Annotated in this window: 206 protein-coding genes, 3 tRNA genes, 1 pseudogene and 2 riboswitches (1 of these 212 cut by a window edge); of the genes and pseudogenes, 115 read left to right on the top strand and 95 right to left on the bottom strand. The window is 66.0% G+C overall.

Going from position 1 to position 224686, the window contains the following annotated elements; genetic code table 11:
- From ACOJB8_RS12870 to ACOJB8_RS12860, 3 genes are all read right to left on the bottom strand, one after another.
- A protein-coding gene (locus ACOJB8_RS12870; RefSeq protein ID WP_475012786.1) for an undecaprenyl-diphosphate phosphatase crosses the window boundary here: on the bottom strand, nt 1–332 show its 5' end (the start). 523 nt of this gene lie to the left of the window's left edge; only the first 332 of its 855 coding nucleotides appear in the window; its start codon is at nt 330–332; its stop codon lies beyond the left edge, outside the window.
- A gap of 93 nt (nt 333–425) precedes the next feature.
- Nucleotides 426–1013 carry a DUF1439 domain-containing protein gene (locus ACOJB8_RS12865; protein ID WP_368682186.1) on the bottom strand — a complete coding sequence of 196 codons (588 nt, stop codon included), beginning with the start codon at nt 1011–1013 and terminating at the stop codon, nt 426–428.
- Nucleotides 1014–1093: 80 nt separating this feature from the next.
- Nucleotides 1094–1399: a YkgJ family cysteine cluster protein gene (locus ACOJB8_RS12860; protein ID WP_368604012.1), complete on the bottom strand. Its 306-nt coding sequence runs from the start codon at nt 1397–1399 to the stop codon at nt 1094–1096.
- A 222-nt stretch (nt 1400–1621) separates the two neighbouring features.
- Here ACOJB8_RS12860 and hemN point away from each other — a divergent pair, with 222 nt between their 5' ends.
- The 3 genes from hemN to ACOJB8_RS12845 all read left to right on the top strand — a co-directional run bounded on the left by hemN (nt 1622) and on the right by ACOJB8_RS12845 (nt 3620).
- On the top strand, nt 1622–3007 hold the full coding sequence (gene hemN, locus ACOJB8_RS12855) for an oxygen-independent coproporphyrinogen III oxidase (protein ID WP_475012784.1): 1386 nt from the start codon (nt 1622–1624) through the stop codon (nt 3005–3007).
- A gap of 110 nt (nt 3008–3117) precedes the next feature.
- A tRNA-Leu gene (locus tag ACOJB8_RS12850) sits at nt 3118–3202 on the top strand.
- A gap of 196 nt (nt 3203–3398) precedes the next feature.
- Nucleotides 3399–3620 carry a hypothetical protein gene (locus ACOJB8_RS12845; protein WP_133185797.1) on the top strand — a complete coding sequence of 74 codons (222 nt, stop codon included), beginning with the start codon at nt 3399–3401 and terminating at the stop codon, nt 3618–3620.
- Nucleotides 3621–3641: 21 nt separating this feature from the next.
- Here the strand turns inward: ACOJB8_RS12845 and poxB are convergent, their stop codons facing one another.
- Complete coding sequence (gene poxB, locus ACOJB8_RS12840) at nt 3642–5360, bottom strand: ubiquinone-dependent pyruvate dehydrogenase (RefSeq protein WP_368729830.1); 1719 nt, start codon at nt 5358–5360, stop codon at nt 3642–3644.
- 255 nt (nt 5361–5615) lie between these two features.
- On the opposite strand from poxB, the gene ACOJB8_RS12835 reads away from it, so the two are divergent.
- Together ACOJB8_RS12835 and ACOJB8_RS12830 are read left to right on the top strand one after the other, a co-directional pair.
- Nucleotides 5616–6323: a pseudouridine synthase gene (locus ACOJB8_RS12835; protein WP_475012782.1), complete on the top strand. Its 708-nt coding sequence runs from the start codon at nt 5616–5618 to the stop codon at nt 6321–6323.
- A gap of 155 nt (nt 6324–6478) precedes the next feature.
- Complete coding sequence (locus tag ACOJB8_RS12830; protein ID WP_322032275.1) at nt 6479–6667, top strand: hypothetical protein; 189 nt, start codon at nt 6479–6481, stop codon at nt 6665–6667.
- Nucleotides 6668–6701: 34 nt separating this feature from the next.
- On the opposite strand, the gene ACOJB8_RS12825 is transcribed toward ACOJB8_RS12830, so the two are convergent.
- Nucleotides 6702–7784: an NAD-dependent epimerase/dehydratase family protein gene (locus ACOJB8_RS12825; protein WP_475012780.1), complete on the bottom strand. Its 1083-nt coding sequence runs from the start codon at nt 7782–7784 to the stop codon at nt 6702–6704.
- 121 nt (nt 7785–7905) lie between these two features.
- Here ACOJB8_RS12825 and ACOJB8_RS12820 point away from each other — a divergent pair, with 121 nt between their 5' ends.
- The 3 genes from ACOJB8_RS12820 (at nt 7906) to ACOJB8_RS12810 (ending at nt 10944) form a co-directional block, all read left to right on the top strand.
- A complete protein-coding gene (locus tag ACOJB8_RS12820) occupies nt 7906–8937 on the top strand; it encodes a CDP-6-deoxy-delta-3,4-glucoseen reductase (protein ID WP_368604036.1) in 1032 nt (343 codons plus the stop codon).
- Between the two features lie 332 nt (nt 8938–9269).
- Nucleotides 9270–10454: an acetylornithine transaminase gene (locus ACOJB8_RS12815; protein ID WP_069262744.1), complete on the top strand. Its 1185-nt coding sequence runs from the start codon at nt 9270–9272 to the stop codon at nt 10452–10454.
- A gap of 19 nt (nt 10455–10473) precedes the next feature.
- The gene (locus tag ACOJB8_RS12810) at nt 10474–10944 is read left to right on the top strand and encodes a GNAT family acetyltransferase (RefSeq protein WP_475012778.1); all 471 of its coding nucleotides are present in this window, start codon (nt 10474–10476) and stop codon (nt 10942–10944) included.
- A 95-nt stretch (nt 10945–11039) separates the two neighbouring features.
- Here the strand turns inward: ACOJB8_RS12810 and ACOJB8_RS12805 are convergent, their stop codons facing one another.
- The 4 genes from ACOJB8_RS12805 to ACOJB8_RS12790 are packed head-to-tail and all read right to left on the bottom strand — an operon-like array spanning nt 11040 to nt 14684.
- Nucleotides 11040–11756 (bottom strand): ABC transporter ATP-binding protein, encoded by a 717-nt coding sequence (locus ACOJB8_RS12805; RefSeq protein ID WP_112173207.1) that lies wholly within the window; start codon nt 11754–11756, stop codon nt 11040–11042.
- Nucleotides 11756–12532 (bottom strand): ABC transporter ATP-binding protein, encoded by a 777-nt coding sequence (locus ACOJB8_RS12800; RefSeq protein WP_069262747.1) that lies wholly within the window; start codon nt 12530–12532, stop codon nt 11756–11758. Before ACOJB8_RS12800 ends, ACOJB8_RS12805 begins: the two co-directional genes overlap by 1 nt.
- 15 nt (nt 12533–12547) lie before the next feature.
- Nucleotides 12548–13717 (bottom strand): ABC transporter permease subunit, encoded by a 1170-nt coding sequence (locus tag ACOJB8_RS12795; RefSeq protein ID WP_069262748.1) that lies wholly within the window; start codon nt 13715–13717, stop codon nt 12548–12550.
- A gap of 16 nt (nt 13718–13733) precedes the next feature.
- Nucleotides 13734–14684 carry a branched-chain amino acid ABC transporter permease gene (locus tag ACOJB8_RS12790; protein ID WP_069262749.1) on the bottom strand — a complete coding sequence of 317 codons (951 nt, stop codon included), beginning with the start codon at nt 14682–14684 and terminating at the stop codon, nt 13734–13736.
- A gap of 367 nt (nt 14685–15051) precedes the next feature.
- Between ACOJB8_RS12790 and ACOJB8_RS12785 the strand changes: the two genes are divergently transcribed.
- On the top strand, nt 15052–15450 hold the full coding sequence (locus ACOJB8_RS12785) for a hypothetical protein (protein WP_342948510.1): 399 nt from the start codon (nt 15052–15054) through the stop codon (nt 15448–15450).
- A gap of 302 nt (nt 15451–15752) precedes the next feature.
- Here the strand turns inward: ACOJB8_RS12785 and ispH are convergent, their stop codons facing one another.
- Both ispH and ACOJB8_RS12775 read right to left on the bottom strand, forming a co-directional pair.
- Entirely contained in the window at nt 15753–16724 is a 972-nt protein-coding gene (gene ispH / locus ACOJB8_RS12780) for a 4-hydroxy-3-methylbut-2-enyl diphosphate reductase (protein WP_042271909.1), read from the bottom strand.
- Between the two features lie 5 nt (nt 16725–16729).
- Nucleotides 16730–17185: an FKBP-type peptidyl-prolyl cis-trans isomerase gene (locus ACOJB8_RS12775; protein WP_028205261.1), complete on the bottom strand. Its 456-nt coding sequence runs from the start codon at nt 17183–17185 to the stop codon at nt 16730–16732.
- Between the two features lie 189 nt (nt 17186–17374).
- Here ACOJB8_RS12775 and radC point away from each other — a divergent pair, with 189 nt between their 5' ends.
- The 4 genes from radC (at nt 17375) to nadB (ending at nt 20728) form a co-directional block, all read left to right on the top strand.
- The gene (gene radC / locus ACOJB8_RS12770; RefSeq protein WP_069262751.1) at nt 17375–18142 is read left to right on the top strand and encodes a RadC family protein; all 768 of its coding nucleotides are present in this window, start codon (nt 17375–17377) and stop codon (nt 18140–18142) included.
- Between the two features lie 254 nt (nt 18143–18396).
- The gene (rpmB, locus tag ACOJB8_RS12765) at nt 18397–18630 is read left to right on the top strand and encodes a 50S ribosomal protein L28 (protein ID WP_027794135.1); all 234 of its coding nucleotides are present in this window, start codon (nt 18397–18399) and stop codon (nt 18628–18630) included.
- Between the two features lie 10 nt (nt 18631–18640).
- Nucleotides 18641–18808 carry a 50S ribosomal protein L33 gene (gene rpmG, locus ACOJB8_RS12760; protein ID WP_027794136.1) on the top strand — a complete coding sequence of 56 codons (168 nt, stop codon included), beginning with the start codon at nt 18641–18643 and terminating at the stop codon, nt 18806–18808.
- Nucleotides 18809–19126: 318 nt separating this feature from the next.
- On the top strand, nt 19127–20728 hold the full coding sequence (gene nadB, locus ACOJB8_RS12755; protein ID WP_069262752.1) for an L-aspartate oxidase: 1602 nt from the start codon (nt 19127–19129) through the stop codon (nt 20726–20728).
- 92 nt (nt 20729–20820) lie between these two features.
- Here nadB and nadC read toward each other — a convergent pair whose 3' ends face one another.
- From nadC to purN, 5 genes are all read right to left on the bottom strand, one after another.
- Nucleotides 20821–21720 (bottom strand): carboxylating nicotinate-nucleotide diphosphorylase, encoded by a 900-nt coding sequence (nadC, locus tag ACOJB8_RS12750; RefSeq protein WP_069262753.1) that lies wholly within the window; start codon nt 21718–21720, stop codon nt 20821–20823.
- A complete protein-coding gene (gene nadA / locus ACOJB8_RS12745; RefSeq protein WP_342948594.1) occupies nt 21721–22851 on the bottom strand; it encodes a quinolinate synthase NadA in 1131 nt (376 codons plus the stop codon).
- A 178-nt stretch (nt 22852–23029) separates the two neighbouring features.
- On the bottom strand, nt 23030–24226 hold the full coding sequence (locus ACOJB8_RS12740) for a DesA family fatty acid desaturase (RefSeq protein ID WP_069262754.1): 1197 nt from the start codon (nt 24224–24226) through the stop codon (nt 23030–23032).
- A 387-nt stretch (nt 24227–24613) separates the two neighbouring features.
- Nucleotides 24614–26005: an RsmB/NOP family class I SAM-dependent RNA methyltransferase gene (locus ACOJB8_RS12735; RefSeq protein WP_406953313.1), complete on the bottom strand. Its 1392-nt coding sequence runs from the start codon at nt 26003–26005 to the stop codon at nt 24614–24616.
- Entirely contained in the window at nt 26002–26661 is a 660-nt protein-coding gene (gene purN / locus ACOJB8_RS12730; protein WP_368604040.1) for a phosphoribosylglycinamide formyltransferase, read from the bottom strand. The genes ACOJB8_RS12735 and purN overlap by 4 nt, the downstream gene beginning before the upstream one ends.
- 188 nt (nt 26662–26849) lie before the next feature.
- Between purN and ACOJB8_RS12725 the strand changes: the two genes are divergently transcribed.
- From ACOJB8_RS12725 to dut, 6 genes are all read left to right on the top strand, one after another.
- Nucleotides 26850–27845, top strand: coding sequence for a bifunctional riboflavin kinase/FAD synthetase (locus ACOJB8_RS12725; protein ID WP_069262757.1), 996 nt, complete (start codon nt 26850–26852; stop codon nt 27843–27845).
- A 141-nt stretch (nt 27846–27986) separates the two neighbouring features.
- Complete coding sequence (gene ileS, locus ACOJB8_RS12720) at nt 27987–30836, top strand: isoleucine--tRNA ligase (RefSeq protein WP_475012774.1); 2850 nt, start codon at nt 27987–27989, stop codon at nt 30834–30836.
- Complete coding sequence (lspA, locus tag ACOJB8_RS12715; RefSeq protein WP_069262759.1) at nt 30836–31351, top strand: signal peptidase II; 516 nt, start codon at nt 30836–30838, stop codon at nt 31349–31351. The genes ileS and lspA overlap by 1 nt, the downstream gene beginning before the upstream one ends.
- Nucleotides 31352–31410: 59 nt before the next feature.
- A complete protein-coding gene (coaBC, locus tag ACOJB8_RS12710) occupies nt 31411–32640 on the top strand; it encodes a bifunctional phosphopantothenoylcysteine decarboxylase/phosphopantothenate--cysteine ligase CoaBC (RefSeq protein ID WP_342948505.1) in 1230 nt (409 codons plus the stop codon).
- Nucleotides 32641–32707: 67 nt separating this feature from the next.
- Nucleotides 32708–33712 (top strand): LLM class flavin-dependent oxidoreductase, encoded by a 1005-nt coding sequence (locus tag ACOJB8_RS12705; protein WP_342948504.1) that lies wholly within the window; start codon nt 32708–32710, stop codon nt 33710–33712.
- A 32-nt stretch (nt 33713–33744) separates the two neighbouring features.
- Entirely contained in the window at nt 33745–34191 is a 447-nt protein-coding gene (dut, locus tag ACOJB8_RS12700) for a dUTP diphosphatase (protein WP_342948503.1), read from the top strand.
- Nucleotides 34192–34245: 54 nt separating this feature from the next.
- Here the strand turns inward: dut and ACOJB8_RS12695 are convergent, their stop codons facing one another.
- The 3 genes from ACOJB8_RS12695 to clpS form a co-directional block, all read right to left on the bottom strand.
- Nucleotides 34246–35661, bottom strand: coding sequence for an amino acid permease (locus ACOJB8_RS12695; RefSeq protein WP_342948502.1), 1416 nt, complete (start codon nt 35659–35661; stop codon nt 34246–34248).
- 221 nt (nt 35662–35882) lie between these two features.
- Nucleotides 35883–38174: an ATP-dependent Clp protease ATP-binding subunit ClpA gene (gene clpA / locus ACOJB8_RS12690; RefSeq protein ID WP_069262762.1), complete on the bottom strand. Its 2292-nt coding sequence runs from the start codon at nt 38172–38174 to the stop codon at nt 35883–35885.
- A complete protein-coding gene (clpS, locus tag ACOJB8_RS12685) occupies nt 38171–38485 on the bottom strand; it encodes an ATP-dependent Clp protease adapter ClpS (RefSeq protein ID WP_028213389.1) in 315 nt (104 codons plus the stop codon). The genes clpA and clpS overlap by 4 nt, the downstream gene beginning before the upstream one ends.
- Nucleotides 38486–39070: 585 nt before the next feature.
- Between clpS and cspD the strand changes: the two genes are divergently transcribed.
- Complete coding sequence (gene cspD / locus ACOJB8_RS12680; protein ID WP_017776809.1) at nt 39071–39277, top strand: cold shock domain-containing protein CspD; 207 nt, start codon at nt 39071–39073, stop codon at nt 39275–39277.
- Between the two features lie 79 nt (nt 39278–39356).
- Here the strand turns inward: cspD and ACOJB8_RS12675 are convergent, their stop codons facing one another.
- Nucleotides 39357–40961 carry a multicopper oxidase family protein gene (locus tag ACOJB8_RS12675; RefSeq protein ID WP_069262763.1) on the bottom strand — a complete coding sequence of 535 codons (1605 nt, stop codon included), beginning with the start codon at nt 40959–40961 and terminating at the stop codon, nt 39357–39359.
- A gap of 2 nt (nt 40962–40963) precedes the next feature.
- On the opposite strand from ACOJB8_RS12675, the gene ACOJB8_RS12670 reads away from it, so the two are divergent.
- Complete coding sequence (locus tag ACOJB8_RS12670; protein WP_475012771.1) at nt 40964–41278, top strand: hypothetical protein; 315 nt, start codon at nt 40964–40966, stop codon at nt 41276–41278.
- On the top strand, nt 41275–41511 hold the full coding sequence (locus ACOJB8_RS12665) for a hypothetical protein (protein WP_069262765.1): 237 nt from the start codon (nt 41275–41277) through the stop codon (nt 41509–41511). Before ACOJB8_RS12670 ends, ACOJB8_RS12665 begins: the two co-directional genes overlap by 4 nt.
- Before the next feature lie 102 nt (nt 41512–41613).
- Here ACOJB8_RS12665 and icd read toward each other — a convergent pair whose 3' ends face one another.
- The gene (gene icd / locus ACOJB8_RS12660) at nt 41614–42870 is read right to left on the bottom strand and encodes an NADP-dependent isocitrate dehydrogenase (RefSeq protein WP_069262766.1); all 1257 of its coding nucleotides are present in this window, start codon (nt 42868–42870) and stop codon (nt 41614–41616) included.
- Nucleotides 42871–43213: 343 nt separating this feature from the next.
- Here icd and ACOJB8_RS12655 point away from each other — a divergent pair, with 343 nt between their 5' ends.
- The 11 genes from ACOJB8_RS12655 (at nt 43214) to ACOJB8_RS12605 (ending at nt 56565) form a co-directional block, all read left to right on the top strand.
- Nucleotides 43214–43795 (top strand): pseudouridine synthase, encoded by a 582-nt coding sequence (locus tag ACOJB8_RS12655; protein WP_368615952.1) that lies wholly within the window; start codon nt 43214–43216, stop codon nt 43793–43795.
- A 344-nt stretch (nt 43796–44139) separates the two neighbouring features.
- Nucleotides 44140–44340, top strand: a complete 201-nt coding sequence (locus tag ACOJB8_RS12650) for a hypothetical protein (RefSeq protein ID WP_028213393.1) — start codon at nt 44140–44142, stop codon at nt 44338–44340.
- 233 nt (nt 44341–44573) lie between these two features.
- A complete protein-coding gene (locus tag ACOJB8_RS12645) occupies nt 44574–45092 on the top strand; it encodes a DUF192 domain-containing protein (protein WP_368604047.1) in 519 nt (172 codons plus the stop codon).
- Nucleotides 45093–45404: 312 nt separating this feature from the next.
- Nucleotides 45405–47513: an elongation factor G gene (fusA, locus tag ACOJB8_RS12640; RefSeq protein ID WP_342948498.1), complete on the top strand. Its 2109-nt coding sequence runs from the start codon at nt 45405–45407 to the stop codon at nt 47511–47513.
- Between the two features lie 140 nt (nt 47514–47653).
- Nucleotides 47654–48160, top strand: coding sequence for a cupin domain-containing protein (locus ACOJB8_RS12635; protein ID WP_069262769.1), 507 nt, complete (start codon nt 47654–47656; stop codon nt 48158–48160).
- A gap of 48 nt (nt 48161–48208) precedes the next feature.
- Complete coding sequence (locus ACOJB8_RS12630) at nt 48209–49225, top strand: HoxN/HupN/NixA family nickel/cobalt transporter (protein ID WP_475012768.1); 1017 nt, start codon at nt 48209–48211, stop codon at nt 49223–49225.
- A 241-nt stretch (nt 49226–49466) separates the two neighbouring features.
- Nucleotides 49467–51143: an ABC transporter substrate-binding protein gene (locus ACOJB8_RS12625; RefSeq protein ID WP_475012766.1), complete on the top strand. Its 1677-nt coding sequence runs from the start codon at nt 49467–49469 to the stop codon at nt 51141–51143.
- A gap of 32 nt (nt 51144–51175) precedes the next feature.
- Nucleotides 51176–52198: an ABC transporter permease gene (locus ACOJB8_RS12620; protein WP_475012764.1), complete on the top strand. Its 1023-nt coding sequence runs from the start codon at nt 51176–51178 to the stop codon at nt 52196–52198.
- Nucleotides 52195–53088: an ABC transporter permease gene (locus tag ACOJB8_RS12615; RefSeq protein WP_069262773.1), complete on the top strand. Its 894-nt coding sequence runs from the start codon at nt 52195–52197 to the stop codon at nt 53086–53088. Before ACOJB8_RS12620 ends, ACOJB8_RS12615 begins: the two co-directional genes overlap by 4 nt.
- The gene (locus ACOJB8_RS12610) at nt 53085–55181 is read left to right on the top strand and encodes a dipeptide ABC transporter ATP-binding protein (protein WP_475012762.1); all 2097 of its coding nucleotides are present in this window, start codon (nt 53085–53087) and stop codon (nt 55179–55181) included. The genes ACOJB8_RS12615 and ACOJB8_RS12610 overlap by 4 nt, the downstream gene beginning before the upstream one ends.
- A gap of 544 nt (nt 55182–55725) precedes the next feature.
- Entirely contained in the window at nt 55726–56565 is an 840-nt protein-coding gene (locus ACOJB8_RS12605) for a hypothetical protein (protein WP_475012760.1), read from the top strand.
- 237 nt (nt 56566–56802) lie between these two features.
- On the opposite strand, the gene ACOJB8_RS12600 is transcribed toward ACOJB8_RS12605, so the two are convergent.
- Nucleotides 56803–57648 (bottom strand): aldo/keto reductase, encoded by an 846-nt coding sequence (locus tag ACOJB8_RS12600; RefSeq protein ID WP_342948491.1) that lies wholly within the window; start codon nt 57646–57648, stop codon nt 56803–56805.
- A 158-nt stretch (nt 57649–57806) separates the two neighbouring features.
- Here ACOJB8_RS12600 and ACOJB8_RS12595 point away from each other — a divergent pair, with 158 nt between their 5' ends.
- Nucleotides 57807–58553, top strand: a complete 747-nt coding sequence (locus tag ACOJB8_RS12595; RefSeq protein ID WP_342948490.1) for a GntR family transcriptional regulator — start codon at nt 57807–57809, stop codon at nt 58551–58553.
- A 21-nt stretch (nt 58554–58574) separates the two neighbouring features.
- Here ACOJB8_RS12595 and ACOJB8_RS12590 read toward each other — a convergent pair whose 3' ends face one another.
- Nucleotides 58575–60002 carry a CoA transferase gene (locus tag ACOJB8_RS12590; RefSeq protein ID WP_475012758.1) on the bottom strand — a complete coding sequence of 476 codons (1428 nt, stop codon included), beginning with the start codon at nt 60000–60002 and terminating at the stop codon, nt 58575–58577.
- Nucleotides 60003–60146: 144 nt separating this feature from the next.
- Between ACOJB8_RS12590 and ACOJB8_RS12585 the strand changes: the two genes are divergently transcribed.
- On the top strand, nt 60147–61397 hold the full coding sequence (locus ACOJB8_RS12585; protein ID WP_475012756.1) for a citrate synthase family protein: 1251 nt from the start codon (nt 60147–60149) through the stop codon (nt 61395–61397).
- A gap of 24 nt (nt 61398–61421) precedes the next feature.
- Here ACOJB8_RS12585 and ACOJB8_RS12580 read toward each other — a convergent pair whose 3' ends face one another.
- Nucleotides 61422–61802, bottom strand: coding sequence for a DUF2917 domain-containing protein (locus ACOJB8_RS12580; protein ID WP_342948487.1), 381 nt, complete (start codon nt 61800–61802; stop codon nt 61422–61424).
- Nucleotides 61803–62028: 226 nt separating this feature from the next.
- Here ACOJB8_RS12580 and ACOJB8_RS12575 point away from each other — a divergent pair, with 226 nt between their 5' ends.
- The 3 genes from ACOJB8_RS12575 to ACOJB8_RS12565 all read left to right on the top strand — a co-directional run bounded on the left by ACOJB8_RS12575 (nt 62029) and on the right by ACOJB8_RS12565 (nt 66604).
- The gene (locus ACOJB8_RS12575) at nt 62029–63480 is read left to right on the top strand and encodes an aminotransferase-like domain-containing protein (RefSeq protein ID WP_475012754.1); all 1452 of its coding nucleotides are present in this window, start codon (nt 62029–62031) and stop codon (nt 63478–63480) included.
- A gap of 130 nt (nt 63481–63610) precedes the next feature.
- A complete protein-coding gene (mdtD, locus tag ACOJB8_RS12570; protein ID WP_069262782.1) occupies nt 63611–65053 on the top strand; it encodes a multidrug transporter subunit MdtD in 1443 nt (480 codons plus the stop codon).
- Nucleotides 65054–65332: 279 nt separating this feature from the next.
- A complete protein-coding gene (locus tag ACOJB8_RS12565; RefSeq protein WP_475012752.1) occupies nt 65333–66604 on the top strand; it encodes an EAL domain-containing protein in 1272 nt (423 codons plus the stop codon).
- Between the two features lie 25 nt (nt 66605–66629).
- On the opposite strand, the gene ACOJB8_RS12560 is transcribed toward ACOJB8_RS12565, so the two are convergent.
- Complete coding sequence (locus ACOJB8_RS12560; protein WP_475012750.1) at nt 66630–67742, bottom strand: sigma-70 family RNA polymerase sigma factor; 1113 nt, start codon at nt 67740–67742, stop codon at nt 66630–66632.
- Nucleotides 67743–67916: 174 nt separating this feature from the next.
- On the opposite strand from ACOJB8_RS12560, the gene clpP reads away from it, so the two are divergent.
- Nucleotides 67917–68561 (top strand): ATP-dependent Clp endopeptidase proteolytic subunit ClpP, encoded by a 645-nt coding sequence (gene clpP / locus ACOJB8_RS12555; protein ID WP_321930894.1) that lies wholly within the window; start codon nt 67917–67919, stop codon nt 68559–68561.
- Between the two features lie 25 nt (nt 68562–68586).
- On the opposite strand, the gene ACOJB8_RS12550 is transcribed toward clpP, so the two are convergent.
- Complete coding sequence (locus ACOJB8_RS12550; RefSeq protein WP_069262786.1) at nt 68587–69237, bottom strand: TetR/AcrR family transcriptional regulator; 651 nt, start codon at nt 69235–69237, stop codon at nt 68587–68589.
- Between the two features lie 63 nt (nt 69238–69300).
- Between ACOJB8_RS12550 and ACOJB8_RS12545 the strand changes: the two genes are divergently transcribed.
- Complete coding sequence (locus ACOJB8_RS12545) at nt 69301–69876, top strand: isochorismatase family protein (RefSeq protein WP_069262787.1); 576 nt, start codon at nt 69301–69303, stop codon at nt 69874–69876.
- A 106-nt stretch (nt 69877–69982) separates the two neighbouring features.
- Here the strand turns inward: ACOJB8_RS12545 and sodB are convergent, their stop codons facing one another.
- The 3 genes from sodB to xseA all read right to left on the bottom strand — a co-directional run bounded on the left by sodB (nt 69983) and on the right by xseA (nt 72324).
- Nucleotides 69983–70561 (bottom strand): superoxide dismutase [Fe], encoded by a 579-nt coding sequence (gene sodB / locus ACOJB8_RS12540; protein WP_042266176.1) that lies wholly within the window; start codon nt 70559–70561, stop codon nt 69983–69985.
- 100 nt (nt 70562–70661) lie between these two features.
- The gene (locus tag ACOJB8_RS12535; RefSeq protein WP_475012748.1) at nt 70662–70979 is read right to left on the bottom strand and encodes a hypothetical protein; all 318 of its coding nucleotides are present in this window, start codon (nt 70977–70979) and stop codon (nt 70662–70664) included.
- A complete protein-coding gene (xseA, locus tag ACOJB8_RS12530; RefSeq protein ID WP_368604059.1) occupies nt 70948–72324 on the bottom strand; it encodes an exodeoxyribonuclease VII large subunit in 1377 nt (458 codons plus the stop codon). Before xseA ends, ACOJB8_RS12535 begins: the two co-directional genes overlap by 32 nt.
- A gap of 117 nt (nt 72325–72441) precedes the next feature.
- Between xseA and ACOJB8_RS12525 the strand changes: the two genes are divergently transcribed.
- The 6 genes from ACOJB8_RS12525 (at nt 72442) to ACOJB8_RS12500 (ending at nt 77031) form a co-directional block, all read left to right on the top strand.
- The gene (locus tag ACOJB8_RS12525) at nt 72442–72684 is read left to right on the top strand and encodes a hypothetical protein (RefSeq protein ID WP_368604060.1); all 243 of its coding nucleotides are present in this window, start codon (nt 72442–72444) and stop codon (nt 72682–72684) included.
- 195 nt (nt 72685–72879) lie between these two features.
- Nucleotides 72880–73959, top strand: a complete 1080-nt coding sequence (gene lpxK / locus ACOJB8_RS12520; protein WP_069262789.1) for a tetraacyldisaccharide 4'-kinase — start codon at nt 72880–72882, stop codon at nt 73957–73959.
- Nucleotides 73940–74143: a Trm112 family protein gene (locus tag ACOJB8_RS12515; protein ID WP_042266182.1), complete on the top strand. Its 204-nt coding sequence runs from the start codon at nt 73940–73942 to the stop codon at nt 74141–74143. The genes lpxK and ACOJB8_RS12515 overlap by 20 nt, the downstream gene beginning before the upstream one ends.
- 162 nt (nt 74144–74305) lie before the next feature.
- Nucleotides 74306–75109 (top strand): 3-deoxy-manno-octulosonate cytidylyltransferase, encoded by an 804-nt coding sequence (gene kdsB / locus ACOJB8_RS12510; RefSeq protein WP_475012746.1) that lies wholly within the window; start codon nt 74306–74308, stop codon nt 75107–75109.
- Nucleotides 75110–75409: 300 nt separating this feature from the next.
- Nucleotides 75410–76072 carry an adenylate kinase gene (gene adk / locus ACOJB8_RS12505; RefSeq protein ID WP_069262791.1) on the top strand — a complete coding sequence of 221 codons (663 nt, stop codon included), beginning with the start codon at nt 75410–75412 and terminating at the stop codon, nt 76070–76072.
- A 200-nt stretch (nt 76073–76272) separates the two neighbouring features.
- Entirely contained in the window at nt 76273–77031 is a 759-nt protein-coding gene (locus tag ACOJB8_RS12500; protein ID WP_475012744.1) for a 3-hydroxyacyl-CoA dehydrogenase, read from the top strand.
- Nucleotides 77032–77108: 77 nt separating this feature from the next.
- On the opposite strand, the gene ACOJB8_RS12495 is transcribed toward ACOJB8_RS12500, so the two are convergent.
- Nucleotides 77109–77948, bottom strand: a complete 840-nt coding sequence (locus ACOJB8_RS12495) for a SirB1 family protein (protein WP_035513442.1) — start codon at nt 77946–77948, stop codon at nt 77109–77111.
- Nucleotides 77949–77953: 5 nt separating this feature from the next.
- On the bottom strand, nt 77954–79504 hold the full coding sequence (murJ, locus tag ACOJB8_RS12490) for a murein biosynthesis integral membrane protein MurJ (RefSeq protein WP_069262793.1): 1551 nt from the start codon (nt 79502–79504) through the stop codon (nt 77954–77956).
- A 436-nt stretch (nt 79505–79940) separates the two neighbouring features.
- On the opposite strand from murJ, the gene rpsT reads away from it, so the two are divergent.
- Complete coding sequence (gene rpsT, locus ACOJB8_RS12485; RefSeq protein WP_069262794.1) at nt 79941–80213, top strand: 30S ribosomal protein S20; 273 nt, start codon at nt 79941–79943, stop codon at nt 80211–80213.
- 140 nt (nt 80214–80353) lie between these two features.
- Here the strand turns inward: rpsT and ACOJB8_RS12480 are convergent, their stop codons facing one another.
- The gene (locus ACOJB8_RS12480; RefSeq protein WP_069262795.1) at nt 80354–80701 is read right to left on the bottom strand and encodes a DUF3579 domain-containing protein; all 348 of its coding nucleotides are present in this window, start codon (nt 80699–80701) and stop codon (nt 80354–80356) included.
- A gap of 625 nt (nt 80702–81326) precedes the next feature.
- Here ACOJB8_RS12480 and argF point away from each other — a divergent pair.
- Nucleotides 81327–82256 carry an ornithine carbamoyltransferase gene (argF, locus tag ACOJB8_RS12475; RefSeq protein ID WP_475012742.1) on the top strand — a complete coding sequence of 310 codons (930 nt, stop codon included), beginning with the start codon at nt 81327–81329 and terminating at the stop codon, nt 82254–82256.
- Between the two features lie 78 nt (nt 82257–82334).
- Here the strand turns inward: argF and ACOJB8_RS12470 are convergent, their stop codons facing one another.
- A complete protein-coding gene (locus tag ACOJB8_RS12470) occupies nt 82335–83135 on the bottom strand; it encodes an IclR family transcriptional regulator (protein ID WP_475012740.1) in 801 nt (266 codons plus the stop codon).
- 127 nt (nt 83136–83262) lie between these two features.
- Here ACOJB8_RS12470 and ACOJB8_RS12465 point away from each other — a divergent pair, with 127 nt between their 5' ends.
- Nucleotides 83263–84453: an acyl-CoA dehydrogenase gene (locus ACOJB8_RS12465; protein ID WP_368729136.1), complete on the top strand. Its 1191-nt coding sequence runs from the start codon at nt 83263–83265 to the stop codon at nt 84451–84453.
- Between the two features lie 105 nt (nt 84454–84558).
- Here the strand turns inward: ACOJB8_RS12465 and ACOJB8_RS12460 are convergent, their stop codons facing one another.
- Nucleotides 84559–85197 (bottom strand): peroxiredoxin, encoded by a 639-nt coding sequence (locus tag ACOJB8_RS12460; RefSeq protein ID WP_069262799.1) that lies wholly within the window; start codon nt 85195–85197, stop codon nt 84559–84561.
- A 358-nt stretch (nt 85198–85555) separates the two neighbouring features.
- On the opposite strand from ACOJB8_RS12460, the gene ACOJB8_RS12455 reads away from it, so the two are divergent.
- From ACOJB8_RS12455 to ACOJB8_RS12445, 3 genes are all read left to right on the top strand, one after another.
- The gene (locus tag ACOJB8_RS12455; RefSeq protein ID WP_007584918.1) at nt 85556–85858 is read left to right on the top strand and encodes an ElaB/YgaM/YqjD family protein; all 303 of its coding nucleotides are present in this window, start codon (nt 85556–85558) and stop codon (nt 85856–85858) included.
- A gap of 206 nt (nt 85859–86064) precedes the next feature.
- Nucleotides 86065–86451 carry a phage holin family protein gene (locus ACOJB8_RS12450; RefSeq protein ID WP_069262800.1) on the top strand — a complete coding sequence of 129 codons (387 nt, stop codon included), beginning with the start codon at nt 86065–86067 and terminating at the stop codon, nt 86449–86451.
- A 15-nt stretch (nt 86452–86466) separates the two neighbouring features.
- Nucleotides 86467–86934 carry a DUF3318 domain-containing protein gene (locus tag ACOJB8_RS12445; protein ID WP_069262801.1) on the top strand — a complete coding sequence of 156 codons (468 nt, stop codon included), beginning with the start codon at nt 86467–86469 and terminating at the stop codon, nt 86932–86934.
- Nucleotides 86935–86966: 32 nt separating this feature from the next.
- Here ACOJB8_RS12445 and ACOJB8_RS12440 read toward each other — a convergent pair whose 3' ends face one another.
- From ACOJB8_RS12440 to glyA, 7 genes are all read right to left on the bottom strand, one after another.
- Nucleotides 86967–87398 carry a type IV pilin protein gene (locus ACOJB8_RS12440; RefSeq protein ID WP_475012738.1) on the bottom strand — a complete coding sequence of 144 codons (432 nt, stop codon included), beginning with the start codon at nt 87396–87398 and terminating at the stop codon, nt 86967–86969.
- Nucleotides 87399–87418: 20 nt separating this feature from the next.
- Nucleotides 87419–87955: a pilus assembly PilX family protein gene (locus ACOJB8_RS12435; RefSeq protein ID WP_475012736.1), complete on the bottom strand. Its 537-nt coding sequence runs from the start codon at nt 87953–87955 to the stop codon at nt 87419–87421.
- On the bottom strand, nt 87952–88746 hold the full coding sequence (locus ACOJB8_RS12430; protein ID WP_475012822.1) for a PilW family protein: 795 nt from the start codon (nt 88744–88746) through the stop codon (nt 87952–87954). The genes ACOJB8_RS12435 and ACOJB8_RS12430 overlap by 4 nt, the downstream gene beginning before the upstream one ends.
- 2 nt (nt 88747–88748) lie before the next feature.
- A complete protein-coding gene (locus tag ACOJB8_RS12425; RefSeq protein WP_475012735.1) occupies nt 88749–89177 on the bottom strand; it encodes a hypothetical protein in 429 nt (142 codons plus the stop codon).
- Entirely contained in the window at nt 89174–89710 is a 537-nt protein-coding gene (locus ACOJB8_RS12420) for a GspH/FimT family pseudopilin (protein WP_069262805.1), read from the bottom strand. The genes ACOJB8_RS12425 and ACOJB8_RS12420 overlap by 4 nt, the downstream gene beginning before the upstream one ends.
- Nucleotides 89711–89867: 157 nt before the next feature.
- The gene (gene nrdR / locus ACOJB8_RS12415; RefSeq protein ID WP_342948473.1) at nt 89868–90347 is read right to left on the bottom strand and encodes a transcriptional regulator NrdR; all 480 of its coding nucleotides are present in this window, start codon (nt 90345–90347) and stop codon (nt 89868–89870) included.
- A 15-nt stretch (nt 90348–90362) separates the two neighbouring features.
- Nucleotides 90363–91610, bottom strand: a complete 1248-nt coding sequence (glyA, locus tag ACOJB8_RS12410) for a serine hydroxymethyltransferase (RefSeq protein WP_069262807.1) — start codon at nt 91608–91610, stop codon at nt 90363–90365.
- 160 nt (nt 91611–91770) lie between these two features.
- A riboswitch (ZMP/ZTP riboswitch) is annotated at nt 91771–91908 on the bottom strand.
- Between the two features lie 197 nt (nt 91909–92105).
- On the opposite strand from glyA, the gene ydfG reads away from it, so the two are divergent.
- The 10 genes from ydfG (at nt 92106) to ACOJB8_RS12360 (ending at nt 99291) form a co-directional block, all read left to right on the top strand.
- Nucleotides 92106–92852 (top strand): bifunctional NADP-dependent 3-hydroxy acid dehydrogenase/3-hydroxypropionate dehydrogenase YdfG, encoded by a 747-nt coding sequence (gene ydfG / locus ACOJB8_RS12405; protein WP_368604070.1) that lies wholly within the window; start codon nt 92106–92108, stop codon nt 92850–92852.
- Nucleotides 92853–92920: 68 nt separating this feature from the next.
- Nucleotides 92921–93415 carry a tol-pal system-associated acyl-CoA thioesterase gene (ybgC, locus tag ACOJB8_RS12400; protein ID WP_069262809.1) on the top strand — a complete coding sequence of 165 codons (495 nt, stop codon included), beginning with the start codon at nt 92921–92923 and terminating at the stop codon, nt 93413–93415.
- Nucleotides 93416–93569: 154 nt separating this feature from the next.
- Nucleotides 93570–94247 carry a protein TolQ gene (gene tolQ, locus ACOJB8_RS12395; RefSeq protein ID WP_028205324.1) on the top strand — a complete coding sequence of 226 codons (678 nt, stop codon included), beginning with the start codon at nt 93570–93572 and terminating at the stop codon, nt 94245–94247.
- Between the two features lie 24 nt (nt 94248–94271).
- Nucleotides 94272–94718, top strand: coding sequence for a protein TolR (gene tolR, locus ACOJB8_RS12390; protein WP_035513412.1), 447 nt, complete (start codon nt 94272–94274; stop codon nt 94716–94718).
- The gene (tolA, locus tag ACOJB8_RS12385; RefSeq protein ID WP_342948470.1) at nt 94715–95704 is read left to right on the top strand and encodes a cell envelope integrity protein TolA; all 990 of its coding nucleotides are present in this window, start codon (nt 94715–94717) and stop codon (nt 95702–95704) included. Before tolR ends, tolA begins: the two co-directional genes overlap by 4 nt.
- Nucleotides 95705–95840: 136 nt before the next feature.
- A complete protein-coding gene (gene tolB / locus ACOJB8_RS12380) occupies nt 95841–97133 on the top strand; it encodes a Tol-Pal system beta propeller repeat protein TolB (protein WP_069262811.1) in 1293 nt (430 codons plus the stop codon).
- Nucleotides 97134–97151: 18 nt separating this feature from the next.
- On the top strand, nt 97152–97658 hold the full coding sequence (gene pal / locus ACOJB8_RS12375) for a peptidoglycan-associated lipoprotein Pal (RefSeq protein ID WP_042266217.1): 507 nt from the start codon (nt 97152–97154) through the stop codon (nt 97656–97658).
- Nucleotides 97659–97681: 23 nt separating this feature from the next.
- On the top strand, nt 97682–98431 hold the full coding sequence (ybgF, locus tag ACOJB8_RS12370) for a tol-pal system protein YbgF (protein WP_069262812.1): 750 nt from the start codon (nt 97682–97684) through the stop codon (nt 98429–98431).
- Between the two features lie 175 nt (nt 98432–98606).
- A tRNA-Lys gene (locus tag ACOJB8_RS12365) sits at nt 98607–98682 on the top strand.
- 162 nt (nt 98683–98844) lie between these two features.
- On the top strand, nt 98845–99291 hold the full coding sequence (locus ACOJB8_RS12360; protein WP_342948469.1) for a BspC domain-containing protein: 447 nt from the start codon (nt 98845–98847) through the stop codon (nt 99289–99291).
- Nucleotides 99292–99398: 107 nt separating this feature from the next.
- Here ACOJB8_RS12360 and ACOJB8_RS12355 read toward each other — a convergent pair whose 3' ends face one another.
- From ACOJB8_RS12355 to ACOJB8_RS12345, 3 genes are all read right to left on the bottom strand, one after another.
- Entirely contained in the window at nt 99399–99989 is a 591-nt protein-coding gene (locus tag ACOJB8_RS12355) for a YceI family protein (protein ID WP_069262814.1), read from the bottom strand.
- 54 nt (nt 99990–100043) lie between these two features.
- A complete protein-coding gene (locus ACOJB8_RS12350; protein ID WP_342948592.1) occupies nt 100044–100631 on the bottom strand; it encodes a YceI family protein in 588 nt (195 codons plus the stop codon).
- Nucleotides 100632–100692: 61 nt separating this feature from the next.
- Nucleotides 100693–101256, bottom strand: coding sequence for a cytochrome b (locus ACOJB8_RS12345; protein WP_342948468.1), 564 nt, complete (start codon nt 101254–101256; stop codon nt 100693–100695).
- A 118-nt stretch (nt 101257–101374) separates the two neighbouring features.
- On the opposite strand from ACOJB8_RS12345, the gene ACOJB8_RS12340 reads away from it, so the two are divergent.
- Nucleotides 101375–102304 carry a LysR family transcriptional regulator gene (locus ACOJB8_RS12340; RefSeq protein WP_069262816.1) on the top strand — a complete coding sequence of 310 codons (930 nt, stop codon included), beginning with the start codon at nt 101375–101377 and terminating at the stop codon, nt 102302–102304.
- Nucleotides 102305–102482: 178 nt separating this feature from the next.
- Here ACOJB8_RS12340 and ACOJB8_RS12335 read toward each other — a convergent pair.
- Nucleotides 102483–103097 (bottom strand): annotated as a pseudogene (locus ACOJB8_RS12335) (ParB-like protein); the annotation flags it as partial.
- Nucleotides 103098–103371: 274 nt separating this feature from the next.
- Here ACOJB8_RS12335 and ACOJB8_RS12330 point away from each other — a divergent pair.
- Entirely contained in the window at nt 103372–104187 is an 816-nt protein-coding gene (locus ACOJB8_RS12330) for a mechanosensitive ion channel family protein (RefSeq protein ID WP_069262818.1), read from the top strand.
- 95 nt (nt 104188–104282) lie between these two features.
- On the opposite strand, the gene ACOJB8_RS12325 is transcribed toward ACOJB8_RS12330, so the two are convergent.
- Nucleotides 104283–104969, bottom strand: coding sequence for a DedA family protein (locus ACOJB8_RS12325; protein WP_069262819.1), 687 nt, complete (start codon nt 104967–104969; stop codon nt 104283–104285).
- Between the two features lie 222 nt (nt 104970–105191).
- Between ACOJB8_RS12325 and mutL the strand changes: the two genes are divergently transcribed.
- The 5 genes from mutL to ACOJB8_RS12300 all read left to right on the top strand — a co-directional run bounded on the left by mutL (nt 105192) and on the right by ACOJB8_RS12300 (nt 112561).
- Nucleotides 105192–107342, top strand: coding sequence for a DNA mismatch repair endonuclease MutL (mutL, locus tag ACOJB8_RS12320; RefSeq protein WP_342948467.1), 2151 nt, complete (start codon nt 105192–105194; stop codon nt 107340–107342).
- Entirely contained in the window at nt 107339–108319 is a 981-nt protein-coding gene (gene miaA / locus ACOJB8_RS12315) for a tRNA (adenosine(37)-N6)-dimethylallyltransferase MiaA (RefSeq protein WP_342948466.1), read from the top strand. Before mutL ends, miaA begins: the two co-directional genes overlap by 4 nt.
- Before the next feature lie 240 nt (nt 108320–108559).
- A complete protein-coding gene (dalD, locus tag ACOJB8_RS12310) occupies nt 108560–109966 on the top strand; it encodes a D-arabinitol 4-dehydrogenase (protein WP_475012730.1) in 1407 nt (468 codons plus the stop codon).
- 122 nt (nt 109967–110088) lie between these two features.
- Nucleotides 110089–111570 (top strand): xylulokinase, encoded by a 1482-nt coding sequence (gene xylB / locus ACOJB8_RS12305; RefSeq protein WP_475012728.1) that lies wholly within the window; start codon nt 110089–110091, stop codon nt 111568–111570.
- A 43-nt stretch (nt 111571–111613) separates the two neighbouring features.
- Nucleotides 111614–112561 carry a sugar-binding transcriptional regulator gene (locus tag ACOJB8_RS12300; RefSeq protein WP_342948464.1) on the top strand — a complete coding sequence of 316 codons (948 nt, stop codon included), beginning with the start codon at nt 111614–111616 and terminating at the stop codon, nt 112559–112561.
- 114 nt (nt 112562–112675) lie between these two features.
- On the opposite strand, the gene ACOJB8_RS12295 is transcribed toward ACOJB8_RS12300, so the two are convergent.
- The 6 genes from ACOJB8_RS12295 to ACOJB8_RS12270 all read right to left on the bottom strand — a co-directional run bounded on the left by ACOJB8_RS12295 (nt 112676) and on the right by ACOJB8_RS12270 (nt 118678).
- Entirely contained in the window at nt 112676–113785 is a 1110-nt protein-coding gene (locus tag ACOJB8_RS12295; protein ID WP_342948463.1) for an ABC transporter ATP-binding protein, read from the bottom strand.
- Between the two features lie 49 nt (nt 113786–113834).
- A complete protein-coding gene (locus ACOJB8_RS12290) occupies nt 113835–114521 on the bottom strand; it encodes an HAD family hydrolase (protein WP_475012726.1) in 687 nt (228 codons plus the stop codon).
- Between the two features lie 11 nt (nt 114522–114532).
- On the bottom strand, nt 114533–115342 hold the full coding sequence (locus ACOJB8_RS12285; protein ID WP_428995992.1) for a carbohydrate ABC transporter permease: 810 nt from the start codon (nt 115340–115342) through the stop codon (nt 114533–114535).
- Nucleotides 115343–115398: 56 nt separating this feature from the next.
- Nucleotides 115399–116343 carry a carbohydrate ABC transporter permease gene (locus tag ACOJB8_RS12280; RefSeq protein WP_069262827.1) on the bottom strand — a complete coding sequence of 315 codons (945 nt, stop codon included), beginning with the start codon at nt 116341–116343 and terminating at the stop codon, nt 115399–115401.
- A 146-nt stretch (nt 116344–116489) separates the two neighbouring features.
- A complete protein-coding gene (locus ACOJB8_RS12275; protein ID WP_342948460.1) occupies nt 116490–117824 on the bottom strand; it encodes an ABC transporter substrate-binding protein in 1335 nt (444 codons plus the stop codon).
- A gap of 83 nt (nt 117825–117907) precedes the next feature.
- Nucleotides 117908–118678: an L-iditol 2-dehydrogenase gene (locus ACOJB8_RS12270; protein ID WP_370684263.1), complete on the bottom strand. Its 771-nt coding sequence runs from the start codon at nt 118676–118678 to the stop codon at nt 117908–117910.
- 360 nt (nt 118679–119038) lie between these two features.
- Here ACOJB8_RS12270 and ACOJB8_RS12265 point away from each other — a divergent pair, with 360 nt between their 5' ends.
- The 3 genes from ACOJB8_RS12265 to ACOJB8_RS12255 are packed head-to-tail and all read left to right on the top strand — an operon-like array spanning nt 119039 to nt 121787.
- On the top strand, nt 119039–120022 hold the full coding sequence (locus ACOJB8_RS12265; RefSeq protein WP_475012724.1) for a metal ABC transporter solute-binding protein: 984 nt from the start codon (nt 119039–119041) through the stop codon (nt 120020–120022).
- Nucleotides 120023–120046: 24 nt separating this feature from the next.
- Nucleotides 120047–121012 carry an ABC transporter ATP-binding protein gene (locus tag ACOJB8_RS12260; RefSeq protein ID WP_069262830.1) on the top strand — a complete coding sequence of 322 codons (966 nt, stop codon included), beginning with the start codon at nt 120047–120049 and terminating at the stop codon, nt 121010–121012.
- Entirely contained in the window at nt 121005–121787 is a 783-nt protein-coding gene (locus ACOJB8_RS12255; protein ID WP_069262831.1) for a metal ABC transporter permease, read from the top strand. The genes ACOJB8_RS12260 and ACOJB8_RS12255 overlap by 8 nt, the downstream gene beginning before the upstream one ends.
- Nucleotides 121788–121856: 69 nt before the next feature.
- On the opposite strand, the gene ACOJB8_RS12250 is transcribed toward ACOJB8_RS12255, so the two are convergent.
- Entirely contained in the window at nt 121857–123365 is a 1509-nt protein-coding gene (locus tag ACOJB8_RS12250) for a xylulokinase (protein WP_475012722.1), read from the bottom strand.
- Between the two features lie 581 nt (nt 123366–123946).
- Here ACOJB8_RS12250 and ACOJB8_RS12245 point away from each other — a divergent pair.
- A complete protein-coding gene (locus tag ACOJB8_RS12245) occupies nt 123947–125401 on the top strand; it encodes a nucleobase:cation symporter-2 family protein (protein WP_069262833.1) in 1455 nt (484 codons plus the stop codon).
- Nucleotides 125402–125629: 228 nt separating this feature from the next.
- Here the strand turns inward: ACOJB8_RS12245 and ACOJB8_RS12240 are convergent, their stop codons facing one another.
- Genes ACOJB8_RS12240 through ACOJB8_RS12230 form a run of 3 tightly spaced genes read right to left on the bottom strand, consistent with a single transcriptional unit; the run spans nt 125630 to nt 131729 of the window.
- Nucleotides 125630–127177, bottom strand: a complete 1548-nt coding sequence (locus ACOJB8_RS12240; protein WP_475012720.1) for an efflux transporter outer membrane subunit — start codon at nt 127175–127177, stop codon at nt 125630–125632.
- 1 nt (nt 127178) lies between these two features.
- Nucleotides 127179–130451 carry an efflux RND transporter permease subunit gene (locus tag ACOJB8_RS12235; RefSeq protein ID WP_475012718.1) on the bottom strand — a complete coding sequence of 1091 codons (3273 nt, stop codon included), beginning with the start codon at nt 130449–130451 and terminating at the stop codon, nt 127179–127181.
- Nucleotides 130452–130466: 15 nt separating this feature from the next.
- On the bottom strand, nt 130467–131729 hold the full coding sequence (locus ACOJB8_RS12230; protein WP_069262836.1) for an efflux RND transporter periplasmic adaptor subunit: 1263 nt from the start codon (nt 131727–131729) through the stop codon (nt 130467–130469).
- 435 nt (nt 131730–132164) lie between these two features.
- Here ACOJB8_RS12230 and ACOJB8_RS12225 point away from each other — a divergent pair, with 435 nt between their 5' ends.
- A complete protein-coding gene (locus ACOJB8_RS12225; protein ID WP_069262837.1) occupies nt 132165–132818 on the top strand; it encodes a TetR family transcriptional regulator in 654 nt (217 codons plus the stop codon).
- A 68-nt stretch (nt 132819–132886) separates the two neighbouring features.
- On the opposite strand, the gene ACOJB8_RS12220 is transcribed toward ACOJB8_RS12225, so the two are convergent.
- On the bottom strand, nt 132887–133522 hold the full coding sequence (locus ACOJB8_RS12220) for a cysteine hydrolase family protein (RefSeq protein WP_069262838.1): 636 nt from the start codon (nt 133520–133522) through the stop codon (nt 132887–132889).
- Between the two features lie 145 nt (nt 133523–133667).
- On the opposite strand from ACOJB8_RS12220, the gene ACOJB8_RS12215 reads away from it, so the two are divergent.
- Nucleotides 133668–134654, top strand: a complete 987-nt coding sequence (locus tag ACOJB8_RS12215; protein WP_475012716.1) for a helix-turn-helix domain-containing protein — start codon at nt 133668–133670, stop codon at nt 134652–134654.
- Between the two features lie 59 nt (nt 134655–134713).
- Here the strand turns inward: ACOJB8_RS12215 and ACOJB8_RS12210 are convergent, their stop codons facing one another.
- From ACOJB8_RS12210 to ACOJB8_RS12185, 6 genes are all read right to left on the bottom strand, one after another.
- Entirely contained in the window at nt 134714–135463 is a 750-nt protein-coding gene (locus tag ACOJB8_RS12210; RefSeq protein WP_069262840.1) for a CoxG family protein, read from the bottom strand.
- A gap of 33 nt (nt 135464–135496) precedes the next feature.
- Nucleotides 135497–135862 carry a DUF427 domain-containing protein gene (locus ACOJB8_RS12205; protein ID WP_069262841.1) on the bottom strand — a complete coding sequence of 122 codons (366 nt, stop codon included), beginning with the start codon at nt 135860–135862 and terminating at the stop codon, nt 135497–135499.
- Between the two features lie 320 nt (nt 135863–136182).
- A complete protein-coding gene (locus ACOJB8_RS12200; RefSeq protein WP_256094552.1) occupies nt 136183–136689 on the bottom strand; it encodes a carboxypeptidase-like regulatory domain-containing protein in 507 nt (168 codons plus the stop codon).
- Nucleotides 136690–136889: 200 nt separating this feature from the next.
- Nucleotides 136890–138395 (bottom strand): DegQ family serine endoprotease, encoded by a 1506-nt coding sequence (locus tag ACOJB8_RS12195; protein ID WP_342948454.1) that lies wholly within the window; start codon nt 138393–138395, stop codon nt 136890–136892.
- Nucleotides 138396–138531: 136 nt separating this feature from the next.
- Nucleotides 138532–139833 carry an ATP-binding protein gene (locus ACOJB8_RS12190; protein WP_069262843.1) on the bottom strand — a complete coding sequence of 434 codons (1302 nt, stop codon included), beginning with the start codon at nt 139831–139833 and terminating at the stop codon, nt 138532–138534.
- Between the two features lie 67 nt (nt 139834–139900).
- Nucleotides 139901–140563 carry a response regulator gene (locus ACOJB8_RS12185; protein ID WP_321930291.1) on the bottom strand — a complete coding sequence of 221 codons (663 nt, stop codon included), beginning with the start codon at nt 140561–140563 and terminating at the stop codon, nt 139901–139903.
- 430 nt (nt 140564–140993) lie between these two features.
- Here ACOJB8_RS12185 and dacB point away from each other — a divergent pair, with 430 nt between their 5' ends.
- The 3 genes from dacB to ACOJB8_RS12170 all read left to right on the top strand — a co-directional run bounded on the left by dacB (nt 140994) and on the right by ACOJB8_RS12170 (nt 145571).
- Nucleotides 140994–142676 (top strand): D-alanyl-D-alanine carboxypeptidase/D-alanyl-D-alanine endopeptidase, encoded by a 1683-nt coding sequence (dacB, locus tag ACOJB8_RS12180; protein ID WP_475012713.1) that lies wholly within the window; start codon nt 140994–140996, stop codon nt 142674–142676.
- A gap of 344 nt (nt 142677–143020) precedes the next feature.
- Nucleotides 143021–143995 carry a sterol desaturase family protein gene (locus tag ACOJB8_RS12175; protein ID WP_475012711.1) on the top strand — a complete coding sequence of 325 codons (975 nt, stop codon included), beginning with the start codon at nt 143021–143023 and terminating at the stop codon, nt 143993–143995.
- Between the two features lie 181 nt (nt 143996–144176).
- On the top strand, nt 144177–145571 hold the full coding sequence (locus tag ACOJB8_RS12170; protein ID WP_069262845.1) for an SGNH/GDSL hydrolase family protein: 1395 nt from the start codon (nt 144177–144179) through the stop codon (nt 145569–145571).
- Nucleotides 145572–145668: 97 nt separating this feature from the next.
- Here ACOJB8_RS12170 and ACOJB8_RS12165 read toward each other — a convergent pair whose 3' ends face one another.
- From ACOJB8_RS12165 to ACOJB8_RS12135, 7 genes are all read right to left on the bottom strand, one after another.
- Entirely contained in the window at nt 145669–146721 is a 1053-nt protein-coding gene (locus ACOJB8_RS12165; RefSeq protein WP_475012709.1) for an L-threonylcarbamoyladenylate synthase, read from the bottom strand.
- 14 nt (nt 146722–146735) lie between these two features.
- Nucleotides 146736–147953, bottom strand: a complete 1218-nt coding sequence (locus tag ACOJB8_RS12160) for a 5-(carboxyamino)imidazole ribonucleotide synthase (protein ID WP_069262846.1) — start codon at nt 147951–147953, stop codon at nt 146736–146738.
- A gap of 56 nt (nt 147954–148009) precedes the next feature.
- Nucleotides 148010–148528, bottom strand: coding sequence for a 5-(carboxyamino)imidazole ribonucleotide mutase (purE, locus tag ACOJB8_RS12155; RefSeq protein ID WP_028205944.1), 519 nt, complete (start codon nt 148526–148528; stop codon nt 148010–148012).
- 26 nt (nt 148529–148554) lie between these two features.
- Nucleotides 148555–149445: a phosphoribosylaminoimidazolesuccinocarboxamide synthase gene (locus tag ACOJB8_RS12150; protein ID WP_342948449.1), complete on the bottom strand. Its 891-nt coding sequence runs from the start codon at nt 149443–149445 to the stop codon at nt 148555–148557.
- A 215-nt stretch (nt 149446–149660) separates the two neighbouring features.
- Nucleotides 149661–150725 carry a class II fructose-bisphosphate aldolase gene (gene fba, locus ACOJB8_RS12145; protein WP_475012707.1) on the bottom strand — a complete coding sequence of 355 codons (1065 nt, stop codon included), beginning with the start codon at nt 150723–150725 and terminating at the stop codon, nt 149661–149663.
- 397 nt (nt 150726–151122) lie between these two features.
- On the bottom strand, nt 151123–152559 hold the full coding sequence (pyk, locus tag ACOJB8_RS12140) for a pyruvate kinase (protein WP_069262849.1): 1437 nt from the start codon (nt 152557–152559) through the stop codon (nt 151123–151125).
- Between the two features lie 429 nt (nt 152560–152988).
- Entirely contained in the window at nt 152989–154188 is a 1200-nt protein-coding gene (locus ACOJB8_RS12135) for a phosphoglycerate kinase (RefSeq protein ID WP_475012705.1), read from the bottom strand.
- Between the two features lie 495 nt (nt 154189–154683).
- Here ACOJB8_RS12135 and ACOJB8_RS12130 point away from each other — a divergent pair, with 495 nt between their 5' ends.
- The 6 genes from ACOJB8_RS12130 (at nt 154684) to ACOJB8_RS12105 (ending at nt 159579) form a co-directional block, all read left to right on the top strand.
- Entirely contained in the window at nt 154684–155607 is a 924-nt protein-coding gene (locus tag ACOJB8_RS12130) for a branched-chain amino acid transaminase (protein ID WP_342948446.1), read from the top strand.
- Between the two features lie 59 nt (nt 155608–155666).
- Nucleotides 155667–155861: a zinc-finger domain-containing protein gene (locus ACOJB8_RS12125; protein ID WP_028205950.1), complete on the top strand. Its 195-nt coding sequence runs from the start codon at nt 155667–155669 to the stop codon at nt 155859–155861.
- Nucleotides 155862–156069: 208 nt separating this feature from the next.
- Nucleotides 156070–157095 carry a lipopolysaccharide heptosyltransferase II gene (gene waaF, locus ACOJB8_RS12120; protein ID WP_069262852.1) on the top strand — a complete coding sequence of 342 codons (1026 nt, stop codon included), beginning with the start codon at nt 156070–156072 and terminating at the stop codon, nt 157093–157095.
- Between the two features lie 311 nt (nt 157096–157406).
- Nucleotides 157407–157853: a nuclear transport factor 2 family protein gene (locus ACOJB8_RS12115; RefSeq protein WP_069262853.1), complete on the top strand. Its 447-nt coding sequence runs from the start codon at nt 157407–157409 to the stop codon at nt 157851–157853.
- 27 nt (nt 157854–157880) lie between these two features.
- Nucleotides 157881–158951: a YheT family hydrolase gene (locus tag ACOJB8_RS12110; RefSeq protein WP_368605576.1), complete on the top strand. Its 1071-nt coding sequence runs from the start codon at nt 157881–157883 to the stop codon at nt 158949–158951.
- Entirely contained in the window at nt 158944–159579 is a 636-nt protein-coding gene (locus ACOJB8_RS12105; RefSeq protein ID WP_069262855.1) for a DUF2946 family protein, read from the top strand. The genes ACOJB8_RS12110 and ACOJB8_RS12105 overlap by 8 nt, the downstream gene beginning before the upstream one ends.
- Nucleotides 159580–159587: 8 nt before the next feature.
- Here the strand turns inward: ACOJB8_RS12105 and ACOJB8_RS12100 are convergent, their stop codons facing one another.
- Complete coding sequence (locus ACOJB8_RS12100) at nt 159588–161399, bottom strand: M48 family metalloprotease (RefSeq protein ID WP_342948444.1); 1812 nt, start codon at nt 161397–161399, stop codon at nt 159588–159590.
- A gap of 181 nt (nt 161400–161580) precedes the next feature.
- Here ACOJB8_RS12100 and moaC point away from each other — a divergent pair, with 181 nt between their 5' ends.
- Together moaC and ACOJB8_RS12090 are read left to right on the top strand one after the other, a co-directional pair.
- Nucleotides 161581–162060: a cyclic pyranopterin monophosphate synthase MoaC gene (moaC, locus tag ACOJB8_RS12095; RefSeq protein WP_342948443.1), complete on the top strand. Its 480-nt coding sequence runs from the start codon at nt 161581–161583 to the stop codon at nt 162058–162060.
- Between the two features lie 4 nt (nt 162061–162064).
- On the top strand, nt 162065–162415 hold the full coding sequence (locus tag ACOJB8_RS12090) for a nucleotide pyrophosphohydrolase (RefSeq protein ID WP_342948442.1): 351 nt from the start codon (nt 162065–162067) through the stop codon (nt 162413–162415).
- A gap of 55 nt (nt 162416–162470) precedes the next feature.
- On the opposite strand, the gene ACOJB8_RS12085 is transcribed toward ACOJB8_RS12090, so the two are convergent.
- From ACOJB8_RS12085 to recA, 8 genes are all read right to left on the bottom strand, one after another.
- Nucleotides 162471–164285: a PglL family O-oligosaccharyltransferase gene (locus tag ACOJB8_RS12085; RefSeq protein ID WP_342948441.1), complete on the bottom strand. Its 1815-nt coding sequence runs from the start codon at nt 164283–164285 to the stop codon at nt 162471–162473.
- 144 nt (nt 164286–164429) lie between these two features.
- Nucleotides 164430–165041: a pilin gene (locus tag ACOJB8_RS12080; protein ID WP_342948440.1), complete on the bottom strand. Its 612-nt coding sequence runs from the start codon at nt 165039–165041 to the stop codon at nt 164430–164432.
- A 126-nt stretch (nt 165042–165167) separates the two neighbouring features.
- On the bottom strand, nt 165168–165890 hold the full coding sequence (locus ACOJB8_RS12075; protein ID WP_069262861.1) for a TerC family protein: 723 nt from the start codon (nt 165888–165890) through the stop codon (nt 165168–165170).
- A gap of 186 nt (nt 165891–166076) precedes the next feature.
- Nucleotides 166077–166958 (bottom strand): succinate--CoA ligase subunit alpha, encoded by an 882-nt coding sequence (sucD, locus tag ACOJB8_RS12070; RefSeq protein ID WP_069262862.1) that lies wholly within the window; start codon nt 166956–166958, stop codon nt 166077–166079.
- Between the two features lie 97 nt (nt 166959–167055).
- Nucleotides 167056–168222 carry an ADP-forming succinate--CoA ligase subunit beta gene (gene sucC / locus ACOJB8_RS12065; RefSeq protein ID WP_321930262.1) on the bottom strand — a complete coding sequence of 389 codons (1167 nt, stop codon included), beginning with the start codon at nt 168220–168222 and terminating at the stop codon, nt 167056–167058.
- A gap of 50 nt (nt 168223–168272) precedes the next feature.
- A complete protein-coding gene (locus ACOJB8_RS12060) occupies nt 168273–168968 on the bottom strand; it encodes a DUF2889 domain-containing protein (protein ID WP_324160523.1) in 696 nt (231 codons plus the stop codon).
- A 119-nt stretch (nt 168969–169087) separates the two neighbouring features.
- Nucleotides 169088–169996 (bottom strand): recombination regulator RecX, encoded by a 909-nt coding sequence (gene recX / locus ACOJB8_RS12055; protein WP_475012702.1) that lies wholly within the window; start codon nt 169994–169996, stop codon nt 169088–169090.
- Nucleotides 169997–170027: 31 nt separating this feature from the next.
- Complete coding sequence (gene recA, locus ACOJB8_RS12050; protein ID WP_069262865.1) at nt 170028–171104, bottom strand: recombinase RecA; 1077 nt, start codon at nt 171102–171104, stop codon at nt 170028–170030.
- 248 nt (nt 171105–171352) lie between these two features.
- Between recA and ACOJB8_RS12045 the strand changes: the two genes are divergently transcribed.
- From ACOJB8_RS12045 to ACOJB8_RS12030, 4 genes are all read left to right on the top strand, one after another.
- Nucleotides 171353–172117: a response regulator transcription factor gene (locus tag ACOJB8_RS12045; protein ID WP_069262866.1), complete on the top strand. Its 765-nt coding sequence runs from the start codon at nt 171353–171355 to the stop codon at nt 172115–172117.
- 12 nt (nt 172118–172129) lie between these two features.
- Nucleotides 172130–173779, top strand: coding sequence for a sensor histidine kinase N-terminal domain-containing protein (locus tag ACOJB8_RS12040; protein WP_475012700.1), 1650 nt, complete (start codon nt 172130–172132; stop codon nt 173777–173779).
- Nucleotides 173780–174101: 322 nt separating this feature from the next.
- On the top strand, nt 174102–175760 hold the full coding sequence (locus ACOJB8_RS12035) for an MFS transporter (protein WP_342948437.1): 1659 nt from the start codon (nt 174102–174104) through the stop codon (nt 175758–175760).
- 110 nt (nt 175761–175870) lie between these two features.
- Nucleotides 175871–175947 (top strand) — tRNA-Met (locus ACOJB8_RS12030).
- A 91-nt stretch (nt 175948–176038) separates the two neighbouring features.
- Here ACOJB8_RS12030 and ACOJB8_RS12025 read toward each other — a convergent pair.
- The gene (locus ACOJB8_RS12025; RefSeq protein ID WP_069262868.1) at nt 176039–177055 is read right to left on the bottom strand and encodes a sensor domain-containing diguanylate cyclase; all 1017 of its coding nucleotides are present in this window, start codon (nt 177053–177055) and stop codon (nt 176039–176041) included.
- A 174-nt stretch (nt 177056–177229) separates the two neighbouring features.
- A complete protein-coding gene (locus tag ACOJB8_RS12020; protein WP_342948436.1) occupies nt 177230–177985 on the bottom strand; it encodes a FadR/GntR family transcriptional regulator in 756 nt (251 codons plus the stop codon).
- 73 nt (nt 177986–178058) lie between these two features.
- Between ACOJB8_RS12020 and dgoD the strand changes: the two genes are divergently transcribed.
- Together dgoD and ACOJB8_RS12010 are read left to right on the top strand one after the other, a co-directional pair.
- Nucleotides 178059–179207, top strand: a complete 1149-nt coding sequence (gene dgoD, locus ACOJB8_RS12015; protein WP_368615905.1) for a galactonate dehydratase — start codon at nt 178059–178061, stop codon at nt 179205–179207.
- A 283-nt stretch (nt 179208–179490) separates the two neighbouring features.
- A complete protein-coding gene (locus ACOJB8_RS12010) occupies nt 179491–179790 on the top strand; it encodes a hypothetical protein (RefSeq protein ID WP_475012697.1) in 300 nt (99 codons plus the stop codon).
- Between the two features lie 17 nt (nt 179791–179807).
- Here ACOJB8_RS12010 and ACOJB8_RS12005 read toward each other — a convergent pair whose 3' ends face one another.
- Nucleotides 179808–180734: a CopD family protein gene (locus tag ACOJB8_RS12005; RefSeq protein ID WP_069262870.1), complete on the bottom strand. Its 927-nt coding sequence runs from the start codon at nt 180732–180734 to the stop codon at nt 179808–179810.
- A gap of 610 nt (nt 180735–181344) precedes the next feature.
- Here ACOJB8_RS12005 and ACOJB8_RS12000 point away from each other — a divergent pair.
- The 4 genes from ACOJB8_RS12000 to ACOJB8_RS11985 all read left to right on the top strand — a co-directional run bounded on the left by ACOJB8_RS12000 (nt 181345) and on the right by ACOJB8_RS11985 (nt 186252).
- Nucleotides 181345–182112 carry a c-type cytochrome gene (locus ACOJB8_RS12000; protein ID WP_069262871.1) on the top strand — a complete coding sequence of 256 codons (768 nt, stop codon included), beginning with the start codon at nt 181345–181347 and terminating at the stop codon, nt 182110–182112.
- Between the two features lie 22 nt (nt 182113–182134).
- Nucleotides 182135–183430: a cytochrome c gene (locus ACOJB8_RS11995; protein WP_342948434.1), complete on the top strand. Its 1296-nt coding sequence runs from the start codon at nt 182135–182137 to the stop codon at nt 183428–183430.
- A 270-nt stretch (nt 183431–183700) separates the two neighbouring features.
- Nucleotides 183701–184321: a PAQR family membrane homeostasis protein TrhA gene (trhA, locus tag ACOJB8_RS11990; RefSeq protein WP_069262873.1), complete on the top strand. Its 621-nt coding sequence runs from the start codon at nt 183701–183703 to the stop codon at nt 184319–184321.
- 257 nt (nt 184322–184578) lie between these two features.
- Nucleotides 184579–186252, top strand: coding sequence for a DEAD/DEAH box helicase (locus ACOJB8_RS11985; protein ID WP_342948433.1), 1674 nt, complete (start codon nt 184579–184581; stop codon nt 186250–186252).
- A gap of 66 nt (nt 186253–186318) precedes the next feature.
- Here ACOJB8_RS11985 and ACOJB8_RS11980 read toward each other — a convergent pair whose 3' ends face one another.
- The gene (locus tag ACOJB8_RS11980; protein ID WP_069262874.1) at nt 186319–187152 is read right to left on the bottom strand and encodes an acyl-ACP desaturase; all 834 of its coding nucleotides are present in this window, start codon (nt 187150–187152) and stop codon (nt 186319–186321) included.
- A 623-nt stretch (nt 187153–187775) separates the two neighbouring features.
- On the opposite strand from ACOJB8_RS11980, the gene ACOJB8_RS11975 reads away from it, so the two are divergent.
- Entirely contained in the window at nt 187776–187973 is a 198-nt protein-coding gene (locus ACOJB8_RS11975) for a hypothetical protein (RefSeq protein WP_028205977.1), read from the top strand.
- Nucleotides 187974–188239: 266 nt separating this feature from the next.
- Here the strand turns inward: ACOJB8_RS11975 and ACOJB8_RS11970 are convergent, their stop codons facing one another.
- On the bottom strand, nt 188240–188617 hold the full coding sequence (locus tag ACOJB8_RS11970) for a hypothetical protein (RefSeq protein ID WP_176732846.1): 378 nt from the start codon (nt 188615–188617) through the stop codon (nt 188240–188242).
- 209 nt (nt 188618–188826) lie between these two features.
- Between ACOJB8_RS11970 and glpK the strand changes: the two genes are divergently transcribed.
- Nucleotides 188827–190362, top strand: a complete 1536-nt coding sequence (glpK, locus tag ACOJB8_RS11965) for a glycerol kinase GlpK (RefSeq protein WP_475012692.1) — start codon at nt 188827–188829, stop codon at nt 190360–190362.
- Between the two features lie 140 nt (nt 190363–190502).
- Nucleotides 190503–191189 carry an HAD family hydrolase gene (locus tag ACOJB8_RS11960; RefSeq protein WP_069262876.1) on the top strand — a complete coding sequence of 229 codons (687 nt, stop codon included), beginning with the start codon at nt 190503–190505 and terminating at the stop codon, nt 191187–191189.
- A gap of 11 nt (nt 191190–191200) precedes the next feature.
- On the opposite strand, the gene ribB is transcribed toward ACOJB8_RS11960, so the two are convergent.
- From ribB to ACOJB8_RS11940, 4 genes are all read right to left on the bottom strand, one after another.
- Nucleotides 191201–191929 carry a 3,4-dihydroxy-2-butanone-4-phosphate synthase gene (gene ribB / locus ACOJB8_RS11955; RefSeq protein ID WP_069262877.1) on the bottom strand — a complete coding sequence of 243 codons (729 nt, stop codon included), beginning with the start codon at nt 191927–191929 and terminating at the stop codon, nt 191201–191203.
- Between the two features lie 164 nt (nt 191930–192093).
- Nucleotides 192094–192267: riboswitch (FMN riboswitch) on the bottom strand.
- A 113-nt stretch (nt 192268–192380) separates the two neighbouring features.
- The gene (locus ACOJB8_RS11950; RefSeq protein ID WP_069262878.1) at nt 192381–193046 is read right to left on the bottom strand and encodes a helix-turn-helix domain-containing protein; all 666 of its coding nucleotides are present in this window, start codon (nt 193044–193046) and stop codon (nt 192381–192383) included.
- 202 nt (nt 193047–193248) lie between these two features.
- On the bottom strand, nt 193249–194436 hold the full coding sequence (locus tag ACOJB8_RS11945) for an MFS transporter (protein ID WP_069262879.1): 1188 nt from the start codon (nt 194434–194436) through the stop codon (nt 193249–193251).
- A 57-nt stretch (nt 194437–194493) separates the two neighbouring features.
- Nucleotides 194494–194898, bottom strand: coding sequence for a VOC family protein (locus ACOJB8_RS11940; RefSeq protein WP_475012687.1), 405 nt, complete (start codon nt 194896–194898; stop codon nt 194494–194496).
- A gap of 113 nt (nt 194899–195011) precedes the next feature.
- On the opposite strand from ACOJB8_RS11940, the gene ACOJB8_RS11935 reads away from it, so the two are divergent.
- From ACOJB8_RS11935 to ACOJB8_RS11880, 12 genes are all read left to right on the top strand, one after another.
- On the top strand, nt 195012–195995 hold the full coding sequence (locus ACOJB8_RS11935; protein ID WP_475012686.1) for a LysR family transcriptional regulator: 984 nt from the start codon (nt 195012–195014) through the stop codon (nt 195993–195995).
- Nucleotides 195996–196286: 291 nt separating this feature from the next.
- A complete protein-coding gene (gene miaB, locus ACOJB8_RS11930; protein WP_342948429.1) occupies nt 196287–197660 on the top strand; it encodes a tRNA (N6-isopentenyl adenosine(37)-C2)-methylthiotransferase MiaB in 1374 nt (457 codons plus the stop codon).
- A gap of 45 nt (nt 197661–197705) precedes the next feature.
- Nucleotides 197706–198839, top strand: a complete 1134-nt coding sequence (locus tag ACOJB8_RS11925) for a PhoH family protein (protein ID WP_368615894.1) — start codon at nt 197706–197708, stop codon at nt 198837–198839.
- Nucleotides 198840–198874: 35 nt separating this feature from the next.
- Nucleotides 198875–199336 carry an rRNA maturation RNase YbeY gene (gene ybeY / locus ACOJB8_RS11920; RefSeq protein WP_475012685.1) on the top strand — a complete coding sequence of 154 codons (462 nt, stop codon included), beginning with the start codon at nt 198875–198877 and terminating at the stop codon, nt 199334–199336.
- A gap of 9 nt (nt 199337–199345) precedes the next feature.
- The gene (locus tag ACOJB8_RS11915) at nt 199346–200035 is read left to right on the top strand and encodes a gamma-glutamylcyclotransferase (protein WP_342948426.1); all 690 of its coding nucleotides are present in this window, start codon (nt 199346–199348) and stop codon (nt 200033–200035) included.
- Between the two features lie 191 nt (nt 200036–200226).
- Nucleotides 200227–201120 (top strand): HlyC/CorC family transporter, encoded by an 894-nt coding sequence (locus tag ACOJB8_RS11910; protein ID WP_475012682.1) that lies wholly within the window; start codon nt 200227–200229, stop codon nt 201118–201120.
- A gap of 196 nt (nt 201121–201316) precedes the next feature.
- Nucleotides 201317–203008 (top strand): apolipoprotein N-acyltransferase, encoded by a 1692-nt coding sequence (gene lnt / locus ACOJB8_RS11905; RefSeq protein ID WP_475012681.1) that lies wholly within the window; start codon nt 201317–201319, stop codon nt 203006–203008.
- 248 nt (nt 203009–203256) lie between these two features.
- Nucleotides 203257–204264 (top strand): glycine--tRNA ligase subunit alpha, encoded by a 1008-nt coding sequence (gene glyQ, locus ACOJB8_RS11900; protein ID WP_083245137.1) that lies wholly within the window; start codon nt 203257–203259, stop codon nt 204262–204264.
- Nucleotides 204265–204280: 16 nt separating this feature from the next.
- Nucleotides 204281–206380, top strand: coding sequence for a glycine--tRNA ligase subunit beta (gene glyS / locus ACOJB8_RS11895; protein ID WP_475012678.1), 2100 nt, complete (start codon nt 204281–204283; stop codon nt 206378–206380).
- Nucleotides 206381–206430: 50 nt separating this feature from the next.
- Nucleotides 206431–206994 (top strand): D-glycero-beta-D-manno-heptose 1,7-bisphosphate 7-phosphatase, encoded by a 564-nt coding sequence (gene gmhB / locus ACOJB8_RS11890; protein WP_069262888.1) that lies wholly within the window; start codon nt 206431–206433, stop codon nt 206992–206994.
- 41 nt (nt 206995–207035) lie between these two features.
- A complete protein-coding gene (locus ACOJB8_RS11885) occupies nt 207036–207797 on the top strand; it encodes a lysophospholipid acyltransferase family protein (protein WP_069262889.1) in 762 nt (253 codons plus the stop codon).
- Nucleotides 207798–207966: 169 nt separating this feature from the next.
- Nucleotides 207967–208866, top strand: coding sequence for a M48 family metallopeptidase (locus ACOJB8_RS11880; protein WP_069262971.1), 900 nt, complete (start codon nt 207967–207969; stop codon nt 208864–208866).
- A 108-nt stretch (nt 208867–208974) separates the two neighbouring features.
- Here the strand turns inward: ACOJB8_RS11880 and gloA are convergent, their stop codons facing one another.
- On the bottom strand, nt 208975–209361 hold the full coding sequence (gloA, locus tag ACOJB8_RS11875) for a lactoylglutathione lyase (protein WP_475012675.1): 387 nt from the start codon (nt 209359–209361) through the stop codon (nt 208975–208977).
- A 184-nt stretch (nt 209362–209545) separates the two neighbouring features.
- Between gloA and panE the strand changes: the two genes are divergently transcribed.
- Nucleotides 209546–210496, top strand: a complete 951-nt coding sequence (gene panE / locus ACOJB8_RS11870; RefSeq protein WP_475012673.1) for a 2-dehydropantoate 2-reductase — start codon at nt 209546–209548, stop codon at nt 210494–210496.
- A gap of 48 nt (nt 210497–210544) precedes the next feature.
- Here the strand turns inward: panE and rsmA are convergent, their stop codons facing one another.
- The 4 genes from rsmA to ACOJB8_RS11850 all read right to left on the bottom strand — a co-directional run bounded on the left by rsmA (nt 210545) and on the right by ACOJB8_RS11850 (nt 216278).
- Nucleotides 210545–211372: a 16S rRNA (adenine(1518)-N(6)/adenine(1519)-N(6))-dimethyltransferase RsmA gene (gene rsmA / locus ACOJB8_RS11865; protein ID WP_069262892.1), complete on the bottom strand. Its 828-nt coding sequence runs from the start codon at nt 211370–211372 to the stop codon at nt 210545–210547.
- A gap of 15 nt (nt 211373–211387) precedes the next feature.
- Nucleotides 211388–212410, bottom strand: a complete 1023-nt coding sequence (pdxA, locus tag ACOJB8_RS11860) for a 4-hydroxythreonine-4-phosphate dehydrogenase PdxA (protein ID WP_475012671.1) — start codon at nt 212408–212410, stop codon at nt 211388–211390.
- Nucleotides 212411–212431: 21 nt separating this feature from the next.
- Nucleotides 212432–213799, bottom strand: coding sequence for a peptidylprolyl isomerase (locus ACOJB8_RS11855; RefSeq protein WP_176732847.1), 1368 nt, complete (start codon nt 213797–213799; stop codon nt 212432–212434).
- A 94-nt stretch (nt 213800–213893) separates the two neighbouring features.
- Nucleotides 213894–216278 carry an LPS-assembly protein LptD gene (locus ACOJB8_RS11850; protein WP_368615885.1) on the bottom strand — a complete coding sequence of 795 codons (2385 nt, stop codon included), beginning with the start codon at nt 216276–216278 and terminating at the stop codon, nt 213894–213896.
- Nucleotides 216279–216526: 248 nt separating this feature from the next.
- Here ACOJB8_RS11850 and ACOJB8_RS11845 point away from each other — a divergent pair, with 248 nt between their 5' ends.
- Together ACOJB8_RS11845 and murU are read left to right on the top strand one after the other, a co-directional pair.
- A complete protein-coding gene (locus ACOJB8_RS11845; protein WP_342948417.1) occupies nt 216527–217600 on the top strand; it encodes an aminoglycoside phosphotransferase family protein in 1074 nt (357 codons plus the stop codon).
- Between the two features lie 62 nt (nt 217601–217662).
- Nucleotides 217663–218373: an N-acetylmuramate alpha-1-phosphate uridylyltransferase MurU gene (murU, locus tag ACOJB8_RS11840; protein ID WP_475012820.1), complete on the top strand. Its 711-nt coding sequence runs from the start codon at nt 217663–217665 to the stop codon at nt 218371–218373.
- A gap of 47 nt (nt 218374–218420) precedes the next feature.
- Here murU and ACOJB8_RS11835 read toward each other — a convergent pair whose 3' ends face one another.
- Nucleotides 218421–220349, bottom strand: a complete 1929-nt coding sequence (locus tag ACOJB8_RS11835; protein WP_342948416.1) for an ABCB family ABC transporter ATP-binding protein/permease — start codon at nt 220347–220349, stop codon at nt 218421–218423.
- 280 nt (nt 220350–220629) lie between these two features.
- Here ACOJB8_RS11835 and ACOJB8_RS11830 point away from each other — a divergent pair, with 280 nt between their 5' ends.
- Nucleotides 220630–221025 (top strand): acyl-CoA thioesterase, encoded by a 396-nt coding sequence (locus ACOJB8_RS11830; RefSeq protein ID WP_028206008.1) that lies wholly within the window; start codon nt 220630–220632, stop codon nt 221023–221025.
- A 45-nt stretch (nt 221026–221070) separates the two neighbouring features.
- Here ACOJB8_RS11830 and ACOJB8_RS11825 read toward each other — a convergent pair whose 3' ends face one another.
- Nucleotides 221071–224586 (bottom strand): EAL domain-containing protein, encoded by a 3516-nt coding sequence (locus ACOJB8_RS11825; protein WP_475012670.1) that lies wholly within the window; start codon nt 224584–224586, stop codon nt 221071–221073.
- Nucleotides 224587–224686 lie beyond the last annotated feature (100 nt).

The following is a 224686-nucleotide window of genomic DNA, read 5'->3' as shown; positions in this document are numbered from 1 at the left end:
GCGAAGAGCACCGACTTGATCGTCTTTTCGAACATCAGACCGAGCACGACTGCCGGAATCGTGGCGACGATCACGTTGAGCGTGAAGCGCCGCGCGTCGGGCCGCGAGGGCAACCCTGTGACCACTTCGCCGATCTTGCGGCGGAACTCCCAGCACACGGCGAGAATCGCGCCAAACTGGATCACCACGTAGAAGGTCTTGGCATAGGCGCCGTCGAAATTGAGCAAGCTGCCGGCGACGATCAGATGCCCCGTGCTCGACACGGGCAGAAACTCCGTCAGCCCTTCGACGATGCCGAGAATCAAGGCCTTGCAGGTCAACATCCAGTCCATCCCTTTTATCCCTCTTCCTTGAGCGTGGGGGACGGCGCACGCCGCGCCACGCGACCGACAACGGCCGCGTGCGCCGGACGGCGTCTCGTCGGCTTACTTCTCGACGATCTGCACGCGTATGCCGTTTGTAAGGATGGTGATTGTACCGGGTTCGTAGTTGACGCCGGCAAATCGGAGCTGGTCGGGCTTGAACGTATAGACGGGGTAATTGTTGAGCAGCTGGGTGGCGACGAGCGCGGCGACCGCGCTCACCTGCGGCGCGTAGGCGGCGGCGTTGCCCGCCATGTCGACGCCATCCACCGAAGGCGAGCGCAGCACCACGGCGCGGCTCGTGCTGTCGTACGCGAGTTCGCTCGACACCGTGAACGCACCGCTCACCGGCTGCTGCATCAACGGGCTTTCGAGGTGTGCGTCGAGGCGCACGGCCACGCGATTGCGATCGGGCTGCAGCGTGACGACCGGGTTCGTGAGCGAGACGTCGAAGATCTGCTGCATCGAGCGGTGATAGGGAAACTTGCGCTGCACCGCATCCTGCACTTGCTGCTGTGAAAACGTGTAGTGATCGGGAATGAACGGGAAGATCCCCGTCGCACACGCGCCGAGCGACATCGCCGTACCCGCCGCAGCGCAGGCTGAGAACAGGAAGGCGCGCCGGGAAACGCGCGTTGCGGTGTGGGCCATGCGAAATCTCCTTGTTGGGCCGGGACTGGCGCGCCGTCATTCTGGCGCATGGCTGCCGACCGACGCAGTTTGCGCCGGGTTCAGCGCGCGGCTGGCGCTTGTGGCTGGGTTTGCGCCTCGAGACGCGTGAGCCAGAACATGGCCTCCTCGCGCGACTCGCCGCACATCTCGAGCTGCGGCTGCAGCCCCGAGCAGCACGCCGGCCGCAACGGCGAGCCGAAGATCATGCAGCGCAGGTCCTCGCCGAGTTGAACACAGCGCACGCCGGCCGGCTTGCCTTCAGGCATGCCCGGAATCGGGCTCGTAATGGACGGCGCGATGCAGCACGCGCCGCAACCGGGACGGCAGGCGTGCACTGAGGCATCGGCGGGAAAATCGGTACTCACTTCGGTTTCCTGGAACGCTGACAAATCGTGTCCGCGCGGCAGCGGACCAGACGGCATTGTGCCATCGCTCGCGTGCGACCTTTTTACACAATCGCTTCTTCCTACGCGCTCGTACACTTTGTCCATCTGGCGCTGTAGGACAAGGGACAGGCCACCTGTGCGCGGCGTTCCGCGGCACCGAACGCTGCCCACCCGTGCGCCGCCCTTCCCAGTGAGCTTTGCATGAGCGACGCCGACCTGCTCTTTCGCCCCGACCTGCTTGCCAAATACGGCGCCAACGGCCCGCGCTACACGTCCTACCCCACCGCCCTGCAGTTCCGCGACGACTTCGATCCCGCCGACTACCGGCGCGCGGCAGCCGATCCGGGCGCGAGCGAAACCGATCTCTCGCTGTACTTCCACATCCCGTTCTGCGACACCGTCTGTTTCTATTGCGGCTGCAACAAGGTCATCACGAAGAACCGCGGCCGCGCGAAACCGTATCTCGCGCAGATGATCCGCGAAGTGCAGTTACAGGCCGCGCTCTTCGACACGAAGCGCCCCGTTTCGCAGCTGCATTGGGGCGGCGGCACGCCCACTTTTCTCTCGCTGGACGAAATGAGCACGCTCATGGCCGCCACGCGCGAACACTTCGCGCTGCAGCCCGACGACGCCGGCGAATACTCGATCGAGATCGACCCGCGCGAAGCCACGGCGCAGACCATTGCGCATCTGCGTTCGCTCGGCTTCAACCGGCTGAGCCTGGGCGTTCAGGACTTCGATCCGGTCGTGCAGAAGGCGGTCAACCGCATGCAGCCGCTCGAACTGACCGTCGACGTCATGAATGCCGCGCGCGCGAACGGCTTCGAGTCGATCAGCGTCGATCTGATCTACGGCTTGCCGTACCAGAACGTCAAAACCTTCGGCCGCACGCTCGAGACGATGCTGCTGCTCGCGCCCGATCGGATCTCGGTGTTCGGCTACGCGCACATGCCGCATCTCTTCAAGATGCAGCGCCAGATGGACGAAGCCACCTTGCCCACGCCTGCGGAGCGCATGGCGCTGCTCAGGCTCGTGATCGAGCAGCTCACCGAGGCGGGCTACGTCTACATCGGCATGGACCATTTCGCACTGCCCACCGACGAACTCGCGCGCGCGCAGGCGCAGCGCACGCTGCACCGCAATTTCCAGGGCTACAGCACGCGCGCCGACTGCGATCTGATCGGCTTTGGCGCCTCGGCGATCGGCAAGGTCGGCGACGTCTACGCGCAGAACGCGAAGGATCTGATCGGCTACGGTGCGGCCATCGGCGCGGGCAAGCTCGCGACTGCGAAAGGCGTGCGCCTCACCGCCGACGACCGTCTGCGCCGCGACATCATCACGGAACTCATGTGCAATCTCGAACTGCGCTACGACGAGTTCGAGGCCGCCTACGGCATTCGTTTTCCGGCGACTTTTGCGACCGAACTCGAACGCCTGCGCGAGTTCGAACGCGACGGGCTCGTTGCGCGCAGCGCCAACCGCCTCGAGGTGCTGTCCGCTGGACGCATGCTGGTGCGCAATATTGCGATGGTGTTTGACCGCTACCTTGGCGCACAGCAGCCCGAGCGGTTCTCGCGGACGATTTGACGGCTTTCCGGCGCCGCACAGTTGCCTAGGCGGGCGATTTGCGTCATAATCACCGGCTACTTCGAGCGCTTGCATGTTTGCTCGAGTGCGAGAAACTCGCAAAAACACACGCCTCGGTGGTGAAATTGGTAGACGCGCCGGACTCAAAATCCGGTTCCGAAAGGAGTGCCGGTTCGATTCCGGCCCGAGGCACCAGAATGCTTTCCGGCAATGGCCGCCGGAGTCCTGAAACCCGCGAAAGCTCGGCGCTTCGCGGGTTTTTTGTTGCCGGTCCGAATCCAGCACACCCTTCTTTGGACGAATATCAAGCGTCCTGCGGATGCCGCGCGGCGTGCCGCGCCCCGCTGCTATCGTTGTCGATGTTATTGAGATAGCAAACCGGGAGCGCACGATGGACCGCATTTTCATGACGCGAGAGGAAGCCATTCGCATCCTCATCGAGGCCCACGAGTCCGTCTCCGGACGCACCGCCGCCACGTTGATCCGCTCGAGCGCAGACAGATCCGCGAGGCTCGAAGCGCTGGACCGGCTGCTGCTCGACGTGCGCGCGGGCCGCGTCGATGAATTTCGCACCTGGCCAGAGGACAGCACCTGCGTCTCGATCACTGACTGACGCAGGTCTGCAGCACGAACCTCAGCGCAAATTCGTCTGCGCCAGCTCCACCACTTCGTCTCCGCGCCCGCTCAGCACCGCACGCAACATGTAGAGGCTGAACCCTTTCGCCTGCGCCCACTGCAGCTTCGGCGGCATGGCCAGTTCGTGCTTCGTCGTCACCACGTCGACGAGCGCCGGCCCTGCGTGAGAGAACGCCGCGCGCAACGCCTCATCGAGCGCTTCGGACGTCTCCACGCGCACGCTGAAAAGTCCCGCGCCTTGCGCGATATCCGCGAAGTTGGTGGCCGCCAGATCGGTGCCAGTCTCCACGTAGCCGCCGGCCTTCATCTCCATGGCGACGAAACCGAGCGAGCTGTTATTCAGGACAACGATCTTGATCGGCAGATCGAGCTGGCGCGCCGTGAGAATGTCGCCGAGCAGCATCGAAAGACCGCCGTCGCCGGAGAGCGAGACGACCTGGCGCCCGGCGTGGGCTGCCTGCGCGCCGAGCGCCTGCGGCATGGCGTTCGCCATCGAGCCATGGTTGAACGAGCCGTGCAGGCGGCGCCGGCCATTCATCGTCAGATAGCGCGCGGCCCAGAGCGTGGGCGTGCCAACGTCGACCGCGAAGATTGCATCGTCCTCGGCGAGCGCGTCGAGACGCGCCACCACATACTGCGGATGCAGCGGCTTGCCCGCGGCCGCCGGGCGCGCAAGTTCGTCGAGTCCCTTGCGCGCGTTCGCGTAGTGCTCGCGCGCATGCTCGATAAAGCGCCGGTCGGTCTTGCGCGTGAGCTTCGGCGTGAGCGCGCGCAATGTTTCGCGTACGTCGCCGATGAGTCCGAGCGTGAGCGGCGCGCGTTTGCCGAGCGCGGCCGCGTCGCGGTCGATCTGCACGATATTCGCATGCTGCGGATAGAAGTTGCGATACGGGAAGTCGGTGCCGAGCATGACGAGCGTGTCGCACGACATCATCGCGTGGTAGCCCGAGCTGAAGCCGATCAGCCCGGTCATGCCCACGTCGAATGGGTTATCCCATTCGACGTACTGCTTGCCGCGCAGCGCATGCACCGTCGGCGCGCCGAGCGCGTCCGCGAAAGCCACCATTTCGTCGTGCGAGCCCTTGCAGCCGCTGCCGCACAGCAGCGTCACCGCTTCGGAGCGATTGAGCAGTTCGGCGAGCCGGTCGATATCCGCCGACGAAGGCAAGGTCGCCGGACGCGCCGCCTGAGCCCATGCGGGCTCCTCGTCGGACGCGTCCAGAAGCGCCACGTCGCCGGGCAGCACGATCACGGCGACGCCCTTCTGGTCGATCGCGGTGCGCAGCGCGGTGTCGAGCACGCGCGGAAACTGCGAGGCGTTCGTCACCAGCTCCACGTAGTGGCTGCACTCGCGGAACAGTTCGGTCGGGTGCGTCTCCTGAAAATAGCCGAGGCCGATTTCCGTCGAGGGAATATGAGCCGCGATCGCGAGCACCGGCGAGCGGTTGCGATGGCAGTCGTAGAGACCGTTGATGAGATGCAGATTGCCAGGCCCGCAACTGCCCGCGCACACCGCGAGCCGGCCGGTTGCCGCCGCTTCGGCACCCGCCGCGAAGGCGGCGACTTCCTCGTGCCGCGTGTGCATCCAGCGGATCGTGCCGAGCTTGCGCAGGCTCGCCGACAGCCCGTTCAGGCTGTCGCCGGTCACGCCCCAGATACGCTCGATGCCGACTGCCTCGAGCGTTTTCGCCAAATGATCCGCTATTGTCTTCGCCATGGTGTTCTCCACGTGAGCCGAATGGCGCAGCGCGCGCTCCGAGACCGGGCGCTGCGCGAGAAGAAAATTGGGGGGCAATTTCGTACGTGTCCAGGCGGTGCGAGCCGGCCGGACCTGCCGATACCTTGCGCTACGTTACGCCATCCGCCCGAAAAACGCGGTCAAGCCGTGCGAAGCGCACAGGCGGCGGGCACGGCGGCGCGGACCACGTCGCCACGGATAAAATAGCCGGCTCTACGCTGTCAGCCGTCCGTCATGAATCTCGAAAGCATCCTCTTCACTCAGGGTTTCGGCTCACGCCGCCAATGCCGCGCGCTCATCGCCGACGCGCGGGTCGCCGTCGCGGGCGAGCCCTGCAACGACCCCCTCGCAACGTTCGACACGGCAGGCCTCGTCTTCAGCGTGGACGGCACGCCGTGGCCGTTTCACGCGCGCGCCTACCTTGCGCTCAACAAGCCCGCGGGCTACGAGTGCTCGCGCGATCCGCAGCATCACTTGAGCGTGTTTCATCTGCTGCCGCCGCAGTTCGGAGAGCGCAACGTGCAGTGCGTGGGCCGCCTCGATCAGGATACGACCGGCCTCCTGCTGCTTTCCGACGATGGCCAGTTCGTCCACGCCTTCACGTCGCCCAAGCGCAAGGTGCCGAAGGTCTACGTGGTGAGCACGCGCCATCCGCTCGACGAGGTCCAGCTCAATGCCCTGCGTGCAGGCGTGCTGCTGCACGGCGAGCGCGAGCCGATTGCCGCCGTCGCTGCCTGCGCACGTTCAGATCACGAGCTGGAGTTGACCGTGCTCGAAGGCAAATATCATCAGGTCAAACGGATGGTGGCCGCGGCCGGCAACCGCGTCGAGGCGCTCCACCGCGAGCGCATTGGCGGCTTTTCCCTGCCCGCCGGTCTGGCGCCGGGCGCCTGGCAATGGCTCGACGCCGCGGCGCTCGACGCGTTGCGCAACAACGGGTAAACCACCACCGGGCGGCGCGGGCGCCTGCCGCTCAGTGGGTTGACGCACCGATGCTTGCAAACAGGCATCGTTTTCGCCGCGCCGCAGCATGTCCTTGCCGGGCTTCCGCCCTATACTCGTCTCAAGAACGATTACAAGTTGCAAGGAGGGGCATCATGATCATCAACGGCTCATTCGAAATCTCATTCGTGTTGATGGCCTTCATGGCGCTAGGGGCGGTTCTGATTGGTGGCCTGCTCGCGTCGATGCATATGCGACATCGGTATCATCCGAACCTCATCGGGGCGCTCATCGGAGCGCTATTGTGCTTCCTCCTGCTCGAAGCGCTGCCGGCCATCACGTGAACGGCACGCTTTGCGCCGCGCCGCCCGCCCGGAGTCACGGGTGCGGCGGCAGCGTGCGCAAGAACGCATCTACGTCGGGATAACGCAAACGCACGCGCAGTTCGCGCTTGAGGCGCGTATTGGCGAGCCGTCTCGATTCCCGCATGAACGACAGCAAGACCGGCTCGAGTTCGCCCTCGGCCTCGGCGCGGCTCACGCGCGGGGCGCGCGCGAGGCCGAAGGCATCGGCCACGCGGTCGAAGTACTCGCCCATCTTCAGTTCGCTGTCGTCCGTCGCGTGGATCGTGCGCCCCGGGCGGCCGTGCGTCGCGAGGCGCAGGAGAATCGCCGCGAGGTCGTCTGCGTGGATGTGGCTCGTGTAGACGTCGTCGCTCGCTACGAGCGCTGGCGTGCGCTTTTCTAGCCGGGCGAGCGGGAGACGGTTCGCGGCATAAATGCCGGGAATGCGCGCGATCGTGGCGCTGAGCGCGCCGCGCGCCGTCGCGCGGCGCAGTTGCCGTTCGGCCGACACCCGGCGAATGGCGCGGGCGTTGGCGGGCTGCACCGTGCGTGTTTCGTCGATGCGCGCGCCGCCGCAATCCCCGTACACCCCCGTCGTGCTCGCGTAGACGAGCCTCGGGCGTTCGAGCCGCTTGCGCCGGGCGCCGGAAAACCGCCGGATGCGCTCGGGTACAATGACGGATGCTCCAAAGGCTGCGGCTTGGCCGACAGCGCTGCGGCGCATGCGGTCCACGAGGCAATGCAATGGGGGCCGCAAGGCGCGCGGCGCGGCGCCCGCCAGCGCAGGCCGCGACACCGCGCGACGCCGCGCCGCCAGCGCCGCGATCAGGCGGCGCGTGCGCAGGTCGTCGTCGCCGGATTGTTGCGGTGGCGCGAGGTGCAGGACGGTGCGAGCCAGGCCCGCGATCCGCGCGAGACTCCTGCGGGAATCGAGGTCGCCGCGCACCGGCGTGGCTCCCGCGGCCCGTACGACGTCTGCGCGCTCGGCACGGCGCGTGAGCGCGAATACGCGCGCGCGGTCTGGCCGCTCGCGCAACTGGGTGACGCCGCGCAGGCCGACGTCGCCGCAACCGACAATCAGGATGCGCGCACGGCGCAAGGTTCGTGTGGCGATCATGGTGGAACCATTTTAGCGGCCCGGGCCTCGCGGCGAAGGCCGGCAAGAAAGCGCGGCAACTTACCCAAAGCGACCCGCGCCCGGAATCAACCCTCGGATACAGACTTACGCTTCCCTGAATATGGCTTTCAACGTAACGCTCAAGCAAAGCGGCCGGCAATTCCAGGTCGAGCCCGACGAACCCATTCTCAACGCGGCCCTGCGTCAGGGCATCGGCCTGCCGTATGGCTGCAAGAACGGCGCGTGCGGCTCGTGCAAGGGCACGGTCTGCCACGGCGAAGTCGAGCAGCGCGCCCACGCGGCTTCGGCGCTTTCCAATGACGAAAGAACGCGCGGCATGGCCCTCTTCTGCTGTGCGACGGCGCAAACCGACCTCGAAATCGACATCCGCGAAGTGGCGGGCGTGGGCGACGTGCAGGTGCGCAAGCTGCCTACCCGCATCGCCGCCATCGAGCGCCGCGCCGACGACGTCGTCGTCCTCAAGCTGCAACTGCCCGCCAACGAGCGCCTGCAGTATCTCGCCGGCCAGTACCTCGAATTCATCCTCAAGGACGGCACGCGCCGCAGCTACTCCATGGCGAGCGCGCCGCACGAGCAAGGCCCGATCGAGCTGCACATCCGCCACATGCCGGGCGGCAAGTTCACCGACCACGTCTTCTCGCAGATGAAGGAGCGCGATATCCTGCGCTTCGAAGCGCCGCTCGGCACCTTCTTCCTGCGCGAGGAATCCGATAAGCCCATCGTGCTGCTGGCCTCCGGCACCGGCTTCGCGCCGCTCAAGGCGATCGTCGAGCACGCGGTCCACAAGAACCTGAACCGCCCGATGACGCTCTACTGGGGCGCGCGCCAGAAGAAGGACCTGTACCTGATGGAACTCGCCGAACAATGGGCGAAGGAGATTCCGAACTTCCGCTTCGTGCCGGTGCTCTCCGAGCCCGCCGCCGGCGACGACTGGACCGGCCGCACGGGCTTCGTGCACCGCGCCGTGATCGAGGATCTGCCCGATCTTTCGGGCCACCAGGTCTATGCGTGCGGCGCGCCGGTGATGGTGGAGTCCGCGCAGCGCGACTTCACGCAGCACCACGGTCTGCCCGAAGAGGAGTTCTACGCGGACTCGTTCACGAGCGCCGCCGACCTCGCGAACGCCGTCTGAAGCTCGCCCGAGCGGGTCGTTGCGTGTGCAATGCATCGACCCGCCGGGCAGTCGTCACGAAAAATTCTTCGGCCGCCTGGAAAAATTCGGCACATTGATGGTTTACATCGCCATTCAGCTTGTCGTATTCTTGCGCCCATGAACTGCATCCTGTCCGCCCTTCGACGTCGCCGCTCGCCCCATCTTTAGGGCCTGGCTACTCGCGGACGCGCGTTGTACATCTCAACGCACAGCAAGTTCGAATCACGAAAGCCACGGCCAGTCCGTGGCTTTTTGTTTTTCCGCCGTATCTTCTTCAACCCTTGTGCAGCCCCAACGCGGAGCCCGTTGCCATGAATTATTCCGAATACCCGATCGAGTCGCTGATGTACATCACCAACCGGCCCGAAATCGTTTTCACGCATGGCAAGGGGTCGTGGCTCTACGACAACGAGGGCAAGCGATACCTGGACTTCATCCAGGGTTGGGCCGTCAACAGCCTCGGGCATTGCAACGACGGCATGATCGAGGCGCTGGAGCAGCAGTCGCGCCTGCTCATCAACCCGTCGCCGGCCTTCTACAACGAGCCGATGGCGAAGCTCGCGGGCCTGCTCACCGAGCACAGCTGCTTCGACAAGGTGTTCTTCGCCAACAGCGGCGCCGAAGCCAACGAAGGCGCGATCAAGCTCGCGCGCAAGTGGGGCAAGAAGCATCGTGACGGCGCCTACGAGATCATCACGTTCGACCACAGCTTCCACGGCCGCACGATCGCGACGATGTCGGCAAGCGGCAAGCCGGGCTGGGACACGATCTACGCACCGCAAGTGCCGGGCTTCCCGAAGGCCGATCTGAACGACATCGCCTCGGTCGAGAAGCTCATCACCGCGAAGACCGTCGCCGTGATGCTCGAGCCGATCCAGGGCGAAGGCGGCGTGATTCCCGCCACGCGCGAATTCATGCAGCAACTGCGCGCGCTCACGAAGAAGCACGGCATCCTGCTGATCGTCGACGAAGTGCAGAGCGGCTGCGGCCGTGCGGGCACCCTCTTCGCCTACGAACTCTCGGGCATCGAGCCGGACATCATGACGCTCGGCAAGGGCATCGGCGGCGGCGTGCCGCTCGCTGCACTGCTCGCGAAGAAGGAAATCTCCGTGTTCGAAGCGGGCGACCAGGGCGGCACGTACAACGGCAACCCGCTGATGACCGCCGTGGGCTATTCGGTGATCTCGCAACTGGTTGCGCCCGGCTTCCTCGAAGGCGTGCGTGAGCGCAGCGAGTATCTGCGCGAAAAGCTGCTCGAGCTTTCGGCCGAACGCGGCTTCCAGGGCGAGCGTGGCGAAGGCTTGCTGCGCGCGCTGCTGCTCGGCAAGGACATCGGGCCGGAGATCGTCGAGAAGGCGCGTCTCATGCAGCCGGACGGCCTGCTGCTCAACGCCGCGCGCCCGAACCTGCTGCGCTTCATGCCGGCGCTGAACGTGACGACGCAGGAAATCGACCAGATGATGGCGATGCTGCGCACGATCCTCGACTCGCTGTAATTCGAGGGGAGCACGAGCGATGTCCGTCACGATCCGCGTGTTCAGCGAAGCCGACACCGAAGCGGTGATCGCGCTCTGGCTGCAGGCGTTTCCCGAGTACAACGATGCGAGCCGGCCGCATCGCAATCCGCGTCTGTCGATCGCGAACAAGCTCGGCACCCAGCCGGAGCTGTTCTTCGTTGCGGTTCGCGACGGTGGCGACGTCGACGGCGCGCTCGTCGGCACAGCCATGGCCGGTTACGACGGGCATCGCGGCTGGCTCTATTCGGTCGCCGTCGCGCCCGATGCGCGGCGCCACGGCCTCGGCACGCGGCTCGTGCGCCATGCGGAAAACGCGCTCGCCGCGCTGGGTTGCCTCAAGCTCAACCTTCAGGTGCTCACCGACAAAGCCGAGGTGCTCGCGTTCTACGAGCAGCTTGGCTATCGCACCGATGCCGTGGTGAGTCTCGGCAAGCGCCTCGCCGTGCAGGAGTCCGAAGCGCTCGTCTGAGCATCATTGGTCGACGCCATGAAAAAAGCCGCATGGGGTCGCACCCATGCGGCTTTTGTTTTGATGCGGCCGCGCGGACCGCAATGCCATGCAGCTTACTCGCCCAGGTACGCTGCGCGCACCTTCGGATCGTCGAGCATCTGCTTGGCCTCGCCTTCCATCGTCACGAGGCCCGAGTCCATCACGTAGCCGCGATTGGCCGCCTGCAGCGCGAGGCGCGCGTTCTGCTCCACGAGCAGCACCGTGATGCCTTCCGACGAGATCGTGCGCACTACTTCGAAGATCTTCTCCACCATGATTGGCGAGAGACCCATCGACGGTTCGTCGAGCAGGAGAAGCTTCGGCTTGCTGATGATCGCGCGCGCCATGGCGAGCATCTGCTGCTCGCCGCCCGAGAGCGTGCCTGCGAGCTGCGTGGCGCGTTCCTTCAGGCGCGGGAAGAAGCCGAACATACGCTCGACGTCCTTCTGGATGCCGTCGTTGTCGCTGCGCAGGTACGCGCCCATCTGCATGTTTTCGAGAATCGACATGCGCGCGAAGATGCCGCGGCCTTCCGGCACCATCGCGAGGCCGCGCTTGAGCAGTTCATACGCGGGCACGCCCTTGATCGACTGGCCCATGTACTCGATGTCGCCAGCCGAGTACGGCTTCAGACCCGTGATGGCCTTCATCGTCGTGGTCTTGCCCGCGCCGTTCGCGCCGATCAGCGTGACGAGTTCGCCCTGGCGAACTTCCATGTCCACGCCCTTGACTGCCTGGATCCCGCCGTAGTTGACCTGCAGACCCTTGATTTTCAGAACCGATGTCGACATCAGTGAACCCCCGCACCCAGATATGCCTCGATCACCTTCGGGTCCTTCTGCACGTCTTGCGGCAGCCCTTCGGAGATCACCTTGCCATAGTCGAGCACTGTCATCCGGTTGCACAGGCCCATCACCAGTTTCACGTCGTGCTCGATCAGCAGGATGGTCTTGCCATCGGCGCGGATCTTGTCGAGCAGGCGCGTGAGTTCGACCTTCTCGGTCGCATTCATGCCGGCTGCCGGCTCGTCGAGCGCGAGCAGCTTCGGATCGGTCGCGAGCGCGCGCGCAATTTCCAGACGGCGCTGGTGGCCGTACGAGAGGTTGCGCGAGGTGTAGTCCGCGTATTGCGCGATGCCCACGTATTCGAGCAGCTCGATCGCACGTTCCTTGATCTCGCGCTCTTCCTGACGCTCCGAGGGAGTCTGGAACACGGCGCCGAGCAGGCCGTGCTTCGTGCGCACGTGGCGGCCGACCATCACGTTCTCGAGCGCGGTCATACCGCCGAACAGACGGATGTTCTGGAAGGTACGCGCAATGCCGGCCTGCGCCACCTGATACACGGCGGTCGGCGTATAAGCCGTGCCGTCAAGTTTGAATTCGCCCGAATCAGGCGTGTAGAGGCCGGTAATCACGTTGAAGAACGTCGTCTTGCCGGCGCCGTTCGGGCCGATCAGGCCGTAGATCGTGCCTTCCTCGATCTGCAGGCCGACGTCGGACAGCGCCTGCAGGCCGCCGAAGCGTTTGTTCACGCCCTTCACGGACAGGCGGATAGCTTTGTTGCTCATATTCTGTTCTCCCCGTTATGCGCGAACCGGCTTCTTGCTGGCACGCTTGGCGATCTTCGCGATCTTGTCTTCGTGCTTCGCCGCCGGCCACAGGCCTTCCGAGCGATACAGCATGATGACGACCATGGCGAGGCCGTAGAGCAGCTGACGAATGACTTCCGTATCGACGACTTCGTGGCCGAACAGCATGTGCTGGAGCGGGCCCATCGTCGAGCGCAGGAACTCGGGGAAAATGGCGAGCAGCACGGCGCCGAGAATCACGCCGGGGATGTGGCCCATGCCGCCGAGCACCACGCAGGCGAGCACGACGACCGACTCCCAGAAGGTGAACGATTCCGGCGACACGAAGCCCTGGAACGCACCGAACATCGCGCCCGACAGGCCGCCGAACGACGCGCCCATCGCGAACGCGAGCAGCTTGACGTTACGGGTATTGATGCCCATGGCCTTGGCGGCGATTTCGTCTTCGCGGATCGCGGCCCATGCGCGGCCGATACGCGAGTGCTGCAGACGCGTACACACCCAGATCACGAGCAGCGCGCAGATCACGAACACGTAGTAGTACATGTAGACCGACGTGAACGTGAAGCCGAGGATCTCGTGCGGCTGCGCGAGATTGAAGCCGAACACCTGCAGCGGCGCGACGCCGGTAATGCCCTGCGGCCCGTTGGTGATGTTCACCGGACGGTCGAGGTTGTTCATGAAGATACGAACGATTTCCCCGAAGCCCAGCGTCACGATAGCGAGGTAGTCGCCGCGCAGGCGCAGCGTCGGCGCACCGAGCAGCACGCCGAACAGCGCGGCGAGCGCCATGGCGCACGGAATCACGATCCAGTACGGCGTATGCATGCCGCCCGGGAACATGTTGGCGATCCATGTGAACTGCGTGGTCAGGTGCGGCGAAGTCAGCAGCGCGGCGACGTAGGCGCCCACCGCGTAGAACGCGATGTAGCCCAGGTCCAGCAGGCCGGCGAAGCCCACCACCACGTTCAGGCCCAGCGCGAGCATCACGTACAGCATCGCGAAGTCGAGCACGCGCACCCAGTAGTTGCCGCCCGCGGCGCCCACCACGAAGGGAAGCGCTGCCACGACGATGGCCGTCACGATGCCGACCGTGAGGGTCTTCGTCATGTTCTTTTCGGGGATGAGCGTCGTCGACGGCTCGATCGGTTGAATTGAAGTCATGTTGTGTTACTCCCTCTTATGCGCGGTCCGCGACACGTTCGCCCAGCAGCCCCGACGGACGGAACACGAGCACGACGATCAGCACGATGAATGCGAAGACGTCCTGATAGTTACTGCCGAACACCCCGCCGGTCAGGTTGCCGATGTAGCCTGCGCCGAGCTGCTCGATCAGACCGAGCACCACGCCGCCGACCATCGCGCCGCCGAGGTTGCCGATACCGCCCAGCACCGCGGCCGTGAAGGCCTTCATGCCGGGGATGAAGCCCATGTAGAAGTGAGCGTTGCCGTATTCCGAGGCGATCATCACGCCGGCCAGCGCGGCGAGCGCCGAGCCGATCATGAACGTGGCCGAGATCACGAAGTTCGGGTTCACGCCCATCAGCGAAGCATTGTTCGGGTTCTCGGCGATGGCGCGCATGGCGCGGCCGAGCTTGGTCTTGTGCACGAGGAGCAGGAGGCCCGCCATCACGACGAACGCGACGACGATGATGACGATTTCCGTCATCGAGATCACGGCGCCGACGCCGGTTTCAGTCGGCTTGATGACGTTGATCGGGTCGGTCGAGATGAGCTGGGGAAACGCGAGCGGATTGCGGCCCCAGATGATCATGGCGAGCGTCTGCAGCAGGATCGACACACCGATCGCGGTGATCAGCGGCGCGAGGCGCGGCGCGCGGCGCAGCGGCCGGTACGCGACCTTTTCGATCGTGTACCCGACGACCGCACACACGAGCGCGGCAACCGCGAGCGCAATGCACAGCGTGGGGATGTTCCCGAGGCCCGGGAAATGGTTATGGAGCACGTTGATCGCGGAGAGCGCGACCATGGCGCCCACCATGAGCACGTCGCCGTGCGCGAAGTTGATGATGCCCAGAATCCCGTACACCATGGTGTAGCCCAGTGCGATGATGGCGTAGATGCTGCCAAGCACCAGCCCATTCAGGATCTGCTGGATGAAAATATCCATTTAATGCTCCTTAGCCCGTGCAACCGGATTCGCGCTCGTCATCGGCCGGTGGGCGATGTTTTACGGAACCGCAACGACACTTTCGGGTATTGAAGTAAAAACCGGTAACGGTTGGCCGCCCCGGTTCGCGTTGCCGCTGTGTTGCAGCGGCAGGCTCGCCAAAAGCGGATGCAAAAACGGCACCGTCGGATGGTTCGGTGCCGTCGGGTTCAATCAACTACGCGTCATATTCACGTTGGCGTATTCGCGGCGAGCCTTGCGGCCGGCAAACGCGAATGCGTCAAACGCCATGACTCCCACTCCCCGGCCGCCCGCGCACTGCGGGATCTCGGCTGCGAGACCCGTCGCACCCAGGCGGCGAACCGGCATGACAACGCCGCTGCATGCAAAAGCAATCTGCATGCCAGAAATGATCGATGTTGTGCTCGTGCCCGTCTCGACATTGCGGCTAAGCCACGCATTGCGCGGCGCAACCGCATTTGCCGATGACGCGGCAAAAGCCGACTTGAATTGCATTAATCAGGTCTCCTGCGCCTTCCGAAATGCTTGTCTGATGGCCTTCGCATGGAATGTCCAGCCTTCAGAACGCGCGCATTGTAACGCCAATTATGCGACGGGCAATATTGTTGAACCGGCAGGGTTTTCCTGCATTGCAACCATATTTTTAGATAACCGCATGGGGTGGGTTGCACCACAGGTTGCGCCGCATTTTCGTGCACCAGTTGCACCAAAAATCGACGCGCTTCGCATCATGTGTTGCAGATAATGGCCGCAATGCCTTGTCGCGCGGGCATTGGATCAAATGAAGGGTATTTAAGGGAGAGCATAATAATGCCGCCCCGGCGCGGTGCATTCGTATCGAAAGCATGTCAATTGCCCCCTATATTATGGGGTCACACCACGTAATTCGGTCCCGTACTCTAGAGAAAACACTGATAAGAACACCCGCCGAATGTGAGGTTAACCTGCCTTTCCCCATCATACGACCCTTATTGTTCGCGCGCAGTATGTGTCGCGGGCATAAAAAAACGCGCCACATGGGCGCGTTCGTGCGGAGTGCGGCAGGCGTCAGACGGGTTGACCGAGTCCGCGCGGCAACGGGAATGCAATGTTCTCCTCGATGCCTTCGAGCGCACGCACGTTGCGCGCACCAAGTTCGTGCAGGCGGCGAATGATTTCCTGCGCGAGCGCCTCGGGAGCCGACGCTCCGGCCGTCAGGCCGATCCGGCGCTTGCCGGCGAGCCACTGGGGGTCGATCTGCTCGGGCGCATCCACCATATAGGCAGGAATGCCGCGTTTCTCGGCCACTTCGCGCAACCGGTTCGAATTGGAGCTGTTCGGGCTGCCCACCACGATCACGACGTCGCACTGCGGCGCCATGAACTTGACGGCGTCCTGGCGATTCTGCGTGGCGTAGCAGATGTCCTGCTTCTTCGGCTCGCGAATGGCGGGAAAGCGCGCCTTGAGCGCCGCGATGATTTCCGCGGCGTCGTCCACCGAGAGCGTGGTTTGCGTGACGAATGCCACACGCTGCGGGTCGCGCAGCTTGAGCGCCTCGACATCGGCAATGTCTTCGACGAGATACATGCCCTCGGCCACCTGCCCCATGGTGCCTTCCACTTCCGGATGGCCCTTGTGCCCGATCATGACGATGTCGAGCCCTTCGTCGCGCATCTTCGCGACTTCCACGTGCACCTTCGTGACGAGCGGGCAGGTCGCGTCGTAGACGCGCAGGCCGCGCGCCTCGGCGTCGGCGCGCACCGACTTGGAGACGCCGTGCGCGCTAAAGATCACCGTGTTGCCGGACGGGACCTCTTCGAGCTGCTCGATGAAGATCGCCCCCTTCTTGCGCAGGTCTTCGACGACATAGGCGTTGTGAACGATCTCGTGACGCACGTAGATCGGTGCGCCGTGGAGCTGGATGGCGCGCTCGACGATCTCGATGGCCCGATCGACGCCGGCGCAGAAGCCGCGCGGCTGGGCGAGCAGGATTTCCGCGTCGGCCAGTTCTGCGATGAGGGACGTGTCCGTGTTGGTCATGGGCTTTAAAGGATTCCGATGATTTGCACTTCGAACGCAACCGCCTGGCCTGCGAGCGGGTGGTTGAAATCGAACAGGGCGGAGGTCTCGTTCACTTCCTTGAGCACACCCGCGTAGCGCCCGCCGTTCGGGGCATTGAATTCGATCAGGTCGCCCGGGCTGAATTCCTCGCCGATCATGCCGTTCTCGCGCAGGGTCTTGAGCGAAACGCGCTGGATCAGGTCGGGGTTGCGCTGGCCGAATGCGACGCCGGGTTCTAGCTGAAAGGTCGAGTGGTGACCCACCTTCAGGCCCTGCAAAATCTCTTCCAGCGGCGGCGCAAGCTGGCCGGCGCCCATCAGCAAGGTGGCGGGACGGTCGACAAAGGTATTGACGATTTCGGTGCCATCGGCGAGTGAAAGCCGGTAATTCAGCGTCACGTGGGAACCGGATTTCACTTCGGAGATGTCGATGATGCTCATGCGTAACTCATTTCGTCGTAACGCGCGCTTCGCGCGTGCGCGCCGCAGGGCGCCGGTCCGGCCTGCCTCGGGCGGCAGGAAAGCATCTATTGTAAGCCACTTGGCCGAGGCGGTCGCGGCACGATTGTGCACTGCCAACGCTCGCGCTCGCGCGCGCCGGGCATGCCTTATTTGTCTGTGGAGAATGCCATGACGGAACGCGCCTGCATCCTGGACACGGCGCCCGATGCCGTCGGCGGCGCCCTCCCCGCGCCGGCAGCGCCTGCGGTTTCGAGCCCCGAGAGCGCGGCGCCTGCGGCGCCACGCCGCGACATGCCTCGCGAGCGACTGCGCACGGCCGGCGCCAGCGCGCTTTCGGACGTAGAGCTGCTCGCGATTCTGCTCGGCTTCGGCTTGCCGGGCCACGATGTCTTCGAAGTCGCCCGCACGCTGCTGGCCCAATTCGGCTCGCTGCGCGCCATGCTCGATGCGCCGCCAGAAGAATTCGAGGCCCTGCGCGGCATCGGGCCCGCAAAAGCCGCGATGCTGCAAGCGGTGACGGAACTCGCTCGCCGGGCGCTTGCGCAAGCGCTCGACGACAAACCGCTCGTCGACTCACCCGGTGCGGTCGAAGACTACTTGCGCCTGCTGATCGGCGGGCGGCCGCACGAGGTGTTCGTTTGCCTCTTCCTGGATGCGCGCCATCGGCTGATCCGCCTGGAGGAAAGTTCGCGCGGATCACTCACTCGCATGGCGGTGTACCCGCGTGAAATCGTGCGGCGCGCGCTGACGCTCAATGCCGCGAGCCTGATCGTCGCCCATAATCACCCTTCGGGCGCGGTACAGCCGAGCGCGAGCGACCGGCGCCTCACACGGGTATTGCGCGAGACGCTGGCACTCGTGGAGGTTCAACTCATCGATCACCTGGTCATCGGCACCCGGGACACGTTTTCCTTCGCGCGCCATGGCTGGAGCTGAGGCGACACAGCGCCAGACGCGGCGGCACACAACAATTGTGCAAATCGGGTTTGATTTCCCAGGCTTTTTTCTGCTAGAATTGTGGTTTGCCTATTTCCAACCCTGTTCCGAAGCCCATCGAGGCGTTCCAGGGGAAATATGGCCTGGGTTCGAGGTTGTCTCTCATCCATACGTGAGCGCGCTCTTATTCCGGCCATTTCTCGCCTGGGAAACCTAAGCGGCTCTCGAACTCAGAATTTCCGTAGGAGTGTCTCATGGCACGTGTATGCCAAGTCACTGGGAAAGCGCCGATGAGCGGCAACAACGTTTCCCACGCTAACAACAAAACCAAGCGCCGTTTCCTCCCGAATCTGCAAAACCGCCGTTTCTGGGTTGAAAGCGAAAACCGTTGGGTGCGTCTGCGCATCTCGAACGCAGGCCTGCGCCTGATCGACAAGAACGGCATCGATTCCGTGCTCGCAGACCTGCGTGCACGCGGCGAACTGTAAGGAGTAAATCATGGCCAAGGGCGTCCGCGACAAGATCAAGCTGGAATCGACCGCAGGTACGGGTCACTTCTACACGACCACGAAGAACAAGCGCAACATGCCGGAAAAAATGTCGATCAAGAAGTTCGACCCGGTTGTTCGCAAGCACGTCGAGTACAAGGAAACCAAGATCAAGTAATTGATCGGGTTTCGAGCCTGACGAAGACAGAAAAACCCCGCTTTTTAGCGGGGTTTTTCTTTTGGCTCGCCCGCCCCGCCTCGGTTCGCGCCCGGCAACGGTGTTTTAACGGCAGCGCCCAAACTGGCGCTATCCGTTCGCTCCTCTCTCGGAGTATGCTTCCCGCTTTATACCGGCTGCCACACGCGTGTCATATGGCATCACAGCGGGCATCACAGCGGGCATCACAGCGGGCATGACAGCGGCCATGACAGCGCAGCCCCGCGGCAAATGCGGCGGCCGGAAAGCGCAGAACAAGAGAGACGGAGAAGCAGGATCATGAATTTCGATGTAGCGATCGTCGGCAGCGGCCTCGCAGGACTGAGCGTCGCGCTGAATCTCGCCGGTTCGCGCCGCGTCGTGATCATCGCCAAGCGCGCGATGACCGAAGGCGCGAGCGACCGCGCGCAAGGCGGCATTGCCGCCGTGCTCGATTCGGCCGACAGCGTGGAGAACCACGTGGACGATACGCTCGTCGCCGGCGGCGGCTTGTGCGACGAGGCAGCCACGCGCTACATCGTCGAGCATGGCCGCGAGGCCATCGAATGGCTGATCGCCCAGGACGTCCCGTTCACGAAGGACGCCGCCGCCGAACTCGGCTTTCACCTCACGCGCGAAGGCGGCCACAGCCATCGCCGCATCATCCACGCCGCCGACGCCACCGGCCACGCAGTCGTGCAAACGCTGCTCGAGCGTGCGCGCTCGCACCCGAACATCACGATCCTCGAAGACCATCAGGCGATCGACGTCATCACGTCCGACCGGCTGGGCCTGCCTGGCCGTCGTTGTCACGGCCTCTATGCGCTCGATCTGAAGAATGACCGCACGGTGACGATCCAGGCGCCGCACACGGTGCTCGCCACGGGCGGCGCCGGCAAGGTCTACCTGTACACGACGAACCCCGACACGGCCACCGGCGACGGTATCGCCATGGCGTGGCGCGCCGGCTGCCGGGTGGCGAACATGGAGTTCATCCAGTTCCACCCCACCTGCCTGTTCCACCCGCACGCCAAGTCGTTCCTGATTTCGGAAGCCGTGCGCGGCGAAGGCGGCGTGCTACGCCTGCCCGACGGCACCCGCTTCATGCCCTCGCACGACGCGCGCGCCGAACTGGCCCCGCGTGACATCGTCGCCCGCGCGATCGACTTCGAGATCAAGAAACACGGCATCGACTGCGTGCATCTCGACATCAGCCATCAGCCGCCGGCGTTTCTCGAGGAGCATTTCCCGACCATCCTCGCGCGCTGCCGCGAGTTCGGCATCGACATCACGAAGGCGCCGATTCCCGTGGTACCCGCCGCGCACTACACCTGCGGCGGCGTCGTCACCGACCTGGCTGGGCGCACCGACCTCGCGGGCCTCTACGCCGTGGGCGAGACCTCGTACACGGGCCTGCACGGCGCGAACCGCCTCGCAAGCAACTCGCTGCTCGAGTGCCTCGTGATCGGCCGCTCGGCAGCCGAGGCGATCGAGGCGGAAGGCTTCAGCGCGGGGGCGCATGCGCCGCTGCCCGACTGGGACGAAAGCCGCGTCTCCGATTCCGACGAGGAAGTGGTCGTCGCCCACAACTGGGACGAGCTGCGCCGGCTGATGTGGAACTACGTCGGCATCGTGCGCACCGACAAGCGGCTCGAGCGCGCGCAACATCGCCTCGCCCTGCTGCGCGACGAAATTCTCGAGTACTACGCGAATTTCCGCGTCACGCGCGACCTGCTGGAATTGCGCAACCTCGTCGAAGTCGCTTCGCTGATCGTGGAAAGTGCGCGCTCGCGCCGCGAGAGCCGTGGCCTGCACTACAGCCGCGACTGGCCGAACTCGCTGCCCAAGGCGCTGCCGACCGTGCTCGCGCCGGAGCGCGTACGCAATCGCACGGTTTCATGAGTCGAGCGAACTGAAAGCGCCGCAAAAAACAAAGGCCGCCTCACCGCGAGGCGGCCTTTTTCCTTCTGGTTCCGCTCAGCGAACTCGCGGCTTCAGACAATACGCATCGAAAAGTCCGTCGCGCGCACGTCCTTCGTGAGCGCGCCAATCGATACGCGGTCCACGCCCGTTTCCGCGATCGCGCGCACCGTGTCGAAACTCACGCCGCCCGAGACTTCGAGCACCGCACGCCCCGCCGTGAGCTTCACCGCGTCGCGCATCATGTCGGACGAGAAGTTGTCGAGCAGCACCGACTTCGCGCCGTGCGCGAGCGCCGTGTCGAGCTGTTCGAGCGTCTCCACTTCGATCTGGATCGGCACGCCCGCATCGAGCGCGAGCGCGGCGTCCATCGCCGCGCCCACGCCACCTGCCGCAGCAATGTGGTTTTCCTTGATCAAGATGCCGTCGTAAAGCGCGAGACGCTGGTTGACGCCACCGCCCACGCGCACTGCGTACTTCTGCGCGAGGCGCAGGCCGGGCATCGTCTTGCGCGTGTCCAGAATGCGCGTGCGGGTGTGCGCGATCATCTCGACGTAGCGGCGCGTCACGCTAGCCACGCCCGAAAGCAGCTGCAGGAAGTTCATTGCGTTGCGCTCGGCCGTGAGCAGCGAGCGCGCCGGACCGCGCAGCGAGCAGACGGTCGTATCGGCGGCCATGCGCTCGCCTTCGCGATAGTGCCAACGGACTTCGATGCGCGGATCGACCTGCTTCACCACGCCGTCGAACCAGAGCACGCCGCATAGCACCGCTTCTTCGCGCACGATGATGCGCGCGTCGCGCATTTCGTCGGCGGGCACGAGGCGGCCGGTCTGGTCGCCGGGGCCCACGTCTTCTGCGAGCGCGTCGGCCACGTTGCGTGCAATCGCGGCGTCGAACGCCGCGCCGTACTGCGAGCGCACTTCATCGAGCACGGGCGAAACGGCATCGACTGCGAGCAATTCGAGTGCGCCCATTTACGCCGCCCCCACTTGCGAGAACAGCGCGGTGTCGCGCGCGAGGTCGCCGCTTGCCTGCACGCGGCGCTTGTGCTCGGCCGCGAACGCCAGCATGCGATCGATCGGCAGACGCGCGCGCTCACCGATCGCGCTGTCGACGTGGATCTCGTTGTGACCGCGCTCCAGCACGTCCACGAGATTCGTCAGACCGTTCATGGCCATCCACGGGCAATGCGCGCAGCTCTTGCAGGTGGCGCTGTTGCCGGCCGTGGGCGCTTCGATGAAGGTCTTGCCCGGCGCCGCGAGGCGCATCTTGTGCAGAATGCCGAGATCGGTCGCGACGATGAAGCGTTGCGCGTCGAGCTTCACGGCCGCGTCGATCAGCTGCGTGGTCGAGCCGACCACGTCCGCGAGCGCAACCACGCTCTCGGGCGATTCGGGGTGGACCAGAATCCTGGCGTCCGGATATTCGGCGCGCAGCAGATCGAGCTCGATGCCCTTGAACTCGTCGTGCACGAGGCAGGAGCCTTGCCACAGCAGCATGTCGGCGCCGGTCTTCTTCTGGATGTAGCTGCCCAGGTGCCGGTCCGGCGCCCACAGAATCTTTTCGCCCTTCGCGTGCAGGTCGGCGACGATCTCGAGACCGATGGACGACGTGACCATCCAGTCCGCGCGCGCCTTCACGGCCGCGCTCGTATTCGCATAGACGACCACGGTGCGGTCCGGATGCTCGTCGCAGAACGCCGAGAATTCGTCGATGGGGCAGCCGAGGTCGAGCGAGCAGGTCGCGTCGAGGTCGGGCATGAGAATCCGCTTGTTCGGACTCAGAATCTTCGCGGTCTCGCCCATGAAGCGCACGCCGGCCACGACGAGCGTCTGCGCCTCGTGGTCGCGGCCGAAACGCGCCATCTCGAGCGAATCGGCCACACAGCCACCGGTTTCGTCCGCGAGCTCCTGCAACTCAGGATCCACATAATAGTGCGCGACAAGCACTGCCTTCTCGCGCTTGAGCAATGCGCGAATCCGCTCCTTCAACGCAACGCGCTCTGCCGCGGACGGCGCATCGGGCACACGCGCCCAAGCCTGTCCAACGCTGCAGACGGCACCCTGCGGCCGGTCATATTCGACCTTCCTGATCGCCTGACTCATCATCTCCTGCCCCTACCGATCGCCGCGCCATGAAGCCATTGTGGGGACTCCGGCTTTTTTTGCGGCCCAAAAAGAAAAACCCCGCCAGCGCGGGGTTTTGTGACGTCTCGTCATTCTAAAGGATTTTCCTGCGCCCCACTGAGGGGCCGAAATCCGCTCGGGACGATCGAGCCGATGATCAGGCGTAACGGCGCAGGCGCGAAGCGAATTCCTGCAGCGCCTTGATACCGCTTTGTTCAGCGCGATGGCACCAATCCTGAAGCTGCGTGAGCAGTTGTTCGCGCGAGGCGCTCGAACGCTCCCAGATTGCCGCGAGTTCGTTGCGCAGTTCGATGAACGTGCGCAGCTTCTGGCTGTTCGCGAAGATTTGCGGCAGCTGGCGCTTTTGCGGTTCGTTCAGGCTGGCTTCTTCCTTGTCGAACCACTTGCGCGCGCCGCGCATGACCTTGTACTTCTCGCGTTCGCCCACTTCCTTCAGGTGCGCCAGTTCCTGGCGATAGGCCTGCTTCACGGCCTTCGCGTAGCTCGCCATGACTTCATAGCGGTTCGAGAGCACGGCCTGCAGCGTTTCGTGATCGGCCACGAGCTTGCCCTTGGCGAGACGCGGGGTAGGCGCGACCTTCTTCACCTTGGCAAGACCAACGGCCTGCATCATGCGGATGTACATCCAGCCGATGTCGAACTCGTACCACTTGTTCGACAGCTTCGCGGAAGTCGCGAACGTGTGGTGGTTGTTGTGCAGCTCCTCGCCGCCGATGATGATGCCGAACGGCAGAAGGTTCGTGCTCGCGTCGGACGAATTGAAGTTCCGGTAGCCCCAGAAGTGGCCGAGGCCATTCACGACACCCGCGGCCCAGAACGGAATCCACGCCATCTGCACGGCCCACACGGTGAGGCCGACCGCGCCGAACAGCGCGACGTCGATCACCATCATGATGCTCACGCCGAGAATGGGGTAGCGCGTGTAGACGTTGCGCTCCATCCAGTCGTTGGGCGTACCGTGGCTGAAGCGGCGCAGCGTTTCTTCGTTTTTCGCTTCGGCGCGATATAGTTCGGCGCCTTCGAGCAGTACCTTCCAGATGCCGCGCGTTTGCGGGCTGTGCGGATCTTCTTCCGTTTCGCACTTGGCGTGGTGCTTGCGATGGATTGCGGCCCACTGGCCCGTGAGCATGCCCGTGGTCATCCACAGCCAGAAGCGGAAGAAGTGGCTCGCGATGGGGTGCAGATCCAGCGCGCGGTGCGCCTGGCAGCGGTGCAGGTACACCGTCACGCCGATGATCGTGATGTGGGTGACCACCGCCGCGAACAGCACGATCTGCCACCACGAGAAATGGAGCACCCCGTGGGCGAGGAAATCAAGCAGGGAGTTCAACAAGGCATTTACCTGTGAAGCGAAGCGCGTCGGCCTTTCGGCCAGGCGCCGGTGTCAAGAAAGTGAAAGCGACTAGATGCGGTTGGACGGCATTCTACTAGAACCGTTCCAAGTGTTTGTAACAAAGGGAGATTTTTTTCTTTATTGGTTACGGCGTCAACGTCTGAAGTGCGTTTCGAGGCGCTTTGCCGCACCTCAACTAGCACTTTCCATGATATCTGACCCCATCTAATCTTTCACCGCGATCCCATGTGTCGCGCGCTCTACTGAGAATGCTAGTTCGAGCTGCACGGCATCGCCTGCTTATTCGATGCAGCCGGCCAGCGCGAGTGTCGCGGACCATCCGGCTTCTCCCGCCGGACGGTCCCGCAAACGTCGTACCTGCGCCGCTTACTCCAGCGCGGCGTCCGGCTCGGCCGCTTCGCTTTCCTGCGCCTTCGCGATCGCGTCGGACGCCTCTTGTTCCGCGGCGGCTTCTTCAGGCGTGGTCTGCGCGCCGGCGGCCCTGGTCTTCGGCTTCGCTTCGCCGCGACGCTCCAGCACGGCGGCAAAGAAGCCGTCGGTGGCGTGGCGGTGCGGCCACAACGAGAGGTAGTCGCCGGTATCGAGGCCCACACGCTGCTCGGCCAACACGTCGCGCGCACTCACCAGCACGAACTCGGGGTGCGCCTCGAGGAACTGCTTCACGACCGCTTCGTTCTCGGCTTCGAGAATGCTGCAGGTCGCGTAGACGAGACGGCCGCCACGCTTGAGCAGGCGCGCCGCGCTCGTGAGAATCGAAAGCTGCTTGGGCGCGAGTTCGGCGATCGACTCCGGCGACTGGCGCCACTTGAGGTCGGGGTTGCGGCGCAGCGTGCCGAGGCCCGAGCACGGGGCATCCACGAGCACGCGGTCGATCTTGCCGATCAGCCGCTTGATCTTGGCGTCGTGCTCGCTGTCGATCAGCACGGGATTGACGTTCGACAGGCCGCTGCGCGCGAGGCGCGGCTTGAGCTTGGCGAGGCGCCGGTCGGACACGTCGAAGGCGTAGAGACGGCCGGTCGAGCGCATCATCGCGCCGAGCGCCAGCGTCTTGCCGCCCGCGCCCGCGCAGAAGTCCACGACCATCTCGCCGCGGCGCGGCGCCAGCAGCGTGCACAGCAGCTGGCTGCCCTCGTCCTGCACCTCGAACCAGCCGTTCTTGAACGTGTCGAGTTTCGCGAGCGCGGGCTTGCCCGTCACGCGCACGCCGAACGGCGCGAACGGCGTTTCCCCGCCTTCGATGCCCGACTCGGACAGCGCGCGGATCAGCTCCTCGCGACTCGCCTTGATGGGATTGGCCCGCAGATCGAGCGGCGCCGGATAGTTGAGCGCGGCGGCCAGTTGCGCGAGTTCGGTGGGCTCAAAGCGCGTTTCCAGCGCCTTCATGATCCACTCCGGCAGATTCAGCTGCACGCGCAGCGGCAAGCTCGCCGGGTCGATCTTCGCGACGTGCTCGAGCCAGGTCGCCTCGGCGTCCGATACGAAGGGCCGGATCGCCGAGCGGCCCGCCGTCGCCATGAGGCCGAGCAGCGTGAGGCGGCGCGTCGGGCTGCCCGTGCCGCTTTCGGCCAGGTGCGCGAACTCCATGCGCCGGCGCAGCACCGCGAACACGGCTTCGGCGATCACACCGCGCTCGGCGTGGCCGAGCTTCGGATGCTCGCGGAAGAAGCGGCTCGTCACGGCGTCGGCCGGGCCCGTAAATTTGAGGACGTCGGCGAGCAACGTTTCGGTCTGTCCAATCAGAAATCCATGCAGTCTCATGCGCCCTCCCCGGCGGCTTGCGAGTCGTCAAAGAAGAGCCACTGTGGCTCGGCCGGCGTGAGCGTCACGCGTTCGCCGTCGAGCGCGAGGCGCCCTTCGACGAACCAGCGCACCGCGCGCGGGTACATCAAATGTTCGGTCCTGAGCACGCGCGCGGCGAGTGCCGCGGCGTCGTCTCCCGCGCGCACCGGAATTACCGACTGTGCGACGATCGGACCATGATCGAGCGTAGGCGTGACGAAATGCACCGTCGCGCCGTGCACGCGGCAGCCGGCGTCGAGCGCCTGCTGGTGCGTCTTGAGGCCCGGAAACATCGGCAGCAGCGAGGGATGGATATTGAGCATCCGACCCGCATAATGGCCGACGAACGATTCGGTCAGCACGCGCATGAAGCCCGCCAGCACGACGAGGTCCGGCGCGTAGCCGTCGATGACTTGAGCGAGCGCCGTGTCGAAGCTGGCGCGATCGGGAAACTGGCGGTGATCGACGACCGCCGTGGCAATGCCGTTCGAAGCCGCGAACGCGAGGCCCGCAGCGTCAGGACGGTTGGCAATCACGGCGGCGATACGCGCGCCCCAAGCTTCCTGCGCGCAAGCGCGCACGATGGCTTCCATGTTGCTGCCCCGCCCCGAAATCAGGATGACGAGATTTTTCATCCGCGGATTTTATCATCGGGGGGCCGGCTCAACGCTCGTGCGGCGGCGATCGTCGCCTCGTGCGTTTATAATCTTCTGTTTCGTCGCGGTCCTTGGGCCGCGAGTGGCCAGTCACCCGGTCAGCAGTCGATCATTAGCACGCGTGCTGCGCCAGCGCGCTTTTCGAGGTTCCACCAGGTTCCGCTATCGTGAGAGTCTTCCGCGGTCTTCCCAATGCCGAAAGCCGCGCGCCCTGCGCGCTGACCATCGGCAATTTCGACGGTGTCCACCGCGGGCATCAGGCATTGCTCGCGCGCGTGCGCGCGGCAGCCGACGCGCGCGGCCTGCCCGTCTGCGTGATGACCTTCGAGCCGCATCCGCGCGAATTCTTCAACCCGGCCAGCGCCCCGCCGCGCATCGCCATGTTGCGCGACAAGCTCGAAGCGCTGCGCGAGAACGGCGTGGACCGCGTCGTGGTCGAGCATTTCAACCACACGTTCGCGAGCCAGTCGCCCGAGGCGTTCGTCGAGCGCATCATCGTGGGCGGGCTGCACGCGCGCTGGATGATGATCGGCGACGACTTCCGCTACGGCGCGAAGCGCGCGGGCGACTTCGCTTCGCTGCGGGCCGCGGGCGCGCATCACGGCTTCGAAGTCGAGCAGATGGCGACCGTGGCCGACCCTTCGGGCGTGCGCATTTCCAGCTCTGCGGTGCGCGCGCAACTGAACGCGGGCGACCTCGACGCCGCGCGCGCTTCGCTTGGCCGCGGCTATCACATCAGCGCACACGTCACGCACGGCCTGAAGCTCGGGCGCGACCTGGGCTTCCCCACGATGAACCTGCTGATCGGCCACAAGCGGCCGGCGCTCAAGGGCATTTTCGTCGTGATGGTGCATGGCATTGCCGATCATCCGCTGCCCGGCGTCGCGAGCCTCGGCCTGCGCCCGACCGTGGACGACTCGGGCCGCGTGCTGCTCGAAGTGCATCTGCTCGACTGGCACGGCGACGCCTACGGCAAGCTCGTGCGCGTCGAGTTTCTCAAGAAGCTGCGTGACGAGGAGAAGTTTCCCGACCTCGAAACGCTCACCGCTGCGATCGCTCGCGACGTGGCGAACACCCGCGCGTGGTTCGCCGCCGTGGGCGCAGACGTGGCCGGCGGCGCCTCCACCGGCTTCGCCACCTCGGCCACCGACCGAATTAGGTGACCTGCGGCCCGCATGCGCGGGCTGCCCCGCCCCCAGGCGCCGCGTGCCCACAGCACGGCATGCAGCGCCCGAGGCGACGGTTGCGCGGCATCGGCCGCAACGCTGACGCCATGCATCCCCCGAATTCCACGTGATCTCACCATGAGCGACAAGAAAGCATCCTCCGGCAAGCCGCAGAAGTCCGAATCGAAGTACCCCGTCAACCTGCTCGACACCCCGTTCCCGATGCGCGGCGACCTGCCCAGGCGCGAACCGCAATGGGTCAAGGAATGGGAAGAGAACCAGGTCTACGAGAAGATCCGCGCGGCTTCGAAGGGCCGCAAGAAGTTCATCCTGCACGACGGCCCGCCGTATGCGAACGGCGACATCCACCTCGGCCACGCGGTGAACAAGATCCTCAAGGACATGATCGTCAAGGCGCGCAATCTCGCGGGCTTCGACGCGGTCTACGTGCCGGGCTGGGACTGCCACGGCATGCCGATCGAAATCCAGATCGAAAAGCAGTTCGGCAAGTCGCTGCCCGCCCAGGAAGTGATGCAGAAGGCGCGCGAGTACGCGGCCGGCCAGATCGAGACGCAAAAGAAGGGCTTCAAGCGCCTGGGCGTGCTCGGCGACTGGAACAACCCGTACAAGACGATGAACTTCGCGAACGAGGCCGGCGAGATCCGCGCACTCGCGAAGATCATCGAGAAGGGTTATGTGTTCCGGGGCCTGAAGCCCGTGAACTGGTGCTTCGACTGCGGCTCGGCGCTCGCCGAGGCCGAAGTCGAGTACAAGGACAAGACCGACCCGACCATCGACGTGCTGTTCACGTTCGCGCAACCCGCCGAAACGGCGGCCGCGTTCGGCCTGCCTGCGCTGCCGCGCGAGGAAGGCGGCATCGTGATCTGGACCACCACGCCCTGGACGATTCCGTCGAACCAGGCGCTGAACGTGCATCCGGAAATCGACTACGCGCTCGTGGACACACAGCGCGGCCTGCTGATCCTCGCCGTCGAGCGCGTGGAAGCGTGCATGAAGGAGTTCGGGCTCGAGGGCAAGATCGTCGCCACGACGAAGGGCGAGAAGCTCTCGCTGCTGCGCTTCAATCACCCGCTCGCCTCGGCGCATCCGGCCTACAAGCGCACCTCGCCGATCTACCTCGGCGACTACGTCACGACCGACACCGGCACGGGCATCGTGCACTCTGCGCCCGCTTACGGCGTGGAAGACTTCGTGTCGTGCAAGGCGCACGGCATGGCGGATTCCGACATCATCAGCCCGGTGATGGGCGACGGCCGCTACATCGAATCGCTGCCGCTGTTCGGCGGCCTCTCGATCTGGGCCGCGAACCCGAAGATCGTCGACGCACTCGACGCCGCCGGCACGCTCCTGCGCAGCGAGAAGTACCTGCACAGCTACATGCACTGCTGGCGCCACAAGACGCCGATCATCTACCGCGCGACCTCGCAATGGTTCGCCGGCATGGACGTGACGCCCAAGGACGGCGGCAAGACGCTGCGCGAAACGGCGCTCGAAGGCATCGAGGCGACGGCGTTCTACCCCTCGTGGGGCAAGCAGCGCCTGTATTCGATGATCGCCAACCGCCCGGACTGGACGCTCTCGCGCCAGCGCCAATGGGGCGTGCCGATGGCGTTCTTCGTGCACAAGGAAACCGGCGAGCTGCATCCGCGCACGCTGGAGCTGCTCGAACAGGTCGCGCAGCGCGTGGAAAAGGAAGGCATCGAAGCGTGGCAGACGCTCGACCCGCGCGAACTGCTCGGCGACGACGCCAACCTGTACGAGAAGAACCGCGACACGCTCGACGTGTGGTTCGACTCGGGCACGACGCACTGGCACGTGCTGCGCGGCTCGCACAAAGATGAACTCCAGTTCCCGGCCGACCTGTACCTGGAAGGCTCGGACCAGCACCGCGGCTGGTTCCACTCGTCGCTGCTCACGGCATCGATGCTCGACGGACGCCCGCCCTATAACGCGCTGCTCACGCACGGCTTCACCGTCGACGGCGAAGGCCGCAAGATGTCGAAGTCTCTCGGCAACGGCGTCGATCCGCATGAAGTGGCGAACCGTCTGGGCGCGGAAATCATTCGTCTGTGGATCGCCTCGACCGACTACTCGGGCGAACTGGCCATCTCCGAAGAGATTCTCAAGCGCGTGACGGAAGGCTATCGCCGTATTCGCAACACGCTGCGCTTCCTGCTCTCGAACCTCTCGGACTTCGACTTCGAGAAGCACGCGCTGCCCGCAAGCGAATGGCTCGAGATCGACCGCTATGCCGTCGCGCTCACGCATACGTTGCAAAACGACGTGCTCGCCCACTACGACCGCTACGAGTTCCACCCGGTCGTGGCCAAGCTCCAGACGTTCTGCTCGGAAGACCTGGGCGGCTTCTACCTCGACGTCCTGAAGGACCGCCTCTACACGAGCGCGGCGGATTCGAAGGCCCGCCGCGGTGCGCAAACGGCGCTGCATCACATCACGCACAGCCTGCTGCGGATCCTCGCGCCGTTCCTCTCGTTCACGGCCGAAGAAGCGTGGAAGGTGTTCCAGCCGCAAAGCGAAACCATCTTCACCGAAACCTTCCACGCCTTCCCGGACGTCGAAGGCGCGCCGGAGCTGATCGCCAAATGGACGCTGCTGCGCGAAGTGCGCGGCAACGTGACGAAGGCGCTCGAAGAGGCGCGGGTGGCGAACCAGATCGGCTCCTCGCTGCAGGCCGAAGTGCGCATTCTCGCGAGCGGCGCGCGCTACGATGCCCTCGCCTCGCTCGGCGACGACCTCAAATTCGTGCTGATCACCTCGGCGGCGGAAATCGTGAAGGTCGATAGCGAAGCCGAGGAAGGCGTCGAAGTGGTCACCTCGAAGTACCTCAAGTGCGAGCGCTGCTGGCACTACCGCGAAGACGTGGGCGCGAACGCGGAGCATCCGGGCCTGTGCGGCCGCTGCGTCGCGAATCTGTTCGGCGACGGTGAAAAGCGGAGCGCGGCATAATGGCAAAAACCCTGCCGAAGCAGTCCAGGTCGAATGGCGCGGGCGGCACGCTCGCGCCGTGGCTAGGAGTCGCGGTGATCGTGATCCTCGCCGACCAGCTCACGAAAATCGCCATCAACAAGGTGTTCAGCTACGGGGAAGGCCGCGTGATCACGCCGTTCTTCAACCTCGTGCTGGTCTACAACAAGGGCGCGGCATTCAGCTTCCTGTCGGCTGCGGGCGGCTGGCAGCGCTGGGCGTTCACGCTGCTCGGCGTCGTGGCGGCGCTCGTGATCTGCTATCTGCTCAAGCGCCACGCTACGCAGAAGCTCTTTTGCACGGCGCTCGCGCTCATCATGGGCGGCGCGCTCGGCAATGTGATCGACCGCCTGCTGTACGGCCACGTGATCGACTTTCTCGATTTCCACGTGGGCGGCTGGCACTGGCCGGCGTTCAACCTCGCCGATAGCGCGATCTGCATTGGCGCGGCGCTGCTGGTGTTCGACGAATTGCGGCGCGTGCGCGGCGCGCGCTGAGCGTGCGGGCTGCAGTCGGGCGCTAAGGCGCCAACTCTGGTCGACATAGGAGCTGTGACTTGAACACGTCCGCTGCAAACCCAGGCGAACTGGCCGGCCGCCACCTCGTGCTCGGCATGACGGGCGGCATCGCCTGCTACAAGATCGCCGAGCTCACGCGCCTGCTGACCAAGGCCGGCGCGACCGTGCAGATCGTGATGACCGAGGCCGCCACGCAGTTCATCACGCCGGTCACCATGCAGGCGCTCTCGGGCCGCCCCGTCTACACGAGCCAGTGGGACGGCCGCGTGCCCAACAACATGGCGCACATCGACCTCTCGCGCGAAGCGGACGCCATCGTCATCGCGCCGGCCTCGACCGACTTCCTCGCCAAACTCGCCCACGGTTTCGCCGACGACCTGCTCTCCACGCTGTGCGTGGCGCGCGACTGTCCATTGCTGGTCGTGCCCGCGATGAACCGGCAGATGTGGCAAAACCCGGCCACGCAGCGCAACGTCGCGCAACTGCGCGCGGACGGCATCGAAACGCTCGGCCCCGATTCCGGTCCGCAGGCGTGCGGCGAGATCGGCGACGGGCGCATGCTCGAACCCGAGGCCGTGTACGAGGCGATCGTCTCGTTCTTCGCGCCGAAGGTGCTCGCGGGCCGCAAGCTCCTGATCACCGCCGGCCCGACCTTCGAGCCGCTCGATCCCGTGCGCGGCATCACCAACCGCTCGAGCGGCAAGATGGGCTTCGCGCTCGCGCGCGCCGCACAGCAGGCGGGCGCCGAGGTGCATCTCGTCGCCGGCCCGGTCGCGCTGGAAACGCCGTGGGGCGTGTATCGCGAAGACGTGCAGACCGCCCAGCAGATGTACGACGCGGTCATGCGCGCCGCGACCGACGCCGATGTCTTCATCGGCGTGGCGGCCGTGGCCGACTGGCGGGTCGATCACGTCGCCGAACACAAGATCAAGAAGACGGCCGAGCACCGCATGCCGACGTTCACGTTCGTCGAGAACCCGGACATCCTCGCCTCGGTCGCGGCCTTGCCGAATCCGCCGTACTGCGTGGGCTTCGCCGCCGAAAGCGGCGACCTCGACGTGCATGGCGAAGAAAAGCGCGCGCGCAAGAAGGTGCCGCTGTTGATCGGCAATCTCGGCCCGCTCACCTTCGGTCGGGACGACAATGAAGTCGTGCTGTTCGAGGCGGGTGGCCGTAAGCCGCTGCCGCGCGCGGCCAAGCAGGCGCTCGCGCAGACGCTCGTCGCCGAAATCGCGCGGCGTCTGCCGGACCCGAGCATCATCTCGTGACGCGCGCGCCGGCGCACCCGCGTGCCGGCGTGCGGCGCCGCGAACCCAGGCAAGGAGCAGTACTGCCATGACACTGCTTTCCGTACTCGACCAGTCGCCCGTCATCGCCGGGCACAGTGCGGCGGACGCCATCGCCGCCACCATCGAGCTTGCACAGCTCGCCGATGACCTCGGCTACACGCGCTACTGGTGCGCCGAGCATCATGGCCTGCTGGGCGTGTGCAACCCCTGCCCAGAAGTCATGCTCGCGCGCCTCGGCAGCGTCACGAAGCGCATCCGGATCGGCTCGGGCGGCATCATGCTGCCCTATTACAGCCCCTTCAAGGTCGCCGAGCAGTTCATGATGCTCGAAGCGCTCTTTCCCGGACGCGTCGATCTCGGTGTTGGACGCGCGCCGGGCGGCGACATGCGCACGGCGCAGGCCGTGGCCGCGGGCACGTACAACCGCGGCGACCAGTTCGCGCAGCAAGTGCAGGATCTCGTCGGCCTGATGGACGGCACGCTCCCCGCCGATCATCTCGCGAGCGGCGTCGTGCTGCAGCCGCAGATCCAGACGCGCCCGCAGCTCTGGGTGCTCGGCTCGAGCGATTTCGGCGGCAACCTCGCCGCGAAGCTCGGGCTGCGCTTCTCGTTCGCGCACTTCATCAACGCGCACTTCGGGCATCTCGTGGCCGAGGCCTATCTCGACCGCTTCAAGCCGGGCCACGAAGCGAAGCCGTATCTCGCGTGCGCCGTGTTCGCGATCTGCGCCGACACCGAAGCGGAAGCCGCCGACCTCGAAAAGGCCGTCGATCTGCGGCGCGTGCAAATGGCCTACGGACTGAACGCGCCGATCCCGAGCCTCGAGCAGGGGCGCGCGCAGGAGTACGGCGAGCGCGAACAGATCGTGATCGACCGGGAGAAGCCGCGCAGCGTCATCGGTACGCCCGAGAGCGTCACGGAGCGCCTTCTTGCGATCAAGGACAACTTTCGCGCCGACGAACTGATCGTGCTGACCGTTGCGGGCAGCTACAAGGCTCGTCTGCGCTCTTATGAACTGCTCGCCGAGGCCTTCCAGCTACCTCGCGCCTGAGCGATCCACCACCGCCCCCTCATCCTGACTTCATGAAAATCGACATCAAGATCCTGAACGAGCGCATGCGCGACCAGCTGCCCCACTACGCCACGCCGGGCAGCGCCGGCCTCGACCTGCGCGCGTGCCTCGACGCGCCGATCACGCTCGAACCGGGCGAAACGAAGCTCGTGCCCACGGGCCTCGCCATCCACGTGGCCGATCCCGGCTACGCGGCGCTGATCCTGCCGCGCTCGGGCCTCGGCCACAAGCACGGTATCGTGCTCGGCAATCTGGTCGGCCTGATCGACTCGGACTACCAGGGCGAACTGATGATTTCGACCTGGAACCGCGGCCACACCACCTTCACGCTCAACCCGCTCGAGCGCCTCGCGCAACTCGTGATCGTGCCGGTCGTGCAGGCGCAGTTCAACGTCGTCGACGACTTCGAGGCGAGCGAGCGCGGCGCGGGCGGCTTCGGCAGCACGGGCAAGCACTGATCCAGGCGGCTGCGCCGACAACAAAAAAGCACGCCTTGGCGTGCTTTTTTGCGTTTAGACGGAGGCTTCGGTTCGCCGCGCCGCGCCGGCACGCCGACGATACCAGAGCGCATACACCACGACGAGCAACGCGAGAAACGCGAGGCCATAGGCGAGCGTCATGCGGAATTCGCGCGTGAAGGCCGTGCCGGCGAGAATGCCGAGCATCAGCAGCGCACCCAGCACGCTCGTGAACGGAAAGCCCCACATGCGAAACGCGAGCGGCGCGCCGCCTTCGCGCGCCTGGCGCACGCGGAAAAAGATCTGCGTGACGAAGATCATGAACCACGTGAACATCGCGCCGAACATCGCGATCGACATCATCAGCGCGAACGCTGCCTGCGGCCAGAGCGCGTTGAGCACGGCCGCCACCGCAATGCCGATGGTGGACAGCGAAAGCGCTGCCGTCGGCACGCCGTGACGCGTGAGGCGCCCGAACGCCGCCGGCGCGTAACCCGCGCGCGAGAGGCTGAACATCATGCGCGTGGTGATGTAGAGCTGGCTGTTCATGGCCGAGAGCGCCGCCACGAGCACGACGAAGTTGATCGCACCCGCCGCGTAAGGCACGCCTGTTGCGGCCATGACCTTCACGAACGGGCTCTCGTTGCCGCCCGCCTGGGTCCACGGCACGATGGCGAGCATGAGCGCGAGCGTGAGCAGGTAGAACAGCACGAGGCGCAGCACGGTTGCGCGAAACGCGCGCGTGACGGCGCGCTGCGGGTCCTGCGCCTCGGCAGCCGCCACGGCGATCGTCTCTACGCCCAGGTAGCTGAAGAGCGAGACGATCGTCCCCACCCACACGCCCCACCAGCCTCGCGGCAGCAAGCCGCCGTGCGACGTGTAGTTCGCGAAGCCCACGCCGGAGCCGGCTGGCGCGCGCCATACGAACCATGCGCCCAGCACGATGAACGCAACGATGGCCGCGATCTTGAGGCTCGAAAACAGATATTCGATGGTGCCGTACGCGCGCACACTCATTGCGTTCACAACGATCAGCGCTGCTGAAAATCCGACGATCCAGTAGAGCCCCGGCACGTGGGGAAACCAGAATTTCATGTAGACGGCGATTGCCGCAACCTCGGTGCCCACCGCCAGCACATATGCCGACCAGTACGCATAGCGCACGACGAACCCGGCGAGCGGCCCGATGTAGTGCTCGGCATATGCGCCGAACGAGCCCGATACGGGATGCGCAACCGTCATCTCGGCGAGCGCGCCCATCAATAGCAAGGCGATCAGCGCGCCGATCGCGTAGGAGATCAGCACGCCCGGACCGGCAAAAGAGATCGCGAAGCCACTGCCGAGAAAGAGTCCGGTGCCGACTGCGCCGCCGATGGCGATCATTGTCATCTGCCCGGCGGACAAGCCCTGACGCAGCCCCTGTTCGCGCTCGACGATGGCTTCGAACGCGCCCGATTTACGTGGTACCACTGTTACACCCCTGCTACGCGCGAGACGCTACTCAGCGCCGCGCATCAAAAAACGCCGACGGCGGACAAACGTGCATTTTACCGGCTGATTGCCGGCAAACGGCGGACGCGCCTGTACGTCACGGCGCAACGCCTCTACCCGCCGGCGCCAAAGAAAAACGGCGCAGTCCTTTCGGACTGCGCCGTCTTACCTGAGGGCTGTTTGCGCCGTAGCGCTGCCGCTTACTCCACTTCCACCGCTTCCGGATTGCGCGGCGCCGGCTGCTCGTCGAACGTGAGCTGGACCTTGTCTTCCGCATCGACGTCCACGGTCACGCGGCCGCCGTTCATGAGCTTGCCGAACAGCAGTTCGTCGGCGAGCGCACGGCGGATCGTGTCCTGGATCAGGCGTTGCATCGGCCGCGCGCCCATGAGCGGGTCGAAGCCGTGTTTGGCCAGATGCTTGCGCAGCGCGTCGGTGAAGACCGCGTCGACCTTCTTCTCGTGCAGCTGGTCTTCCAGTTGCATGAGGAACTTGTCGACCACGCGCATGATGATTTCCTCATCGAGCGCACGGAAGCTGATCGTCTGATCGAGCCGGTTGCGGAACTCGGGCGTGAACAGGCGCTTGATATCGGCCAGTTCGTCGCCCTGCTCGCGCCGGGTCGTGAAGCCGATCGTCGACTTGTTCATTGCCTCGGCGCCCGCATTCGTCGTCATGATGATGATGACGTTGCGGAAATCCGCCTTGCGGCCGTTGTTGTCGGTCAGCGTGCCGTGGTCCATCACCTGCAGCAGCACGTTGAAGATGTCCGGGTGCGCCTTCTCGATTTCGTCGAGCAGCAGCACGCAGTGCGGCTTCTTCGTGACGGCTTCGGTGAGCAGACCGCCCTGGTCGAACCCGACATAGCCCGGCGGCGCGCCGATCAGACGGCTCACCGCATGGCGCTCCATGTACTCCGACATGTCGAAGCGGATCAGCTCGATGCCGAGCGTGAACGCGAGCTGGCGCGCCACTTCGGTCTTGCCGACGCCGGTCGGGCCCGAGAACAGGAACGAGCCGATCGGCTTGTCCGTCTTGCCGAGACCCGCGCGCGCCATCTTGATCGAAGCCGAGAGCGCGTCGATGGCCGGGTCCTGGCCGAACACCACGGCCTTGAGATCGCGGTCGAGCGTTTGCAGCTTGCTGCGATCGTCCTGCGACACGCTTTGCGCCGGCACGCGCGCGATCTTCGAGATGATTTCCTCGATCTCGCTCTTGCCGATGGTCTTCTTCTGCTTCGACTTCGGCAGGATGCGCTGGGCCGCGCCCGCTTCGTCGATCACGTCGATTGCCTTGTCGGGCAAGTGACGGTCGGTGATGAAGCGCGCCGACAGTTCAGCCGCCGCGTTCAGCGCGCCCGACGAATATTTCACGCCGTGATGCTCTTCGAAACGCGACTTCAGACCGCGCAGGATCGCCACGGTTTGCTCGACGGTCGGCTCGACCACGTCGACCTTCTGGAAGCGCCGCGACAGCGCCGCGTCCTTCTCGAAGATGCCGCGGTATTCCGTGAACGTCGTCGCGCCGATGCACTTGAGCGTGCCCGACGAAAGCGCCGGCTTGAGCAGGTTCGACGCATCCAGCGTGCCGCCCGAGGCGGCGCCCGCGCCGATCAGCGTATGAATTTCGTCGATGAACAGAATGGCGTGCGGACGCTCTTTCAGTTCTTTCAGCACCGTTTTGAGGCGTTGCTCGAAGTCGCCGCGATATTTCGTGCCCGCCAGCAGCGCGCCCATGTCGAGCGAGTAGACCTGGGCATCCGCGAGAATGTCCGGCACTTCGCCGCGCGTAATGCGCCAGGCGAGCCCTTCCGCGATCGCGGTCTTGCCGACACCGGCCTCGCCCACGAGCAGCGGATTGTTCTTGCGGCGGCGGCACAGCACCTGCACCACGCGCTCCACTTCCAGTTCGCGACCGATGAGCGGATCGATCCGGCCGTCCTTCGCCATCTGGTTCAGGTTCTGCGTGAACTGGGCGAGCGGGGTTTCCTTCTGGCCGGCGGCGTCTTCGGCTTCGGCATTCGCGTCGCTGGCCTTGGCGGCTTCGCCGCTGCCCGTCTTCGCGATACCGTGCGAAATGAAATTCACGACATCCAGACGCGTGACGCCCTGCTGCTGCAGGTAATACACCGCGTGCGAGTCCTTCTCGCCGAAGATGGCGACCAGCACGTTCGCGCCGGTCACTTCCTTCTTGCCGTTGGAAGTGGACTGAACGTGCATGATCGCGCGCTGGATCACGCGCTGGAACCCGAGCGTCGGCTGCGTATCGACGTCATCCGTGCCGGGCACCGTAGGGGTATTGTCGTGAATGAAGTTGCGCAGGTTCTGTCGCAGGTCTTCGATATTGGCGGCACACGCGCGCAGCACTTCCGCCGCTGTTGGGTTGTCCAACAGCGCCAGCAGCAGATGCTCGACCGTTATGAACTCGTGCCGTGCCTGACGTGCTTCCATGAACGCCATGTGCAGGCTGACTTCCAGTTCCTGGGCAATCATGCTTCCTCCATCACACACTGCAGCGGATGCCCGGCCTGCCGTGCGTGGGTAACGACTTGCTCAACCTTGGTCGACGCGATGTCCCGCGTATAGACCCCACAAACACCCCTGCCCTCGCGATGGACCTTCAACATGATCTGCGTTGCGGTCTCGCGGTCCTTATTGAAATATTCCTGCACGACCATCACGACGAATTCCATCGGCGTGTAGTCGTCATTCATTAGCACGACCTTGTACATGGAGGGCGGTTTGACCTTTTGCTCCTGCCGCTCCAGTACGGTTGAATCCTGCTTGTCCGGGATAATCGCCATACACCCATTCTAAACAACTCGGACAGGCCCGCAATCCTGCCGTAACCTGACCGGCCGGCCGGTGAACCCGGCGCTCCCGACCTGCGACCCGCTGCAAGCAATTCATGCGCCCTGGCCCGGCTCCGATCCCTTGGACCGGCTGCGGGGCCGGTACACAATCCTGCTCTCAGCAGCTTTCACGCCACCGTTGAATTGAGTATCGCACAACCTTGCCGTTGCCGTGGGAAGCGACTGTAGGCGCCCGCACGCTCAGTGTCAGATTACATGGTGCGGTGCATCGCATATGCGTCACCTGCGCGATTTTTCAAGACGCTGTCCTGCACCTGCTTTATGCACCGGTGCTCAGCGTCGGCGAAAAGCAGGAAAAACCCTGGAAATGCGCTCTTTACAACGTGTCAAGGACCGTCTCAAAATATTCTTGACAGCAGATTAAAGACCCTCAACAATCAAGCTGGCACTTTTTTCAACCGCCTTAAATTCGAAAAAATGCCGTTGGTGAGCTTGTGAGGAGGGGGCGATCGCACCGCGATCGTTTAGCTTTTCGAACTGCTCGTGGTAGTGACATGAGTTACAGGGGAAGTTGGTATGGCAACCGGTACGGTCAAGTGGTTCAACGACGCGAAGGGTTTCGGGTTCATTACGCCGGATGAAGGCGGTGAGGACCTGTTCGCTCACTTTTCGGCTATTCAAATGAATGGCTTCAAGACCCTCAAAGAAGGGCAGAAAGTGAGCTTCGAGGTCGTGCAAGGCCCGAAGGGTAAACAGGCATCGAACATTCAGGCAGCAGCCTGATCTGTTCGGTACCCGTACCTTGGAAACCCGGCTTCGGCCGGGTTTCTTTTTGGTGTCATGGTTTTTTAACGTTCGCGTGCTAGCTCACCCGCAACGTACCCATCATGCCGAGATCCTCGTGCTCGAGGATGTGGCAATGAAACATGCGATCGCCCGCCTCGTGCTGGACGGTTGCGATGTGCACCGTTTCGCCGCGCCGCACGTTCACGGTGTCGCGCCATGCCAGCAGTTCCTCCTCATTGCGCACACCGCCACGCTCGCGCGCCAGCACCTGAAATTGCGTACCGTGCAGATGAAACGGATGATCCATGTCCGTGCCGTTTGCTATCGTCCAGTGCTCGACTTCCCCGCGCCGGCTCGCCAGCGTCACGCGCGCCGGATCGAATACCGCCCCGTTCACCATGAATCGCATGCCGCGCGGCATGGGCTGCGCTGAGGCACCCGGTGCGTGCATCGCTTTCATGTCCATCGCTTCGCTGAACACCACGCTCTTTTTCGGGACCGTTAGAAGACCTGACGAAACGAGCGGCGCAATCTCGCGCAGGCGCAACGGCAGTGCCGATTGCGTCGCGCTCGCCGGTGCGAAGCCAACGCTCGCGAGGATCAGCGATGGCCCCGCGGGCAAGCTGCCGTGCGTCATCGCCATCTTGTGGCGGTCGTACTGCGCGGCAATCAGCGACGCACGCGAGGCGCCCTGCCCCGCGCGCACGATCAGCTCCGCGCGCTCGCCCGGCGCGAGCAACAGCGAGGTGACGCCCTCGCGCGGCGCGCCCAGCAGCCCGCCGTCGGTGCCCACCTGCGTGAAGGCGCGACCGTCGTCGAAGGCGAGTTGCAGATAGCGCGCGTTGCAGCCATTCCAGACGCGCCAGCGCTCGTCGCGCACGACCTCGATATGCGGCTGACGAGCGCCGTTGACGAGCACGTACTGACCTTCGCGGCCGTTCATCCAGTCCATCATGCCGTTCGCGGCAATCGCGCCGTCTGCCGCGAGCTTCAGGTCGGACACGAACAGATGCCGCTCGGGCCACGACGCGAGTGGATCATCGGCGGCGCGCACGACGAAGGGGCCCGCCAGTCCCCGGAACACCTGCTCCGAACTCAGCATGTGCGGATGCGGGTGATACCAGTAGGTGCCCGCGCTCCCCTGCGGCAGCGTGAAGCGATAAACGTGCTGCTCACCCGGCGCGACCGGTTTCGAGGGATTGCCGTCCTGATCGGGCGGCACGGGCAAGCCATGCCAATGAATCGTCGAAGGCTGCGGCAGCCGGTTCACGAACGTGATTTCAACAGTGTCGCCTTCGCGTACGTCGATCATCGGGCCGATGACCGGGCCGTCGTTTTCGGCCGCTGCGAGCGCGTCGTATTGCCAGAAGACCGTTTGCGGCTGTCCGGGCAGGAGCGCACGCGCCGCGGGCTGCGCAACGAGCGTCGCGCGAAACAGGCCCGGCTCCCGGCTCTGATTGGCGAGCGTGCGCAGCGCGGCAAGCGGCGCGCCGGCGGGCAACGCATCGGCAGGCGCAAGCGGGACTTGCGCGTGCATCATGCCGCCCGACATCGACGGCATGTCCGTCATGCCGTGCATGGCGTGCATCGCATCGCCCGCATCTTGTGCGAATGCGCGGCGCGCGAACAGGGTCGCGGTGGCGGCGCTCAATGCGCCGGATAGAAATGCTCTTCGTTTCATCGATGAAATCCTCATACCTCGTTCATGCCTGGCACGCGACGCGCGAGAACACGCACGCCTGGCGCGCGGGAGTCGTTTCGCTCGCGAAAAAGCGCGAGCGCAGTACGCCGCTCGGAGCGAGCGGCCCGGCTCAGGCGATGGGAGGAGGCAAAGGAGGCGCGTGCGTAATGCCGGCACGCAAGGCCGCGGGAAGCACGACAAGCGTGGAACGGGCGCCGGTTTGCGCGTCGAATGCAGTCACGGCAGAAGGCACGCTGCAATGCGCGCAGCAGCCCGCGACACAGCAACTCGCGCCACAACTGGAATGCGAGCCGTGACGACGGTTGCTCGTCCCGGCGCAACGATCCGCGACGACGTGCGGCGTGAGTGCGACGTGCGCCGCCATTGCATCGTGCTGCGTGTGCTCGCACGCCATCGCGCCGCGCATGGAAAGCAGCGCGAGCAGGCAGACGAGAAGGAAGCGATAGACGACTGGCACGATGAACGAAACCGCGGAGTGACTCGATTGACCAATGCCATGATAGCGCACGGACTGATCGAAGTCGGCTAGCCCGTCCATCCGTGACGATTTTGCGGCGAGCCGGATAAAAAACCGGCAGAACTTTCGGTCTGCCGGTTTTTTCTGCTGGGACAGCGATGAACCGTCTTGCGCCTACATATTCTCGATCATCACCTGCCCGAAGCCAGAGCACGACACCTGCGTCGCCCCTTCCATCAAACGCGCAAAGTCATAGGTCACGCGCTTTTGCAGAATCGACTTCTCCATCGAAGCAATGATGAGGTTGGCCGCTTCGAACCAGCCGAGATGACGCAGCATCATTTCCGCCGAGAGAATTTCGGAACCCGGATTCACATAGTCCTTGCCCGCATATTTGGGGGCCGTGCCGTGCGTCGCCTCGAACATCGCCACGGAGTCCGAAAGATTCGCACCCGGGGCGATACCGATGCCGCCCACCTGGGCCGCCAGCGCGTCGGAAATGTAGTCGCCGTTCAGGTTCAGCGTGGCGATCACGTCGTATTCGGCCGGGCGCAGCAGGATCTGCTGCAGGAAAGCATCGGCGATCACGTCCTTGACCACGATGTCGCCGCCCGTCTTCGGATTCTTGATCTTCATCCACGGGCCGCCGTCTATCAGTTCCGCTGCGAACTCCTTCTGCGCGAGCGCATAGCCGTAGTCGCGGAACGCGCCTTCGGTGTACTTCATGATGTTGCCCTTGTGCACGAGCGTGACCGAGCGGCGCTCGTTGTCGATCGCATACTGGATCGCCTTGCGCACGAGACGCTCCGTGCCCTCGCGCGACACCGGCTTGACGCCGACGCCGGAACTGTCCGGGAAGCGGATCTTCGCCACGCCCATCTCTTCGCGCAGGAACTTGATGAGCTTCTTCGCGCCTTCGGACTCCGCGGGCCATTCGATGCCCGCATAGATGTCCTCCGAGTTCTCGCGGAAGATGACCATGTTGACCTTCTCCGGCGCGCGCACCGGCGAGGGCACGCCCTTGAAGTACTGCACGGGACGCAGGCACACGTACAGATCGAGCTGCTGGCGCAGCGCGACGTTGAGCGAGCGGATGCCACCCCCCACCGGCGTCGTGAGCGGCCCCTTGATCGACACCACGTATTCCTTCACGACGTCGAGCGTTTCTTCGGGCAGCCACACGTCGGGACCGTAGACGCGGGTCGCCTTCTCGCCCGCGTAGATTTCCATCCAGTGAATCTTGCGCTTGCCGCCATAGGCCTTTTCGACTGCCGCATCGACCACCTTCAGCATGACCGGCGTAATGTCCACGCCCGTGCCATCGCCTTCGATGTACGGGATGATCGGCTGGTCCGAGACGTTGAGCGAGAAGTCCGGATTGACGGTGATCTTTTCACCGCCGGTCGGAACCACGATGTGCTGATACGGCATGATCGACTCCAGTAAGGGCAAGGCTGTTGTAGCGGGTGTGACGCGCGCTCGGCGGCTCGCGGCGGCGGCGAAGCCTGTTCGCCCGGCGAGAGCGGGCGGCTTGCCTTGGTGGCGCGAACAGCCCGTCGGCGTGAGGATCTGGCGGCTATTCTAGCCCACGCCTCGCGCATGCGTGGCGCGCCCTTCACACGAACGCCGGCGCAAGGCAAGCCGCTTGCGCCCCGATGGGTGATCGGTTCCGCTCGTGTCTTATATCTTATATAAGACATAGCAAACCGCTTAACGTAATATGCATTAAGATCTCGGCGCCAGCCCGTCATCTATTCGTCCCCGTCGCCCTGTCATGCGTTTAATCGCCCTCAATAAACCGTTCGGCACCATCTGTCAGTTTTCGCCGCACGAAACACGTCAGTCTCTCGCAGACTGGGTGAAGGTACCGGGCGTCTATCCCGCGGGCCGGCTCGACTCCGATAGCGAAGGTCTCCTGCTGCTCACCGACGACGGCGCCTTGCAAGCGCGCATTGCCGAACCGAAACGCAAGCTCGTGAAGCGCTATTGGGCACAAGTGGAAGGCGAACCCGATGCGGGTGCGCTTGCCGCACTCGAACGCGGCGTCGATCTCGGTGACTTCGTGACACAGCCGTGTCGAACAAGAATCATTGTTGAGCCCGACAATCTCTGGTCGCGTAATCCGCCGATTCGCTATCGCGCGTCGATACCCACCACGTGGGTCGAGATTGCGATCAGCGAAGGCAAGAACCGGCAGGTGCGACGCATGACCGCGGCAGTGGGCTATCCAACGTTGCGGCTAGTACGCGTCGCGATCGGCGCGCTCGATATTTTTTCGCTGGGCCTCGCTCCCGGCGAAAGCATCGACGTGCCTACCAATGCGCCCTGGCAAAACACCCCTGACAAACACAAGTGATTGTTGTGCAAGCACTTTTCGCGTGCTGATCATTTTTTTTCGAATTACGCGGCACGTCCCGCGCCTTTCTGTTGCGTCTCGTTACGAAGCAAATGAAAAGTTTGCGTCAACCGTCTCGCGAGACCATGCGTTATTCGACGCAGATGCCGCCAGAAGCTATCCGGCATTCAGCCTTCAGGGTCCTCGCAGCAATGTGCGGTCCCGACCGCTGGCAGACGCAAAAATCAAATTCACGCGAATTTGTCGAAAGCGACTGTCAACCGAAAGGTGGATGGCACGTTTACCGACCTGACTCCAAAAACCGGGTCACTTGGTTAATTAACTCAAGCTTGAGGATTCACAACATGAACAAACTGATCGCTGCTCTGGTCGCTGGTCTCTTCGCATCGGCTGCATTCGCACAAGCTTCGGCTCCGGAAGCTGCTTCGGCTGCTCCGGCTGCTGCTGCTTCGGCTGCTCACAAGTCGTCGCACAAGAAGGCCCACAAGAAGTCGTCGCACAAGAAGGCAGCGAAGGCTGAAGCCGCTTCGGCAGCTTCGGAGTAAGCTTGTTGTAAGACGCATGAAGAAGCGGCACGCGTTGCCGTTCTTCAGCGCGACGAAAGGCAGAGCGCTGCAAGGCGTTCTGCCTTTTTGTTTGGCTGCCTGTTTTTTTAGCCAGTTTTTCGTCACGCACGCTCGCCGTATCACGTCGATGACGTGAACCGCGCCGCGCATTTTGACCCGCTCTGACCCGGTCGCGTAACATGCGCGGATTAACCTACAGCAAGGAGTCTCTCGTGCGATTTTCCCTGCGCTCGTTCTTCGTGCGCTGCGCGCTTGTCGTCGCATTGCCATTGGCCGCTTTCGCGGCGCTCATGTTCACCGCGACAGCCACGTCGAGCATCGCGCAGGCGCAGCAGATGCCGCCGGGCGCCAGGCAGCCGGGCGAATTTCCGCGCGTGAAGCTCACGGCAGGCATGTTCGTGATCGACGCAGCGGTCGCCGCCAACGACGCGGACCGTGAACAAGGCCTCATGTACCGTTCGCAGCTCGGGCCCAATGAAGGCATGCTGTTCGTGTTCGGCGAAAACGCCGTGCACTGCTTCTGGATGAAGAACACGCTGATCCCGCTGTCGATCGCGTTCATTCGCGCCGACGGTACGATCACCGACATCGACGAGATGCAGGCCGAAACGACCAACAACCACTGCCCGCGCAACAACGGCGTCTTCGCGCTCGAAATGCCGAAGGGCTGGTTCACGGCGAAGGGCATCAAGCCCGGCATGAAGATTCAGGGACTGCCGCCGCTGCAGTAAGCGCGCGTTGTCCCAGCGCGCGCCATTCGCGCGCTGCGCGAAAAGCGCAAGCCGGCCCCGCACGTACGCGGCGCCGGCTTTTTTTGCGCCCGCCTGCCCGCCGGCGCACCGCCTGGCGCCGCTGTACAGCGCTGTCGCCGCTTCCCGCGCCGCGGCATACGCCCTGCAAAACCGGCGCGCAAGCGCTATCCTATAAATCCCCCGCATGACGCGTGCCACCAGGGCGCGCCCATGCGGCGCATCGGGCCGCGCGCTGGCCGCGCCGCGTGCCGCCCGGCAGCTTCCATGGCGCGTCATTCCTAGGAGATCACCGTGCCTCGCAAGACCCCCATCGAGCGCTATCGCAACATCGGGATCAGCGCTCACATCGACGCCGGCAAAACCACGACGACCGAGCGCATCCTTTTCTACACCGGCGTGAATCACAAGCTCGGCGAGGTTCACGACGGCGCGGCGACCATGGACTGGATGGAGCAGGAACAGGAACGCGGCATCACGATCACCTCGGCCGCGACCACTGCGTTCTGGAAGGGCATGGCCGGCAATTACCCCGAACACCGCATCAACATCATCGACACCCCGGGGCACGTGGACTTCACGATCGAGGTCGAGCGCTCCATGCGCGTGCTCGACGGCGCGTGCATGGTGTACGACTCCGTGGGCGGCGTGCAGCCGCAGTCGGAAACCGTGTGGCGTCAGGCGAACAAGTACAAGGTGCCGCGCATCGCGTTCGTCAACAAGATGGACCGCGTGGGCGCGGACTTCTTCCGCGTGCAGCGGCAGATCGGCGAGCGCCTGAAGGGCGTGGCCGTGCCTATCCAGATTCCGGTGGGCGCGGAAGATCACTTCCAGGGCGTGGTCGATCTCGTGAAGATGAAGGCGATCGTCTGGGACGACGAGAGCCAGGGTGTGAAGTTCGAGTACGAGGACATTCCCGCGAATCTCGTCGAGCTCGCGCACGAGTGGCGCGAGAAGATGGTCGAAGCCGCCGCCGAAGCCGACGAAACGCTGCTCGAAAAGTACCTTCACGATCACGAAAGCCTGACCGAAGAGGAAATCAAGGGCGGCCTGCGCAAGCGCACGATCGCCAACGAGATCGTGCCGATGCTCTGTGGCAGCGCGTTCAAGAACAAGGGCGTGCAGGCCATGCTCGACGCCGTGATCGACTACCTGCCCTCGCCGGTGGACGTGCCCGCGATTCTCGGCCACGACCTCCACGACAAGGAGATCGAGCGCCACCCGAGCGATGACGAGCCGTTCTCCGCACTCGCCTTCAAGATCATGACCGACCCGTTCGTCGGCCAGCTGATCTTCTTCCGCGTCTATTCGGGCGTGGTGAATTCGGGCGATACGGTGCTCAACGCGACCAAGGACAAGAAGGAGCGCCTGGGCCGCATCCTGCAGATGCACGCGAACGAACGCAAGGAAATCAAGGAGGTGCGGGCGGGCGATATCGCCGCGGCCGTGGGCCTGAAGGAAGCGACGACGGGCGACACGCTCTGCGATCCGGCGCATGCCATCGTGCTCGAACGGATGATCTTCCCCGAGCCGGTGATCTCGCAGGCCGTCGAGCCGAAGACCAAGGCCGACCAGGAAAAGATGGGCATCGCGCTCAATCGCCTCGCGCAGGAAGACCCGTCGTTCCGCGTGCAGACCGACGAAGAGTCCGGCCAGACCATCATCTCGGGCATGGGCGAGCTGCACCTCGAAATTCTCGTCGACCGCATGAAACGCGAGTTCGGCGTGGAGGCGACCGTCGGCAAGCCGCAGGTCGCGTATCGCGAGACCGTGAAGAACAAGGTCGAAGATGTGGAAGGCAAGTTCGTCAAGCAGTCGGGCGGGCGCGGCCAGTATGGTCACGCTGTCATCACGCTCGAACCGCAGACGCCCGGCAAGGGCTACGAGTTCGTCGACGCGATCAAGGGCGGTGTGATTCCGCGCGAGTTCATCCCGGCGGTCGACAAGGGCATTCAGGAAACGCTCAAGGCAGGCGTGCTCGCGGGCTACCCGGTGGTCGACACGAAGGTCACGCTCACGTTCGGCTCGTACCACGACGTGGACTCGAACGAAAACGCCTTCCGGATGGCCGGTTCGATGGCCTTCAAGGAAGCGATGCGCAAGGCGAAGCCGATCCTGCTCGAACCGATGATGGCCGTGGAAGTGGAGACGCCCGAGGACTTCATGGGCAACGTGATGGGCGACCTGTCGAGCCGTCGCGGCATCGTGCAGGGCATGGAGGACATCGCGGGCGGCGGCGGCAAGATCGTGCGCGCCGAAGTGCCGCTCTCGGAGATGTTCGGCTACTCCACGTCGCTGCGCTCGCTCACGCAAGGCCGCGCCACCTACACGATGGAGTTCAAGCACTACGCAGAAACCCCGCAGAACGTGGCCGAAGCGGTCATCAACGCGAAGAAGACGTAAAGTCGGCGACGTGCAGGCGTTGCTGTGCACACGAAAGCCCGTCCCCTGCGGACGGGCTTTTTTGCTTGCGCGCGGCGCAATTTTGACCATGCCACAATGCGGCGATGACGCTGCGCCGCCACAGTCAAGGAGACACGACGATGAGTCACGAACACGATCATGAGCATCCTCGCGACGACGCACCGATCGACTGGCGCGAAAACGGCGTCAAGGTGATACGCGGCGACCAGCTCGACACGAACACGGCGCAAACGCCCGGCATGAACCGCGCGGCCGCGATCAATGCGGCGCGCGTGGGCGCGCAGAAGATCTGGGCGGGCACGGTGACGATCCATCCGAACGCGAAGACCGGCGCACATCATCACGGCGCGCTGGAAAGCGTGATCTACGTCGTGCGCGGTCACGCACGCATGCGCTGGGGCGAACATCTGGAGTTCACGGCCGAGGCGGGCCCGGGCGACTTCATCTTCGTGCCGCCCTACGTCCCGCACCAGGAGATCAACGCCAGCACCGACGATCCGCTCGAATGCGTGCTCGTGCGCAGCGACAACGAGGCCGTGGTGGTGAACCTGAACATCGACGCCGTCGAAGCGCCGGAAACCGTGTACTGGGTCGATCCCATCCACCGTCATCCGCACGACCATTGAGCGCGCGGCAGCCCGTTCCGCCTACCACGACGCAATGATCCACTGACGATGCCCGCCGCCTCGCTCCGCGCCCGCCTGATTCCGCTCTATGCCGCGCTCATCGCCGCCAACCTCGGCGCGTGGGCGTGGGCGCTGATCGCGTTTCGCCACTATCCGCTGCTGCTCGGCACGGCGCTGCTCGCCTACGGCTTCGGCCTGCGTCACGCGGTGGACGCCGACCACATCGCCGCCATCGACGCCGTCACGCGCAAGCTCATGCAGCAGGGCCAGCGCCCGCTCGGCGTGGGACTCGCGTTCTCGCTCGGCCATTCGACGGTCGTGATCGTCGCCACGCTCGGCATCGCGCTCACGGCGCTCTCGCTGCATGGCCGCTTCGAGCAGTTCCACGAGATCGGCTCGACCATCGGCACGCTCGTTTCGTCGACGTTCCTGCTCGTACTCGCGGGTGTGAACCTCGTGATCCTGCGCGACGTGTGGATGCGTTACCGCCGCGCGCAGCAAGGCGACGACGCAGCGCTCGCCGCCGCCTCGAATACACCCGCGCCCGCCGGCCTCTTCTCGCGCGCGCTCAGGCCGCTCTTTGCGCTCGTCACGAAAAGCTGGCATCTGTACCCCGTGGGCGTGCTGTTCGGCCTCGGCTTCGACACGGCCACCGAAATCGGCCTGCTCGCCATCGCCGCCGCCGAAGCGGGCAAGGGCCTGCCGATGTATTCGATTCTCGTGTTCCCCGCGCTCTTCACGGCGGGCATGACGCTCGTCGATTCCACCGACAACGTGCTGATGGTCCACGCCTACGGCTGGGCGATGGACGATCCCAGGCGCAAGCTCTACTACAACGCCAGCATCACGTTCGTCTCGGCGCTCGTGGCGATCGTGATCGGCGGCGTGGAAGCGCTCGGGCTCATCGCCGACAAGCTCGGCGCGAGCGGCGGCGCGTGGACGCTCATCGCAGGTCTGAACGAGCGCTTCGGCGAACTGGGCTACGGCATCGTTGCGGCATTCATCGCCTGCTGGATCGGCTCGGTGCTGTTCCATCGCTGGCGCCGGCCCGCCGTGGCCCGCTAAAACACTCACGCCCCTCTCTCGACTGCACGGCGCGCCACGCGCGCGCAACCCCGCGAAACCCTACCCTTCGCCTCGTTTGCCGAAAGCGCGTAAACTAGACCCTGCTATTGACGCCGATAGCCCCGTCAATCGTTTCACCTTGCTGCACCCATTCGTCGTCTGCCGTACCGCATGCCGCCGTCGCGCAAGCCCTCGGGCCTCGCGCGTCCCCTGAACGGAAAACGCACGGAAACCCGCACCGATGAAACGACCGCAGTCCCGCCGTCCGCTCCTCCCCAGCCTCGAAGCGCTGCGCCCCCAGGCCGGCGATCACGGCAACCACGCACTCGACGAATTCGCCGCCGGCCGCCTCACGCGCCGCGAGCTGCTGCGCTATGCCAGCGCAGTAGGCCTCACGGCACTACCCGCGTTTGCGGGCTTCGCCGTGCCGCGCAGCTCGCACGCCCAAGGCACGGCGAAGCCCGGCGAGCAGACCATCCGCGTGGCGCACCTGATGCCCGCGGGCGCGGTCGATCCGCTCACCGTGACCGATGCGGGCGCGCTGTGTCTCCTGAACCAGACCGGCGAATTCCTCGCCAACGACGACGCGCAAGGCCATTTGCAACCCGCCCTCGCGCTCTCCTGGCAAGCCAACGCCAAAGCAGACGTCTGGACGTTCAAGCTGCGCCCCAACGTGAAATTCCACGACGGCCAGCCGTTCGGCGCGAAGGACGTGGTGGCGACCTTCGATCGCCTCGCCGACCCCGCAAGCGGCTCGGCGGCGCTCTCGGTGCTCAAGGGCGTGCTCTCGAAAGGCGGCACGAAGGCCGTCGACGATCACACGGTCGAGTTCCACCTCGACGCGCCCAACGGCAACTTCGCCTACTACGTTTCTTCGGACAACTACAACGCCGTGATGCTGCCCGCCAACTATGCGGGCAATTACGAAAAGAGCTTTATCGGCACCGGGCCGTTCAAGCTCGACAAATTCGAAGCGCGGCGCGGCGTGAGCTTCGTGCGCAATCCCGACTATTGGGGCGACAAGGCGCTGCCCGCGCGCGTGGAGTTCGCCTTCTACGCCGACGAGCAGGCGCAGTTGCTCGCGCTGCAAGGCCACCAGGCCGACGTGATGGGCACCTTCACCGTGCAGGGCGGCATCGGCATCCTGAACAATCCCGACTTCAAGGTGATCGGCGTGCGCTCGAGCGCGCATCGCCAGATCCACATGCGCAACGACTCGCCCACGTTCAAGGACAAGCGCGTACGCCAGGCGCTCGCGCTTGCGCTCGATCGCGACGTGCTCGTGCGCGGGCTGTTCAAGGGCCGCGCCGTGGTGGGCAACGACAGCCCGTTCGCGCCCATCTTCCCGTCCACGGCGACCGACGTGCCCCAGCGCAAGATCGACGTCGCGAAGGCACGCCAGTTGCTCGCGCAGGCGGGCGTGCCCAACGGCTTCGACGTGACGCTCACCACCGAGAAGTACATGGAGATATCGGACCTCGCCGTGGTCGTGCAGAACGCGGCGAAGGCGGTCGGCATCCGCATCGCGCTCAAGGTGGAAAGCCAGTCGCAGTACTACGGCGCGGGCACGTTCGGCAAATCGGACTGGGTCGACTCGCCGCTCGGCATTACCGACTATGGGCACCGCGGCGTGCCGAACGTGTTTCTCAACGCGCCACTCACCTCGGGCGGCACGTGGAATGCTGCGCACTTTCGCAATGCGCAGTACGACAAGCTGGTCGCGCAGTTCGCGGCGACGCTCGACGTAGCGGCCCAGAAGCAGGTGGCGAGGCAGATTCAGACGCTGCTGCTCGACGAGACGCCCGTGATCATCCCGTACTTCTACGACCAGTTGATCGCACAGCGCGCCGTGCTTTCGGGTGTGCGCTTCACGGCGCTCGCCCAGCTCTATTTCGACCGCGCGACGCTCGCCGCCTGAACCGGCCCAAGCGCACCCGAAACGGAGGTCCGATGGCTACTCCGCTCCCGCCCATATCGAATCCGGCCCGCACCGCGCGCGCATTCGCCCCACGCGCGGGCGTCGCGCGCTTTCTCGGCCGGCGCGCCGCCTGGGCGATCTTCACGCTCTGGCTGCTCTCGGTACTCGTGTTCGCGGGCGGCCAGCTGCTGCCCGGCGATATCGGCCGCGCGGTGCTGGGCCCGCTCGCCGACGCGCGCGCCGTGGCCGCCCTCAATCACGAACTGGGCGCGGACCGGCCGGTGCTCGACCAGTACGTTTCGTGGATCACGCATGCGCTGCGCGGCGACTTCGGCATGTCGTGGAGCTACAAGCAGCCCGTCGCGCCGTTCGTGGGGGACGCGCTCCTGCAGTCGGCCAGGCTCGGCCTGCTCGCATTCGTCGTGGTGGTGCCGCTCGGCATTGCGGGCGGCGTATGGGCGGCGCTCCACGAAGGCCGCCTGATCGACCGCGCGATCAGCACGGGCGGCCTGTGCGCGAGCGCAGTGCCGGAATTCGTCTCGTCGATCGTGCTGATCCTCATCTTCGGCGTGTGGCTGCGCTGGCTGCCTATCGAGGCCACCGCGCCCAGCGGCGCGGGCGCGCTCGAACAATTGCGGCACCTCGTGCTGCCCGTGCTGCCGCTCGTGCTCGTGTTCTTCGGCTATCTCGCACGCATCGCGCGTGCGGGCACGATCACGGCGCTCGATGCCGACTACACGCGCACCGCGATTCTCAAGGGGCTGCCGAGCCACGTCGTGATCGTGCGGCACGTGCTGCGCAATGCGCTGCTGCCCAGCGTGACGGTGGCGGCCACGCAGCTCGGCTATCTGATTGGCGGGCTCGTTGTGGTCGAATCGCTGTTCCGCTATCCTGGCGTAGGCTCCCTCATCTTCAACGCCGCGAAGGCCAAGGACTTCCCGTTGCTCGAAGCGGGCGTGCTTGCGGTGGGCGCGGTCTATACACTCGCCAATCTCGCCGCCGACGCCCTGCACGCATTGCTCGACCCGCGCCTGCGCGCGCCGGGAGGCACATGAACGATACGGCATCCGAAGCAATTCTCCCGGGCGGCGAACCGGGCGAAGAAGCGCTCGCCGACACGCGTCTGCGCGACACGCTGCATCTGCTGCTGCGCTCGCCCTCGTTCGTCGCGGGTGCGCTGATCCTCTTATGGTGGATCGTCTGCGCACTCGCGGGCCCGTGGTTCGCGCCGCACGACGCCTACGCGTCCGATCCGCTCAGCTCGCTCCTGCCGCCGGACCATACGCACTGGTGCGGCACCGACCAGCTCGGCCGCGAGATCTGCTCGCGCGTGATCGTGGGCGCGCGCGACATCCTAACGATCGCGCCGCTCGCCACGCTCGTCGGCACGCTCGCGGGCGCGGCGCTCGGGCTGATCACGGGCTATTTCGAAGGCGCAGTCGGCACGCTCGTCGCGCGCACGCTCGATGCCGTGCTCGCGCTGCCGCTCGTGATCGTCGCGCTGCTCGTGCTCGCGGCCGTGGGCGCCTCGAATCTCGCCGTGGTGCTCGTGATCGGCATCACGTTTGCGCCGCTCATCGCGCGCACGGTGCGCGCGGCGGTGCTCGCCGAGCGCCATCTCGACTACGTGGCGGCGGCTCGCCTGCGCGGCGCGAGCGCGTTCGCCGTGATGTTCACGGAGATTCTGCCCAACGTCTGGCCGCCCATCGTCGTCGAGGCGACGGTACGCCTCGGCTATGCGATCTTCGCGGTGGCGACGCTCTCGTTCCTCGGCTTCGGCATCCAGCCGCCATCCGCCGACTGGGGGCTCGCGCTCGCCGAGTCGTACACGCTGCTCGCGGGCGGCGCATGGTGGACCGTGGCGTTCGACGCGCTCGCCATCGCCTCGCTCGTGGTGGCCGTGAACCTGATCGCCGACAGCCTGCGCGAGGTGCTCCAATCGTGAACCGCCCCGCTTCTTTACGCCCCGCTCTCGCCACCTTCAGTGCGCCGCGCGACGACGACGCGCTCGCGCTCGTCGGCCTCACCGTCGCTTACCGCGTGCGCGGGCGCGACCGCGACGTGCTCACCGACGTCTCGCTGCGCATCCGGCGCGGCGAAGCGTATGGGCTCGTCGGCGAGTCGGGCTGCGGCAAGTCGACGGTCGCGCTCGCCGCGCTGCGCTATCTCCCGCGCAACGGCCGCGTGAAGGCCGGGCGCATCGCGATCGCGGGCGACGACGTGCTCGCGCTCGACGCCGACGGCCTGCGCGCGCTGCGCGCCAACGCCGTTTCGATGGTCTATCAGGACCCCGCCAGCGCACTCAATCCCACGCTCACGATTGCCCGCCAGCTGAACGAAGCGTTCGAAGCCGCGGGCGCCGACGCGAGCGTGGCCCGCTCGCGCTCGCACGCGATGCTCGAACGTGTGCGCATTGCCGATCCGGGCCGCGTGCTGGCGAGCTATCCGCATCAGCTCTCGGGCGGCATGCAGCAGCGCGTGGTGATCGCGATGGCGCTCGCGTCGAACCCCACGCTCCTGATCCTCGACGAACCGACCACGGGCCTCGACGCCACCGTCGAGGCCGAGGTGCTCGACCTCATCGCGAAGCTGCGTGCGGAACTGGGCATGGCGGTGCTGCTCATCAGCCACGACCTCGCGGTGATCGGGCGCATGTGCGAACGCGTGGGCGTGCTCTACGCGGGGCGGCTCGTCGAGGAAGGCGCCACGCGCGACGTGTTCGAGCGCGCGCGGCATCCGTACACGGTCGGCCTGCTGCGCTGCCTGCCGGCGCAGGGCCGCAACAAGCATGCGGGCGCGCTCGACACGATACCGGGCGAGTTGCCGGCGCCTGGCGTGAGTGCGCCCGGCTGCATCTACGCACCGCGCTGTCGCCTCGCCGACGCGCGTTGCCGCGTGGAAGCGCCGCCGCCGCATCGCATGGCCTCGCCGCACGGCGAGCAGATGTCGCGCTGCCACTATCACGAACGCGCGATCGACTTGCCGTTCGGGAATCTAATCGGAGGCGGCGACGGTTCGCAGACTTCGAGCGGTGGTCCGTCGAATGGCGAAGACGAACCGCGCGTCGTATTGCGCGCGCTCGACGTCTCGCGCACCTTCGGACACGGCGCGCAAGCCGTGCGCGCACTCGACGGCGTATCGATCGAGCTGCATGCGGGCGAGACGCTCGGCGTCGTGGGCGAATCGGGCAGCGGCAAGACGACGCTCGCGCGCATGCTGCTCGGCCTGCATGCGCCCGACGCGGGCGGCGCCGTCGAACTCGACGGCAAGCGCCTGCACGCCCACGTCGCGCGGCGTCGCGCCGACGAGCGCGCGGCGCTGCGCGTCGTGTTCCAGCATCCGGACGCCTCGCTCAATCGCGCGCTGCCCGTGAAACGGCTGATCGAGCGCGCGCTGTCCCGGCCGCGCGACGACACGCCGGCAGTTCACCAGGCCTCAGACGAATCGCGCATCGCGGGACTGCTCGAGGCCGTACGCGTACCGGCACGCTATCTCGTGGCACGCGCGCGGCAACTCTCGGGCGGGCTCAAGCAGCGTGTGGCGATTGCCCAGGCGTTCGCGGGCGAGCCGCGCATCGTGATCTGCGACGAGCCCACCTCGGCGCTCGACGTCTCCGTGCAGGCCGCGATTCTCAACCTGCTCGCACGCCTGCAGCGCGAACGCGGCGTGAGCTACCTGTTCATTTCGCACGACCTGGATGTCGTGCGCTATCTCGCCGATCGCATCGTCGTGCTCTATGCGGGCCGTGTCGTGGAAAGCGGCCCGGCCGGCGCAGTCTTCGACGGCCCGTGGCATCCGTATACAGAAACGCTGCTGGCTGCGCGCGCGCTCGGTGCGGCAACGGCCAACGGCGCGAACGCCGCGGGGCGCGGCTGCATTTTCAGCGCGCACTGCCCGCGCAAGCTCGGCGCCATTTGCGACGAAGCGCCTCCACCGCTCGCCGACGCGGGCGGCGGCCATCGCATTCTCTGCCACATTCCCGTAGACGAATTGCGCGCGCAACAGAGCGCCACCGCGGCCACACAAGCGGCGACCTGACGGCGCGATAGTGCGCATATCGCATCCGGCTTCGTTGCGCTGTCCGCTTTCGCAACGCGATTCGCGCCATTCAGCGCGCGCGTTTCATCGCCGTAACGTTTTCCGCGTTTTTTCTGCCACGCGGGCGACACATCAATTGTCAAGTCCACCCCACACGCCTCTCCCCGGCCGATGGCACAAAACTGGCTATATCGGCACCAGGCATCCGGCCGCTGCAATCCAGTGCAATCCGCCCCGACACGCGCGGGGCGTCGCACCGGGCGGACGGATGACCGGCTACTCGACGCGCTTGTAATCTGCCGTCCCACGCCAATGGGTCCCGACAATCCACAAGCAGTCCTGCGCAAACCGGTCATCCTGCGCACGGCCTGACCGGGTGCCTTTTGTTTGGCGAGTACCGCTCCAGCCGGATCGAACCCAATACGCCGGCGCGAAGCGGGTTGCGAGCCTGACGGAGTCGGCGCACGCGCACGAGGCGTGCGGCCTGCACGGGGGGCTTGGGAGACGACAGCGCATCACGCTGCCGCCTTGCGGGGAGAACAAGATGAAAAAGATCAACATTCATCAGTACTGCGATTGGATAAGCCGGGGAGCTGGCATGTGCGCGGTGGGCGCGGGGGTTTTATTTGCCGTGATCTCTGCGCACGCTGCAGGCGATGCCATCAATCCCGTGATCCTGCTCGCCGATGCACCTTTGCCGGCGAGCGGGGCCGAGGGCTTCGGGGCTTTCGGCGCACCGGTTGCTGCCGATTCGGCTGCTGCCAGCATTTCGTCGAAAACTGATTCGGAGTCCGATTCGGCTGCGCTGGCGAGCGACGTTTCCACGGTATTCGCGCCGAACGATTGCATTAGCCGGACGGGCAGCGCATGTTTCCGGGGCAACGGCGGCGGCCGTGGCGGCCCGGGTTCATCGAGCGGCAGCAACGGCGGCAGCGGCGGCGGTGCGGGCGCCGCGACGGCCAGCACGGGAGGGCTTGGCCGCAGCGGCAGCTCTAGCGTGGGAGGGACGGGACCGAGCGGTTCGGGAGGCGGTTCCAGCAACTCCGGCGGCGGGAAAGGCGGCAGTGGGAAAGGCGGCGGGGGAAGCAACGGCGGTAGCAACAGCGGTAGCAGTAACAGCGGCGGCGGTAATAACGGCGGTGGCAACAACGGTGGCGGAAGCAGCGGCGGTAGCAACAGCAGCGGCAGTTCAGGCGGCTGTGGCTGCGGCAGCCACGGCGGATCGGCTAGCGGCCCAGCAGGCGGATTCGGCGGCGGCTTTGGCGGGGGTTTCGGCGGATTCGGCGGTGGCTTCGGAGGTGGATTCGGCAAAGGTGGACCGTCGGGCGGCCCGGGCGGCGGGTACGGCGGCGGACACGGTGGCGGCCATGGCAGCGGTCATTGAACCTGTACGGCGGTGCAGGCAGACCGCCGCAGCCACTCCGATCTGGCGCGACGGCCAGGCGCGCCAGTCCTGGCGTCGGCGGCGGCGTCCCGGTCCCCCGGCCGGGCACCGCCGCCGTGGGCCGGTAGCCGGATGCGCGATGCGCGTGGCGTTCCCGGGCGGCCACACCGGCTGTCTGCTCGCCATACGCCGATGCCTGGTATGACCGCGCATGCAAACGCCTACCCCACTCGCGCCCTACAGCATCTCGAGCGGACGCTTGCTGCGCGGCGGCTTGAAATACGCGTCGAGCGCCGCGTGCTCTTCGGTACCGAGTACGAGATCGAGCGCCGCGCGGTTGTCGCGCACGTGCTCGACGCGCCCCGCCTTCGGAATCGCACAGACCCCGCTTTGACCCAGCACCCACGCCATCGCCACGCGATAGACCGACACCCCGTGTGCGTGAGCGATATCGTCGAGCGGCGAGCGCCTCGGCAAGCGCGCGTGATCGACGGGGCTATACGCCATCACCGGCATACGATGCGCGGCGCTCCACGGCAGCAGGTCGAATTCCGCGCCGCGCCGCGCGATGTTGTAGAGAATCTGGTTGGTCGCGCACGCGTCGCCGCCGGGTGTGGCGAACAGCTCCTCCATGTCGTCGGTGTCGAAGTTGCTCACGCCCCAGTGACAGATCTTGCCCGCGCGCACGAGCGCTTCGAACCCTTCGACCGTCTCTTCGAGCGGCACCCCGCCGCGCCAGTGCAGCAGATAGAGATCGAGCCGGTCGGTGCCGAGACGTTTCAGGCTCGCCTCGCACGCGCGCGCGACGCCGCTGCGGCTCGCGTTGTGCGGATACACCTTGCTCACGAGAAACACCTCATCGCGCAGGCCCTGCAAAGCCTCGCCGACGAGGCGCTCGGTCGCGCCGTCGCCGTACATCTCGGCGGTGTCGATGAGCGTCATGCCGAGCGCCACGCCTTCGCGCAGCGCGGCGATTTCCGCCGCGCGATGCGCGCTGCGCTCGCCCATTTCCCACGTGCCCTGCCCCAGCTTCGGAATGCGTTCGCCGTCCGGCAATGCGACGCTTGCGATATCGGTCGTCATGATCTCCCTTTGCGCGCTGCAACGGCGCCCACTGGCAAAGAACGGCCAGTGTATCGCCTCGCGCGCAATGCGGTCATACGCACTCTCGCAAGCCGTTCATTTCCGCGATTGCGCATCGATGACATAAAATTGCCGTTCGCCTTTCATGCCTGCCTCCCATGAACGCACCCACGGAAGACCGCTGGCGCGACCTGCGCCCGGACCCGGACAACGACACGCCGCTCTATCTGCAGCTCGCGCGCAAGCTGAGCCTCGCGATCCACGACAATCGCTGGAATGCGGGCGAAGCCCTGCCCTCGGAACGCGTACTCGCGGAGTCGCTCGGCGTTTCGCGCATCACGGCGCGCAAGGCGATCGCGCTGCTCGTCGAGCAGGGCCTGATTCGCCGCACGCAAGGCGCGGGCAGCTTCATCACGCCGCGCATCGAAGACCCGCTCTCGCGCCTCACGAGCTTCAGCGAGATGCTGCGCCAGCGCGGCTTCACGCCGAGCTCGCGCTGGCTCTCGCGCGAAATCCAGCCCGCGAGCCGCGATGAAGTGATCCAGCTCGGGCTCTCGCCGGCGGCGGCCGTCACGCGCCTGAAGCGCCTGCGTCTGGCCGACGGCATCGTCATGGCCGTCGAAAACTCCACCTTTCCCGCCGCGCTGATTCCCGACCCGAACGCGATCGGCGATTCGCTCTATAGCTTTCTCGAACAGCGCGGGCTTTCGATCGTGCGCGCGCTGCAACACTTTCGCGCCGTGAACGCGAGCGACGAAATCGCGCGGCAGATGAGCATCGCGCCCAACGAGGCGCTGCTGCTCATCACGCGCGTGGGCTATACGTCCGATCAGCGCGCCATCGAACTCACCGATACCTACTGCCGCAACGATTATTACGATTTCGTCGCGGAACTGCGCAAGTAGCGCGCGAAAACGCGGTGGCGTCTAGTCGTTCCATGCCGGCGCATCGCTGCCGATCGGCACCGGCGGCCGCGCATGAAACGCAGGTGTAAGTTCAAGCCGCTCGGCGGGCGCCACCGCGCGCACGCGCCCGAACGGCGAGTCCATTTCCTCCAGGCAATCGGCGAGATCGGCGGCGCCCACCTCGGGCGCCTGCTGGCCGTCTTCGAGCGTGCCCATCGTCTGCAGCCAGCGGCCCGTTTGCGCGAGCGAAAGGCGCACGTGCCAGCTGCCGCCTTCGCGCATGCGCCGGGCGAGCGCCACCATCGCGCCGAACGCGGCGAGATAGCCCGTGGCGTGATCGAGCGCCTGGCACGGCAACGGGCGGGCCGCGGTGAACGGCTGCGCGCCGGCTGCGCCGTTGCCGTGTTTTGCCGCGGCGACGCTCTCGGCCCACACGATGCCGCTCGCCGACTGCACGAGGCTGTCGAAGCCGCGCCGCTCGCGCCACGGCCCGCGATGCCCATACGCGCCGATCGACACGCACACGATGCCGGGCCGCACCTGCGCGAGCGCTTCGGGCGCGAAGCCGTGCGCGGCGAGCGCGCCTGGCCGGTACCCTTGCACGAACACATCGGCGTCGCGCGCGAGTGCGCGTAACTGCTCGCACGCGGCTGCGTCACGCAGGTCGAGCGTGGCCGAGCGCTTGCTGCGGCCGTTGTCGATCACGAGCGGCGCGATGTTCGGCAGATGCGGGCCGTTGATGAGCAGCACGTCCGCGCCGTGTTGACCGAGCGTGCGCCCCGCCACCGGCCCCGCGATGATGCGCGTGAGGTCGAGCACGCGTACGCCTTCCAGCGGACGCGCGCCGCCACCCGCTCGCAGCGCCTCGGCGGGCGCGTCGCCGATGCGCTCGATCTCGAAGAGCGGCAGGCTCGCCACCGCCTTCGCCTGCTCGTGCGCGGCCCATTCGCGCGGTGCGCGCACGAGCGCGGCGCACAGGCCCGCTTGCGCGAGCGCTTCGTCGAGCGCCGCGCCTTCCCAGCCAAGAATCGCGCGCGCGACGGCGTCGCGGTCGTCCGCGCATTGGAGCACGCGCAGGATGCCCGCGAGGTGATGCGGGAAGTTCGCGTGCAGCTGAATCCAGCGGCCGTCGCCGGTCGGGAAATGGCCCGTCACCGGATGACGCAGCTCCGTGGGCGGCTTGCCGTCCACACTCAAATAGCGCTCGCTGCGAAACGCGGCGAGCGCGCGGCGCACCTCGATCGCGACGCGCTGCATCCGGCCCGTGCGCAGCGCGTGCAGTTGCGCGGCCGCGAGCCCCGCCGCGCCGATGCTCGCCGCCGCGAGCGTGCCCACGCGAAAAATCGACGGCAAGCCGGGATCGACGCCTTCCATGTCGAGCCAGTCGAGCGCGGACGGGTCGCAGGCTGCCAGCATCCAGAGGTGTTCGAGCGCGTCGCGTGGCGTCATGGCGCCCAGTCCTTTTGCGAGGGAAGCGAGGAGAAAATGAGCCAAAGTGATGTCACGCATCGTCGCGCCGCTCGAATCCCGGATCAATCTTGATTATGATGATCAACATAGATTGATTTCTCCGGTTCCAGGAGGCGAGCCACCATGTCCAGCTATATGACCGCGGAACAAGCCGCCGCCGAACTCGGCATCAGCCGGGCCACGCTCTACGCCTATGTGAGCCGCGGACTCATCGCCTCGGCACCCTCGCCCCATGGCCGCCACAACCGCTACGACGCCGCCGAGGTGCGCCGCCTCGCGCGCCGCAAGGCCGATGGCAAGCGCGCGGGCAAGGTCGCGCAAAAGGTGCTCGACTGGGGCGTGCCCGTGCTCGAATCGTCGATCACGTTGATCGCCGACGGCAAGCTCTTTTATCGCGGCGAGGACGCCATCGCGCTCGCGCGTCAGGCCTCGCTCGAAGAGGTCGCGGCGCTGCTGTGGCAATGCGCGCCGCGCCGCGTGCTGCAGGCGCCCGAGGCGCCCATCGCGGCCGCGCAATGGTCCGCATGGCTGAAGATCTGGAGCGGACACACACCGCTCGAACGCGCGCTCGTGCTGTTGCCCGCCGCCGCCGCGCAGATGCCGCGCATCTGGGCGCAAGGCCGCGACGCGCAAATCGACACCGCTGCGATGCTCATGCGCCTGCTCGCGGCGGCGCTCGTTTCCACCGCGCCGTCGAACGAGCCGCTGCACCGCCAGCTAGGCGAGGCGTGGGGCGTGCGCTCGCGCGCGCAAACCGACCTGCTGCGCGCCGCACTCGTGCTGTGCGCGGACCACGAGCTGAACGCTTCGACTTTCACGGTGCGCTGCATCACCTCCACCGGCACGCATCTGTTCGGCGCGGCAACTGGCGGCCTGGCCGCGCTGGCCGGGCCGCGCCACGGCGGCGAGACCACGCGCGTGGCCGCGCTGTTCGACGAAGCCGCGCGCGCCGACGACCTGCATCGCTATCTTGCCGACCGTCTCGCGCCCGACGAACTCGGCGCAGCCGTGCCGCTGTCCGGCTTCGGCCATCCGCTCTATCCCGATGGCGACCCGCGCGCGCGCCTCCTGCTGGACCTGCTCGCCCAACGCGCGCCGGCGCGCTCGCCGATGGACGAAGTCGACGCGCTCGCCCAGGCCGTGGCCGAGACGAGCGGCGCGCGGCCGACGCTCGACTACGCGCTCGCGGCCATCGAGCGCGTGCTGGGGCTGCCGCGCGGCGCGGCGTTCACGCTGTTCGCCGCGGGCCGCGTGACGGGCTGGATCGCGCATGCGCTCGAACAGACCGCCGACGGCAGGCTGATCCGTCCGCGCGCGCGCTACGTGGGGGAAATGGCAGGCGATACGACGCCTGCCGCCCGGCACATCGCGTAGGACGAGCAACGACGCCAACCCGGCTCAACCCGCCGCCCGGACGCCCCACTGCCCGCGCTGCACCCAGCCGCGCAACGCCTCGCCGATGCGCGCCGCGACACCGCTCGCACCCGCCGCGCGCACGCGTTCCATGTCGACCGGCGCCACCGTCCACGCCGGCGCAGCGGCGCTTGCGCCGCCCAGCGCGAGCACGAAACGCGCCCCTTCGCGGCCCGCGCTCACGTGCACGCGCACGCCCGCGGCCAGTCCGATCGACTCGCCGGCGCGCAGCCAGTAGTCGCCGGCGTCGCCCGCGATCGTGAGCCACAGTTCGCCCTCGCTCACATGCAATTGAATTGCCTCGCCGAGCCGCCAGGTTTCGACGGGCTCGCCATGTTCCAGTTCGAAGATTCGGATTTCGCGCATTGCCGTGCTCCTTGCAGACTGGCCGCCGAGTCACCCTCGGACGGCCGTGGGAAGGCTGGCTGACAAGGACTTGAAGCGCCTCCCCGGTAGGAGCATTATTGCGATCAGCGACGCGCGATCCCATGTACAGTTCCGAACAGTTCATCTGGAACTGTGCAGCCAAAAAACCGAACAGTCACTGCCGTTTCAAACCGCAGCCTCAAGCGGCCTACCCAGCGAGACCCAGATGAAACTCGAACTCGACCGCGCGAGCGATGTGCCGCTCACCGACCAGATCGTCACCGGCGTGCAGACGTGGATCCGCTCGCGCGCGGCGCACCCGGGCTCGCGCCTGCCGTCGATCCGCCAGTTCGCCGCGGATTACGCCATCAGCCGCTTTCCCGTGATCGAGGCCTATGACCGGCTCGTCTCGCTCGGCTATCTCGACTCGCGCCACGGCTCGGGTTTTTACGTGAGCGAGCACGCGCGCTCGGGACTCTCCGGCATGGGCACCTGCGACCTCTCGAACGCCGCCGACGAATCGGGTCACCTGCTCAGCCAGCTCGAACGCGAGGGCGAGCTGCTGCAGCTCGACAGCGGCTCGATCCCGCAGGCGTGGCGCGACATCGACGCGCTCGGCCAGGCGATCCGCCATGTGTCGCGCAGCGACCCCGCGAGCCTCGTCGACTACGGCACGCCAACGGGCGACGCCACGCTGCGCGAGCATCTGCGCAACCGGCTCGCGCCGCTTGGCATCGTCGCCGAGACGCAGCAGATCCTCATTACCGAAGGCGCGAGCGAAGGCCTCGACCTGCTCATGCGCTACATGCTCAAGCCCGGCGACACGGTATTCGTCGAGGACCCAGGCTACTACAACCTGTACGGTCTGCTGAAACTGCACGGGGTGCGCCTCGTGGGCATCCGCCGCACGGCGAGCGGACCCGACCTCGACCATTTGCACGCGATGCTCGCCGAGCACCATCCGCGCGCGTTCTTCGTCAACACGGTGTTCCACAACCCGACCGGCTCGACGATCTCGCCGCCTGTCGCGTTCCGCCTGCTGCAGCTTGCGCGCGAGCACCGCTTCACGATCGTCGAGGACGACATCTACGCCGACTTTCAGGCCGATCCCACCGACCGGCTCGCGGCGCTGGACCAGTTCGAGCACGTCGTGTACGTGGGCGGACTTTCGAAGACGCTCTCCTCGGCGCTGCGCGTGGGCTACGTGGTCGCCAACCCGGCGATCGTGCGCGATCTCGCGGCCATCAAGGCGCTCACCAGCATCAGCGGCTCGCGCTTCTCGCAGGCCGTGGCCGCCACGCTGCTCGAGCGCGGCGCGTATCGCAAATACCTCGAACGACTGCGCCGGCGCATCGCCGAGGCGCAAGGATCGGCCACGCGCACGCTCGAAGCGCATGGGTGGGAGCTGTTCGGCAGCGCGGCGGCGTCGGCCGCCGCGGCGAGCGTGGCGCGCGGCTATGCGCAAACGGGCGGCAAGTTCGTCTGGGCGCGCGTGCCGCACGTGGAGGATTCCACCCGCCTCGCTGCCTGCGGGGAGCCGCTCGGCGTGGCGGTCTCGCCGGGCAGCCACTTCCGCCCGCAAGGCGAGGCGAGCCCGTGGATTCGCATCAACGTGGCGCTCACGCTCGACCCGCGCGCCCAGGCTTTCTTCGCGGCGGCGGCGCGCCTCGACGCATAAACGCGCGAGGCGCCGCACGCCCCGGCGCCTCGGCCGCTTACGCCACATTTGCGGCAGCCGGCCCGGCCGTCTGCGTGCGCGCGCCGTTTTCCCTACAATGGCGCTTGCCTGCGCGCCCCTCTCCTCGCCCATGTCCGAATCCACCGCTGCGTCCAGCACCACTGCGTCGCCCCGCTCGCTGTCCGTGATGCTGTGGCTCGTCGCCACCGGCTTCTTCATGCAGACCCTCGATTCGACCATCGTCAACACGGCGTTGCCGGCGATGGCGAGGAGCCTCGGCGAACTACCGTTGCGCATGCAATCAGTGGTGATCGCGTATTCGCTCACGATGGCGGTGATGATTCCCGTATCGGGCTGGCTCGCGGACAAGCTCGGCACGCGGCGCGTGTTCCTCGGCGCGATCTTCGTGTTCACGGTCGGCTCGCTCCTGTGCGCGAGCGCCCATACACTGAACCAGCTCGTGGCCTCGCGCGTCGCGCAAGGTGTGGGCGGCGCCATGCTGCTGCCGGTCGGCCGTCTTGCCGTGCTGCGCACGTTTCCCGCGGAACGCTATCTGCCCGCACTCTCGTTCGTGGCGATTCCGGGGCTGATCGGCCCGCTCATCGGCCCGACGCTCGGCGGCTGGCTCGTGCAGATCGCCTCGTGGCACTGGATCTTCCTCATCAACGTGCCGGTGGGCGTGGTGGGCTGCATCGCCACCTTCATCTTCATGCCCGACAGCCGCAACCCCGACACGCCGCGCTTCGACCTGCCGGGCTACCTGCTGCTCGTGATCGGCATGCTCGCGATTTCGTTCGCGCTCGACGGGCGCAGCGAATTCGGCATCCAGCACGCCACCGTGCTCGTGCTCTTCATCCTTTCGCTCGCCGCGTTCGTGGCCTACGGTCTGCACGCGGTGCGCACGCCACAGCCGATCTTTTCGCTCGACCTTTTCAAGATCCACACCTTCAGCGTGGGGCTGCTCGGCAACCTGTTCGCGCGCATCGGCAGCGGCGCGATGCCGTATCTGATTCCGCTGCTGCTTCAGGTGGCGCTCGGCTACACGGCGTTCGAGGCCGGCCTCATGATGCTGCCCACGGCCGCCGCGGGCATGTTCTCCAAGCGCCTCGTGACGTATCTCATCATGCGCTACGGCTACCGCAGCGTGCTGGTCTCGAACACGGTGCTCGTGGGGCTCATGATGGCGAGCTTCGCGCTTTCCACGCCCCACGAGCCGCTGTGGATGCGCATCGCGCAACTGGCGATCTTCGGCGCCGTGAACTCGATGCAGTTCACGGCGATGAACACGCTCACGCTCAAGGACCTCGGCACGGGCGGCGCGAGCAGCGGCAACAGCCTTTTCTCGCTCGTGCAAATGCTCTCGATGAGCCTCGGCGTGACCGTCGCGGGCGCGCTGCTCACCACCTTCACGGGCATCATGGGCCACAAGACGGGCGAGAACGTGATTCCGGCGTTCCACGCCACCTTCATTTGCGTGGGCATCATTACGGCGGGCTCGTCGTGGATCTTCGCGCAGCTCTCGTCGGACCTGCGCCGCACCGCGAAGAAGACCGATCCGTCCGAGCGGACCTGACAGCGCGCCTGACAAGCCGGGCCCGGGGTCGTTGCGGTCGCATCCTCACCGCCGGCGCGCGCACCGCAAAGGTGCGGCGCGCCTCGTGGCTGTGCGTCGCCTGGTTTCGCGCCGAATTCACGCACCATCCCGCACGCTATCCCGAAATAGCGCGTGCGCCACCGCACGGGCCAACGGGCACGGGACTTGGGACTCGCATACTTTTTGCTGTTCTATCCTGTAAACTTGACGCTCACGCGTCCCGCCCGTCACGTCCGTCCCGAGCGCCATCGAAACGAAATGACCAGCATGATCGACATCGATCCCCCCGGTTTCCAGTCTCGCCCCATCGCCGGCGAAGAAGGCGCCCGCCGCACCGTGCTATACGGCGGCTACACCGTCTTCAGCGTGTTCCAGCCGGTGTTTTCGGTCGCGCACCGGCGCGCGATCGGCTATCACGCGTCGCTGCGCGCGCACGACGAGCAAGGCCAGCAGGCGCCCTCGCAGGAGGTGTTCACGCAGGCGGCGCGCCGCGGCGACCTGCTCGAACTGGGGCGTCTCGCGGAATCGCTGCATCTGGGCAACTTCAACGCGTTCGATTCGCATGACGAATGGCTCTTTCTGAGCCTGCACCCTGCCGCGCTCATGGACACGAGCTACGGCGACGCCCTGCTCGCCGGCCTCAAGGCGCTCGGCCTGCAGCCGCAGCGCGTGGTGCTGGAAGTGTCGGAACAGGCGGGCGGCGAGAATTCGCGCTTTGCGGAGATCATCGACGGATTGCGCAAGGCGGGCTTCGTGATCGCGCTGGATGGCTTCGGCGCGAAGCATTCGAACATCGACCGCGTGTGGCAGGTGCGGCCCGACATCGTCACGCTCGACCGCAGCCTGCTCGCCCAGGCGAGCCGCCACGCGCATATCGAGCGCGTGCTGCCGGGGCTCGTCTCGATGCTGCACGAGTCGGGTCAGCTCGTGCTCGTAGGCGGCCTTTCGACCGAGCGCGACGCGCTGATCGCGCTGGAAAGCAACGCCGACTTCGTGCAGGGCGCGTATTTCGCGCGGCCCGACGTCGAGCCGGTGCCGCCGGCCAAGGCCGCGCAGCTCATGGACGATCTTTCGTCGCGCCTGCGCGAGCGCGTGGCCGCGCGCGAGCGTTCGCAGTCGGCGCGTCTCGCGCCGTACGTGAGCGCCATCGAAGCGGCGGCAAAGCAGCTTGTCGAGGGCGCGACCATGAGCGACGCCACGCTGCCGCTGCTCGGCCTCGACGACACGGCGCGCTGCTTCCTGCTCGACGCGTCGGGCCGCCAGATCGGCGACAACGTGCTGCCCGACGGCCGCACGTCGCAGCGCGCCAAGCGCTTCCGGCCGCTGCTGCATTCTGAAGGCGCAAGCTGGGAACGGCGGCCTTACTTCATCGGCGCAAGGAAGGCGCCAGGCCGCGTGCAGTTCACGCCGCCCTATCTGTCGATCAACGAGGCGCACCTGTGCGTCACGGCCTCGGTCGCCTTGCAAACGGAGCACGGCGTGCAGGTACTGTGCGTCGATATCAACTGGGACGCCGCGTTGCGCGGCTAGCCTGCGTTCAGGCTGAGGCTCACGCTCACGCGAAGACGACGGGCTGCGTGAGCAGCGTCGCGCAGCCGTGTGTGGCGCACGCGCGAGCGGTGACGGTAAGCGTGGACACGCACACCGCGCCGTCGCTCGAAGCGAGCCGGGCCAGCATCTTGCGCACCGCCTCCCCGCCGAAAGCCCGGTTGGCGGCCTGAAGCCGGTTGGCCGGCCCCGCGCTTCCCCCTTCCGTTGCCGCGACACAAACGACCGGCTCGGGCAGCCCGTCGCGGTCGTCGCGCACATGCAGCCAGGCGGCGAGCGCGCCATCCTGCGCGACGAGCGCCACGCCCGGCTCGCCGTCCAGCGCCAGCGCTTCGGCGCGCAGAACGCGCGCAACGGGCGCTTCTTGCGGGACCTCGCTGCGAGACTCTTCGGCCGCGCTCGCCACGACCAGCGCGTTTGCCGTCACCCCCAGCAAATCCATCAATCCCACGCGATCCTGTGCTTGCAGTACGTCACGCAAGCGCTCGACCGTGCGCGCGTGCCGCACTTTGTCTGCTGGCGCCGCTTGCGGCACGGCCTCGCGAGCGAGCCGAACACGGGCGCGCCGCACGATCTGCCGGCAATGCTCGTTCGTGCAGCCGGTGAGCGCGCCGATCTGCGCGTAGTCGCAGTCGAAGGCCTCGCGCAGCACGAACACCGCCTGCTCGAGCGGTCCCAGCCTTTCGAGCAGCAGCAGCAGCGCGTCCGAGAAGCGCCGCGCGCGCAAGCCCGCCTCTTCCGCAGAAGGCGCCGCGTCGTCGAGCCACGCGGCCTCGTGTTCGCCCGCTTGCTCGCGACGCAAACGCCGCAGCCGGTCGATCGCGAGGCGCACGGTGACCGTGGCGAGCCATGCCTGCGGTGCGCGCAAGGCCGGTGCGTCGGCGTCGCGCCAGCGAAACCACGCGTCCTGCACGACGTCCTCGGCCTCCGCACGGCTGCCCAGCACGCGTGCGGCCAGCGCAATGAGCCGGGCGCGCGCCTCGCCGAAGGCGGCGGCGCGGCGCGCGTCGGTCCACGCTGCCGGCGCCCGCTCGGCTTCGTCGCTCACTGGGGTCGCAGCCTCATTACACCCGGTGCCTTCCAGACTCGTTCCTTCGATTGTGTCGATCGCCTGCGTCATTCGCTTCGCTCCTTCGCCATGCGTGCTCGCTGCCGCCCTTTCCCTCATGACGTCCGGCACGCGGCCGGCGTGACAGCCTCACGCAAAAATATTTTCGTCACGGGCGACCCGCGGCGGGCGTCATGGCAGCAGTGGCGCAATCGCGCCGCCTACGGAAAAAACACGAGGCCCGTCATGCCATCCTTTGCACTGAATCATGCAGCATTGCCGCCGAGCGCGCTCAATCTCGTCCCGACCGTGATCGAAACCTCGGGGCGCGGCGAGCGCGCCTACGACATCTACTCACGCCTCCTGCGCGAGCGCATCGTGTTCCTCGTCGGGCCGGTGACCGAACAAAGCGCGAGCCTCGTGGTCGCGCAACTGCTCTTTCTCGAAGCGGAAAACGCGGACAAGGACATCAGCTTCTATATCAATTCGCCGGGCGGTTCGGTCTACGACGGACTCGCCATTTACGACACGATGCAATTCATCAAGCCCGATGTCTCGACGCTGTGCACGGGTTTCGCCGCCAGCATGGGGTCGTTTTTGCTCGCCGCGGGTGCAAAGGGAAAACGCTTCGCACTACCGAACGCACGCATCATGATCCATCAACCTTCGGGAGGCGGCCAGGGCACCGCCGCCGATGTCGAGCTGCAGGCGCGCGAGATCCTGTACCTGCGCGAGCGCCTGAACGCGATACTCGCCGCGCGTACCGGACGCGGCATCGAGCAGATCGCGCACGACAGCGACCGCGACAACTTCATGTCGGCCCACGCGGCCGCCGAGTACGGCCTGATCGACCGCGTGCTCGAGTCGCGCGACGACCCGTTGCTGCGCTAAAGCGCTGTGTCCGCGGCTCGCGGGCTCACGCGAGCCGCACGGCGAGCCACGCCGCCAGCACGCCCTTGTACTCGGCGACCAGCAGCTTGCGCTCCTTCGGCTTCGCCGCGGCGTATAGTGGGTTGAGGCTCTTGATGACCTGCAGCATGACTTCGGCCACGCGATAGGCCTCGTCCGACGCAAGCGCCGGCTGATAACGCAGGAAGAGCGCCGTGAAACGCTGGCGCAGCAGATTGCGCACGGCCGCATCGCGCTTGAAGCCGAGCGGCACGGATAGCAGCGGCAAATACGCGGGATAGTCGTGCATCAGATCGACCATCAAGTCGAACAGCCGCTCGACGAGTTGCGCGAGCGGCAGCTTGCCTGCATCGTCGTGCGCGGCGATGAGCGCGCTCCAGCGCGCGTCCATTTCGTCGCCATAGCGCTTGCGCAGCGCGAGGGCCAGTGCCTCCTTGTTCGGAAAGTACTGATACGCCGCGCCCACCGAAACGCCCGCCTGCTGCGCGATCTGCGTCATCGTCGCCGCTTCGAAGCCGCGCTCGGCGAAGGCTTCGCCTGCGGCTTCGAGCAGCGCGTCGACCGTGCGCGCCGCGCGTTCCTGACGCGGCACGCGCCGGGCGTTGGCGCGTGCCTCTTCCTTTTGCGCCTCTTTGCGCGCAAGCGGGTCTGCCGCCATATCTGAAGCCTCCTTCACATTCGTGTATGATTATGTGAAGCCATCCTCACATATAGGTGAACCATGACGCAAGCACTTTCACTGAATGCGCGCACCACGGCGCTCGTGATGATCGACCTTCAGCACGGCATCGTAGGCCGCCAGATCGCGCCCTATAGCGGCGCGCAGGTCGTCGCCAACGCCAAACCGCTCGCCGACGCACTGCGCGCCAAGGGCGGCACCGTCGTCTGGGTGCACGTGCTCCTGAACGAACTGCTCGCGTTGCCCGCCGACGCGCCCGGCCGCACGCCCGACACGCCGCCCGCACCGGCCGAAGCCTCGGAACTCGTGCCCGAGATCGGCGCGCAACCCGAGGACGTGATCGTCGCCAAGCGCCAGTGGGGCGCGTTCTACGGCACGAACCTCGAGCAGCAACTGCGCCGCCGCGGCATCGACACCATCGTCATCGGCGGCATCGCCACGAACTTCGGCGTCGAATCCACCGCGCGCGCGGCGTTCGATCTCGGCTTCAAGCTCGTGTTCGTCGAAGATGCCACCTCGGGTCTGAACGAGGAGATGCATCACTTTTCGTTCGAGAAACTGTTCCGCCACATGGGCCACGTGCGCTCGACGCAGGAAACCATCGCCGCGTTTGCGTAAATTCGTTTGTATAAAACGCTTCGCACAAAACAAAAAAGCCCTCGACTCGCATCGAGGGCTTTTGCATGTGCCGCAGCCAGTGCGGCGCATTCAGCAGGGCTTCGTATTACGCGAAGTTCTGTGCTGCGAAGTTCCAGTTCACGATGTTCCAGAACGCTTCGACGAACTTCGGACGCGCGTTGCGGTAGTCGATGTAGTAAGCGTGTTCCCACACGTCGATCGTGAGGAGCGCCTTGGCGTCGGTCGTGAGCGGGGTGGCGGCGTTGCTGGTCGACACGATGTCGAGCGAGCCGTCAGCCTTCTTCACGAGCCACGTCCAGCCCGAACCGAAGTTGCCTACGGCAGCCTTCGTGAAGGCTTCCTTGAACGCGTCGTAAGAGCCCCACTTCGCGTTGATCGCGTCGCCGAGCGCGCCCGACGGTGCGCCGCCGCCTTGCGGCGAGAGGCTGTTCCAGAAGAACGTGTGATTCCAGATCTGCGCCGAGTTGTTGAACACGCCACCCGACGACTTCTTGACGATCTCTTCGAGCGAGAGCTTTTCGAACTCGGTGCCCGGAATCAGGTTGTTCAGATTCGTGACGTAAGCCTGGTGGTGCTTGCCGTAGTGGAACTCGAGCGTCTCTTCCGACATGTGCGGAGCGAGGGCGTTCTTCGCGAACGGCAGCGGCGGGAGCGTAAATGACATGATGCGGTTCCTTCGTCGTGTTATGGGGAGTTCTGCGTGATAACCGGCATGGAGCACTCGATTGTAGGCGAGTTGGAATAACCCCGCAAACGAGCGGCCTTTATGCCGGATATCGTTTGCGCAGGGCTTTTCCGAATGAACCGCGATGCGTTTTGCGCCGATGCAACGACGCTCGAACAACGCTTTCCATGCCTGCTTGGCGCGCAGGCGAGACGGCTGCAATCGCGTTGCAATCTTCGCGCAACCGGTGTGCAAACTTCCTGCAACGAGCCTGCAACAATCGCTTGCCGCGACGATATTTCGTCGAGGCGAAGCGATCGGGCGATTGCGCCGGTGCCTCGCTGAGCAGCAAGCAACGGGCCCGGCAGGCCGGCTGCGAGCCCAGATCAGAAACCGTCGGCGAGACGCGGCTGGACATCGGCGAGCGCGACGTCGGCGCTGCCCTGCGCGAGATGCACGGTGAGCCGCTTGCCGGGCTTGAGCGTGGCGGGCGAGCGCACCGCTGCACCGCTTTGCGCATCGAGCAGCGCCGCGTAGCCGCGCTCGAACGTGCGTTGCGGGCTCAGCACTTCGAGGCGGGCCGTGAGCTCCGAAACGCGCGCCGCTTCGCGCTCGCGCTGGCGCGCGAAGGCGCCGTCCAGACGCCGGCCGAGCGACTCCAGCTGGGCGCGCTGCGCGGCGGCGTCGGGCCGCGCGCGCTGCCAGCGCATCTGCATGACGTTCAGGCGCGCACGCGCCTCGGCGCTGGCACGCGAGCCGGCCGAAGCGAGCCGTATCGTCAGCTGGCGCAGGTGCGTGCGCTGCTGCGCGAGCCGCTCGACGGGCGAAACGAGCCGGCGCGCCAGCCAGTCGAGCTGCTGCGCGCGCCGCTCGAGCAGACGGCCGAAATCGCGTGCGAGCGTGGCATGGCGCTGGTCGAGGTCGCGCAGCAGCAGCGTGCGCTGCGGACTGACGAGTTCCGCCGCGCCAGTGGGCGTCGGCGCGCGCACGTCGGCGGCAAAATCGGCGATCGTGAAATCGGTTTCGTGCCCCACGCCGCTCACCACGGGAATGGCGCTGGCCGCGATCGCGCGGGCAAGCGCCTCGTCGTTGAACGACCACAGGTCCTCGATCGAGCCGCCGCCGCGGCACAGCACGAGCACGTCCACCTCGTTGCGCGCGTTCGCTGTCTCCAGCATCGCCGTGAGTTTTTCCGCCGAGCCCGCGCCCTGCACCGGCGCGGGGTAGACGATCACCGGCACGTGCGGCGCGCGGCGGCACAGCGTGGTCAGCACGTCGCGCAGCGCGGCGGCCTGCATCGACGTAATCACGCCGATGGCGCGCGGATGCGAGGGCAGCGCGCGTTTGCGCTCAGGGTCGAAGAGCCCTTCGGCTTCGAGTTGCGCCTTCAGCCGCAGGAAGGCTTCATAAAGGCGGCCCTGGCCGGTACGCCGCACGGCCTCGACATTCAGCTGGAGTTCGCCGCGCGGCTCGTACATCGTGACGAGCGCGCGCACTTCGATACGGTCGCCTTCGCGCGGCGTGAATTCGGCGTACTGCGCACGGCCACGGAACATCACGCAGCGAATCTGCGCCTGGGCGTCCTTGATCGAGAAGTACCAGTGGCCGCTCGCGGCGCGCGTAAAGTTGGAAACTTCGCCGGAAATCCATGCAAGCGGGAACGTGCGCTCGAGCATCGAGGCGATCGCCCGGTTGAGCGCCGAGACCGGCACGACGACGTCGCCCGAAGGCGCGGAGGAAGCGGAGAAGCGGTCGGATAGCATGCGTAAGGGTGTGGAGAAACCTTGGCCGGACAGACAATAGACCGTTCGGGGGGCGATAGTCCAGCACGAATGAGACCCGGCCCGCAAGCCCCGCGAAGTGTCCACATCGGCGCTGTCATGCGGCATGCTGACCGCAGCCGGCCCGCAAACGCTGAAAAAATCGCTCACGCCATTGATTTCTATACGTTTTTTATCGATATCACATCCTTACAGGCCGATGGAGAGGCCGAGGAATGGGCTTTTGCGCCTTCCCGGGATGTACTTCTCCACAAAGTTATCCACAGGCGTCGATTTTTCGGGCGTTTCGCGCGGCTTGCAGGCAACCGACAGTTGCGTGCGGCCCGGCAACTTGCCGCGTAACGCCTACCCGCGCTAGAGTGCCGGGTTCACGAACGCCTGTGCCGCATCACTCGCATACGCAGGTCATTCGTCTGCCGTCCTGTTTGTCGCTCAGCTCACCTGGAACCGGAGAACCGACCCGATGCCCGCCCTGCCTGTCTGCTTCCCGCATACCGCGTGCGGCGCTTCGCGCGCAAATTACCGCGCATATTGCCGATGAGCGGCCCCGTCTCCAGTCTCAAGGAACGCCTCGAAGCGCAGTTTGCGCACGCCTGGCAACGCCGCGGCGCACTCGCCTGGGGGCTCACGCCGCTCGCCGCCGCGTTCGCCGCCGTGAGCGGTGCGCGCCGCGCCGCCTTCGCGGCGGGCTGGCTCAAGAGCGTTCGTGTGGGCGTGCCCGTGGTGGTGGTCGGCAACGTGACCGTGGGTGGCACGGGCAAGACGCCCACGGTGATCGCGCTCGTCGAGGCGCTGCGCGCCGCGGGCTTCTCGCCGGGCGTGGTCTCGCGCGGGTATGGCGCGAAAATCGCCCGCCCCACGCCCGTCACGGCCGATACGCCCGCGCGCCTTTGCGGCGACGAACCCCTGTTGATCGCCCGCCGCACGGGCGTGCCCGTCTGGGTCTCGCCCGACCGCGTGGCCGCGGCCACGGCGCTGTGCGGCGCTCACGGCGATGTCGACGTGATCGTGAGCGACGACGGCCTGCAGCACTACCGCCTGGTGCGCGACGTCGAGATCGTGGTGTTCGACCATCGCCTGGGCGGCAATGGCTTTCTGCTGCCGGCGGGCCCGCTGCGTGAGCCGCTCTCGCGCCGGCGCGACGCCACGCTGGTGAACAACCCGTTCGAGCGCACGCTGCCGGCCTGGCCCAATACGTTCGCGCTCAAGCTCGAACCCGCCGACGCCTGGCATCTCGCCAATCCGGCGCTGCGGCGTCCGCTCGCGCAGTTTGCCGCCGGCGCGGCCGCAGTGGGGCAAGACGCAGGCACACAGGGATCGCCGGGCGCGCTGCGCCTCGTGGCGGCGGCCGGCATCGGTTCGCCGGAGCGCTTTTTCGCGACGCTGCGCGCGGCCGGCCTCGCGCCGCAAACGCTGCCGCTGCCCGACCACTACGCCTACGCAACCAACCCGTTCGCCGACGTCACCGCCGACGCGATCCTGGTCACTGAAAAGGATGCAGTAAAATTGGGGGCCTGGAACGACGCGCGCATCTGGGTCGTCCCCGTTGAAGCCGCGCTCGATCATCGCCTCATTACCCTGGTTGTGGAGAAACTTCGTGGACGCTCGTCTGCTTGAAATCCTGGTCTGCCCGATCTGCAAGGGCCCGCTCAGCTATGACCGCGCCGCGCAGGAGCTGATCTGCAACGCCGACAAGCTCGCCTACCCGATCCGGGACGGCATTCCGGTCATGCTCGTCGACGAAGCGCGTCAAACCGTGGAAGGCACGCCGGTCGATCCGCACGGGCCGAGCGCCGCGTAAGGCGCGCGGGCGGCGCCACCCGCGCCGCTCACTCCGCTCATCTCGTCTTACTGGCTCGAAACCGGGTCACGCGCGCCGCCCCCCGGCGCGCTGTCGTCTCCCAAGGCGGTTTCCCGAACCGGTTTCCCCAATCCCCCTTTCCTGTCCTAGCTCGAACTGGCCATGACCGCACCCGTGCAACCCTTCATCGCCGTCGTCCCGGCGCGTCTCGCGTCCACGCGGCTGCCGAACAAACCGCTCGCCGACATCGGCGGCAAGCCCATGGTGGTGCGCGTGGCCGAGCGCGCGCGCGCTTCGGGCGCGCAGCAGGTGCTGATCGCCTCGGACGCCCAGAGCGTGCTCGACGCCGCCCGCGCCCACGGTTTCGAGGCCGTGCTCACGCGCGCCGACCACCCGTCGGGCACCGACCGCCTCGCCGAAGTCGCCGAGCACTACGGCTGGAGCGACGAGACGATCGTGGTCAACGTGCAGGGCGACGAGCCGCTGATCGACCCCGCGCTCGTGTGCGACGTTGCGTCGCACCTCGCCGCGCACCCCGAATGCGCGATCGCCACTGCCGCGCATCCCATCACGGCGCCCGACGAAATCTTCAGCCCGAACGTCGTGAAGGTCGTGCTGGACGCACGCGGCGTTGCACTCTACTTCTCGCGCGCGCCCATTCCCTGGGCCCGCGACGCCTGGCAGCCCCACTGGTCGCCGGCGCGCCTCGATCTCGGCGCAATGCCCGCCCCGCCGGCTTCCGCGACCGTTTATCGCCATATCGGCCTGTACGCGTACCGCGCGAAATTCCTGCGCAGCTACCCCTTGCTCGCGCATTCGCCGATCGAGCAGGTCGAGGCGCTGGAGCAGCTTCGCGCGATGTGGCACGGCGAGCGCATCGCGGTGCTCGTGACGACCGAGGCACCCGCGCCGGGCGTCGACACCCCCGCCGACCTCGCCCGTGTGCAGGCGTTATACCGGCCTTAATTCCGTCCGTGGGGCAAAAATCCCATGGCATAATCAATTGTTTGCGCGAGCCGTCTAAAGCCTTTGTGCGTCGGGGTTTCCCCGCTTTTCGGCACCGTCTTGCAGCGCCGCCCCGTGTCCAGTGCCACTCATGAACACCGGGCGAAAGCCGCGCGGGACATGCCGTCGCCCCCGCCAGCACTGCCTCGGCGGCCGTGAGCGAACGGGCGAGGAGACGCACGACGCTGACGATGCCGCCCCACCGCGCGTGCGGGGCAGCCGCCGCGCCGCAAGAATTCACACAGATCGGAGATTGTTCACATGCGTTTGATCCTGTTGGGCGCCCCGGGCGCGGGCAAGGGAACCCAGGCAACCTTCATCAAGGAAAAGTTCGGCATTCCGCAAATCTCGACGGGCGACATGCTGCGCGCGGCCGTCAAGGCCGGTACGCCGCTTGGCCTCGAAGCGAAGCGATTCATGGACGCCGGCGAACTCGTGACCGACGAGCTCATCATCAATCTCGTGAAGGAGCGCCTTCAGGAGCCCGACTGCCAGAACGGCTACCTGTTCGACGGCTTCCCGCGCACGCTGCCGCAAGCCGAAGCGATGAAGCAGGCGGGCGTCGCGATCGACTACGTGCTCGAGATCGACGTGCCGTTCGACGAGATCATCACGCGCATGAGCGGCCGCCGCATGCACCCGGCTTCGGGCCGCACGTATCACGTCAAGTTCAATCCGCCGAAAGTGGACATGACGGACGACGTGACGGGCGAACCGCTCGTCCAGCGCGACGACGACAAGGAAGAAACGGTGCGCAAGCGTCTTGACGTGTACGTCGCCCAGACCAAGCCGCTCATCGCCTACTACAGCGACTGGGCGAAGCGCGGTGAGGAAAACGGCCTGCAGGCGCCGCAGTATCGCGCCATCTCGGGCCTCGGCAGCGTCGACGAAATTCGCGAGCGCGCGTTCGAAGCGCTCAAGTAAGCGGGCCAAAGTCCGCCGGGTCAAAGTCCGCCCCGGAGCCGGTTTCGGCATACTTGCTGGTTTGCCTGCGGGCCGGCTGGCGCCGCACTCCCGAGGTGATTCGGGACGCGACGCCAGCCGGCCCGTTTTGTTTTTGGTGAGTCTCGCACGCATTGCCTCTCTGCGCGGGACAGCATGGCCACAACAACAGGAGACGAAAGATGCAAATCCGCGGCAACGTATTTCTCATCACCGGCGGCGCGTCGGGGCTCGGCGCGGCCAGCGCGCGTCTGATCGCGGCCGAAGGCGGCAAGGTCGTCATCGCCGACCTCAATGAGGACGCCGGCAACGCGCTCGCGAAGGAACTGGACGGCGCGTTCGTGAAGTGCAACGTCGCGAGCGAGGACGACGGCGCGCGCGCCGTGGCCGCGGCAACTGCGCTCGGCACGCTGCGCGGCCTCGTGAACTGCGCGGGCATCGCGCCCGCCGTGAAGACCGTGGGCAAGGACGGCCCCCATCCGCTCGACACGTTCTCGAAGACCATTTCGGTCAATCTGATCGGCACCTTCAACATGATCCGCCTCGGTGCGGCCGCCATCGCCCAGACCGCGCCCAGCGAGGGCGGCGAGCGCGGCGTGATCGTCAACACGGCTTCAGTGGCCGCTTACGACGGCCAGATCGGCCAGGCGGCCTACGCCGCGTCGAAGGGCGGCGTCGTCGCAATGACGCTGCCGATCGCGCGCGACCTTTCGCGCAGCGGCATCCGCGTGATGACGATCGCGCCCGGCATCTTCGAAACGCCGATGCTGCTCGGGATGCCCAAGGAGGTGCAGGATGCGCTCGGCGCGATGGTCCCGTTCCCGCCGCGCCTCGGCAAGCCGGATGAGTACGCGATGCTCGTCAAGCAGATCGTCGAGAATCCGATGCTCAACGGCGAGGTGATCCGTCTGGACGGCGCGATCCGCATGCAGCCGAAGTAACGGCGCGCGCCCTCCCCGCGCGAAAAAAAGCCCGCGATTATTGTCGCGGGCTTTTTTCTGCGGCCAGGCCGCGGGTTTCAGTCGTTATCGAGCGTGCGCTGGCGCAACTCGTGCAGCTGCGACTCGACGACGGTCGCGTCTTCCGCGTCGGGGCGCTCGTCGAGATAGTGTTCGAGGTCTTCGAGCGCCGGGCGCAGATAGTCGAGCCGAGCATAAGCGAAGCCGCGGTCGCGCACTTCCTCGATGTTCTCCGGCAGCAGGATCACGAGCCGCTGCTGGATGGCCAGCAGTCGCTGCCAGCGCTCGGTCTGCAGATAGACCGACTTCAGGTTGCGCAGCATGCGCGCGACGATCTCGCGGCGGGTGGCCGGCTCGAGCAGCATGCGCAGCGCGCGCGCCACGGAATCGCCGGCGTTGGCCACGAACGGCTCGAGCATCTCCACCATGTCGGATTCGGTGAGCGTGCGGCCCGTGGTGGGATCGAGCATCTCGTCGCCTTCGGGCAACGCCACGCGCAGCAGAAAATGTCCCGGAAACGACACGCCCTTCACCGGCAGGCCGAGCTGGGTCGCCATTTCCAGATACAGCACCGCCAGCGAAATGGGGATGCCGCGCCGGCGTTTGAGCACGGCGTTCAGATGGCTGTTTTCAGGGTCGAGAAAGTCGTTGAGGTTGGCCGCGAAACCCATCTCGCGAAAGAAGCAGCGGTTGAGCACGGCAACCTGCTGGCGCACGTCCGCCCCTTCGGGCATGCGGCGGCGCACACGCAGCGCGAGTTCGTCGATCTCGGCAAGCGTGCCTTGCAGATCGAGATCGGGATAAGCGTCCTGCGCGATCGCAAGTGCCGCCTCGGTGAGCGGCAGGCTCTCGTCGTCGGCAACGAGCGCGCTGAAATAATCCAGAACCCGCGTAGTCATCGTCGTCACTTCGCCCGCCTCTTGAAGTACGCGTATTTGAAGCCCATCAGCCAAAGCATACCGAAATATAGCGCCGCGAACAGGACGAGGCACGCACCGAGCAACGCGATGCGTTCGAGCGGCGCATGACGCAGGGCAATCCAGTCGTAGCTGATGGCGCACCAGTGCATCGCCCCGGCCAGCACGAGACATGCCCCGAGCAACTGCACGAAGAACGTCGCCCAGCCGGAGGACGGCATATAGATGCCGCGGCGGCGCAGCCCGATGAACAGCAGCAGCGCGTTCATGCAGGCGCCGAGGCCGACCGAGAGCGTCAAGCCCGCGTGCGAGAAGATCGGCACGAAGAGGTAGTTGCTGATCTGCGTGGCGATGAGCACGCCCACACCGATCTTGACCGGCGTCTTGATGTCCTGACGCGCGTAGAAGCCGGGCGCGAGGATCTTGATGAGGATGAGGCCGACGAGCCCCACCCCGTACGCCGCGAGTGCGCGGCCCGTCATGATGACGGACGTGGCGTCGAACTTGCCGTAGTGAAACAGCGTGGCCGTGAGCGGCTCGGCGAAGAAAAAGAGCGCAACGGCCGAAGGCGCGGCAAGCAGGAACGTCACGCGCAGGCCCCAGTCGAGCAACGCCGAGTACTCGTGCGGATCGGCATCGACGTGCGCTTTCGAGAGGCTCGGCAGCAGGATCGTGCCGAGCGCCACGCCGAGCAGCGCGGTCGGGAACTCCATCAGGCGGTCGGCGTAGTTGATCCACGACACCGCGCCGGGCCCCAGACGCGAGGCGATATTGGTATTGATGATGAGGCTGATCTGCGCGACCGAGACGGCGAACATGGCGGGCACCATCTTCGCGAGCACCCGCTTCACGCCTTTGTGCGCGAGCGCCTTGAGCGGGTTCAGGCCGATGCGCGGCATCATGTCGATGCGCTTCAAGCCCGGCAACTGCACGATGAACTGCAGCACGCCGCCGACGATCACGGCCCACGCGAGCGCGTAGACGGGCTGCTTCATGTGCGGCGCGAAGGCCACTGCCGCCGTGATGAACGAGACATTGAGCAGCACCGGCGCGAACGCGGGCAGCGAGAACTGCTTGTACGTGTTGAGCACGCCCGACGCGAGCGACGTCAGCGAGATGAACACGATATAGGGGAACATGATGCGCGTCATCGTGACGGCAAGCGGGAACGCTTGCCCGTCGCTCTTCAAGCCCGACGCGACCACGATCACGACGAACGATGCGCCGAAAATGCCGAGCAACGAGAGGACGGCGAGCACCCAGGCAAGCACGGTCGAGGTGGCGTCGACGAGCGCGCGTGTGGCGTCGTGGCCCTTCTGGTTCTTGAACTCCGCGAGAATCGGCACGAACGCCTGCGAAAAGGCGCCCTCCGCCGAGATGCGGCGCAGCAGGTTGGGAATACGAAACGCGACGTAGAAAGCGTCGGTGTACTGGCTCGCACCGAAGGCGCGCGCAATCAGCGTTTCTCGGGCCAGACCGGTCACGCGCGACAGCAGCGTGAAGCCGCTGACTGTCAGCAGGGCTCGGAATAGATTCATGGGGCGGTCATTATACGGGCGTCGTCCGCTCCATCGCGGATGCGCAGCGCAAAGGTCGGCGCAAAACCCCGCACGACGCCGCAGGCGAGCGGGAGGCAAAGACCAGGCGCGCTGATTGTGACCGTGTCGCGTGAAAGGCGTTCACGTCCGGCGGCGCTTGTCTTCGCTATCGCACTGTGATTGCCACCCTCATGATTCTGTTGCTATAATCATTGATTCGAGTTCTTCCAGAGGGCTCGAAACGCGTCTTGGAAAGGGGGCGGGAAAGCGTCGGCAACCCGGCGTCAGCAACCCGCTCTGGCACAAAAGGCGCGGCTGGTTGAGCGAAACTCAGCTGGCAAATACCGTTTTGAACGTTTCAGGCATCGCTGCCGGTCGTTCAAATCCAGGCAAAGAGCGTCGGTCGCACCACGCTCCGCAATCACAAGGAATCGCAATGGCAAACTCCGCACAAGCACGCAAGCGCGCCCGTCAGGCCGCGAAAGCAAACTCGCACAACTCGGCACTGCGCTCGAAGTTCCGCACCGCCATCAAGGCTGTTCGCAAGGCAATCGACGCCGGCGACCAGGCTAAGGCTGCTGAAGTTCTGAAGGCGTCGGGCAAGACGCTCGACATCATCGCCGACAAGAAGATCGTTCACAAGAACAAGGCCGCTCGCCATAAGAGCCGCCTGGCTGCTGCCGTCAAGGCAATGCAAGCCGCGCAGTAAAGAGATCCGGATTGCCGGCCACGGCTGGCATCCCCTCTTTGAGCTGCACCACAAAAAACCCGCCTCGGCGGGTTTTTTTGTTTCTGCCGGGCGCAAAAAAACCCACCGAGGCGGGTCCGTCCGTTGCCTGCGCCGCGCCGTCAGCGCACGTTGGCTTGCTGCGTGGCGTGGTCGTGAGGCAGTTCGCACGCCTCGGTCACGACGAGGTCGTTGTCCTTCGCGAAGTTCATCACGAAATTGAAGGCCATGGGCTCGATGTCCTTCAGGCGCGAGTCCAGCACGACGACCTTGAGGTCGCCGATCATCGTCGGGCGCACATAGAGCGAGTAGCGCAGATACGCATTCGGGCCGCGAGCATTGGCCGACGCTTTCGGACCAAAGCTCGACATCACCCCGGCGAGGCGCTCCGACCAGTCACTCGGACGAAACTTCTTCCCCGCGCTGGTGATGCCTTGAATGAAGTATTCGGTTGGAGCTTCGTCGGCCATGCAGGAGTACCTGTGTGTGTAGCTGCTGGGTGCGTTTGCAGCGTGTAACGGCGGCACGAGCGCTGCGCCCGCGCGGGTACCGCGGAACGCCGGCCGCGGGGGTCGCCCGCCGCCACACGCATGGACAGTCCGATGGATAGGAAACGGCTGCCGCGCATCCCGCCTGGCGTAAAGTCTCGATAATCGCCGCCGACGCGTGTCGCAAGCAGGTCTCGCAACGGGATCGACAAGACGATTTCGCGGCGCACTGCCAGTCGGCGCACAGGCCGCTCCAGCGGGCTTGCCTGGCGCGGCCGCGAGGTGTTGCCACCTTGCCGTCACACACGTTCAGGGCCCGTTTGTCGTGCCTAAGAAATCTCTGGGATTATAGCGCACTGACCGTTTTGACGCAGTGCACACAAGGCACTTGAAAGGCTGGATCCGGGCTCTCGCGATGCCCGCAAAACAGGCACGAAAGCCGTCGCAAAAGTGCCACCCACCGTACGCCCAGGGCGCCTGCCTATATTTTGGGCAACTCGTCAAAATGCGTAAAATCCTTTATGCTGCTTTGACTTACCACCAACCGCAGCGGCGTCGCCGGCCCAATCCTGTAGTTCGAGGCCGGATCGGGCGCCGTTTTTGTTTCATGACCTCCCGGACCATACGCCATTACCTGCAGTTCAAGGATTTCTCCCTTGACGAATATGAATATGTGCTGGAGCGTGCGCGCATCCTGAAGCGCAAGTTCAAGAACTACGAGACCTATCACCCGCTGCACGACCGCACGCTGGCGATGATCTTCGAGAAGAGCTCCACGCGCACGCGCCTTTCGTTCGAAGCGGGTATCTTCCAGCTGGGCGGCCACGCGGTGTTCATGAACACGCGCGACACGCAGCTCGGCCGCGGCGAGCCGATCGAAGATTCGGCGCAGGTCATCTCGCGCATGGTCGACATCATCATGATCCGCACATTCGGCCAGGACATCCTGCAGCGCTTCGCCGAAAGCTCGCGCGTGCCGGTCATCAACGGTCTCACGAACGAGTACCATCCCTGCCAGGTGCTGGCCGACATCTTCACGTACTACGAGCACCGCGGTCCGATCCGCGGCAAGACCGTGGCGTGGGTCGGCGACGCCAACAACATGCTCTACACGTGGATCGAAGCTGCGCAGATCCTCGGCTTCAAGCTGCGCATCTCCACGCCGCCGGGTTATCCGCTCGATCCGGCGCTGGTCGCGCCGCAAAGCAAACCGTTCTACGAAGTGTTCGACGACCCGCACGACGCCTGCGACGGCGCCGACCTCGTCACGACCGACGTCTGGACCAGCATGGGCTTCGAGGCCGAAAACGAAGCGCGCAAGCAGGCCTTCGCCGACTGGTGCGTGGACGCGCCGATGATGGCCCGCGCCAACGCCGATGCGCTTTTCATGCACTGCCTGCCCGCGCACCGCGGCGAGGAAGTGAGCGCCGAGGTGATCGACGGCCCGCAGAGCGTGGTTTGGGACGAGGCGGAAAACCGCCTGCACGTGCAGAAGGCGCTCATGGAGTTCCTGCTGCTCGGCCGCCTGAACCACTGAGCCTCGCGCACATCACCAAGAAGAAAGCCGACCTGAAAGTCGGCTTTTTTGTGCGCGCTGCGGCGCGCGCCTCGTTCATCAGACCGTTTCACCAAGACGGCGCGCCAGCGACTTCAGAAGCGGCGCCACGCGCTCGCGAAACACCTCGGGGCCCATCGACGAAGCCGGCCCGCTGCAGCTGAGCACGAGCCAGCGACGCTCGCGCGGCTCGCGAAACGGCACCGCCACCGCGTTGACGTCTTCGTGCCAGTCGCGAAACGAATAACAGCACCCCTCCTTGCCGAACACCTCGATCTCGTGTTTCGCGGCCGCAACCAACGCCGGCCCTTCGGCGCCCGCTGTCTTCTCCAGTTCCGCGAACAACGCCATCCGCACATCGATGGGCTGCACGGCCAGATACGCGCGGCCCATCGAACTCGTCAGCATCGAGAGCCGCGAGCCCGACGCGAGGCCGAGCGTGAGCGCCGTCTCGCTGCGGATCGTCTCCAGATAGATCACGTCCAGGCCGTCACGGCACCCCAGCGACACCGCGGCGCCCACCTCGCGCGCGAATGCGCGCATATGCGGGCGGGCGAGTTCGAGCGTGTCCGTGCCGGAAAGCAGCGCAAAGCCGAGCGACAGCACCCCGGCGTCGAGCGCATATTTGCCTAGCGATTCGTCAAAGCGCAGATAACCGAGCACGGTGAGCGTGTATGCGAGCCGGTTCACGGTCGCCTTGGGCAGGCCCGTGCGCTCCACGAAATCGCGGTTGCCGAGCAGCGTCTCGCCGGGACGGAATGCGCGCAGCAGGTCGAGCCCGCGGGCAAGCGCCACGACGAACTTGCGCTCGTCGATCGGTCCCTCGGCCAGCGAAGCAGAAAAAGAGGAAGTCGTAGTCATTCCGGATGCAGACATGGGCGCCCTGGTGCTACACTAAAGTCAATTTGCAAAACATTGTTCCGCATAGCGGAACTTACGTCAAGCGCAAATTTGCCCATTTCAAGGATTTGAGGAAAGGAGAGACACCATGGCCGCACACGCCCAGTTCCATTGGGAAGACCCGCTTCTGCTCGACCAGCAGCTCACCGAAGAGGAGCGCATGGTGCGCGACGCCGCCGCCGCGTATGCCCAGGACAAGCTCGCGCCGCGCGTGCTGGAAGCGTTTCGCCACGAGAAGACAGACGCCTCGATCTTCCGCGAGATGGGCGAAGTCGGCCTGCTCGGCCCGACGATTCCCGAGCAATACGGGGGCCCCGGCCTCAATTACGTAGCTTATGGCCTGATCGCGCGCGAAGTGGAGCGCGTCGACTCCGGTTATCGCTCGATGATGTCGGTGCAGTCGTCGCTCGTGATGGTGCCGATCTTCGAATTCGGCTCGCAAGCGCAAAAGCAGAAGTACCTGCCCAAGCTCGCGAGCGGCGAATGGATCGGCTGCTTCGGCCTCACGGAGCCGAACCACGGCTCGGACCCGGGCAGCATGGTCACGCGTGCGAAGAAGGTGAACGGCGGCTACGCGCTCTCGGGCGCGAAGATGTGGATCACGAACTCGCCGATCGCCGATGTTTTCGTCGTCTGGGCGAAGCTCGAAGAAGACGGCAAGGACGACATCCGCGGCTTCATTCTGGAGAAGGGCTGGAAGGGTCTGTCGGCGCCGGCCATCCATGGCAAGGTGGGTCTGCGCGCTTCGATCACCGGCGAAATCGTGCTCGACGAAGTGTTCGTGCCGGAAGAAAACCTCATGCCGGGCGTGAAGGGCCTGCGCGGTCCGTTCACCTGCCTGAACTCGGCGCGCTACGGCATTGCCTGGGGCGCGCTCGGCGCCGCGGAATCGTGCTGGCACACCGCGCGCCAGTACGTGCTCGACCGCAAGCAGTTCGGCCGCCCGCTTGCCGCGAACCAGCTGATCCAGAAGAAGCTCGCCGACATGCAAACGGAAATCACGCTCGGGCTGCAGGGCTGCCTGCGTCTTGGCCGCATGAAGGACGAAGGCACGGCGGCCGTCGAGATCACGTCGATCATGAAGCGCAACTCGTGCGGCAAGTCGCTCGACATCGCGCGTCTCGCCCGCGACATGCTGGGCGGCAACGGCATTTCCGACGAGTTCGGCGTGGCGCGCCACCTCGTGAATCTCGAAGTGGTGAACACGTACGAAGGCACGCACGACATCCACGCGCTGATCCTCGGCCGCGCACAAACGGGCATTCAGGCGTTCTTTTGATCGCCGCCCTGCCCGGCTTCGCCGGCGCATGAAAAAACGCCGCACGATTCGTTTCGTGCGGCGTTTCTGTTTCGGCGCCCGTGACGCGGACGCTGGCCGACCGGCTTACTTGTTGGGCTGCGGTGTCATGCGCAGATACGGACGCAGGGCCTTGTAGCCCTTCGGGAACTTCTGCTTGAGGACTTCCTCGTCCTTCAGCGACGGCACGATCACGACGTCGTCGCCCTGCTTCCAGTTGCCGGGCGTCGCGACCTGATAGTTGTCGGTGAGCTGCAGCGAGTCGATCACGCGCAGCACCTCGTCGAAGTTGCGGCCCGTGCTCGCCGGATAGGTGATGATGAGGCGCACCTTCTTGTTCGGGTCGATAACGAAGAGCGAGCGCACAGTGAGCGTCTCATTCGCGTTCGGATGGATCATGTCGTACAGCGTGGACACCTTGCGGTCGCCGTCCGCGAGAATCGGGAAGCCGACGTTAGCGGCTTGCGTCTCGTTGATGTCCTTGATCCACTCGTTGTGCGACTGGGCGCTATCCACCGAAAGCGCAATCGTCTTCACGTTGCGCTTCTCGAATTCGTCCTTGAGCCTGGCGGTCAGGCCAAGCTCGGTCGTGCAGACCGGCGTGAAGTCGGCCGGGTGTGAAAACAGCACGCCCCAGCTATTGCCGAGCCACTCGTGAAACTTGATGCGGCCAATGCTCGAATCCTGCTCGAAGTCGGGTGCGATATCGCCAAGACGTAGACTCATGGTGCGGTTCCTCTGAACGAAGTGAACGGGTTTGATCGAACCGGCGCGCGCTGCCCGTTGATCCAGTAGACGTTTACAACACTCAAGCATACAGGCCCAGGTTGCGCCCCGCGAACGAACATCGGTTCACACCGGTATGAGTTTTTGTAATTTTGAGCCGATTGGAGGAAACTTTAGGTGCCGGATCAAATCAATGACTCACCTCGCGATTATTTGTGAGCGGGATCCAGAGCCCCGTCCATACACGCTCGCGGGAACGGATCGTGCGAACTCGCAGGTCGTGGCGGCGCGTCATGCTTGCCAGCGCCCGTATCTTTGTTACGATTCACGCGTGATGTGACACGATGGGAGCCAGTCAATGTCAGAAGTCAACAAGGAGAGGCTGATGTCCGATATCAAAACCGTCCTCGCGGACGCAGAGGACCTGCTCAAGCAGGCTGCGAGCGCTACGGGTGAGCGCGCTTCGGAATTGCGCGAAACGGCACTCTCGCGTCTGAAGCAGGCAAAAGAGAAGGCCGCCGACGTCCAGGTGGTCGTGGTCGAGAAAGGCAAGAAAGCGGCCCGCGCCACCGACGACTATGTCCACGAGCATCCGTGGGCGTCGATCGGGATCGCCGCCGGCGTGGGCGTGCTGGTCGGATTGCTGATCAACCGCAAATAAAGCAGCGCTCGCCGCGCTACGCGAGTGGGCTCCGGGCCCCTCGCGCGGCGCGCTCGACCAGGCGCTGGCAGCGCTTGCCTGACGGCTTTTCGTTGGCGCGGCCCGCCGCACCGCTTGGTCTCGCCGGGCAATTCAGCCCGCTGTATTTTGTTGCGTTTTTTTCTTGCGCATTGCTCGGGCATCCGCCTGCGCCACCTGCCATCGCCATGACGACAGACACCCACTCGCAGCGACACGAACACGGGCCGTTGCGCCGACTGCTCGGCTCCGCGTCCGCGATGCTACAGACGCGGCTAGAACTGATCGGCATCGAACTCGCCGAGGAGAAGGACCGCCTCATCGGCGTGCTCTTTCTTGGTCTCGCGGGGATGATGTTCGCGATGCTTGCCCTGATCGCGCTCACGGCGCTCGTTGCCATCGCCTTCTGGGACACGTACCGCTGGGAGGCGCTCGCCGGTCTCACGGTCGTCTACGCGATCGCGGCCATTTTCTGCGGCCTGAAGGCGCGCCGCGGGCTGCACACCGCGCCACTCGTCTTCCAGGCGACGCTCGAGGAATTCGAGAAAGACCGAGACGCCCTGCGCAACCCCTAGCCGCGAGCCGACGCCATGAATCAACCTCGACCGGACACTGCTTTTCGCCCCCGCCGCGGCCGCGCGCACGATCTGTCGACGCCGCAGCTGCGCGCCCTGCGCAAGGAATTGCTGCTCGTGCGAGCGAGCGTCGAGCGTGCCGAAATGGCCGAAGCGCTCGTCGACATCCGCGCGACGGTTACGAACTTCAGCTGGCTGCGGTTCGTCGTGCCCGGATTCAGTCGCTCAGGCGGCGGCGTGGCTTCCGGCCTCGGCAGCCTGCTCAAGGAATATCCGCTGGTCAGTTCGCTCATCTCGCTCATCGTGGCAAAGCCGCTGCGTACGAGCATCGTCTCGGCTGCGCGCCCCGTCATCAAGTGGGGCGGCCTCGCTTTTACGGCGTGGGAAGCGTATCGCGTTTGGCAGCAGGTGCGGCGCCAGCGCGGCACCTCTGCGAACCGGCCTGCCCGCGACAAGTCCGACGAAGACGACCTCACCGGCTGATCACCGCCGCCCGCGGCAGCCCTCCAGGCCGTTCACCGGTCCCTCCAGCACATCTGCGTAGCCGCCGGGACAACGCCGCTGCCTGCAGCACGATTGCTGCGCGTGCCGGTTGCGTCGAGTACGAAGGCGCCGCACGCATCGCCACGCATCGGCCCGGCTTCCACCGGATCGGCTACGAGGGCGTAGCCGCCGTTGGAATCGTCGGCGGGCATGAGACGCAGGCGGTAGACGGGCGTTCCCGTCGGCGGAGCCTGGTCGAACCCAGTGGGCAAAAGTGCCATCGACGCGCTCTGCGTATCGACGAGTTGCGCTGCGCGATAGAGCGCGGCCACGGCGTCGATGCGATGTCCCCGCGCGATCTGCGCCCTCCACCCCGGCATCGCGAAGGCGGCGACGATGGCGGCCACCGCCAGCGCGATGACCAGTTCGAGCAGTGTGAACGCGTTGTACCGGTTGCTCTTCACCTTACCTCCCGTTTGCCTCGTCAAAAGGGCCTCGCGACGACGTAGCGCCAGTGATGCTCGACGCGTGTCGCGTCGCCCTCGGCTTCGATGACCAACTGGTCCTGCAGCCAGCTTTGGGTGTCTTCCGATGCGCCGAACCCTCGCGCCGTGACGAGATACGCGCGAGCCAGCGGACGGATCTCGATGCGCCAGGCCTCGACGAGGCATTGCGGCGTGCGCACAGACCCCGGCCACGCAGCAAGGGGCGCAACCGTCTGCCGCTCGAAGCTGTCCTGCCGCCGCCAGGCTTGCGGCTCGCCTGACTGCGTGGCCGCCGCTGGTGGGGCCAGCGAGCCATTCGTCAGCGCACGCGAGCACAACACGAGCGCGGCGTCGGCGGCATGGAAGGCCTGCAGATGATCGGCGACGGCATCCGCGTTGCGCCGCGCCAGCAGCGCGGCCTCGAACCACGCCGCCGAGGTCGCGAGCATCATCGCGACGACAAGCAGCACGACTGGGAGCGCCACGCCGCGAGCCGTGGCCAGTGTGCGACGCTTCCCGCGCAGGCTCATTTTCATGACGCTGCCGGCAAAACGTTACGCAGCACGATGTGCCGCCAGAACGCTTGTCGCGCTCGCCCATCCGCGCCGAGCGCCTGCACGCCATCGCAATCGACGTATCGGATGCGCCGCGCAAAGGCCGCTCCGCGCACCAGCACGCACAGATCGACCGCGACGACCGACGCCCACTGATCGCGCGCCAGCGCCGAAGCCTCGACCGCTTGCGCCGCGCCCGCCGTCCAGTAGCGCAGGCGCAAACGCTCGACGCCCTCGACGAGCGGCTGTGGCTTGCCGACCTTGCCGGAGCCCGCGCAGTAAAGCTCGCTTTCGCGAGTCGTGTGGCTCGCCGCCGCGGCATAATACCGGTTCACGATTTCCACGCTCCCCATACCAACCCCCTGCCCGAGGCAGTCGGTAACCTGGCCGTTTGCGGCGGGCCACGTCGATACACTGTCGCCTTGATAGCGCACGGCCAACCCGTCGGAGCGGCTCGGCAGCAGCGCGCAGGCAAGCGCCGCATCGGTACCGCTCGGGCTCCCCGCCGAGCAGCCGAAGATCGCGGCGCCGGCAAGCGGCGAGCGTGCGTCCGCCGAAACAAAACCGGCCATCTGAATCTGCTCGCCGATCAGCATCAACGCATTCATGCCGGCCTCGTGGATGCGCGCAGCGTCGCTCGCCTGCGCGTATGCCAGGCGCTGCATGCGATATGCCGAGAGCGCGCCAAGCGTCACCACGAGCCCCAGCGCCACGGCGATCGTCAGTTCGAGCAATGTGTGGCCAGCCTGCCGGCGCACGTGGGAGAGCCGCATGTTCATCGCAAAAACACGAGGGCGACGCAGGCGCGCCCGGCGGAAGCCGTGGCATCGAGACACCGCGCAACCCGCGAAACCGGCGTCGATCCCGACGCTGCGCCGTGCGGTGTCGCCGCCCAACTCACGGACGCGATCGATGCGTCGCCGCCCGCGCTCGACATGGTCAGCCGCCCTTCGGGCACGACGCTCGCCGCCAGCGCCTGCCATCGATCGGTCGTGGCGGGCGTTGCCCGCGCCACGCGCGCCGCTTCGGCCATGGCGTCAGCGGCAAAGGCCGCGCGCTCGCGCGCCGCTGCCAGTTGCGCATGCCGGGCCAGCCCGAGCTGGGTGCTCATCAGGCCGAGCCCGCACATCGCCATGATGCCGAGCGCAATGGCGACCTCCAGCAGCGTCGACCCGCGCTCGCCGCGCTCGCTCACCCGGCTCATGACGCCCCCGTGCATGCGCCGTCGCTGATGCGTGCCCGCCCCCCCTGTGCGATGCGTATGCAGCGACGCCAGCCCGCACCGCGTTGTGCCGCCGACGGGACCCGCGGGGCAATCTCGAAGTTGCGCAAGCTGCCGATGGTCTGCCCCGCCGGCGGCGAAAACGTGATGGCGGTGAGGCCCGACGCCACGGAGATCGCATCGAGCGCCGGCTGGATGCGCAACGGGATAGACGCTCCGGCGCGCTCGATCATGACGGCCCAGCCACAGGACCAGTCGGCAATTCCGGACGGACACGCTTTGGCCGCCTCGAGGCAATGGCGCGCGGCGTCGACGCGGCAAACGGTGACGCGCGCCTTGCGCCGTATGGCCTCGTTGCGTGCATAGGCGAGCGTGCCGAGCATGGCGTTGGCGCGCGCGTCGACCTGATCGCGCACGCGCCACGCGGTGAAAACGGGCGTGGAAACCGTTGCGCAGATCGCTAGCAGGACGATGACGACCATCGTCTCAATGAGCGTGAATCCTCCGGACTTCATGAGCAATCCTTAGTTCGAGCGGATTGCCATCAATCTACGGACGAAAACGAAACGAAACAATTAGCCGAACGGCTAGCTGGTGCGCGCAACGTCGGCTCGCGAGAATGCAAGCGTTACGACAGCGGCCTGGCAGGAGGGAAGAAAAATGGGAATGCGCTCAGCGCTTTTTCGCGGGGTTGTTGGCGCCCGCGCGGCGGAATTCCTCGATCACGTCTTCGAATTCGGAGACGTCCTCGAAGCGTCGGTACACCGAAGCAAACCGTACGAACGCGACCTTGTCGAGTTCGCGCAATTCGCCCATGACGAGCTCGCCAAGGCGCTCGCTGCGCACTTCGCGCTCGCCGCTGCCGAGCAGTTGGTCCTCGATACGGGCAACCGCCGCGTCGATCGCATCGGCCGCAACCGGGCGCTTGCGCAGCGCCAGTTGCATGCTCGCCATGATCTTGCGGCGGTCGAATTCCGTGCGGCTGCCATCCTTCTTGACGATCGAAGGCATCGCCAGCTCGACCCGCTCGTACGTCGTGAAACGCTTGTCGCAGGCCGGGCAGCGGCGGCGGCGCCGGATCGCGGCGCCGTCTTCGGACACGCGCGAGTCGACGACCTGCGTGTCTTCGTGCCGGCAGAAGGGGCAGCGCATGGGTTATCGCGTGGCTTAGCGGTAAACCGGGAAACGCTTCGTCAGCTCGGCGACCTGCGCCTTCACGCGCTCGATCGTCGCGGCGTCTTCCGGATTGTCGAGCACGTCGGCGATCAGGTTGCCGACCTGCTCGGCTTCCTTCACGCCAAAGCCGCGCGTCGTCATGGCCGGCGAACCGAGACGGATACCGCTCGTCACGAACGGCTTTTCCGGGTCGTTCGGGATCGCGTTCTTGTTGACCGTGATGTGCGCGGTGCCCAGCACGGCTTCCGCCGCCTTGCCGGTGATGTTCTTCGCGCGCAGGTCCACCAGCATCACGTGGCTTTCCGTGCGGCCGGAAACGATGCGCAGACCGCGCTTGACCAGCGTCTCCGCCAGCACGCGGGCGTTGTCGACCACTTGCTGCTGGTAGGTCTTGAATTCCGGCGAGAGCGCTTCCTTGAACGCCACGGCCTTGCCGGCAATGACGTGCATGAGCGGACCGCCCTGAATGCCCGGGAAGATGGCCGAGTTGATCTGCTTCTCGAACTCCGCCTTCATCAGGATCACACCGCCGCGCGGGCCGCGCAGGCTCTTGTGCGTGGTCGTGGTGACGAAGTCGGCGTGCGGCACCGGGTTCGGGTAGACGCCCGCGGCGATCAGACCGGCGTAGTGCGCCATGTCGACCATGAAGTACGCGCCAACCGCCTTGGCAACCTTGGCGATGCGCTCGAAGTCGATACGCAGTGCGAAAGCCGACGCACCGGCGATGATCAGCTTCGGCCTGGTTTCGTGCGCGCGCTTTTCGAGCGCGTCGTAGTCGATGTCTTCCTTGGCGTCGAGGCCGTAGCTCACGACGTTGAACCACTTGCCGCTCATGTTCAGCGCCATGCCGTGCGTGAGGTGACCACCTTCGGCGAGGCTCATGCCCATGATGGTGTCGCCCGGCTTGAGCACGGCGAAGAACACGCCCTGGTTGGCCTGCGAGCCCGAGTTCGGCTGAACGTTCGCGGCTTCGGCGCCGAACAGCTGCTTCACGCGGTCGATCGCGAGCTGCTCGACGATATCCACGTTTTCGCAGCCGCCGTAATAGCGCTTACCGGGGTAGCCTTCGGCGTACTTGTTGGTGAGCTGCGAACCCTGCGCGGCCATGACCGCGGGCGAGGTGTAGTTTTCCGACGCGATGAGCTCGATGTGCTCTTCCTGGCGGCGGTTCTCGAGTTCGATCGCCTTGAAGAGTTCGGGATCGACGTTGGCGATGGTGCTTTCGGCTCTGTCAAACATACGGATTCCGTTAAGTGTGTTCAGGTTGACCGGGTCTCGCGCGGAACGCGTAGCGGGTACGCGGCGCTGCTGGCGAAGAGGCCAGCCTTGACGTGGCGGAAGGAGGTGCCGCACACGCGAGGCAGGACAGCCCCCGCAGCGCAAACGAAAGCGCGCGAAATCAGGCTGCCCAGGCGAACGGCAAAACGGCACCCTGCGCTTCACGGTGGGTCGTTCCACCTTGAGTCCCCAATAACGAGCGCATGGCTACCGCCAATGCCGCCATTTCGGAACCCTATCGCCAGTCACGCAGGGATTGAGCGCGTTAGTTTATTGGAACGGCAGGGAATAGGCAACCGCCCGCCCCCAGTGCGCTCGGGCGTCCCGCGGGCTGCGACGCGCCGTGCGGCGGCGCCGGCCATGCGATCCGCGCGCGTACTGTCCCTTTCTTGCCGCAATGCGGCATTGCAAGTAGGCTCTCCCCTTTTCCCGCCTTCTACCGACCAGAGAGCCACCATGATCGTTTTCGTCACCGGCGCGTCCGCAGGATTCGGCGCCGCCATCGCTCGCGCCTTCGTGAAGGGCGGACATCGCGTCGTCGCCACGGCTCGCCGCAAGGACCGCCTCGACGCCCTCGCCGCCGAACTCGGCGACGCCCTCCTGCCCATCGAGCTCGACGTGCGCGACCGCGCGGCGGTCGAAGCCGCGCCCGGCGCGCTGCCGCCCGGGTTCGCCGGCGTCGACGTGCTGGTCAACAACGCCGGCCTCGCGCTGGGCGTGGAGCCGGCACAAAAGGCCGACCTCGACGAGTGGGAAACCATGATCGACACCAACTGCACCGGTCTCGTGCAGGTCACTCACGCGTTCTTGCCCGGCATGGTCGAGCGCAACCGCGGCCACATTTTCAATATCGGTTCGGTGGCGGGCCGCTGGCCGTATGCGGGGGGCAACGTCTATGGCGCGACCAAGGCGTTCGTGCGTCAGTTCAGCCTGAACCTGCGCGCTGACCTCGCGGGCACGGCACTGCGCGTGACCGACATCGAGCCGGGCCTGTGCGGCGGCACCGAGTTCTCGAACGTGCGCTTTCGCGGCGACGACACCCGGGCAGCCAGCGTCTACAAGGACGTGCAGCCGCTCACGGCCGAGGACATCGCCGATTCGATCTACTGGATCGCCACGCGCCCCGCGCACGTCAACATCAACACGATCGAACTGATGCCCGTTGCCCAGACATTCGCCGGTACCAGTATCCACCGCGGCTAAAAATACCTTACAAATTTAATACTTACGTCAGTCGTGCGAAAGACGTGGGGGCCTCGCGTTCCGGTAGAATGCGCGGCATGGAAAATTCCACCAGCAAGCCGGACGCGGCGTCGTCACCGGCCGGGCGCGGCTTTACGTGGCCGGTGCGCGTCTACTACGAGGACACCGACGCCGGTGGCATCGTGTTTTACGCGAATTACCTGAAGTTCTTCGAACGCGCGCGCACCGAATGGCTGCGCGCGTGCGGCGTCGATCAGCGTCGGCTCGCCGAGGAAACGGGCGTGCTCTTCGTCGTGCGCAGCACCGCGCTCGACTACCGTTCGCCGGCGCGCCTCGACGACGTCGTCACCACCGTCAGCCGCGTCGAGAAGCTGGGCCGCGCCTCGGTCGACTTCATGCAGGAAGCGTGGCGCGAAAACACGCTGCTCGCCACGGGCACCATTCGCGTCGCCTGCGTCGACAGCACGGCCATGCGGCCCGCACCCATTCCGGCCCCCGTTCATGAAGCCTTGCAACGTGGACCCCAGAAAGACCTGTACGCCGTGTCAACGGCAGTGCAGTAATTACCGTTGATACGACGCCAGTGAACTCGCGCCGGTCAATGCAGGACCAAGCAGGGTTCGGCCGCGACGGCACGAGAGCTTCCCAACCGCCTACGGGAAGCCTTGCGTTGTCTTGCAGCCGCTCGCCCCTTTCGGGACGTCACAACGAACCTATATGAACACTACACAAGATCTGTCGATCATTTCTCTCGTTCTTAATGCGAGCATACTGGCACAGGCGGTGATGGGGCTTCTTCTGCTCATGTCGCTGATTTCCTGGACTTTCATCTTCCGCAAGTGGTTTGCGATTCGCCGGGCGCGGTCCCAGACAGAGCGCTTCGAGCGCGACTTCTGGTCAGGCGGCGACCTGCAGGCGCTCTACCAGAGCGCAGCCAACAACCGTCACACGATCGGCGCGCTCGAGCGTATCTTCGAGTCGGGCATGCGCGAATTCCTGAAGGCGAAAGAGAAGCGCCTGAACGATCCGAGCCTCGTGCTCGACGGCGCCCGCCGCGCGATGCGCGCCGCCTTCCAGCGCGAAATGGATGCGCTCGAGGCGAACCTCTCGTTCCTCGCTTCGGTCGGCTCGGTGAGTCCGTACATCGGTCTTTTCGGCACGGTCTGGGGGATCATGAACGCGTTCCGCGGTCTCGCGAACGTGCAGCAGGCAACGCTCGCGAACGTCGCGCCCGGCATCGCCGAAGCGCTGACGGCGACCGCGATCGGTCTGTTCGCCGCCATTCCGGCGGTGGTCGCGTATAACAGCTACGCACACGACATCGACCGTCTGGCGATCCGCTTCGAAACCTTCATCGAAGAGTTTTCGAATATCCTGCAGCGTCAGGCCCACTAATCTTCACGAAGCAAGGAGTCGAAGATGGGAGGCTCAGTCCGTTCGAGCATGCGAGGCAGCCGCTCGCGCCGTGCGATGGCCGACATCAACGTCGTGCCGTACATCGACGTGATGCTGGTGTTGCTCGTGATCTTCATGGTGACCGCGCCGCTCGTGGCGCCGTCCATTGTCAACCTGCCGACCGTCGGCGGCGCGTCGCAGCAGCAGCAGGTGCCGCCCGTCGTGGTCAATATTCGCCCCGACGGCAATCTGAGCGTACGCTATAAGGATGACTCCGGCGCCACGCAGCAACAGACCATGACGCGCGCCGATCTCAACGGCTTCGTCGCCGATCGCGAGCAGAGCCATCCCGACCAGCCCGTCGTGATCGCCGCCGACAAGTCCGTCAAATACGAGACGGTGATGAACGTGATGTCCGACCTGAAGTCGCATGGCGTCAAACGTGTCGGACTGCTCGTCAAATCGCAATGATCCGCAAGAACGATTCGTATCCGCTGCAGCCTCCGCGAGAGCGTGGCACAGGACGTGCTATCGCCCTCGCGGTGCTCATGCACGTGCTGCTCGGCCTGTTCCTCTATCACGGCATCCGCTGGCAGAACAGCACGCCGGCGGGTGAAGAGGCGGAACTGTGGACCGAGGTGCCGGACCTGTCGACACCGAAGCCGCTGCCGCCGCCCGCGCCGGTCGCCCCTGCCCCGCCGCCGCCTCAAACCGAGGAAGCCGACATTGCGCTGCAACAGCAAAAGCGTAAGCAGCAGGAAGCGCAGCGCGAGGCGCAACTGGCCGAGCAGCAGCAGCGTCTGAAAGCCCAGCAGGAAGCCGAAGCGAAGCGTCAGCAGCAGCTCGCGGCTCAGCAGGCCGCGCAGCAGAAGGCCGAAAAGCTCAAGCAGCAGCAGGAACAGCAGCAAGCCGCGGCGGAGAAGCAAAAGCAGCTGCAGCAGCAGGACGCGCTCAAGAAGCAGCAGCAGGAAGAAGAGCAGCAGAAGCAGGCGAAGCTCGACGCGCAGAAGAAGGCCGACGCCGAGAAGGCGGCCAAGGCGAAGGCGCAAGCCGACGCCCAGGCGAAGAAGCTCGACGCGGAACGCCGCGCTCGCATCGCGCAGATGCAAGGCTCGATGGGTGGCGGCGAAGGCACGAGCGGCAACGGTCTCGCGAAGAGCGGCACGGGCAGCGGCTCGGGCGGCAACGCGACGTCGCCGGGCTACGCCGACAAGGTGCGCCGCCGCGTGCGTCCGAACATCGTGTGGGCGGGCGAAACGTCGGGTCTCGAAACAGAGATCGCGGTGCGTTGCTCGCCGACCGGCACGCTGCTTTCGGCGACGATCTCGCGCAGCAGCGGCAACGCGTCGTGGGACGACGCCGCGTTGCGGGCAGTTCAGCGCTCGGATCCGATGCCGGTCGATACCGACGGCAAGGCGCCTTCGAGCTTCAAGATCACCTTGCGCCCGGCTGGTTGATGGCGAGCGCAAGGCGCAGAAAGGTTGAGGAAAGCCGCCGCGCAACAGTGGCTAATAAGGAACGATTCGAACGTTTTCGGGTCAGTCTGCTGTTGCGCGTTATGACAAAATTGCTTTTTTCAGGAAATATCACAGCATGACATTGATGACGAAGCTTGGCCTGCGAACCCTCGTCGCGTCCTGCCTGATCACGGCGGGCGGCGCGGCGAACGCACAACTCAACGTCCTCGTCACCGGCGTGGGCTCCACCCAGTTCCCCATCGCCACGGCTAACTTTGCCGGTGAAGCGAATTCGCCCGAGCAGGTCGCGGCCATCGTGCGCGCCGACCTGCAACGCAGCGGGAAATTTACGAATATCGATGCCGGCAGCGCACCGATCTCGGAAAACGACTCCGTCGACCTCGGCAGCTGGAAGGCCAAGGGCGCCAACGCGTTCGTTGCGGGCAGCGTGAACAAGCTCGCCAACGGCCAGTACGAAGTGCGCTTCAAGCTCTACGACACCGTGAAGGGCGAAAGCCTCGGCGGCCTTGTGCTCACGAGCCCGGCAAGCGGCCTGCGCATGAGCGCGCACAAGGTTGCGGACTACATCTATCAGAAGCTGCTCGGCGATCGCGGCGTGTTCGCCACGCGTCTTTCATACGTGATCAAGACGGGCGGCCGCTTCCAGCTGCAGGTTTCGGACTCCGATGGACAAGACGCGCATATCGCGCTGTCGAGCCCCGAGCCGATCATCTCGCCGGCCTGGTCGCCCGACGGCACCAAGGTCGCTTACGTATCTTTCGAAAAGAAGAAGCCGATCGTCTACGTGCACGACCTGCCGACGGGTCGCCGCGTGATCATTTCGGACCAGAAGGGCAACAATTCGGCGCCGGCCTGGTCTCCCGACGGCCGCACGCTCGCAGTAGCATTGTCGCGCACGGGCAACACGCAGATCTTCGCCGTCAATGCCGACGGCTCCGGCCTGCACCGCCTCACGCAAGGCACGACGATCGACACCGAACCCAACTACTCTCCTGACGGACGCTGGATTTATTTCACGAGCGACCGCGGCGGCCAGCCTCAGATTTACAAGATGCCGGCCCAGGGCGAAAGCGCCGCAGCGGCACAGCGTGTGACGTTTACCGGCAACTACAATACGAGCCCGAAGGCCAGCCCGGACGGCAAGCAACTGGCGTACATCTCACGCACGGGCGGCGGATTTAAGCTGTACATTCAAGATCTGCAGTCCGGTGTCGCCACGGCGCTCACTGACACGACACATGACGAGTCGCCCAGCTTCGCGGCGAACGGTCAGTACATTCTTTACGCCACACAGGTGAACGGCCGTGGCGTGCTGGCTGCTGTATCGACCGACGGTCGTACGCGGCAAATCCTGTCCGTTCAGGGCGGCAGCGTACGCGAGCCGTCCTGGGGTCCTTTTATGCAATAACACTTCAGGAGAGAAATAATGATGTCGAAGAAAGTACGCCTGGCCTTGGCCGTCTTGATGATCGGTGCACTGGCAGCGTGTAAGTCGGGTGTCAAGGAAACGAACCCGAACGCCGGTGCGATGAACACCCAGCCGAACCCGAACGCGGTCGCCCAGGTGAACGTCGATGAGCTGAACAATCCGAACAGCCCGCTCGCCAAGCGCAGCGTGTACTTCGATTTCGACAGCTACGCCGTCAAGGACGACTACCAGTCGCTGCTGCAAGCTCACGCACAGTACCTCAAGACGCACCCGGAACGTCACGTCCTGATCCAGGGCAACACCGACGAGCGCGGCACGAGCGAATACAACCTGGCGCTGGGTCAAAAGCGTGCTGAAGCGGTCCGTCGCGCCCTCTCGCTGATGGGCGTGCCCGATTCGCAAATGGAAGCCGTCAGCCTCGGTAAGGAAAAGCCGGTCGCAACGGGCCACGACGAAGCATCGTGGGCGCAGAACCGCCGTGCTGACCTCGTGTATCAACAGTAATTGAGCATTGGATGAAGGGGCGTATGTCGCACCGTTTCTCCCCGCTGCGCGTAGCCGCAGCCGCTTGCGTGGCTGGCGTCGCCTTTGCGGCGCTGCCGGCCCACGCGGGTATCTTCGATGACGATCAGGCGCGCCAGGCGATTCTCGACCTGCGCGCGAAAACGGACAGCCTGTCCAGCCAGCTGTCCGCCGCTCAACGCACGATCCTCGACCAGTCCAACCACCTCGACCAGCTCAACCAGCAGGTCGCGACGTTGCGCGGACAGAACGAGGATATGGCGAACCAGTTGGCGACCCTGCAGAAGCAACAGAAGGACTACTACACGGATCTCGACACGCGACTCAAGAAGTTCGAGCCGCAGCAGGAGACCGTGGACGGCATGCAAGGCACGGTTCAGCCGGGTGAGATGGACGCGTTCAACGCCGCTTCGCAGCAGTTCCGCAACGGCGACTTCAAGAACGCGGCGGCATCGTTCCGTAGCTTCATCGCGAAGTTCCCGCAGAGTCCTTACCAGCCGACCGCCCAGTACTGGCTCGGCAACGCGCTGTATGCGCTGAAGGACTACAAGGGGTCGACCGCGACGTGGCAGAACGTCGTCAACAAATACCCGCAACACCCGCGTGCCCCCGAGGCACTGCTGGCCATTGCAAACAATCAGATCGAGCAGGGGCAAAAGGCTGCGGCCAAACGCACGCTCGAGCAGGTCGTTTCGCAATACGGCAACTCGGATGTCGCCCAGACGGCGCAGAGCAAGCTTTCACAGCTCAAATAAGCGCTGCTGGATGGTTTTGGCGTGACGTGGCGCTGGCTAATGCCAATGCCGCGAAATGCGCCTCTCGCATACAGGGAAGGCCCGGGGCACGGCGTGCTCCGGGCGCTTCCATCGGTTTTATGACGGCAAAAGTTGACGCGTTGACCAGACGCCGCTATAATCCCGCTTCTCTTTTGGGTCGTTAGCTCAGCTGGTAGAGCAGCGGACTTTTAATCCGTTGGTCACAGGTTCGAATCCCGTACGGCCTACCAAAGCATCAAACAAAAAGCCCAGTCTCCGGACTGGGCTTTTTGCTTTGCAGCGTACGGCGCCGGCTCAAGCGTCTTGAGTGACTCGGCGCGCGAGCATGCGTCCAGCATGTATACTCCCTCCCTCCCCCGCCGTCCCATCCCCGCTGCACAGGCCACGTCATCATGAAGTTCACGACCCTTGCCTGCGCCCTGCTCGCGCTTTTCTGGCTCAGTCTGCGCGTTCAGGCGCAAATTCAACCGCAACCCGAAGACTACGCATACCTGCGCCGCATGCGCGTGCCGGACGCCGTCGTCAATTGCGTTGCCGCGCTCGACCAGTGGGTGCATAAGGCGCAGCGTTACGATTCTCTGCTCGTGCCCGATCGGCGCGCGCTCTCGGCGAAAATCGAGCAGCCCGCGCCCGCGAATGCCACGCCCACGCCCGTCGCGAGCGACGCACTTGCGCCTGCCCCGTCCATCGACACACTGATCCATCTGCGCGCCTTCGCCAAGGTCCGCGGCAAGTACGCCTGGGTGCCCGTGAAGGCCACCTGCGGGATCTGGCATTCGCACGTCGTCGACGTCGCGCTGTCGCCGCGCGGCACGCACGCAACGTCGCCGATCCACTGACGACACTTCGTCATCCTTATCGCTTCCCGCAACAAAAAAGCCCGCGCGCCTGACAGCGCACGGGCTTTTTCGCATCGAGCGACGCGCGGCCCATGCCGCGCGCAAACTCAGTCCGCCTTGACGCCTTCGACCTGGATCTGCAGCGTCGTCGCCGTCTTGAAGCCATACGACTGGCCCCAGTTCACGCCGTAGTCCGCGCGGTCGAATTGTGCCGATGCGTCCGCGCCGCACACTTCACGCTTGAGCATCGGGTTCTGGAAGCACTTGAACGAGTCGATCTTCAGGTTCAGCGGCTTGGTCACGCCATGCAGCGTGAACGTGCCGATCACTTCCACGGGCTTGTCGCCTTCGAAGCGGATCGACGTGCCCTTGTAGGTGGCCGTCGGGAACTTCGCGGTGTCGAGGAATTCGGCCGAGCTCACGTGCTTGTCGAGCTTCGCGTTGCCGGTATCGATCGACGATGCGTCGATCGTCACGTCCACCGTGCCCGTCTTCGCCTCGCGATCGAGCGTGACCGTGCCCGAGCTCTTCGTGAACTTGCCGCGCCACACCGAGACGCCGCCGAAGTGATCGGCTTCGAAGCTCGGATAGGTGTGCATCGGGTCGAGGTTATAGGTCGTGGCGGCTGCGAGCGCCGGCGTGGCGACGAAGGCTGCGAGCGAGGCGGCAACGGCCGCGGCGAAAATCGTGGTCTTCATGAATCGATTCCTGGTGCGGGAGAAACGGGATGAAAAAGCGGTGCCGTCCGCGCGTCAGTGCGCGGCGGACACGATGTGAAACTTGATCTGCACGTCGTCGGCGACGATCGAGGTGTCCTTCCACTCGCCCGAGCCGATGCCGTAAGCGAGACGCTTGATCGGCAGTGTGCCGTCGAACACCTGGGTGGCGCCGTCCTTGCGGTACTGCACCGGCACGACGACGTCGGTCGTCTTGCCCTTGATGGTCAGCTTGCCGGTCACCGTGAACGCGCCGTTCGCGGCGGGCTTGATCTGCGTGGAGACGAAGGTCGCGTGCGGGAAATGCGAAGCGTCGAACCATTCGTCGCCGGCGACTTCCGTGTTGTATTCCGGCGCGCCGAGGTCGAAGCTCGCCACCTCGACGTCGAGCTTCGCGCTCGATGCCGCGACGTTCGCCGGATCGAAGCGCACGTCGGCGGTGAAGTGGTTGAAGCGCCCTTCGACCGGCACATTCATTTGCTTGAACACGGCGCTCACGGAGTTCTTCGCGGCTTCGGCCGCGGCGTTGGCGTTCGTGGCGAAGGTCGTGGCAAGTGCCGCGCCGGCGGCGAGCGCCGCGCCGAGCGCGACGACGGAAGCAGTATGGGCAAGACGCTGGATCATGGGCAGTCGGTCCAAGGTGGAAGGTATCGGGAAATGGAGATGGCGCATGCGCGCCGCGAAGTCATTCGCGCGGCGTGCCGAACGGCAGCATGCGAGAGAGGATGTTCTGGCGGTCGATCAACTGGTGCTTGATGACGGCGAGCACGTGCAGCACGACCACGGTGAGCAAGGTGTAGTTCAGCGAGATATGCACGACGCGCAGCACGCCCTTGAGCGCGGTGTCGGGGCCGATCAGCACGGGCATCGGCCAGATGCCGAGGTACACGACCTGGATGCCGGCCGCCGAGCTGTAGAGATATCCCGTGACCGGAATCGCGACCATCAGCACGTAAAGCGCGGTATGGCCCAGGTGCGCGGCGAGCCGTTCCCAGCCATGCATAGAGCCAGGCAGCGCGGGCGCGGTGTGCGTCACGCGCCAGAGAATGCGCACCAGCACGAGCGCGAGCACGGTCACGCCAATCCACTTGTGCCACGAGAAGTAGCGCAGCTTCGTGGGCGTGATGCCCGGAATGTCGGTCATAACCCAGCCGAGCGCAAAGCCCCAGACGATCAGCGCGGCGATCAGCCAGTGCAGCAGCATGGCAACGCCGTTATAGCGGCCGGCGGGCTTGACGGTGGGGTTCATCGGCATACGACTCCATTATTCGAGGTGTGCACTTTACCCGGCCAAACCTATTCAAACAATCGTCTAAAATGGATGGTTATCATCCATTTTTTCGATAGATCGAAAAGGACCGTACCTCGTGGACCGCACCTCGGACCGCTCCCCTAGCCTCGAGCAGCTCCGCGCGCTGATCGCCGTCGCCGAAACCGGCAGCTTCTCGGCGGCGGCGCGCCAGCTCGACCGCGCGCAGTCGGTGGTCAGCTATACGATCGCCAATCTCGAGGCGCTGCTGGGCGTCGCGCTGTTCGAGCGCGGCAAGCGCAAGCCGGAACTCACGGCCGCGGGCCGCGCGATCCTCGCCGACGCGCGCCGCCTCGATCTGCTCATGGGTCAGCTTAACGCCAAGGCGGCCGGCCTGCAGAGGGGGCTCGAGGGCGAGGTTTCGCTGGCCGTGGACGTGATGTTTCCGTCGCAGCGGCTCGTCGAGGCCCTGCAGGCGTTCGCGTTCACGTTTCCCACCGTCGCGCTGAATCTCACCATGGAAGCACTTGGCGGCGTGCTCAAGCTCGTGCTCGACGGCGACTGCGCGGTGGGGATCAGCGGGCCGAACCACAACTGGCCGCACGTGATCGAAGCCCAGTCCATCGGCACCGTGGAACTCGTGCTCGTGGCCGCCCCCTGCCATCCGCTCGCCAAGGCGGAGCACCCCGTGCGCATTTCGGATGCGCGCGAGCATACGCAGCTGGTGCTCACCGACCGCAGCCGCCTTACCGAAGGCCAGAATTTCGGCGTGTACAGCAATCGCGCGTGGAAACTCGGCGACTTGGGCGCCAAGCACCGGCTGCTGCTCGCGGGCCTCGGCTGGGGGTCGATGCCGAAGCACCTCGTGGAAGCCGATCTCGAAGCCGGTCGGCTCGTGCGCGTCGCGCTCGCGGACCGGCGCTCGGTGAACTACAACATCTCGCTGATCCATCGCACCGACGCGGCGCGCGGCCCCGCCAGCGAGTGGCTCTGCCACTACCTCACGCAAGGCACGCCGCCGCAGGCGCCGTTGCCCGACGCGCGCTGAACGCTGAACTGGCGCGGGAGCGAAGCGCGTGCGGGTTGTACGAACGCAAGCCCGCGCACGCCTGAGTCTGCCCCTGGCGAGGTAGGGTGCGCCGCCCGCTTCAGCCCTTCTTGACCTTGGCCGCCTTGGCCGCCTTGGCCGGCGCAGCCGCTGGCGCTGGCGCCGCCGCCGCGGGTGGCACCACGCCCGACCAGCCCGGCAAATAACGCGCGTCGGCATCGTGCGCGTGCGATAGCGCCTCGGCGAGCGCAGCGTCGAAGTCCTTGCGCAGGCGCGTTTCGGATACCTTACGGCGCAGATAGTCGGCCCACAGGAATTCGCTGAACGGCGTCGTGTCCTTCGCGTAGCCGCCCGCCGTGCGCAACTCGCCCGCGAGGCTGCGATACGGATCGTCGGCAAGGCCGAGAAGCTGCTTCGGCAACTGGTCGAATTCGCAGCGCTCGCCCGCGGCATCGAACGGATGCACCCACTGGTCGTGCTCCATCATGCGCCAGAAAATGGTGGGCTCGAGCCATGAGAGATCCTTGAGCACCGTGACCCGCACGCTCTGCACCGACTCTTCGAGCCACGCGCGGCCAAGGTGGTGATGATCGACCACGTAGTAGCGCGACTTCGGCCCCAGCACGGCGGGAAACCAGTGCGAGTCGATGGCCGCCGCGCGCCCCTTCTTGTCGAGCGTCTGCCAGTGCGCGCGCTTGGCGTTCACCTCCCGAAAGCCCACTGTGATCTGCGTGGGACGCAACTCGTCGAGCTTCACGGTGATGAGATGGAGATCGGTGTTCGGCAGGTTCATGGCGGGCCTCCTGTTTTAGTGTCGGTTCGTGTCGGGGTCGATCGCGCAACGATACAGCCGAACGGCCATGCACGCCGTATCAATCGAACGAGCGCCGCGCGCCCCGTGCGCAGGGTCAACCCTGGGACGGGCGGGCACGCTGGATGCACGCTTTCGCCGCTTCGCCTATAAATGCGCCAAGGGACAGACGGCGCGCACCACCGCGCCCGTCATGCTCCCGCCGCTGTCAGTTGCACGTCTTCCAGGCTCAACCAACGACACAAGCGAGGGCATTTTGGATCTCGAAACCATCCGCGTATTCATCATGACCCGGGGCATCGACTTCGGGACCAAGGTCGTGGCGGCGATCGTCCTGTGGATCATCGGACGCTGGGCCATCAACCTCGTCGCCGGTGTGCTGCGCAAGGTGCTCGCGCGCAACGAGCGCGTCGATCCCACGCTCGCGCATTACCTCAGTTCGATCCTCGCCGCCGTGTTGAACCTGCTGCTGGTCCTCGCGATCCTGCAGGTGTTCGGCGTGCAGACCACCTCGTTCGCGGCGCTCCTCGCCGGTCTCGGCCTCGCCATCGGTACGGCGTGGGGCGGGCTGCTCGCGCATTTCGCGGCGGGCGTGTTCATGCAGGTGCTGCGCCCGTTCAAGGTGGGCGACTTCGTGACGGCCGGGGGCGTGACGGGCACCGTGAAGGAACTCGGCATCTTCGGCACGACCATCATCTCGCCGGACAACGTGGTCAACATCGTCGGCAACAACAAGATCTTCTCGGACACCATCTCGAACTACAGCGCGACGCCCGTGCGCCGCGTAGAGCTGACCGCGAAGATCGCCAACGGCGTCGATCCCGTCGATGCCGCCAGCCGTCTGCGCACGGCCATCGCCAAAATTCCGAACGTTTCGCAGGAGCCGCCGCCCAACGTCGAGATTCTCTCGTTCACGCCCGAAGGCCCGCTGCTGGCTGTACGTCCCTACACCAGCAACGACTCCTACTGGCAGGTGTATTTCGACACCAACCGCACGATTGTCGAGACCTTCAAGGACGCGGGCTACCCGACGCCCGAAACGCCCTCGATCATTCGTCGCGTGGGCACCTAGCGCGCCGCGTTCGACGCGAGCGCCAAAACAAAACGGCATCGCCTTCGCAGGCAATGCCGTTTTTCCTTGCGTTGCGGCCCGAAGGCGCCGGACGCTCAACCGCCGTTGGGCTTGCGCACCGCGCCGCCGCGCGAGTCCTTGCGCAGCATCTTCCACACGCCGCCGATCAGGATCGGCACGATCGCCGCGCCGATGCCGACGAGCACGATCACGTTCAGGTACTGGCGAATGAACGGAATGTTGCCGAAGAAGTAGCCGAGCAGCACGAGCAGCAACACCCAGGACAGCGCGCCCGTGACCGTGAAAAACTGAAAGCGTCGCATAGGCATTTGCGAGACGCCCGCCACGAACGGCGCGAACGTCCGCACGACAGGAATGAAGCGCGCGAGCACGATGGTCTTGCCGCCGTGGCGTTCGTAGAATTCGTGGGTTTTCTGCAGCGCGGCGCGGTCGAGGAAGCGTTCGAGCACAGGAATGTGCGTATTGAACACCTTCGGCCCGATGGCGCGCCCAATCAGAAAGTTCACCGTATTGCCGAGGACCGCAGCCACGAGCAGCAGCACGATCAGCACGCCGAGATTCATCTCATGCGTCGCGGCAAACGCACCGCCGATGAAGAGCAGCGAGTCGCCGGGCAGGAACGGCAGCACCACGAGGCCGGTTTCGCAGAACACGATCAGGAACAGCACCGCGTAGACCCAGCCGCCGTATTGCTGGATGAAGACACCGAGAAACTTGTCGATGTGCAAGACAAGATTGACGAACTGCAGAAGCGTATCCAAAAGTGTCCCTTATTGATCGTGGGCCGCGCGCCTGAAAAAGCGCATTCGCCCTGCGTTGCGCGAGAAGCCAAATTGATCGCGCCATGATACCGAAAGTGCCCGTGCGCCACGAAAATTTCCCGCCAATTTCGGTGAATTTGCGCACAAAGCGCTGCTACATGAGGGTTTCGCGGCGCTGAAGCGCGTCGGGTCGGCTAGCGCCGACTCGCTATAATTGCGCGCATGTCTTCGAACTCCGAACCCACCGGCGCCGTGCCGGATTCCGCCAGCGCCGCCGACACTGGCGCCACGACCGGCGCCGCAGTCGCGTCGCGTGCCGCGCAGCCCGCGCGCGCGATCCAGGCGTTGCCCGACCAGCTCATCAGCCAGATCGCCGCGGGTGAAGTGGTCGAGCGGCCTGCCTCCGTCGTCAAGGAACTGCTCGAAAACGCGCTCGACGCGGGCGCGAGCACGCTGCGCATCCTGCTCGACGAGGGCGGCGTCAAGCGCATCTCCATCGCCGACGACGGCTGCGGCATTCCCGAAGCCGAACTCCCGCTCGCGCTCATGCGGCACGCCACGAGCAAGATCCGCTCGCTCGCCGAACTGGAGAGCGTCGCGACGCTCGGGTTCCGGGGCGAAGCGCTGGCGTCGATTGCCTCGGTCGCCGAGATGTCGATCACGAGCCGCAGCGCCGACGCGCAGCACGCCGTGAAGATCGACGGGCACACCGGCGCGATCTCGCCGGCTGCGGGCGGCCAGGGAACGACCATCGAAGTGCGCGAGCTGTACTTCAACACGCCCGCGCGCCGCAAGTTCCTGAAGAGCGAGCAGACCGAACTGGGCCATTGCCTCGAGATGATCCGCCGCAGCGCGCTCGCGCGCCCGGACGTCGCGATCTCGGTGCTGCACAACGGCCGCGCGGTGGAGCACTGGAACGCGAGCGATCCGGCCACGCGCGTCTCGAAGATCCTCGGCGAAGTGTTCGCCACGGCGCATCTGCCGCTCGACGAGCGCGCCGGGCCGCTCGCCGTCTACGGTTGTGCAGGGCTGCCGACGGCGAGCCGCAACCGCGCCGACCAGCAGTACTTCTTCGTGAACGGCCGCTTCGTGCGCGACAAGCTGCTCACGCACGCGGTGCGCTCGGCGTATGAGGACGTGCTGCACGGCGAGCGTTACCCGTCGTACGTGCTGTTCCTCGACCTGCCGCCCGAAGCCGTCGACGTGAACGTGCATCCCTCGAAGATCGAAGTGCGTTTCCGCGATTCGCGCTCGATTCACCAGTTCGTGTTCCATGCCGTGCAGCGCGCGCTAGCGCGCCACGCGGGCGCCTCGCCCGAGACGACCTCGGGCGGCCATGCCGCGGCGCTCATCGAGCCGCGCGCGCTGCCGGGCGCCGGGGTGCTCGGCGCCTCGGTCGGGCTCGCTTCGGGCGCGGCCGACTCCGCGCGCGCAGGCGCAGCGCCCGGCGCGGCGCCCGGCTTCGGCGCGGACGGCAGGTTCGGCACCGCGAGCGTGGCGAGCAGCTTCGGCGGCGGCGCGGGTGGCCTGCCTTCGCGCGCGTCGGGCTTCGGCCAGCCAGGTGGCGGCGGTGCAGGCGCGAGCAGCGGCAACACCTGGCTGCGCCAGTCGCGCATGACGCAAGGCAGCCTGCCTGTCGCGCAGCCGCTCGCGCTATATGACGCGTTGTTCGGCCGCAAGGATGTCGGCGCCGGCACGGCGCAAGGTTCGACCGTGCTGCAGGCGCAAGACGGCGCAGCCGATGCATTCGCTACCGGCGCGCCGCACGCCGCCTTCGAAGCCGGCGAGGACCACCCGCTCGGTTTCGCGCTCGGCCAGGTTCACGGCATCTACGTGCTCGCGCAGAACGCGCGCGGCCTCGTGATCGTCGACATGCACGCCGCGCACGAGCGCATCCTCTACGAGCAGTTCAAGCAGGCCCTCGCCGAACGCTCGCTCGCCGTGCAGCCCCTGCTGATCCCGATCTCGATGACAGCCGATCCCGTCGAAACCGGCACCGTCGAGGAAGAAAAGGCCACGCTCGAAGCGCTGGGCTTCGATCTCGCCGTCCTTTCGCCGACCTCGATTGCGATCCGCGCGGTGCCCGCGCTCCTCAAGGACGCCGATCTCCAGGCGCTCGCGCGCGCCGTGCTCACCGACCTGCACGAGTACGGCGGCTCGCGCGTGCTCACCGAGCGCCAGCACGAGATGCTCGGCACGCTCGCCTGCCATCACGCGGTGCGCGCGAACCGGCGTCTCACGCTCGACGAAATGAACGCGCTCCTGCGCCAGATGGAAGCCACCGAGCGCGCCGACCAGTGCAATCACGGCCGGCCGACCTGGTATCAGCTCACGCTCGCCGATCTCGATCGGCTCTTCATGCGCGGTCAATGACGCAGTCCACGAAACAGGAAGGCGCAGCGCTGCCCGTCGCGTGTCTGCTCGGCCCCACGGCCTCGGGCAAGACGGCGGCCGCGCTCGCGTATGCGGCGCAGTCGGCGGCGCGCGGGCGCACGGTGGAAATCGTGAGCGTCGATTCGGCGCTCGTGTACCGCGAGATGGACATCGGCACGGCGAAGCCGAACGCCGCGGAGCGTGCGGCCGCCGCGCATCATCTGATCGATATCGTCGATCCGCTGGATGCCTATTCCGCCGCCGACTTTCGCGCCGACGCGCTGCGCGTGACGGGCGAAATCGTTGCGCGCGGGAACGTGCCGCTGCTCGTGGGCGGGACGATGCTCTACTACAAGGCGCTCACCCAAGGCCTGAACGACCTGCCCTCGGCCGATCCGGCCGTGCGCGCGCAACTCGACGCCGAAGCCGCGCGCGACGGCTGGCCCGCCATGCATGCCCGCCTCGCGCGGGTCGATCCGGCCACGGCTGCACGCCTCGCCCCGAACGACTCGCAGCGCATCCAGCGCGCGCTCGAAATCTTCATGCTGAGCGGGCAGCCGATGTCGGTGCTGCTCGCCACGCCGTCCACGCGCGAAGATGAAGCCGCGCGCTACCGCTTCGTGCCCGTCGCGCTCGAGCCGTCCGATCGCAGCGTGCTGCACGCGCGTATCGAAGCGCGCTACGATGCGATGCTCGCCGGCGGTCTCATCGACGAGGTGAAGGCGCTGCGTGCGCGCGGGGACCTGAACCCCAACCTGCCATCCATGCGCTGCGTGGGCTATCGCCAGGTTTGGGAATACCTCGATGGCGAAGTCGACTACGACACCATGCGCGACAAGGGCGTCTTTGCCACCCGCCAGCTCTGCAAGCGTCAGCTCACGTGGCTGCGCGCCATGCCGGAGCGCATCGTCGTAGATTGCTGCGCGCAGGATGCGACCGATCAGGCCGTCGCGGCCGTAGCGCAGATCGGCGGCTGAAGCCGCGTCCCCCTTTCCCCGCTTCGGCTCCCGGGCGCTTTGTGCGCCACAACATCCCCGTTCCGTCCGCAGGCGGCGCACGTGCGTGCGTTGCCCGCGCGCCATCGCCCGCCGCAGCGCGCCACCGAAAACCGCCCTCGCCCGCTTGACTTTCGACCGACCGGATACGATCATTCGTTCATCACTAGAGCAATTGCTCAGGCTTGAGCCGATCGGCCGCTTTGAGTAAGGAGACACCGAATGAACACCGAACGCAGCAATGCGAACGTGATCCTGCACATCGGCGCCGGGTCGTTTCACCGGGCGCATCAGGCCTGGTACCTGCATCGCGTGAACCTCGCGCGCAAGCCCGACGAGGCCGCATGGTCGCTCACCGTCGGCAACATCCGCTCCGACATGAACGCCGTGATGGACGCGCTGGCCGCGCAAAACGGCGTCTACACGCTCGAAACAGTCACGCCGCGGGGCGAGCGCGCCTACGAGACGATCCGCTCGATCACGCGCGTGCTGCCGTGGTCGGCCGATCTCGCGAGCCTGATCGATGCAGGCGCCGACGCGAACTGCAGGATCATCGCGTTTACGGTGACCGAAGGCGGCTATTACCTCGACGAGCACGACCGCCTCGACACCGCGAACCCCGACCTCGCCGCCGACCTCAAGGGCGACCGCACGACGATTTACGGCGCGCTCGCCGCGATCCTCGAAGCGCGCATGGCACGTGACGGCGGCCCCGTCACGCTGCAGACCTGCGACAACCTGCGCAGCAACGGCAAGCGCTTTCACGCGGGCATGCGCGAATTCCTCGCGCTGCGCGGCGCAACGGATCTGCGCGACTGGTTCGATGCCAACACGGCGTGCCCCGACTCCATGGTCGACCGCATCACGCCGCGCCCCACGCCCGACGTGCGCGAGCGCGTGAAAGCGGCGACCGGCGTGGACGACGCCTGTCCGGTGATGGGCGAAGCGTTCATCCAGTGGGTGATCGAGGATCACTTCTGCGCGGGGCGGCCCGCCTGGGAGCGCGCCGGCGCGGAAATGGTCGAATCGGTGATGCCCTACGAGGAAGCGAAGATCCGCATCCTCAATGCCACGCACAGCTGCATTGCGTGGGCGGGCACGCTCATCGCGCTCGACTTCATCCACGAAGGCACCCACGATGCCGACATCCGTACCTTCGCGCGCGAGTACGTGAGCGAAGACGTGATCCCCTGCCTCACGCCCAGCCCGCTCGATCTCGCGAAGTATCGCGACGTCGTGCTCGAACGCTTCAGCAATCCGTACATCCAGGACACGAACCAGCGCGTGGCCGCCGACGGCTACTCGAAGCTCCCGGGCTTCATCGCGCCCACGCTCGCGCAACGCATCGCCGCGGGCGCGACGCCCGCCGCCACAGCCATGCTGCCCGCGCTCTTCCTGCGCTTTCTGGAACGCTGGCACAAGGGCACGCTGCCCTACCGCTACCAGGACGGCGTGATGGACGAAGCGGCCGTGCACCGCATGTTCGAAACCGGCGACCCCGTCTCGACGTTTCTCGGCGACAAGCTGCTGTGGGGCGGCCTCGCCGGCAACCCGACTCTGGGCGGCGCGGTGCGCGGCGCGCTCGCGCGCGTGGACCAGTGGCTCGCCTCTCGCGGCTGCAGCGTTTGAAAAAAGACCGCAGCGCAATCCGCAACGCCCGCGCCACGCGCGCCCTCCGGGTCGGCGCGCATGGCGTCGCGCCCGGCGCGCGGCTAAAGTAGCGCAACTCTCTTCACGACTTCAGCGCGCCTATGTATCTCGGCATCGACCTCGGCACCTCCGAAGTGAAAGTCCTGCTGCTCGCGCCCGACGGCCGCGTGATCGGCACTGCCGGCACGCCCTTCGTCGTCTCGCGCCCTCACCCGCGCTGGTCGGAGCAGAATCCCGCCGACTGGTGGGACGGCACGCGCCGCGCGCTCGCCGCGCTGCGCGAGGCGCATCCTCACGAATTCGCGCAGGTGCGCGGCATTGGCCTCTCCGGCCAGATGCACGGCGCGGTGCTGCTAGACGCGCACGACAACGTATTGCGCCCCGCGATCCTCTGGAACGATATGCGCGCGGTGGACGAATGCGCCGAACTCACCGCACGTGCGCCGCAGCTGCATCGCATTGCGGGCAATCTCGCCATGCCGGGCTTCACCGCGCCCAAGCTGCTGTGGGTCGCGCGCCACGAGCCGCAGATCTTTCGCGAGACGGCCTGTGTGCTGCTGCCGAAGGACTATCTGCGCCTGCAGCTCACCGGCGGCAAGGTCTCCGATCCTTCGGATGCCGCGGGCACGCTCTGGCTCGACGTGGCCAAACGCGACTGGTCCGATGCGCTGCTCGACGCCTGCAACATGACGCGCGCGCAAATGCCCGCGCTCGCCGAAGGCAGTGCACCGTCCGGCATGCTCCTGCCCGCGCTCGCGAGCGAATTCGGGTTGCGCGAGGACGTGGTCGTGGCGGCGGGCGGCGGCGACAACGCGACGAGTGCCATCGGCATCGGCGCCACGCAGCCCGGCGACGGCTTCGTCTCGCTCGGCACCTCGGGCGTGCTCTGCGTGGTGGGCGACCGTTTCCGGCCGAATCCCGCTTCTGCCGTGCACGCGTTCTGCCACGCGATTCCGGACCGCTGGCACCAGATGAGCGTCGTGCTTTCGGCGGCGAGTTGCCTGCGCTGGGTCTGCAAGCTCACGGGCACGAACGAGCCCACGCTGCTCGCCGAAGTCGAGCAGCTTAGTGCGCCAACCCTCGCCGAAGCCCCGCTCTTCCTGCCGTATTTGTCGGGCGAGCGCACGCCGCACAACGACCCGTATGCGCAGGGCGTGTTCTTCGGCATGACGCACGCGACCGACCGCGCGCTGCTCGCCTACGCCGTGCTCGAAGGCGTGACGCTCGCGCTCACCGACGGCCTCGACGCGCTCGCGGCTGCGGGCACCGAAGTGGGCGCGCTGTCGATGCTGGGCGGCGGCGCGCGCAGCGGCTACTGGGCGCAACTGGTTGCAGACGCATTCGACACGCCCACGCGCCAGCACGGCGGCGGCGAGACGGGCGCGGCGCTCGGAGCGGCCCGCCTTGGCTGGCTCGCGGCAGGCGGCAACGCGCGTGAAGTGCTGACCAAGCCGCCCGTGGTGGCCGAGTACGCGCCGAATGCGGCGCGCCACGCGGCGCTGCGCGAGCGGCTCACTGCCTACCGCGCGCTGTACCGCCACGTGCGCCCGCTCTTCGAGCCCACGCGCGAACGCCTCGCGTAACGCGTGCAGTACACTTCGGCCCCGCATCCCCCCGACCCCCATCGTGCCCAAGTCCACCGAAAAACTCGATCTCGCGACCCGCGCCGCCTGGCTCTACTACGTGGCCGGCAACACCCAGAACGAAATCGCCGAGAAGCTGCAGGTGTCGCGCCCGGTCGCGCAGCGCCTCGTCGCGTTCGCGGTCGAGAAGAACCTCATTCGCGTGCGCGTCGATCATCGTCTCGCCGACTGCCTCGCGCTCGCCGACGCGCTTTCGAAGCGCTACGGCCTTTCGGTTTGCGAAGTGGTGCCCGTGGACAACGACACGCCCGAGGAAATCGACCGCAAGCTCGCCGTGGCAGGGGCGCAGGTGATGGAGCGCTATCTGGGCGAAGAGCGGCCGATGGTGGTGGCCGTGAGCAGCGGTCGAACGCTCAAGGCCGCCGTCGATCAGATCGCGCAGCTGGAGCGGCCGCAGCATCGGCTGGTATCGATGGTGGGCGCGATCGCCCAGGATGGTTCGTCGAACCGCTACGACGTCGCGCTGCATATCTCCGAGAAAACGGGCGGCAAGCACTTTCTGCTGCCCGCGCCGCTCATCGCGGATAGCGAGGCCGAGCGCGCGCAATGGTGCAATCACCGGCTCTATCGCATCGTCGAGTCGTTGTCGGGCGAGGCCGATGTCGCGTTCGTCGGCATCGGCAACATCGGCGAGCATTGCCCGCTGCATGAGGACGGCTTCATCACCTCCGACGAAGTGCGCGAACTGATGGACCAGGGCGCCATCGCCGAAATGCTCGGCCTGCCGATCGACGCCGCCGGCAAGCGCGTCGATTCGCCCACGGGCCGCCGCGTGACGAGCGTGTACCTCGATTCGCCGCCGCGCCGCCCGACCATCGGCTTCGCCGGCGGCGCGCGCAAGCGCGAAGCGGTGATTGCGGCGCTCAACGGCGGCTGGCTCTCCGGGCTCGTCACCGACGAGCTGTGCGCGCGCGCCGCGATCGAACGCTAAGCACCAAAAAAGCGCCCGCACGAAGCGGGCTAACAAAGGCAACCTCAGGTACCTCGCCACACAAGACACCGCCTCACCCTCCTCCGAGGCGGTGCGTCCGGCAAGCCAGTGAATTCACGCAGCCAGTTGCTGCGCGAAGCGACGCTCGAACGCCTGGCCGTTCGCGTCGAAGAGATGGCAATGGTCGGGCGTCGAGCCCACCTTGAACGCCTCGCCGCGATCGTGACGCTCCAGCGGCGGAATGCGCGCGATCAGGCCATCGGGCGCGACCGGGCATTCGGCGTAAAGATAGGCGGCGTCGCCGAGCGACTCGACCGTCATCGCCTTCGCGCTCACGCCCTCCGCGCCCGTCATGATGTGCAGATGCTCGGGGCGGATGCCCACCGTCACCTTGTCGCCCTCGCGCGCCTTGCCCGGCTCGACGCCCACCTTCTGCGTATCGCCCGTTTCGTAGCGCACGACGATGCCGTCGCTGCCGATCTGCTGCACCGTGCCGTCGAGGAAATTCATCTTCGGCGAGCCGATGAAGCCCGCCACGAAGCGGTTCGCCGGCGCGTGATATAGACGGTTCGGACTGCCGACCTGTTCGACATTGCCTGCCGAGAGCACGACGATCTTGTCGGCGAGCGTCATCGCTTCGACCTGATCGTGCGTCACGTAGATCATCGTCGTCTTGAGTTCGTCGTGCAGGCGCGCAAATTCGAGGCGCATCTTCACGCGCAGCGCGGCGTCGAGATTCGAGAGCGGTTCGTCGAACAGGAACACCTTCGGCTTGCGCGTGATCGCGCGCCCGATCGCCACGCGCTGGCGCTGGCCGCCCGAGAGCTGCTTGGGCTTGCGGTCGAGCAGATGGTCGATGTGGAGGATCTTCGCGGCGTTCTTCACGGCCGCGTCGATTTCGGGCTTCTTCGCGCCCGCGAGCTTGAGACCGAACGCCATGTTGTCGTACAGCGTCATGTGCGGATACAGCGCGTACGACTGGAACACCATCGCAATGCCGCGCTTGGCCGGCGGCACGTCGTTCATGCGCGTGCCGTCGATCATCAGGTCGCCGCCGCTGATGTCCTCCAGCCCCGCGATCATGCGCATGAGCGTGGTCTTGCCGCAGCCGCTCGGGCCCACGAACACGACGAATTCGCCGTCACCGATGTCGAGGTTCACGTCGCGCAGCACTTCGTTGTCGTCGTAGCGCTTCAGTACGTCTCTGAGGATCACGCTTGCCATGATGTGTCTCCGTTTCTGCTTGAGTCTGCCTAAGCCTGCCTAAGCCGGTTCAGTTCGAACGCGTTTGCGCCTGGTTCATCCAGTACGCCACCCGCGCGGGCAGCGTCGTCATGTCGTCGAAGATTTCGCTTGCACCCGCTTCGCGCAACTCGTGCGCGTGCGCGTCGCCGCCCACGTGCGTGCCGCCCACGAAGCCGAGCACCGTCATGCCGGCCGCGCGCGCCGCGCTCACGCCCGTCACGCTGTCCTCGACCACGAGGCACGCGGCGGGCGCGACGTCCATGCCCTGCGCCGCCGCAAGATAGACGTCGGGCGCGGGCTTCGGCCGGGCGACGATATCGGCGCAGTACACGCGCGCGCCAAAGAAGCGATCGAGCCCGTTGCGCGCCAGCACCTCGCGCACCACCGCCGTGTAGCTGTTGCTCGCACAGGCCTTGGTGAGCGCCACGGCTTCCAGTGCCGCCACGACGCCCGGAAATAGCGGCGCTTCGCGCGCTTCGGCTTCGGCCACGGTGCGGATCGCATCGACGTCGGCGACGGTGAGGCTGCGCCCGAGCGCTTCGCCCGCGCCGCCCAGCACGCGCTCGATGCGCTGGCCGAGCAGCGGCATGACGACGGGCGCCGCGTCCACGCCGGGCCAGCGCGCTTCGAGTTCGCGCACCAGCACGCGTGCCGCTACGGCTTCGCTGTCGATCAGCACGCCGTCGCAATCGCAGATCAGGGCTTGACTGGACATCGCATTGGCCATTACTTGACCGCCCCGAAGGTAAGGCCGCGCACCAGTTGCTTCTGCGACAGCCAGCCGACGATCAGCACCGGCGCGACCGCGAGCAGCGACGCCGCGGAGAGCTTCGCCCAGAACAGCCCCTCAGGGCTCGAGTACGACGCGATGAACACCGTCAGCGGCGCGGCGTTCGAGCTCGAGAGGTTGATGCTCCAGAACGCTTCGTTCCACGAAAGAATGATCAACAGCAGCGCGGTAGATGCGAGCCCCGGCACCGCCATCGGCATGAGCAGATAGACGATTTCCTGCCAGGTGGCCGCGCCGTCCATGCGTCCGGCTTCGAGAATGTCTTTGGGAATCTCGTTGAAGTACGTGTACGCCATCCACACTGCGATCGGCAGATTGATGAGCGTATAGACGATCACCAGCCCGCTCACGGTGTCGAGGAGCCCCGAGTTCTTCCACAGCAGGTAGATCGGCACGAGCACGCCCACCGAAGGCATCATCTTGGTGGAGAGCATCCACAGCAGAATTCCCTGCGTGCGCTTGTTCGGGAAGAACGCCATCGCGTAGGCCGCGGGCACGGCAAGGATCAGGCAGACGATCGTCACGCCGGCCGAAATCATCACCGAATTCCACGCGAACGCGAAGTAGTTGCTGCGCGCGAACACCTCTCTGAAGCTGTCGAGCGTGGGCAGGAAGAAGATCGTCGGGATATAGGCTTGCTGCTCGGTCTTGAACGCCGTGATCGTCATCCAGAAGATCGGGAAGAACAGCGCGATCGCGATCAGCCAGGCAAGCAGCCCCGGCAGCACGCGTGCGATGAACTGCATCGGCGACGAATGCTTGACCGCGTCGGGCGATTGCGCGGGCGTAGCGGTAATCTGGCTCATTTTTCGTACTCCCCTTTGAGGTTGCGCGCGAGCATGCGCACGAGGAAGAACGACACGATGTTCGCCAGCACGACGGCGAGAATGCCGCCAGCCGAAGCGATGCCCACGTCGAACTGCTGCAGGCCCATCGAGTAGATCAGGTAAGTGAGGTTGGTGGTCGCGTTGCCGGGACCGCCGCCCGTGGTCGTGTAGATCTCGGCGAAGATCGACAGCAGGAAGATGGTTTCCATCATCACGACAACGGCAATCGCGCGCCGCAGGTGCGGCAGCGTGATGTAGAAGAACAAGGCGATCGGGCCCGCGCCGTCGATCTTCGCGGCTTCCTTCTGCTCCTGGTCGAGCGACTGGATCGCCGTGAAGAGAATGAGGAACGCGAACGGCAGCCACTGCCACGCCACGATCATGATGACCGCGGTGAGCGGATAGACGGCGAACCAGTCGATCGGCGTCATGCCTATCGAGCGCATCGCGATGGCCACGAGGCCGTACACCGGATGCAGGATCATGTTCTTCCAGATCAGCGCGCTCACCGTGGGCATCACGAAGAACGGCGCGATCGCGAACAGGCGCGCCACGCCCTGACCGATGAACTTGCGGTCGAACAGCACCGCCATCAGCACGCCGCCGACCACGGTGATCACGAGCACCGCCACGATCAGCTCGATGGTGTGCACGATCGACGGCACGAACGAGGGATCGGTAGCGAGGAACCTATAGTTGTCGAAGCCCGCGAAACCCTTGAGATCGGGGTTCAGCAGGTTGTATCGCGTGAACGAATACCAGATCGTCATCGCGAGCGGGATCGTCATCCACAGCAGCAGCACCGCCACGGACGGCGTCACGAGCCAGCGTGAGGCCGAGCGGCGCGATTCGACCTGCTGCGGTTTCTGTGGCGTGCGCGCTCGATTGAATATAGGCATGGGGAGATGGAGATGACGCATGAGGACCACCCTTCTCGGTTGCGCGCCTCTATGGAACCCGGCGCGGCATCGGCTGTCGCGAGTGCGCGCGCCGCGCCGGGTCGCCCGGCGCGCGCACTCGTGCTACTACGCTGGCTGCCTGAACGGCGCAGCCCGACTTCCCGCAGTTACTTCTGATACCCGGCTTGCGCCACGGCACGGTTGGCAGCGGCGTTACCGGCGGTCAGCGCCTGATCGACGCTCATCTGCCCTGCCACGGCGCCCGCAATGCTCTGGCCCACGACCGTACCGAACGACTGGAACTCAGGAATCCCGACGAACTGGATACCCGTGTACGGCACCGGCTTCGCGGTCGGATGCGTCGGATCGGCGGTCTGGATCGCCTTGAGCACGAACTCGGAGAACGGCGCGGCCTTCTTGTACTCGGGATTCTGATAGGTCGAAATGCGCGTACCCGAGGGCACCGAAGCCCAGCCCTCGTCCTGCGCGACCATCTGGACGTACTCTTTCGAGGTGGCCCATTCGATGAACTTCTTCGCGGCGTCCTGCGACTTCGACGACTTCGGCACCGCGAGCGCCCACGACCACAGCCAGTGCGCGCCGTTGGGCGTGGCTTCGGTCGGCGCGGCCGCGAAGCCGATCTTGTCGGCCACCTGCGACTGCTGCTTGTTGTAGAGGATGCCGGCTGCCACCGTCGCGTCGATCCACATCGCGCACTTGCCCGACGACATCAGCGTGAGGTTTTCGTTGAAGCCGTTCGAGCTGGCTCCCGGCGGGCCGTCCTTCTTCAGCATGTCGACGTAGAAGTTCACCGCCTTCTTCCACTCGGGCGAAGTGAGCTGCGCCTGCCACTTTTCGTCGAACCAGCGGCCGCCGAAGGTGTTCGCGACCGTCGTCACATACGCCATGTTCTCGCCCCAGCCGGCCTTGCCGCGCAGGCAGATGCCGTAGGTGCCGGCGGACTTGTCGGTGAGCTTGTCGGCGAAGTCCTTGATCTGGTCATAGGTCGGCTGCTCGGGCATCTTGAGGCCCTTCTTGTCGAACAGGTCCTTGCGGTAATACGTCATCGAGCTTTCGACGTAGAACGGCAGCGCGTAAAGCGTGCCGTTGTACGAGAGGCCATCGCGCGCGGTCTTCACCACGTCGTCGAGGTCGTAGCTCGCGGGCAGGTTCGTCATCGGCACGATCCAGCCGCGCTTGCCCCATTGCGGCGCCTCGTAGGTGCCGATCATCATCACGTCGAACTGGCCGCTGTTGGTCGTGATGTCGGTGGTGGCACGCTGGCGCAGCACGTTTTCTTCGAGAATCACCCAGTTCAGCTTGATGCCCGGATTGGCCTTTTCGAAAGCCGGCGAGAGCTTCTTCAGCTCGATCATGTCCGGGTTGTTCAACATCGCGATCGTGACGGTCTGCGCGTGCGCGGCGCTCGCCGCCGCGACGAGTGCACCCACGCTCGCCGCTCGACTTATGCATTTTGCGGCGGTCTTCATTGCTGGCTTCATGACGTTGTCTCCTTGTTCGTTGCGTTATGTCTTGCTGCAGCCGGGCTGCTGTCGTGATGCGTTGGGCAAGGGTTGCGGGAAATTCAGCTCATCCAGTTTCCGCCGTCGACGTTGAGGGTCTGCGCGGTGATGTAATCGGCGTCGGCGGAAGCGAGAAAGAGCGCGGCGCCCGTGAGGTCCTCGGGCAGGCCCATGCGCCCGAGCGGCACGGCCTCGCCCACGAGGCGCTTCTTTTCGCCGGGCGGACGATGCTCGTAGCGTGCGAAGAGCGCGTCGACCTGCTCCCACATGGGCGTGTCGACCACGCCCGGCGCGATGCCGTTGACGTTGATGCGATGGGGCGCGAGCGCCAGCGCCGCCGACTGCGTGTAGCTCAGCACGGCGGCCTTGGTTGCGCAGTAGTGGGAGACGAGCGCTTCGCCGCGGCGGCCCGCCTGCGACGACATGTTGATGATCTTGCCGCCCTGGCCCTGCTCGACCATGCGGCGCGCCACGGCCTGCATGAGGAAGAACATGCCCTTCACGTTCACCGCGAAGAGGCGGTCGTACACGTCCCAGGATTCGTCGAGGAGCGGGCGCATGTCGAAGAGCGCCGCGTTGTTGAAGAGGATGTCGATGCGGCCGAAGCGTTCGAGCGCGCCCTCCACGATGCGATCGATGTCCTCACGGCGGGTGACGTCGGCGGAGATCGCGAGCACGCGCTCGGGGTACGCGGCGGCCAGCGTTGGCGCGACGGACCCGGCGGGCTTCACGTCCACTAGCACGCAGCGCGCGCCTTCGTCCAGATAACGCTGCGCGACCGCCTCGCCAATCCCGCTCGCCGCGCCAGTCAGCACGGCTACCTTGTCCTGCAAACGTCCGGCCGCCGGGGTCGCGGTGTGTGCCACAGGTGTCTCCAATTTCGTTCGTGCGGGGCGCGCCCGACAGACGCTCCAGAGGAGCGGCTGAGCGATCGCCCGACATGTGAGCATTTGCTCTGTCGTTGATCGAATGATCGGATACGAGTTGGAGACTGTCAAGGCGAACAAACGCGATTGGCCGAGATTTCGATGGTGCGACGCGCAAGCCTCCACTGGCTGCGGCCTGCAGAACCGGCCCCCTGACCGGATGACGAGCTGACTCGCCAATCGAAGTGATACGTTATATCATCTCGCCTTCGCGACGCCGACGCGACCGCGTCCGCTTTCAGGCTCCCTATAGACAAGGATAGAACCATGATCACGTTCAGCCGCGCCAACTGCACGCCCCGGGCTGCCACCACAGACGCGCGCCGTCGCGTCACGCTCGCGCGCCTCGCGGGCGGGCTCGCGCTCGCGCTGGTCGGCGCGTTCGGCGGCGCGAGCGCAGCCCTGGCGGCGCAGGCTGTCAGCGCCACGATTCCGGTTGTCGCGGCGGAGAACTTCTACGGCGATGTCGTCAAGCAGATCGGCGGTAATTACGTGGACGTGACGAGCATCCTGAGCAACCCCGACCAGGACCCGCACCTCTTCGAAGCCAGCCCGAAGACGGCCCGAGCGCTCCAGAATGCGCGCGTAGTGGTGTACAACGGCGCCGATTACGACCCGTGGATGACCAAGCTGCTCGGCGCCACCGGCGCCGGCAAGAACGGCGCCAACCGCACGACGATCGTCGCGGCGGACCTCGTCGGTAAGAAAGCGGGCGACAATCCGCACCTCTGGTACGACCCGAAGACGATGCCCGCCGTGGCGCGCGCCGTGAGCGCCGCGCTCGGCGCAGCGGACCCCGCGCACAAGAGCGTGTACGATGCCAACCTGGCAACGTTCCTCGCCTCGCTGCAGCCGGTCGACGCCAAGGTCGCGGCGCTGCGCGCGCGCTACCAGGGGCAGCCCGTCACGGCGACGGAGCCGGTGTTCGGCTATATGTCGGATGCGATCGGCCTCGACATGCGCAACCTGCGCTTCCAGCTCGCGGCGATGAACGACACCGAGGCAAGCGCCTCGGACATCGCCGCGTTCGAGCGCGACCTGCGCGAGCACCGCGTGCACGTGCTGATCTATAACAGCCAGGCGACCGAGGCGCTCACGCGGCGCATGCTGGCGCTGGCGAAGCAGTCGAAGGTGCCGTCCGTGAGCGTGACCGAGACGCAGCCGGCCGGCGTGACCTTCCAGCAATGGATGCTGGCGCAGCTCGACGCGCTCGACAAGGCGCTGGCAGCGGGAACAGCAAGGCAACACTAACCGTATTCAGCAAGGACAGATGTCATGACCGGGGCCGGCTCTTCGCCCACCGATATCGCTTCATCGCGCAACGCACAGCATAACGGCGCGCACCGCGCGCCCACGCCTGTGCTCACGCTAGCGGGCGTGACGCTGACGCTCGGCGAGCGCACGATCCTGCGCGACGCGAACTTCGCGGTGAACCAGGGCGAATTCATCGGCGTGCTCGGCCCGAACGGCGCGGGCAAGACCACGCTCATGCGGGCGATTCTCGGCCTCGTGCCGGCCTCGCACGGCGCGATCCGCGTGCTGGGCGAGCCGGTCGCGCGCGGCAACGCAAAAATCGGCTACATGCCGCAAACGCGCACGGCGCTCGCGAGCCGCCGCGTGCGGGGCCGCGACTTCGTGGCGATGGCCGCCGACGGCCACCGCTGGGGCCTGCCGCGCGCCGACGCCGCCACGCGCGCCGACGTCGCGCGCGTGCTCGATCTCGTGGGGGCGACCGCACTGGCGGACCGCCCGCTTTCGGAGCTTTCGGGCGGCGAACGCCAGCGCCTGCTGCTCGCGCAATGCCTGCTCGGCGACCCCAAGCTGCTGCTGCTCGACGAGCCGCTCATCAGCCTCGACCCCAACCACCAGCGCGGCGTGGTCGAACTCGTGCGCCGCGTGCAGCGCGAGCTCGGCATCGCGGTGCTGTTCTCCGCGCACGAACTCAACCCGCTCCTCAACGCGCTCGATCGCGTGCTCTATCTCGGCAACGGCGTGGCCGCGCTCGGCAGCGTGGATGAAGTCATCACCGCGCCCGTGCTCTCGCGCCTCTACGGCTCGCCGATCGAAGTGATGCGCATGAAGGGCCGCATCTTCGTGATGTCGGGCGGCGTGGAAGTCGAAAAGCACGACCACGAGCATGAGCACGACCATGGCCACGACCACGGCGGCCATGGCCACGCGCACGGACATGCCCACGGCGACAACAACGACAACACACACGGCCACACGCACGATGCTTGAATACGATTTCATGGTGAACGCCTTCGCGGCGTCGGGCATCGTCGCGGTGCTCGCGGGCGTGGTCGGCTATTTCCTCGTGATGCGCGGTCAGACCTTCGCGGGCCACGCGCTCTCGCACGTCGGTTTCACGGGCGCGACAGGCGCCGTGCTGCTCGGCGTTTCGCCGCTGTGGGGCATGGTGGGCTTCACGCTCGCCGCCGGCGTTTCGATGGGCGCGCTCGGCGAAAAGCTCGCGGGCCGCGATGTCGCGATCGGCGTGATTCTTTCGCTCGCGCTCGGCTTCGGCCTGCTGTTTCTGCACTTCTTCACGTCGTATGCCACGCAGGTCACGGCGCTGCTGTTCGGCAACGTGCTGGGCGTGAACCGCGAGACGCTCGGCGTGCTGGCCGCCCTCGCCGCGGCGAGCCTGGCGGCGCTGGCCGCCATCATGCGGCCGCTGCTGTTCGCCTCGCTGCAGCCCGAACTCGCCGAAGCGAAGGGCGTGTCGCTGCGCGCGGTCTCGATGCTGTTCCTCGCCATCGCCGCGCTCGCGGTGGCCGCGTGCACGCAGATCGTCGGCGTGCTGCTCGTCTTTACGCTGATGGTCGGGCCGGCCGCCGCCGCGCAGAATCTCACCACGCGCCTATCCACCGGCCTCGTGCTCGCCGCGCTGCTCGCGCTCGTGCAGGCGTGGCTCGGCGTGACGCTCGCGTTCTACACCGACTGGCCCACCAGCTTCTGGATCACCGCGCTCGCCGCGCTCGTCTACGGCGCGAGTCTGATCGGGCGTCGCTAGACGCTTCGTGCGCCCAATGAGAAAGGCGTTGCCCCTCGCGGTGGCAACGCCTTTTTTGCTTCTACGGCTTCACCTCGATGAGCACCTCGCCGGCGCGCGGACCGATGCCGGTGCGAACCAGGTTCGAACGCGGCCGTATAGATCGATGAAGCGCGCATAGCGCTGCGCGAGCGCGGCGTCTTCGCGCGGCGACGCCACTTGCGTCGCGGCCGGCGCAAGCACCGCGAGGTCGCTCATGCGCCAGTGTCCACAGGCGAGGCCGCCCAGCATCGCGGCGCCGCGCGCCGCTGCGTTCGGGCAGTCGATCGCGTAGAGGTCCGCGTCGAGCGTGTCGGCGAGCAACTGCCGCCAGCGCGCATCCACCGAGCCGCCGCCCGCGAGCTTGAGCGTCGGCACACTGCGCGCATCCCGCGTGTCTCCATCGGCGGCTTCACGGGTGCTGCGCACGGCATCGAGGCCTGCACGCAACGCAAACGCGACGCCCTCGAACGCCGCGCGCATGAGCGTGCCGCGCGAGTCGCCGAGCGCGGCGCCCAGCCAGCCGCCGCGCGCGGCGGGGTCGAGCCACGGCGAGCGCTCGCCGCTCAGGTAAGGCAGGAACGCGAGCGTCGCCGACGGCGGCACGGCGAACGCATCCGCGTAAGCCGAAGCCCAGTCGTAGGCCAGCCAGCCGCGTGCCGCTTCCAGCGCCACGCCCACGTTCTGCATGGCGGCCATGGTGTACCAGCCGCCCGTCGCCGAGCGGTAGCGATGCAGCCCGCGCCGTGCGGGCGGCTCGCTGCGCGCGGTCACGACGATCTGGCCGCCTGTGCCCGTCGTGAGGAGCGCGTCGCCTTCGTCGGCCAGGCCGGTGCCGAACGCGGCGCAAGGCGTGTCGCCCGCGCCCGTCGCGAGCACGATGCCGGCGGGCAGCCCGAGCGCCTGCGCGGCTTGCGCGCTCAGCGCGCCGCTCGCTTCATGCGACGCGGCCAGCGGCGCAAACCACCGCGCCGGCAGTCCGAGGCGCTCGATCAGCGCGAAGTCCCACGTGCCGTCGGGTGCGGCGAGCGCCGTCGCGCACGCATCCGACGGATCGGCTTTGACTGCGCCACCGAGCGCCACGCGCAGCCAGTCTTTCGGCTGCAGCGCCCAGCGCGCGGCTTGTGCGACTTGCGGCTCGTGCTGCAGAACCCAGCGCAGCAGCGGCCCCGCCATGCCAGGGGCCACGGGGTTGGACTGCGGATGTTCGGGGTCGTCGGGCCACGCGTCGAGCAGCGCATGCGCGCGCGTGTCGGGCCAGAGCATCGCGGGGCGCAACGCGCGGCCCGCTTCGTCGGTGAGCACGACGCCGTGCATCTGTCCGGAAAAGCCGATGCCACGCACCGCGGCGCGCTCGCTCTCCGGCAGTCGCGCGCAGGCCGCGACGAGCGCGTCCCACCACCGATCCACGGCGATCTCGGCCCAGCCGGGCTGCGGTGTTTCGAGCGCATAGGCCGCGCTCGCGGCGGCGCGCTCGACGCCATCGCCATCGATGATGCCGAGCTTGAGTGAACCGGTGCCGAGGTCGATACCGAGAAAACGCGTCTGCGATGGGCTCATGGGGACGATGTGCGAGGTGGGTGAGGACGGGAAGAACGATCATACCGGCGAGCACGCCGCCGAATGTGCGTTGAGCGGGGGATTCAAACCTGCCGCGAACCCGCGTGCAACGCAGCCGATTTCGACGCGAATCATGCCCATTCGCGGGTTAACCCGGTGGGTGTTCGCGGGATGCAAAATGGCTCACATTGCGCATTCGAAATAGAGATCGTAACGACGCTGCCATAGGTGACATGACCCGCTGGGCATCGCCGGCCTCACTTCGAGCCCCCTGCACGCGCTCCGCCATGGCGCCGTACCGCCACGCCGCGCCGCGGCACCCACAGCGCGAAGCCGCCCAATCGCCGCAAACAGGGGGCTCCCCGCCTTGAGCCGCCGCACGCGCGGTCCGAACCGGCGCCTCGCGACGCCGCCATGATGCCGCCACGCGCGCCGATCGCACCCTTATGTCGCCGGCCCATCCCGACGGGCGCATATCGTCGCCGGAAAGCACGGAATAGTCTCCAGTGGTCTTGTTGCATATTTTCTTACCGCATACCTTGGAGGCCATACCCTTAAACCAAGAGACGGAGACAGACGACATGCAAGCCAAGGGCATTGAGGACCAGGCCGCCCAGCGGTCTGGCCAGAAGCAGGTCCACCCCTGCGACGAGCGCCTGCCGTTTAGCCAGCTGCTGACACTCGGCATCCAGCACGTGCTCGTGATGTACGCAGGCGCGGTGGCCGTGCCGCTCATCGTCGGCGGCGCGATCGGGCTGCCGAAGGACCAGGTCGCCTTCCTCATCAGCGCCGACCTGTTCGCCTGCGGCATCGCCACGCTGATCCAGACGCTCGGCCTGTGGATCTTCGGCATCCGCCTGCCCGTGATCATGGGCTGCACGTTCGCCTCGGTGGGTCCGATGATCGCCATCGGCACCAATCCGTCGCTCGGCCTGCTCGACATCTTCGGCTCGACCATCGCGGCGGGTGCGATCGGCATCGTGATCGCGCCGATGATCGGCAAGCTGCTGCGCTTCTTCCCGCCGGTCGTGGTGGGCACCGTGATCGCAGTGATCGGCCTCTCGCTCATGGAAGTGGGCATCAACTGGGCCGCGGGCGGCGTGGGCAACCCCGACTACGGCAACCCGATCTACCTCGGCCTCTCGCTGCTCGTGCTGATGCTGATCCTGCTCATCAACAAGTTCGGGCGCGGCTTCATCGCCAATATCTCGGTGCTGCTCGGCATCGTCGCGGGCTTCGCCATCGCGCTTGCGCTCGGTCGCGTGAACCTCGAAGGCATGGCCAGCGCGCCGTGGGTCGGCATCGTCATGCCGTTCCACTTCGGCATGCCCAAGTTCCACATCCTGCCGATCGCGACGATGGTGATCGTGATGTTCGTCACCTTCATCGAATCGACGGGCATGTTCCTCGCGGTAGGCGACATGGTCGAGCGCCCCGTCGATCAGGCCACGCTCGTGCGCGGCCTGCGCGTCGACGGTCTCGGCACGATGATCGGCGGCATCTTCAACTCGTTCCCGCATACGTCGTTCTCGCAGAACGTGGGCTTGATCGGCGTGACGGGCGTGAAGAGCCGCTATGTGTGCGCGATGGGCGGCGTGATTCTCGTGCTGCTCGGCCTCTTTCCGAAGATGGCGCAGATGGTCGCCTCCGTGCCCGCCTTCGTGCTGGGCGGCGCAGGCATCGTGATGTTCGGCATGGTGGCGGCGAACGGCATCAAGGTGCTCTCTCGCGTGGACTTCGTGAAGAACCAGCACAACCTCTTCATCGTGGCCGTGAGCGTGGGTTTCGGCCTCGTGCCGGTGGTGTCGCCGCACTTCTTCGCCAAGCTGCCGCCCGCGCTTTCGCCGCTGCTCCATAGCGGCATCCTGCTCGCTTCGGTTTCGGCGGTGGTGCTGAACCTGATCTTCAACGGTGCGAAGAGCGAGAAAGCCGCCGAGCGCGCCATCCGCCGCGCCGGGCACGATTTCGAAGGCCGCCCCGATGCCGCGCCGACGCCGGATACGGGCCACGAAATGCCGCGCTCGGCCGCGCACTGAGTCGATCTCACTGCACTGATCGAACCGGGTTTGAATGTATTGAGTTGACGCGAGAGGTGCCCCGCTCGCAGGTGCCCATCCATACACAGGCGGGCGGGGTCTTTTGCTGGTTCGGCGCCATGGGAAACCATGGCGCTTTTTTTAACCGCGCTGCGCACGCTCACACGCGAAAAAAAACGCCACGGTCTCCCGTGGCGTTCTGGCTTCCGATTCCGAAACCGTAGAGCGTTATCCCGCCGTCGCCGTAGCCGCCGAAGCCGCCGCCGGCGCGCTGGCCGCGCCGTAATCGGCTGGCGCATCGGGCTCGCGCGGCGTCTCGCCTGCATGCGCGATCCAGCCGCCGCCCAACGCGCGATACAGATCGACGAGGTTGGTCAGGCGCGCAAGGCGCGCCGTGACGAGCGACTGCTGCGCAGAGTAGAGGCTGGTCTGCGCGGCCAGCACCGGCAGATAGCTGTCCACGCCGTTCTTGTAGCGCAGTTCCGATAGCGTGAGCGAGCGCTGGTTCGCAAAAGTGCTGCGCTCGAGCGCGGCGATCTGCTCGTCGTAGGTGCCTCGTGCAGCCAGGCCGTCGGCCACTTCGCGGAACGCCGACTGGATCGACTTCTCGTAGTTGGCGATTTCGATGCGCTTCTCGACGTTCGCGAGTTGCAGGTTCGCGATGTTCGAGCCGCCTTCGAAGATCGGCAGCGTGATCTGCGGCACGAAACTCCACGCCGCCGTGCCCGCCTTGAAGAGCCCGCCGAGCGAGAGGCTTTCGGTGCCGAACGCCGCCGTGAGCGAGATCTTCGGGAAGAACGCCGCACGCGCCGCGCCGATATTGGCGTTTGCCGCAAGCAGTGTTTGCTCAGCCTGCATGATGTCCGGACGACGCGTGAGCAGATCCGAAGGCAGGCCTGCCGGAATGTCGTTGACCAGCGGCTGGCCGTCGAGCGGCAGGCCTTGCGGCAGATCCGCCGGCAGCGGCTCGCCGATCAGCAGCACGAGCGCGTTTTCGGCCTGCGCGCGTGCCCGCAGTTGCGCCTGCATGTTGGCCTGCGCGTTCTCGACCACCGTTTGCGCCTGGCGCAAATCGAGTTCGGTGCCGGTGCCCGTATCGAACTGCGCCTTCGCGATGTTGTACGAGTCCTGCGCCGTCTTGAGCGTTTCCTGCGTGACCTTGAGCAGGTCGTCGTCGGAGAGCATGGTCAGGTACTGGTCCGCGACTTCCGAAACCAGCGTGATTTCCGCTGCCTTGCGTGCATACGCCGTCGAGAGGTACTGCGCCAACGCCTGGTCCTTCAGGCTGCGGATGCGCCCCCAGAAGTCCAGCTCCCACGACGCCTGCACGCCCACGTTGTAGACGCTGTACGGGTTCGGACTGTTCGGTGTGGTCAGCAGATCCCTCGGTGTGCGCGTGCGCGTGTCCGTGGCCACGCCGTTGATCGCCGGGAACAGCTCGGCGCGCGTGATCTGATACTGCGCGCGCGCCGCCTCGACGTTGAGCACCGACACGCGCAGATCGCGGTTGTTCTTCAGCGCGATGTCGACGAGTTGCTGCAGACGCGGATCGACGAAGAACTCGCGCCAGCCGATGTCGGTAGCCGCGGCGCCATTGGCGCTCGGGGCGGCCTGGCCGTTCTGGCCATTCGCGCCCCCGGCAACCGGCTGCGTCGCGTACACGCCGCCTTGCGGGAAGCTCTGCGACACCGGCGCTTCGGGCCGGTGGTACCACGGCTCCATCGTGCAACCCGCGAGGAGCGCAGCGGCCGCTGCAATTACGGTTAGTTTATGCATCTCAATGTCCTTCCTTGCCCGGGCCGTCGCCGTTGCTGACGCCGTTGCCACCTTCGCCACCACGGTCATTGCCACCCTGAGCGCCACCACCATTCGCGCCATTGTCCTGGTCGTGGTCGTGCGCGTGGTGCTCTTCGTAGTGCTGGAGCGCGACGTCCGCGTCTTCCTTCTCGCCGGCGAACTTCGCGCGAATCACCACGAAGAACATCGGGATCATGAAGATCGCGAGGAACGTGGCCGTGATCATCCCGCCGATCACGCCCGTGCCGATCGCGTGCTGCGAAGCCGAACCCGCGCCGTTACTGATCGCGAGCGGCAGCACGCCGAGAATGAACGCCATCGACGTCATCAGAATCGGCCGCAGACGCAGTCGCGAAGCTTCGAGCGCTGCCTCGATCGGTCCCATCTTCCCTTCGGCCTGCAGGTCGCGCGCGAACTCCACGATCAGAATCGCGTTCTTCGCCGACAGACCCACAGTGGTTAGCAGGCCCACCTGGAAGAACACGTCGTTCTCGAGGCCGCGCAAGGTCACCGCCAGCAGCGCGCCGAGCACGCCGAGCGGCACCACCATGATGACCGCGAACGGAATCGACCAGCTTTCATACAGCGCCGCGAGACACAGGAACACGACGAGGATCGAGATGCCGTACAGGATCGGCGCCTGCGAGCCCGACTGGCGCTCCTGATACGACAGGCCCGTCCATTCGTAGCCGATACCCGCGGGCAGCTTCGCCGCGATCTGCTCCATGGCCGTCATGGCCTGGCCGGTCGACTTGCCCTGCCCCGCCTGACCCTGGATTTCCAGAGCGGAAATGCCGTTGTAGCGTTCGAGCTTCGGCGAACCGAAGGTCCAGCGGCCTTTCGCGACCGAGCCGAACGGCGCCATTCCGCCCGCGCTGTTGCGCACGTACCAGAGGTTCATGTCCTCCGGCGTCATGCGGAACGGTGCGTCGGCCATCACGTACACCTTCTTGATACGGCCGTCCGTGTCGAGGAAGTTGTTCACGTACGCCGACGCCCACGCGATCGAGAAGGTCTGGTCGACCGCGGCCGCCGTCACACCGAGCGCCTCGGCCTTTTCCCGGTCGATGTCCACGGTGAACTGCGGCGTGTCGTTCAGGCCGTTCGGGCGCACGAGTGCGAGCGTCGGATCCTTCGCAGCCATGCCGAGCAGCATGTTGCGCGCTTCCATCAGCTTCTCGTGACCGAGACCTCCGCGGTCCTGCAATTCGAAGTCGAAGCCCGACGCGGTGCCGAGTTCAGGAATCGAAGGCGGATTCACCGGGAACACCATTGCGTCCTTGTAGCCCGCATAGTGCATGAACATACGCCGCACCAGCGCCTGGACCTTCTGGTCCGCGTTCTGACGCTGCTTGTAGTCCTTCATCCGTACGAACACGAGACCCGAGTTCTGGCCACGGCCCGCGAAGCTGAAGCCGTTCACCGTGAACACCGACTCGACGATGCTGCCTTCGTCCTTGAGCAGCCAGTTCTGGATGTTGGCGAGCGTGCGTGCCGTCGTTTCCTGGGTCGAGCCCACGGGCGTCTGCACGATCACGAACATCGTGCCCTGGTCTTCATCGGGCAGGAACGACTTCGGCAGGCGCACGAACAGCAGGCCAACCGCGACGATCACCGCGAGATAGATGATGAGCCAGCGGCCCGAGCGCTTGATCACGTGGTGCACGCCGGAGTGATACTTGTCGCGGCTCGTCTCGAACGTACGGTTGAACCAGCCGAAGAAGCCCTTCTTCTCTTCGTGATGACCCTTCGGAATCGGCTTGAGGATGGTCGCGCACAACGCCGGCGTGAGAATCAGCGCGACGAGCACGGACAGCACCATCGCCGCCACGATCGTGAGCGAGAACTGCCGGTAGATGGCGCCGACCGAGCCGCCCGAGAACGCCACCGGCACGAACACCGCGGAAAGCACGAGCGCCACGCCAACGAGTGCGCCGGTAATCTGGCCCATCGCCTTGCGGGTGGCCTCCTTCGGCCCTAACCCCTCTTCCACCATCACCCGCTCGACGTTCTCCACGACCACGATCGCGTCGTCCACCAGCAGGCCGATGGCGAGCACGAGACCGAACATCGACAGCGTGTTGATCGAGAAGCCCACCGCCGCCATGATCGCGAACGTGCCCAGCAGCACCACCGGCACCGCGATCGTCGGAATCAACGTCGCGCGCAGATTCTGCAGGAACAGGTACATCACGAGGAACACCAGCACGATGCCTTCCAGCAGCGTCTTGATCACTTCCTCGATCGACAGGCGCACGAACGGCGTCGTGTCATACGGGTACTTCACGACGAGACCGTGCGGGAAGTACCTCGAGAGGTCGTCGATCTTCTGGCGCACGAGCTTCGCGGTCTGCAGCGCGTTGGCGCCCGTCGCGAGCTGAATGCCCAGACCGGCCGTCGGCGCACCGTTGTACTTCGTGTCGAAGTTGTAGTTTTCGCCACCCAGACCAATACGCGCCACGTCCTTCAAGCGCACCTGCGAGCCGTCCTGGTTCACCTTCAGCAGGATGTTGCCGAACTGTTCGGGCGTCTGCAGCAGCGTCGATTCGGTGATGGTCGCCTGGAACGCCTGCCCCGCCACTGCTGGCGTGCCGCCCAGCTGACCGCCCGCGATCTGCACGTTCTGCGCGGTGATTGCCGCTGTGACGTCGGTTGGCGTTAGCTGGAAGTTCGTGAGCTTGTTTGGATCGAGCCAGACACGCATCGCGTACTGCGAGCCGAACAGCGTGACCGTACCCACGCCGTCGATACGGCTAATCGGGTCTTTCACGTTCGACGCCACGTAGTTCGCGAGGTCGTACTTGGTCATGCTGCCGTCTTCGGACACGAACGCGAGCACGAGCAGGAAGCTGCTGCTCGATTTCGTCACGCTGATGCCGAGCTGCTGCACGACCTGCGGCAGAATCGGCGTGGCGAGCTGCAGCTTGTTCTGCACCTGCACCTGCGCGATGTCGGGGTTGGTGCCCGCCGCGAAAGTCAGCGTGATCGTAGCCGTGCCCGAGTCATCGGAAGTCGACGAGATGTACAGCAGGTGGTCGAGACCGCTCATCTGCTGCTCGATCACCTGCGTGACCGTGTTTTCCACCGTCTTGGCCGATGCGCCCGGATAGTTCGCGCTGATCTGGATGGAAGGCGGCGCGATGGTCGGATACTGCGCGACCGGCAGCGTGAACACCGACGCCACACCCGCCAGCATCAGGATGATGGCGATCACCCATGCAAAGATTGGGCGATCAATAAAGAACTTTGCCATGAAGCAGGCTCCCCGTTATTGCGCTGCGGAGGCGGCAGGTGCAGCCGAGGCAGCCTTCGGCCCCGATGCGGCGCTGGCGGCGTTCGCGTAGCCCGAAGCCGTTGCCATGTCAGCCGAAGGCGCGCCCTGCGGGGGCGGCGGCGGCAGCTGCGCGGGAACCGGCTTCACCTGCGCACCCGGCTTGACCTTGTCGGTGCCCTGAACGATCACGCGGTCGCCGGCGTTCAGACCGCTCTGAACGACCCAGTCCTGACCCTGCGTGCCCGCCGTGGTGATCGGCGTCGGCACGACCTTGTTGTCCTGGTTGACGACGTACACCGAGGCCTGCCCCTTCTGGTCATGCTGCACGCCGACCTGCGGCACGAGGAACGCGTTGTTGTTGATGCCTTCTTCGATGCGCGCGCGCACGAACATGCCCGGCAGCAGCACGCGGTCGGCGTTCGGGAAAATCGCGCGAACCGTGACCGAGCCCGTGGTCTGGTCGACGGTGACGTCGGAGAACTGGAGCTTGCCCTTTTCCGAATAGGTGCGGCCGTCTTCGAGGACGAGCGAGACCTTGGCGGCGTTCGGGCCGTTGGTCTTCAGGCGTCCTTCCTGGATCTCGCGGCGCAGCTTCAGGCCTTCGAGGCTGGACTGCGTGACGTCCACGTACATCGGATCGAGCTGCTGCACCGTCGACATCAACGTGGCCGCGCTCGCCTGCACGTAGGCGCCCGGCGTGACCTGCGAGATGCCGACCTGGCCCGAGACCGGCGAAGTGACGTCGGTGTAGCCGAGGTTGATCTGTGCCGTGTCGACGGCGGCCTTGCCGGCGGCGACGTCGGCTGCAGCCTGGCCCTGGGCGGAAATGGCGTTGTCGTAGTCCTGCTTGCTCACCGCGTTGGCCTGCACCAGCACCTTGTAGCGCGCGACCAGCGCGTTCTGCGTGACGAGGTTGGCCTGCGCCTTGGCGAGCGTGGCCTTGGCATTGTTCAGCGCAGCGATGTACGGCGCCGGATCGATCTTGTAGAGCCGCTGACCGGCCTTGACGAGCGCGCCTTCGGTGAATTCGCGGCGCAGCACGATGCCGTCCACCCGTGCGCGCACTTGCGCGACGAGATAGGCACTGGTGCGGCCGGGAAGCTCGGAGACGACCGGCACGGCGGACGGCTGGACGGTGACGATACCCACTTCGGGGGTTTGCGGCGGCGGCGCCGACTGCTTTTGCCCGCAGGCTGCGAGCACGATGGCAGCCGTCGCGACACTGATTAGGCGGAATGGAACCCGTTCGACGCGCATGGAGCGACCTCTGTCTATAACTGACAATAAAAGCGTGCGGCGTCCTGCAACGAGGAGGACGACCACGCACGCCAGCATCTGGCAAATACCTGACGGATAAACCCGGTACTTCTTCTAGAAGGCGCGTTCCGGTCTGCACATCCGTCCGGGCGATACTGCCGCGCGCCGCCGCGAGAGGCGTCGCGCATTGGGGTTTCTACGACCACTTGGCCAAGGACGGATATTAACCGGACATCACCATTTGAGGCACCCAGGTGGTGGGGTGCTATTATAGATACATTCGCGAACGAATGTAAAAGGACGTTACTTAACCGTTGAGTGGTGCTTCAGGAGCGATCCGCGCATCACCTCCATATTACAAATCAATACATTACGGTTCGCTCCCCAAATACGTTCATTCACCCCCAACCTGCTGCAACGCACCGACTTTACAAAATGGCCCGCCGCACGAAAGAGGAAGCGCTGGAGACGCGCAACCGGATCCTCGACGCCGCCGAACACGTCTTTTACGAGAAGGGCGTGTCGCGCACTTCGCTGGCCGACATCGCCCAGACCGCGGGCGTGACGCGCGGCGCGATTTACTGGCATTTCGAGAACAAGGGCGACCTGTTCACGGCCATGTTCGACCGTGTGGTGCTGCCGCTCGACGAGCTGAAGGTGGCATCGACGGATCCCGGCGAGCCCGACCCGCTCGGGCGCATGCGCGATCTCTGCATTCTGTGTCTGCGCAATACGGCGACCGACGTGCGCCGCCGCCGCGTGTTCGAGATCCTGTTCCTGAAGTGTGAGTTCGTCGAGGAGATGGGCCCGGTGATGGCGCGCCATCAGACCGATATGCGCGAGGGCCTGGCGAGCATCGAACAGGGTTTGCGCAATGCGATGTCGAAGGGCCAGCTGCCCGCCGACCTCGACGCCAAGCGCGCTTCGCGCGTGCTCCATTCGTTCATCGGCGGCGCGCTGCGCGATATGGCGATCCTGCCGGACGCGTTCGACGTGGCGAGCAACGCCGAACTGCACGTCGACGCGATGCTCGACGCGCTGCGCTTCAGCCCGTCGCTGCGCATCGGCGCGAGCGCGTCGCAAGCCTGACGCCTACGCGCGCAGTTCCCGGCTCGAACCAGGCGGCCCACTGACGGGGCCGCCTTTTTCTTGAGCGCTCAGGCCGGCACGCGGGTCGCCCGGGCCCGTTGATTCGACGCGTAGATGTTGTCGCGCGCCAGCGGCACGCCTTGTTCGACGGCGGCAAGCCAGGCATCCGTGTTCACGACCGCAGCGAAACGCGTGTGCATCACTGCACTGAATACGCGGTGGATCTCCTCGGCGCTCGCCGTTCCCGCCTCGTTTGCATACGGCACCGAACCGGTCGCATCGGCGAGAAACTCCACGGCAAGACCCGCGTGGGTCGCCTCGAACACCGTCGAGGCGTCGCAGTTATGCGTCATGTAGCCCACTACCGTGAGCGTGTCGATGCCGCGATCGGTCAGCCAGGCCTTGAGATCGGTGCCCGCGAAGGCGCTCGGCAGCGCCTTTTCGACGTAGTGATCGCGCTCGCGCGAGGCCACGACCGGATGCAGTTCGGCGCCCACGCTGCCGCGCGCAAAGAGCGGCGAGTCCGCCGGGGCGAAGTTCTGCACCACCACGACCGGCACGCCGGCCGCGCGCGCAGCGTCGATCGCGCGGCCGATATTGGCAAGCGACGTCTCGATGGGGGGATATTCGATCGGCAGATCGCCGCTGACATATTCGTTCTGCACGTCGATGACGACGAGCGCCCGGCGCGGATTCGCGGACATGGCCATGCCTCCAGGGGTTGAAAGGAACCGACCGGTCCGAAGACGCGAAGTCGATGGCGGGATTGTGGCGCCGCGAGCGCCCACGCGACAGTGGCCCGGATGACAACTTTCGCTAGAATCGGGCCATTCCTCTTCGGGACTCGTCATGGCCACCGCTATTCGTCAGGCTCCGTCACCGGCCCCCTTGCGCGTCGCCGTGATCGCCTTCGACCGCATCAGTCCGTTCCATCTCTCGGTGCCTTGCGTCGTGTTCGGCGAAGACCGCAGCGAAGGCGGCGTGCCGCCGTTCGAACTCGCAGTCTGCGCGGCGGAGCCCGGCACGCTCACCACCACGGCAGGCTTCACGATCGGCGCGCCGCAGGGCCTCGAGGGGCTGCGCGGCGCGGACGTGATCGTCGTGCCGAGCTGGCGCGACACCCACGAGGCGCCGCCCGCCGCGCTTTGCGACGCGTTGCGTGACGCGCACGCGAGCGGCGCGATCCTCGTCGGGCTCTGCCTCGGCGCCTACGTGCTCGCGCATGCGGGCCTGCTCGACGGCCGCCCGGGCACCACGCACTGGGCCGCGGCGGACGACGTCGCGCAGCGCTTTCCGGCCGTACGCTTCGATCCCGGCGTGCTCTACATCGACGACGGCGACCTGCTGACCTCGGCGGGCACCGCGGCGGGACTCGATTGCTGCCTGCATCTCATGCGGCGGCTGTGCGGCTCGGGCGCCGCGAACTACGTGGCGCGGCGGCTCGTCGTGCCGCCGCATCGCCAGGGCAACCAGGCCCAGTACGTACAACAGCCGCTTGCGGCGCCCGGGCGCGGCGAGCGGCTGCCGGGTCTGCTCGACTGGATTCGCGCCCACCTCGACGCGCCCCACACGCTCGACTCGCTCGCGCAGCGCGCCCTGATGAGCCGGCGCACCTTCACGCGCCAGTTTCGTTCGACGACGGGAACGACGGTGAGCGCGTGGCTGCTCGGCGAGCGCCTCGCCCGCGCGCAGCAGCTGCTCGAAAGCACCGATCAGCCGGTCGACGCGATCGCCCAGCTCGCGGGCTTTCGCTCGGCCGCGTCGCTGCGTCAGCATTTCGTGGAGGCGTTCAGGATTTCGCCGTCGGCGTGGCGGCGGGAGTTTAGGGGGGTGTAAGCGGTTCGATGAGCGGTGCGACGCTCGGCGCACCTTGCGCGCGCCGGGCAGCGCCGAATTCAGGTCCCGGTGAACCAGCGCGCAGCATAAAGCAGCAACGCCACGAAAAAGATCATCGCAGCCCATGCCCAATAGGGCATGGCGTGCTGCGGCGGCTCGTGATTCAGCGTGCTTGCGGCGCGGCCCGAGAGCGTTCCGCCCGCGTGGTGCTGTGGCAGGATATGCGCACGCCGGGCGAGACCGGCGAGGTTGATAGGCCGCAGGAACACATGCTGCCGGCGCGGCTGCTCGCCCGCCACGCGGTTCGGCGCCTGGCCGTGCTTGACCGCAACCACGGCGCAGAACTCCGTGAAGAAGTCGTCGGCCAGTTCGTGCAGCGCGTTCTCGATCTGGCGCGGCGGCAGCTCGGAAAGCGGGCCCGTGAGCGTGGCCCACACCGAGTAGTCGATCCGCGTGCTCACATCCTTGCCCGTACCCGGCTCCCGCGCCGTGGCGCGCTCTTCGGGGCGCAGCGCGACGTCGATCTGGCCGCGCAGCGAGCCGATGCCGTCCGCGCGGGCGCGAAAGCTCAGCACGCGCCGGGGCGTGAGGGGCACCTGCGCCGTGTCATTGGCAATGTGGGCGCGCACTTCGTAGCGTGCGCGCAGCGGCCCGAGCGGCACCGTGAGGGTGATCGCGTATTCGCCGGGGCCGAGCCGCCTGAACGACTCGCAATGCTCCATGCTCGCGCGCACGAGCGCGACGTCCTGCAGCGCCGCCCAGACGGCGGCCGGTTCGAGCGGAATTCTCAACGCGTCGTTCAGTTCCATGGCGGCTCCCCCTATGCAAGCTACCGGGCCATTTCAGGAGGTCTGGTCGATCCGGTCCACGCGAGTCGCGTAGAAAGCCAGATACCCCTTGATGCCGCTTGCGTCATCGAGCGGCGCTTCGTAGCTCCAGGCCGCGTCGTCGACGCGCCCGTCTTCGGTACGCAAATGGAAATACGTCGCCTCGCCCTTGAACGGGCAATGCGAGGTCTGTCCGGAGCGTTCGAGTCGTGCCATGTTCACGTCTGCGCGCGGAAAGTAGAAGACGTCGGGGTAGCCGGTTTCGCAAAGGGTGACGGCGTGCAGCGTATCGGCAATGGTGATGCCGCCATGAATCACGCGCACGCGGTGACGGTTCGCAACGAGTTCGATGCGATGGTCCGCATCCGGTTCGACCGCCATGTTCGGTTCCCCTGTTGGTTGGCGGCGCCTGCGGCGCCCTGCGCTCACCGGGCGGCAGGCCGCACCGGTTCGCGTGGCACGCCGCCAGGCAGGCGCGTGCCGTGCAATCCCACGGGATGGCCGCTCGCCAGTCGCCTGCCGCCGTACCGGTCACGCAATCGACGACGACCGACGGCAAGGCGCCAACCCGCTCGCGAAACGCCTGAGCGATCGCAGCCTCCCATCGGCTTCATTATCGGCCAAACTCGTCCTGGCTGCGTGAATCTTATGCGCGGCACGCGTGCGGGAGCGCCCCAACACGGCCGGCCCGGCCACGCGGCTTACCAGATGAACGCCGCCCGCGCGCTGCCGTTCGAGCCCACCGTCACGGCGCTCGTCTTGTCGACGCCCGCATGGCTCACATGCACGCTGTAGCGGCCAGGACGCACCCTCACGAGCATATAGGGCCCGCGCGAAGTGGTATCGAGCACGCTCGCGCCGTGCGAGTCGGTGATCTGCACGTGCACGTCCGCGACGTACTCACCGCTGCGCTGGGTAAAGCGCAACGCAAGCGGCCACTGGTGTTCCGCGCCGAGCAGCGCCCTGGATTCGTCCAGACCCACGCCGCCGGAAACGAACGACACGTCGCCCTGCTGCTGGACTTGCGGCATGCCGCCGCCATTCGTGTTGCCGGCGCTCGTATTGTCGGTGGTCGTGCCGCCGACGGTGCCCGAGGCATCGGCCTGCTGCGCCGCCGCGCCGCCCGCGTAGCCGAGAGCAAGCGTGGCCGCGAGAATCGTCGCGTAAGCGGTCGTGTGGATGGGGCGCGAGTTGCGGAAACGCTTCATCGATCGCTCCTTTCAGTGTGTCCGATGTAATGCTCGCGCAAGGCGCGTACCCGAGTGGTTCGACTAAAAGGTTTTGTGCGCCCCAAAAAAAATCGCCGCCGCCGAGGCCAAAGGCCAACGGGGGCAGCGCAAGTACAACGTAATGAAACCTGCTCTCGCCGCGAATCCGGCGCACGGAGCCGGATTCGCGACAGCAGGGATCAGCCGAGATCGACGGGCACGAAAATCTGTGCGTCGTCTCGCTGGATCAGGAGCGCAATGCTGTTGCCAGCCTTGGAAACCATTTGCTTGAGCTGATCGGCGCTCGTCACCGGGCGGCCATTCACGGCGAGAATCACGTCGCCGGGCTGGACACCCGCATTTTCGGCCGCGCCACCCGACTGCTCGACGAGCAGACCGTGATCGAGCGAGCCGTTGTTCTTCTCTTGCGGCGTGAGCGGGCGCACCGCGACGCCGAGGCGACCCTGCATCTGCGCCTGCGGAGCGTCGTTCGAAGCCACCTTGGCGTCGCCCAGCGCGCCGATGGTTGCGGTGAGGTCCTTCGTGCTCTTGTCACGCCACACCTGAACATCGGCCTTCGTGCCCGGCTTCATGCCCGCGATGAGCGACGGCAGAGCGGACGAATCATCCACGGCCTGGCCGTTCACGGACAGGATCACGTCGCCGGGCTTCAAACCCGCCTTCGCGGCCGGACCGCTCGCGTCCACCGAGCTCACCAGCGCGCCGCGCGGCTTGTCCATGCCGAACGAGTTGGCGAGCGTCTGGTTCATCGACTGCACCGCGACGCCGAGACGCCCCCGGCTCACGTGGCCGGTCTTGACGAGTTCGTCCTTGACCTTGATCGCCTCATTGATCGGGATTGCGAACGAAAGGCCCTGGAAGCCGCCCGTCTGCGAATAGATCATCGAGTTGATGCCGATGACTTCGCCCTGCAGATTAAACAGCGGGCCGCCCGAATTGCCGGGGTTGACCGGCACGTCGGTCTGGATGAACGGCGTGTAGTTTTCGTCCGGCAGCGAGCGCGACTTCGCGCTGATGATGCCCGAGGTCACCGTGTTGTCGAAACCGTACGGCGAGCCGATCGCCACCACCCACTGACCGACCTTGCTTTGACGCGGGTCGCCGATCTTCACGGTCGGCAGGTCCTTCGCGTCGATCTTGAGCACAGCGACGTCCGACTGCTTGTCCGCGCCCACGACCTTCGCCTTGTATTCGCGCTTGTCGGTGAGCTTCACCGTCACGACGTTGGCGCCGTCCACGACGTGCGCGTTCGTGAGAATGTAGCCGTCCGGGCTGACGATGAAGCCCGAGCCGAGGCTCGCGCTCGGCTGGTCGGCCTGCGGACCATTGTCGCCGCCGCCCATGCCGGGCGCGCCGCCATAGAAGTGCTTGAAGAACTGGTAGAACGGATCGCTCGGATCGATCGGCAGTTGCTGCGAGCCGCTGCCGCCGCTGCGCAGCGCCGTCTGCTTCACGACGTGCTTGGCGCTGATGTTGACCACCGCGGGCCCGTAGGTTTCCACGAGACCCGAGAAGTCGGGAATGCCAGTCTTGGCTGCGGCTTCGGCGGGCATCATCGCCGCGGCCTGGGCCTGCGAAATGACCTGCGGAGCAGGCAGATCACGGTGCCCTGCTACATAGCCCGCCGACAATGCGACGACCACGGCGGCTGCCACGGCACTGCGGGAAAGCACTTTTGTATTCATTGCGGACTCCTTGCGCGGGGTACTCATCACGACGTACCGAAGAGTAAGCCGTGTCGCTTAAAGGAGTCTTAAGTACGCGGAAATCGCAATAATCGCGCAAACGCCCGCGCGGCGGGCATTTGCGGGCGATTCGGAGTCAGAACCGCACGTCCACGAGCAGGCCGCCTGCGGGCGAATCGCCGAGTGTGATGGTCGCGTCGTGCTGATCCGCGATTCGGCGCACGATAGCGAGCCCGAGTCCCGTGCCGGCGATATCGGTGCGCGCGCGATTCGCGCCTGCGCCCACGCGATAAAAGCGATCGAACACGCGCGCGCGCTCCTCTTCCGGGATGCCCGGCCCGCTGTCCGCGATGCGCACGTGCGCACGCCCGTCGACGACGGCGAGGCTCACGTCCACGCGGCCGCCCGCGGGCGTGTACTTGGTCGCGTTGTCGAGCAGGTTGTTGAGCATCACGCGCAATGCATCGGCGTCGCCATGCACGCTCGCCGCCGCGCTTTCCTCGATGCCGAGATCGACGCCGCGCTGCTGCGCGAGCGGCGCATGGTTGAGCACGCAATCATCGAGCAGCGCATGCAGATCGACGTTCTGCGCGCGCGCGTGACCGTCGGGTTCGGAGCGAGCGAGGGCGAGCAGCTGCTCGGCAAGACGCGTGGCGCGCGTCACGCCCGCCTGCAGATCGACGAGCGCTTCGCGACGCGTTTCGTCATCCTTTGCGCGCGCAACGAGTTGCGCCTGGATCTGCACGGCCGCCAGCGGCGTGCGCAACTCGTGTGCAGCGTCGGCGACGAAGGCCTTCTGTGTATCGATGGCTTGCGCGAGGCGTTCGAGCAGCGCGTTCAACGCATGCACGAGCGGCGTGACTTCGCGCGGCAGACGCTCTTCGGGCAGCGGATCGAGCGCTTCGGGATGACGCGTGTCGAGCGCGCGCGCGACGCGCGAGAGCGGCCTGAGCCCACGCCCCACCATGATCCAGACCGCGATGCCGAGAAACGGCAGCACCACGATGAGCGGCCAGAGCGTGCGCAACGCGACGTTCGCGGCGAGACGGTTGCGCACCGAAACGGGCTGCGCGAGCTGCACGACGTTGTCGCCGACGATCGCGCCGTACACGCGCCAGTCGCCGCGGTCGGTGCGCTCCGTCGAAAAGCCGAGTTCCGCGCGCGGCGCGAGCGGCGCGCGCGGATGCGAGTAGTACATGAGCACGCCGTTGCGATTCCAGATCTGCAGCACGATGCCTTCGTCGCCCGTATCGCGCGAACTTAGGATCTCGTTGAATGGCTCGGAGGGCAGCGCCTCGGCGATTTCCTGCAGCTGGTAGTCGAACAGCTCGTTGGCTTCGGCGAGCGCCTGGCGATAGATCAGCCAGCCCGCGAGCCCAACGCCCGCGACGACGATCGCGAGCAGCCAGAACAGCAGTTGTCGTCGGATGGAACTCATCGGCTAACGAGGTCTCCCTGTCGATCCGGAGCTAGCGCTTTGGCGCTTACGCACTTGATTACCTGCTTCATGCGTCTTTGGAGATCATGTAGCCGAGGCCGCGCACGTTGCGGATCAGGTCGGCCCCGAGCTTCTTGCGCAGCGCGTGAATATAGACCTCGACGGTATTGCTGCCGATCTCCTCGCCCCATCCGTACATCTTCTCTTCGAGCTGGGTTTTCGAGAGCACCGCGCCCGGTCGCGCGAGCAGCGCTTCGAGCAGCGCGAATTCGCGCGCCGAGAGCGCAACGGGCGAACCGTCCTGGGTGACCTGGTGCGAAGCCGGATCGAGCGTGATCGAGCCGTGGCGGATGGTCGAATCGCTGCGGCCCGCCTGGCGGCGGATCAGCGCCCGCATGCGTGCGCCCAGTTCATCGAGATCGAAGGGCTTGATGAGGTAGTCGTCCGCACCGGCGTCGAGGCCCTTCACGCGATCGGCCACGGCGTCGCGCGCCGTGAGGATCAGCACGGGCAGTGCCGCGCCACGCGCGCGTAGCGTGCGCAGCACGTCGAGACCGTCGCGCCGCGGCAATCCGAGATCGAGCAGCATGAGATCGTAAGAATCCGCGCTCGCGGCCGAGAGGGCGGCGTCGCCGTCTTCGACCCAGTCGACCGCGAAGCCTTCGCCGCGCAGCGCCTTGCGCACGCCTTCGGCGATCATGCGGTCATCTTCGACTAGCAGTATGCGCATCGTAATATTGGCCGGGCGGCGCTGCTGCGCCACGCTGCGTGAGTGGATGAGGATGCGAGCATTCTAGCGCCTGAACAGGGGCGCCGCGCCGCTGCGGCACGCAGCCGGTCGCGAGGCAATGGCGCGCGGCATGGGCACATTATCGGCAGTGTTTGAATCACGCCACGCAATGTGCAACGTTTTCTTGCGGCAATGCGCGCACGCGGCGCGAGGTCTTTACAATGTGCGCTTTTGCGGCGCTCCACTCGTGATTCGGCCGCGATGCGCGCGTGCAGGCTTGTACAGTACGTTCAAGCGAGCGCATCGCGCGCGCACCAAGAATCACACGCCGCCCTGATTTTCGCGCCCGCGCGCAGCACCGGTGAGTCCCCTCTTTCCGTGCGCCGCGCCCGGCCCAAGCACCGCCCCTGCACTCGCCCGAACGCTTTTCATGCTGCCCGCTTCGCTGTCCCGCCTACGCTCTTTGCTCAGACTGCCTGCCTCGCGCTCCAACCGCACGCATCGCACCGCCGCCACTGCGCGCCTGCCTCGACCGCTCGCCCTCACGCTCGCCTGCGCCGCGCTCGCCGCGGGCTTCGCCGCCGCGCCGGCCGCGTACGCGCAGCCCGAAGGCGCGCGCATTCCCACGGTCAACGTGACCACGGTGCTGCCGCCCACCGTGATGGCAGGCCTCGAGCGCGCACACGTGACGCTCTCGTCGGTCAGCGTGGTGATCGAAAAGGTCGGCGACCGCCAGCCGAGCGTCGCCGTGAATGCCGGCCAGCCGATGATGCCCGCCTCGACGATGAAACTCGTCACGACGTGGAGCGGCCTCGCGATGCTCGGTCCCGACTATCGCTGGAAAACGAGCGCCTATACCGACGGCGAAGTCGATGCGAGCGGCACGCTGCACGGGAACCTCTATATCAAGGGCACCGGCGACCCGAAGCTCGTGCCCGAAGAGCTGATCGACCTCGTGCAGAAGATTCGCGCCGCGGGCGTCGCGCGCATCGACGGCGCACTCGTGCTCGACAAGAGCGAGTTCGATCCGTCCACGCGCGACCTGCCCTCGTTCGACGGCGACGACAGCGCGCCCTACAACGTCGGCCCCGATCCGCTGATGTACGCGTTCAAGTCGGTCTCGTTCACGTTCTCGCCCTCCCGCGAGGGGGTGTCGATCGATGTGGTGCCGCCCGTTGCGCAGTGGCAAATCGACAACCAGATCCGCGAGCGCGCCGGCGCCTGCGGCGGCATGCTCCCGAGCCCGCAGGTTTCGCCGGGCGGCAACGGCGTCGTCACCGCGAGCTTCGCGGGCAGCTACGCCATGCGCTGCGGCGAGCGCACGCTCAACATGGCCGCGCCCGTGGACCACAGCACGTTCTTCGCGGACGGCTTGCTCGCCCTCTGGCAGCAAACGGGCAGCAGCCTCTTCGCCACGCCGGCCGGCGCGGTGCGCGAAGGCGTCGTGCCGCCGCGCGCACGTCTGCTCGCCGTGCACCAGAGCCCGCCGCTCTCGGACGTCGTGCACGACATCAACAAGTTCAGCAACAACGTGATGGCGCGCAACCTGTTCCTCACGCTCGGCGCCGTCGAGGGCAAAGCGCCTGCGACTACGGCCAAGGCCGCCACGGCCGTCAATACGTACCTGCGGCGCAGCGGCCTGAACATGCCCGAACTCGTGCTCGACAACGGCTGCGGCCTCTCGCGCGAAGAGCACGTCAGCGCGCTCTCGCTCGCCAACCTGCTGCAGAACGCGAACGCGAGCCCGGTCGCGCAGGTGTTCATCGACTCGCTGCCGATCGTCGGCGTGGACGGCACGATGCGCAACCGCCTCACCAACGCAGGCGTGGAAGGCAACGCGCATATCAAGACGGGCACGCTGCGCGACGTGCGCGCGATCGCCGGTTACGTGGCGGCCGAGAATGGCGAGAGCTGGATCGTGGTGAGCCTCATCAACGATCCGCGCGCCGAGGCCGCACGCGCCGCGCACGACGCGCTGCTCGAGTGGGTCTACAAGGGCATGCCCGAAGAAAAACCCGTGTATGTCGAGCCGCATCCGAAGCGCGCGGCGAAAGCGCCGAAGGCCGAGAAGGCCACGCACAAAACTCCGGCCAGACGACGCGGCGCGCATTGACCACGCGCATTGACCACGTGCCGGGAGCACGCTGATTGCACCCGGCGAGCACGCTGTGTGCACGCCGGGCGGGCGCCGCGGACCTGTCCCCGTGCGCCTCACCCGAGCGCGCCGCCGCGCGCCGGGCTCGAATCTTTCCTCTAGCAAAGCGCCGCCCGTCCTGGGCGCGAGGCGTGTACCCTGACGGGCAAAGGCCGAAGGCGCGTCATAAAAATCTGTCATACGCGCCCGCCAATCGAGCCGCGCGCCCGTAAGAACGCGCACTAACGCGGCCGACAAGACATGAGACTACAACCGCCGCGCTGTCCACCAGCGCCGCCCACGGGACAAGGAGGACGACGTTCGTGCAGTTCGATGCGCAATGGCTGCTGCTCGCCCTCGCCCCCGTATTTCTCGCCTGCATCGGCTGGGAAGCGTGGCATCTCTCCCGCACGCGGCCGCGCACTGCATCGAACGCCACCCCCGACAGCGCCCGCTACGCCTGGCCCGATACGCTGTGCAACGCCGCGCTCGCGCTCATGCACCAGGGCGCCGACAAACTTGCGTGGCTCATTGCGGTGCCCGTCTATGCCTACGTCTACCGGCACTTCCGGCTCGTTTCGTGGCAGCCGGGGCTCGTCGCATGGTTCGCACTCTTTATCGCGCAGGACCTGCTCTACTACGTGTTTCACCGCGCGAGCCATCGCGTGCGCTGGCTCTGGGCCGCGCACGTCGTCCACCATTCGTCGGTGCGCCTGAACCTTTCCACGGCGTTTCGCCAGAGCCTCATGTACCCCGTGGCGGGCATGTGGCTGTTCTGGGTTCCGCTCGCCATGCTCGGCTTCACGCCGGAGCAGATCGTCGCGATCGTGCTCGTCAATCTCGCGTTTCAGTTCTTCGTGCATACCCAGGCCGTAGGCAAACTCGGCTGGCTCGAATACGTGTTCAACACGCCGTCGATGCATCGCGTCCATCACGCGCGTAACGCACGCTATATCGACCGCAACTACGCCGGCGTGCTCGCGATCTGGGACCGCCTGTTCGGCAGCTATGTCGAGGAAGACGCGCACGACGCGCCCGATTACGGCATCGTCAAGCCGCTTGCGTCATGCAATCCGCTCAAGGCGACGTTTCACGAATGGCTCGCGATGGCGCGGGACTTCGCGCGCATGCCCGACTGGCGTTCGCGCCTCGCCGCGCTCTTCGCACCGCCCGATTGGTGCGAGCGCCACGACGCGCTCGGCCTCGCATCCGTGACGGCGCCGGCGACACCCGTGGGAACGCGCTACGGCGTGCCGGAAAACAACACCGAGGGTGAGTTCGGGTCGCGCAATAGCTGAGAGATTGCGTAGTCTGTCGGCCTTGGCCCTGACCCTGGGACAGCAGCACACAGGGGGTGCATGCAAGGCCGGCGATCGAGAAAAACATCGACAACGGGGCAGCTGCTCGTGCCACGAGCACCCGTTGCATGAGTAGGCAGGCATGGCATCAAAGGCCACACACAGAGGAGATGAAGTGAATATGAAGCATCAAGGACCGAGACACCGTAAGCTGTTGCGCGCCACCCAGATCGCTGCCGCGAGCGCCGCCTTTGCGCTGCTCGCCGCCTGCGGTGGTGGCAGCAGTGGGAACAACAACGCGAGCACGCCGCCGCCCTCGGGCGTCAACATGCAGGTGGTGGCGTTCGGCACGAGCCTGACAGACGCGGGCACGTATTCGGAGCAGATTCTGCCGGGCTTCGGCGGCGGCCGCTTCACGACCAACCCGGGCGAGGTCTGGGCGCAGCATGTGTCCGAGTACTTCGGCAACACGCTATCGCCCGCCTTCGAAGGCGGCTTCGGTCTGCCGCTCACGGCCACGGGCGGGCTCGACTACGCGCAAGGCGGCGCGCTGGTGACGGGCGGCGGCGTGGCGAATACCAGCGCCGTGATCTCCGCCGCGAGCGAGCAGCCGGTCACGTGGCAGCTCCAGCAGTACCTGGCGCAGCACGGCAGCTTCAATGCGAATCAGCTCGTGCTCGTGGAAGGCGGCGCGAATGAAATCCTGAATTTGCTGAACGTGCCCACTAACGGCAGCCCCACGGGCCTGGCGTTGTTCGGCGCGGCGCTCGCGGCCACTCCGTTTTCGACGCTCGTCAACGATCCCGCGACGCAGCAGAGCACGGTTGCGAGCCTGATGCAGTCGGGCTTCACCCAAGCGCAGGCAACAGCCTTGGTGCCCGCCGCCATCGCGCTCGGTATCGTCACGAACCCGAACTACGCCTCCAGCTTCGCCTCGATCGCCCCGGTCCTCACAGCAGCGGGCACGCTGGGCGCGCTCGTCCATGCGGATATCGTCCCCGGCAATCCGAAGATCGCGGTCGTCACGGTGCCCGACATCGGCAAGACGCCGGCGGCGCTGAAGGCTGATGCCGCCATCGGCGCAACGCCCGGCTCCGCGAGCTCGGCCGACCAGGCGCTCTCGCTCATTTCGGCGATGTACAACCTGACGCTGATCAAGGCGACCGCAGCCGACGTGCAGGCGAAGAAGGTCGTGCTGGTCGATACGTTCTCGTGGCTCGATCAGTCGATCGCGAACGCGGCCAGCCTCGGCTTCACCGTGACGAACACGGATACGGCCTGTAACCTCACGGCCATGACGAACAGCGCGACCAACTACGCGCTCGCCAATCCGAAGGCTACGTTGGGGCTGGACCCGGCCACGACGCCGCAAGCCACCATCAACGCGTACGCCGCGGCCTACGGCCAGAACTTCGGCAGCTCGCTGTTCTGCTCGCCGCAAACGCTGACGACGGCCAACGCGCCCACGACCTACATGTTCGCGGATCTCGTGCACCCGACCACGGCGCTGCATTCGCAGTTCGCGACGTACGTCGAAAAGCAGCTGGCTGCTGCGGGCATCGGCAAGGCGCCCTGATAAGCGTCGCTTGCACCGGGCCTCCCGGTGCAAGAAAAAACACCCCACGAACCGTCAGGCTCGTGGGGTGTTTTTCATTGAACGCGAAAGAAGGTGCTCAGCCCTGCTGCTGCGCCTCGAACGCCGCCGCCGCCCGCCCCAACCGGTCATTGACCGCGATCCACTCGATCGTCTCCGGCAGCTTCTCAATGAGAATGCGCGAGACGTTCGCGCGATCGAGCGCGCGCAGCAAGCCATACAGCTCGCGCGCATATTCCTGCGGCTCTTCCGGCGCGGCGACGAAGTGCACGCCCTGTGCCTGCGCCCAATCGCCCGCGCGCGAGGCGCGCGCCACGAGCGCCACCGTTTCGCCCGCATCGCGCGCTGCCGCCAGCAGCGGCTCCAGCGCCTCGAACGGCAGCAGCGCGAGCGGCGTGCGCGGCGCATAGTGCGCCTTGAGCGTACCCGAGGCGCGCGGCGCCGTGGCGTCCGAGCCGTCGGGCAAGCGCGGCGCCTCGCCCAGCACGCGCGCGATGTCGTGCGGCGTCACGTGGCCGGGCCGCAGCAACGCGGGAAATCCGCGGGAGAGATCGAGAATCGTCGATTCGATGCCCACGTCGCATGCGCCGCCGTCGAGCACATGCACCGCCGCGCCGAATTCGTCACGCACGTGCTGCGCCGTGGTCGGGCTCACGTGGCCGAAGCGGTTCGCCGACGGCGCCGCCACGCCGCCATGACCGCCGCGACGCGCAGAAAACGCCGCCAGCAGCTGCTGCGCGACCGGATGCGACGGGCAGCGCAGCCCCACCGAGTCCTGACCGCCGCTCACGGCATCGGGAATGCGTTCGTGGCGTTTGACGATCAGCGTGAGCGGGCCGGGCCAGAATGCATCGACGAGCTTTTGCGCCGCCTCGGGCCACTCCGCTGCCCAGTACTGCGGGTCGCCGCCCGGCGGCAAGTGCACGATCACCGGATGGTTCGCCGGCCGCCCTTTGGCCGCGTAAATGCGCGCGACTGCCTCGGGGCTCGCCGCATCGCCGCCCAGACCATAGACGGTCTCGGTCGGGAACGCTACCAGCTCGCCCGCGCCGAGCAGCGCGGCGGCGTGCTCGATGTCGGCATCGGTCAGAGTCGGCGCGCCATCGTGCGGCGCGTTCTGCTGATCAGACATGATGCGGCTCAACCTCAGCTCGTGGCGATGTGCAGCAGGCGCGCGCAGTCGCGTGCGGCCGTGCGCGCTTCGTCGAGCGTCGGCGCAGTGAAGTTCACGTGGCCCATCTTACGGCCCGCACGCGCTTCTTCCTTGCCGTACAGATGCAGGCGCGCGGCCGGCATCGCGGCCACCTGGTCCCACGGCGGCGTGACGGGCGCGGCGCCCTTCTGGGGCTTCGCCTCGCCCACGGCGCAGGGGAACCACACGTCGCCGAGAATGTTCAGCATCACGGCCGGCGAGTGCTGGCGCGTGTCGCCGAGCGGCATGGCCGTCATGGCGCGCACCTGCTGCTCGAACTGGCTCGTGGCGCACGCATCGGTCGTGTAGTGGCCCGAGTTGTGCGGGCGCGGCGCCATTTCGTTGGCGACGAGCGAGCCGTCTTCGAGGATGAAGAACTCCACGCACAGCACGCCCACATAGCCGAGCTTCGCCGCGATCTGGATCGCCGCCTGCTGGGCCTGCTGAACGAGCGCCGGGCTTGCGTCCGGCGCGGGCACGATGGTGTGCGAGAGCACGCCGTTGCGGTGCGTGTTCTGCGCGAGCGGATAAACGACGGCCTTGCCGTTCGTGCCGCGAGCGATCAGCGCGCTCACCTCGAACTTCAGCGGCAGGCGCTTTTCCAGCACGCACGGCACGCCGCCGAGCGACGCATGCGCCTCGCGCACTTCTTCGGCGTTGGAGACACGAATCTGGCCTTTGCCGTCATAGCCCATGCGCGCGGTCTTGAGAATGCCCGGCAGCACGGCGGCGAGCGTCTTGTCGTCGATGCCGGCGAGCGCCTGCGACGACTCGATCACCACGTGCGGCGCGACCGGCACGCCGGCCGCCGCGATAAAGCGCTTCTCGGCGATGCGGTCCTGCGCCACCGCCACGCAGCGTCCAGCCGGGCTCACGAAGGTCGACTTCGCGAGCGTGTCGAGGCTCGCCGCGGGCACGTTCTCGAACTCGGTCGAGATGGCCGCGCACAGACGCGCGAGTTCGGTGAGCGCCGCTTCGTCGTCGTACGCGGCGCAGATGTGGCGGTCGGCCACGGTGCCCGCGGGGCTCGTCGCGTCGGGATCGAGCACGGCGACGCGATAGCCCATCGCCTGCGCGGCAAAGCAGAACATGCGGCCGAGCTGGCCGCCACCCACCATGCCCAGCCAGGCGCCGGGCAGGATCGGTGAAACCGGTGAATTGTCAGGAGTCATCTTCGTGGTCGGCCGCGGGGTGGCCGCGGCGCGTGGGGACGATCAAAGCGGGACGATCAAAGCGGGGGCAGCACCATGGCATGCGCCGCTTCGTTCTGGCGCACACGGAAGGCCGCGAGCTTGTTCGCGTATTCGGTGTTGGTCACGCTCAGGATCGAGACGGCGAAGAGCGCCGCATTGGCCGCGCCCGCCTCGCCGATGGCGAAGGTCGCGACCGGGACGCCCTTGGGCATCTGCACGATCGAGTGGAGCGAATCCACGCCCTTCAGATACTTGCTGACCGCCGGCACGCCCAGCACGGGCACCGTGGTCTTGGCCGCCAGCATGCCCGGCAGGTGCGCCGCGCCGCCCGCGCCGGCGATGATCGCGCGCAGGCCGCGCTCGCGCGCCTTTTCCGCGTACTCGAACATCTCGTCGGGCATGCGGTGCGCCGAGACCACCTTGGCCTCGTACGCGACGCCGAACTCCTGCAGGATCGCGACCGCGTGCTTCATCGTGTCCCAGTCGGAGCTGGAGCCCATCAACACGCCGACGAGCGGCGCCGCATGCTGGTGAGCCGTCTGAACTTCGCTCATTGTGCTTCCTTTTTCCCTCTTCTCGCTCACGCGAGCTTTTGACCCGTGAGACGCTCGAGCGCCTCCTGATACTTTGCCGACGTTTTGGCGATCACTTCGTCGGGCAGCTTCGGCGCCGGCGGCTCCTTCTTCCAGTCCTGGGTTTCGAGCCAGTCGCGCACGAACTGCTTGTCGAACGACGGCGGGTTCGAGCCCACCTGGTACTGGTCGGCCGGCCAGAAGCGCGACGAGTCGGCGGTGAGCGCCTCGTCCATCAGATACAGCTGGCCGTGGTTGTCGAGACCGAATTCGAACTTCGTGTCGGCGATGATGATGCCGCGCGTGGCCGCGTAGTCGGCGGCTTCCTTGTACAGCTTGATCGAAATATCCTTGATGGTGCGCGAGAGCTCGGTGCCGATGCGGCGCTCCATCTCTTCGTACGTGATGTTCTCGTCGTGGTGGCCCATTTCGGCCTTGGCTGCCGGCGTGAAGATCGGCTCGGGCAGCTTTTGCGCATTCTGCAGGCCCGGCGGCAGTTCGACACCGCACACGGCGCCCGTTGCCTGATAGTCCTTCCAGCCGCTGCCGGCAAGATAGCCGCGCACCACGGCTTCCACGAGGATCGGCTCGAGGCGCTTCACCACGACGGCGCGGCCCCTGACCTGCTCGACTTCGTCAGCGGCCACCACCGTTTCAGGCGCGACGCCCGTGAGGTGGTTCGGCACGACGTGCTTGAGCTTTTCGAACCAGAAGTCGGCCATCTGGTTGAGCACCTCGCCCTTGCGCGGAATCGGCTCGCCCATGATGACGTCGAACGCCGACAGACGGTCGGTGGTGACGATCAGCAGCTTGTCGTTGCCCACGGCATAGTTGTCGCGGACCTTGCCGCGGCCGAGAAGCGGCAGCGAGCGGAGCGTGGATTCGTAGAGGGTAGACATCGTCGTGATTCGCTAAAAGGACAATCGAAACGGAGGCGGGTTCGGTCCAGAATCGCGGTTGCAACCGCGCGCGGAAACCGTAAAACCGAAGGTATTGCGAGGGTAAACCAAAAACCGGCAAATTTCCCGGAAAAGCCCATCGCCGTTCCCCCAAAACAGGCGGAAACGGCGATGTTTGCTACTCGAGGCGCACAGCGCCCGGCACAGAAGCTCGCTTAGCGAATGATCTGCGCGAGTTCGCCCGATTTGTACTTCTCGGCGATCTTGTCGAGCGAAACCGGCTTGATCTTGCCGGCCTGGCCTTCGCAGCCGAACGCGAGGAAGCGGTCCAGGCACACCTTCTTCGCGGCTTCGCGAGCCGGCTTCAGGTAGTCGCGCGGGTCGAACTTCGACGGATTTTCATACATATAGCGACGGATCGCGCCCGTGATCGCCAGACGCAGGTCGGTGTCGATGTTGATCTTGCGCACGCCGTGACGGATGCCTTCCTGGATCTCTTCCACCGGCACGCCGTACGTTTCCTTCATGTCGCCGCCGAATTCGCGGATCTCGGCCAGCAGTTCCTGCGGCACCGACGACGAACCGTGCATCACGAGGTGCGTGTTCGGAATGCGCGCGTGGATTTCCTTGATGCGCTGGATCGACAGAATGTCGCCCGTGGGCTTCTTGGAGAACTTGTACGCGCCGTGCGAGGTGCCGATGGCGATGGCCAGCGCGTCGCACTGCGTGAGCTTCACGAAGTCGGCGGCCTGCTCCGGGTCCGTCAGGAGCTGCTCGCGCGTCATGGTGCCTTCGGCGCCGTGACCGTCTTCCTTGTCGCCCTTCATCGTTTCCAGCGAACCGAGCACGCCCAGTTCCGCTTCGACCGTCACGCCGATCGAGTGCGCCATTTCGACGACCTTGCGCGAAACTTCGACGTTGTACTCGTACGATGCGACCGTCTTGCCGTCGGCTTCGAGCGAGCCGTCCATCATCACACTGGTGAAACCGCTGCGGATCGCTGCCATGCAGACTGCCGGCGACTGGCCGTGGTCCTGGTGCATCACGACCGGAATATGCGGATACGACTCGACCGCGGCTTCGATCAGGTGGCGCAGGAAAGGCTCACCCGCGTACTTACGCGCGCCGGCCGATGCCTGCATGATCACCGGCGAACCGACCTGGTTCGCGGCTTCCATGATCGCCTGGACCTGTTCCAGGTTGTTCACGTTGAACGCGGGCAGGCCATAACCGTGTTCAGCCGCGTGGTCCAGCAGTTGACGCATTGATACGAGAGGCATTGTTGCTACTCCTTTGATTTGAAACGAAATGCTTCTGCCGCCGACTGTCTTGCGCAGCCGGTCGAGGGCGGCCTGGCAGCCGCCGCCCGCGTGACCTGCCGCGGGCTCGATGGCGTGATTTTATCGCGAAGCGCGTCCGATCCCGGCACCAGGCACGTAACTGGCATGAAATTGGCGTATCGGAGCGTCAGAACCGCGAGAAGATGCAAAAAGCGTCGACAGCCCGTGCGCCGTTTTTATGGCGTACGGGCTTCAATTGCGGGGAAAAAGCGTCTAAACGGCACCGATCTTACGTCGATCTGATACCAGTGTGGTACCAGTCGACGTCGACCGCATTTATTTTCGGGAGTCGCGAAAATAAAGCGAAAAAAATCGCCGCGCGGTTACCGCACCGAAGTTAGAGCACGTCGCCGACGCGCACGATCTTCAGTGTGTTCGTGCCGCCCGGCTGCCCCATCGGCTCGCCCACGGTCAGCACGACCATGTCGCCGTGCGACGCGTAGCCCTTGCTGACCACCACTTCGATGGCTTGCTGCAGCGCCGTGTCGCGGTCGCTGCTCGTATCGAGGTGCAGCGGCGTGACATTGCGATAGAGCGACATGGCGCGCTCGCTGCCTGCACGCGGCGTGAGCGCGAAGATCGGCACATGGGTCCAGTGACGCGACATCCAGAGTGCGGTCGAGCCCGACTCCGTAAGCGCGACGATCGCCTTCGCGCCCAGGTGATAGGCCGTGAACAAGGCGCCCATGGCGATCGACTGGTCGATGCGCGTGAAGGTGCGGTCGAGGAAGTCCTTGTCCAGTTCGGATTGCTCCGACTTCTCCGCTTCCAGACAGATCGCGGCCATGGCCTCGATGGTCTGCACCGGGTACTTGCCCGCGGCCGATTCGGCCGAGAGCATCACGGCGTCCGTGCCGTCGAGCACCGCGTTGGCGACGTCCGAGACTTCGGCGCGCGTAGGCACCGGCGCGTGGATCATCGACTCCATCATCTGCGTGGCTGTGATGACGAGTTTGTTCGAGTCGCGCGCCATGCGGATCATGCGCTTTTGCAGCGCCGGCACGGCGGCATTGCCCACTTCCACGGCCAGGTCGCCGCGCGCGACCATGATGCCGTCCGACGAATCGAGAATTTCCTGCAGCGCCGGAATCGCCTCGGCGCGCTCGATCTTCGCGATCATCTTCGGCTTGATGCCGTAAGGCGCGCCCGCGATGTTCGCGAGCTGGCGCGCCATTTCCATGTCGGTGGCGTTCTTCGGGAACGACACGGCGACGAAGTCCGCGCCCAGCGACATGGCCGTGCGGATGTCTTCCATGTCCTTCGCGGTGAGCGCGGGCGCCGTCAGCCCGCCGCCCTGGCGGTTGATGCCCTTGTTGTTCGACAGGTCGCCGCCCACGCGCACGATCGTGTGGATCTCGCTGCCGATCACGCGCGCGACGTCGAGCACGATCAGGCCGTCGTTGAGCAACAGGATGTCGCCCGGCTTCAGGTCGCGCGGCAGATCCTTGTAGTCGAGACCGACGCGCTCGTCATTACCGAGCTCGCATTCGGCGTCGAGGATGAACGGATGGCCCGGCTCGAGCGTCGTCTTGCCATTCTCGAATTTGCCGACGCGAATCTTCGGGCCTTGCAGGTCCGCCATGATCGCAACTTCGCGGCCAGCCTGGCGGGCGCAGTCCCGCACCATTTCAGCACGCTGACGATGGTCGTCGGCGGTGCCGTGCGAAAAGTTGAGGCGCACCACGTCCAGTCCTGCGCGGATCATTTTCAGCAGGATGTCCGGCGTGCTGGAAGCCGGACCGATGGTGGCGACAATCTTGGTGGCGCGATGCATGAGTCTCCTCGTCTGGATAGGATCGCTGGGAAAACCGTTGCTGCGAGAAGTGCTGGCCGGCTGCGCCGCGGGTGCGGATGCGCCGGAACGCGCACCGGGTGTACCCGGCGTCGCTTTCTTGGAGGACACCGCAGGGCTCACATGAGCCGCTACGGCGCTGTCTACATGCGTAGTCGTATTCGATGCGGGCGTGGCTGTGCGCCCTGTCGGATTCTGTGCGGCTGTCGATTCAGCAGTCGACTGCGTCGCCGCAAGGTCCTTTTCGGCAGCGGCGGCGGGGGTCGCGTCGGCCCCCGCCTGGTCCGTCTCTGCCTGGGGCGCTGCGCGCCCCTTCTGTTTTGCTGCGGCCCCGGCTGCGCTGCGCGACTTCTGTGCGCCTGCACGAGGAAGTTTGCTCATGGCCTTCCCGGCCGGGGCGCGCGGCGCCACTTAACCAGCCGCCCGCGTTTCGAGCACTTCGACCGCCGGCAGCTTCTTGCCTTCGAGGAACTCGAGGAAGGCGCCGCCGCCGGTGGAGATATAGCTGACCTTCTCGGCGATGTTGTACTTCGCGATGGCTGCGAGCGTGTCGCCGCCGCCCGCGATCGAGAAGGCGCCCGAACTGGCGATCGCATCCGCGAGCGTCTTCGTGCCGTTGCCGAACCGGTCGAACTCGAACACGCCGACCGGGCCGTTCCACACGATCGTGCCGGCCTGCGCGAGCTGCGCGGCGAGTGCGTTGGCGGTGACGGGACCGATGTCGAGGATCATGTCGTCGTCTGCCACGTCGGCCACGTTCTTCGTCTCGGCCCTGGCCGTCGGCGAGAATTCCTTGGCGGTCACGACGTCGGTCGGGATCGGCACGGAGGCGCCGCGCGCGCGCGCCGCGTCGATGATGGCCTTCGCATCGTCCACCAGATCGGCTTCGGCGAGCGACTTGCCGATCTTCAGGCCCGCGGCCAGCATGAACGTGTTGGCGATGCCGCCGCCGACGATCAGCTGATCGACTTTCTCGGCCAGCGACTTGAGGATGGTGAGCTTGGTCGAAACCTTCGAGCCCGCCACGATGGCCACCAGCGGACGCTTGGGCGCGCCGAGCGCCTTGCCGAGCGCGTCGAGTTCGGCCGCGAGCAGCGGACCCGCGCAGGCGACGCTCGCGTACTTCGCGATGCCGTAGGTCGTGGCTTCGGCGCGATGGGCGGTGCCGAACGCGTCGTTCACGTAGATATCGCAGAGCTTCGCCATCTTTTGCGAAAGCTCGTCCGAGTTCTTCTTTTCGCCCTTGTTGACGCGGCAGTTTTCGAGCAGCACCACGTTGCCCGGCTCGACGTTCACGCCGTTTTCAACCCAGTTCGCGACCAGCGGCACGTCGCGGCCGAGCAGTTCGGCCAGACGCTTCGCGACCGGCGCGAGGGAGTCTTCGGGCTTGAATTCGCCTTCGGTCGGGCGGCCCAGGTGCGAGGTGACCATGACGGCCGCGCCGGCGTCGAGTGCGGCCTTGATGGCCGGCACGGAGGCGCGCACGCGGGTGTCTTCGGTGATGTTGCCGTGGTCGTCCTGCGGCACGTTCAGGTCGGCGCGGATGAATACGCGCTTGCCCTTCAATTTGCCTTCGGAGATCAGATCGGAAAGACGCAGAACCTTGTTCATGGGCATGTCATCTTGATGGTGGGAAGGCGGTGGCAAGGCGATGCGGCGCCGCGGGCCTCATTCTGGCGCGGCAAGACGTGCGGGACGGCACGGCGCGGGATCCGGTTTGAACGCTGTTTCGGGTCGCGGCTCCATGTCGCTGCTCGTCGCTGGCACGAGCCGGCATCGATTGCGAGATCGGTATTTTAGCTGATAGCCAGGACGATCAGAGACGTGTCCAGGCGAATCTCCCGTATTTGGGCAGACGCTGCTCGCCGGGCGGGCGTTCGCGCGATTTGCTGCGATGCAGCATGGGCTAAACCCAAAAAAATATTCATGCGGAACACGCGCGAAACGACCCTAAAATCGCCCGAAATCCCCGCCCCAAGCGCCCGCGGGCGCGCTGGAAGGCGTCAAATGACGCTAAAATAATCGTCTTTGCCAACCGCAGCCACGCGGCGCGCGGCGAAACCCCTATATAAGCCCGATATTTACTGCACTTGTCTGGAGATTCGTATGTCAATGGCCGACCGCGACGGCAAGATCTGGATGGACGGCAGGCTGATTGATTGGCGCGACGCCAACATTCACGTGCTGACCCACACGCTGCACTACGGCATGGGTGTCTTCGAAGGTGTACGCGCCTATCAGACCGCCGACGGCAGCACCGCGATCTTCCGCCTCGCCGAGCACACCAGGCGTCTGCTCAACTCGGCCAAGATTTTCCAGATGGACGTGCCGTTCGACGCGAAGACGCTCGCCGACGCGCAGCTCGAAGTCGTGCGCGCGAACAGGCTCGAGTCGTGCTACATCCGCCCGATCATCTGGGTCGGCTCGGAAAAGCTCGGCGTTTCGGCCAAGGGCAACACCATTCACGTGGCCATCGCCGCATGGCCGTGGGGCGCCTATCTCGGCGAAGACGGCCTTGCCAGGGGCATCCGCGTGAAGACGTCGTCGTTCACGCGCCATCACGTGAACGTGTCGATGGTGCGCGCCAAGGCTTCGGGCTGGTATGTGAACTCGATCCTCGCCAACCAGGAAGCCACCGCCGACGGCTACGACGAAGCGCTCCTGCTCGACGTGGACGGCTATGTCTCGGAAGGCTCGGGCGAGAACTTCTTCCTCGTGAACAACGGCAAGCTGTACACGCCGGACCTCGCGTCGTGCCTCGACGGCATCACGCGCGACACGGTCATCACGCTCGCGCGCGACATGGGCATTCCCGTGATCGAAAAGCGCATCACGCGTGACGAGGTGTACACCTGCGACGAAGCGTTCTTCACGGGCACCGCCGCCGAAGTCACGCCGATCCGCGAGCTCGACAACCGCACCATCGGCAGCGGCTCGCGCGGCCCGGTCACGGAGAAGCTGCAATCGGCCTTCTTCGACGTCGTTTCGGGCAAGAACGACAAGTACGCGCACTGGCTCGCGAAGGTCTAAGACAAAAGGTCCGGGCGCGCCAACGCCTGGCCCCCACAGCTACACAGAGAATCGTCCTCATGAGCGAAATCAAGGAAATGCCGCTGGTCGAACTTTCGGCCAAGGATCTGCCCGCTTACTGCCCGAATCCGTCGATGCCGCGCTGGAGCAACCACCCGCGCGTGTTCCTCGACGTGACGCACGGCGAAGCGAAGTGCCCGTACTGCAGCACGCGTTACAAGCTGCGCGCGGGCGAGGTCGTCCACGGCCACTGACGCGTTTCGCCTCACTCGCGGCGCGCTGTCGTTGCATGCGGCGGCGCGTTTTACGTGCTGCCGCCGCCCGTTCACCGGCGCGCGGCTTCTCGTCATTTTCCCAACCGTGTTTCGCGCGCGGCCCAATCCGCCCCCATGCCGGCCCGAGCCGGCGCGAGGCGGGCAAGCCGCACGTGCAACCTTTACCCTCTCCGGACCCTGACTCCCGATGCGCCGCGCGCTGGTAATCGCACCGAACTGGATCGGTGACGCACTGATGGCGCAGCCGCTTTTTTCGCGGCTCGTGAAACTGCACCCGCGCATTCAGATCGATGCGCTCGCGCCAACCTGGGTTGCGCCCGTGCTCGAGCGAATGCCCGAGATCCGCGACGTCTACGCCACCGACCTCGGCCACGGCAAGCTGCAGCTGCTGCGCCGCTGGCAACTGGCGGGCGATCTGCGCGCCGAACGCTATGACGCCGCCTATGTGCTGCCCAATTCGCTCAAGTCCGCACTGATCCCGTGGCTCGCCAATATCGGGCTGCGCATTGGCTACACGGGCGAGAACCGTTACGGCCTCTTGAATGTGCGCCATGCGAATCCGCCCAAGGACGAGCGCCCGCCGATGGTCAGCCACTACGCCGCGCTCGCCTACGCGCCCGGCGCGAGCGTGCCCGACGACCTGCCGATGCCGCGCCTCGAGTCGGACCCGAACGAGGCGTCGCGCGTGTCGGCGCGCTTCAATCTCGATACGCGCGTGCCGCTGCTCGTGTTCTGCCCCGGCGCCGAGTACGGCCCGGCCAAGCGCTGGCCGCCCGAGCATTTCGCGGCGCTCGCGAAGATGGTGGGGCAGTCGTTCCCGTACACGCAGATCGTCGCGCTCGGCTCGCCGAAGGACGCCCCGCTCGCCCAGGCGATTGCCGATCGCGCGCCGAACGTGCGCAACCTGTGCGGGCAGACCGCGCTCGGCGAGGCGTGCGCACTGATCTCGCGCGCGAACGCCGTAGTGACCAACGATTCGGGCCTGATGCACGTGGCCGCCGCGCTGCGTCGGCCGCTCGTCGCGCTGTACGGTTCGACGGATCCGCGCCACACGCCGCCCTTGTCCGAGCTTGCAAAGGTACAATGGCTCCATCTCGAATGTAGTCCCTGCTTTGCGCGAGAGTGTCCGCTCGGGCATCTGAACTGCCTGCGCGAACTGAGCCCGGAGCAGGTTTTCGGCGATCTACGCGGCATGCTGCTCGGGCAGCGATAAGGAACAGGCATCGCCAGCAGCGTTGGGTGGCTATGTGCCGCCCGCCACGCTGAAAACATCGCGCACACAAATGGATGTGCGCCACGCAACGGACGCCATGCGCGTTGCGCGCGCCCAATAGAGGCAACGAGGCGCGGGAGGGACCCATGCGCCGCATCGGAGCACGTCACAGGCCTGTCTCGCGAAAGCGGCATGCTCGCGGCAAACGCGCGGCACGCAGCGACAGCCGCACAACGACGCAACCGATCAATCGCCAACCCGCGCCCAGGTAGACGCCGAATGCGACACCGAGCGCACAAGACCAACGAGCCATGCCACGTTTTGCCCACATCTTCGAAGCCGCCGCGGACACCCTCAACGCGTACTACCAGGCCGTCGCGGAAGTCAACATCGACAGCTTGATGGGTCTGTGGATCGATGAAGAGTTCGTGAGCTGCATCACGGCGGAAGGCGCGCACCTGCACGGCCTGCCGAGCATCCGCGCGGGCCTCGCCGCACAGCTCGAAGCGGCGCCGGTGTCGATCGAGCCGCTCGACATCCGTGTGTACGACAGCCTCGGCACCGTGGTCTACGCGATCGTGGAAGCGCACCGCCCGGTTGATCCCAGTGCGATTCCCACCATGGTCTTCACGACCTACGTGATGGTTCACGAGCGCGGCGAGTGGCGCATTGCGCACATTCACGCGAGCCGCATGCCCGACGACGCAGCCACCCAGTTCTCGGCCAGATTGCGCCACGGCCAGGGCGCGCTGCACTGACATAAGGGCGCAAAGCAGGGGGCAGTGATGAGTACGACCGACGACACCAGCAGGCCCGGCGACGCAGCCCGCGTCGCGGCCGCGCTCGATGCCCAGACCGCCCTGCTCGGCCCCCACTACGACAACGACTACCGCGCGCCGTTCTGGCTGCCCGGTGCGCACATCCAGACCATCGTGCCGGCGCTGTTCTCGCGCCTGCCCGCGCCCGCCTACCGCCGCGAGCGCTGGGACACACCGGATGGCGACTTCATCGAAGTGGACTGGCTGGACGGCAAGCGTGCCGGTGCGGATTCACACAACGCCCCGCTTTTCGTCCTGTTCCACGGCCTGGAAGGCGGCTCGAGCTCCCACTACGCGCGCGCGCTCGCTGCCGCCGCGCAGGCGCGCGGCTGGCATGCGGCGATCCCCCACTTTCGCAGCTGCAGCGGACCGCTGAACCTGCTGCCGCGCTTCTACCATCTCGCCGATTCCGCCGAAGTCGACTGGGTGCTGCGCCGCTTCGCTGCCCGCCACGCGGGGCCGCTCGTGGTCGCGGGCGTGTCGCTCGGCGGCAACGTGCTGCTGCACTGGCTTGCCCAGCGTCGGGAAGACGCCGCGATCGTCGCGGCCGCCGCGGCGATCTCCACGCCGCTCGATGTGCATGCAGGCAGTGAGATGCTGACGCAGGGTTTCGGCATGATCTACACGCGCAGCTTCCTGAAGACGCTGAAAGTGAAGGCGCTCCAGAAACTCGAGCAGTACCCCGGCCTGTTCGACGCGCAAGCCGTGCTCGCCAGCCGGACGATGTACGAATTCGACAATGTCGTGACGGCGCCGCTGCACGGTTTTCGCGACACCCACGACTACTACACGCAGGCGACGATCCGCCCGAAGCTCGGCGAAATCGCCGTCCCCACGCTCATTCTGAACGCGCGCAACGATCCGTTCCTGCCGGGCCGCGCGCTGCCCGCGCGCCACGAAGTGAGCGCCGCCGTCGAGCTCGATCAGCCCGCGCACGGCGGCCACGTCGGCTTCATGACGGGACCGTTCCCTGGCCGCAGCGACTGGCTTTCGCAGCGCGTGTTCGCTTATCTCTCGCCTTTCGTCTCTCATGGATGACATCGTCAAACAGGCGCTCGCGCGCTGGCCCAACGTCCCGCATTGCACGGGCTGGCTGCTGCTCGACGCACGCGGCAACTGGCGCATGCGCGACGAGGCCGCCCAGGCGCAGAACGCACCCGGCACCGCGATCCGCCACGAAGCGCTGCTCGGCTTCATCAACCGCAATTACGAGCGCGATGAACACGGCCAGTGGTACTTCCAGAACGGGCCGCAGCGCGTGTACGTCGAGCTCGAATACACGCCGTGGATCGTGCGTCTCGCCGCGGGTCACGAGGGCGACGACGCGTTGACGCTCACCGATCAGGGCGGTCAAGCGTTCGAGCCTGTGGCCGCCTACCTCGACGAAGCGGGCAGCGTGATCTTCGCCGATGCGAGTTCGCCGCCGCGCGCGGCGCTGCTGCACGACCACGACCTCGACCTCTTCACCGACCACGCCACGCTCGCGGACGACGCCCACAGCGGCACCTTCCACTGGCGCGCCGGCGCCGCGCTGCCGCTGCAGCCGGTCAAGCGCGCCGACGTAAGCACGCGCTTCGCCTTCGTGGCGAGCCCGGCGCGCGCCGAGCGCGAAGCGCAGGCCGCGGGGCACGGCGCGAGCGGCACGCCGCCTGCATCCGCGGACTGAGCCCCGACTTAGCCGCGGCCCTCGTCCTTCTCGTCCTGGCGCTCCTGCTGGTAGCGCGCCTCGAAGTCGTGCAGGCGCGCTTCGATCGTCGACAGATCGTAGTAGCCCACCGATTTCATGTCGCGCGCCTCCTTGAGCTGACGGATAGCCGAGGGCCACGCGCCGTCGAGCGCCAGCTTCTCCGCCATCGCCCGATGCTGAGTGAGCGCGTCGCCGAGTCCGGCGCTCGCCTGCGCCAGATAGAGCCACCAGGCGTCCTGCTGCGGTTCGGCCTCGGTTTCGCTGCGCGCGAGCGTCTGCGCCTCCTTGAAGCGCCGCGCCGCGATCAGCGCCTGCAGCCGCGCATCGGTAGCCGCGTGGGAGCCTGGCCACGCCTTGTGCGCGGCCTCGGCCAGCCGCACGGCGTCGTCGGTGCGGCCTGAGCGGCGCGCGATATCCACGGCGAGCACGTCGAGGCTCGGCGAGCTGCGCGTCTTGCTGCCATCCGCGGCCTCGAACTTCGCGAACGCCGCGCGCGCGTTCGCGAGCGACGCCGTGGCGTCGTCGTAGCGCTCCAGCAGCAACTGCGCGTAGGCAATGCCATACCAGTTCGCGGCGACGTTGAGCGCCGTGCGGTCCTCGAGCTCTGAGCGCAGACGCGAAACCTCGTCGATGTACTCGTTGCGCGTGCGGTCCTGAAGCACACGCACGCGTGCGCGCACGAAACCGTACTCGGGCGCCTGGCGCGGCTGACGGTAAGCGGCGCGGCGCGCGCGGTCCTGCATGTCGGCGATGCGCTCGCCGGTGAGCGGGTGCGTGCGCGCGTAGGCCGGCACGCCCGTGTCTTCCATCGAATCGCGCTCGAGCCGCTCGAAAAACGCCACCATGCCCCACGGGTCGTAGCCCGCGCCCGTGAGCAGCTGGAAGCCCACGCGATCGGCCTCGTGCTCCGCGGCGCGCGAGAAACGCAACTGGCTGTCCACGGCATACGCCTGGCTGCCGAGCGCAATCCCGGCGCCGAGATCGCCGCTATGCGCGAGCACGCCCGCGAGAATGCCGAACAGCACGCCGGCCAGCGCGGCCAGGCCCGTGCGCTCGCTCTGCGAAAGCATACGTGCGATGTGCCGCTGCAAGACGTGGCCCATTTCGTGACCGAGCACGGAGGCGAGTTCGGACTCCGTTTGGGTGACGACGATGAGCCCCGAGTTCACGCCGATGAAGCCGCCCGGCAGCGAGAAGGCGTTGATCTGGCCGTCGCGGATCGCGAACAGATCGAAGTCGGGCCGATAGGCGCCGATGAACTGCGCGCTGGCGGCCGCCGCGAGGCGCGCGGCCACCGAATTGAGGTAGTCGCGCACGAGCCAGTCGCCGATATAGTCGGGGTCGCGGCGAATCTCGCGCATCACGCGCTCGCCGATACGGCGCTCGGCCTGCGGCGTGAGCGCGCCGCCGGAGCCGTCGCCGAGGTCGGGCAGTTGCGGCACCCAGGCGGGGGCGCGCACGCTGGTATTGCCGCTCGAAGTCGAAGGCGAGGAAGCTGCGCCTGCCTGGCCCTGGGCCGAAAAGCGGCTCTGCGCGCCGCCGTAAGTGCCGAACACGCCCTGCGCGATCGAGGCGGGGACGACGGGGTCCGCCGAGTCGTCGAACGGGCCGCTGACGAGTGCGGGCGCCGCATTGGCCGCGTTCGGTGCCGGGCTGGAGGGGGCCGGTGCCGGCTGCGCGGCCATCGGCGGGGCCGCGCCGGACTTGAGGACGGCGGCATTCGACGCCTGCGCGTACGCTTGCGGCGAAACCGTAAGCGACGCGCACAACCATGCAGCAAGCAGCCGTTTCAGACGCATTGATGACAGGATCGGGGAATGCGGAACACCGGCGCGGCGGCGCGCCCGGTGAGGACCGCCCGCGCCCTTGCGCCAATCCATCGATTGTAGCCCGCCTTACAACACTTGCGACACGGCAAGACGCGTAGAAAGCGCGGCGTGCCGCACTGTTAAGATAGGTACCCCTCAAGGAAGAACCACCATGCCTGAACTCACGCATTTCGACGCAGCCGGCGACGCCCATATGGTCGATGTCGGCGGCAAGGCAGAGACGAAGCGCATCGCGCTCGCGAGCGGCACGATCCGCATGTTGCCGGAAACCTTCGCGCTGATCCGCGACGGCCACGCGAAAAAAGGTGACGTGATCGGCGTTGCGCGCATCGCCGCGATCCAGGGGGCGAAGCGCACTTCGGATCTGATTCCTCTGTGCCACCCGCTCGCCATCACGCGCGTGAAAGTGGATTTCGTGCTCGACGAAGCGCTGCCCGGCGTTCACTGCACGGCGCAGGTGGAAACGCTCGGCCGCACGGGCGTGGAAATGGAAGCGCTGACCGCCGTGCAGGTCGGACTGCTGACCGTCTACGACATGTGCAAGGCAGTGGATCGCGGCATGACGATCACCGATGTGCGCGTGCTGGAAAAGCACGGCGGCAAGTCGGGAGACTGGGTGGCGGAGCGCTGATGCCATGACGCTCGACGAACTGCTCGCGCAGGTTCTGGCCTTTCGCGACGAACGCGACTGGAAGCAGTTTCACACGTTGCGCAACCTGATCGTCTCCACCAGCATCGAGGCCGGCGAGTTGCTGGAAACGGTCCAGTGGAAAACCGATGCGCAGATCGACGCGCAGATCGCCGATCCCGCGCAGCTCACGCATCTCAAGCACGAATGCGCGGATGTGTTCATCTACCTGTTGCTGGTCGCCCATACCGCCGGGATCGATCTGGTCGAAGCGGCGGCGGAAAAGCTCAAGCTGAACGCGCAGCGCTATCCCGTGGAGAAGGCAAAAGGCAGCGCCGCGAAGTACTCCGAGCTTTGATTGCCGGAGCGGCGGCGAGCTGACTCACCGCCCCTTCACGCGCGCGCTGCGAGACTCAATCGTCCGAATCGTCCTCGTCGTCCTGTTCGACCGATTTCGCCGGCGTCCCGTACTTCTTGACGAGTTGCGCCTTGAAGTCCGCGAGCGTGGGCTGCTCGTCGAGCAGGCCGTAGAGCGAAGCGAGTTGCGTCTGCCAGTCGTGCAGTTCCGTGGCGAAAATGCGCAGACGCTCCACCGTATCGAAAGCGCCCGCCGTATCGCCATCCAGCGCCTGCAAGACCGCGTAGCGGCGCAGCACCGTTTCGCCGGGCAGCAGCGCGATGGCGCGCTGGTGCGCGTAAAGCTTGCTCGGCAGGCTCGCGGCGTTCATCGGCAACAGCGTGGCCATACCGTAGTCGCCCCAAGCGCCGAACAGCCGCGAAGGATCGTCGCCGTAGTCGCGCGCCGGGTGCTGACCGTAATACAGCACCTCGGCGCGGTTGTAGTCGCGCAGCACCGGGTACAGCGCCGCGACGCCGCCGAACACGACCACCGCATACACGCCGAGCGAGACACGCGACGGCACGACACGCAGCGGCTTCGTCTCCAGCAGGCCGAACACGAACATCGCTGGCAGCAGGAAGAACATGTACTGCTGCGGATATTCGACGAGCGCATGCATGACGAGCACGCCGATCAGCATGAAGCCGAACACGCGCTCGGCGGTATGCGGCGCGCGCAGCCCGCGCACGAACCACGCGACGAGCCCGATCACGACGATGGCAAGACCGACGAGGCCGGTCTTCGCGAGCAGGTCGAGGAAGATGTCGTGCGCGTTGTTGGCGATCTCGACGCCGCCAAGCGAGCGCGCCAGCTCGAACTGGTGCACCGGGAAATCGCCCCAGCCGACGCCCAGCACCGGATGCGACTTGAACATCGTCCAGCCGTAGCGCCACAGTGCGAGGCGCGGCGCGATCTGGCTGGCGTCCTTCATGCGCTCGGCGGCGGACTGCGCAAGGTCCAGGCCGTAGTGGACGTTGGCCCAGCGCACGAATGCATTCATGCCGAAGAAGATCAGCACGAGCACGAACGGGATGGCCCAGGCGCGCACGCCGCCGGCCTTGCGGCCCGCACCCGCACCGCGTCCCTCGTCGCCTTCGCTGCGGCAGCCCGTGAGCGCGATCCACAGACCCGCGACGAAAATCACGCCCATCTGCAGCCACGGCCCGCGCGACACGGTGAGCGCGAGACCGCCCGAATAGATCACGGTCTGCACGCCCCACAGCAGGATGTTCAAACGCCGTGTGAGGACGAGGTACATCGCACCCGCCATCGCAAAGGCGATATAGGTGGCGAGGTGATTGGCCTGCGCCATGTTGCCGAACGGCCGGCGATCGACCGTGATGTTGTACGCCACCACGAGCGGCGTGACCTTCGTCTCCAGGTGAAAGAGCTGGATCACCTGGGTGAATACGGCGAAGAGGCCGCCGAACTGCAGCGCGAAAGCCGCCCACACGAGCGCCGATTGCATGAGGCGCGCGCGCGTGATGGTGTAGCCCGCGTGCGTCGCGAGGAACGCGGCGAGCAGATAACCGGCGCCGAGCCAGTTCATCGAAGGCTCGGCGAGCGGCAGTGCGAACGTCTGCACGATCAGCAACAGACCGAAGAAGAGCGGCACGAGCGCGACCGTGGGCGATGCGAAGCCCTCGCCTGCGCGCGCCGGACGAATGAGCAGCAACGTCGCGGCGCCCATCAGCACATAAAGTGTCAGTGCAACGAATTCCGCGTAGAAAGTCGGAATCGGATAGGTGTGGTTGACGACCGCATAGGGCAGCGTCAACGCGAGGGCCAGCAAGACGAACGTAAGGTAACGCGCAAAATTGGAAGGCATGGTTGGGCGGGGGCGTTCAGCAACGGGGCACTATACAAAACTTTTCCCCCGCTGTGCGGGTGCGGCCGGTCGGGTCGCATCCGCGTGCGCTGCGCGAGTGGGCTTGAAAGCGCTCACGGTTGCCCCCGCACCGATGCGCAAACCTTATGCGCGGCACTCCGGCGGTGCGAGGTTGCCCGCCAGCGTTGCGGCGTCCGTGGGCGACGGGCCCGTGCCGGGCGCGCCAAGGGACGAAGCCGTCTTGCCCGCTGCGAAGCACTCCCACGTGAGCGTGCCGCCCTGCACACTGCCCTGGGCGAGCACGACGCGCGCGGTGGGCGCATCGGCGTTGTCTGGCACCGAGGGTACGAGCACGATGGTGTTGCTGCCCTCGGGCGCCACGCGCGACGTGAAAGCGACCGTGATCTGACCGGTCGTGTCATCGATATGCAGCGACTGCACGTTGCGCGTGGCGGGCGGCACCGTGTAGCCCGCGCCGAACGCGTTGCCGCTCGCGGCGTTCTCCGCCACGGCGAGGCGCGCGGAAGCCGCGAGCGAAAGGCCCTCGCCCACGCGGCTGCGGGCGAGGTAATCCTGGTACGCGGGAATGGCGTAGGCCGCGATCACACCGACGATCGCGAGCACGATCATCAGTTCGATCAGCGTGAAGCCGCGCGCGGTCCAGCGCCCGGCAATGCTCGCGAGGCGCGAGAGTCTGGCAAAACACGCGCAGCCGTTGGGCGGCTGCGGGTTCATGGGAAGTGCGGATACGATCATCGTCAGGGCTCCTGAAACAAGAAACGCCTGCTCACAGTCGTGAACAGGCGTCTTGATCGTATCGGCGGCCCGTGCTGCGCAGCAGTCGGCCAGATGGCCCAGGCACTATGGCACAGCCATGCGCGCTCAGTGCGACTGCGGCCCCTGCGTCGCGCTGCGCTGCGCGTTGCGGCGCCGAAGCCAGGTGCCGAGCGCGACGACGAACACGGCCCCCGCCACGCACATGCCGTATTCGGCCGCTGGCGTATCGAGCAGCGGCCAGCGGTCGCCGGCGGGATCGTTGACGATGAGCCCGCCCGCAATCCAGCCGAGCAGCGCGGCGCCGAGCGTCACGATCACCGGGTAGCGGTCGAGCAATTTCAGTACGAGTTGGCTGCCCCACACGATGAGCGGAATGCTCACCATCAGCCCGAAGATCACGAGTGCGATGCGATGGCGCGGATCGGCCGCTTCGGCAGCGCCCGCAATCGCGACCACGTTGTCGAGGCTCATCACCGCGTCGGCAACGACGATCGTCTTGATCGCGCCCATCAGCTTTTCGGCAGGCTTCACGTTGGCGTGCTCGAGTTGACTGGGCGCGAGCAGCCGAACGCCGATCCACAGCAGCAGCAGGCCGCCCGTGAATTTGAGGAACGGCACGTTGAGCAGCACCACGGCGAAGGCGATCAGCACCACGCGCAGCGCGATCGCGCCCGCGGTGCCCCACAGAATGCCGCGCATGCGCTGCTGCGAAGGCAGGTCGCGGCAGGCGAGCGCGATCACCACGGCGTTGTCGCCGCCGAGCAGGATGTCGATGACGATGATCTGGATGACAGCGCCCCAGTGGAGCGTCGCGAAAAACTCGAGCATGGAGACGAAGACTCAGCCGTGACTCAGGATAGGCGGCTCATACGGCGAGCCAAATAAAAAAGCGAGGAGGCCACGACTGGCTCCCTCGCTCTTTGTTCGGAAACCTCGTGAAAGGATTCCGCAAGCATATCAAAAAACGCCGGCCGCCCGCGCATACATGATGCACGAGCGGCGGCGATTTCGAATTTACAGCATCGCCTTCAGCAGACGACCCATTTCCGACGGGTTGCGCGTCACCTTGATGCCGCACGCGTCCATGATTTCCAGCTTCGCGTCGGCCGTATCCGCACCGCCCGAGATCAGCGCGCCGGCGTGGCCCATGCGCTTGCCCGGAGGCGCCGTGACGCCCGCGATGAAGCCAACCACCGGCTTCTTCATGTTGTCCTTGATCCACTCAGCGGCGTTCGCTTCGTCCGGACCGCCGATTTCGCCGATCATGATCACGGCGTCCGTATCCGGATCGTCGTTGAACATCTTCATGACGTCGATGTGCTTCAGACCGTTGATCGGGTCGCCGCCGATACCGACTGCCGACGACTGGCCGAGGCCGATCGCGGTCAGCTGGGCAACCGCTTCATACGTCAGCGTGCCCGAACGCGACACGACGCCGATGCGGCCCTTACGGTGGATGTGACCCGGCATGATGCCGATCTTCAGCTCGTCCGGCGTGATCGTGCCGGGGCAGTTCGGGCCGAGGAGCAGCGTCTTGCGGCCTTCGCGGCGCATACGGTCCTTGACTTCGATCATGTCGCGGACGGGAATGCCTTCCGTGATGCAGATCGCGAGATCGAGGTCGGCCTCGACGGCTTCCCAGATCGCAGCAGCAGCGCCTGCCGGCGGCACGTAGATGACCGAAACGGTCGCGCCGGTGGCGTCCTTCGCTTCACGCACGTTCGCGTAGATAGGAATGCCTTCGAAATCTTCGCCGGCCTTCTTCGGGTTCACGCCAGCGACGAACGCTTCGCGGCCGTTTGCGTACTCACGGCACGCGCGGGTATGGAACTGACCGGTCTTGCCGGTGATGCCCTGCGTGATGACCTTGGTGTCTTTGTTGATCAGAATCGACATGTATTGACCTCTTTTCGTTTGGCGCCGCGCGTCGCGTCATCCGCGCCTTGCGTTGCGGATTTCGCGCCGGCACGCCGCCATTCGTGTCCGGTGAAAATTACTTGCCTTCGGCAGCCGCGACGACCTTCTGCGCGGCTTCTTCCATGCTGTCTGCCGAAATGATCGGCAGGCCCGATTCGGCCAGCATCTTCTTGCCGAGGTCCTCGTTCGTGCCCTTCATGCGCACGACGAGCGGCACGTTCAGGTTCACGGCCTTCGAACCAGCGATCACGCCTTCCGCGATCACGTCGCAGCGCATGATGCCGCCGAAGATGTTCACGAGGATCGCCTTCAGGCCCGGGTTCTTGAGCATGAGCTTGAACGCTTCCGTGACCTTCTCGGTCGTGGCGCCACCGCCCACGTCGAGGAAGTTCGCCGGCTCGCCGCCGAACAGCTTGATGGTGTCCATCGTCGCCATGGCGAGGCCTGCGCCGTTCACCAGACAGCCGATGTTGCCGTCGAGCGAGATGTACGCGAGGTCGAACTTCGAGGCTTCGATTTCAGCCGGATCTTCTTCGTCCAGGTCGCGGTAAGCGACGATTTCCGGATGACGGGACAGTGCGTTGGAGTCGAAGTTGAACTTCGCGTCGAGCGCGATGACCTTGCCGTCGCCGGAGACGTTCAGCGGGTTGATTTCAGCCAGCGATGCGTCGGTTTCCCAGAATGCCTTGTACAGGCCTTGCAGGATGGCGCGGGCTTGCGGAATCGAAGCAGCCGGCACGCCGATCTTCGCGGCGAGGTCGTCGGCCTGAGCGTCGAGCAGACCCGTCGACGGCTCGACGATGACCTTGTGGATCAGTTCCGGGTGCTTTTCGGCGACTTCTTCGATGTCCATGCCGCCTTCGCTCGAACCCATCAGAACGATCTTTTGCGACACGCGATCGACGACGAGGCTGACATACAGTTCCTGCTTGATGTCGGCGCCTTCTTCGATCAGCAGACGGTTGACCTTCTGGCCTTCCGGACCGGTCTGGTGCGTGACGAGCTGCATGCCGAGGATCTGGTTCGCGTATTCGCGGACTTGCTCGATCGTCTTGGCAACCTTCACGCCACCGCCCTTGCCGCGGCCGCCAGCGTGGATCTGCGCCTTGACGACCCAAACCGGACCGCCCAGCTCTTGAGCGGCCTTGACCGCGTCATCCACCGAAAACACCGGGATGCCGCGCGGGACCGCGACTCCGAATTTCCGCAGGATTTCCTTACCCTGGTACTCGTGAATCTTCATGCGTGATTCCTTCAGTCTGAGAGTTGGAGTGAACTTCGATTCCGCTGTTGTTATTCATGCGAGACGGCGTCGGCCCTGCCCTCTTGGCCCGGGCTCCGGCTGTCGCGCACGCTGGGGGTTTCCGCGCCGCGTGCGATCGAACGCGGCACATGGCCATACCAGCGCGGATAAAACTGCTTCACCGCCTCCCCGTCGAACCGCAGCGCGTGGCAGCGGCCCAGCTGGAAGGGCGGCTTTTCACCGGCGGCCTCATTGCCTCCGGCGGTCTTGCCGAGTTCCGGTCCGGGCGCTTCACCCGGCGAGCCATTCGATGTGTCCCACACTGCCCCGACGAACGCCTGGATCGCAGCGGTCGGCAAAACGCCCAACATTTCTGTGAGGTGTGTGCAGCCGACCGTGCCGGCGAGGAGCCGGCCCGCTTCACGGCGGAAATTGTCGAGGAGATTGAGCCCGATAAGGGCCCGATAGGCGGGATTGGCGTTCTGGCACTGACCGTCGTAAGGCACCCAGTCGGACGACGCTTCGGCGTCGACGACATTGAGCTTGCGATCGATCGTAATACGCAGCCAGAGTTCATGGATCGGCAGACCATTGGGCCGGACACCGGCGGCGAGCGGCACGTCGCGTGGCTTGTGGTCGGTCAGACACGCGTCGATGTCCCACAGGCCGTCTTCGCGCTCATAGGCAACCGCCCGGATGGCGCGCTGATGGCGCAACTGGCGGGGCACGGGCGGAGAAAGCGGCATGCTAAAGGTAAGACCGGATTGGAAAACCTCGTGATTTTAACATACCGAGTATTTGAGACAGCCGCGAACACACAGGCCGGGCGGGGACTTGCCTGAGCGGATTTTTCGAGACGGCCGGCTCAGTTATCGGACCAGTCTTCGTCGATTCCCTTGAGGATCTTGCCGATGATCGACATCGAGAAGCCGCGCGCCGCGAGAAAGCGCGCCTGGCGCGCGCGTTCGGCGGGCGTCTCGGGCAACTGGCCGTACTTCTTCTGCCAGACCGTGCGGGCGCGGACGAGCTCGGTCTCACGCAGTTGCGAGCTCACCTCTTCGATGAGCGCTTCGCCCACCGCGTGGCGCTTGAGTTCGCTGACGATACGCCCTGCCCCCACGCGCGACGCGCGCCGGTGCACGACGCTTTCGGCAAAGCGCGCGTCGGAGAGCCAGCCCTCGCGTTCGAGTGAATCGAGCAGCACTTCGAGTGCGTCGGCGTCCTCGGTGTACGGCATGAGCTTGCGCGAGAGTTCGGCGCGGCTGTATTCGCGGCGCGAAAGATAGCCGAGCGCGCGGCCCTTGAGGGAGCGCTCGGGGCGCTGCTTCGCCGTGGACGATTGTTCGCGCGCGCTGGCGCGTGCGGCGCGGCTGGCCGAGCTACGCTCGTATTGGTCGGCTTGCGGCGCGCTGGATTCGCGCGCTGTTTCGAGCGGCGCGCGACGCGATCGCTTGAATGTGGGTTCGGACAGCGGTTCTGGCGGCACGTTTGCCGCCTCTTCATCCGCCCCGCTGAAGAACGCCTCGAACGGGACTTCGAAGACCGCGCCGCCATCGTCGCTGAGATCGGCGGGCGAAGAAAACGCGGCGCCAGAATGCGCAAAACCGCGATCGCCCGCCTGGGCGTCGCGGCTCAAATGGCCAGAACGGCTCGTGCGCGAGTCGGCAGGCTTGACGGCGGAGCGCCGTTCGACGCCCCTGTCCGCAGGCGAACCCGCGTGCGGGTTAGCCTGCTCGCCGGAAGGCGAGGACGTGGGTGACCCGCCCTTGCGCATCAGCTTGCCTTATCTACGAGAGCCTGTGGACTTACTCTTCGTCAGCGACTTCGACTTCGCCGGAGTCCTTGACGCCGTCCGGCATCGTGCTCACGCCAAGCGACTCGCGGATGCGGTTTTCGATCTCGCGAGCAATGTCCGCGTTCTCGCGCAGGAATTCACGTGCGTTGTCCTTGCCCTGGCCAATGCGCTCGCCGTTATAGCTGTACCACGCACCCGCCTTGTCGACGATCTTGGCCTGCACGCCGAGGTCGACGATTTCGCCCTGACGCGAGATGCCCTCGCCGTAGAGAATGTCGAAAACGGCTTCGCGGAACGGCGGCGAGACCTTGTTCTTCACGACCTTCACACGCGTTTCGCTACCGATCACTTCGTCGTTCTTCTTGATCGAACCGATGCGGCGAATGTCCAGACGCACCGACGAATAGAACTTGAGCGCGTTGCCGCCCGTGGTGGTTTCCGGGTTGCCGAACATCACGCCGATCTTCATGCGGATCTGGTTGATGAAGATCACCATGCAGTTCGTCTTCTTGATCGTGCCGGTGAGCTTGCGCAGCGCCTGCGACATCAGACGCGCCTGCAGACCCGGCAGCGAGTCGCCCATTTCGCCTTCGATTTCCGCCTTCGGCACGAGCGCCGCGACCGAGTCGATCACGATCATGTCGATCGAGCCCGAGCGCACCAGCGCGTCGGTGATTTCGAGCGCCTGCTCGCCCGTGTCCGGCTGCGAGATGAGCAGTTCGGGCACGTTCACGCCGAGCTTGGCGGCGTATTGCACGTCGAGCGCGTGTTCCGCGTCGATGAACGCCGCCGTGCCGCCGAGCTTTTGCATTTCGGCGATGACCTGCAGCGTGAGCGTGGTCTTACCCGACGATTCCGGACCGTAGATCTCGACCACCCGGCCGCGCGGCAAACCACCCACGCCAAGTGCGATGTCGAGGCCGAGCGAACCGGTGGAGACTACCTGGATGTCCTCGACCGCCTCGCCGTCGCCGAGTCGCATGATCGACCCCTTGCCGAACTGCTTTTCGATCTGCGCGAGCGCGGCGGCCAGCGCCTTGCTCTTTTCAGCAGTCAGCCCAGCCGAGCCTTTCTTGCTATCTTCCATGAATCGTCCTTTGCTATGATGAACGGCGTCTCGTGACCATGCGCACGCCTCATTCGGGCTAATGCACACGAACGCAGACACTGTATAAAAAAACAGTGGTTTTGGCAAGCCTTTCTGGCTATCCAGAACCGCGAATTTCGGGAGACCGCCGCGCGTCGCCTGGCCGCGCCTTCAAGGACGCGGCGCGGCGCGGGTGTTACGAGCCTGACTACGAGGTCTAAAAGCCTCGAAGGCGACGCTGGCGCAACATGCGAATCCTCATTGCCGAAGACGACAGCATACTCGCGGATGGACTCGTGAGATCACTCCGCCAATCGGGCTATGCCGTTGATCACGTGCGTAGCGGCGTGGATGCCGATACCGCGTTGTCGATGCAGTCGTTCGACCTCCTGATCCTCGATCTGGGCCTGCCGAAAATGCCGGGCCTCGAAGTGCTGCGCCGTTTGCGCGCGCGCAATTCCAACCTGCCCGTGCTGATCCTCACCGCCGCCGACAGCGTGGACGAGCGCGTCAAAGGCCTCGACCTCGGCGCCGACGACTACATGGCCAAGCCTTTCGCGCTCAACGAGCTCGAAGCGCGCGTGCGTGCGCTCACGCGGCGGGGTGCGGGCGGCGGCCCGACCGTCGTGCGGCACGGCGCGCTGGCGTTCGACCAGGTGGGGCGCATTGCGCGCATCAACGACCAGGTGCTCGATCTTTCCGCGCGCGAACTGGGCGTGCTCGAAGTGCTGCTGCAGCGGCTCGGGCGGCTCGTCTCGAAGGAGCAGCTCGTCGACCATCTGTGCGAATGGGGCGAAGAAGTCAGCAACAACGCCATCGAAGTCTACGTGCACCGGCTGCGCAAGAAAATCGAAGCGGGCGGCGTGCGCATCGTGACCGTGCGCGGGCTCGGCTACTGCCTCGAAAAGGAGGCGAAGGAAGCGCAGGCCGGCGCAGGCCAGACGCCCGCCCGGACCGAGGCCGGCACGCCCGACGCCGCGCCGGCGATGCCCGCCAGCCACCACTTCAAGTAGGCAGGATCGACGATGGCCGGGCGTCCTCCCATCGCGCGCGCCGTGCCGCCCAAGGGCGCCGCAGGCGTTGCCGGCCCGGCCGGCGACAGCGTTTCGGGCGCGACCGCATCCGCGGCCGACGCCCTCGACGACGACGCGCGCGACGCCCGCTACGCCAATCCGTTCGCCCCGCCCGACGAAGCCGAAGCCGCCGCCGAGGCCCGCCCGCGCTCGCTCTTCGGCGAGATTCTCGACTGGATGCTCGCGCCCCTGCTGCTGCTCTGGCCGATGAGCATCGCGGTCACGTATCTCGTGGCGAAATCGATCGCCAACGCCCCGTTCGACCGCGCGCTCGAAACCGACGCCTATGTGCTCGCGCGCCAGATCCAGCCCGTCAACGGCGTGGCCGAGCTGACACTGCCCGCCTCCACGCGCGACTTCCTGCGCGCCGATAACGTCGACAGCGTGTTCTATCAGGTGCTCGGCAGCCGTGGCGAGCTGATCGGCGGCGATCGCGACATGCCGCTGCCCCACGACGACGACCGCCCGCCGCCGGGCCTCGTCGAATTCCGCGACGACACGCTGCATGGCATCGACATCCGCGTCGCCTATACGACCGTGGAGCCGACGCATCCGAGCGTCGGCGATCGGCAAGGTCAACCCGTGCTCGTGCAGGTCGCGGAAACGCTCGACAAGCGCCGCCAGCTCGCCAACGACATCATCAAGGGCGTGATCCTGCCGCAGTTCGTGATCTTGCCGCTCGCGATCCTGCTCGTGTGGTTCGGGCTCTCGCGGGGCCTCGCTCCCCTGCACGCGCTGCAGTCGAACATCCGCATGCGTCGCCCCGACGATCTTTCGCCGCTCGAAGCACGCCGCGCGCCGCCCGAAATCGAGCCGCTCGTCACCTCGTTCAACGACCTGCTCACGCGCCTCGAACAGAACATGGAACTGCAAAAGCGCTTCATCGCCGACGCCGCGCATCAGATGAAAACGCCGCTCGCGGGCTTGCGCACCCAGGCCGAGCTCGCGCTGCGCCAGGACGCGCCCGCCGAAGTGCACCGCTCGCTCGAGCAGATCGCGACGAGCTCCGAGCACGCCGCACGGCTCGTCACCCAGCTGCTCGCACTCGCGCGCGCGGAAAACCGCATGTCCGGACAGGTCTTTACCTCGGTGGACGTGGCCGACGTGGCGCGCCACGCCGTGCGCGACTGGGTGCAGCCGGCGCTCGCCAAGCAGATGGACCTCGGCTACGAAGGCCCCGAAACGGCCGGCGGCAGTGAGGAAGACGATGGCGAAGCGGGGGCGCGCATCGAAGTGGACGGCAACCCGGTGATGCTGCGCGAGATGCTCTCGAACCTCATCGACAACGCGATCCGCTACACGCCCGCGGGCGGGCGCATCACCGTGCGCGTGCGGCCCGAGCCCTCGGCGGGCATGGTCCATCTCGAGGTGGAAGATACGGGCATAGGCATTCCGAGCGCCGAGCGCGAACGCGTGCTCGAGCGCTTCTACCGCATTCTCGGGCGCGACGGCGAAGGCAGCGGGCTCGGGCTCGCGATCGTGCGCGAGATCGCCACGATGCACGGCGCCATGCTCGCCATCGACGATCACGTCTATCAGGAGACGCCGCGCCTCGCCGGCACGCTCGTGCGCGTGACGCTGCGCTTGCGTACGCAGGCCTGAGCGGCATTGCCGGCGCTTTGGCGGCGAAACCACCGCGAAACTGACGGACCGCGTCAGAAAACCGGGATGGGACTTACCCTTACCCGATACGCTTCGAGCGAGTCAAAATCTGCAGGTTAGAAGATACTTGCCGATCGATGCCTGATTTTGCTCGCGAATTCAGCGAAGTTAGCCGACCCCCACCCCACACCGACGCTACACTCGAAAACCCACACCCGCGTCAGAAGCCCGTAAGTTTCCATTCCAATAATGCTCCGCAGGACCGCGGGTCTACGAGTCGCCTGCCCGACGGACCACACGCATATCAATACTGGAGACATCTATGGCAACCGTTGGCGGACAAGTCTCGCACGCGCCGATGACCAGCGACGAAAAACGCGTGATCTTCGCGTCGTCGCTCGGCACCGTGTTCGAGTGGTATGACTTCTACCTGGCCGGATCGCTCGCGGCCTTCATCAGCAAGAGCTTCTTTTCCGGCGTCAATCCCACTGCCGGCTTCATCTTCACGCTGCTCGGCTTCGCTGCGGGCTTTGCCGTGCGTCCGTTCGGCGCGATCGTGTTCGGGCGCCTCGGCGACCTCGTGGGCCGCAAGCACACGTTCCTCGTCACGATCGTCATCATGGGTATCTCGACCTTCGTGGTCGGCTTCCTGCCCGGCTATGCGTCGATCGGCATTGCGTCGCCGGTGATCTTCATCGGCATGCGTCTGCTGCAGGGCCTCGCGCTCGGCGGCGAGTACGGCGGCGCCGCGACCTACGTCGCGGAGCACGCGCCGGCCGGACGACGTGGCTTCTACACCTCGTGGATCCAGACGACCGCCACGCTTGGCCTGTTTCTCTCGCTGCTCGTGATCCTCGGCGTGCGCACCTTCACCGGCGAAGAGCAGTTCGCCGCATGGGCATGGCGCATTCCGTTCGTCGCCTCGATCCTGCTGCTCGCGGTTTCGGTGTGGATCCGCCTGCAACTCGACGAATCGCCGGCATTCAAGCGCATCAAGGCCGAGGGCAAGGTCTCGAAGGCCCCGCTCACGGAAGCGTTCGGCCAGTGGAAGAATCTCAAGGTCGTGCTGCTCGCGCTCTTCGGCGTCACGGCCGGCCAGGCCGTGGTCTGGTACACGGGCCAGTTCTACGCGCTCTTCTTCCTGACGCAGACGCTCAAGGTGGACGGCGCCAGCGCCAACATCCTGATCGCGGTGGCGCTGCTGATCGGCACGCCGTTCTTCCTGTTCTTCGGCGCGCTCTCCGACAAGATCGGCCGCAAGCCGATCATCATGGCTGGCTGCCTGATCGCGGCGCTCACCTACTTCCCGATCTTCAAGGCGATCACGCACTACGCGAACCCGGCGCTCGAAGCCGCGACCGCACGCGCACCCATCGTCGTGATCGCGGATCCGGCCGAATGCTCGTTCCAGTTCAACCCGGTCGGCACCTCGAAATTCACGAGCTCGTGCGACATCGCCAAGAGCGCACTTTCAAAGGCCGGCCTGAACTACGAGAACGTGGCCGCCCCGGCAGGCACGCTCGCGCAAATCAAGGTGGGCGACACGACCATCGACACGTTTGACGGCCGGGCGCCCGGCGCCAAGGAAGCCGGCGCGCTGTTCGAGAAGACGCTCGCGGCTACGCTGAAAGCGGCGGGCTATCCGCTCAAGGCCGATCCCGCGCAGCTCAACTGGCCGATGACGGTGGTGATGCTCACGATCCTCGTGATCTTCGTGACCATGGTGTACGGGCCGATCGCGGCGATGCTGGTGGAGATGTTCCCGACGCGCATCCGCTACACCTCGATGTCGCTGCCGTATCACATCGGCAACGGCTGGTTCGGCGGCTTCCTTCCGGCGACCGCCTTCGCGATCGTGGCGGCGCGCGGCGATATCTACTCGGGCCTCTGGTATCCGATCATCATCGCGCTGGGCACCTTCGTGATCGGCATGCTGTTCGTGAAGGAAACCAAGGACTCGGATATTTACGCGCAGGATTGAGGCTGTGAGCGCTGCCGGGTGGGGCTTCTCGCCCGGCGGCCGCCTTCCCTGCAAAAAGATGACGAAGGGGGTTGACAACCTCCGGCTGTACCGCGATAATTATTTTCTTAGGCGAATTAGCTCAGCCGGTTAGAGCGACGGAATCATAATCCGCAGGTCCGGGGTTCGAATCCCTGATTCGCCACCAGTTGCAAAAAAAAGCCGCTGTCCCGCAAGGACAGCGGCTTTTTTCATTTCCGCGTGCGTGGCGAACCGGAGTCCGCCGGACCGCACGGCATTCACCTGATCTGCTTGCGCTCCCGCTTCGTTTCGTACATCGAACGATCCGCGTATTCGATCAGCGCCGTCATCTCGGTGCCGTCGTCGGGCAGGATGGCAACGCCTACGCTCACGCCGAGATCGATGCGATGTCCTTCGAACTCGAACGGCTCGCCCACAGTGTCCACGAGCCGGCGGCTATACGCCTCGGCGTCCCCGCGCCCCGCGATGCCGGGCAGGATCACGGCGAACTCGTCGCCGCCCACGCGCGCGGCCGTGTCCACGCGGCGGCTGTGGCGCGCAATGCGCGTCGCGGTCTCGCGAATCGCCGCGTCGCCGGCGCGATGCCCGTAGCGGTCGTTGATCGGCTTGAGGCCGTCCATGTCGAGATTGAGCACGCCGAGTCCGCCCGACGAGCGCAGCGCGAGGTCCACCGACTGGCGCAGGCGATCGTAAAAGAGCGCGCGATTGGGCAAACCGGTGAGCGCGTCATGCGTCGCGCGCAGATAGAGCTCGCTCGTCTCGTGCCGCGCGGCGTGGAACATGGCTGCGGCGATGAGTTCGGACATCAGCGAGAGCGTGCGGATGTCCTCGTCCTTGAAGGCGTCGACTTCCGAATTCGTGACTTTCAGAACACCGACCGTCGTCTCGAGATGCTTGAGCGGCGTGACGATCATCGAACGCAGGCCGGCGCGCCGGCACGCTTCGCGGTCCACGCGCGGGTCGGTTTCGGAGTCGTCGCAGCGCAGGATCTCGCCCTCGCGCACGCACAGGCCCGACAGGCTCGTTTCACGCGCGAGGCGCAATCCGAGGAGGTTCGCGACGTTGCCCGAGGCCGCGCGGTAGACCATGTCCTCACCTTCGGCGAGTTCGACGACCGCACCCTGGGCTCGCGTGAGCTGCTCGGTGCGCTCCGCTACGTAGGCCATCACGCCGCCGAGATCGAGCCCGAGCTTCGCGATGTCCGACTGCGCCTTGATGATTTCCAGCAGGGTTGCGTTGTCCAGTTGCGTGTCTTTCGCTTCGCTCTTCTTCATCGCTTAACCGTTAGCCTTGCCTTTGACTTGCTGACGGCACTGAAAGCCACGGCGCCGTTCGATCGAGCTAAAGCATAGCAAACGTTATTGCATGCGCCAGCGCAATCGTTTTACATCTGCAATTCGCTGCGTTTTTCGCGATTCGTTGCGAAGACACCCATCCGGCATACGCGTTCATCGCTCGATGCGCTCGCGCGTGAGGCGCAGCAACGCCGCCATTGCGCGGCTCGCCGCATAGGCGTCGCGTTGCACGATCGCCTCGTACACGAGGGTGTGGTCGGGCAGCGCGGCGTTGAACACCTCGGCGCGCTTTGCGTTCACGCGCAACTGGCCTTCGAGCGTGCGCTCGATCAGCGTGCCGAGCGGCACCAGCAATTCGTTGCGGCAAGCGCCCAGCACCGCGAGATGAAAGCGCAGGTCGGCGCGCACCCATTCGTCCACATTGCGCGCTTGTGCCATGGCCTCGTGCGCGGCGGCGATCGACGCGAGCGCATCGGAATCATGCGCGTTCGCGGCCAACCCTGCCGCAAACGGCTCGATCATCTCGCGCATTTCCTGGAGCTTGAGCGCGAAAGCAAGCGGCGGCGCCACGCGCGCGTACCAGTCGAGCACGTCAGCATCGAGCAGATTCCACGCTTCGCGCGCACGCACCCGCGTGCCCACGCGCGGACGCGACTCCACGAGCCCTTTCGAGGTGAGCGTGCGCAGCGCCTCGCGCAGCACCGTTCGGCTCACATCGAACGTTGCCATGAGTTCGGCCTCGCGCGGCAGGACCGTCGCGGGCGGGTAGTCGCCACGCAGGATCGCGCTGCCGAGTTCGTAGGCCACCGTGCCGTGCAGATCGCGTTGAATCGCCGTTCTCCTGGATATTGGGAAGCGTTGCGAAATAATACTATTAATAGCACTTAAAGGCGAATTTTGCAGTAGCATGGGCGGATGAAGACGTTGCCGCTCGCGCGTGATGCGAGCGCCGCCCTACCGCTCAAGGTCATGGAGACACCGCATGAAAATCACCAGGCTCGAAACCTTCGTCGTCCCGCCGCGCTGGCTCTTTCTGAAGATCGAAACGGACGAGGGGATCGTCGGCTGGGGCGAGCCGATCGTCGAAGGTCGCGCGCATACGGTGGCCGCGGCCGTCGATGAACTCGCCGACTATCTGGTCGGCAAGGATCCGCTCCTCATCGAGGATCACTGGCAGGTGATGTATCGCGCGGGCTTCTATCGCGGCGGCCCGATCTCGATGAGCGCCATTGCCGGCGTCGATCAGGCGCTCTGGGACATCAAGGGCAAGCATCATGGCGTGCCCGTTCACGCGCTGCTCGGCGGCCAGGTGCGCGACAAGATCAAGGTGTATTCGTGGATCGGCGGCGACCGTCCGAGCGACGTCGCCAACAACGCGCGCGCCGTAGTCGAGCGCGGCTTCAAGGCTGTGAAGATGAACGGCTCCGAAGAACTGCAGATCATCGACACCTTCGACAAGGTGCAGGGCGTCATCAACAACGTCGCGGCCGTGCGCGAGGCCGTGGGCCCGAACGTCGGCATCGGCGTGGACTTCCATGGCCGTGTGCACAAGCCGATGGCCAAGGTGCTCGCGAAGGAACTCGATCCGTTCAAGCTGATGTTCATCGAAGAGCCCGTGCTCTCGGAGAACGTCGAGGCGCTGCGCGACATCGTCAACCAGACCAGCACGCCGATCGCGCTGGGCGAGCGCCTGTATTCGCGCTGGGATTTCAAGCACATTCTCGCGGGCGGCTACGTGGACATCATCCAGCCCGACGCCTCGCACGCGGGCGGCATCACCGAGTGCCGCAAGATCGCCGCGATGGCCGAAGCCTATGACGTCGCGCTCGCGCTGCACTGCCCGCTCGGACCGATCGCGCTCGCCACCTGCCTGCAAATCGACGCCGTGAGCTACAACGCGTTCATCCAGGAGCAGAGCCTCGGCATCCACTACAACAAGGGCAACGACCTGCTCGACTACATCAGGAATCCCGAAGTCTTCAAGTACGAAGACGGCTTCGTCTCGATTCCGCAGGGCCCGGGTCTCGGCATCGACGTGAACGAGGAGAAGGTGCGCGAGATGGCGAAGACCGGTCACCGCTGGCGCAATCCGGTGTGGCGTCACGAAGATGGCAGCGTCGCCGAATGGTGATGCGCAGATGAACGCCGAACGCGCGGCGCGCAGCGTGAAGTGACGCGCTCGATGCTGCGCGTTTCGGCGACGTAACATTTCGCGTGGCTTTGCGGGCTTCGGCGCGCGCGCTCGCGAGACGCGCGCACGCCTTATGTCGTTTGCGCACACAGCCAGTTCATGGAATGCCGCGCCGCGCAAGGCGCGGCCATCATCGAAGACACGCGCCGAACGCGAACGCCAGCCACTGGCCTGCTCCTTGCAGATTCCTTTGCAACCCAACCTCGGTGTTGCAAAGGACTCCATGGACGCGTCGCTTCCCGACTATCTGATCCGCGAACAAGCCGCCATCGGCGCACTCGTCGCCTTCGGCTTCCTGCGCGTGCTCGCTGCCGCAATCGCCTTCACGCGCGGCTGGCGCATTCGCTGGATCGAGTACACCGCGATCGGCGCCGCGGCGCTATGGTGTGCGCCGCAGTTGATCGCGCTGATCGCTAATCCAACCTCCGTGGCTGCGCTCGCGGAGCTCGAAGGCAACGCCACGGGCTGCGCCCTCGCCCTCTTCTTCTCACCGATCCTCAGTCACCGGCTCGGCTACGAATAAGTTGCGGCGACGACGTTTCAGCCCTGCAACACGTAGGCCGGCACGCTGTGCGCGAGCGCGGCTGCGGCCACCAGCACGCCGATCATCACGATCGCTTCGAGATGGATCACGTTGACGAACCGGCGCGCCGCCGCCGTCGACGCCGCGCGCCGCAACTCGGGCATCGCCACGAGCCGGTTGAAGCCGCCCATCGCGAGCGCGAGCAGCACGAGCACAGCCTTGAGCATCAACACGCGGCCCCAGGTGCTGCCGACGATGGCGTCGATCGAGCCGCCGCTGCCGCGCAGCGCATCGAACACGCCCGTCGCGATCACGAAGCCCACCGCGAAGAACGCCACATTCGAAATCTGGCCCGCCGTGCGGATCAGCACGCCGCGTGCCGTCGATGCGCCGAGCGCCGGCAGCACGGCAAGCCCTCCCGCCATGACGATGCCGCTCCACGCGCTCGCGCTGAGCAAATGAAGGGTATGCAGCCCGAGCGCAGCCGAGGCGAAGCCCGCATCGGCGGCGTGTCCGAGCCCCGCGCGCCCCGCGGCGATGGCGACGAGCGCGAGCCACAGCACACCGTCGCGCGCCACGCTCGAAGCCGCGAACGCGCAGCCGAGCAGCACGAGCGCACCGACGAACGCGACGGTCCACGCGTGTCCGACGTGCGTTTGCGAGAGCACCGTGCCGACCACGCCGAACGCGCTGGGCAACGGTTCGCCGCTGACCGACGCGCTCTCGTAGAGCATCCACATGATGAGCGCCGCCACGAGCACGAACGCCGCGACGCGCAGCGAGCGTTGCGCACGCAGCCATGCGAGGCGTGCGGGCGCGACGTGCGTGCGGCCGTCCTTGTCGAGCCAGGCGCCATAGAACGCCGAGCCGAGCGCGAATGCGTAGGCGATGTTGACGATGGCCGCCATGGCGACCTGCCCGATCCAGAGCCAGTCAGCTTTCATCGGACCTCGCCCTCCCGCGTGTTGCGGGTCGCACGGACTTCGCGCGAAGGGGATCGGTCGGCTGGATGCAACGATAGGGAAAGTGCAATTGGAGTCATCGAGACAAGTGGCAAGGAAACAACATGAAAACGGCAACAGCAGCACGCGCAAGCATCACGTCGCGTGACCCGCAAGGGTGCCTGCTTCGATAGCCGCCGCGCCATTCGGTTCAATGCGGGCTCGATGCGGCTTCAACGCGCATTCCATGCGCGAGCATCGAGCCGAGGCACGAGACCGGAAGTGGCGGCGGCATGCGCCCGGCATGATGACATGCATGCACCGGGCAACGAGCGGCTCGCCGAATGGGGCGCGGGTGCGGGACAACCCCGTGTCACCGATTGGCGAACAGGTGCAGAATCATAACCGGCACCGACGCGACGATCGGCCGCAAGCACGTCGCGGTGGCGCCTCGAAGCCATCGGAGAGCGTTTGTGGTGCATGCGGCAAATGGTCACTATGAGTTCCCGATGCTAGAATCTGCTGCGTCGCCGCAGCGCGCACGGTCTGCTGCTTTCATCGCGCGCAGCCTGGAAGCCGGGCCGTTCGAAGCCTGGTCAGGTCCACGATAAAGATGGAGTTACGCGTGTCCCCAAGACGTATCTTCCGACCGCTCATTCCGCTCGTCGCGCCTCTGGCAGCAGCACTTTTGCTCGGGACGACAGGCGTTCTCAGCGCTGCACATGCCCAGACGGCGGCCTCCGCGCCGCAGGCCAAAGCCCCGGACACGATCGCCGCACGCGTGCAGGGCTGCACCGCGTGCCACGGCTCGCATGGACAGGGCACCGACAACGACTACTTCCCGCGTCTCGCCGGCAAACCGGCCGAGTACCTGTTCAACCAGCTAATGAACTTTCGCGAGGGGCGCCGCAAGTACCCTCCGATGAATTATCTGGTCACCTATCTCTCCGACGACTACCTGCACGAGATCGCAACGTTCTTCTCGCAGCAGCGGCCGCCCTACCCGCCGCCCGCAAAACCTTCGGTCGGCAGCGACACGCTCGCACGCGGTCAGCAGATCGTACTGCACGGCGACCCGGCCAAACAGGTGCCCGCCTGCGCGGCCTGCCACGGCGCGAAGCTCACCGGCATGGAGCCGGCCATTCCGGGTCTGGTCGGTCTGCACATGGATTACATCAGTGCGCAGATCGGCGCCTGGCGCTCGGGCTCGCGGCACGCGAAGGCGCCCGACTGCATGCATGAGATCGCCACGCGTCTCACCGACGAAGACGTGAACGCGGTCGCGGCCTGGCTCTCCACGCAGAGCGCGCCGCAGAACCCCGTGCCGGCGCCGGCTGGCTCACTCAAGACGCCGCTTGCCTGCGGCAGCGAACCGCAATAAGGCGCCGGGGGAGACAGCCAATATGAACCGCAAGTCCCTGTTCGCACTTTCCGCCGTGATCGTGGCCGCCGCCGCGGCCCTCGTACCAGTGCTCTGGTCGGGCACCCACTATCTGCACAACGCTGCGGCGCAGGCCGCGACGCCCGTCGACCAGGCCGATCTCATCAAGAAGGGCGAGTACCTCGCGCGCGCCGGCGACTGTATCGCCTGCCATACCGTGCGCGGCGGCCACATGTTCGCGGGCGGCCTGCCGATGGCCACGCCGTTCGGCACGCTCTACACCCCGAACATCACGCCCGACGACCAGTACGGCATTGGCAAGTGGAGCGCCGACGACTTCTATCGCGCCATGCACACGGGCCGCTCGAAGGACGGCAGCCTGCTCTATCCGGCGTTCCCGTTCGCGAGCTACACCAAGGTCACGCGCGCCGACGCCGACGCGATCTTCGCCTATCTGCGCTCGGTCCCGCCGGTCAACGTGCCCAGCCGCCCGCACGAACTCAAGTTCCCGTTCAACAACCGCAACCTGCTGATCGGCTGGCGCACGCTGTTCTTCCGCGAAGGCGAATACAAGCCCGATCCGACCAAGTCGGTCGAATGGAACCGCGGCGCGTATCTCGTGGAAGGCCTCGGCCACTGCGGCATGTGCCACACGTCGATCAACGCGGTGGGCGGCCCGGTCAACTCGGCGGCCTTCGCAGGCGGCCTGATCCCGCTGCAGAACTGGTACGCGCCGTCGCTCACGGGCAGTGAAGGCGGCCTCGGCGACTGGGACATCAGGGACATCGCAAGCCTCCTGAAGACCGGCGTTTCCGAGCGCGGCGCCGTGTTCGGCCCGATGGCGGACGTGATCCACAACAGCCTGCAATACCTCTCGGACGACGACATCCACGCGATGGCCTCGTATCTGAAGACCATCCCGCAGAAGAAGGAAGCGCCCGAAACGATGCAGATGGAGACGTCGGAAGCGTTCGGCGGCGAACTCTTGCAGCAAGGTCAGAAGATCTACCATGACCAGTGTGCAAAGTGCCACGCGGAGAACGGTCTCGGCATGCCGCCGAACTTCCCGCCGCTTGCGAACAACCAGTCGATCCAGATGCATTCGGCCGTGAACCCGATCCGCATGGTGCTCAACGGCGGCTATCCGCCAAGCACGGGGGGCAATCCGCGCCCGTACGGCATGCCGCCGTTTGGGCAGTCGCTCTCGAACCAGGAGGTCGCGGCGGTGGTGACGTTCATCCGCATGTCCTGGGGCAACAAGGGCACGCCGGTGTCCCCGCAACAGGTCGCGGACCTGCGCTCGTCTCCGCTCGACTGACGCAAAGCAGCCCACCGCCGTAAGGGCCTCAGCCCGTACGGCGGTCCCACGCAAGTGGTTACTGTTATAGTGACGGTTGCCTGATAAGGGCGCAGTCCGCGGTGCGCGGGCTGCGCCCTTCGCTATTTGGCGCCGGGGCCGTGCGGTGAAAGCGGCTCCGTGGCCCGTCAGGCCTGGTTTTGAACGCTGCGCTCGAGCACGGCGCTGCACGCGGTGGAACACTGTTCCGCCGGCGCGCGCTGCGCTCAGGAAGAACAAGGAGTGGTCGTCATGCACGCCGGTGAGCGTCTGAACAGCATTACTCACCTCGTGGGCGCGATGTTGTCGGTAGCGGGGCTCGTCTCGCTCGTGACGCTCGCGGCGCTGGATCACGACGCGTACAAGGTCGTGAGCTTTGCGGTATACGGGGCGATGTTGTGCGCGCTGTACACGATCTCGACGCTGTATCACGGCGTGCGCGGCATCCGCCTGAAGGCCGTGCTGCAAAAGTGCGACCATGCCGCGATCTATCTGCTCATCGCGGGCAGCTATACTCCGTTCACGCTGGTGACGCTGCGTGGACCCTGGGGCTGGTCGCTCTTCGGCGTGAGCTGGGGGCTCGCGGCCCTTGGCATCGTCCAGGAACTCACGCTCGGGCGGCGCACGAGAATGCTTTCGATGGCGCTCTACGTGGTGATGGGCTGGCTCGCGGTGGTGGCGGTTCGCCCGCTCGTCGAAGCCTTGCCGGCCGCGGGCACGGCGTGGCTGCTGGCCGGCGGCGTCATTTACAGCGTCGGCATTTATTTTTTCATCAATGACGAGCGCATCCGGCACGGACATGGAATCTGGCATCTGTTCGTGCTCGCCGGGAGCGTCTGTCAATTCGTGAGCGTCGCGCGCTACGTCGCGTGACGCGTCAATGCGAAGACATCGTACGGCCGCCGCAGTGTCCGCGGCCGCGTGATGCAACTTAACGCCAGACGACGGGTCTCGATAGACTTGTCCGTTCCATGAAGAAAAAACGCGGCGCGCGCACTGGCGCGCCGTCCGAACAACGCGAAAAGGCGGCTTCACCGGGCGCATTCGAACCCGGCAACACCGCTTTGGCTGCGCAGCGCGCCTTCGGGCCGCGAAGCGACGCCCGCGCTACTGCAATACAACAGGTGTTTATGTCTTTCGATTCTCTCGGCTTGTCCGAACCGCTGGTCCGCGCAGTCAACGAACTGGGGTACAGCACGCCCACGCCCATCCAGGCGCAAGCGATTCCCGCCGTGCTCGGCGGCGGCGACCTGCTCGCCGGCGCGCAAACCGGCACCGGCAAGACCGCCGGCTTCACGTTGCCGATCCTGCAACGCCTCACGGACATGCCGCCGGCAGCGAACGGCAAGCGCGTGGTGCGTGCACTGATCCTCACGCCCACGCGTGAGCTCGCCGCGCAGGTCGAAGAGAGCGTGCGCGCCTACGGCAAGTATCTGAAGCTCAAGTCCACGGTGATGTTCGGCGGCGTGGGCATCAATCCGCAAATCGACGCGCTCAGGCGCGGCGTGGATATCGTGGTCGCGACGCCGGGTCGCCTGCTCGATCACATGCAGCAAAAGACGATCGATCTGTCGCAGCTCGAGATTCTCGTGCTCGACGAAGCCGACCGCATGCTCGACATGGGCTTCATCCACGACATCAAGCGCGTGCTCGCGAAGCTCCCGCCCAAGCGCCAGAACCTGCTCTTCTCGGCCACCTTCGCCGATGAGATCAAGGCGCTCGCCGACAGCCTGCTCGACTCGCCCGCACTGATCGAAGTCGCGCGCCGCAACACCACGGCCGAAACCGTTGCGCAGAAGATCTATCCCGTCGACCGCGACCGCAAGCGCGATCTGCTCACGCACCTGATCCGCCAGCACAACTGGTTTCAGGTGCTCGTGTTCACGCGCACCAAGCACGGCGCGAATCGCCTCGCCGAGCAGCTCACGAAGGACGGCATCAGCGCGCTCGCGATTCACGGCAACAAGAGCCAGTCGGCGCGCACGCGCGCTTTGAGCGAGTTCAAGGACGGCACGCTCCAGGTGCTCGTCGCGACCGACATCGCCGCGCGCGGGATCGATATCGACCAGCTTCCGCACGTCGTCAACTACGATCTGCCGAACGTGCCCGAGGACTACGTGCACCGCATCGGCCGCACCGGCCGCGCGGGCGCGACGGGTGAAGCCGTGTCGCTCGTCTGCGTGGACGAGCATCAGTTGCTCAAGGACATCGAGAAGCTCATCAAGCGCGCGGTGCCCCAGGAGGTCATTGCGGGCTTCGAGCCAGACCCGAACGCGAAGCCGGAGCCGATCCAGCGCCGCAGCCAGCCCCAAGGGCGCTCGCCGCGCCAGGGGCAAGGCCAGGGCCAGGGCCGCGGTGCGTCTGGCGCCAATGCTGCGAACGGCGGACGCCCCGCGCAGGCGCGTGAACCGCGTGAATCGCGTGAATCGCGCGGCGGTACTCGCGAAGGTGGCCGCGAAGGCAACCGCGAAGGCAACCGCGAAGGCAAGCGCGAAGGCGGCCGCGACGGCACCCGCGCACAGGCAGCAACCAACGGTGGCGGCAACGGCGGTCAGCGCCCGGCCAAGCCGGCCTCGAACGGCGGCGTGCGCACCGCCAAGCCCGTGAAACAGCAAGGCGCGAATCACGGCGCACAAGGCGCGCGCGGCGAGCATACGCGTCGCGAAAACCAGCGCGGCGTTTCGCACGAGAGCGCACTGGGCCGCCCGCAACAACGCAAGCCGCAAGGCAACCCGGGCGCGCTGCTCGGCGGCCGCCCAGGCGGCAATTCGCGCCGCGACGACAACGGCCAGCGCGATCGCTGATCTTCGCGTCCAGAAACGAAAAAGCCCGCTCCAGCAGCGGGCTTTTTGTTTTCGTGCGCCGATGTCCTAGCGGAAGAACACGTGTTGCGTGATCTTCGCGAGCGGATAGTGCACGCCGGGCCGGATCTTCGCGGGCAGGTTGAGCGGCTTGAGCAGCATCTTCACGCACATGTCGGCGGACAGATTGTGGCGTACCAGCCTGTTCACGCGCGCGGTCAGTTCGCGGCTATAGGCCTCGTCGCGCACGCGCTCGGGATAGCGGCCCGCGTAGACATGACGCAGCGCGATCTCGGAATCCTCGTTCTTGATCTCCATTACGCGGCGCATGAGCGCGCCGAGCACGGCGAGACGCCCGTGCCCTTCTATCTGGTTGTACTTCTTGAAATAGCGGAAAAAGTGCTTGTAGTGGCGCACTTCGTCGCTGCGGATGTTGTCGGTGATTTCCTTGAGCACGGGCTCATCCGAATACTCGCCGATCGCGCGATAGAGCGTGGCGGTGCCGGTTTCGACCACGCAGCGCGCGACCATTTCGAGCGCGCGCGTTTTCTCGAACTCCTCGAACGAACAGGTCTTCGAATACTCTTCGATGAAGGTCTGAAACGCCGCGTCCCAGTCGAACTCGGGCCACACGTACTGGATGTACGTCTTCAGCGCGCGTCCGTGCTGAAGCTCTTCGGGCTCCCATTCGCGAACGAGCCACTCGGAGACCTCGGGGTCGCCTTTGAAGAACACGTTCAGGTTGCTCGTGTAGAGGTCGGAGCCGCTTTCAATGAACGAAGAGGCGGCGAGGAGCAGCAGCAGATCTTCGTTGGCTGCGGCGCGTTGACGGTCGATACGTGTGAGATCGATGTCTTCGATGCGCCAGGGCATCACATGGCGAGGCTCATTGTCGTTACGCATTGTGTCCTACTCCCGAAGCGGCGTTTTACGCTCACGACGCGCGGCGTCCGGCCGGAGGCCCGGCGAACTGCGCCAGTCACGTGCAGTGAACGTTACCAGCCATCCCTATTTCCATCTTAGCTGTACTTTCGCGCAGCTGCAGTCACAAAGCACAGACCGGGCCCAGTTCCCGCAGTTCCGGAAATTGACGACCTCTTCGCGTTACGTCATGTGACGATCACTAACCGACGCGCAAACGCAATACCCACGGGCATACCGTGCGTTTGATGCGTAGCGTATCGAAGCGCATTCGCTCGCTGCGTGCCGCGCTGCGGCACGAACTTCAAGTGATTTCGCGAATCCAGGCGGCTCGCAGCACCGCTGCGTGCGGGCTCGAATGTCAAAGGGAAAATTTTCGGGGCGTGGTTTGTACAACGCAGCGGCGTTGACTACACTCCAGTTCCCCGAGGTAGATCCCGGGCTGGATGCCGTTTGGGCCGCGCATAGGCGGGCCTGATGGCCGGTCCCTCCAGCCAGTCGATCTGCCCGGTCGCAGGCTTTCGCTCATACCACCGCATTCCTGTCGCTGCGCCGCCCTGCGGGCCGCAACCGGCGACCTCTGATGCGGCAACACGGAGAGAACGATGCTGAGTCCGCATGAATTCGCCACCCTGCTGCTAGTGCAGGACGCCCCCAACCAGCTCGACATGGAGCGAGAAGAACTGGACGCCTTGCTCGAACGACAGCTCGTCCAACTGGAGCGCCTTGCATCCGGCCTTCAGCAATGGCGACTAACCGAAATCGGCGACTCTGCGTTGCGCGCCATCAAACGGTGTTCGTAGCCTGATCCCGCGGGCCGAGTACCCGCGCAGCCACAGGCTCCATTGCCCTTTATCGATTTGCGCGGACGCATGGGTCGTCCGCGAGCCCGGCTTGTCGGGCACGTCCCCGATGCAGGCGCACGGCAGTAGACGTACGCGCCTGCAGTGCATGGTCACGCGGACCCGCGCGCTTCATGCCCGCGTGACCATTTTTTTGCGCATGCCTGTTTGCACTGCTTGCACGCGCGAATGCGCGCACCCTGCCGCGGCACCCTTCGCCTATTCGCCTACCCGGCTCTCAACGTGGGGTCGACCGCCGAGCGCCAGCTCAGCGCCTGGGCGCGCTGTGCGTTGAGGAAGTTCACCCACTCACCCCGCGCCTCGCCGTTGCCGCTCTTGCCGAGCGTGGTGTATTGCTGCGCGAGCTGAGCCTGGAAACCGCAAAACTGGTCCTGGGGCAGCCTGCCGCGGCGATTGGCGACCCACGCGTCGAAAATGGCCGCGTAGACGCCCGGCGCATAGGCACCGAAATCGACCGCCTGGCCGCCGCACATCTGCTGCAAAGCGGCGAGCGACGGCGCGCGCCCCCCGCCTTCCGGGCCCGGCGGCGCGCCCACGCACCCCGTGAGCAGCACGGCTGCACCGATCATTGCAATTGCACGCATGATTGCCTCGTTATCGTTTTCGACTGGTTGGAACGACTGCATCCCGACTCGATTATTGTCGCACCGCGCCGTGCGAGCGACACCCTGACCGTTCCGTTGCGCCGAATCGAGCGCAAATCGCTTTCGGGCTATGCTGGGACCGATGGCACGCGCCTCGTTGCGCGCCGGTCGACGCGCGTACCCCGCACACCCTCCAGGGAGACTGCACGATGCCTCAGTCGCACGCCGAGTCGTACATCCTCGCGCTGGACCAGGGCACGACGAGTTCGCGCGCCTTGCTGCTCGAGCGCAGCGGTGCAATCGTCGCGCTCGCCCAGAAGGAGTTCGCGCAACGCTACCCGCGACCCGGATGGGTCGAACATGACCCGCGCGACATCTGGTCGAGCCAGGCAGGCGTCGCGGCGCAAGCGCTCACGCGCGCGGGCGTCGGGGCCGCCGCGATTGCGGGCATCGGCATCACGAACCAGCGCGAAACGACCCTCGTATGGGACCGGGCAACAGGTCAGCCCGTGTACAACGCGATCGTCTGGCAGGACCGCCGCACGGCCGGCTATTGCGACGAGCTGAAAGCGCGCGGCCTCGAGCCGACGGTGCGCACGAAAACCGGCCTGCCGATCGACGCGTACTTTTCGGCCACGAAAATCCGCTGGATTCTCGATCATGTCGAGGGCGCGCGCGATAAGGCGCGCGCAGGCCGTCTCGCGTTCGGCACCGTGGACAGCTGGCTGCTGTGGCACTTCACGCGCGGCGCGCTGCACGCCACCGACGTCACCAATGCCGCGCGCACCATGCTCTTCGACATCCACACGCTGCGCTGGGACGACGACCTGCTCGCGCTCTTCGAGATTCCGCGCAGCATGCTGCCGGAGGTGCGTTCGTCGTCGGAGGTCTATGCGCGCACGGCGGCGTCGCTTTTCGCGGCCGAAATCCCGCTTGCCGGCGTGGCCGGCGACCAGCATGCGGCGCTCTTCGGGCAAATGTGCATGCGCCCCGGCATGGTGAAGAACACCTACGGCACCGGCTGTTTTCTCGTGATGAATACCGGCGCGCAGCCTGTCGAATCGAGCCACAACCTCGTCACGACCATCGCGTGGCAAGCGCTCGGGCAAACGCAATACGCGCTTGAGGGCAGCATCTTTATCGCGGGCGCGGTGGTGCAATGGCTGCGCGACGGACTCGGCATCATTCGCAGTGCAGCGGAAATCGAACCGCTCGCGGCCAGCGTGCCGCACAGCGACGGCGTGTACCTCGTGCCCGCGTTCGCCGGCCTCGGCGCGCCGCACTGGAACGCGCATGCGCGCGGCACGCTGTTCGGGCTCACGCGCGGCACGACCGCGGCGCATATCGCACGCGCGGCGCTCGATTCGATTGCCTATCAGTCGTTCGACGTGCTCGCCGCCATGGAGGCCGACTCCGGTATGCGCGTGAACGAGCTGCGCGTGGATGGCGGCGCCAGCGCGAACGATCTGCTCATGCAGTTCCAGGCCGATCTGCTGGGCGTGGATGTGTTGCGGCCGAGCTCCAGCGAAAGCACCGCGCTGGGCGCGGGATATCTGGCCGGGCTCGCGGTGGGGTTCTGGCGCGATATCGACGAACTCCAGCGGCACTGGAGCCTCGAGCGCCGCTTCACGCCCTCGTTGCAGCGCGACGAGGCGGCAAGGTGCCTCGCCGGCTGGCAGCGCGCGATTGGCGCAGCAAAGGCGTGGGCCGACACCCGCGAGGCAAACGCAGCAGACGCCGGCTGAGCATCCCAGGCCGCGTGTGCGCTGCTTTCAAAAAGCAAAAGCACGTATGATTGGGGTTTCCACCTTGTCCCCTGCCTGGCTCAGGCGCATGCACGGCCGCCGACCGCTGGCCGCGCGCTGCCCGGCCTCTCGTTTCACGCATGATCGACCATCTCATCTGCGACTGTGACGGCGTGCTCGTCGACAGCGAAGTCATCGCCGACCGCGTTCTGTTCGATACGCTCAGCAGCACCTTTCCCGGCATCGATTTTCACGCCGCCGTGAATGCGGCGTTCGGCCAGCAGACCTCGCGCTTTCTCGCCGACGTCGCCGCGCGCTTCGACCTCACGATGCCCGAGGACTTTCTCGAGACCATCGAACATCGTTGCGAAGCCGCCATTGCCGAATCGGTGAGCCCGATCAACGGCGTGCGGGACGCCTTGCGCCGGGTGACGCTGCCTGCCGCCGTCGTCTCGAACAGCCGGCTCACGCGCGTGCACGCTTCGGTGCGGCGCGCCGGCCTCGACACGATCTTCGGCGAGCGCATCTTCAGCGCCGAGCAGGTTGCGCGGCCCAAGCCTTATCCGGACGTGTACCTGCATGCGGCGAAGCAGCTCGGCGTGGAGCCGGCGCGCTGCATCGTCGTCGAAGACAGCATTTCGGGTTTGAACGCCGCGCGCGCGGCAGGCATGAAGACGATTGCGTTCGTGGGCGCGAGCCACATTCCTTCGGGCTACGCCGACGTGCTGCGCGAGATGGGCATCACGCGCATCATGGCCCACATGGAAGAACTGCCGGCGCTCGTCGAGGCCGGCGTGCGCGGCGAATTCGGCGACGTGCAGTCGTAAGACTGCGCGCCTCAGGCCGGCTCGGCGCAGCGCTCGCGCGCCACGGCGAGCGACTCGCGAAACGCCACCAGCTCGGCAATCGAAAGCACCGGCAGATTGTGCAGCCTGGCGAAGTCGTCGACCTGCTTGCCGCGCGCCATCGTGCCATCCGGGTTCATCAGCTCGCACAGCACGCCGGCGGGCGCGAGGCCCGCGAGCACCGCCAGATCGACGGTACCTTCAGTATGGCCGCGGCGCGCCAGCACGCCGCCCCTCTGCGCGCGCAGCGGGAACACGTGGCCGGGGCGCACGATATCGGCAGGCTTGGCGTCCGGGGCGATCGCGGCGCGGATCGTCGTCACGCGGTCGGCGGCCGACACGCCCGTGCTCACCCCGTCACGCGCTTCGATCGAGACCGTGAACGCGGTACGGTTGCGGCTCTCGTTGTGGGCCACCATCGGCGGCAGTTCGAGCGCGCGCACTTTTTCGTCTGAGAGACACAGGCATACGATGCCGCTGCATTCGCGGATGAAGAGCGCCATCGTTTCGGGCGTGAGGCGTTCGGCGGCGACGATCAGGTCGGCCTCATCCTCGCGGTCGTGGTCGTCCTGCAGGACGACCGGGCGGCCTTCGCGCATGGCTTGCAACGCGGCGGCAATGCGCGGCGGCACCGGCTCGGAATCGATGAACGGGAGATCGGCGGCGGCGTCGAGCGGCGCGCCCTGGGATGAAGCGAGAGGGGTACTGGCAGTAAGGGACATGTGAAACGCTCCTCGCGAGAGTTAGGCGAAAAACGTTTCAGGGCATTGCAAACAGGCAGGAATCCCCGGCACGCGTGATTCGGCAGTGACGTGGCGCGCCTCGAAAACGGAGACGCACACGCACCGGCCGAAACGCCGCGGCGGATGGGCAAACATGACCATCTGCACATCTTCTTTCATCCGGACTATGACCGTCGGCTCTGGCTTCGCACCAGATCTGCTGACCCTGCGCACGACACACTGAAGCTCGCGCAGGCGCTCGCGGGCTCGTCGACCTTGCCTTGCGGCGCGGCCGGCATACCGCCGGTGGGGAATTTCACCCCGCCCTGAAGACGCACTGATTACCGGCTTGTTACCTGACTTAACCGGCGGGCAAAGGATACAACAGGCTGCGCAACTGTGCAGCGCGAAAACTTGCGACTAGACGATGTTCTCGAAGGCGCGACGCGGCTCATGCCGGCTGCGCCGTCCCGGCCGGCACGTCCCAGCGCGGCGGCGTCTCGGCGTTGAGCGTCACGCGAAACACGCGCGCCTCGGTGTCGCCCGGGTTGCGCAGGCTGTGCGGCTGGTCGGCGTCGAAGACGATCGCGTCGCCGGTGGCGAGCAGCTGGCGCCGATCGTGCACGCTCACTTCGAGCGTGCCCTCGCTCACCACGAGGTTCACCGTCGTGCCGGGCGGGCGGCGCACGCCGGACTCGGTATGCAGCGGCGCGATGCGCAGTTCGTGGAATTCGGCGGCGGCGGGTTCGCCTTCCGGATAGAGCGCGCGCGCCGAATAACGGCCGTCGGCGGAAACGAGGCGCGATGCCCGCTCGGCGGGCAAATGCTCGAAACCGTTCACGGCATGCCGCCGCAGGAACGCCGAAACCGAGACCTTGAGCGCCGCCGCCACCTTGCACAGCACCTTGATCGAAGGCACGCTGCGCGCCGACTCGACTTGAGCGAGCATCGCGCGCGAGACACCGGAGGCGCGTGCGAGCGCATCGAGCGAAAGCTGGCGTTCGGCGCGTAGCCGGGCGAGGTTGACGCCCACGAGATGTTCAAGCGTCTCGTAAGATCCTTCGGTGTGCGCAATATCGGGTTGTGCATCGCGTACGAGCGCGAGGGGTGAATGCATGGCTGCCTCCAGGCAGCGCCGCGTCATTGCGGCGCAAGAGCATGAATGGAGGCAAGACTAGCATCGCGATTTGCCGCGCCCAACGAAGTTATCTTCACACTGTTATCAGCATTGCAGAGCGCAAATCGTGGATTGCTTTCGCGCCCTGCGCATAAGGCGCATTGCCATCTGCACGGCCTTGCGCCTTGCCCTCGTCAGGCGTTCACGTATTCTGCCGCGCCGCCACGTGCGCGTCGCGCAGCGTTACGGCACGCGTATCGAGCCGCGCCGCCGCCCATGTGAGCACGAGCGCCGCCACCGAGACGGCCGCAGCCACCCACGGCAGCGAATCGAGCGCCACGCCGTGTGCAATGGCGAGCCCGCCCATCCACGCGCCCATCGCGTTACCCACGTTGAACGCGCCGATGTTCAGCGTCGAGGCGAGATTCGGCGCCGCCGCGGCCTTCGCGACCACGCGCATCTGCAACGGCGGCACGGTCGCGAACGCGGCGATGCCCCACACGAAGACGGTGATCGCGGCCGGCCACATGGCGTGGCTCGTCTTCGTGAAGATGGCCATGACCACGGCGAGCACCACGAGAATGCCCATGAGCGAAGGCATCAGCGCGCGGTCCGCAAGCTTGCCGCCCAGTGTGTTGCCAAGCGTCAGGCCCACGCCGAACAGCACGAGCATCAGCGTCACGCCGCGCGGCGAGAAACCGCCCACCTGTTCGAGAATCGGCGCGATATACGTGAACACGACGAACACGCCGCCAAAGCCGAGCACCGTCATGCCGAGGGCGAGCCACACCTGCGGGTCGCGCAGCACGCGCACTTCGTGGCCGAGCCCGGCCGGGCCGCTGTCGTGATGGTTGGGCACCAGAGCCGTCACGCCGGCGAGCGAAATCACGCCAAAACCGCTCACGATCCAGAACGCCACGCGCCAGCCGAACTGCTGGCCAATGGCGGTGCCGAACGGCACGCCCAGCACGGTGGCGAGTGTGAGCCCCGTGAACATCAGCGCGATGGCGCTCGCGCGCTTTTCCTGCGGCACGAGCGAGGCGGCCACCACGGCGCCGATGCCGAAGAACGAGCCGTGCGCGAACGACGCGACGACGCGCGCGACCATCAAGAGCGAATAGTTCGACGCGACCGCGCACATCACGTTGCCGACGATGAACACGCCCATCAGCAGTTGCAGCGCGAGCTTGCGCGGCATGCGGCTCGTCAGCGCGGCGAGCAGCGGCGCGCCGGCCGCCACGCCGAGCGCATAGCCGGTCACGAGCAGGCCCGCGGCGGGAATCGTCACGTGCAGATCGCGCGCGACATCGGGCAACAGGCCCATGATGAGGAACTCGGTGGTGCCGATGGCAAAGGCGCTGATGGCCAGTGCGAGCAAGGGGATAGGCATCGAAATCTCCGATAATCAGCCTGGATTCAAATGGGCTTCAGTGGCGTCGAGTGGCCATCAAGCCGCCGCGCCAGCCGCCAGCGACGTCACGAACTCGACGACGACACCGGGCGCGAGCGCAACGAACAACTGCACTTCCTCGCTCGCGGGCACCTCCGCCAGCTGGTACGGCACGCGGCGCGCGGCCAGCCGTTCGACGAGTGCGCGCCATTCAACACCGGGGGCCACGCGAAACGCCACGTGGTCGATGCGCGGCGCCACGAGCGCAGACGATCCGCCTGACAACCGGGCGGGCTCGGTTGCCTCGACCAGATGGATGACCGGGCGGCCGTTCGCGTAGAGCCAGTGGCCGCCCACGCGAAACGGCGGACGGGTGCCGTCTTCGAGGCCGACGATGTCGCGAAAGAAGCGGCATGTGCCTTCGAGGTCGGGCGTGACGAGGGTGACGTGATCGAGTTGCATGGCGTGCGAGCCGAGGCCGTTGTCCTGAAAACACGCGCATTGTCGCGGCTACACTCGAATTTGATAATTGGCGTAGCATTTGAATCATTTTCAATTCATTTCTAATAATCGCGATGGACAACCTCGGCGACGTGCGCTTGTTCGTTGAGGCGGCACGCCTCGGCAGCCTTTCCGCGGCGGGCCGCAAGCTCGGCCTCACGCCCGCGGCGGCCAGTGCCCGGCTCGCGCGGCTCGAAGCAGAGCTGCGTGCGCGTCTGTTCGACCGCACCACCCGCCAGCTGCGCCTCACCGACGAAGGCCGCGTCTATCTCACCTGCAGCGAGCACGCGCTGCGCTCGCTCGACGACGCCAAAGCGGCCTTGCAGGAGGGCCAGAAGGCGGTGCGCGGCAAGGTGCGCATATCGGCGACCTCGGATTTTGGCCGCAATCTGCTGATGACCTGGCTCGACGAGTTCCGCGCTCTTTATCCCGACGTGCGTTTCGCGCTGATGCTGACCGACTCGCTCTCGAATCTCGTGCTCGAAGACATCGATCTCGCGATCCGCTTCGGCACGCCGCAGGACAGCTCGCTCGTGGCGCGCTGGCTCGCGCCGAACCGCCGTGTGCTGTGCGCCTCGCCCGAGTACCTCGCGCGCTGCGGCGAACCGCGGGAGCCGAACGATCTGGCCCGTTTCGACTGCATCGTGATCGGCTCGGCGGCGGGGCCGGTAAACGAATGGCGCTTCACGCGCGGCAGCGGATCGCAGACGGAAACGCAAACCTATACGGTGCCGCTCGACGCCGCGCTCGAATCGACGGATGGCGAAGTGGCGCGCCAGTGGGCGCTGTGCGGCTACGGCCTCGCGGTGAAGTCGATCTGGGACGTCGCGGACGATCTGCGCGCCGGGCGGCTCAAGACCGTGATGCCCGAGTGGCGCTACCCCGACGCGCCGCTGCACGCGCTCTATCACCGCAACCGCTTTCTCGCGCCGCGCGTGCGGGCGCTGCTCGATTTCCTCACCGAGCGTTTCGCGCAGACTTCGGGCGAACTGGAGGCGCTCGTCCCCTGCACGGATCCGGCCGAAGCGACGCAAAGCCGCAGACGCAAACGGATATAATGTTGGATTGCGCAGAAAGCGATCCGCAGCCGCATACGCGTTGACCCATATTGCAAATATTGGCCAATGCGGCGGTGCCGGCAAAAAAGCGAAAAAGAAGTGAAAAGCAACGCGGATCGTCCCCAACGCATTGCCAGAAGCAGGATGCCAACGCCGGCCTCATAGCCGGTCTCCTCGCATCCCGATTCGGCCCTCATAAAACACCGTAGTCCTGACGTGCAGACCGTGCATCACGCGCGTGCATCAAGCGGACGACGCCCCCAGGTCAACCACTGCGAACGGCGAAACCCGATGACCAAGAAAGTTTATGTAAAGACCTTTGGCTGCCAGATGAACGAGTACGACTCCGACAAGATGGTCGACGTACTCGGCGCCGCCGAAGGTCTCGTGAAGACCGACACCCCCGAAGATGCGGACGTCATCCTCTTCAATACCTGCTCGGTGCGCGAAAAGGCGCAGGAGAAGGTCTTCTCCGACCTGGGCCGCGTGCGCGAGCTCAAGGAAGCGAACCCGAACCTGCTGATCGGCGTAGGCGGCTGTGTGGCGAGCCAGGAAGGCGCGGCGATCGTCGCGCGCGCGCCGTATGTGGACCTCGTGTTCGGCCCGCAAACGCTGCACCGCCTGCCGCAGATGATCGACGCGCGCCGCGCCTCGGGCCGCGCGCAGGTGGACATCAGCTTCCCCGAAATCGAGAAGTTCGACCATCTGCCGCCCGCGCGCGTGGAAGGCCCGAGCGCGTTCGTCTCGATCATGGAAGGCTGCTCGAAATACTGCAGCTACTGCGTCGTGCCCTACACGCGCGGCGAGGAAGTCTCGCGCCCGCTCGACGACGTGCTCACCGAAATCGCGGGCCTCGCCGACCAGGGCGTGCGTGAAGTTACGCTGCTCGGCCAGAACGTCAACGCCTATCGTGGCGCGCTCACGAATGGCGCGCACGACGTCGCCGACTTCGCGACGCTCATCGAATACGTCGCCGAAATCCCCGGCATCGAGCGCATCCGCTACACGACTTCGCACCCGAAGGAATTCACGCAGCGCCTGATCGACACCTACGCGAAGGTGCCCAAGCTCGTGAGCCACCTGCATCTGCCGGTTCAGCACGGCTCGGACCGCGTGCTCATGGCGATGAAGCGCGGCTACACCGTGCTCGAGTACAAGTCGATCATCCGCAAGCTGCGCGCGATCCGCCCGGACCTGTCGCTCTCCACGGACTTCATCGTCGGCTTCCCCGGCGAGACCGAAGAGGACTTCCAGAAGATGATGGCGCTCGTCGAGGAGATGAGCTACGACACGAGTTTCTCGTTCATCTACAGCCCGCGCCCGGGCACGCCCGCCGCGAATCTCGAAGACGACACGCCGCGCGAGGTGAAGCTCAAGCGCCTGCAGCACCTGCAGGCCACGATCGAAGAGAACGTGGCGCGCATCAGCCAGTCGATGGTCGGCAATGTCGAACGCATTCTCGTGGAAGGCCCTTCGCGCAAGGACCCGAGCGAACTCTCGGGCCGCACGCAGAACAACCGTGTGGTGAACTTCCCGGCGCCGCTCGCTTCGCACGCGCGCCTGATCGGCCAGATGATCGACGTGAAGATCAACCACGCCTACCCCCACTCGCTGCGCGGCGAACTCGTGCTCGCGCACGAAGACGCTTCGACGCTCGCGCACTAATCGGCTCGGCGCACCCAGCCAGGAATTCAGGAGTTCAGAGACACCTTGAAGCCCAATCAGCAGCATCTGGAATTCACCGCGCCGCGCGACGACAACGCGCGGCTCGCCAACCTCTGCGGCCCGCTCGACGAAAACCTGCGGCAGATCGAGCAAGCGCTCGATGTGACGCTCGCGCGGCGCGGCCATCGCATCACGATTCGCGGGCGTGGCGCCAAGCTGGCGCTCGCGGCGCTCGAAAACTTCTACAACCAGGCGCGCGATCCGCTCTCCGTCGACGACATTCAGCTCGCGCTCGTCGAAGCCCGGCACCCTGCGAACTTCGGCAGCAACTCGGCGAACGATCCGCGTGGCAACGGCAGCGGCGGCATGCGCGGCAATGTGAATGGCGGCAATAGCGGCGGCAACGACGCTTCCGAGATCGACCCGCGTTTTCGCGGCGACCCCGATCATCCGTTCGACGAGCCCGCGAGCGAAGGCGTCGACGTCGAGGAACTGGGCCCGAAGCTCTACACGCGCCGTGCCGACCTGCGCGGCCGCACGCCTGCGCAGCGCGAGTATCTGAAGCAGATCATCTCGCACGACGTGACGTTCGGCATCGGGCCCGCGGGCACCGGCAAGACCTATCTCGCCGTGGCCTGCGCCGTGGACGCGCTCGAGCGCGACCAGGTCAAGCGCATCGTGCTCACGCGTCCGGCCGTGGAGGCGGGCGAGCGTCTCGGCTTCCTGCCCGGCGATCTGTCGCAGAAGGTCGATCCGTATCTGCGTCCGCTCTACGACGCGCTTTACGATCTGCTCGGCTTCGACAAGACCGCGAAGATGTTCGAGCGCCAGATGATCGAAATCGCGCCGCTCGCCTACATGCGCGGGCGCACGCTCAATCACGCGTTCATCATTCTCGACGAGGCGCAGAACACCACGCCCGAGCAGATGAAGATGTTCCTCACGCGTATCGGCTTCGGCTCGAAGGCGGTCGTGACCGGCGACACCACGCAGATCGACTTGCCGCGCGGCCACAAGAGCGGCCTGATCGAAGCGCAGCATGTGCTCAAGGACGTGCGCGGCATCGCCGTCACGCACTTCACGAGTGCGGACGTCGTGCGCCATCCGCTCGTCGCGCGTATCGTCGAGGCGTATGACGCGCATTCGAAAAAGGACGAAGGCGTTGGCGACGCGCGCTAACGCCGCCGCCTGCGTCGCTTCATAGCTCGAGCCCCATGCCCCGCGCACCAAAACTCAAACTGACCGTGCAGTTCCCCGCCGCGAAGGCGTTCCCCGAGCACAAGGCCGCGCTGCCGCGCGCCACCGTGGCGGCGTGGCTCAAGGCCGCGCTCTTCGCGGACGCGGAACTGGCCGTGCGCTTCGTCGACGCCGAGGAAGGCCGCACGCTGAACCGCACCTATCGCGGCAAGGACTACGCGACCAACGTGCTCACCTTCGCGTACGCGCAGAGCGAGGACGACCCGGTCACGGGCGATCTGATCCTGTGCTGCCCCGTGGTGGAAAAGGAAGCCGCCGAGCAGGGCAAGCCGCTCGCCGCGCACTACGCGCATCTGCTCGTGCATGGCGCGCTGCACGCGCAGGGTTACGATCACGAAGACGAGACCGAAGCCGAAGAGATGGAAGGCATCGAGACCGAGGTGCTCAACTCGCTAGGCTTTCCTGATCCGTACAAGTAAGCCCCCGCCATGAACGACAAACGCACGCCCGATTTCGCCGAACCCTCAGCACTGCCCGAGGCGGGCGATGCGAGCGTGCCCTGCCCCGGCTACCCGCCGGCGCTCGGCGAGTCGCGGCTCCTGAGCGAAGACGAGTTGAGCGCCTCGCTCGACTGCACGCTAAAGGCGCAAGGCTGGGACGGCGCGAGCGACATCTGGCTGTTCGGCTATGGCTCGCTGATCTGGAACCCAGGGCTGCCCACCGTCGAGAACGTGCGTTCGCGCGTGCACGGCTACCATCGCGGGCTGTACCTGTGGTCGCGCGTGAACCGCGGCACGCCCGAGCAGCCCGGCCTCGTCCTCGCGCTCGACCGCGGCGGCTCGTGCGCGGGCGTCGCGTTCCGCCTCGCCGCCGAGGGCGTGATGCCGCACCTCGAAGCGCTCTGGCGCCGCGAGATGCCGATGGGCTCGTACCGCCCCGCCTGGCTGCCCTGTGTGCTCGCAGACGGCCGCCGCGTCGACGCGCTCGCCTTCGTCATGCGCCGTGATGTGGCGACTTACACCGGCAAGCTTTCCGAAGCCACGGTGCGCACCGTGTTCGGCTGCGCGTCGGGGCGCTATGGCACAACACTCGACTACGTGCGCCGCACCGTCGATGCGCTGCGCGAGAGCGGCATGCGCGACCGCGCCCTGGAGCGGCTGCTCGCGCGCTGCGCTTGAGGTCGGCGTCACGGGTGACGTCACGGCGCGCCGCTTTTTCGTCCACCGGGCGGCCACGCCGCATCTGCGTTAGGATGGATCTGCCGGTGTGTGTCCAATGTGTGGCATTACACGGTCGCGCCACAGGCATGTTGTATCCTTAACCCTCCGCAACAGCGCGCCCTGCCCCCAGCGGCAAAGGGCGCACCACCATGAACGACTCTTATCCCAGTCGACGCCAGACCGACAAACCGCAGGAAAAGCGCTCGCTCCTCGAGCGGCTGACCGACTTCATCTCGCCCGAGCCCGACTCTCGCAGCGAGCTTCTCGAAATCCTCCAGGACGCGCACGCGCGCAACCTGATCGACGCCGATTCGCTTTCGATGATCGAAGGCGTGTTCCAGGTGTCCGAGCTTTGCGCGCGCGACATCATGATCCCGCGCGCCCAGATGGACGCGATCAACATCGCCGACAGTCCTGACGAATTCATTCCGTACGTGCTGGAGAAAGCGCACTCGCGCTACCCCGTGTACGACGGCAACCGCGACAACGTGATCGGCGTGCTGCTCGCGAAAGACCTGCTGCGCTATTACGCCGAAGAGGAATTCGACGTGCGCGGCATGCTGCGCCCGGCCGTGTTCATCCCCGAGTCCAAGCGCCTGAACGTGCTGCTGCACGACTTTCGCCAGAACCGCAATCACATCGCCATCGTCGTGGACGAATACGGCGGCGTGGCCGGTCTCATCACGATCGAGGACGTGCTGGAGCAGATCGTGGGCGACATCGAGGACGAGTACGACTTCGACGAGGAAAGCGGCAACATCATCGCCTCGCCCGACGGGCGGTTCCGCGTGCGCGCGCTCACCGAAATCGGGCAGTTCAACGAGGCGTTCGGCACCCATTACCCGGATGAAGAAGTCGATACGATCGGCGGCTTCGTCACGAATCACTTCGGGCACGTGCCGCATCGCGGGGAGAAGGTGCGCATCGACGACCTGATCTTCGAGGTGCTGCGCGCCGACGCACGTCAGGTTCACATGCTGCTGGTGCGGCGCGACCCAATGGCAGGACAGCGCGAAGCCGCGCTGCAGCCGCCGGGCACCTGAGCAAGCGCGAGCGCGCGGCCTACGCTTAGACGACGCCAGCCTCGGGGCTGGCGTTTTTGCTTCAGCCGCGCCTACGCTCCGATCCGTCCCCTGGAGACCATCCCGGTACCGTCGCACGAAAGTGCTATCGTTGCGCTCGTCGCGCAATCCGCGCTCGCGCTTTTCAGCGCGCTTTCCATCGCATTCCACGCACCGCATGGCCGAACCGATCGATACCCGCACGCACACCGAGACGCGAGCGAGCGAAACCACCAACGGCGCCGCGCGCCGCGCGCTGCCCTTCTGGCACTATCTCGCCGCCGCCGCGCTGGGCGCGCTCAACACGCTGTCGTTCGCGCCCACGCCGCACGGCGGCTGGCTCGCCATTGCGATCTTTGCGCTGTTCTACTTCTGGCTCACGCGCACCACCGGCTGGAAGAGCGCGCTCTTCACGGGCTGGGCGTTCGGCTTCGGCAACTTCGTGAGCGGCGTGTGGTGGCTCTACGTGAGCATGCACTTCTACGGCGGCATGCCCGCGGTGCTCGCGGGTGCCGCGCTCGTGCTGTTCTCGCTTTACCTCGGTCTGTATCCGGCGCTCGCCTCGCTCGTCTGGTCGTTTTGCGCGGGGCATGCGAAGAACGGCCGCAGCGGCGAGTTGCCGTTCTCGCCCACCTGGCACGGCGCCTTTGCATTCGCGAGTGCGTGGGCGCTCGGCGAATGGGCGCGCGGCTATGTGTTCACCGGTTTTCCCTGGCTTTCCAGCGGCTACGCGCAAGTGGACGGTCCACTCGCCGGTTTTGCGCCGATCGTGGGCGTGTTTGGCGTGGGCTGGGTGCTCGCGCTCGTCGCGGCGCTCATCGCTCAGGCGGTTTTGCGTGCGAGCGACGTAAAAGGCCAAGGCGGCACGTCGCCCCGGCGCGGCGCGGTGGCGACGCCGGCGCTGCTTGCACTCGCCGTGATCGCCGCCGGCCTGCTGCTCTCGCTCGTTTCGTGGACGCAACCCTCCGGCACGCCGCTCAACGTGCGGCTGCTGCAAGGCAACGTCAAGCAGGACATGAAGTTCTCCGAGCAGGGCACGATCGACGCCCTCAACGAATTCCAGAAGTTGATTACCGAAAAGGCCGCCGATCTCGTCGTCACGCCCGAAACCGCGGTGCCGGTGCTCGTGCAGGAAATTCCCCAGAAGTTCGGACGCGATGTTCGCGCCTTCGCCGACGGCACCAACACGGCCATCCTGTTCGGCGCCGTGGGCGGCACGATCACGTCCGACGGGCGCGTGATCGACTACACCAACAGCCTCTTCGGCATCACGCCGGGCCAGAACGGCCTCTATCGCTACGACAAACATCACCTCGTGCCCTTCGGCGAATTCGTGCCCTGGGGCTTCCGCTGGTTCGTCAATCTCATGAACATCCCGCTCGGCGACTTCGCGCGCGGGGCGCCCGTGCAGCCGCCCTTCCATGTGCACGGTGAGCTCGTGGCCGTGAACATCTGCTACGAGGACATCTTCGGCGAGGAGATCGCGCGCACCGTGCGCGAGAGCCCGACCTCGCCGGGCATCCTGATCAATTCGACGAACCTGGCGTGGTTCGGCGACACCATCGCGCTCGACCAGCACCTGCAGATCGCGCGCATGCGTTCGCTCGAAACCGGCCGTCCGATGCTGCGCGCGACCAACACGGGCGCCACCGCCGCCATCGACGCAAAAGGCCGCGTGATCGCACGCCTGCCGACGTTCACGGTCGGTTCGCTCGACGTGAAGGTTGAAGGCACGAGCGGCTTCACGCCTTACGTGACGAGCGGCAACAACACGGTGATCGCCATTTCGTTGCTGCTGCTGGCGCTCGGCTTTGCGTTCGGACCGGCTTTCAAGAGCGCGAAGGAACGCAAGCCGACCAACGGAAAATAAGCCGCGCAAAGCACACGAAACCTCGCGCTGAAGACGCAACCACGCCGCTGCCGGCCGCCCGAACCCCGTCCAGGTCTCAAGGCTCCGGCAATCCGGTAAAATTCAACGTTTTAGCACCTGGCCGCCTCCCGGCCCGGGCCACGCAAGGGGAAGGGGCAAAGCGCAGCATCGCCGCCCCGCCGGCGCGCTCGCCTGGCTCCGGCCGCCGCATTCCGCCCCCGAAAGCCCGAAAGACACTGCAGGCACACATGCTCACGTTTCAGCAAATCATCCTGACGCTCCAGTCTTACTGGGACAAGCAGGGCTGCGCACTGCTCCAGCCGATCGACATGGAAGTCGGCGCCGGCACCTCGCACGTCCACACCTTCCTGCGCGCAATCGGCCCCGAGCCGTGGCGCGCGGCCTATGTGCAGCCCTCGCGCCGCCCGAAGGACGGCCGCTACGGCGAGAACCCGAACCGTCTGCAGCACTACTACCAGTACCAGGTGGTGCTCAAGCCCGCGCCGGAGAACATTCTCGACCTGTACCTCGGCTCGCTCGAGGCGCTCGGCTTCGACCTGAAGCAGAACGACGTGCGCTTCGTCGAAGACGACTGGGAGAATCCCACGCTCGGCGCCTGGGGCCTCGGCTGGGAAGTGTGGCTCAACGGCATGGAAGTCACGCAGTTCACCTACTTCCAGCAGGTGGGCGGCATCGACTGCAAGCCGGTGCTCGGCGAAATCACCTACGGTCTCGAGCGTCTCGCGATGTATCTGCAGAAGGTCGAGAACGTCTACGACCTCGTCTGGACCGAGTGGGAAGAGCCGGGCCCGAACGGCCCGGAAATGCGCCGCCTCACCTATGGCGACGTCTACCACCAGAACGAAGTCGAGCAATCGACCTACAACTTCGAGCACGCGAACGTCGACCTGCTGTTCACGTTCTTCAACGCGTACGAAAGCGAAGCGAAGCGCATGATCGATCTACAGCTCGCGCTGCCCGCGTACGAACTCGTGCTCAAGGCCGGCCACACGTTCAACCTGCTCGACGCGCGCGGCGCGATCTCCGTGACGGAGCGCGCAGCGTACATCGGCCGCATTCGCGCGCTGTCGCGCAGCGTGGCGCAGTCGTACTACGAGTCGCGCGAGAAGCTCGGCTTCCCGATGCTCGGCAACCCCGTGCACGGCGTGCCAGGCCTGACCACCGACGAACAGGACGCCGCGATGCCCGCCTGGGCGCCGCCGCTGAAGGTCGAACGCAAGTTCGACGAGGCATGACCGGATCTCAAGAACAATGACGCAAGCTCATCACGCCACTCTCCTCGTCGAACTGCTGACCGAGGAACTGCCGCCGAAGGCCCTCGCGCGCCTGGGCGACGCGTTCGCCGAAGGCATCGCGCAGCGCCTCGCCGCGCGCGACCTGATCGAAGGCGATCTCTCGTTCGAACGTTACGCGACGCCGCGCCGCCTCGCCGTCGCGATCAGGAACGTGCGCAGCGTCGCGCCCGAAAAGCAGGTGCGCGAAAAAGTGCTGCCCGTTTCGGTCGCCCTCGACGCCAACGGCCAGCCCACTGCGCCGCTCGCGAAGAAGCTCGCGGCGCTCGGCTTCCCCGATTTCCCCGTGAGCGACCTCGAACGCGCGAGCGACGGCAAGAACGAAGCGTTCTTCCTGCGCTACTCGGCGCCGGGCGCCACGCTCGCCGACGGCCTGCAAGCCGTGCTCGACGAAGCGCTCGGCAAGCTGCCGATCCCGAAGGTCATGACCTACCAGCGCCCGGACGGCAGCAACGTGCAGTTCGTGCGTCCGGTACATCGCCTCACGGTGCTGCACGGCGACCAGATCGTGCCGGTCACGGCATTCGGCGTCGACGCCGACGACACCACGCGCGGCCACCGCTTCCTCTGCGAAGGCCTGATCGCCATCCAGCACGCCGACGAGTACGCGCACACGCTCCAGCACAAGGGCTTCGTGATCGCGAGCTACGCCGACCGCCGCGAGTCGATCCGCGCGCAACTGATCGAACAGGCTGGCAGCGACAAGGTCGTCATGCCCGAGTCGCTGCTCGACGAAGTGAATTCGCTCGTCGAATGGCCGGTCGTGTACGCATGCAAGTTCGAGGACGAATTCCTGCAAGTGCCGCAGGAATGCCTGATCCTCACGATGCAGACGAACCAGAAGTACTTCGCGCTCACCGACGACCAGGGCCGGCTGCGCTCGCGCTTCCTGATCGTCTCGAACATCGCGACACAAACGCCCGACGAGATCGTCGAGGGCAACGAGCGCGTGGTGCGCCCGCGTCTGGCCGACGCGAAGTTCTTCTTCGAGCAGGACAAGAAGAAGCCGCTGGCCGACCGTGTGCCGCTGCTCGCGAATGTGGTGTATCACAACAAGCTCGGCTCGCAGCTGCAACGCGTGGAGCGCCTCGAAGCGCTCGCCGGTCGAATCGCCCTGATGTGCAGCGCCGATATCGCGCTCGCGGAACGCGGCGCGCGCCTCGCGAAGGCCGACCTGCTGACCGACATGGTGGGCGAATTCCCCGAGCTGCAAGGCACCATGGGCACCTACTACGCGCGCCACGACGGCGAGCCCGAAGACGTGGCAATTGCGTGCTCCGAGCACTACCAGCCGCGCTTCTCCGGCGACGCCCTGCCCGCCACCGTGACGGGCACGATCGTCGCGCTCGCGGACAAGCTGGAAACGCTCGTCGGGATCTGGGGCATCGGCCTCGCGCCCACGGGCGAAAAGGATCCGTTCGCGCTGCGCCGTCACGCGCTGGGCGTGCTGCGCATTCTCGTCGAGAAGCAGCTGCCGCTCGACCTCGTCGAGCTGCTGCGCGCCGCCTCCGCGCAATTTGCCGGCATCGAGGCCGTGACGGAGTCGACCCAGGCCATCTACGAGTTCTGCATGGACCGCCTGCGCGGCATGCTGCGCGAACGCGGCTTCGCGGCCACCGAAGTGGACGCGGTACTCGCACTGAACCCCACGCGCTTCGACGACATCGTCTCGCGTCTGGACGCAGTGCGCGAATTCGCGGCGCTCGCGGAAGCGGCCTCGCTCGCGGCAGCCAACAAGCGCATCTCGAACATCCTCAAGAAGTCCGAGGGTGCGCAAGACGCCGACGTGCAGATCGCCCTTTTCGTCGAATCCGCCGAGAAGGCGCTCTTCGCGCAGCTCGAACAGGTCGCGCCGCGCGTGGAAACGCAACTCGCCGCACGCGAGTACACGGGCGCGCTCACCGCGCTCGCGGCGCTGCGCGAAACCGTGGACACGTTCTTCAACGACGTGATGGTCAACGCCGAAGACCCGGCGCTGCGTGCGAACCGTCTCGCGCTGCTCAAGGCGCTGCATCGCCAGATGAACAGCGTCGCGGACATCTCGCGACTCGCTGCATAAGCGCAAAGAAGCGGAAACAAGCGGAAACAAGGGGAACTGAGCGAAACGCCATGCCGACCAGCACCACCAGAAAACTCGTGATCCTCGACCGCGACGGCGTGATCAACGTCGACTCCGACGCGTTCATCAAGTCGCCGGACGAATGGGTCGCGATACCCGGCAGCCTCGAAGCGATCGCACGCCTGAACCAGGCGGGCTATCGCGTCGCGGTGGCGTCGAACCAGTCGGGCATCGGGCGCGGACTGTTCGACATGGCCGCGCTCAACGCCATGCACGCGAAGATGCACCGCCAGGCGGCAGCCGTGGGCGGCCGCATCGACGCCGTGTTCTTCTGCCCGCACACGGCGCAGGACCACTGCGAGTGCCGCAAGCCGCAACCGGGCCTGCTCAAGATGATTGCGGAACGCTTCGAGATCGATCCGGCCGGTACCCCGGTGGTGGGCGACTCGCTGCGTGACCTGCAGGCAGGCGCGGCGCTCGGCTTTCGCACGCACCTCGTGCGTTCGGGCAAGGGCGAAAAGACGCTCGCCGCCGGCGGCCTGCCCGAAGGCACGCTGATCCACGACGACCTGCGCGCTTTCGCGCTCGACTTTCTCGCGAACGTCACTGCGTAGAGGCGCAGGCGGCTTACGCGAACATTAAACCGGCTCGACCGATGCGCTTTCTCCGCTCCCTGCTGCTGTTCATCTATTTCATCGTCTACACGATGCCGTACGCCACGGCGTGCTTTATCGCGTTCCCATTCTTGAACGCGACGCGGCGCTACTGGATGGCCGTGGGCTGGTGCCGCTCCACGCTGTTCGTTGCGCGCCACCTCTGTGGCATTCGCTACCGCATCGAGGGCATGGAGAACCTGCCCGACGGGCCGGCCGTGCTGCTTTCGAAGCACCAGTCCGCATGGGAGACGCTGGCGTTCCCCGCGCTCATGCCGCGGCCCATGTGCTACGTGTTCAAGCGCGAGCTGCTGTTCGTGCCGTTCTTCGGCTGGGCGCTGGGCATGCTGAAGATGGTTCACATCAACCGCAAGGAAGGCAAGAACGCATTCACCTCGGTGATCCGCCAGGGCAAGCAGCGCATGGCCGAAGGCGCTTGGGTGATCATGTTCCCCGAAGGCACGCGCATCCCGGTGGGCAAGACAGGCAAGTACAAGACCGGCGGCCCGCGCTTCGCCATCGAAACGGGCGCGCCCGTGGTGCCGATCGCGCACAACGCGGGCCACGTCTGGCCCCGAAACTCGTTCATCAAATATCCGGGTATAGTCACGGTGTCGATCGGCAAGCCGATCGAGACGACCGGACTCACGCCCGACGAAGTGAACACGCGCGTGCAAACGTGGATCGAAACGGAAATGCGGCGGATCGATCCTGAGGCTTATCGCGGAACGGATGGCGCAGCGGCGAAGGCGGCACGGATTTGAGGCACAGAGCGGGCTCGCTCACGCCGCGCGAAGCGTGGTGGCGCGGATGTGGGCGCTGCTCGCTGCACGGCTGGGCGCGCCGCGCAACACTGCGCCAGAAGCTCCGCGCAAACGCCCCGCGAACGGCATACGTTCACGCCGCGCACGCCCATCCGCACCAGGCCTGACGATGCAGAAGTCCCCCGCGCCGCGCCCAACCGCGGCACTCGACAACCGGCAACTCGACTTGCCGCTCTTTGCTGAACCGGCGCCTGTCGTGGCGCCCGATGCATCCTCTCCCTCCCTCACACCGCAGCGCGGGACTCCGCCCTCGCCTGAAAAGCCCGGCAAGGCACCGCTTGCACCCGATGGCACGCGGCTGCGTTCTGTCGCGCTTGGCGCGCGTACGCTGCATTACCGGCTCAAGCGCTCGTCGCGCAAATCGATCGGGTTCGTGATCGACGGCACCGGGCTCAGCATCACGGCGCCCAGGTGGGTCGCGATCGCCGATATCGAGACCGCTATCGCCGAGAAGCAGCGGTGGATCTTCGCCAAGCTCGCCGAATGGCAGACGCGCACGGAGCAGCGCGCCTTGCCGCGCGTGGAATGGAGCGATGGGGCCGAGCTGCCTTATCTTGGCAAGCCGATAACGGTGAAGCTCGGGGCTTCCTTGCTCGCGTTCGATCAGGAGACGCGCGTGCTTGCGTTGCCGCTGCCGCCGCATGCCGACGCGCAGCAGATCAAAGACCGCGTGACGGGGTGGCTGCAGGGCGAAGCGACGCGGATTTTTGGCGAGCGGCTCGAGGTGTATGCCGAGAAGCTCGGCGTCTCGTTTCGGTCTTACGCGCTTTCTTCGGCAGCGACGCGATGGGGCAGCTGTTCAAGCGAAGGGAGAATTCGCCTGAACTGGCGGCTGATTCATTTTCCGCTCTCCGTCGTGGACTATGTGGTGGCGCATGAGCTCGCGCATTTGCGCGAGATGAACCATAGTCCAAGGTTCTGGCAGACGGTCGAGTCGATTTTTCCGGAGTTTCGCGAGGCGAGGAAGCAGCTTAAGCAGCATCCGCCGGAGATGGTGCCGGGGATGTGATATCCCCGTTGCACGTTCGCGAATTGAAGTCGAATTTTAGTTCATTCGCAGTTCGAAACAATTCACCGAAGAAACAGGCTGGATTGCCAGCCTGTACTACCAACGTCCTTACTTCTTGCGCTGAATGAACTCGATCTTGTATCCGTCCGGATCGGTCACGAACGCGATCACCGTGCTCCCGTGCTTCATCGGGCCGGCTTCGCGCACCACCGTCCCGCCCTGTTCCTTGATCTTCGCGCAGGCGGCGTAGGCATCTTCCACCTCGACCGCCAGATGGCCGAAGCCCGACCCAGGATCGTACGAAGCCGTATCCCAGTTATGCGTCAGTTCGATCACGGTGCCGTCGCGCTCGTCCGTGTACCCGACGAAGGCCAGCGTGAACTTGCCATCGGGGTAGTCTTCGCGGCGCAGCAGTTTCATGCCGAGCAGTTCGGTATAGAACTTGATCGAGCGATCGAGGTCGCCGACCCGGATCATCGTGTGCAGCAGGCGCATGGTGTACTCCGTTTTGCCGTCGTCAAAAAACGGACTGTACCAAAAACGGGCCAGCCCTGCCGGCGCCGGCAAGATACGCCGATTTGCTCTAGCATGGACGCCATCGCGAAATTGCCGCGGCAATTTCCCCAGCCAGGCGCAAGCACAGCGTGCGAGCAATGAACGTGAGAACCGAGGAGTAGACATGCGAATTCTGGTAGTCGGTGCGGGTGCGACGGGCGGCTATTTCGGCGGCCGGCTCGCCGCTGCGGGACGTGACGTGACGTTTCTGGTACGCGAGGCGCGCGCCGCGCAACTGCGCGAAGCGGGCCTCGTCATCCGCAGTCCGGCGGGCGATCTCACGCTGCGCGACGTCAAGACCGTCACGCGCGAAGCGCTCGAATCACAAGGCGGCCAGCCGTTCGATCTCGTCCTGCTGAGCTGCAAGGCCTACGACCTCGACAATGCCATCGATTCGTTCGCCGCGGCCGTCGGTCCCAACACGTTGATCCTGCCGCTGCTCAACGGCATGCATCATCTCGAAGTCCTGCAGGCGCGCTTCGGTACGCAGGCGGTGCTGGGCGGTGTCTGCCTGATCGCGTCCACGCTCAACGACAAGCGCGAAATCGTCCATCTGAACGACGTGCAGGCCATCACGTTCGGCGAACTCGGCGGCGGCGTCTCGACGCGCGTGCAAGCCGTGGCGGATCAGTTCGGCAATGCCGGCTTTCACGTGAAGGCGAGCGATCACATCCTTCAGGAGATGTGGGAGAAGTGGGTGTTCCTCGCGTCGCTCGCGGGCAGCACGTGCCTTTTCCGCGCGCCCATTGGGGTGATTCTCGCCACGCCCGACGGCGCCACGATCATCGAGCGACTCTTCGCCGAATGCCGCGCGATCGCAGCCGCACACGGCCATGCCGTGCGCGACAGCTTCCTCGAGCGCTCGCGCGCGATGCTGTTCGCCAAGGGATCGTCGCTCACCGCCTCGATGTTGCGCGACGTGCAGAACGGTTCGCGCATCGAGGCCGATCACGTGCTCGGCGACCTCATCCAGCGCGGCGGCGCGGCGCAGCAGGCGTCGGCCGAGCTTTCGGTGCTGCGCGTCGTCTACAGCCAGCTCAAGGCCTACGAGGCGCAGCGCGCCGAGGCTGCCTGAGCGACGACGCTTAGTGCACCGGCAAGGCGGCGGCGTGCCACGCGCATATCACGCGCCGCCAGCCGCTTCCAGCGCCTGCGCGAGGCTCACATACTCCTCGACGGGCACTTCCTCGGCGCGGCGCGCCAGATCGAAGCCCAGCGCGTCGAAGTCGAGGCGCTCGCGGTAATCGCCGAGCGTATTGCGCAGCATCTTGCGGCGCTGCGAGAAGGCGGCCGTCACGAGTTCGCCGAGCACGGCGTCGTTGACCTTCGGCAGTTCGTGCGGCGCGTAGGGAATCATGCGCACGATCGCCGAATCCACCTTGGGCGGCGGCTGGAACGATTCGGGCGGCACGTCGATCAGCTTGTCGATCACATAGCGGTACTGGAGCATCACCGTGAGACGGCCGAACGCCTTGCTGCCCGGCTCCGCCACCATGCGCTCGACCACTTCGTTCTGCAGCATGAAGTGCTGGTCGATCACGCGCTCGGCGAACGTGGTGAGGTGAAACAGCAGCGGGCTCGAAATGTTGTACGGCAGGTTGCCGACGATGCGCAGCGAGGGCTTCTCGCCCGGCGCCGCGAGCGAGCCGAAGTCGAACGCGAGCGCGTCGCCCGCGTGGAGTTCGAGCAGCGGGCCGAACTTCTTCGTGAGGCGCGCGATCAGGTCGCGGTCCAGCTCGACCGCGTGCAGCGGCGATTCGGGCGTGGCGAGCCGTTCGATGAGCGGCTCGGTGAGCGCGCCGAGACCCGGCCCGATCTCGACCATGCGCTCACCGCGCTGCGGGCGGATGACGTCGACGATCGAATCGATCACGCCCGTATCGACGAGGAAGTTCTGGCCGAAGCGCTTGCGCGCGAAGTGGCCCTGGTGCTGTCTGCTGCTGTTGGACATCTTCTCTGGAATCAATCAGATGGCGCGCCGGTGGCGCGCCATCGAAACGGCGGTGTCGAGGGCGGCGATCAGGCTGCCCGCGTCCGCGCGGCCAGTGCCGGCGAGGTCGAGCGCGGTGCCATGATCGACCGAGGTGCGCACGATCGGCAAGCCGAGCGTGACGTTGATGCCTTCGCCGAACGTCGCGTATTTCAGGACCGGCAGGCCCTGGTCGTGGAACATCGCCAGCACACAGTCGGCGTCCTTGAGGTAGCGCGGCTGGAACAGCGTGTCGGCGGGGTACGGGCCGCGCGCGTCGATGCCTTGCGCGGCGGCGGCGGCCAGTGCCGGCGAAATCGTGTCGATTTCCTCGCGCCCCAGGTAGCCGTTCTCGCCCGCATGCGGGTTGAGGCCGGTCACGAGGATGCGCGGCAGGGGCACGCCGAAATGATGGCGCAGGTCATGGTCGATGATGCTCAGGGTTTCGACGAGCCCCTCGACCGTGAGCGCCGCCGACACGTCCTTGAGCGGCAAATGCGTCGTGGCGAGCGCCACGCGCAGCGGGCGAGCGCCGGTGCCCGCCAGCATCATGACCACGCGCGGCGTGTGCGTGCGTTCGGCGAGGTATTCGGTGTGGCCGGTGAAGGGCACGCCGGCGTCGTTGATCGTGCTCTTTTGCAGCGGCGCAGTGACGATGGCGTCGAATTCGCCTGCCAGTGCGCCGTCGATGGCACGGTCGAGCAGCGCCAGCACATAGCGACCGTTGGCGGCGTCGAGTTTGCCTGGCTTCGCGGGCGTAGCCAGCGCCACATGCTCGACCTGCACGGGCTGGTTCGCCAGCACGGCGGCCCAGTCGACGCTCGCGGCCTGCGCGCGCGCTTCGAGCAGCGCACTGTCGCCGAGCACGATGAACTGCGCGTCGGGCCAGTGTGCCGAGGCACCCGCCAGTGCGGCGGCGGTCAGCTCGGGGCCGACGCCGGCCGGCTCACCCGTGGTGATGGCAATGCGGATCGGCCCCGCCCTCCGCGGAGCCGGCGGCGACGATGCGGAGGCGTTCATGGCTCGATCCCCTGGTGACGCTTAGTTGTGCGGCGGCGTCATGCCCGCGATCTTGTAATCGACGTAGGCACTGTCGCGCAGCTGACGCAGCCAGTCGGCGTAGGCCTGCTCCGCCTTGCGCTGGCCGATGGCCTGGCGCGCGAGTTCCATTTGCTGCGCGATCGAGCCTTCGGCGTCGCGGCGGCCCAGCACCTGGATCAGGTGGTAGCCGTACTCGGTGCGCACCGGCTCGCTCAGCTGGCCGTCCTGCAGCGTATTCATGGCGCGCTCGAATTCAGGCACGGTTTCACCCGGGCTGATCCAGCCGAGGTCGCCGCCCTGCGAAGCCGAGCCGTCCTGCGAATAGGTGCGCGCGAACTTGGCGAAGTCGCCGCCCGCTGCGATTTCCTGGCGGATCTCGAGCAGCTTCTGGCGCGCCTGGGGCTCGGACATGCCGTCGCCCACGCGCAGCAGGATGTGGCGCACGTGCGTTTGCACGAGCTTGGGCGCGTCGGCGGCCGTGCCCTGGCCCTGGCGGCGCTCGACGAGGCGCACGATCTCGAAGCCGTCGTTGGTGCGGATCACCGAGGGGTTCACCTCGCCCGGACGCAGCGTGGCAGCGGCGGTCACGAATTCGGGCGGCAGCTTCGACTGCGGCAGGAAGCCCATGTCGCCGCCCTTGCCCGCGTCGCTCGCCTGCGAGTTCGACTTCGCGAGGCTCTCGAACTTGCTACCCGACTGGGCTTCCTTGAGCAGCGCATTGGCCTTCGCCTGCGCCGCTTCGATGTCGGTTTCCGAAGCGTTCAGCGGCGCCTTGATGAAGATGTGCTGGAAATGCAGGTCGTTCGACTGGCCCGCGTTCGGTCCGCGCTGGCTCGCGATGTAGTTCGCGACTTCGGCGTCCGTCACCGTGACCTTGCTGTCCACTTCCTTCTCGCGCAGCTTCGAGAGCGTGAGCTCCGTGCGCGCGTCGCGTTGGAACGTGGTCCAGGGCACCCCAGCCGCCTCGATGCGCGCGCGATAGGTCGCGAGATCCATGCCGTTGGCCTGGGCGAGGCGCTCCAGCGTGCGTTGCACGGCGGCGTCGTCTACGGTGATGCCGTCTTCCTTGGCCTTCTGCAGCTGAATGCGCTCGAGCACCATCTGGTTGAGTACCTGCGCGCGCAACTGCTCATCGGGCGGAACCGGCGCGTTTTGCTGCTGCAGCCGGTGAGCGATCATTTCGGCGCGGCTGTCGAGCTCGCGCTGCGTGATCACGCCGTCATTGACGACTGCGGCGATCGTATCGACCGTCTGGCCGTTGCCGGCCGGGAGACCTTGAGCTTGCGCCGGCGCGGCCGGCAACACGCCTGCAACGGCGAAGAGACTCGCAGCGTACGCTGCCAGGCGAAGCTTTTTCATGATTCCCACAGATACTCCAATGTTGGCGGGCACGCTTCGCCCGTCTCTATGCAACCGACACCGCGTTGCCCCGAGGCGCAAGCAATGCGCTCCGGATCACGCGTTATTGATAATCAGTGAAGCGCGAGTCCGGCGGCGACTGAGCCGGCAGCTGCGTGTACCCCGGCACTGCCGTGCGGAACGCCGCCACCAGCCCGTTGTCGACGTTCGACAGTCCCTTGAGCGTAAGCTGCGCGAGAAACCGCGTTGACGAATTCGGCGTGCCCGACGTATTGAGCCCGTTCGCGTAACGCTGCAGGCCGACCCCGAGCACCCAGCAGTCGGCGTCGTACTGCATGCCGACCAGGCCGTCGACGATCCGATGGCCGTTCAGATCGTAGTTGAAGCGGCCTACGGCGTACACCCGGTGCGAGAACGGCCATTGAGCCGAGATCAGGACCTGATTGATCGGCTGGAAGTCGAGCGTCGTGTTCGCGCGCGTGTAGCGGTAAGCCACGTTCAGCACGCGGCTCGTTCCCGGGCTGTACCCGAAACCGATGCTCGCCTTGGTGAGCTGGTTGCTGTCGGCATTATATTGGAACGCCGTTTCCGAAGCGAAACCGGCCCCGATTTTCAGTGCAGCGCCCGCAATCAGGTCCGAATGCGTCGCCTGACTCGTGCTTTCGCCCGAGTTGAGCGTGACGCGCTGATCCTGGAAGTAGTACTGCTGCGCGATCACGAAGCGCGCGCGTTCGTCGCCCGAAGCCGGGTCGATGAAGCGCGTGGTGAGCGCGGCAGTCAGGCGGTTCGCATCGGCAATGCGGTCGTTGCCGACGAAGGTGTTCGGCGTGAAGATTTCCGCGAGGCCGAAGTCCGACTCGGCGGTATCGAACAGGGGCGCGAACTGCTGGTTGCGATACGGCGTGTACACGTAGTACAGGCGCGGTTCCAGCGTCTGGATGTAGTCCTGACCGAACAGATGGACCGAGCGGTCGAACACGAGGCCCGTGTCGAAGCTGAAGGTCGGGATCGATTCGGTGAAGCTCTTCGGCGTGCCCACAGGCGAGCCGAAGGTCGTGCCCGCCGGGCCGATGTTGCTCAGGTTGTACGACGCGAAGTGCCACTGAACCTTCGGCGTGACGAAGTAACCCGGCCCCATCAAGGAGTACGACACGTACGGATTGAAGACGACGCGGTCGCCTTCGGTCGCATTGTCTTCCGTGATGCGGAAGCGCGAGTAGTCGGCTTCCATGCCGTAGTCGAAGCCGCCGACGTTGTACTTCGCGTACTTCACGTTCAACTGCGGCTCGCGGCCATACGGCGGCGTCGACGACTCGACCGTCTGCCAGTGCTGGTAGCGGCCCAGCACGGACCACGGCCCGTTGTTGTACGTGAGGCCGGCTTCCTGCTGGTACAGCGTCTGCGTGCCGTTCAGAAACTGGTTGGCCGGCGACGACAGGTCCGACGGATAGGTGTTGTCCGAGACCTTGTTGTAGTAGACGTAACCGCCGAAGCCGTTGCCGAAGTTCTGGTTGTGCTGGATGAACAGCGCGTAGCGGTTCGTCTTCGTGATCGCGTCGTCCGGCAGGAACGTTCCGGTGATCGAACCCGAGTAATTCGTCGAGAGATACCGGTAGTTGCCCTGCAGGAACACGCCCCGCTTCGAGATGATCTCGGGCGTGAACGTGAAGTCGCGGTTCGGCGCGATGTTGAAGTAGTACGGCAGCGAGATTTCGTAGCCGTTCGTCGAGCTGACCGAGAACGTCGGCGGCAACAGGCCGCTGCGGCGGTCACCCGAAAGCGGGAACGACAGCCACGGGCTCGCGAAGATCGGCACGTCCTGGAAGAACAGCACGGCGTTGTGCGCGACACCTTCGTCGCTGCCGGTGTCGAAATCGAACTCGCTGCCCTTGATGTACCACGCCGGATTGGTCGAGCAGTGGCACGCGGTGTAGGTGCCGGTCGTGAGCACCGAGCGCTCGCTGTCCAGCAGGTCGGCGCGCGCGGCGCTGCCCGAGCCGCCCGTGAGCGTGAAATGGTACTTCGGCGCGGGCATGAAGCCCTCGTTCGCCTCGACCTTCAAATGCGCCTCGGGCCCCGAGAACGTCGTGCCGTTCTGCACGACCGTGACATTGCCGTAGGCATTGGCCATGTCCGTGTCCTGGTCGTAATGCAGGGCATCGCCCTTCACCACGTTCGAACCCTGACGCAACTCCCCCGCCCCTTTCACGGCGAGGTCGGTATCCACCGTGCCGGTCGTCGAATCGCCGAGCACGAACGTTGCCGGGTGCTGGCCCGACGCATTGGGGTGGTCCTCGAGTTGCGGCGCGAGCCGCAGGCTCCACGGGCCGTCGAGCTGCTCGGGCTGCGCGGCCGCGCCCGAGAGCTGGGCGTGCGCGAGCGCGGGCACCAGACCCGGTACGGCCAGGAGTGCCGCGATGAGCCGCCGCTTGCCCGGCACGCCGTCGTCACTAGGGGAGATCGTCTGGAAAAACTGTCTGGGCGGCATGTATGGTTTTGGCGAATCGGCCCGGGCCGCCTGCCCTCTCCATGATGGTGGCCCGCCTGGGCACCCGCCTCCCGATGAACCGGATCGAGGCCGGGCTGCAAACAAATAATTACAATTCATCGCCCCCCTGGAGCGACGATGAATGCGGCGAGCGAACCGTCATGCGGGCTTTGGCGCGAGTCGCGTCAAAAAAGTCGTGGGGTATTATATGGCAAGACGTTGATCCACTGATTTTGCCTCTGGCTTTCATGACCTTTTCTGCCGCGCATTCTCCCGCCGCTTCCCCTGGCGCCGCTCCGACCGACAATCGCCGCGACCTGCTCGCCGCCTGGCTCGGCAGCCACGCCGGCCAGTACGCCCTCGACCTCGCGACGCTCGCCCCGGCCTCGGCCGACGCGAGCTTTCGGCGCTATTTCCGCCTCGCGAGCGCGGGCGCGCACGGCGCGTCGCTGATCGCCGTCGACGCCCCGCCGCCCGAAAAGAGCCGCGAATTCGCCCAGATCGCGCAGTTGCTCGAGGCGGCCGGCGTGCACGTGCCGCGCGTGCTCGAAGCCGATTTCGACGCGGGCCTCATGCTCGTGACCGATCTCGGCACCGCGCCCTACCTGAATGCGCTGCAGGAAGCCGGCCCCGGCACGCGTTCGCGCGAGCTGATGCGCGACGCCATCGACGCGCTGATCCGCTGGCAGCTCAGCTCGCGGCCGGGCGTGCTGCCGGACTTCGACGAAGCCTTCATGCGCCGCGAGATGGAGCTGATGCCCGAGTGGTATCTGGAGCGCCATCTGGGCCGCAAGGTCGACGAAGCCACGCGCGGCGTGCTCGATCGCACCTTCGCCCTGCTCGTGGCGAGCGCCCGCGCGCAGCCGCAAAGCTTCATGCTGCGCGACTTCATGCCCCGCAACCTGATGATCGCCACGCCGAACCCCGGCGTGCTCGACTTCCAGGACGCCGTGTACGGCCCGATCACGTACGACGTCGTCTCGCTGCTGCGCGACGCGTTCCTGAGCTGGGACGAGGCGTTCGAGCTCGACTGCTTCGCGCACTACTGGGAGCGCGCCAAGAAGGCGGGACTGCCCGTCGATGCCGACTTCGGCGAGTTCTACCGCCAGCTCGAGTGGATGGGCCTGCAGCGCCACATCAAGGTGCTTGGCCTGTTCTGCCGCATCAACTATCGCGACGCCAAACCGCATTACATGGCCGACCTGCCGCGCTTTCTCGCCTACGCGAGCAAGGTCGCGCACCGCTACCGCCCGCTCGCGCCGTTCGCACGGCTCATCGACGAGCTGCAGGGCAGCGCCGTCGAAGTCGCTTACACCTTCTGAAACGGGCCGTCATGACCCAATCGAATCACACGCCGGCCAGGGCGAGCCACGGCCGCACCGCCATGATCTTCGCCGCCGGACGCGGCGAACGCATGCGTCCGCTCACCGACACCTGCCCGAAGCCGCTCCTCGCCGTGGGCGGCAAACCGCTCGTCGTGTGGCAGATCGAGCGGCTCGCCGCGGCGGGCTACACGCGCATCGTCATCAATCACGCATGGCTTGGCGCGCAGATCGAAGCCGCGCTCGGCGACGGCGCGCGCTTCGGCGTCACGCTCCACTATTCGCCCGAGCACGACGCGCTCGAAACGGCGGGCGGCATTGCCCAGGCGCTGCCGCTCATCGAGTCGACGGGCGCGCCCGAGGTGTTCCTCGCGGTGAGCGGCGACGTCTACAGCGCCTACGATTTCGCGCGCCTGAACACGCACGCGCAAGCGCTTGCGGCGCAAGAACAGCCGGGCATGCATCTCGTGATGGTGCCGAATCCGCCGTTCCACCCGAAGGGCGACTTCGCGCTGGGCGCCGACGGCCGGCTCGCGCTCGACGGCGCGCCGCGCTTCACGTTCGGCAATATCGGCCTCTATGACACGCGTATGTTCCGCGATCTCGCGCCCGGCACGAAGCGCGCGCTCACGCCGTACTATCGCGAGGCGATCGCGCAAGGACGCGTGAGCGCCGAGCTATACGAAGGCGTCTGGGAAAACGTCGGCACGCCCGCGCAGCTCGAGGCGCTCGACGCCGCGCTGCGAGATTCGACGAGCGCGCACCACGGCTGAGACCGGCAACGCAAAGCGCCGCGCCAACGCCGGCGCGGCGCGCTTCGTCAGTTTCCTCCCGCCGCCGGCAACTCCACCTGCCCCTGTTGTGCCTGGGACTGTGACTGCGACTGGGGCGCTTCACCCGCCTTCTGCTGCTGAAGCGCCCACATCTGCGCATAGTGTCCGCCCGCTTGCAGCAATTGCGCATGCGTGCCGCGCTCGACGATGCGCCCATGATCCATCACGATGATCTGCTGCGCGTGCACGACGGTCGACAGCCGGTGCGCGATCACGAGTGTGGTGCGCTCGCGCGCGATCTGGTCGAGCTCGTGCTGGATGGCGCGCTCCGAGCGCGAATCGAGCGCTGACGTCGCCTCGTCGAACAGCAGGATCGGCGGATTCTTGAGCAGCGTGCGCGCGATCGCCACGCGCTGCTTCTCACCGCCCGAAAGCTTGAGGCCGCGCTCGCCCACGGACGTGTCGTAGCCCTTGGGCAGGCTCTCGATGAACGCGTGAATGTGCGCCGCGCGCGCCGCGGCGATTACTTCCTCGCGGCTTGCCGTGGGCCGTCCATAGGCGATGTTGTAGTAGATCGAGTCGTTGAACAGCACCGTGTCCTGCGGCACGATGCCGATCGACGCGCGCAACGAATCCTGCGTGACGTCGCGGATATCCTGGCCGTCGATCGTAATCGCACCGCCGCTTTTGCCGGGATCGGAGCGGTCGAGATCGTAGAAGCGGAACAGGAGCCGAGCGAGCGTGGACTTGCCCGAGCCGCTATGCCCCACCACGGCCGTCGTCGTGCCCGCAGCAATCGTGAAGCTCAGGTCGTGCAGAATCTGGCGCGACGGTTCATACGCGAAGTTCACGTGAGAAAAGCGCACCTCGCCGCCGCGCACCGCAAGCGCTTGCGCGCCAGGCACGTCGGCCACTTCGCGCTCGACGGTGAGCAGCGTGAACATGCGGTCCATGTCGGTGAGGCTTTGCTTGAGCTCCCGATACACCACGCCGAGAAAATTCAGCGGAATGTAGAGCTGCAGCATGAAGGTATTGATGAGCACGAGGTCGCCGAGCGTGAGCCGCCCCGCCATCACGCCCTGGGTGGCGCGCCAGAGGATGAACACGAGCCCGGTGCCGATGATCGCCTGCTGTCCGAAGTTGAGCGCCGAAAGCGAGTGCTGCGACTTGATCGCGGCCTGGCGGTAGCGGTGCAGGTTTTCGTCGTAACGCTTCGTCTCCCACTCTTCGTTGCCGAAGTACTTCACGGTCTCGTAGTTGATGAGCGAATCGATCGCGCGTGCATTGGCGCGCGAATCGAGCTCGTTCATCGTGCGGCGAAAATGCGTGCGCCACTCGGTTACCTTCACCGTGAACACGATGTACGCGACGAGCGCGATGAGCGTGACGATCGCGTAGTACGCCTCGTACTTCACCACGAAGAAGCCGAGCACGAGGCCCACTTCCACGAGCGTCGGCAGGATGCTGTAGAGCGAGTAGGAAATGAGCTGCGTGATGCCGCGCGTGCCGCGCTCGATGTCGCGCGACATGCCGCCCGTCTGCCGCTCGAGGTGAAAGCGCAGCGAGAGTGCATGCAGATGGCGGAACACCTTGAGCGCGAGCTGGCGCACGGCGCTCTCGGTCACCTTCGAAAAGAGGATTTCGCGCAGTTCGGTGAACAGCGACGTCGACAGACGCACGATGGCGTACGCCACCACGAGCAGTCCGATGCCGCCCGCGAGCACGATGCCGGGTGCGTGCTCCGCACGCCCGAGCGCCGTGAGATGACGCACCGAGGCGAGACCGTCGACGATGTGCTTCATCACGATCGGCACGCCGAGGTTGGCCACCTTCGCGCCGATCAGGCAGGTGAGCGCGAACGCCACGCGCCATTTGTAGGCCGTGAGGTAAGGCAGTAGCGAAACGATCGTCTGCCAGTCGTTGCGCGGCCCGGTGGCGGGCAGCGCGGGTTCGTTGGAAGCGGGAAAGCGGCGCATGGGGCGAGCGGCGAGATGCCAGCGCCGTGCGGCGCGCCAAGGCCGGTTCGGGGACCGGAAGCTGGCGCGGCGCAAACGGCCCGGCGAGTCATGTGGGGCGAATGTGAGGTTCCTGGCGACGGGTTTCGCGAAGGTGGAGGGCTCTAATCGACCGCCCGCCGCGCCTCAGGCTTTCCCGTACAATTCCTGATCAACGTATTGTCGCAGAAGGCGGCACGCGCCGCTGGGCGCCCCGCGCCGCAACGCCTTGCGCCGTTCGATCCCTTTTCATGGAAGCCCGATGACCGACTCCTTCCCGCTCCCCCAAAAATCGCCTGCGCTGCGCGTCGTGCCGCAGCCCTCGGACGCCAACGTTCACGGCGACGTCTTCGGCGGCTGGATCATGGCGCAGGTCGACATCGCCGGCTCGATTCCGGCGAGCCGCCGCGCCAACGGACGCGTCGCGACCGTCGCGGTGAACTCGTTCGTGTTCAAGCAACCGGTGTTCGTAGGCGATCTGCTGAGTTTCTACGCCGACATCGTCAAGACCGGCAACACCTCGGTGACCGTCGAGGTCGAGGTGTACGCGCAGCGCATGCGCCTCCAGGAGGAAGTCGTCAAGGTGACGGAAGCCACGCTTACCTATGTCGCCACCGGCGCGGACCGCCGCCCGCGTCAGCTGCCGCCGATCGAATAACGGCAACGCCGAGGCAATCGCGAACGCCCGGCCGGAGCGCGGTGCTCAATCGGTCCACGCGAGCCCGGGCGTTTCCTCGTAGGTCGCGCTCGCGCGCAACAGCGCCGCCGCCTCGTCGCCAGGCAGCGGCGGCGCGAAAAAGTAGCCTTGCAGCTCGTCGCACGCGCGCTCGCGCAGGAAGGCGAACTGCGCCGAAGTCTCCACCCCTTCCGCGATCACCTGCAACTGCAGCTCGTGCGCAAGCGCGATGATGGCTGCCGTGATCGTTTCGTCGTCGCCGCTCGTGCCGATGTCGGCCACGAACGAGCGGTCGATCTTGAGCCGGTCCACTGGCAGACGCTTCAGGTAGCTCAGGCTCGAATAGCCGGTGCCGAAGTCGTCGATGGCAATGCCGATGCCCAGCGCGTGCAGCTCATTCAACATCGACACGGCTTCTTCGGCGTTGCGCATGAGCGTGCTCTCGGTCAGCTCGATTTCGAGCCAGCAGGCTTCCAGGCCGGTTTCCTGCAGCACGTCCTTCACGAGCTGCGCAATGTCGCGCTGGTGGAACGTCTTCGCCGAGAAGTTCACGGACACGCGCACGGGCGGCAGCCCCGCGAGCTGCCACGCGCGATTCTGCCGGCAGGCCTCGCGTAGCACCCAGTCGGAAAGCGGGCCGATCAGGCCGCTCTCCTCGGCCACGGGAATGAACTGCGCGGGCGAGACGAGCCCCACCTCCGGATCGCGCCAGCGCACGAGCGCCTCCATGCCGATGATGCGCCCGCCCTCGATCTCCACCTGCGGCTGGTAGTGCAGCAGGAACTCGCTGTCGCGCAGCGCACGGCGCAGGCGCCGCTCGAGATTCAGGCGCGCGCCCACATTCGCGTTCATTTCGGGCTCGAAGAACTGGAACGTGTTGCGGCCCATGTCCTTCGCGCGGTACATCGCGACGTCGGCCTTCTTCATGAGCGTTTCGGCGTCGTTGCCGTCCTGCGGGTAGACGCTCGCGCCCATGCTGCAACCCACATACAGCTCGGTGCCGTCGATCCACACGGGCTCCGAGATCAGCGAACGCGCCCGCTCCATCCAGCCGATCAGCGACTTCTCGTCGATGGTGTCGGTAAGCACGATCACGAACTCGTCGCCGCCGTGGCGCGCGACCGTATCGGTCGTGCGCGTGCAGCGCTGGAGCCGCTCGGCCACCACGCCCAGCAGCCGGTCGCCCACGCTGTGGCCGAGACTGTCGTTCACGTTCTTGAAGCCGTCGAGGTCGATGAAGACCACGGCCACGCCCGTGTCGTGCCGCTGCGCCGCGAGCAGCGCGTGCTGGAGACGGTCGCGCAGCAGGTTGCGGTTGGGCAGCAGCGTGAGGCTGTCGTAGTTCGCCTGGTATTCGAGCTGCTCCTGATAGCGGATCAGCTCGGTCACGTCGTTGATGATGCCGATGTGATGCGTGATGCGCCCATCGAGATCGGGCACCGGCGCGATCAGCAGCTGGTTCCAGAAGAGCGCGCCGTCCTTGCGGTAGTTGCGCAGCACGGCGCTCACTTCGCGATTGGAAAGCAGCGCCTTGCGCACCGCGATGAGTCCGTCCTGATCGCGGTCGTCGCGCTGCAGGAGGCGGCAGTCCTGGCCGATCACCTCGGCCGGATCGAAGCCCGTGATGCGGCGAAACGCCGGATTCGCGTACTCGATCAGATTGCTGCCGCCCGGGCCCGGCGCGGTGATCAGGATGGCGTTCACGCACGCGTCGAGCGCGCGGCTTTGCAGGCGCAACGCGAGGTCGGCGCGCTTGCTTTCGGTGGTGTCCGAGTACGAGCCGAGCACGCCGATCACGCGGCCGTCGCCGTCGAGCAGCGGCAGCTTGCTCGTGAGCGTCGTGCGGTGCAGGCCGTCGATCGTGTGGTTGTCCTCGTAGTTGATGCGCGGCAGCCCCGACTCGATGACTTCGCGGTCCTGCTCGCGCATGCCGTCGGCGTAGGCGCGCCACGGCAGGTCGTCGTCGGACTTGCCGATGATCTGCTCGGGATACGCGAGGCCCGCGTCGCGCGCGAAGGTCATGTTGCAGCCCAGATAGCGCGACTGCGCGTCTTTCCAGAAGATGCGCTGCGGGATGTTGTCGATCACCGACTCGAGCATCTGGTTCGAGCGCTGCGCTTCCGCTTCGGCCTTGATCTGCTCGGTCACGTCGTCGGCGAGCACGAACACGGCGTCGCGGCCGAGGAAGGTGAGCGAGTGATGCGAGATGTCGGCGCTGATGATCGAGCCGTCGCGGCGGCGATGGTGCCAGATGCCGGCCATCATGCGCACGTTTTGCGTGACCATGTCCGAGCGCGTGAGGTGCTGCTCGAGCCGCGAGACGTCCTCGGCGGGACGGATTTCGCGGATCGTCATCGTGAGGAATTCTTCCTCGCTGTAGCCGTACTGCTGGATCGCGGCGGCGTTCACGGCGAGAAAACGCAGCGTCTCGCGGTCGAACACGTACATCGGCACCGGATGCGCGTCGAACAGACCCTGAAAGCGCTCGCTGCGCAGGCGCATGCCGCTCACGGCGCGCAGCTTCTCGCGGGCCGCGCTCTCGCGCGCGCCGAACGTGTAGATGAGGAGCGTCCCGCCCGCGAGCATCGTCACGATCAGCAGCAACAGCGCGCGGCCGCCCGAGCGCGCCGAGTCGGCGAGCGCGGCGGCGAGCGCCAGATCCTGGGCGCGTTGCAGCGCCGCGAGCTGCCCGTCGAGCTGGTCCACGAGGTTGTCGATGCGGATGTATTCGCCGGCGAGCCACGCGGCAGTGGCGGGCGACGGCATTGCCGTGTCAGGCAGCGCAGCGGTCGGCGTGATGGGGTTCTGGGCGCCGTTCGTGACAGCCGGTGCGACTGTTAGCGGATCCAGCGTCACGGCGCTCGCCGCCTCATCCGCCGCGGCGTGCAGCGGCAAGATGGTGCCGGTCACGACATGACCGGCCATGCGCGCGTCGGCGGGGTTCCCGGGTTGCATCGTCTTCGCTGCCGCGGCGTTGCGGGCGAGCGCCTCGCGGTCGCCCCACGGCGCTGCGGGCGAACGCGCGGCATTTGCGGGCGTTGCGGTGCCGAATTCCTGGCTGGCCGCACCGTCGGCCGGCACAGCCTGCGTTGCCACGGTCCCGCTTGCCCCCGCCGCCACGGCAGCCTGCCCGCGCTCGTCGGCAACGCGCCGCTCGGCACGCGCAAGCGTCACGTCGATCTCGCCCACAATGACACTCGCCTGCCGCGCCAGCGCGTCGAAACGGGCTGCGAGGTCGGCGTTGCCGCCCAGCTCAGCGCGCAGGGCGCGGGTGGTTTCGTCGAGCATGGCGGCGCGCGCGTCGTGCGCGGCGGCCGACTCCGGCTGACTCCGCACGGCGAAACGGCCCAGCGCGCTCACGCCGCTGCCAAGCGCGTCGCGATAGCGGTCGAGGTCGTGACGGATCGTCGCCGCCTGGCTCGCGCGCTGGTCGATCTCGCGCTGACCGTCGATCTGCGTCCACGCGACAAAAGCGTTCGCGCCAACGGCCGCCGCGACGACGGCCAGATTGATGAGTTGGCGCTTCGAAAAAAGAAGGTTCATGAATGCCGAGCGTCGTTCGCGCCCGCGCCGTGAGCGCGGGATGATGGGTCACGACTGCGCGCGACCGGTCGGCGCCTGACGCGCCAACCCGAAATAACGG

Source organism: Paraburkholderia sp. BR10141, assembly GCF_056155635.1.
This window is presented reverse-complemented; position numbering and strand designations above follow the sequence as displayed.

What these genes read in the sequence shown, in the direction of transcription:
- ACOJB8_RS12865 (WP_368682186.1), bottom strand. Translation starts at nt 1,013, where the DNA reads ATGGCCCACACCGCAACGCGCGTTTCCCGGCGCGCCTTCCTGTTCTCA.
- hemN (WP_475012784.1), top strand. Translation starts at nt 1,622, where the DNA reads ATGAGCGACGCCGACCTGCTCTTTCGCCCCGACCTGCTTGCCAAATAC.
- ACOJB8_RS12845 (WP_133185797.1), top strand. Translation starts at nt 3,399, where the DNA reads ATGGACCGCATTTTCATGACGCGAGAGGAAGCCATTCGCATCCTCATC.
- poxB (WP_368729830.1), bottom strand. Translation starts at nt 5,360, where the DNA reads ATGGCGAAGACAATAGCGGATCATTTGGCGAAAACGCTCGAGGCAGTC.
- ACOJB8_RS12835 (WP_475012782.1), top strand. Translation starts at nt 5,616, where the DNA reads ATGAATCTCGAAAGCATCCTCTTCACTCAGGGTTTCGGCTCACGCCGC.
- ACOJB8_RS12830 (WP_322032275.1), top strand. Translation starts at nt 6,479, where the DNA reads ATGATCATCAACGGCTCATTCGAAATCTCATTCGTGTTGATGGCCTTC.
- ACOJB8_RS12825 (WP_475012780.1), bottom strand. Translation starts at nt 7,784, where the DNA reads ATGATCGCCACACGAACCTTGCGCCGTGCGCGCATCCTGATTGTCGGT.
- ACOJB8_RS12820 (WP_368604036.1), top strand. Translation starts at nt 7,906, where the DNA reads ATGGCTTTCAACGTAACGCTCAAGCAAAGCGGCCGGCAATTCCAGGTC.
- ACOJB8_RS12815 (WP_069262744.1), top strand. Translation starts at nt 9,270, where the DNA reads ATGAATTATTCCGAATACCCGATCGAGTCGCTGATGTACATCACCAAC.
- ACOJB8_RS12810 (WP_475012778.1), top strand. Translation starts at nt 10,474, where the DNA reads ATGTCCGTCACGATCCGCGTGTTCAGCGAAGCCGACACCGAAGCGGTG.
- ACOJB8_RS12805 (WP_112173207.1), bottom strand. Translation starts at nt 11,756, where the DNA reads ATGTCGACATCGGTTCTGAAAATCAAGGGTCTGCAGGTCAACTACGGC.
- ACOJB8_RS12800 (WP_069262747.1), bottom strand. Translation starts at nt 12,532, where the DNA reads ATGAGCAACAAAGCTATCCGCCTGTCCGTGAAGGGCGTGAACAAACGC.
- ACOJB8_RS12795 (WP_069262748.1), bottom strand. Translation starts at nt 13,717, where the DNA reads ATGACTTCAATTCAACCGATCGAGCCGTCGACGACGCTCATCCCCGAA.
- ACOJB8_RS12790 (WP_069262749.1), bottom strand. Translation starts at nt 14,684, where the DNA reads ATGGATATTTTCATCCAGCAGATCCTGAATGGGCTGGTGCTTGGCAGC.
- ACOJB8_RS12785 (WP_342948510.1), top strand. Translation starts at nt 15,052, where the DNA reads ATGACAACGCCGCTGCATGCAAAAGCAATCTGCATGCCAGAAATGATC.
- ispH (WP_042271909.1), bottom strand. Translation starts at nt 16,724, where the DNA reads ATGACCAACACGGACACGTCCCTCATCGCAGAACTGGCCGACGCGGAA.
- ACOJB8_RS12775 (WP_028205261.1), bottom strand. Translation starts at nt 17,185, where the DNA reads ATGAGCATCATCGACATCTCCGAAGTGAAATCCGGTTCCCACGTGACG.
- radC (WP_069262751.1), top strand. Translation starts at nt 17,375, where the DNA reads ATGACGGAACGCGCCTGCATCCTGGACACGGCGCCCGATGCCGTCGGC.
- rpmB (WP_027794135.1), top strand. Translation starts at nt 18,397, where the DNA reads ATGGCACGTGTATGCCAAGTCACTGGGAAAGCGCCGATGAGCGGCAAC.
- rpmG (WP_027794136.1), top strand. Translation starts at nt 18,641, where the DNA reads ATGGCCAAGGGCGTCCGCGACAAGATCAAGCTGGAATCGACCGCAGGT.
- nadB (WP_069262752.1), top strand. Translation starts at nt 19,127, where the DNA reads ATGAATTTCGATGTAGCGATCGTCGGCAGCGGCCTCGCAGGACTGAGC.
- nadC (WP_069262753.1), bottom strand. Translation starts at nt 21,720, where the DNA reads ATGGGCGCACTCGAATTGCTCGCAGTCGATGCCGTTTCGCCCGTGCTC.
- nadA (WP_342948594.1), bottom strand. Translation starts at nt 22,851, where the DNA reads ATGAGTCAGGCGATCAGGAAGGTCGAATATGACCGGCCGCAGGGTGCC.
- ACOJB8_RS12735 (WP_406953313.1), bottom strand. Translation starts at nt 26,005, where the DNA reads ATGAGACTGCATGGATTTCTGATTGGACAGACCGAAACGTTGCTCGCC.
- purN (WP_368604040.1), bottom strand. Translation starts at nt 26,661, where the DNA reads ATGAAAAATCTCGTCATCCTGATTTCGGGGCGGGGCAGCAACATGGAA.
- ileS (WP_475012774.1), top strand. Translation starts at nt 27,987, where the DNA reads ATGAGCGACAAGAAAGCATCCTCCGGCAAGCCGCAGAAGTCCGAATCG.
- lspA (WP_069262759.1), top strand. Translation starts at nt 30,836, where the DNA reads ATGGCAAAAACCCTGCCGAAGCAGTCCAGGTCGAATGGCGCGGGCGGC.
- ACOJB8_RS12705 (WP_342948504.1), top strand. Translation starts at nt 32,708, where the DNA reads ATGACACTGCTTTCCGTACTCGACCAGTCGCCCGTCATCGCCGGGCAC.
- dut (WP_342948503.1), top strand. Translation starts at nt 33,745, where the DNA reads ATGAAAATCGACATCAAGATCCTGAACGAGCGCATGCGCGACCAGCTG.
- clpA (WP_069262762.1), bottom strand. Translation starts at nt 38,174, where the DNA reads ATGATTGCCCAGGAACTGGAAGTCAGCCTGCACATGGCGTTCATGGAA.
- clpS (WP_028213389.1), bottom strand. Translation starts at nt 38,485, where the DNA reads ATGGCGATTATCCCGGACAAGCAGGATTCAACCGTACTGGAGCGGCAG.
- cspD (WP_017776809.1), top strand. Translation starts at nt 39,071, where the DNA reads ATGGCAACCGGTACGGTCAAGTGGTTCAACGACGCGAAGGGTTTCGGG.
- ACOJB8_RS12675 (WP_069262763.1), bottom strand. Translation starts at nt 40,961, where the DNA reads ATGAAACGAAGAGCATTTCTATCCGGCGCATTGAGCGCCGCCACCGCG.
- ACOJB8_RS12670 (WP_475012771.1), top strand. Translation starts at nt 40,964, where the DNA reads ATGAAATCCTCATACCTCGTTCATGCCTGGCACGCGACGCGCGAGAAC.
- icd (WP_069262766.1), bottom strand. Translation starts at nt 42,870, where the DNA reads ATGCCGTATCAGCACATCGTGGTTCCGACCGGCGGTGAAAAGATCACC.
- ACOJB8_RS12655 (WP_368615952.1), top strand. Translation starts at nt 43,214, where the DNA reads ATGCGTTTAATCGCCCTCAATAAACCGTTCGGCACCATCTGTCAGTTT.
- ACOJB8_RS12650 (WP_028213393.1), top strand. Translation starts at nt 44,140, where the DNA reads ATGAACAAACTGATCGCTGCTCTGGTCGCTGGTCTCTTCGCATCGGCT.
- ACOJB8_RS12635 (WP_069262769.1), top strand. Translation starts at nt 47,654, where the DNA reads ATGAGTCACGAACACGATCATGAGCATCCTCGCGACGACGCACCGATC.
- ACOJB8_RS12630 (WP_475012768.1), top strand. Translation starts at nt 48,209, where the DNA reads ATGCCCGCCGCCTCGCTCCGCGCCCGCCTGATTCCGCTCTATGCCGCG.
- ACOJB8_RS12625 (WP_475012766.1), top strand. Translation starts at nt 49,467, where the DNA reads ATGAAACGACCGCAGTCCCGCCGTCCGCTCCTCCCCAGCCTCGAAGCG.
- ACOJB8_RS12620 (WP_475012764.1), top strand. Translation starts at nt 51,176, where the DNA reads ATGGCTACTCCGCTCCCGCCCATATCGAATCCGGCCCGCACCGCGCGC.
- ACOJB8_RS12615 (WP_069262773.1), top strand. Translation starts at nt 52,195, where the DNA reads ATGAACGATACGGCATCCGAAGCAATTCTCCCGGGCGGCGAACCGGGC.
- ACOJB8_RS12605 (WP_475012760.1), top strand. Translation starts at nt 55,726, where the DNA reads ATGAAAAAGATCAACATTCATCAGTACTGCGATTGGATAAGCCGGGGA.
- ACOJB8_RS12600 (WP_342948491.1), bottom strand. Translation starts at nt 57,648, where the DNA reads ATGACGACCGATATCGCAAGCGTCGCATTGCCGGACGGCGAACGCATT.
- ACOJB8_RS12595 (WP_342948490.1), top strand. Translation starts at nt 57,807, where the DNA reads ATGAACGCACCCACGGAAGACCGCTGGCGCGACCTGCGCCCGGACCCG.
- ACOJB8_RS12590 (WP_475012758.1), bottom strand. Translation starts at nt 60,002, where the DNA reads ATGACGCCACGCGACGCGCTCGAACACCTCTGGATGCTGGCAGCCTGC.
- ACOJB8_RS12585 (WP_475012756.1), top strand. Translation starts at nt 60,147, where the DNA reads ATGTCCAGCTATATGACCGCGGAACAAGCCGCCGCCGAACTCGGCATC.
- ACOJB8_RS12580 (WP_342948487.1), bottom strand. Translation starts at nt 61,802, where the DNA reads ATGCGCGAAATCCGAATCTTCGAACTGGAACATGGCGAGCCCGTCGAA.
- ACOJB8_RS12575 (WP_475012754.1), top strand. Translation starts at nt 62,029, where the DNA reads ATGAAACTCGAACTCGACCGCGCGAGCGATGTGCCGCTCACCGACCAG.
- mdtD (WP_069262782.1), top strand. Translation starts at nt 63,611, where the DNA reads ATGTCCGAATCCACCGCTGCGTCCAGCACCACTGCGTCGCCCCGCTCG.
- ACOJB8_RS12565 (WP_475012752.1), top strand. Translation starts at nt 65,333, where the DNA reads ATGACCAGCATGATCGACATCGATCCCCCCGGTTTCCAGTCTCGCCCC.
- ACOJB8_RS12560 (WP_475012750.1), bottom strand. Translation starts at nt 67,742, where the DNA reads ATGACGCAGGCGATCGACACAATCGAAGGAACGAGTCTGGAAGGCACC.
- clpP (WP_321930894.1), top strand. Translation starts at nt 67,917, where the DNA reads ATGCCATCCTTTGCACTGAATCATGCAGCATTGCCGCCGAGCGCGCTC.
- ACOJB8_RS12550 (WP_069262786.1), bottom strand. Translation starts at nt 69,237, where the DNA reads ATGGCGGCAGACCCGCTTGCGCGCAAAGAGGCGCAAAAGGAAGAGGCA.
- ACOJB8_RS12545 (WP_069262787.1), top strand. Translation starts at nt 69,301, where the DNA reads ATGACGCAAGCACTTTCACTGAATGCGCGCACCACGGCGCTCGTGATG.
- sodB (WP_042266176.1), bottom strand. Translation starts at nt 70,561, where the DNA reads ATGTCATTTACGCTCCCGCCGCTGCCGTTCGCGAAGAACGCCCTCGCT.
- ACOJB8_RS12535 (WP_475012748.1), bottom strand. Translation starts at nt 70,979, where the DNA reads ATGTCCAGCCGCGTCTCGCCGACGGTTTCTGATCTGGGCTCGCAGCCG.
- xseA (WP_368604059.1), bottom strand. Translation starts at nt 72,324, where the DNA reads ATGCTATCCGACCGCTTCTCCGCTTCCTCCGCGCCTTCGGGCGACGTC.
- ACOJB8_RS12525 (WP_368604060.1), top strand. Translation starts at nt 72,442, where the DNA reads ATGCGGCATGCTGACCGCAGCCGGCCCGCAAACGCTGAAAAAATCGCT.
- lpxK (WP_069262789.1), top strand. Translation starts at nt 72,880, where the DNA reads ATGAGCGGCCCCGTCTCCAGTCTCAAGGAACGCCTCGAAGCGCAGTTT.
- kdsB (WP_475012746.1), top strand. Translation starts at nt 74,306, where the DNA reads ATGACCGCACCCGTGCAACCCTTCATCGCCGTCGTCCCGGCGCGTCTC.
- adk (WP_069262791.1), top strand. Translation starts at nt 75,410, where the DNA reads ATGCGTTTGATCCTGTTGGGCGCCCCGGGCGCGGGCAAGGGAACCCAG.
- ACOJB8_RS12500 (WP_475012744.1), top strand. Translation starts at nt 76,273, where the DNA reads ATGCAAATCCGCGGCAACGTATTTCTCATCACCGGCGGCGCGTCGGGG.
- ACOJB8_RS12495 (WP_035513442.1), bottom strand. Translation starts at nt 77,948, where the DNA reads ATGACTACGCGGGTTCTGGATTATTTCAGCGCGCTCGTTGCCGACGAC.
- murJ (WP_069262793.1), bottom strand. Translation starts at nt 79,504, where the DNA reads ATGAATCTATTCCGAGCCCTGCTGACAGTCAGCGGCTTCACGCTGCTG.
- rpsT (WP_069262794.1), top strand. Translation starts at nt 79,941, where the DNA reads ATGGCAAACTCCGCACAAGCACGCAAGCGCGCCCGTCAGGCCGCGAAA.
- ACOJB8_RS12480 (WP_069262795.1), bottom strand. Translation starts at nt 80,701, where the DNA reads ATGGCCGACGAAGCTCCAACCGAATACTTCATTCAAGGCATCACCAGC.
- argF (WP_475012742.1), top strand. Translation starts at nt 81,327, where the DNA reads ATGACCTCCCGGACCATACGCCATTACCTGCAGTTCAAGGATTTCTCC.
- ACOJB8_RS12470 (WP_475012740.1), bottom strand. Translation starts at nt 83,135, where the DNA reads ATGACTACGACTTCCTCTTTTTCTGCTTCGCTGGCCGAGGGACCGATC.
- ACOJB8_RS12465 (WP_368729136.1), top strand. Translation starts at nt 83,263, where the DNA reads ATGGCCGCACACGCCCAGTTCCATTGGGAAGACCCGCTTCTGCTCGAC.
- ACOJB8_RS12460 (WP_069262799.1), bottom strand. Translation starts at nt 85,197, where the DNA reads ATGAGTCTACGTCTTGGCGATATCGCACCCGACTTCGAGCAGGATTCG.
- ACOJB8_RS12455 (WP_007584918.1), top strand. Translation starts at nt 85,556, where the DNA reads ATGTCAGAAGTCAACAAGGAGAGGCTGATGTCCGATATCAAAACCGTC.
- ACOJB8_RS12450 (WP_069262800.1), top strand. Translation starts at nt 86,065, where the DNA reads ATGACGACAGACACCCACTCGCAGCGACACGAACACGGGCCGTTGCGC.
- ACOJB8_RS12445 (WP_069262801.1), top strand. Translation starts at nt 86,467, where the DNA reads ATGAATCAACCTCGACCGGACACTGCTTTTCGCCCCCGCCGCGGCCGC.
- ACOJB8_RS12435 (WP_475012736.1), bottom strand. Translation starts at nt 87,955, where the DNA reads ATGAAAATGAGCCTGCGCGGGAAGCGTCGCACACTGGCCACGGCTCGC.
- ACOJB8_RS12430 (WP_475012822.1), bottom strand. Translation starts at nt 88,746, where the DNA reads ATGCGGCTCTCCCACGTGCGCCGGCAGGCTGGCCACACATTGCTCGAA.
- ACOJB8_RS12425 (WP_475012735.1), bottom strand. Translation starts at nt 89,177, where the DNA reads ATGAGCCGGGTGAGCGAGCGCGGCGAGCGCGGGTCGACGCTGCTGGAG.
- ACOJB8_RS12420 (WP_069262805.1), bottom strand. Translation starts at nt 89,710, where the DNA reads ATGAAGTCCGGAGGATTCACGCTCATTGAGACGATGGTCGTCATCGTC.
- nrdR (WP_342948473.1), bottom strand. Translation starts at nt 90,347, where the DNA reads ATGCGCTGCCCCTTCTGCCGGCACGAAGACACGCAGGTCGTCGACTCG.
- glyA (WP_069262807.1), bottom strand. Translation starts at nt 91,610, where the DNA reads ATGTTTGACAGAGCCGAAAGCACCATCGCCAACGTCGATCCCGAACTC.
- ydfG (WP_368604070.1), top strand. Translation starts at nt 92,106, where the DNA reads ATGATCGTTTTCGTCACCGGCGCGTCCGCAGGATTCGGCGCCGCCATC.
- ybgC (WP_069262809.1), top strand. Translation starts at nt 92,921, where the DNA reads ATGCGCGGCATGGAAAATTCCACCAGCAAGCCGGACGCGGCGTCGTCA.
- tolQ (WP_028205324.1), top strand. Translation starts at nt 93,570, where the DNA reads ATGAACACTACACAAGATCTGTCGATCATTTCTCTCGTTCTTAATGCG.
- tolR (WP_035513412.1), top strand. Translation starts at nt 94,272, where the DNA reads ATGGGAGGCTCAGTCCGTTCGAGCATGCGAGGCAGCCGCTCGCGCCGT.
- tolA (WP_342948470.1), top strand. Translation starts at nt 94,715, where the DNA reads ATGATCCGCAAGAACGATTCGTATCCGCTGCAGCCTCCGCGAGAGCGT.
- tolB (WP_069262811.1), top strand. Translation starts at nt 95,841, where the DNA reads ATGACATTGATGACGAAGCTTGGCCTGCGAACCCTCGTCGCGTCCTGC.
- pal (WP_042266217.1), top strand. Translation starts at nt 97,152, where the DNA reads ATGATGTCGAAGAAAGTACGCCTGGCCTTGGCCGTCTTGATGATCGGT.
- ybgF (WP_069262812.1), top strand. Translation starts at nt 97,682, where the DNA reads ATGTCGCACCGTTTCTCCCCGCTGCGCGTAGCCGCAGCCGCTTGCGTG.
- ACOJB8_RS12360 (WP_342948469.1), top strand. Translation starts at nt 98,845, where the DNA reads ATGAAGTTCACGACCCTTGCCTGCGCCCTGCTCGCGCTTTTCTGGCTC.
- ACOJB8_RS12355 (WP_069262814.1), bottom strand. Translation starts at nt 99,989, where the DNA reads ATGAAGACCACGATTTTCGCCGCGGCCGTTGCCGCCTCGCTCGCAGCC.
- ACOJB8_RS12350 (WP_342948592.1), bottom strand. Translation starts at nt 100,631, where the DNA reads ATGATCCAGCGTCTTGCCCATACTGCTTCCGTCGTCGCGCTCGGCGCG.
- ACOJB8_RS12345 (WP_342948468.1), bottom strand. Translation starts at nt 101,256, where the DNA reads ATGAACCCCACCGTCAAGCCCGCCGGCCGCTATAACGGCGTTGCCATG.
- mutL (WP_342948467.1), top strand. Translation starts at nt 105,192, where the DNA reads ATGTCTTCGAACTCCGAACCCACCGGCGCCGTGCCGGATTCCGCCAGC.
- miaA (WP_342948466.1), top strand. Translation starts at nt 107,339, where the DNA reads ATGACGCAGTCCACGAAACAGGAAGGCGCAGCGCTGCCCGTCGCGTGT.
- dalD (WP_475012730.1), top strand. Translation starts at nt 108,560, where the DNA reads ATGAACACCGAACGCAGCAATGCGAACGTGATCCTGCACATCGGCGCC.
- xylB (WP_475012728.1), top strand. Translation starts at nt 110,089, where the DNA reads ATGTATCTCGGCATCGACCTCGGCACCTCCGAAGTGAAAGTCCTGCTG.
- ACOJB8_RS12295 (WP_342948463.1), bottom strand. Translation starts at nt 113,785, where the DNA reads ATGGCAAGCGTGATCCTCAGAGACGTACTGAAGCGCTACGACGACAAC.
- ACOJB8_RS12290 (WP_475012726.1), bottom strand. Translation starts at nt 114,521, where the DNA reads ATGTCCAGTCAAGCCCTGATCTGCGATTGCGACGGCGTGCTGATCGAC.
- ACOJB8_RS12285 (WP_428995992.1), bottom strand. Translation starts at nt 115,342, where the DNA reads ATGCAGTTCATCGCACGCGTGCTGCCGGGGCTGCTTGCCTGGCTGATC.
- ACOJB8_RS12280 (WP_069262827.1), bottom strand. Translation starts at nt 116,343, where the DNA reads ATGCGTCATCTCCATCTCCCCATGCCTATATTCAATCGAGCGCGCACG.
- ACOJB8_RS12275 (WP_342948460.1), bottom strand. Translation starts at nt 117,824, where the DNA reads ATGAAGCCAGCAATGAAGACCGCCGCAAAATGCATAAGTCGAGCGGCG.
- ACOJB8_RS12265 (WP_475012724.1), top strand. Translation starts at nt 119,039, where the DNA reads ATGATCACGTTCAGCCGCGCCAACTGCACGCCCCGGGCTGCCACCACA.
- ACOJB8_RS12260 (WP_069262830.1), top strand. Translation starts at nt 120,047, where the DNA reads ATGACCGGGGCCGGCTCTTCGCCCACCGATATCGCTTCATCGCGCAAC.
- ACOJB8_RS12255 (WP_069262831.1), top strand. Translation starts at nt 121,005, where the DNA reads ATGCTTGAATACGATTTCATGGTGAACGCCTTCGCGGCGTCGGGCATC.
- ACOJB8_RS12250 (WP_475012722.1), bottom strand. Translation starts at nt 123,365, where the DNA reads ATGAGCCCATCGCAGACGCGTTTTCTCGGTATCGACCTCGGCACCGGT.
- ACOJB8_RS12245 (WP_069262833.1), top strand. Translation starts at nt 123,947, where the DNA reads ATGCAAGCCAAGGGCATTGAGGACCAGGCCGCCCAGCGGTCTGGCCAG.
- ACOJB8_RS12240 (WP_475012720.1), bottom strand. Translation starts at nt 127,177, where the DNA reads ATGCATAAACTAACCGTAATTGCAGCGGCCGCTGCGCTCCTCGCGGGT.
- ACOJB8_RS12235 (WP_475012718.1), bottom strand. Translation starts at nt 130,451, where the DNA reads ATGGCAAAGTTCTTTATTGATCGCCCAATCTTTGCATGGGTGATCGCC.
- ACOJB8_RS12230 (WP_069262836.1), bottom strand. Translation starts at nt 131,729, where the DNA reads ATGCGCGTCGAACGGGTTCCATTCCGCCTAATCAGTGTCGCGACGGCT.
- ACOJB8_RS12225 (WP_069262837.1), top strand. Translation starts at nt 132,165, where the DNA reads ATGGCCCGCCGCACGAAAGAGGAAGCGCTGGAGACGCGCAACCGGATC.
- ACOJB8_RS12220 (WP_069262838.1), bottom strand. Translation starts at nt 133,522, where the DNA reads ATGTCCGCGAATCCGCGCCGGGCGCTCGTCGTCATCGACGTGCAGAAC.
- ACOJB8_RS12215 (WP_475012716.1), top strand. Translation starts at nt 133,668, where the DNA reads ATGGCCACCGCTATTCGTCAGGCTCCGTCACCGGCCCCCTTGCGCGTC.
- ACOJB8_RS12210 (WP_069262840.1), bottom strand. Translation starts at nt 135,463, where the DNA reads ATGGAACTGAACGACGCGTTGAGAATTCCGCTCGAACCGGCCGCCGTC.
- ACOJB8_RS12205 (WP_069262841.1), bottom strand. Translation starts at nt 135,862, where the DNA reads ATGGCGGTCGAACCGGATGCGGACCATCGCATCGAACTCGTTGCGAAC.
- ACOJB8_RS12200 (WP_256094552.1), bottom strand. Translation starts at nt 136,689, where the DNA reads ATGAAGCGTTTCCGCAACTCGCGCCCCATCCACACGACCGCTTACGCG.
- ACOJB8_RS12195 (WP_342948454.1), bottom strand. Translation starts at nt 138,395, where the DNA reads ATGAATACAAAAGTGCTTTCCCGCAGTGCCGTGGCAGCCGCCGTGGTC.
- ACOJB8_RS12190 (WP_069262843.1), bottom strand. Translation starts at nt 139,833, where the DNA reads ATGAGTTCCATCCGACGACAACTGCTGTTCTGGCTGCTCGCGATCGTC.
- ACOJB8_RS12185 (WP_321930291.1), bottom strand. Translation starts at nt 140,563, where the DNA reads ATGCGCATACTGCTAGTCGAAGATGACCGCATGATCGCCGAAGGCGTG.
- dacB (WP_475012713.1), top strand. Translation starts at nt 140,994, where the DNA reads ATGCTGCCCGCTTCGCTGTCCCGCCTACGCTCTTTGCTCAGACTGCCT.
- ACOJB8_RS12170 (WP_069262845.1), top strand. Translation starts at nt 144,177, where the DNA reads ATGAAGCATCAAGGACCGAGACACCGTAAGCTGTTGCGCGCCACCCAG.
- ACOJB8_RS12165 (WP_475012709.1), bottom strand. Translation starts at nt 146,721, where the DNA reads ATGTCTGATCAGCAGAACGCGCCGCACGATGGCGCGCCGACTCTGACC.
- ACOJB8_RS12160 (WP_069262846.1), bottom strand. Translation starts at nt 147,953, where the DNA reads ATGACTCCTGACAATTCACCGGTTTCACCGATCCTGCCCGGCGCCTGG.
- purE (WP_028205944.1), bottom strand. Translation starts at nt 148,528, where the DNA reads ATGAGCGAAGTTCAGACGGCTCACCAGCATGCGGCGCCGCTCGTCGGC.
- ACOJB8_RS12150 (WP_342948449.1), bottom strand. Translation starts at nt 149,445, where the DNA reads ATGTCTACCCTCTACGAATCCACGCTCCGCTCGCTGCCGCTTCTCGGC.
- fba (WP_475012707.1), bottom strand. Translation starts at nt 150,725, where the DNA reads ATGCCTCTCGTATCAATGCGTCAACTGCTGGACCACGCGGCTGAACAC.
- pyk (WP_069262849.1), bottom strand. Translation starts at nt 152,559, where the DNA reads ATGCATCGCGCCACCAAGATTGTCGCCACCATCGGTCCGGCTTCCAGC.
- ACOJB8_RS12135 (WP_475012705.1), bottom strand. Translation starts at nt 154,188, where the DNA reads ATGAACAAGGTTCTGCGTCTTTCCGATCTGATCTCCGAAGGCAAATTG.
- ACOJB8_RS12130 (WP_342948446.1), top strand. Translation starts at nt 154,684, where the DNA reads ATGTCAATGGCCGACCGCGACGGCAAGATCTGGATGGACGGCAGGCTG.
- ACOJB8_RS12125 (WP_028205950.1), top strand. Translation starts at nt 155,667, where the DNA reads ATGAGCGAAATCAAGGAAATGCCGCTGGTCGAACTTTCGGCCAAGGAT.
- waaF (WP_069262852.1), top strand. Translation starts at nt 156,070, where the DNA reads ATGCGCCGCGCGCTGGTAATCGCACCGAACTGGATCGGTGACGCACTG.
- ACOJB8_RS12115 (WP_069262853.1), top strand. Translation starts at nt 157,407, where the DNA reads ATGCCACGTTTTGCCCACATCTTCGAAGCCGCCGCGGACACCCTCAAC.
- ACOJB8_RS12110 (WP_368605576.1), top strand. Translation starts at nt 157,881, where the DNA reads ATGAGTACGACCGACGACACCAGCAGGCCCGGCGACGCAGCCCGCGTC.
- ACOJB8_RS12105 (WP_069262855.1), top strand. Translation starts at nt 158,944, where the DNA reads ATGGATGACATCGTCAAACAGGCGCTCGCGCGCTGGCCCAACGTCCCG.
- ACOJB8_RS12100 (WP_342948444.1), bottom strand. Translation starts at nt 161,399, where the DNA reads ATGCGTCTGAAACGGCTGCTTGCTGCATGGTTGTGCGCGTCGCTTACG.
- moaC (WP_342948443.1), top strand. Translation starts at nt 161,581, where the DNA reads ATGCCTGAACTCACGCATTTCGACGCAGCCGGCGACGCCCATATGGTC.
- ACOJB8_RS12090 (WP_342948442.1), top strand. Translation starts at nt 162,065, where the DNA reads ATGACGCTCGACGAACTGCTCGCGCAGGTTCTGGCCTTTCGCGACGAA.
- ACOJB8_RS12085 (WP_342948441.1), bottom strand. Translation starts at nt 164,285, where the DNA reads ATGCCTTCCAATTTTGCGCGTTACCTTACGTTCGTCTTGCTGGCCCTC.
- ACOJB8_RS12080 (WP_342948440.1), bottom strand. Translation starts at nt 165,041, where the DNA reads ATGATCGTATCCGCACTTCCCATGAACCCGCAGCCGCCCAACGGCTGC.
- ACOJB8_RS12075 (WP_069262861.1), bottom strand. Translation starts at nt 165,890, where the DNA reads ATGCTCGAGTTTTTCGCGACGCTCCACTGGGGCGCTGTCATCCAGATC.
- sucD (WP_069262862.1), bottom strand. Translation starts at nt 166,958, where the DNA reads ATGTCGATTCTGATCAACAAAGACACCAAGGTCATCACGCAGGGCATC.
- sucC (WP_321930262.1), bottom strand. Translation starts at nt 168,222, where the DNA reads ATGAAGATTCACGAGTACCAGGGTAAGGAAATCCTGCGGAAATTCGGA.
- ACOJB8_RS12060 (WP_324160523.1), bottom strand. Translation starts at nt 168,968, where the DNA reads ATGCCGCTTTCTCCGCCCGTGCCCCGCCAGTTGCGCCATCAGCGCGCC.
- recX (WP_475012702.1), bottom strand. Translation starts at nt 169,996, where the DNA reads ATGCGCAAGGGCGGGTCACCCACGTCCTCGCCTTCCGGCGAGCAGGCT.
- recA (WP_069262865.1), bottom strand. Translation starts at nt 171,104, where the DNA reads ATGGAAGATAGCAAGAAAGGCTCGGCTGGGCTGACTGCTGAAAAGAGC.
- ACOJB8_RS12045 (WP_069262866.1), top strand. Translation starts at nt 171,353, where the DNA reads ATGCGAATCCTCATTGCCGAAGACGACAGCATACTCGCGGATGGACTC.
- ACOJB8_RS12040 (WP_475012700.1), top strand. Translation starts at nt 172,130, where the DNA reads ATGGCCGGGCGTCCTCCCATCGCGCGCGCCGTGCCGCCCAAGGGCGCC.
- ACOJB8_RS12035 (WP_342948437.1), top strand. Translation starts at nt 174,102, where the DNA reads ATGGCAACCGTTGGCGGACAAGTCTCGCACGCGCCGATGACCAGCGAC.
- ACOJB8_RS12025 (WP_069262868.1), bottom strand. Translation starts at nt 177,055, where the DNA reads ATGAAGAAGAGCGAAGCGAAAGACACGCAACTGGACAACGCAACCCTG.
- ACOJB8_RS12020 (WP_342948436.1), bottom strand. Translation starts at nt 177,985, where the DNA reads ATGCTACTGCAAAATTCGCCTTTAAGTGCTATTAATAGTATTATTTCG.
- dgoD (WP_368615905.1), top strand. Translation starts at nt 178,059, where the DNA reads ATGAAAATCACCAGGCTCGAAACCTTCGTCGTCCCGCCGCGCTGGCTC.
- ACOJB8_RS12010 (WP_475012697.1), top strand. Translation starts at nt 179,491, where the DNA reads ATGGACGCGTCGCTTCCCGACTATCTGATCCGCGAACAAGCCGCCATC.
- ACOJB8_RS12005 (WP_069262870.1), bottom strand. Translation starts at nt 180,734, where the DNA reads ATGAAAGCTGACTGGCTCTGGATCGGGCAGGTCGCCATGGCGGCCATC.
- ACOJB8_RS12000 (WP_069262871.1), top strand. Translation starts at nt 181,345, where the DNA reads ATGGAGTTACGCGTGTCCCCAAGACGTATCTTCCGACCGCTCATTCCG.
- ACOJB8_RS11995 (WP_342948434.1), top strand. Translation starts at nt 182,135, where the DNA reads ATGAACCGCAAGTCCCTGTTCGCACTTTCCGCCGTGATCGTGGCCGCC.
- trhA (WP_069262873.1), top strand. Translation starts at nt 183,701, where the DNA reads ATGCACGCCGGTGAGCGTCTGAACAGCATTACTCACCTCGTGGGCGCG.
- ACOJB8_RS11985 (WP_342948433.1), top strand. Translation starts at nt 184,579, where the DNA reads ATGTCTTTCGATTCTCTCGGCTTGTCCGAACCGCTGGTCCGCGCAGTC.
- ACOJB8_RS11980 (WP_069262874.1), bottom strand. Translation starts at nt 187,152, where the DNA reads ATGCGTAACGACAATGAGCCTCGCCATGTGATGCCCTGGCGCATCGAA.
- ACOJB8_RS11975 (WP_028205977.1), top strand. Translation starts at nt 187,776, where the DNA reads ATGCTGAGTCCGCATGAATTCGCCACCCTGCTGCTAGTGCAGGACGCC.
- ACOJB8_RS11970 (WP_176732846.1), bottom strand. Translation starts at nt 188,617, where the DNA reads ATGCGTGCAATTGCAATGATCGGTGCAGCCGTGCTGCTCACGGGGTGC.
- glpK (WP_475012692.1), top strand. Translation starts at nt 188,827, where the DNA reads ATGCCTCAGTCGCACGCCGAGTCGTACATCCTCGCGCTGGACCAGGGC.
- ACOJB8_RS11960 (WP_069262876.1), top strand. Translation starts at nt 190,503, where the DNA reads ATGATCGACCATCTCATCTGCGACTGTGACGGCGTGCTCGTCGACAGC.
- ribB (WP_069262877.1), bottom strand. Translation starts at nt 191,929, where the DNA reads ATGTCCCTTACTGCCAGTACCCCTCTCGCTTCATCCCAGGGCGCGCCG.
- ACOJB8_RS11950 (WP_069262878.1), bottom strand. Translation starts at nt 193,046, where the DNA reads ATGCATTCACCCCTCGCGCTCGTACGCGATGCACAACCCGATATTGCG.
- ACOJB8_RS11945 (WP_069262879.1), bottom strand. Translation starts at nt 194,436, where the DNA reads ATGCCTATCCCCTTGCTCGCACTGGCCATCAGCGCCTTTGCCATCGGC.
- ACOJB8_RS11940 (WP_475012687.1), bottom strand. Translation starts at nt 194,898, where the DNA reads ATGCAACTCGATCACGTCACCCTCGTCACGCCCGACCTCGAAGGCACA.
- ACOJB8_RS11935 (WP_475012686.1), top strand. Translation starts at nt 195,012, where the DNA reads ATGGACAACCTCGGCGACGTGCGCTTGTTCGTTGAGGCGGCACGCCTC.
- miaB (WP_342948429.1), top strand. Translation starts at nt 196,287, where the DNA reads ATGACCAAGAAAGTTTATGTAAAGACCTTTGGCTGCCAGATGAACGAG.
- ybeY (WP_475012685.1), top strand. Translation starts at nt 198,875, where the DNA reads ATGCCCCGCGCACCAAAACTCAAACTGACCGTGCAGTTCCCCGCCGCG.
- ACOJB8_RS11915 (WP_342948426.1), top strand. Translation starts at nt 199,346, where the DNA reads ATGAACGACAAACGCACGCCCGATTTCGCCGAACCCTCAGCACTGCCC.
- ACOJB8_RS11910 (WP_475012682.1), top strand. Translation starts at nt 200,227, where the DNA reads ATGAACGACTCTTATCCCAGTCGACGCCAGACCGACAAACCGCAGGAA.
- lnt (WP_475012681.1), top strand. Translation starts at nt 201,317, where the DNA reads ATGGCCGAACCGATCGATACCCGCACGCACACCGAGACGCGAGCGAGC.
- glyQ (WP_083245137.1), top strand. Translation starts at nt 203,257, where the DNA reads ATGCTCACGTTTCAGCAAATCATCCTGACGCTCCAGTCTTACTGGGAC.
- glyS (WP_475012678.1), top strand. Translation starts at nt 204,281, where the DNA reads ATGACGCAAGCTCATCACGCCACTCTCCTCGTCGAACTGCTGACCGAG.
- gmhB (WP_069262888.1), top strand. Translation starts at nt 206,431, where the DNA reads ATGCCGACCAGCACCACCAGAAAACTCGTGATCCTCGACCGCGACGGC.
- ACOJB8_RS11885 (WP_069262889.1), top strand. Translation starts at nt 207,036, where the DNA reads ATGCGCTTTCTCCGCTCCCTGCTGCTGTTCATCTATTTCATCGTCTAC.
- ACOJB8_RS11880 (WP_069262971.1), top strand. Translation starts at nt 207,967, where the DNA reads ATGCAGAAGTCCCCCGCGCCGCGCCCAACCGCGGCACTCGACAACCGG.
- gloA (WP_475012675.1), bottom strand. Translation starts at nt 209,361, where the DNA reads ATGCGCCTGCTGCACACGATGATCCGGGTCGGCGACCTCGATCGCTCG.
- panE (WP_475012673.1), top strand. Translation starts at nt 209,546, where the DNA reads ATGCGAATTCTGGTAGTCGGTGCGGGTGCGACGGGCGGCTATTTCGGC.
- rsmA (WP_069262892.1), bottom strand. Translation starts at nt 211,372, where the DNA reads ATGTCCAACAGCAGCAGACAGCACCAGGGCCACTTCGCGCGCAAGCGC.
- pdxA (WP_475012671.1), bottom strand. Translation starts at nt 212,410, where the DNA reads ATGAACGCCTCCGCATCGTCGCCGCCGGCTCCGCGGAGGGCGGGGCCG.
- ACOJB8_RS11850 (WP_368615885.1), bottom strand. Translation starts at nt 216,278, where the DNA reads ATGCCGCCCAGACAGTTTTTCCAGACGATCTCCCCTAGTGACGACGGC.
- ACOJB8_RS11845 (WP_342948417.1), top strand. Translation starts at nt 216,527, where the DNA reads ATGACCTTTTCTGCCGCGCATTCTCCCGCCGCTTCCCCTGGCGCCGCT.
- murU (WP_475012820.1), top strand. Translation starts at nt 217,663, where the DNA reads ATGATCTTCGCCGCCGGACGCGGCGAACGCATGCGTCCGCTCACCGAC.
- ACOJB8_RS11835 (WP_342948416.1), bottom strand. Translation starts at nt 220,349, where the DNA reads ATGCGCCGCTTTCCCGCTTCCAACGAACCCGCGCTGCCCGCCACCGGG.
- ACOJB8_RS11830 (WP_028206008.1), top strand. Translation starts at nt 220,630, where the DNA reads ATGACCGACTCCTTCCCGCTCCCCCAAAAATCGCCTGCGCTGCGCGTC.
- ACOJB8_RS11825 (WP_475012670.1), bottom strand. Translation starts at nt 224,586, where the DNA reads ATGAACCTTCTTTTTTCGAAGCGCCAACTCATCAATCTGGCCGTCGTC.